Source organism: Azobacteroides sp. (SeqCode), assembly GCF_055395615.1.
Genome location: NZ_AP014701.1, coordinates 519,045 through 749,730, shown reverse-complemented (window position 1 = coordinate 749,730; position 230,686 = coordinate 519,045). Strand labels below are relative to the sequence as shown.

Sequence of the window (230,686 nt, the reverse complement as noted above, 5' to 3'; positions counted from 1 at the left end):
GACCACCAGGAACAGGTAAAACTTCCATCGCACTAAAACAAATAGTAGAAAACGAAATTCAAAATAATAATTCAAACATTCTCTTACTTTCTTATACAAACCGAGCTGTAGATGAAATATGCAAAGCCTTAGTAAGTATCAACTCTTCTTTAGAATTTATTCGTATTGGCAGCGAATTGACCAGTGAACAATCCTTTCATTCACATTTATTGGAGAAATATTTAAACAATTGTACAAAAAGATGCGAAATTGCTGAAACACTCGATCATTTCCAAATTTATGTAGGAACAGTTGCTTCCATATGGAATAAACCTGAATTATTTCGTATAAAGCAATTTGATTTAGCTATTATTGACGAAGCTACACAGTTATTAGAACCTCATTTATTAGGTATCTTTTGTGCAAAAAATCATAAAAGAGAAAACGCCATTAGCCGATTTATCTTAATTGGTGATCACAAACAATTACCTGCAATAGTTTTACAAACCAAGGAAGAGAGTAATGTAAAGGAACCTATATTAAATGTAATAGGATTAACTAATTTAAGTAATTCTTTATTTGAACGTTTTTACAAACAATACATTAATCTAAATTTAACTTCTCATTTTTCAATACTTATCAAGCAAGGACGTATGCATCCAAATATCGCCCATTTTCCTTCTCAACACTTCTACGAAGGCAAATTGATATCAGCCGGATTACCGCACCAGACAGAATTAAAAATACCTAATAAAAGATTACATTTCTACCATATTTCTCCCTCTAAAGAAGAAATAGCAATCAAAACTAATATTAAAGAAGCTATTCAAATAGTGAATATTTGCAAAAATATTTACCAAGAATATTCAAACAAAAAAAAATTTAATTCACAAATTATTGGAATAATTACTCCCTTCCGAAATCAAATTGCTCTTATTCAACAACAATTAAGCAAAACAAATATTAAGGATTTTTCTAACATACTTGTCGACACTGTAGAACGATTTCAAGGAAGTCAACGAGATATTATCATTTATTCCTTTTGTATTAAAACTGAAAAACAATTAGAAAATTTACCTAATTATATAGAAGAAAATGGAAAATTAATAGACCGAAAATTAAACGTAATCCTTACACGAGCAAGAATACAACTTTACATTACAGGAAACGAACTTTTACTAACTAAAAATCCTATTTATAAACAACTAATAGAATACATAAAGGAACTTAGTTAAAGAGAAATACTTCTTTTTAATTGATGATATAGTTAATTAATATAACAGCTATTCCCAGAAATAAAAAAAATGATGCACTGAACCATTTCCATTACCTATCCGATACTCAGAACCAATAAGTATAGCTTGTGTAATATAAGCTTCCGCTTTCTTTATCGCATCATTGAGAATACATCCATAAGCTAAATAAGCAGCTATTGCCGAAGATAACGTACAACCTGTTCCATGTGTGTTTTTTGTTCTTATAATAGGATGAGAAAAGTGTAATATCTCATCTGTTTCCGCATTATAAAACACATCTGTCAAAATTTCTTCTTTCAAATGTCCCGCCTTTAATAAAACAGAAACTTTTCCACCAAAAGATAAATCCTTTGCTGCAAGTGAAAAATCCTCCGTATTAATTATAATTCTATCTAACAATATCTCTGCCTCCGGAATATTAGGAGTTATTACACGAACAAAAGGGATGAATTCATTTTTTAATGTATCTCTAGCATTACTAGAGAGCAAAGAATCTCCTGAAGTTGCAACCATAACGGGATCTAATACTATATTTCGTATAGTATCATAAGAAAAAATAGAATCCCTCACTGCACATATTAATTCAGAAGAATAAAGCATGCCTATTTTTATTGCATCTGTTCCTATATCATCAAGTACAGAATGAATTTGTCCTATTACGAACGAAACAGGAACAGGATGAATACTTTTTACACCAACTGTATTTTCATCAACTACAGATGTGATTACTGTAGTCCCATAGCAACCACACGCAGAAAAAGTTTTCAAATCTGCTTGTATGCCTGCACCTCCACTTGGGTCACTCCCAGCAATAGATAATACTCGTTTATACTGCTTCATTACAAATTATACCCTTATTCATTTTCATTGCACAAAAATGAGGTCCACACATAGTACAATGGTCACTTTCCGTCAGTTTCCCTCTAGCTTTATATAACTCCAACGCTCTTTCTGGATCAAGAGAAAGATTAAATTGATCTTTCCACCTAAAATCAAAGCGTGCTTTACTCAAAGCATCATCTCTTATTTGTGCCCCTGGATGTCCCTTAGCAATATCTGCTGCATGAGCCGCTATTTTATAGGCAATAACTCCAGCTCTTACATCCTCTTTATCAGGCAAGCCAAGGTGTTCTTTTGGAGTGACATAGCAAATCATAGCTGTACCATAGTAAGCTATTTGAGCTGCTCCAATAGCAGAAACAATATGATCATAACCTGGAGCAATGTCAATAGTAAGAGGACCTAACGTATAGAATGGAGCTCCATAACAATACTTTATTTGCTTATCCATATTCTCTTTCACTTTATTTATAGGAATATGTCCAGGACCCTCTATCAATACTTGTACATGATGTCTCCATGCTTTTTGTGTCAATTCTCCCAATACCTGCAATTCCGAAAATTGAGCAGCATCATTTGCATCTATGATAGAACCAGGACGAAGACCATCTCCTAAAGAAACAGCTACATCATATTGCTTCAATATTTCACATATTTCCTCAAAGTGTGTATAAAGAAAGTTCTCTTCTCTATGCAAATTCATCCAATTAGCAAGGATTGAACCTCCACGAGATACAATACCAGTTGTTCTTTTTTTAACTAAAGAAAGCGATTTTTTAAGCAATCCTGCATGAATAGTAAAATAATCTACACCTTGCTCACATTGCTCAATAAGTGTATCACGGTATATTTCCCAATTTAACTGTTCTATACTACCATTTACTTTCTCAAAAGCTTGATAAATAGGTACCGTACCTAATGGAATAGGACAATTACGAATAATCCATTCACGAGTTTCATTTATATAAATACCAGTAGATAAATCCATTATTGTATCACTTCCCCATTTGAAACTCAATACTGCTTTTTTTATTTCCTCCTCCATAGTGGATAACAAAGAAGAAGTTCCTATATTAGTGTTTATTTTTACTAAAAAATGAGTTCCAATAATCATTGGCTCAACTTCCGGGTGATTAATATTGGCAGGTATAACAGCTCTTCCGGCAGCAATTTCACTTCGTACAAATTCTGGTGTGATATGGGATGAAATACCTAAATTCGTATTCTGACAATTTTCACGAATAGACACATATTCCATTTCTGGAGTAATAATTCCCTGTCTAGCATAATACATCTGTGTAATATTCTTTCCAACTCTCGCTCTACGAGGTAAATGAGCGACAGGAAAACAAAAATTATTGATAAGACGAATATCCTCTATTTTTTTATTATCATAAAAAGAAAAACTTTGAAAAAATTCTGTATCGTTTCTTTTGTCTATCCACTCTTCTCTTATTCTTTTTAGTCCTTTATAGATATCTATAATAGAGCAAGGATCCGAATACTGCCCGCTTGTATCATAAACAACAATTGGATGATTAAGTTTTCTACACTCTTTATCTTTGAGAGTATCTGTCAAATGAATTTTACGCATTCCGACATGAATATTATACAAGTTTCCAGGTACATATATCTTTTCCGACGAAGGATACTCTATGAGAAATTTTTCTTTCATTTTTACACACATAATTTGAAACAATCACAGAACCTTCCGTTACTTTTGTATTTGCAATTCTAGCGCAAAATACTAAAAAATTATTATTTTCTCTACAATGCTAGTTACAACACAAATTTTAAGATTCTTGCCTCTATGATAGAACACCCATAAAGACAGTATTACAAAGTCTTATCAAAAAAAACGACAAACACAAGCCATCCAATATAATAAATAAATTTAAATAACTCAGTATTGAAATAAAAAAACATTTCTTAAAAAACATTATTTTCGATATGGATAAAGCTTTACTTAATATTCAAGAAACAGATGGAGTAGAAATTTTAGAGGAAAACTCGTATATGCAAGCTATTCAGCTTATCAACTTTAATAAAAAACTTCATACCCTTAATAGAAGGTTACTAGGGAACCATTTGAGTATTTATGATAATAATCAAATTATTACACACCACCCATCCAGATGCATTATGTACTTTATATAATTCCAAAACAAATCCTGTTTGACTTATATATCACGGAGCAATAATACTAAAATGTCCAAGCTAAGTATTGCTTTAATAATTCTGGGAATATTGTACGTCTTTCAAGTTATTCATTAAAAAACAATATTTACAATTTTATTAGGAACAATAATTATTTTTTTGGGTATTTTATTTCTCAACCATTTTTTTGATTTTTTGTGCTTTACTACTACATTTTTAATATTTTCCTTAGGCGTATTTAGTGGAAAATCCAGTATAAAACGGGCTTTACCATTAAATGAAATAGTATATTTTATAGTTTCTTCTTTTAAGTATTCCTCATTATACATAGGAAATTTTGCATCACAAACTGTTGTTTGATTCCCCAATAAATGCCATAATTCCTCAGCAATATGAGGAGTAAAAGGAGTAAGTACAATGACTAAATCATTTAATAGAGAACGTTTATTACATTTTAATAACGTCAATTCATTTATACAAATCATAAAAGCTGATACAGAAGTGTTAAAAGAAAAATTTTCAATATCCCAACCTATTTTTTTAATCAATTTATGAAGTGATCTCATCTCTTCATAAGATGGAAGAGCATTCGAAACTTTAAATACATCATTTTCAAAAAATAAATTCCACAAGCGCTGTAAAAAACGAGAGATTCCATCTATCCCCATCGTATTCCATGGCTTAGATTGTTCTAGTGGTCCTAAAAACATTTCGTACAAACGAAATGCATCTGCTCCAAATTTATCCACTATATCGTCAGGATTAACTACATTGAACATAGATTTAGACATTTTTTCTATTACCCAGCCACAAATATATTTTCCATTTTCTAAAATAAATTCTGCATTTTTATATTCAGGACTGCAACTTTTAAAAAATTCAATGTTCAAAACATCATTAAAAACTATACTAATATCCACATGAATAGGAGTAACATCATATTTATACTTTAGTCCATAAGAGACAAATGTATTTGTGTTTTTTATCCGATATACAAAGTTGGAACGTCCATAAATCATTCCTTGATTTATTAATTTCTTAAAAGGTTCATCATCTACAATAATCCCCAAATCGAACAAAAATTTATTCCAAAAGCGACTGTAAATTAAATGTCCCGTAGCATGTTCTATTCCACCAACGTATAAATCGACATTTTTCCAATATTCATTAGAACTAATGGAAACTAAACATTCATCATTATGCGGATCTTCGTATCGCAAATAATAAGCCGAAGAACCAGCAAATCCGGGCATAGTAGTAAGTTCTAACGGATAACCTTCATACGTCCAATTTTTAGCATGTCCTAATGGAGGGTTCCCTGCTTCAGTAGATAAAAATCTTTCTATTTCAGGGAGTTTAATAGGAAGATCTTTTTCATTTACCGAATAAGGGATTCCATCCCTATAATAAATAGGGATGGGTTCACCCCAATATCGCTGACGACTAAAAATGGCATCACGTAAGCGATAATTTATCTTAATTTTTCCCAATTTTTCCTTTTCTATGTAGTCTTTTACCTTTTGGACAGCTTGCTTTACTGGTAACCCATCTAAAAAATTAGAATTCATTATAATTCCTTCTCTAGAATCAAAACTCGCTTTAGAAACATCAGCACCCTCAATCAAGGGAATTATTGGCAAATTAAAACATTTAGCAAAAGCATAATCACGACTATCATGCGCAGGAACAGCCATAATAGCCCCTGTTCCATAATTTGCCAACACATAATCAGAAATCCAAATAGGAATTATTGATCCATTTATAGGATTCAAAGCATAAGAACCTGTAAATATTCCTGTTATTTTCTTATTGAGAACACGTTCTCTTTCAGTATATCCCATCACCAAATTCATGTAAGAATTGAACATATTTTTTCTTTTAGATGTTACTATTTGTTCAATCCATTCATTTTCAGGAGAAATTACTATAAATGTAACTCCAAAAATGGTATCAGGACGAGTTGTGAAAATCATAAATTCAATATCTAAATCTTTAATTTTAAAGCACAATTCTACACCTTCCGAACGTCCTATCCAATTACGTTGCATTTCTTTCAATGAATTTGTCCATTCTATTTTATCTAACCCATCTAATAAACGTTGAGAATAAGCTGAAACACGCAAACACCACTGACGCATCTTACGATGTTCTACTTTATACCCACCGCGTATAGATACACCTTCATTTATTTCATCATTTGCCAAAACAGTTCTCAAATCTGGACACCAATTCACTGAAGTATCTGCTAAATAAGCAATACGGTAATTCATCAATATTTCTTGTTTATTCTTTTCATTTTTCATTTTCCATTCACTTGCTGTCAAATGAATTTTCTTAGTACAAGCAACATTTAGGCTTTCTGTTCCCTTTTCTTCAAAAATCTTTATTAATTCGGTAATAGGTCGTGCCTGTTGTATTTTCTTGCAATAATATGAGTTAAACATTTGGATAAATACCCATTGTGTCCATCGATAATATTTAGGATCACACGTGCGAATTTCTCTATTCCAATCAAAACAAAAGCCAATTTTATCCAATTGTTTTCTATAACAATTAATATTTCTATCGGTAGTAATAGACGGATGCTGACCTGTTTGAATAGCATGTTGTTCCGCTGGTAGTCCGTAAGCATCATACCCCATAGGATGCAGTACATTAAATCCTTTTAACCGTTTGTACCGAGCATAAATATCAGAAGCAATATATCCAAGCGGATGCCCTACATGCAAACCTGATCCTGATGGATAAGGAAACATATCTAATACATAATATTTCGGCTTATTTTTATCTATATCTACCCGATAAGTATTATTCTCTTTCCAATATTTTTGCCATTTTTTTTCTATGGTAGAAAAATTATATTTCATATAATTTTAAAATTTTTAAAGCGAAAATAATTATTTTCGCTTTAAAAATTTTAAAATTACTTAGCAACCGTTTAAAAAATTATTGGTACTATAAAAGTTTTTTATTAATAATATTATAGTTTGTAAATACCAGTGGACTATTAAAAATAACATACATAGAACAACAATTATGAAAAAAATCTATATATTTAGTGTTAGCTGCATTGTGTTGATACTATCTTAGATAGCAACAAGAAATAGGTTCATTCTTCTTGCCTTGGAAAAATTTAAGGATTAGAGTCCTTAGTCTCCCAAGATGTGCTGATTTTTCTTTAGAATCCACGATTGTTTTATTCAATTTTCTACATAATTTTTATTATGTTAAATAGAAAGAATTCAGATTCAGATAGTGTAGTACAAAAGACACTTTCAAACAAAGATAAAAATTACAAATATGGCTTCGTTTCAAATATCCAAACGGAGTTAATTTCGTATGGATTAAATGAAGATATTATTTGCCTTATCTCTTCAAAAAAAAATGAACCAAAATGGTTACTTGATTTCCGTTTAAAGTCTTATTACTATTGGTTAGATCAAAAAATACCTAAGTGGGCAAATCTTGACATTTCTCCTATCAACTATCAAGATATTATTTATTATGCTGCTCCCAAACCAGGAAAAAAATCTAATGAAATTGACTCTGAATTAATTAAAACATTTAATAAATTAGGTATCCCTCTACAAGAGAGAATGGAAAAATCTAGTACAGCTGTAGATGCTGTAATGGATAGTATTTCTATCAAAACAACTTTCAAAGAAACATTAGCAGAAAAGGGAATTATCTTTTGTTCTTTCAGCGAAGCAGTTCAGGAACACTCTGATTTGATAAAAAAATATTTAGGAAGTGTAGTATCTTACTGTGATAATTTTTTTGCTGCATTAAACTCGGCTGTATTCAGCGATGGTTCTTTCGTATTTATTCCAAAAGGTGTACGATGTCCGATGGAATTGTCCACTTACTTTCGTATCAACGCTATAGATACTGGTCAATTTGAACGAACTCTAATTATAGCAGAAGAAAATTCTTACGTCAGTTACTTAGAAGGATGTACAGCACCTATACGAGATAAAAATCAACTACATGCTGCTATTGTTGAAATAGTTGCTTTAGATTATGCTGAAGTAAAATACTCTACTGTTCAAAATTGGTATCCTGGAGATAAAGAAGGGAAAGGCGGAATTTATAATTTTGTAACCAAACGAGGAATTTGTAAAGGTATATCTTCCAAAATTTCATGGACACAAGTAGAAACCGGATCATCCATCACTTGGAAATATCCGAGTTGTATTCTTATTGGAGACGATTCTATTGGTGAATTCCATTCTGTTACCGTTACCAATAATTTTCAGCAAACAGATACAGGGACTAAGATGGTACATTTAGGTAAAAACACTCGAAGTCGAATTGTATCCAAAAGTATCTCAGCAGGAAAAAGTCAAAACAGCTACCGTGGATTGGTTCATATTAGTAAAGAAGCAAAGAACGCACGTAATCACTCACAGTGCGATAGTCTGTTGTTAAGTGATACTTGTGGAGCTCATACTTTCCCTTATATGAATATTCAGAATAATTCAGCAGTTATGGAACACGAAGCTACAATTTCTAAAATTAGCGAGGATCAATTGTTTTACTGCAATCAACGAGGCATTTCCAAAGAAAAAGCAATAGGCCTGATGGTGAACGGATACGCTGGAGAAGTACTAGATAAACTCCCCATGGAGTTCGCAGTAGAAGCTCATAAACTATTACAGATAACCTTAGAAGGGAGCATAGGATAGAAATCCTACCTATATTGTTCCCAAAGTGCGGATTCTATTTTTTTTCGAGATTTATCACTTAACATATGGATATTAGTAGCTGTTTCTCGTAAACTATTCGATACTAAATTTTCTGTAATAATAGGGTTATGAATTACTATCTCCATCTTATGTGGACGAATAAAAATAGTATTTCTAGACATTACATCGTATGAACCATTGAGTGTGACTGGAACAATTGGCAACTGCAAATCCAATGCTATTTGAAAGGCGCCTTTTTTAAATTTTCCTAATTTACCTGTTACTGTACGAGAACCTTCTGGAAAAATAGCGATGGAAGCTCCGTTTTTTAATTTCTCTTTAGCTTCATGAATAGTCCTTACCCCTGCCAATAGTGATGAATTATCTACAAAAATAAAACCAGACAATTCACAAGCTTTACCTACAAAGGGTATTTTCCGAAGACTCTGTTTCATAACCCACTTGATAGGAATTCCCAAATAACCAAAAACTAACCAACAATCATAAATCCCCTGATGATTAGCAACAAAAATATATGATTGATTTTTTTTAAGTTTTTCTCTACCAATTACTTTTACTTTACAAAAAGTAATTATACAAATAAATCTTGACCATGTCCAACAAGGATAATAACTAAAAATTTTTTCTCCACCTAACGAACATCCTATCATGGCAACAACGGATACCAGTATAGTATATATTACAAATAATGGCAACCAAATAAAAACTTGGTAAAGAAAAATAAAAAAAAACCACATAACAAAACATTATAGCCGTAAATTTATAAAAATATTATAGATTTATCATAAATTTATGAATGAAACTTTTTAAGGAAATTTGAAAATATCGAACCCCTGCTAAATTGAATATGTTATATGTTAACACCAATAATATTCAATTTCAATGGTTTTTTATATACATACAGACTAAAAATAAAAATGCTCACAGTAGAAAAGATTGGGGGGACTTCAATGTCACAATTTGAGGATTGTTTAAACAATATTATCAAGCGCAATCGGACAAAAGAAACGATAAATAATCGCATTTTTGTAGTTTCTGCCTACAATAATGTAACAAACTGGTTATTAGAACATAAAAAAACAGGTAAACCTGGCATTTATACTCATTTTTTTAACAATGAAGAATACGAAACAGCTCTTGACAATCTCTATAAGAGATTGTTAAATATTAATCAATCACTGGTATATATTGGCTTAAACTTAATAGAAGCTAATAATTTTATTAAATATCGTATAGAACAGGCAAAAATGTATCTATCCTCTATGCATCAAGTAATTGCATCGGGATATATAAAAAAAAGTAATATTTATCTGGCAGCAAGAGAAATATTAGCATCTTTGGGAGAAGCACATTCTGCATGGAATTCGGTCAACATTTTAAATAATAATAATATTAATGCTACATTCATAGATTTATGTGGTTTTGATGACAGCGAACCTTTGAGCATTGAAGAACGGGTTCGTAAAGCTTTTAAAGGAGTTAATTTTTCTACAACATTATGTGTGGCTACTGGTTATACTAAAGGTACAGAAGGTATTATGCGAGTTTTTGACCGTGGGTATTCTGAGGTTACTTTTAGTAAAATTGCTGTAGAGGTAAAAGCTGATGAAGCAATTATCCACAAAGAATACCATCTCTTAAGCGCTGACCCAAATATAGTAGGAATAAACAAATCTATTCCTGTAGGAAGAACTAATTATATCATTGCTGATCAACTAGCAGATATAGGAATGGAAGCTATCCACCCAAGAGCAGCTAAACCATTAGAATTAGCCGGAATAAAAATACGTATTAAAAATACATTTGAACCGGATCATCCGGGAACTGTTATTTCTAATGATTACATTTCACCTAACCCAAAAGTTGAAATTGTTTCTGGCACTGATAAAGTAATTGCTTTCGAAATTCATGATCCTTTAATGGTAGGTGAGGTTGGGTATGATTTGAAAGTTATGCAAATTATGAAAGAATATAACGTCAGTTATATTCTTAAGTCTACCAATGCCAACAGTATTACAATGGTTGTTTGGGACAAATCTCGTACTCATGCTATGCTAAAAATAATGGAAAAACAAGTTTATCAATTAACCATCCGTCCAGTGGCAATTGTTTGCGCTATGGGCACTAATATTGCTCATCCAGGATTTCTGTATAAAGGAGCAAAAGCATTAAGTGAACATAACATCAACATTGAATGCTTTGGGCAATCTCTTATGCAAGTAAATATGCAATTTGTAATCCCAAGAAGTCAATACTCAGAAGCCGTTAAAGCATTGAATACGGCTCTCTGCGTAGATTTAAATCTAACTAATAAAACTGAATTTCACTCAAATGATTTTTAAAAAATATGAGTGATCATTCTCTAATAAAGCAAATAAGAAAAAAAGCAAAGACTTGGCTTTCAAATAATTACAACTACGAAACACGTAGTATGGTAAAAAAACTTTTAAAAAAAAAGGATTCGACGGATTTGATAGATGCTTTTTACAAAAAATTGGAATTTGGGACAGGAGGAATGCGTGGTATTATGGGAGTTGGAACAAATCGAATAAATATTTATACAGTAGGTACTACTACTCAGGGATTAGCAAATTATTTAAAAAAAGAATTTGGTTACATGACAGAAATTAGTGTTGTCATTGGCCATGACTGTAGAAAAAACAGTCGATTATTTGCTGAACGAAGTGCAGAAATTTTTTCTGCAAATGGCATTCGTGCTTATTTATTTCCAACACTATGTCCTACACCGGAGATTAGCTACGCTATTCGACATTTAGGATGTCAAGGTGGTATTTGTATCACAGCATCACACAATTCAAAAGAATATAACGGTTATAAAGCCTATTGGAGTGATGGAGGACAAGTAACTACTCCACATGACAAAAACATTGTTAAGGAAGTAAACAAAATCACTTTCAAGAGTATTAAAGAATTAAATGGAAATCCTTTACTAATTAAATTATTAGACAACAAAATTGATAAAGAATATATCGAAGATTTATTAAGTATTTCTATTTCAAAAAATACCATTCTTCGAAACAAAGATATTAAAATTGTTTATACCCCTATACACGGTACTGGAGTCAAGTTAATTCCACAAGCTTTATCCTTATTAGGGTTCAAGAATATTATTCATGTGCCAGAACAAGATATCGTTAGTGGAGATTTTCCAACTGTACAATCTCCAAATCCAGAAGAATCCTCAGCTTTATTTTTAGCAATAAAAAAAGCAAAAATAAGCGATGCAGATCTAGTGATGGCTTCAGATCCAGATGCGGATCGTATGGGAGCCGCCGTTCGTGACAACGAAAATAAATTCGTTCTTTTAAATGGCAATCAAACATTATTAATATTTATTTACTATTTAATCACCAGATGGAAAGAAAAAAAGAAACTCAAAGGGAACGAATATGTAGTTAAAACTATCGTATCTACTGAAACAGTTAAAACTATAACTGATGCCCATAGTGTGCAACTATATGATGTTTACACAGGCTTTAAATGGATTGCTAATATCATGCAACAAAATGAAGGAAAAAAAACTTTTATAGGAGGTGGTGAAGAAAGTTACGGTTTTCTTGCAGAAGATTTTGTTCGTGATAAAGATGCTGTTAGTGCCTGTATGTTATTAGCAGAAATTACTGCATGGGCAAAAGATAATGGCAAAACAGTTTATGAATTGCTTCAAGACATTTATGTAGAATATGGGTATTCAAAAGAGGTTTGTATCTCTACAATTAAACAAGGGAAATTGGGCTCAGAAACTATTGTAAGAATGATGAAAAATTATAGAAATAATCCGCCAACTAAGTTGGCAAAATCTAAAGTAATACTTGTTAAAGATTTTTTGCAATTAACAGAAACAAATGTTGTACATAAAATAAAACAATTTAAAAAATTGGATATGCCGACTGTTTCTGATGTATTGCAGTATTTCACAGAAGATGGAACTAAAGTTTCTATTCGTCCAAGTGGAACAGAACCAAAAATTAAATTTTATATTGAAGTCCACAGTAAAGTAAATTCTCGTAAAGAAATTGCAATGGCAGAAACTGCCGCAAAAATCAAAATAAAAGCCATTAGTAAATCATTAAAATTGTAAAAATCTATTTAATAGACTTTTCTAACTAAATTGATAAATTTAAAAATGACATATAAAAACAAAATAAATTAACAATTAAGATGAATTTGAGTACTTATAATCAGAAATTATTTTTTCAATCATGACAAAAGAATGTTTTATCTCAATAAAATCTGACAATATTTTATTGAGATAAAAAACCAAAAAAAATGTGTAAGGCTCGCCCCCATTTAGATAATTTATTACTGTACGATTTCTATTTGTTTTTTTAAGAAACTTTTTTCCAAAAAATAAGGCAGCAAAAAATAATGAAGATACAGACAAAAGAAGTTTTTATTAGAATAATATAATACGGGAACAAGTTGCTTGTATCTCATTTATTCTCTATTATTCATCAGAATACCATTTCTAATTAGATAAAATGTAAAAACATATCTCCTAAATATTTATAACTGATATAAACATCATAATAAAATATAACAGCTACTTATTTTTTAAGTGTATAATATTCTATGTTAACAATAAAAAACTTGCACGCTTCTATTGACGGGAAAGAAATATTGAAAGGTTTGAATTTACAGGTAAATTCAGGAGAGATTCATGCAATTATGGGACCAAACGGTTCAGGGAAAAGTACATTGTCTGCAGTATTAGTAGGACATCCAGCTTATAAAGTTACTAATGGTGAAATTATTTTCGAAGAAGAAAATTTGTTGAATTTTTTACCAGAACAACGTTCATATCTAGGATTATTTTTAAGTTTTCAATATCCAGTAGAATTACCAGGTGTAAGTATAGTAAATTTCATGCACACTGCCTTAAATGAACATAGGAAATACAAAGGAGAAAAACCTCTCTCTTTCAGTGAATTTTTAAAAATAATGCGTAAGAAACAATCCATTGTTCAATTAGATAAAAACCTGGTAAATCGTTCAGTAAACGAAGGTTTCTCAGGGGGGGAAAAAAAACGTAACGAAATTTTTCAAATGGCAATGCTTGACCCAAAACTAGCTATTTTGGACGAAACAGATAGTGGATTGGATATTGATGCTCTTCGCATTGTTGCTAATGGAGTAAACCAACTAAAATCCATGAATAATGCAATTGTTATCATTACACATTATCCACGCTTATTAGATTATGTTTGTCCAAACATGGTTCATATATTATATAATGGTAAAATTATTAAAACAGGAGATCTATCTCTAGCACTAGAACTGGAAAAAAAAGGATACGAATGGCTAAAAAATGAAACAATACATTAATTTTTTTAAAGCTAAAAAAAAAATAATAGAAAAATCTTGCAATTTTCTATTAAATTCTTACCGAAAAGAAGCATTTGAAAGTTTTCAAATATTAGGATTTCCCACATATTTAAAAAATTATCAGCATACAAATATTGTTGCATTCTTAAAAAAGAATTTGAAATTTTATTTGAATTTTTCAGAGGAAAAGATTGTATCAAATACAATCTTTCATTGCAATATTCCTCATTTTATTTCCTGTATTCAACAATTTGTAGTAAATGGGTATTATTTTGATTACGGGATAGAAGAAAATAAACAAGAATTTCCAAAAGGTTTTTTTTTAGGAAGTTTGAATACATTTGCCAATAAATATCCGGATATTTTTCAAAAATATTATAATCAGCAATCTAGACATAAAGGAGATGGATTATCTGCTTTCAATACAATGTTTATCCAAGATGGATATGTATTATACGTACAAAAAAATGTTATCATTAAAAAACCTATTCAACTAACTAATATACTTAGTGGTAAGGTTGATTCTCTAGTTAATAAAAGAATTTTAATCATCCTTGAACAGAACGCACAAGCAAAATTACTGATTTGCGACCATACTACAGATAAACATATAACCTTTGCATTCGTACAGGTTACTGAAATATATCTTGAGGATCAAGCTATACTCGACTTTTATGAGTTAGAAAAAAGTAGTAAAAATACAATTCGCATAGCTCATAACTTTGTTTGCCAGAGTGCATCTTCTAGGCTAACTGTAGATACCATTACATTAAGTAATGGTATTACAAGAAATAACTCTACAATTGATTTGAATGGAAAAAATGCAGAAGCTTATATTTACGGAATTAGTATTGCTAATAATAAACAAAAAATTGACAACTTTGTACTTATTCGTCATAACACTTCAGAATGCTGTAGTAATGAATTATTTAAATATATATTAGAAGAAGAATCGTCTGGTAGTTTTATTGGAAAAATTATTGTAGCTCCCAATGCTTATAAAGCAAAAGCTTGTCAAATTAACCGTAATATATTAAGTGGTAATACTTGTCAAATGTATTCTAACCCTCAATTGAAAATTTATACCGATGATGTGAAATGTTCACACGGAATGAGTACAGGACATTTAGATGAAATAGCTTTGTTCTATATGCGTTCACGAGGTCTTTCCGATAATGAAGCTCGTTATCTGTTAAAATTAGCTTTTGTCGCTGATGTTTTAAAGGGAATTCGTATAGAAAGTTTAAGGAAACGACTACAATCATTAGTAGAGAAACGTTTAAAAGGAAAATTAATAAAATAAAATATTAAGATGCATTTAAATGTTAAAGAAATAAGAAAAGATTTCCCAATTTTATCTCGAGAAATTTACGGGAAACAACTAATATATTTAGATAATGCAGCTACTACGCAAAAACCTTTGGTGGTAATTCAAAAAATAAACAAGGTTTATACTACAATTAATGCCAACATACATAGAGGAATTTATTATCTGAGCCAATTAGCAACAGATTCGTATGAAAAAGCAAGAAAAATTGTTCAAAGATACATTAATGCTTATAGCTCTAATGAAATTGTCTTTACACGAGGGACAACCGAGTCTATTAACTTGCTAGCAAGTAGTTTTTGCCTTTCTCAATGTCATAAGGAAGACGAGATTATTCTGACAGCTATGGAACATCATTCCAATATTGTCCCATGGCAAATTCAAAGTGATATCAGAGGAATAAAATTAAAAATAATACCTATCACAGAAACAGGCGAAATCCGATTAGAAGATATTGAACATTTAATTTCTTCCAAAACAAAACTCATTACTATAACATCAATATCTAATGTTTTAGGTACTATCAATCCAATTACAGACATTATTCGATTAGGGCATAGTTATAGTATCCCAGTAATGATAGATGCAGCTCAATCTGTACAACACATTCCAACAGATGTCAAATTGTTAGATTGTGATTTTATGGCTTTTTCCTCTCATAAAATGTATGGCACAACTGGAATAGGTATTCTATATGGAAAAGAAAATTGGCTGGATAAATTACCTCCCTACCAAGGAGGAGGAGAAATGATCTCTAATGTTGCTTTTGGAAAAACTACTTTTAATAAACTTCCTTTCAAATTTGAAGCAGGAACACCAGACTATGTTGGAGCAATTGCTTTTGGTGAAGCTATTCAGTATATTGAAAAAATAGGTTTAAACAATATTTATTGTTACGAACAACTTCTACTAAATTATGCAACTAATCAATTGACACAAATCCCTGATATACATATCTTCGGTACTTCTCAAGATAAAGGTCCGGTTATTTCTTTTTTAATTAAAAATATTCATCACTACGATATGGGAATATTACTTGACCAATTAGGAATTGCTGTAAGAACTGGTCATCATTGTGCTCAACCACTTATGAATGCTTTAGGAATCGATGGAACTATTCGTGCTTCTTTTTCCTTTTACAACACAAAAGAAGAAATAGATACCTTAGTTGACGCTATTCAACAGAATATTTCTATTCTTTCTTTTAGAAAAAAATAGAAATATTCATTAATTTCGATGTATACATTCTATGGATATTGTACACTTGTTGCCTGATTCTATTACTAATCAAATTGCTGCAGGGGAAGTTATACAGAGACCTTCATCAGTTGTAAAAGAATTAATAGAAAATGCAGTAGATGCGGGAGCATCTAATATTCAAGTAATTATTAAAGATGCTGGACGGTCATTAATTCAAGTAATAGATAATGGAAAGGGCATGTCAGAAGCGGATGCTCGTTTGTCCTTTGAAAGGCATGCCACTTCTAAAATTAACAGTGCAAAAGATTTATTCGCACTACAAACAATGGGATTTCGAGGGGAAGCATTGGCTGCTATTGCAGCAGTTTCTCAAGTGGAATTGAAAACTCGTCGGAAAGAAGACGAAATAGGAACATTAATTCAAATATATGCCTCACAAATAGAGAGACAAGAAACTTTTGCAACTCATTCCGGAAGCAGTTTTTCTGTAAAAAATATTTTCTATAATGTCCCTGTTCGAAGAAAATTCCTCAAATCCAATGAAATAGAATTTAAAAATATTTTGACTGAATTTGAACGAATAACATTAGTTAACCCTCAAATTGCTTTTACTCTTCAACATAATAATAGGGAGATCATTTCACTTCCCATATCTAATTTAAAACAACGAATAACTAATTTAATAGGGAAAAAAATAGCACAAAATTTGCTTCCAATCAATATTAGTACTTCATTCATCAAAATTTATGGATTTATAGGTTCCCCAAAATCAAGCAAAAAAAAAGGTGCTTTACAGTATTTTTTTACTAACAACAGATATATGAGACACCCCTATTTTCATCGATCAGTAATTTTAGCTTTTGAACCTTTTATTCCAATTGGAGAACACCCTAATTATTTTCTCTATATAGAAATAGACCCTTCAAGTATTGATGTTAATATACATCCAACCAAAACAGAAATAAAATTTGAAAATGAACCAATGCTCTTTCAAGTAATTTCTTCTATAGTAAAAGAAGCTATTGCAGTTCCTACTCTAGAATTCGATCAAGAAAAAGCAATTGACATACCAATTTATACAAAAGAAAATGTAAAAAAAATTCCTCTTCCTGAAATTCGCATACGTTCAGACTATAATCCTTTTAAGGATAATACAACACACATATATACACATTCAAAAATATCAGAACAATTATATTTTAAAAATCAAACACAGACTGAAACTACTTTAACTTATGAAAAAACAACTTATTTACAATACAATGAAAGATATTTGATTCTTTCTCTCAAATCTGGAATAATATTTATAAACCAAAGAAGAGCACATATCCGAATTCTTTTTGATGATTATATACATAGAATAAATTCTAAACAAGGAACTTCTCAAAGAATCCTCTTTCCTGAAAAAATTTTTTTTACATTTAAAGAAGCAACTATTTTACCCTATATTTTAGATGATTTAACTTTTATTGGTTTCAATTTAACAGATTTAGGAGACAATGTTTACTCAATTAATAGTATTCCTACAGGATTAGGGAATATAGATATAGTCGAGACTCTTCAAGAGATAGTAGATAAAATTATTTCCAAGGATTGTGAAATCAAAGAAGAAATAACGACATCTTTAGCTCTTGTTTTAGCTCGAAAAATGGCTATTAATTGCGAAAAAATTAATTCAGAAGAAGAAATTCACATGCTTATTTCAAAACTTTTTTCATCTAATTCACCTAATTATACTCCGGACGGAAAACTAATTATATCTTCATTATCGGAAGAAGAACTAAATAAAAGATTCTTATGAATAATTGTATTCCTAATGCAATTACCTGTTTGAACCTATTGTCAGGATGTATAGCTTCTGTTATAGCTCTAGAATTTAGAGATTATAAAAAAGCATTTTTTTTTATTCTTTTTGCCTGTACTTGTGATTTTTTAGATGGATTATCTGCTCGTTTATTAAAAATTCATTCTAAATTAGGCATAGAACTAGATTCTTTAGCAGATATAATTAGCTTTGGTGTAACTCCTTCGTTTATTGTTTATGATTTTTTAAAATCGATCAACAACTTTATAATTATACCTTACTTTGCCTTCCTGTTGACTATCTTTGCAGCACTAAGGTTAGCACGTTTTAATATTAAAGCTCAACAAACAACTTCTTTTTTAGGATTACCTGTCCCTACTTCAGCTCTGTTTTGGGCAGGGTTTATATCTTTCCTTCATTCGTTTCCTCTTAACCATCCGTTTGTTATTACTATTTTAATACTATTATTAGTGCTTATTTTCTGTTTTTTAATGGTCTCTTCTATACCTATGTTTTCTCTCAGATTTAAAAATCTGAAGTGGAAGGATAACAATTATTTTTTTTATTTGATGTTTATTTCTATCCCCCTTTTTATTTTTTTTCTAAAATTCAATATGCCCTTTTTAGGAATCAGCTTAATAATTGTTGCTTATATTGTATTATCTATTACAAAACATATAATAACCTCTTAAATTTTTCTTATAACTTTAATCACAATACAACTCTTTTACACTTGCAGCTAGATAGAAGGTACTGAAGCGAAAGGAATTTTGGGAAAACAACAAAATTATGGAACCAATTAAAGGTAATGCAGATTTTCATCTATGCACATTAATTAACATTAACAATTCTGAAAATTGTAAATATACAGGTTCCATGATCTGTTAAAGGCTTTAAGAGCTAATTTAATTCTTACTCCAAGGGACAATAGATGAAAAAGATGCTATTGCTAATATTTAACAAATTGAAAAAATCAATCCAAAATCTACCCTCCCTCAACAATTTGGAATCCCTGCTAATCCTAATATTCACAAAAAGACAACCGATATAGAAATCTGAAATGATAACCAATGGAAAAATTAACATTTTTATTGCAGGAGTAAAGACAGGTGATACTATTGGAGTTGGTGAACCATTACAATATAATTCCAAAATAGAAATTATAACTTTTAACCCAACCAATTCCTCTGTTCTTTCCAATAGAAAATCTAGTTATCATAAACTACAAAAATAGACGTTAGATTCATTCCTAAGACATTCAATCGTAATGTTGTAAATGAAAATTATTACATTAACTAATGACGATACTATACGAACAAGTCATAATCTAACAAATAAAAACTGTTTTTTTCTTCTAGATTAGCTTTTTTTTGCTTTCCAAGTGGCAAAATGTCCTAAAAATGCAGGGAAAATAATAATAACTAATTCTCCTTGCAGATACAAAAGAAAGGTATCTTTACAACTACGGCTAATTAATTTTTTAGAGCTAATTTAGTAGCTATTGAACTTCATATAAAAAAACTAACCAGTACTTGTTGTTATAAAAAAATTTTGTATTTTTGAATATATTGGTTTTTTTCAATAAAAGCAAAATAGATAATATGAAGTTTCGCGTATCAAGCAGTTTTTTGCTAAATCGTTTACAAATACTTGGTAAGGTAATTGCCGCAAAAAATATTATTCCTATTTTAGATTGCTTTCTATTCCAACTCTCAGGTAATCATCTGGCTATCACAGGAGCTGATACTGAAACACGAATAAGTACTTTCATTGAAGTACAAGATGAAGAAGGAGAAGGGGAGTTTGCCATCTTATCAAAAAACTTATTAGAAGCGTTAAAAGAACTTCCAGAGCAACCTATTTTTTTTACGGTAGATGATGATAATTTAGAAGTATCTATCGACTATGAAAATGGTAAATACAGTTTTACAGCTCAAAATGGAAAAGAATATCCTATGTTAAAATCCTTGCAAAAAGAAGCTCATAAATTAGTTATAAAAGCTGAAGATTTACTGAATGGTATTTCCAGAACTCTTTTCGCATCTGGTAATGACGAGCTCCGACCAATAATGAATAGTGTATTTTTTGATATTAATCCGAAATATGTTGTTTTTGTGTCTTCTGATGGACACAAATTAGTACGTCTTAAAAATTTAAATATTTCTGTAAATGAATCTTCTTCATTTACTCTTTCTAAAAAACCAGCTAATTTGTTGAAGACTATTCTCCCACGCGAAGAGGGTGAAGTTACTATCCAATTTGATAATAATTACATTTACATTATTTTACTTAACTTTACATTAGTAAGCCGCCTAATTGAGGGAAATTATCCAAACTACAATGCGGTAATCCCAATTGAAAGTCCATATAAAATCACTATAGATAGATTAAATTTTCTAAATGCCTTAAAACGAGTAAATCTTTTTTCTAATCATGGAAATAGTCTTATCAAATTAGAAATATCAACTAATAAAATTTTTATTAAAGCACAAGATGTTGATTATTCTATTGCTGCTGAAGAGACAATCAACTGCACCTATAAAGGTGATAAAATAATTATCGGGTTCAAAGGAACCTATCTAATTGAAATGTTAAACAATATTTCTTCAGAAGAAATCGCTCTTGAATTAGCAGATGCTTCTCGTGCTGGTATAATTTCCCCTACAGAAAATGAGATAAACGAAGATTTACTAATGTTGTTAATGCCTATGATGATAAGTGCATGAAACTAAACATAAAAAAACCTATTGTTTTCTTTGATTTGGAAACAACAGGAACGAACGTTGTTTCTGACCGTATCGTAGAGATTTCCTACTTAAAATTAGTTCCTAGTAATAAAGAAGAAACTAAAACACTAAGAATTAATCCGGAGATCCCTATTCCAATTGAAGCAAGTGCTATACACAATATCACAAATGAAGATGTAAAAAATGCTCCTCCATTTAGAATAATAGCCAAATCATTAGCAGTCCAATTAGAGGGATGTGACCTAGCAGGTTATAATTCCAATCGCTTTGATATCCCCCTTTTAGCCGAAGAATTCTTACGAGCGGAAGTAGATATTGATTTAATGAAACGGGAATTCATAGATGTTCAAACTATTTTTCATAAAAAAGAACAACGTACTTTAGCTGCCGCACTCAAGTTTTATTGCAACAAAAACTTAGAGAATGCACATTCTTCGGAATCAGATGTAAGGGCAACCTACGAAGTATTGAAAGCACAATTAGATAGGTACCCTGATCTACAAAATGATATTACATTTCTTTCTAATTATTCTTCTTTTAATAATAATAAAAATGTTGATTTTTCAGGACGTATTGTATATAACAAAAATAAGCAAGAGATTATCAATTTTGGTAAATACAAAGGACACCTTGTAGAAGATATTTTGCGTGAACACCCTACTTACTACAATTGGATTATGCAAAAAGATTTTTCACTCCATACAAAAAAAGTTTTCACTAAAATCAAGCTAAGACTGGCATTCAGCAATAATTAAATTCCCTATAAATTGATTTTATAATACATGGGAACAAGTTTTTTCATAACAATCCAACCAATTAGATAAGCACTTGAACAAATGCAGAAGATAATAAAATATCCTGCTGATTCTCTCTCAAAACCTACAAAATGCATTTGAGTATTATTTGCATAGTCAAATAATTTTCCAGCTGTTTTTTGAAAAAGAAAAGAACCTATCCCACCTGCCATTCCACCAATCCCAGTAATCGTAGCAATAACTTTTTGAGGAAACATATCTCCAATAATTGAAAAAATATTAGCAGACCATGCCTGATGTGCAGCACCAGCCATTCCTATAAGGACAATTGGGAACCAATATGTGTATACCCCTAATGGTTGAGCAAGTAAAACCAAAAATGGAATAAAAGCAAATATTAACATTGCCTTCATCCTACCAGCATATGGATTCATTCCTTTTTTTTCTATAAAAAAAGTTGGTAACCATCCCCCAATAATAGACAACATAATAATCATATAAAAAATCGTCAGTGGAAATATCTGAGCTTTTCCTTCTAATTTAAATACCGTTTGCAAATATTTTGGCATCCAAAAAAGATAAAACCACCACACACCATCAGTCATAAACTTACCTGTTGCAAATGCCCATGTATGTCTAAATTGAAAACAACGCATAAAAGAATTTTTTTTTATTTGCACTGTTTCAACAGTATTTTCCAAGCGCTTGTCTTGCTGAATATATTCCAATTCAGCCTTATTTACTCTCGGATGCACTTCTGGGTTCTGATAAATAAATATCCACAATCCCATCCAGATAACCCCCAAAAGACCAATAAAAATAAAAGCCATTTCCCAATTCCACACAGAAGCAACATAAAGAATAATAGCCGGAGCTATCATCGCACCTATCGTAGCTCCAGAATTAAAAATACTTATAGAAAATGCTCTATCTTTTTTAGGAAAGTATTCAGTTGTAGTCTTAATAGCCGATGGGAAATTACCAGCTTCTCCGAATGCTAAAACTAAACGAGCATAAAGAAATAAAGTAACACTTACAGAAATTACAGATACAGCATTGAATTCCTTAAGTGTAATAATAATTTTCCTTGTCTTTTCAAAACCGACAAACCATTCACCTCCTACTCTCCCTAAGGTAACAACGGAACAAAATGCATGCAAACAAGCACCAATCGACCATGTCCCAACTGATAAGAGAAATCCTTTTTTAGTACCTAACCAATCTATAAAACGTCCAACAAACAACATACATATAGCATAAAACAATGAAAACCAAGAAATAATACTACCATAATCACTATTCGTCCAGCCAAATTCTGGTCCAATGTATTTAGGCCACGTTAACGATAAAACTTGTCTATCAAGACAATTGATAACAACAGCTAAGAAAAGCATTGTACAAACAACCCACCGGTATTGTGTCTTTTTTTTATTCAAATCTCCAATTGTTCCCACAGTATTTTTTATTTCCTTATCCAACTGATAATTTCCAGTGTATCACCGCATATTTTACTAATTTTATCCCATTTTCTACTTGTAACAATTTCTTTTGGAAAAAGATTAGATCCTATCCCTACACAAGTTACTCCTGAATCAAACCAAGATTTAAGATTATCTTTTTCAGGTTTTACTCCACCAGTTACCATTAATGAAGACCAGGGCATGGGAGCTTTTATACTTTTTACAAAGTTAATACCTAATAAATCTCCAGGAAAAATTTTACACAAATCGCATCCTGCTTCCTGTGCTAATCCAACCTCCGAAACAGAACCACAACCAGGGATATAAGGTATCAGTCTTCTATTAGCTATTCGTGATATGTCTGGATTAAACAAAGGACTTACAATAAAATTTGCCCCCAATTGAATATAAAACGAAGCTGTAGGAGCATCCACAATTGAACCTACACCTAAAATTAATTTAGAACACTCTTTATTAATAAATTTACTCAATTCACCAAACACTTCATGAGCAAATTCTCCTCGATTGGTAAACTCGAATACTTGAATACCACCTTTGTAAGATGCTTTTACCACATTTTTTGTTATTTCAATATCTCTATGATAAAAAATAGGGATCAAGCCTGTAGTAAACATAGTATCCAATACTTGTATTTTGGTAAACCTTGCCATTTTTTGAACCTTATTAAGTTAACAATTTTATCGAGAAACGCGTCCCGAATCATCACCTTCCACTAATTTCTCTACTTCTGAAACAGTCATTATGTTGAAATCTCCGTAAATAGTATGCTTTAAAGCAGAAGCAGCTACAGCAAAATCTAAAGCTTTTTGATTATTCGTAGGATACGAAATCAAACCATAAATCAATCCTCCCATAAAAGAATCTCCCCCCCCTACTCTATCTACAATATGAGTAATATCATATTGTTTTGATTGATACAATTTATCTTCTGAAAATAAACATCCTCCCCATACGTTATGATTAGCGTTAATGGATCCTCTCAATGTAATAATTATTTTTTTTGCTTTTGAAAAATTAATTTGTAGTTGTCTACAAACTGATTCAAATGCTTCTGCATTTATCTTTCCTTCAGTATGTATGGCATCAAACCCTTCAGGATGAATACCAAATATTTTTTCTGCATCTTCTTCATTTCCCAAAATAATATCACATTTAGACACAAGTTTAGGCATTATTTCAGAAGCAATTTTTCCCCACTTCCACAATTTTTTTCGATAATTCAAATCACAGGAAACAGTTATTCCCAATTCATTAGCTATTTCAATAGCTTCTAAACAAGCATCCGCTGCTCCTTGAGACAAAGATGGGGTAATCCCTGTCCAGTGAAACCACTTTGCATCTCTAAAAATTTCCCTCCATGCAATCATACCTGGACTAATATGAGTAAAAGCTGAAAGTGCTCTATCATAGAGTACTTTAGATGCTCTGGAAACAGCCCCGGTTTCTAAAAAATAGATACCCATTCTACTATCCTTTCTACCTCTAATAATATGATTTGTTCCGACATTATACTTTCGTAACTCAGAAATACACCAATCAGCAATATCATTTTTTGGTAATAGAGTAACAAATTCTGTCGGAATATCATAATTAGCCAATGAAACGGCTACGTTTGCTTCTCCACCTCCAAAAGTAGCATTCAAAATAGTAGATTGTACAAACCGGCGATAATTAGTAGTAGATAGTCGAAGCATAATTTCCCCGAACGTTATTACTTTTTTCATCATTTTTATAAATTTTAATTCTTTTTATTCTTAAATCCTTAAGATTAAGAATCTTATATAATAAATTGTTATATAGTATATTAAATATATAAATTTGCAACGTTATTTTAACACAACAAAATCTATATGTTTGATATATCTCTTCTTTTTACTTTTTCAATTGATTATAAACCTTACTCCTGAATGAAAAATTTTATATAAAAAACAAAAAAATAAGAATGAAAACCTTTACAAAAACTATTTATTTCCGATTATCGTTCTAATGTTCCTTTTATCTTTCATCAATGTGTGAATAATAGAAAAATTTTAGATATACGACCGAAGCTAAAATTAATTCTTAAACAAATATTAATTTACGGAACAGAGATCTATTTATGTCTTATACATCTTTTCTATGTTATTTTTTACAACTATACTTGAATATCTAGTTCTCATTGTGGAAATTTTCGTTTTTATCGTTAAAACAATACATATACACAAATTTTATAGTTTCTTATACAATTTACATCCTTTGAACTTGGGTAAATAAATAAATATTTAAATATAGAAAAATCAACTGATTAAATTTACTTTTTTTCAAGTGTTCTAATACTATTTACTCTTATCTTAATCCATCTTTCAATTGATTTATTAATAACAGGAATAAAACCATAAACATAAAAATAAATGATTTATTCAAATAACATAATTATCAAAAATAAAAAAGCTTCGTTTAATTATGAGTTTATTGAAACTTTTATAGCAGGAATGTCTCTTTCTGGAACAGAAATAAAATCTATTCGTTTCGGTAAAGTTGGATTAGTAAATAGCTATTGTTTAGTAATAAACAGTGAATTGTGGATACGAAATATGCACATAGCAGAATATTTTTACGGAACATATAACAATCATGAAACAAAAAAAGATAGAAAACTACTACTGAATCGAAAAGAATTAAAAAAAATTGAACAATATGTTAAAAATACATGTCTCACCATTATTCCAACTAAACTATTTATCGATAAAAATGGATTAGCTAAATTATGTATTGCTGTTGCTAGAGGCAAAAAAAATTATGATAAACGACAATCACTCAAAGAAAAAGATGATAAAAAAGAAATAAGTAGAATACTTAAGAATCAATCATAGAAATAGCTATTTTTTTGCTTTTCTTCCCTTATTAGTTTTTTAATAAAACTATAATCACCACAAACTATTTTTAGATGCTTCAACTGAAAATTCCCTATCTAAAAATAGGGAAAATATTGTTAAAATGAACATGAAATTTGATAATATAAAATTAAAAGGAAATAAAGCAAATTCTTCTATAACTAAACACTATTACAAACAATGAATAAAAGTAATTTTTGATTAATAATAATATTAAAACATCATAGTTGTTGCTTCAGTGAAAAGTAATGTTTTGGAAACACTATTGTAACCTTAATTTAGTAGTAACTTTTATCTTATTTAAGAATACTAAATTGAAATTTTAAATGCAGACATTTACGTTTTTAGTATTCCAAGATAAATTTTATGTAAAAAACATGCCATTAAAATTTCTATCCATTGGATTTTTATAGAAGAAAGAATACTATAATTTATCAGAGATAGAATAGGCAGGTAATGCTTTAAAATAAATGATTACTAGTACTTATTGGCTATATTTAGATAGATCTTCTTCCAAAATCCAGTGTATATAGTATATATACACTATTCTTAGAAAGTAACTATGGTAAATGTACGTAAATGAATTGATATGTCTACAGAGAAAAATTAATATTTTAATTTTAGGTTTAATTGAAAAATATCTTATTTTACTCCTACTGAATTTCTAAAAAAAGTGTTTTTTAGAAAAAAAAACTATAAAAATTAGCAAGAACAATAAGTATTTTTTTAAGATAGAAGAAGCTCATATTATACAAAGTATCATCTTTTCCGAAAATTGGCAGAAATATAATCTTTCAAGTAAATTATCCCAATAAACAAAAAAACAAAAAAAATCGGAAACAAAAGATTGAATAAATCTTCCAGAAAATAATTATTCAATAAATAAAAAAAGAAAAATACTAATATAATATGCTACATTTCACATATTATTGATGAGTTCAGAAATCCTACTAAAAAGCAAGTCTAATTTTTAATTTTTTTATACTTTAATTACTGTACTTAACACATTATAATTTCTTCTTTTCTAATTCTCATTTCACAATAACAACACCGAACAATTACATTATCTTTATCAATAACTTCAAAATACGTTTCCATAGGTTCATTGTTTGTAATACACTTAGGATTATTGCATTTAACTAAGCCTTTAAGTTTTTCTGGAAGATATATCAACTTTTTTTCTACAACTTCATAATTACGTATAATACTTAGTTTTACACAAGGAGCAACTAATGCAATTCTATTGATTTCATCTTCTTCAAAAAATTTGCTAGCTATCTTTAAAATCCCTTTTGTTCCCATTTTTTTGCTATTTAAACTATACCCAATAGTTACCGAAGTCCTCAACTTATCTATTTTCAAAAGAGATACTACTTTGAATAATTGTTCAGAAGGGATGTGATCTATTACAGTTCCATTTTTCAAAGCTGCAATTTGCAATTGTTCTTTACCCTTCATTTGTAAAAATCATTAACTTTTGATCAGTTTTATAAATTCTTCCCTTGTCTTTGCCTGGGTAAAAACCCCTGTAAAATCAGAAGTAGTCGTAATCGAATTTTGTTTTTCTACTCCACGCATTTGTACACACATATGTTGAGCTTCAATTACTACCATCACACCTAAAGGATTAAGAATTTCTTGAATACAACTTTTAATCTGTGCAGTCATTCTCTCCTGAATTTGCAACCGTCTGGCATAAACATCTACTACACGTGGAATTTTACTTAAACCACTAACTACATTATTAGGAATATAAGCCACATGTATCTTTCCAAAAAAAGGAAGCAAATGATGTTCACATAGAGAAAAAAAATCAATATTTTTCATAATAATCATTTGTTTATAATCCTCGATAAAAATAGCAGAAGAAAGTATTTCTCTGGAATCTTGAGTATATCCTTTGGTTAAATACATCATTGATTCAGCCACCCGTTTCGGAGTGTTCAATAATCCTTCGCGCGTAGGATCTTCTCCCAACAATTTTAATATCTGAGTATAATGAAAAGCCAATTTTTCTTTCTTTCTCAATTCTTCAGTTATCCATTCCATAATTGGGAATTTGTTATTTATTTTTTTGCAGAAAGTAAAATCTTAACAACATACATTTCTTTTCCAAACTCCGGAAACCTTTTTTGTAATTGTTTTATAAAAGAAGTTGCTTTCTCTCTATTTATAAAATTTCCTACTAATAGTTTCCAATTTGGAGCCCTGTAAATTAAATAAGTAGATAAATCAGGGAAAACATTCTTTATAGCCACTTGTTTATTAGATGCTTCTGAACGTCCTGTATATGAATTATTACTCATATATACTTGAATGTGAAATCTGGGCAACTCTACATTTTTTTTATCTTTTTCCAAAATAATTAGACTGTCTGAAGTACTAGTCAAAGCTACAACAGCTGAATCTCCTTTAATACAAATCACTCCTCTTGAGGAGTCAAGATTAGTTTGCAAATCTTCTATAATAGAAGATTGAGATTGCAAATAATTAATCATAGACATTAAAAATAATAATGTGAAAATAACTTTATTCATTTTTAATCTAAAATACTTCAACAATTGACAAAAATGTATCTACCTTGAGAGATGCTCCTCCAATTAATCCACCATCTACGTCTGGATTAGCAAATAATTCTTTAGCATTACTAGCATTACAACTTCCTCCGTAAAGAATCGATGTTTCATTTGCAACAGCCTTTCCATAATTATCAATCAATATTTTCCGAATAAAAGAATGCATTTCTTGTGCTTGAGATGAAGTAGCTGTTTTTCCTGTACCAATTGCCCATATTGGTTCGTAAGCCAAAACAATTTTCCCAAAATCTTCAGCAGTAAAATCAAACAAACTTTCTTCTATTTGTGCTTTCACTGCAACTTTATGCTTACCTACTTCTCTTTCCTCTAATATTTCACCAATACAAAAAATTGGGATAAGATTATTTTCTAATGCTAATCTCACCTTTTCTTTCAGAATAATGCTAGTCTCACCATAATGAGCACGTCGTTCAGAATGTCCCAAAATAACATATCGAGCTCCAGTAGATGCTATCATAGCAGCAGAAACTTCTCCAGTATAAGACCCAAAAATCTTATCTGAAATATTTTGTGCTCCCAAGTTAATAACTTTCGTATCAATTGTTTTATAAACAGAAACAATATGAATAAAAGGAACACAAATAACTATATCACAATTTACTTTTTTCCCTTTTAAAGCTAATTCTAACTCTTTTGCGAAAGAAACTCCATCTTGAATGGTTTTATTCATCTTCCAATTCCCTGCTACAATGTTTTTTCTCATAAATTTAAAATTTTAATAATTACATAAATAATAGTCAAGAATAGTTATTGCTGCCATGGATTCTACAATGGGTACTGCTCTCGGCAAAACACATGGATCATGCCTCCCTTTGATTTTTAATTGTACTTTTTTCCCATCTTTATCCATTGCGAATTGCTCTTTCAATAAAGTTGCAACTGGTTTAAAAGCTACACGAAAATAAATATCTTCTCCATTTGATATCCCTCCCTGTATACCACCAGAATAATTGCTTTTAATAGCAATTCTCCCATCACTACCTCGATAAAAAAGGTCATTTACTTCCGAACCCTTTCTATGAATCTCTTCAAAACCCATTCCATAATCAAATCCTTTAGTAGCATTAATACTCATTATAGCACTAGAAAGAGCAGCACCTAATTTTCCAAAAACAGGATTACCTAAGCCTACAGGAACCCCCTGACAAACACAAGTAATTACTCCTCCAACAGTATCACCTTCTGACCTGACATTTCGGATCATTTCTATCATTCGTTCAGCAATTTCTAAATCAGGACAACGAATTGGCGTTTTCTCTATATTAGAGAAATCCATTTTGACGTAAGGTTTATTTAAGCAAATGTTACCTACTTGAGAAACATAGGCTGTAATCTTTATTTCCTTCTTTTGAAGAATTAATTTCGCAATAGCCCCAGCAACAACTCTAGCTATCGTTTCTCGAGCAGAAGAACGTCCTCCACCTCTATGATCACGATGTCCATATTTTTGAAAATATGTATAATCTGCATGAGAAGGACGAAAAACATTTTTAAGATTATCATAGTCTGAAGAATATTGATCATTATTTCGAACAATAAACCCAATTGGCATACCGGTTGTCTTTCCTTCATACACACCTGATAAAAACTCCACTTTATCAGATTCATCCCGTGAAGTAGTTAATTCAGATTGTCCTGGTTTACGCTTATTTAACTCAAACTGAATAAACTCCATATCCAACACAATTCCAGCGGGACATCCATCAATTACCCCCCCAATAGCAAATCCATGGGATTCTCCAAAGGAAGTTAATTTAAATACATTTCCAAAAGTATTCACTATAATCAATTTAACAATCTACTTATAATAATATCTTGATATTTTTCCTATTTCTATTTTTTATCCTCCTTCTTGCTCAATCTTACCTATTAATTATACATTATATACAAAAACTACTTTCAAGTTTTTTTCGTTATTATATTTGGTAATATTTTCCCCTATCTATCATAATATAAGTTTCACTAAACTTAAAAATACACATCTATAAAAATCAATTAAGAAGACTATTTGACACCTCATTCTTACCTATTGTTTAAAACGGATTCTACAAATAACAGGTAGAAAATCTTCAAAAGAACTTGTTTTTCTTTAGAAAACATTAGATCAATTACAGTTTATTATAACTTATGTAAATAAGTCACTCTGATCACTCAAACACTTGTATGCTTACGATCTAAGTAAGCAAAACCAAATAAACGCTTTTCAGTTACCTATTTTACCAAATCTTTGCCATTTATTTAGATAATTTTGCGTTCAAAATTTCTCATAATTAATTTTAAGATCTACTTTCTCATTATTAACATAATAAATCAGCAATTACCAACTCTCAACGCATTTTTTAAATTATTGAGAGCTTTAATTAAAACACTTTGTGGACAACCTATATTCATTCTCATAAATCCAATTCCCTCCTTTCCAAATACCTCTCCATCATTTAAAGCTAACCCGGCTTTTTTTATAAATAAATTGTTTAGTTCTTTTTGATTTAATCTCAATCCTCGGCAATCTAGCCAAATTAAAAAAGATGCCTCAGGAATAAATACTTTTATAGCAGGAATATGCTTTTTAAAAAAGGAATTAACAAACGTTATATTATTTTCTATATACTGAAGCATTTGCTTCTTCCATTCTGAACCATAGATATAAGCTGCTTTGGTAGCTGCATAAGCAAAAATAGTTCCTTCATCTAATCCAAAAGAATGAAGAAAAGAGTAGAAAACATCTCGAATTTTTTTATTTATTATAATAGAATATGAGCTCACTATTCCAGCAAGATTAAAAGTTTTAGTAGGAGCCATAAAAGTAATACTATTTTGTTCTGCACATTTAGATACCATAGCAAAAGGAGTATGTCTATGTCCAAATATTGTCATATCAGAGTGTATTTCGTCAGAAATTACAAGAATATTGTTTTCAAAACAAATTTCTGCTAGTTCTTCCAATACTTCCTGTTTCCATGCAATCCCTATTGGATTATGAGGATTAGACAATATTATTAAGCGACAATCTTTATCAATTACCTTCCTCAACCCATCTAAATCCATATGATAATTTCCATTTTCTTCTATTAGTGGATTATTGACAACCTGTCGATGATGCATTTGCGTAACTAAACGAAATGGATAATACACTGGAGGTTGTATAATAACTTTATCATTCAAATGAGTAAAATTAACTATAGAAAAAGCAACTCCTTTCATTACCCCTGGTACAAAAGAAAACCATTCTCTCTTAACCAACCAATGATGATATTTTTTTATCCAATCTATAACAGATGAAAAATATTTCTCTGGAAAAACAGTATATCCAAAAGTCCCTTGTTTACAACAATCTATAAGTGCATTAATAATAAAATCTCCACATTTAAAATCCATATCAGCAACCCAAAGTGGTATTAAGTCGGCTTTCCCAAAACGATTTAGTAATGCATCAATTTTTAGTGCACCTGTACCTCTGCGTTCTATTAGTTCATCGAAACTATACTGTACCATATTTCACTCTAAATTCAAATAAAATCCATTAATGTAAACAAAATCAGCACAGCTATGTTTATGATTAGTATCATCATGATTTTTTTACGATCTAAATCTATGAAATAATACTAAGAAAATATTGATTGTCTAACCATCAAAATATAAATAGATAGAACAATCTATTCAAAAAATAATTTTATACATAATCATTAAATTTTATATATTTTAACAAAAATATTTCACAAGTGCTATGAAGGTGCTTAATATTTAAGCTCTGTTACTCTCTTACTAATTCATAATGCATTCTCTATAAAAAGATTTTTTGTTATTCTAAAAATAAGTAAGAAAAAGAACCCCTAGTGTTAATAAAGAAATTACATATTTGACAAATAAATATGTAACGGAGACTTTAGTATAGATTTAATCATGCTAATATTAGATAATTTTTCTATCATTTTATTCAATTAAATAAATAATCTTTTATACAGCCAAAAAATCTGTAAAATAATCTTCTATTACTCTGTTCTTTCTTAAATTTTTCCATTTTCCTTAGTTTCTTCAAATACTTTAAAATCATCTTCATCTAAATATTATTTCAACAATATTACATATCAAATTACAAGATAATATGTGTATAAAATTCTTACCTCTATAATAATATATTATCGGAATATTCCCTCACAAGCATTAGACTACTTACAATTCTTAGGTATAACCCAAATTAAAAGGGGTACAACCTTCAATATAATTTATTTATTAATTCCTGCCATCATAAATTCCATCAATTCCTTTGAATATTCATATCTATAACATATGTATTTAACCATATAAAACATATCAAAAGCATTCTTTTCCTTATTTACATGTTAGAAACATAAATTAAGAAATGAAGTATGCAAATACTAATTATTTCATAAAATGAAAAGATTTTTGTCTAAAAGTAGAAGACAAAAGGTTTGTCAAATTGGAAAACATAAGCAAATATCCAAATCTTCACTATTTCTAGTTAGTTATTAACTAATTATGCTGTAAAGAATACACTTTTATCAGAATATCCAGTTCCGTATACGAGAGGCACACAAGGAAAGCATACGATAATTATAAAATTAGTTTTGAAAAAAGATTATTCCTTTCAAGTACAGAATAGCTTTGTAAAAAAGCTATTCTAATTCATTAAATTTAAGCACAAAAGAAAATTTTCATTTATTATAAATTTGTTACGAATTAAATTCGTAACAAATAAAATATAAGATAGACTACTAGTATAAAGCTAGTAAAAAAATAAAGTAACACTAAATGGGCAAAAGTAAGATTATTTTCATAAGTATACTGTCTCTTGCTACACATTATTTTTTATAGCAAACATATATTCAATTATACAACAGAAAAAAAACTGTCTTCAAAATATTTTTCTACTATAATTATCTTTAACCTTTTCTAAAATTACATCAGTAATAATTTATTTAATTAATTTTGGAATGATTGGTATTGAAGAATAATTGACTTACCCCCTTTTAACTTCTCCAAAATCTATTAAAGCATAAAAAAACAGAACAACATAGATCGTTTTTCATACTTTGCTCAAAGTAAACAAATCATCCCAGAAGAATCATTCTTTACTTCAATTAATATTAATTATCAATAAAGATGTTTCCTACTTAGGTTCAGATTCATTTATATTACTTTTAACCCATATTATTCCAGATTTAAAATCCAAAACAACATATTAGTTAAACAATACGTTTGCGAAATAATAATTTAAGACAACGAAATCAATACAAAATTGGTCATTTATTGCCTAATAATGCAATGTCTAGAACTTCCAATATATCATTTACATAATGGAATACTAATCCTTTCAGATAAATATTGTTAATCTCATCTACATGTCTTTGATTTTCCCTACTCAAAATTATTTCTTTGATACCAGCACGCTTAGCTGCTAATATTTTTTCTTTTATTCCACCTACAGGGAGAACTTTTCCTCTTAAGGTTATTTCACCAGTCATTGCTAAATGAGATTTAACTTTTCGACTAGTAAAAGCTGAAACCAATGCTGTGGTCATGGTAATTCCTGCACTAGGGCCATCCTTAGGGATGGCTCCTTCAGGAATATGAATATGTACATTCCAATTTTCTATAGTTTCAACTATATTCAATTGAGAAGCATGCGTTTTGATATATTCCAATGCTAAAATAGCTGATTCTTTCATTACATCACCAAGGTTACCAGTCAATGACAATTTAGACTCCTTCCCTCTACTTAACCCAGCTTCAATAAATAATATCTCACCTCCAACAGTCGTCCATGCTAGTCCCGTAACTACCCCGGCGTATTCGTTACTTTCATACTTATCTTTAGTATATTCAACATATCCGAGATATTCAAACAAATTTTTTATAACTATTTTTTTAGGATAATCAGTATTTTCAGCAATTGAACGAGCAATTTTGCGTAAAATTTTAGCGATTTTTTGATTCAATTCCCTAACACCTGATTCTCTTGTATAAGATTCAATAATAACTTCCATTGTTTTTCTCGGAATATCAAATAGAAATTTACTAACACCATGGTTTTCCAATGCCGTTGGAAAAAGGTATTTTAAAGCAATTTCTACTTTTTCTTCGGTAATGTAACCATTTACATTAATTAATTCCATTCGGTCCAATAATGGTGTAGATATTGTAGATAATGAATTGGCTGTAGCAATAAATAAAACTTTGGATAAATCAAAATCCATATCCAAATAATTATCATGAAAAGCAAAGTTTTGTTCTGGATCTAAAACTTCTAATAATGCTGCGCTTGGGTCACCTCTATAATCACGCCCCACCTTATCTATTTCATCTAAGATAATTACAGGATTAGATGAACCAGCTTTTCGAATAGCTTGAATGATCCGTCCAGGCATAGCTCCAATATAAGTTTTACGATGTCCTCGTATTTCTGCTTCATCATGTAATCCACCCAATGACATACGAAAATATTTTCTACCTAAAGCATTTGCAATAGATTTTCCTAAAGAAGTTTTTCCAACTCCAGGAGGACCGTACAAACAAATAATAGGAGATTTCATATCTCCTTTCAGTTTTAGAACTGCTAAATATTCGATAATACGATCTTTCACTTTTTTTAGTCCAAAATGGTCTTTATCTAATATTTTTTTTGCTCGAGCAAGATTAAAATTGTCTTTAGTATAAATGTTCCATGGCAAAGATAGAATATTGTGGACATAACCTATTTGTGTTGAATAATCTGGAGAATGTGGATGTAAAAGCTCCAATTTTTTAAATTCTTTCTCAAATACTATACGTTGTTTCGAAGTAAAATTAGTTTTTGTGGCTTGTTCTTTTATGTCTCTAATTTCAATGTCATGAATATTTCCACCCAAAGCCTCCTGAATATTCTTCATTTCTTGCTGAAGAAAATATTCTTTCTGTTGCTTATTGATATCTATTTGTGTTTTTCTACGAATAGATTCTTTTATTTCTGCTAATTGTGCTTCTTGTTCCAGTAAAGAGAGAAGTTTATTATAACGTTCTTTCAGATCATCACAAGCAAGTATTTCCTGTTTTTTTTTCATATTTGACTCAACTGTAATGAAAGCCAAATTTGCCAAATATTTATAGTCTTTTGATTGTTTCAAGGAATTTACTACAAATTCAGGTATACCTATTTTAGAAGTTAAAATATGTAACAATTTATCTTTTATTACTTTCTGCTGTTCTTTAAATTCTTTATCCGATTTAGATGGGTGAATAGTTTCTAAAACAGAGAATTTCCCTTTCAAATAAGGATCTTCTATTGTGATTTTTTCTAAGTGTACGCGATGTGCTCCCATTAATAAAACTGTGATACCTTCGTTTCCTTCTTTTATTACATTAATAATTTGAGCTACAAGACCTACTGAATACAAATCATGAAATTGAGGTTCATCTATGCTAGCATCTTTTTGGCAAAAAACACCTAATATTCCTCCTATTTTCTGAACATCTTGTATTAATCTTAATGATTTAGAACGAGTTACATTAATTGGAGTAGGTACACCTGTAAAAAATATCATATTCTTTACAGGTAGGATGGGATTTTCTTTTGTTAAATCTTCAGGGTTAATAGCTTTTTTTTCAATGATTATATTCATTGATGGTGCAATTATATTTTCCATTTTTGCTATTTATTCTTTTGTTCAATAGAATTTTTTATGTCAACTTGTAATATTGAATATCGTCTATCAAGACGAGTTTCAAATTTACACAAAACTTTTATGAAGTACACACTTTAAAAATTGACGAGTATATATCTTTTAAAAAAACATTTTTTGTATTTTAGGAAATTAAAAAATTAACTATGACATACCAGGAAGATATTTTTAAAAAATTGATTTCCCACTGTAAAGAATATGGATTTGTATTTCCTTCTTCAGAAATTTATGATGGACTAGGAGCTATCTACGATTATGGTCAAAATGGAGTCGAATTGAAGAATAATATCAAACGATATTGGTGGGATAGCATGACTTTGCTTAATGAAAATATAGTTGGAATTGATTCCGCTATATTTATGCATCCTACAGTATGGAAAGCTTCAGGACATGTAGATGCTTTTAATGACTTACTAATAGACAACAAAGATTCCAAAAAAAGATACAGAGTCAATTTTCTAATTGAAGAACAAATAGCTAAATATGATAATATAATCAGTAAAGAAATAGAAAAAGCTTCTAAACATTTTGGAAATAGCTTTAATGAACAAAAATTTCGTAAGACAAATCTTTGTGTATTAAAAAATACAGACAAGAGAACCATACTATATACTCGTTTTATTCAAGCTTTAGCTGAAAAAAATTTAGAGAAATTACATCAAATTATTGTCGATTATAAAATCATTTGTCCAATTTCAGGAACTAAAAACTGGACAGATGTACGTCAATTCAATTCAATGTTTGTAACCGAAATCGGTTCTACCATAAATTCTAAAATGAAAGCTTATTTACGTCCAGAGACAGCTCAAGGTATTTTTATAAATTTTTTAAATGTTCAAAAAAGTGGACGTATGAAAATTCCCTTTGGCATTGCACAAATTGGTAAAGCATTTCGCAATGAAATTGTTGCTCGTCAATTTATTTTCCGTATGCGTGAATTTGAACAAATGGAAATGCAATTTTTTATTCGTCCAGGTGACGAATTAGTATGGTTTGAAAAATGGAAGCAAACACGCATGAAATGGCATAAAATATTAGGGTTAGGTGATCATAAATACCGTTTCCATGCTCATGATAGTGATACATTAGCACATTATGCAAATGCAGCCACTGATATCGAATTTGAAATGCCATTCGGATTTAAAGAAGTGGAGGGCATACACTCTCGTACGGATTTTGATTTAAGTAATCATGAAAAGTATTCTGGTAAAAAAAATCGGTTTTTTGATCCTGATATAAATCAGTCATATGTGCCTTATGTTATAGAAACTTCTATTGGTTTAGATCGTATGTTTTTGAGTATCTTGGTAGGTTCATATTGTAAAGAAGTTTTGGATGGAGGAAATAGTCGTGTGGTTTTAAAAATTCCACCTGCACTTGCCCCTGTTAAATTGGCTGTTTTACCATTAGTGAAGGATGGGATTCTTTCAGAAAAAGCAAGAGAAATTATAAATAAACTAAAACTTAGTTTTTGTTGTCAATATGATGAAAAAGATTCAATAGGGAAACGTTATCGTCGTCAAGATGCTATTGGTACTCCTTATTGTGTTACTATAGATCAAAATACGTTAGATCACCATCAAGTAACTATTCGTTTTCGTGATACAATGAAACAAGAATATATTTCTATTAATTGCTTGGAAAAAATTATTACTAATAAAGTAGACATTAAAAATTTACTGAAAAAAATAAGTTGACAAAAAATTGAATCATAAATAGTTATATCTTATTATTTAAAGATATTCTAGTTTTCTATGGAAAAATTGAACTTCCCCAATTCGATGCGTGTCTAAACTTAATTTAGATTTAAACATGTGAACAAAATTACCCTCCTATTTGTAAGTGAATTATTTCAGTAGTGTCCTCTACATAAATATAAATTTATGTGAAATTTTATAGAAATCTATTTTAAACCCTAAAATTTTAATATTAATAAGACAAAACAAAATATTTACCTTGTTGAAAAGTCTAAAGATGAGTTTTTACTTCTGTTATTTGGATTTTACTTCAATTCTACAATGTGTTTTCCTAAATTTCTCGATCTATCCACATCGAGCTAAAATAAAAAAATCTGTTTCTAACAAAAATACTGATTTTTTTGCACCAAAAAAAATTATTATTCTAATAATAGAAAACAAGAAAAATATTAAAATTTATTGATTTAATAATTATATAGATATTGTGTATTAACGCAACAACTTAAATTAAGAAATTTATTGAAATCACAATTGGAATAAAAGCAAATATTAAAGTGGATATATTACGATTTATGGTTTATAATAATACGATTTCACTCACTTAATGAAGAAATTTTATGCTAAAGAACATAGTTATCCAAAAGAAACAGAAAAATATTAGATATGTTATTCAATCAATATATAGTAAGCTCTTAATCAGTAAAAAATTACTAGAGTTTCAAAACTTTTTGACTAAAAACACTGAAGCAGTATTTAATATAATTAAGAATGTAACTGAATAATTCAATATTCAAGTATAAGCATTTCAATAGACAAAATTGTTCAGGAATTGAGGTGCTGATAAAAGCCATAACCTAATCCGCTTGACAAATGGTTCACAGAAAGTAATGACTGAAAATACAGAATATCAAAAAACAAAAAATAAATTTACAGATAAAATCGAAATACCATAGTTGTTTTGTTTAACGAAACAACCAAAAGTTGAAACACTAGACTAAACCCCCAATATATTTTATATATTAATAGTAGTGTAATAAAATTATTAGTACGTCTTGAAAAAATCGATAAAATATAAAAATATAAATGAATTATTTTGACGTAATAAAAAATAGCAGTTGAATAAATAGAATTGATATAAATTCTCAATAATAGCGACAAACTTTCTGAAAATTTGAAAAAATATAACACTGAGTTTGACAAAACAAACACATCGGCAATGTAAATTTTCTCAATTTTACTTTATCTCTACCATCATGATTTTTGTCTATAAAATGAATAATAATCAAAATTCTAGCTTACAAAAATGGACTATTATGCAGATAAAACAGTTAGTTGTAACAAATAACTGTCTATAGTTTAACATACTCCACCAATTTGAACAATTAAAGAAAAAATTAATAGAGTTAAGTTTTTCTTTAATATTTAGTTTTCAAATCTTTCCTTTTCAAATTTTATATCTTTTAAGATAATAGAATATGTTTAGAAATTCTTCGAAGGAAATCTCACGATTATATCATATCATTCTAAATTACAACTATCACATAAAAATATCTTAAAGTATCAGATAAAAAAATGTAAGAAAATTCAAAAATTTACAGATTCAATTCTAAGAAATTTAATTCTCGGTACTCACTCAGCACTTAATATTTTTTAAAGATAATACATGTCATTTTTTAATTAAAAATTTTAATAAAACAGATACAAGCAACATTAAACAGTTTTGTTAAACTAAACTATTAGGACAAGTTAATGAAAATAAAATCTGTACTTGAAAGATTTTAGAGGCATATATACCCCATACCTATATAAGTAAAAATTATAAGGATTTACAGAAAGAAAAAAATATTTATTATAAATACTAATTTTTGGTAGATTAGATAGATTCCTTTACATTTACAGCCTATAGCTTTACATTTATAATCTGTATTTTTCTCTGAAAATATGGAAGTGTGGGTGAGTGGCTGAAACCAACAGTTTGCTAAACTGTCGTACAGGCAACTGTACCACGAGTTCGAATCTCGTCGCTTCCGCTCCAAACCCTACAAGAAATTTTTTTCTCTTTCACTGATGCAGAGTTAAATAAAATTAATATGCTTTTTTGTATGAGGCAATTGAGATACAAGGCATAGTCAAAAATTTTCTATATTTGTAAAAAAAAATTTGATTTGAGAAGATGAAAATATTGGTATTAAACTGTGGAAGCTCATCTATTAAATACAAATTATTAGACATAGAATCTAAATCAATTTTAGCACAGGGAGGTGTTGAAAAAATTGGGTTAACTGGTTCTTTCCTAAAATTGACATTACCTAATGGAGAAAAAATCGTTCTCGAAGGAGAAATATTGGAACACCGTACAGGGATTGAATATATTTTAGGAGTTATTAGAAGTAAAAAGTACGGATGTATCCAATCACTTTCTGAAATAGATGCAGTGGGACATCGTATAGTGCATGGAGGTGAAAAATTTAATTCTAGTGCTTTAATAAACGACGAAGTTATAAAAAAAATTACGGAATGTATTGATTTGGCTCCTCTACACAACCCTCCTAATTTGAATGGAATTTATGCTGTGAAGGAATTGATGCCCTCCGTTCCACAGGTAGGTGTCTTTGACACCGCTTTTCATCAAACAATTCCTGATTTTGCTTATATGTATGGTCTACCATATTCTTTATACGAAAAATATGCTATCCGTCGCTATGGATTCCATGGTACAAGCCATCGTTATGTATCAAAAAGAGCTTGTGAAATTTTACATATACCTTACGAAAAACAACGAATTATCACTTGCCATATAGGAAATGGGATTTCTATTACAGCAATAAAAGAAGGTATATCTTTTGACACTTCTATGGGGATGACACCAGTGGAAGGTTTGTTAATGGGTACTCGTTGTGGAGATATAGATGCAGGGGTTCTTACTTATATTATGGAAAAAGAGAATGTAGGAGCAGCAGCTATATCTACAATTGTCAATAAGTGTAGTGGTATTTTGGGAATTTCTGGCATATCTTCTGATATGAGAGAAATAGATAGTGCTATTGAAAAAGGTAACAAGAAAGCTATATTAGCTTTGAATATTTACATTTATAAAATCAAGAAATATATCGGTGCTTATATAGTTGCATTAGGAGGGGTAGACATTTTAGTATTCACGGGGGGGGTGGGAGAAAATCATTTTAAAATTCGCAAAACAGTTTGTAAGGGATTAGAATTTATGGGAATAAAAATAGACAAAACAGCTAATTATATACAAGGAAAAGAAACTGTAATTAATGCAGTTGATTCTAAAGCTAAAATCGTTGTTATTCCTACTGATGAAGAGCTTATGATTGCCTTAGACACATCGAACCTACTAAGTTAGTAACTTATTTATATAATTATGAATCAATTTTCAACATTAGTCACAAAAAGAAGAAGTATAAGAGAGTACAATACTGAGAAGAAAATATTATCCTCTGAAGTTAGACAAATTATGAAAGCTGCTTTAATGTCACCAACGTCAAAAAATAGTCGACCATGGCAATTTGTCTTGGTAGAAGACAAAGAAATGTTAAAGAAATTAGCAGCTTGCAAACCGTCTGGAGCTACATTTATTGAAAAATGTCCTTTAGTGATTATAGTTTTAAGTGATCCTACACTAAGCGAAGCACACATTGAAGATGCTACAATTGCTGCTACTTATATTCAACTTCAAGTAGAAGATTTGAAGTTAGGAAGTTGCTGGGTACATATTAGAAAACGTAAAACTGCAAATGGATACGATTCTGAACAATATGTTAGAGATTTACTGAAAATTCCTTTATATCTTTGTGTGGAATGCATCATCACTGTTGGACATAAATTCAAAGAAATTAAGCCACAAAACGAAGAAAATTTACAATGGGGAAAACTACATGTTGGTAAATGGTAGGCATTTAGATGAACCAAAGTAAATTAAAACTCATTTGATACAATTTCTCGAGCTCTATTCTAACAAACAACTAAGTAATTGAGAATGAATTTACAACAAATGTGCATTTCCTTTCAAAAAATTAGTTGTTAGCATTTGTTTTTTTCCTGCTAATTGGATACTTATTAATCTAATAAGACCGTCTTGAGTACGTATATCTATATATTTTCTTTTATCTGAAATTACACTACCAATAGGTAAAGAACAATTATAGCAATCGACTTTCTCTGTTTCAAATATTTTTAAAAAAAATACTTTCCCTTTGGAAAAAGTTAATTCTGTCCATGCTCCCGGATAAGGAGATAGACCCCTTACAAGATTATGTATTTCTCGAGTTGTTTTGTTCCAATCAATTTTACAAGTTTTTTTTAAAATCTTAGGAGCTAATTTTAATTCTTGCTTACCAAAATTCACTTCATTTTGTAAAATTAATTTCACTTTACTATTCAAAATATCATTTACCGTTTTTACAACGAGCTTTGCGCCAAGAATCATTAATTTATTATGAATAATTCCAGCATTATCTGTCTTTTCAATAGGAATACACTCTTGAGCAAGAATTTTTCCCGCATCAATTTTATTAGTAAGAAAAAAAGTTGTAACACCGGTTTTTTTCTCTCCATTAATAATTGCCCAATTAATAGGCGCAGCACCTCGATATTGAGGTAATAAAGATGCATGTAAATTAAATGTCCCTAAATGAGGCATATTCCAAACAACTTCTGGTAGAATACGAAACGCAACTACAACCTGTAAATCTGCATTCCATGCTTTTAATTTTTTTAAAAAAACAGCATCTTTCAATTCTTCAGGTTGAAGTACAGGTAATTTGTGAAATAAGGCATATTGTTTGATAGGAGAAGTCTGTAGTACACTTTGATGTCTCCACATAGCCCTATCTGGCATAGTAACTACGCCAACCACTTTGTATCCACCTCTAATCAAAGCATTTAAACTTGCAACAGCAAAATTAGGTGTGCCTATAAATACAATTCGTATTCTATTTGTATCCATATTTTAACGATAAAACAAGAATCTAGTACCAAAAATGCATTTACAAAAAATGCCTAAAAAACAACAAAATCGCCCAATATCGAAAAAATATTTCTCCATAAAAAAGCTAAAATACTTTAATAGTACTCTTAAAGTAAAATTTCAAAACATCTAACATCAAATTTAGATATATGCAAATAATAAAACATTTCACCTACGGTAAAATGTTTTATTATTTACTTTCTAATAAAACTATCCTTTTTCAGAATACAATATACAATTTAGAGAATGATTATTTTTTTATTTTTTATTTAAAAAGCAGTTAAATAATTTAACTGATACATAGAATATAATTACTATTTCAATTCCTATTATTACTAATAACTATGTCATAAAGCCGTAAGAAAATTTTTAACTAAATAAATCAGTATGTACTGTGAATTTTGTAAAATTCAAAATGAAAATTTCCTATCTGAATTTTGATATTTTAATTAATAACTAATGGTACTTAAAAAACATTTAGAAAAAATGGCGGCTACTTACTCTCCCGCAATCGCAGTACCATCAGCACCATCGGGCTTAACTTCTCTGTTCGGAATGGGAAGAGGTGGAACCCCGACGTTTTAACCACCTAATACCTATTAATTGTATAATTTTAACATATAATAAAGCAAGAATTAAAATAGAACTCAATTGTTTTTTATAATTGAAAATAAATTTCAATAAGCATTCGGGTAATTAGTACTGCTCGGCTATGGTGTTACCACCTTTACACCTGCAGCCTATCTACGTCGTAGTCTTCAACGACCCTAATTGGAAATCTAATCTTGGAGACGGCTTCGTACTTAGATGCTTTCAGCACTTATCCTATCCCAGACATAGCTACCCAGCAATGCTTCTGGCGAAACAACTGGTACACCAGCGGTCTGTCCAACACGGTCCTCTCGTACTAGTGTCAGCTCTCCTCAAATTTCCTACGCCCACAACAGATAGAGACCGAACTGTCTCACGACGTTCTGAACCCAGCTCGCGTGCCACTTTAATGAATTTTTAGTTTAGTCCCCACAAGAGCTAAACTAAAAACTCTCTGTGGAGAATAAGGGACTCGAACCCTTGACATTCTGCGTGCAAAACAGATGCTCTAGCCAACTGAGCTAATTCCCCCTTTTTATATATTTGTAGTCCCAGGCAGACTTGAACTGCCGACCCCTTCCTTATCAGAGAAGTGCTCTAACCGACTGAGCTATAGGACTTCATAGAATAGTCTATGAGTTTTTTATTTGTCCTATTGGTCGATATTTATTTTTTTCGTAAAAAATAGTTTCATAATTGCGTAGTACAAAGATGAACTTCTGTAGTGTTTTACTCGCTTATAATATGCTCCAGAAAGGAGGTGTTCCAGCCACACCTTCCGGTACGGCTACCTTGTTACGACTTAGCCCCAGTCACTGACATTACCCTAGGACGCTCTTTTCAGTTACATACTTCAGGTACTTCCAGCTTCCATGGCTTGACGGGCGGTGTGTACAAGGCCCGGGAACGTATTCACCGCACCGTGGCTGATGTGCGATTACTAGCGAATCCAGCTTCATAGAGTCGAGTTGCAGACTCTAATCCGAACTGAGAGAGGTTTTTGAGATTAGCATCCTGTTGCCAGGTAGCGACCCTTTGTACCTCCCATTGTAACACGTGTGTCGCCCCGGACATAAGGGCCGTGCTGATTTGACGTCATCCTCACCTTCCTCACACCTTACAGTGGCAGTTCCAATAAAGTCCCCAGCTTTACCTGATGGTAACTATTGGTAAGGGTTGCGCTCGTTATGACACTTAAGTCTACACCTCACGGCACGAGCTGACGACAACCATGCAGCACCTCGATATTTGCTATCACTAGCTACATCTTTTCAGATATATTCAAACACCGTTCGAGCCCGGGTAAGGTTCCTCGCGTATCATCGAATTAAACCACATGTTCCTCCGCTTGTGCGGGCCCCCGTCAATTCCTTTGAGTTTCACCGTTGCCGGCGTACTCCCCAGGTGGAATACTTAACGCTTTCGCTTGACCACTTACTGTATATCGCAAACGGTTAGTATTCATCGTTTACAGTGTGGACTACCAGGGTATCTAATCCTGTTTGCTACCCACACTTTCGTGCCTCAGTGTCAGACATGGTCTGGCAAGCAGTCTACACTATTGGAGTTCTTTGTAATATCTATGCATTTCACCGCTACACTACAAATTCCGCCTACCTCGTCCATTCTCAAGTCCGATAGTTTCAATGGCAATTTCCTCGTTGAGCAAGGAGATTTCACCACTGACTTATCGAACCACCTACGCACCCTTTAAACCCAATAAATCCGGATAACGCTTGCATCTTCCGTATTACCGCGGCTGCTGGCACGGAATTAGCCGATGCTTATTCGTAGGATACTTACAATACACTACACGTAGTGCATTTTACTCTCCTAAAAAAGAAGTTTACAATACATAATACCTTCTTCCTTCACGCGATTTGGCTGGTTCAGACTTCCGTCCATTGACCAATATTCCTCACTGCTGCCTCCCGTAGGAGTCTGGTCCGTGTCTCAGTACCAGTGTGGGGGATCAACCTCTCAGTTCCCCTATCCATCGTTGGCTTGGTGAGCCGTTACCTCACCAACTACCTAATAGAACGCATGCCCATCCATAACCGATAAATCTTTAACAAGAATACCATGCAGCACCCTTGTATTATTGAGTATTACTCCGAATTTCTTCGATCTATTCCCAAGTTATGGGTAAGTTGCATACGCGTTACTCACCCGTTCGCCGGTCGTCAGCATCCGAAGACCTGTTACCCCTCGACTTGCATGTGTTAAGCCTATCGCTAGCGTTCATCCTGAGCCAGGATCAAACTCTTCTTTGTTAATCTTTATCTTTAATTCTTAAACTTATTATTAACGAATAATTTCTAAACGAAATCCTTTCTATAATATTTCCTAACTTCTTTAAAGAAGGAATATCTCGAAACTTGTACTACATACAATTATGAAAAAATTTCAAAGATCAAAACAAGACTCTAATGTCCTAAAAATATGAATTTATCACTTTTTCCAGAACATTCCAAATTTACAACTTTTTATCCCTTTTTCAAAATTATAAAATAATTATCTGAATGAAGCGATCTTTTTAAAATGATAAGTATATTGTATTCTTTGGATTTATTAATCATTTATCATTCTATAAATTCTGACTAAGACTAATTGTATGATATGTATATACCCTGTTGATAATAAGTGTCAAATTGGAATTATTTCTATAAATAGAACATCTAATGAATTCTTTTCTGAATTAGAGCATTGTAATTGGTATTATCAAGAAATTGAACAAATGGGAGAAGTTCGTAAAAGAGAATGGCTTGCTATTCGAGTTCTATTGAAAGAATTATTGGGAGAAGAAAAAAAAATTATTTATACAAAAAAAGGAAAACCTTATTTCGTCGATGAACAATTTTATATAGGTATTAGTCACACAAAAAAATATGCAGCAGTCATAATGAATAAGGAAAAACCTGTATCCATAGATATTGAATCTATATCACATCGTGTAGAAAAAATACAAACTCATTTTGTAAATAACAAAGAAAAAAATAACCTTTCTCAAAAAAATCCAATTATTCATTTAATTTTATACTGGTCAGCAAAAGAAACTTTATATAAATTCTTAGACCGAAAAGAAATAAAATTTAAAACACAATTTCATATCAATCCTTTTGAACCAATAATTGGTGAATGGGCTAATTTTACAGTTTATGAAACTATAACTAAAAAACGCCAATTATTTACTATACAATACAATGTAACAAAAAATTATGTATTATGTTTTTTGACTTAAAGAATTTAGTATTTTTGCAAATTGGGGGGGTAGTTTTTCTATTTTTTGTAGTTTTATAGTTATATATTTTGAAAACTTTTGAAGAATTGGGTGTCACCCCTGATATACTGAAGGCAATCACAGAAATTGGGTACGAGAGTCCTATGCCAATACAAGAAGAAGTAATACCATATTTACTGAGTAATGGTAATGAAATTATTGCATTAGCAGAAACAGGTACAGGTAAAACAGCAGCTTTTGGGGTTCCTATCCTTCAACAAATCCAAATACATCAAGAACAACCTCAAGCAATAATTCTTTGTCCAACAAGGGAATTGTGTTTACAAATAGCTAGTGCTATTTGTAGTTATTCTAAATATTTAAAACAATTAAGAATATTGCCTATATATGGTGGTTCAAATATTGTGGGACAGATAAAAACATTGCGAAGAGGTGTTCATATCATTGTGGCAACACCAGGACGGTTAATAGATTTGATTAATCGTAAGATAGTAAGCTTACAGCATATAAGAAATGTTGTACTGGATGAGGCAGATGAAATGTTGAGTATGGGATTTTTTGAAAGTATTGATAAGATATTGTATCATATCCCAAAAAATAGAAACATGCTTCTTTTTTCAGCAACAATGCCTTTGGGAATTGATCAGATTACAAAAAAATATATGTGTAATCCATATAAAATTATTGTTGGAAAAAAGAACTCAGTTGGAAAAGCTATACGACATATATATTATGTAGTGAATACTTCAGATAAATATTTATTATTGAGAAGATTAGTAGATTATCATCCCAATATTTATGGCATTATATTTTGTCGTACAAAAAATGAAACGAAGGGAATAGCCGACTCTTTAATAAAAGATGGTTATAATGCCGATGCTTTGTATGGTGATTTATCACAAGAACAGCGAGATTGTGTAATGCAAAGGTTTCGTTTACAGAATATTCAACTTTTAGTAGCAACTGACGTGGCAGCACGTGGATTAGACGTAAATGACTTAAGTCATATTATCAATTACGGGTTACCTGACAGTGTGGAATCTTATATCCATCGAAGTGGACGTACTGGAAGAGCTGGGAAAACGGGAACTTCCGTTGTAATTATTAGTTTGAAAGAAAAATATAAAATAAAAACAATAGAAAAAAATATCAATAAAACATTTGAAAAAGGAATTATTCCTTCTTGGAAGGAAATTTGTAAAAAACAACTCTTACATTTTATAGATAAATTGGAAAGAGTTATAATAAATGAAAAAGAAATAGAAGACATTCTTCCTTCTATTTATTGCAAACTAAATTGGCTGAGTAAAGAAGATGTTATTAAACGACTCATTTCGAATGAGTTTAATTATTTAATAGATTATTATCAAAATGTAGATAAAATAGAAATTCCTCAAGAAAAAAATAGAAAAGACAAGTTCTATTCAGAAAATAGATCCATTTGTGGTTTTGAAAAAAGAAATAACAAAAAAACACTTGAAAAAAAATATGTTCGATTATTTATTAACTTGGGAAAACTAGATGGGTTGATTCCAAAAAAATTAATTGGATTATTGAATGACAATATACCTGGAAGAAAAATTAATATTGGAAGAATAGATTTAATGAAAAAAAAATCCTTCTTTGAAGTAAAAGAAAATGATAAACAACGAGTAATTCAAAATCTCGATAATATTGAAGCTTTAAATAAAACAATATCTGTAAAAGATGTTAAAATACACAATATTACTACATAATTATGATCGGTAAAATCGAAGCTCTCTGGGACGAAATTGCTAACTTAAAAGTTAATAATGATAAAGAGTTAGAAATTTTACGTATTCGTTTTTTTGGAAAAAAGGGAGAAATTGCCTCTCTAATGAGAGATTTTCGCAATGTTAATATTGATCAGAAACGTGAAATTGGACAAAAACTGAATTTACTAAAAATAAAAGCACAAAGTAGAATAAACCAACTAAAAGAATCATTTAAATCCCAAGATTTATCTGAAAGTATAAATGATTTAACAAGAACAGCCTATCCTTATCGGATAGGTACTCGTCATCCAATTTCTATCGTAGAAAAGAAAATTTGCTCCATTTTTTCTAAACTAGGGTTCTCAATAGTTGAAGGCCCTGAAATAGAGGATGAGTGGCATGTTTTTTCTGCTTTGAATTTCGCTTTTGACCATCCTGCTCGTGATATGCACGATACATTTTTTGTTAAATATGATAAGAATATTTTGTTGAGGACTCATACTTCGTCAGTTCAAATACGAACAATGGAAAAAAAACAACCACCTATACGCATCATTTGTCCTGGAAGAGTTTACCGTAATGAAGCTATATCTGCTCGTTCCCATTGCTTTTTCCACCAAGTAGAAGCATTTTATATTAATAAAAATGTCTCTTTTGCCGATTTAAAGCAGATTTTAATATTTTTCACTAAAGAAATGTTTAATTTGGAAACAAACATTCGTTTGCGTCCTTCTTTTTTTCCCTTTACGGAACCAAGTGCAGAAATGGATATTAGTTGTAATTTATGCGGAGGAAAGGGTTGCTCATTTTGTAAATACACTGGCTGGGTAGAAATTTTAGGTTGTGGAATGGTAGATCCTAATGTTTTGGATAATTGCAATATTGACAGTAGAATCTATTCTGGATATGCATTAGGAATGGGGATTGAACGAATAGCCAATCTTAAATATCAAGTAAAGGATATTCGTTTTTTTTCAGAGAACGACATAAGATTTTTAAGACAATTTGAGGCAGCCACTTAAATATATATTATGATAAGAATAGAAGAACGATATGACAAAGTAATTAATTGGTTTAAAAAAAATATACCGCACGCTAAAACAGAATTATACTATACAAACCCTTTTCAACTATTAATAGCTGTAATACTATCTGCACAATGCACAGATAAACGTGTTAATTTAATTACCCCAAAATTATTTAGTGCTTTCCCTACACCAGAAGCTTTAGCTGCCTCCAACAAAGAGGCAGTATGCAAGTATATCAAAAGTATTTCTTATCCTAATAATAAATCAAAGTATTTGATAACAATGGCAAAAATGTTAGTTGCAAACTATGCTGGAAAAGTCCCTTCCAATATAAAAGAACTTATAAAATTTCCAGGTGTAGGAAGAAAAACCGCAAATGTAATTATTTCTGTTGCTTTTGGTATTCCAGCAATAGCAGTAGATACTCATGTATTTCGGGTTTCCAATAGAATTGGACTGGTTAATAATACTCAAAATCCATTACAAACTGAACGTGTATTAACTGAATACATGCCAAGAAAATTTTGGATAAAAGCTCACCATTGGCTTATTTCGCATGGACGATATGTTTGTATTGCTCGAAATCCTCATTGCCATAATTGTGGATTAAAAGAATATTGTGATTATTACTACAATAATATAAGACATGAAAGTATATGAAATAGTAAAATCCATTGAATCATTTGTTCCATTAGCATTACAGGACGATTTCGACAATTCTGGGGTACAGATCGGTAATATTTCTTCAGAAGTAAAAGGTATTCTTTTATGTTTGGATGTGACAGAAAATGTGATAGATGAAGCCATTGAACGGACTTGTAATTTGATTATTTCTCACCATCCACTTTTGTTGAATCCTTTAAAAAAAATCATAGGACAAACTTACATAGAACGATGTGTAGTAAAAGCCTGCAAGAATGATATAACTATTTATTCTGCTCATACGAATTTAGACAATATTATAGGAGGAATCAATTTTCGTTTAGGGGAAAAAATTGGCTTACGAAATATTAAAATATTAAGATATAGAAAAAATGAGTTACTGAAATTAGTCACTTTTGTTCCATTGAAACAAGCAGAAATAGTTCGAAATGCTTTATTTGATGCTGGAGCAGGAAATATTGGTGACTATGATTCTTGTAGTTTTAATTCTACCGGTGAAGGGACTTTCCGTTCAAAGGGAGAGAATTCACCTCCCCTTTTAAAGGAAAAATGTAGAGAATTTCATATAGAAAAAGAAATTCGAATAGAAACTATTTTTCCTGTATACAAAAAAAAAGAAATATTTCATGCTTTATTAGCATCTCATCCATACGAAGAGCCAGTTTATGAATTCTATCCATTACTTAATTATTGGGATGAAGCAGGAGTAGGTGTGATCGGTGAATTAATTACTGAAGAAAATGAAAAATCTTTTTTACAAAGAATGAAAATTATCTTTAATTTAAAAAATTTAATACATTCTCCTTATACAGGGAAAACTGTTCGTAAGGTCGCTCTTTGCGGAGGCAGTGGTGCTTTTTTAATACAAAATGCTGTGTCTTATAAAGCTGATGTTTTTTTAACTGGAGAAGCTAAGTATAATGATTTTTATAATGTAGAAAACAAAATTTTGTTGGCAATTATAGGACATTATGAATCAGAGTATTGTGCAAAGGAAATACTCTTTGATACGATATCAGAAAAAATATCTAATATTGCAATATATCTTTCAAAAGAAGATACAAACCCCGTAAATTACATATAATTATGAAAGAATCAGATAAGAAACATTTTATAATAAAAACTCCTAACAGACATACCATAAATTCGAAAGGTTTAACAAAAAAAACCAAGGCTCTTCAAAAAATAAAAAAGGAAGAAGTGAATAATGACAGATTACTTATAGAAGATAAATTGATAAGTCTTTATCATCTTCAATCAGTACTATCGGAAATAGATAAAATAAGAATACTACAGGGCGAACTTCCTTTTGAAGTACAAGATTTAGAAGATGAAGTGGCGGGACTACATCTTCGCATTAAGAATTTTCAAGAGTCTTTATTTGATTTTGAAAAGAAAATTAGCCAAGAAAAAATTAAAATTACTAATTCTAACATTTTAGTCGAAAAATATACACAACAAATAAACAGCGTACGTAACAATCGTGAATACGATAGTCTTTCAAAAGAAATTGAAAGCCAAGAGTTAGATATACAATTAGCCGAAAAATACATTCGAGAGTTTACAGAAAAAATAAAATTTACTGAAGAAGAAATTCAAAAAGGAAAACAATTTCTTAAAGAACGACAAATAGATTTGAATTCTAAAAAAGAAGAGTTGGACAAAATCATTTCCGAAACAAAGATTCAAGAAGATCAGCTAATAGAAAAAGCAAAAAAAATAGAAAAGGTTATTGACGTTCGTATATTGGAATCTTTTAAACGTATTCGCAAAAGAGCAAAGAATGGATTAGCTGTTGTCAATATTCAGCGTGGTGCTTGTGGAGGATGTTTCAACAAAATACCACCGCAAAGACAGTTGGAGATCAAGATGCGAAAGAAAATAATTCCCTGTGAACACTGTGGACGAATTATTATTGACCTGACATTAAAAAGAAATTAGAAAATAAAATTACTGTATCATTAAAGTTACTCTATAACTCTATAACTCTATAACTCTATAACTCTATAACTCTATAACTCTATAGTTTTTAGATTTCAGTAAAGTATTTTCTCAATTATTTACAATCCTTACTAGGGTTATTTTAGTGATCCGAGCGGGATTCGAACCCACGACCAACAGCTTAGAAGGCTGTTGCTCTATCCAACTGAGCTACCGGATCTTTATTTGTTATAACAAATAACAATTTCAAAAAACAACTATAATAAATAACAGGCATCTATGATGAAGGGTATATTTTTTGTTTTTATTCCAGCTTTAACTAAATGAGGAACATCATTAAAAAAAATTTTTGTGAATTCTTCATAAGAGCAATTCCATTTTTCGATTGTTATTCTATATAAGTTTATTGCTCCCTTAATATTTTTTATTGCCAATTGTGCATGACCTGCATTGAAGTAATCCATCATTGTAGGTTTTTTTTCTATAATTTTATTAAAATAATTTATCGCTTGCTGATAACGATTAGTTAAAAGTGAACACCAAGCAATAGGCCTCCATACTTTTTCTTTATTTTCTGTCAAGTATTCTACTTTGAAATAATGTTTCAAAGCTTGCTCAAATTCTCCTATTTCTAAATAACAATGTCCTATATTTAACTGAATAGATAAATTTTCAGGGTTTAATTGTTCCGCCTTTTTGTAATAAAAAAGTGCTTCTTTTGGATTTTTTAGTACACGATGCAGATGTGCCATTTTTTTGAGTGTCCAAGAATTGCTAGTATTTAATAATTCTGCTTTTTGATAAGCATTTAAAGATGCAAAAAGTTGTCCCATCACTTGTAAGCAGTAACCTTTCTTTTGATATAAAACATCACTATTAGGCTCAATTTGTAAAAGTTTATCGTAAATATCTGCTGCTATTTCAAAGTAGTTTTTATTAAAGTAATACTCTCCTATAATAAATAAATCTTTTTTGTTCCCAATCAATTTATTAATAAAAGGAACTTTATAGAATTCTGGTTGAACTTCAAAGATGTCTTCGAAATTCTGTTTTTTTGGATGAAGTTTGTAAAATCGATATAAATCTTGAATATATTGTCTTGTAAAATGATTTATTTTTCGAGATGCATTGAAAAAATCCTCTTTCGTTACATCTTTCATGCTATTTACTTCAGTAGTAAATTGTTTAATCATTATTTCACGAACATTTTTAGACATTTGAGAAATACTCAAATAAAAAGAATACTTATCCGAATTGCACAAAAAAGTAGATGTTTTTAGAATATTAACTAACTGCATTGATTCATGATCATCAATGGCTTCACTTGGAGCAGTAAAAGGAATAAACCAATTGCTGATTTCCCTAAAAAAAGGATAATTTTTCAGATGAATAAATGACGAATGCATTACATCTGCACCTTCTGTTTGCCATTCAGAGATTTTTTGTAATTTTCCTTCTAAGTCCGATTTTTCAATCAAATTATGCCATTCAGGATTTTTATCTTCTATTTCACTATCATTTAATAAGTCCGATATAATAGATTTATTGCTATTTTTTGTTCCTACTTTTTGTATTATTTCTGGAATTAATTCATCAGTTATTTTTCTAGTAATTTTTTCCGTTTCTTTACTTGAAATGAATTGAAGGAGAATTTGACGAATTTTTCTTATAAATTTTGGATTTTCTCCAAGACAATTTAAGCGTTCAATTACTTCTATGTACAAATGAAGGCGATTATTATATTTCCTAAGAAATATAATAATACCTACTAAAGCACGTTCACTAATTCCATTGTATTCATTTTGAGCAGCTTCCAGTAACAAAATAGCTTTCTTCTCATCAAATGTTTCTAGAAGATTAAGAGTAAGAGCAGTAACAATAAGACAAGAAAGATTTTTTTCATTTGACTGGTCTATGATTTTTGTCCATTTATTCTTCTCTTCCATTGTCCAATGATCACTCAACCAAATTCTTTGAAAAATTTTGCGATTTAAACATTCCTTCTCCACTACTTTTTCTTTATCACTTTTATACGAATTAGAAAAAACATTTTTTTTTAATAAAGCATTGATAAGCTCTTCGGAAGTTTCGGATATATGATGATAGGCTCTTCTACGATCATAAAATAGAGAACTATCGTTAGCAGATTTAATCTGCCACAATGCAATATCCGCTATTTGATAAAGAGAACGCAGTAAAGTTTGGTATATTTTTTCTCTTTTGTTGTCTTTGATATTTTCTGCTAAATAATGCAGCATAGTTTTATAAATATCTCTCAATGAGTCTAATTTCTCCTGCAACTGCCAATCTTGAATATAAGAAAGTAACTTCATAAGCAAATCAAAAGCTGATTTTAATTTCTGTTGCTCAATTAATTGAATTACATTATCAAAGCAATTTTGTGCTTCTTGCATTAGGTATAAATGAATTAATTAGTATTTATATCTAAAATTAATGATTGTTTCCATTCCTTAATTTTAATTTTTCAATAATTTGCATTTCAATTTCTTTCATCAGTTCTGAATTATCTTTTAGATAGTCCTTAGAAGCTTCACGCCCCTGTCCAAGTTTAACATCATTGTAACTATACCAACTGCCACTTTTTTTTATAATCTCCAAATCTGTTCCTAAATCTATTAATTCTCCAGTTTTAGAAATACCCTCTCCAAACATAATATCAAATTCAGCTTTACGAAAAGGTGGAGCTACTTTATTTTTTACTACTTTTACTCTTGTTTGATTGCCTTTTACTTCTTCCCCACCTTTAATTACCGAAACTTTACGAATATCAAGGCGGACAGAAGAGTAAAACTTTAAAGCATTTCCTCCTGTAGTCGTTTCAGGATTACCAAATATTACGCCAATTTTGTCTCGTAATTGATTAATAAAAATACAAGTAGTGTTAGTTTTACTAATAGTTGAAGTCAACTTTCGCAACGCTTGTGACATCAGACGAGCTTGCAACCCCATTTTGGATTCTCCCATTTCTCCTTCTAATTCAGCTTTGGGAGTTAAAGCAGCAACAGAATCAATAACAATAATATCTATTGCTGAGGATCGAATCAATTGTTCTGCTATTTCTAATGCCTGTTCCCCAGAGTCTGGTTGAGAAATCCAAAGATTATTAATATCTACATTCAATTTTTCTGCATAAAAGCGGTCAAAGGCATGTTCTGCATCAATAAAAGCAGCAATACCTCCAGTTTTTTGTGCTTCAGCAATAGCGTGAATGGCTAAAGTCGTTTTTCCAGATGATTCTGGCCCATAAATTTCAATAATCCTACCACGAGGATAACCACCTACTCCAAGCGCAATATTTAATGATACAGATCCTGTTGGAATGACTGATATTTCTTCCACAGCATTATCTCCCATTTTCATAATAGAACCTCTACCAAAATTTTTTTCTATTTTGTCTGTTGCTATTTGTAAGGCTTTTAATCTTTCTGCATTAAACAGTATTTGTTCTTTTTCCTTATTACTATCTTTACTATCCATATGGCTTTGTATTTTAAATAAATGTTATATGTTTTTGAAATAAGTTCCCATATCTTTATCACCTCTTCCAGATAGACATACAACAATAACATCATTTATTTTGAATTGCTCCTGTTGAAAAATACTCAGTGCATGGGCAGACTCTAATGCTGGAATAATTCCTTCAAGACGAGTCAACTCAATAGCTGCTGATAATGCTTCGTTATCATTAATGGCTAATACTTTACTACGTCCTTGTTTTGCCATATGAGCATGCATTGGGCCAATCCCTGGATAATCCAATCCTGCTGAAATGGAATAGGGTTCTTCTATTTGCCCATCAGATGTTTGCATTATTAATGTTTTAAATCCATGTATAATTCCAATTTTTCCCAAATGAATAGTAGCCGCAGATTTCCCGGAATGTATTCCTTTGCCAGCAGCTTCGGCAAGAATAATTCTTACACGATCATCATCCAAATATTCGTATATTGTCCCTGCAGCATTACTCCCTCCTCCAATACAGGCAATTAGATAATCCGGGTAATTACGACCTTCCTTTTCTGGTAATTGTGATTTAATCTCTTTACTTATAACTGATTGTAAATGTGCTACTAAGTCTGGATATGGGTGTGGTCCTACAGTTGAACCAATGATATAGTGTGTATCATCTGGATTAGAACACCAATCACGTATAGCCTCATTAGTTGCATCTTTTAACGTCATATTACCGCTTGTAACAGGAACAACAGTTGCACCTAGCATTTTCATTTTTCGTACATTTAAATTTTGTCTGTCTATATCAGTTTTACCCATATAAACGACACATTTCATATTCATCAGAGCACATACTGTAGCTGAAGCTACTCCATGTTGTCCTGCTCCTGTCTCTGCTATTATACGAGTTTTCCCCATTTTTTGAGCCAATAAAACCTGTCCAAGAGCGTTGTTAATCTTATGAGAACCTGTATGATTAAGATCTTCTCTCTTCATATAAATACGACATTTATATTTATCAGATAATCGTTTTGCAAAATATAGAGGAGAAGGGCGACCTGCATAATCACACAAAAGCTTATTGTATTGTTTTATAAATGCTTGGTTTTCTATAATAGATTTATATGCTTTTTGTAATTTATTTACATTTTCGTGAAGAATTTCAGGAATAAAAGTCCCCCCGAATTTTCCATAGTACCCCTTTTCATTAATGTGAAAAGTATTATTTATAATTTTGTTTCGCATTAAACTTACTTTTAGTAATGTTAAGATAATTTTGCTAAAAGTACAAAAAGATCGAATTTAAAGATTAATATTCTTAAGAATACAAGAACAATTGTTAGGATTTTAAAAAAATCCTAACAATGAAAAAAATAGTAAAAATTATAATTCTGGACGCAACCGTTTAGTACGTTCTATAGATTGCTGTAACTCCCAATTTTCGATTTTAGATTTATGCCCTGAAAGCAAAATATCAGGAACACGCCAGCCTTTATAATTGGAAGGACGAGTGTAAACAGGTGACGCCAACAGGTTATCTTGAAAAGAATCAAAAAGAGCTGATTGTTCATTATTGATAACACCTGGAATTAAACGAATAATAGTATCGCATATTACAGCTGCTGCTAATTCTCCACCAGTCAAAACATAATCACCTATAGAAATTTCTCGCGTAATTAAATGTTCTCGAATACGGTAATCTATACCTTTATAGTGTCCACAAAGAATGATTAAATTACAGCACAAAGAAAGACTATTAGCTATTTGTTGATTAAAAATTTCACCATCAGGAGAAGTATAAATTATTTCATCATAATTTCTTTGTGATTGTAATAAAGAGATAGCACGATCAATAGGTTCACACTGCAAAACCATACCTGCACCACCTCCAAAAGGGTAATCATCTACTCGGCGATGTTTATTCGTTGAATATTCTCTCAAAGAATGAATATGAATTTCAGTCATTTTTTTTTGTGACCTTTTTAAAATGGAATATTTAAAAAAGTCTTCTATAATTTCAGGAAGTATAGTAATAATATCTATTCTCATTACAATAACAAATTTATAATAAAGATAGTATGTTATTTTTTGAAATGAATAAAATTAATATGTATCAAAACACTCTTAATATTACTTTCCTTAATTTAGAACTTCTTGATACAATTGTACAACATAGAATTTGACTGAATTAATTATTTTGTATCTAGACGACAGTCATTCCTTACATATAATAAGCTAATAATAGTAATTTCAGTGAAAAGAAAAACAAACCGTTTTTTCAATATACAAAGCTTGTCTTTACACTCTAAAAAATGTTAAAACATTCTACCTAAAAGACACTATGAAAGTTAATCTGAAAAAGAAATGTACAAATTCCATCTATATCACAAAACATGTTAAGTTTTTTGGAAAAAGTGCTCTTATTAAGAGTATCACTGTTAAAGGGTACTTGAACCTCATTGTTTAGCCTAATAAAAGTAAAAAACTAAACATATTGTCATCAACGATGACGGAACAAATTCATAAGAAATTTATCAAAGTGACAAGTGAATTCTAAAACAGAAAACAAAAGCTGAACTTGGATAATTTTGAATAAAAACTCACTTATCTGATTAAGTGAGTAAAACCCAAGATATTTTCATTATTGTACAGATTTGCAGTACAAAATATTTTCAATTGTTCAAAAACTCTGAATACTGCGATAATAATAAAAATAACAAAAAACTAACTTATTCATATAAGTAAATCAAAGTACTAAGTAATAATCTAAAATAAAATTCTAATAAACTGTAATTAGCATTTTTACATTAACTCTATCACTCACCTAAAATATCAATTTTCTATCAAACTTTTTAATGAACAGAAAACAAAATTAAAGTATAAACAATTAAATAAATTATTAATATCCTTAAACTAAAATCAGTAGCCTAAAAAAGAATATTCTACATTCTATCTATATAATATGTTAGGAATCAATTTTTTGTCCAACCCTACAACTATAAAACAATAATTTAACAAGAACACACACAAATAGCTCAGATTCTAGAAATCTGAGTCTCATTACAAAAAACAACCAAAAATTTTGAAAATACTACGTTTCGAAACTTCACTACAATTTCTGCGGTATGGACGGGACTCGAACCCGCGACCCCATGCGTGACAGGCATGTATTCTAACCAAACTGAACTACCACACCGTTATCTATCGAGACAAAAGTATAATTTTAATTTTCATTCTGCAATAATTTATTAAAATATACTATTAATTTTATTTAAACTTATACGCACCAACTCAATAGTTACAACTAAATATGTAGTATTTTGTGACATACTTCAAAATTTGCAGCTTATCAGAATAAGTTTAAAACTAGTTGAAAATCTCTATAGACTACGCAATAAAAATCGAAAAAAATAGATAGTTGTTAACTAAAAATTCGATTGTTTATACTCTACTTTAGTGTGTAAACAATTAATCCAAAAGCTAAAAACATTATAATAATACCAATAATCTTATTCACAATGTATAATCTTCGTATACTGAAAATTCTTCGAAGTTTTGCTACTAAATAAGTAACCATAAACCACCATAGCAAATTGCCTATAAAAATGCAGGACAATCCCAATATCATAACATAAGAACCTTCTCCTACCAAGAGTAAATTGAAACTATTAAATAAACTAATAAATAAAAATAAGACAAAAGGATTAGAAAAAGCTAATAAAAATACAGTCAAAGTATCTTGTGAATGCGAATATGATTTTATTTCTTTTTTCGTTTTTCCAAAATCTACAGAAGGATTTTTCAAAAAAGTATACATACTGAAAGATAGTAATAAAATACTTCCTAAAATTTGTAAAACTAATTGATTTTTTTTTACAAAATCAATTGCAATTCCCATACTTGTGCATGCAATTATTGCATATAGAAAATCTGAAAAAGATGCTCCTAATCCTGAAAAAAAACCATGCCACCTCCCTTTATATAGTGTTCTTTGAATACAAAGCAATCCTACTGGCCCCATAGGAACAGATACCAATATTCCAATGATAACCCCTTTTATTACAATCCAAATAATATTACTATGTACAATATAAAACATAATGTTTCTGTAATTTTTTTTCAGAAATACTATTGACAAAGATTACCCTCATAAATAACTTTTTTCTAAAAAAAAAAGATGATAAAAAGAAAATATGGTTATTTAAAAGTAACCAATTAATTTTAGATAAATTGTTATTGACAAATAAGTGTTAAATTTATTTATTAATTAGTTAATTGTTAGATTTCTGAATATTCATATCATGACTATTTCTAAAGAAAAACTTTTCTCAGAATTCGATCCCATATCTTCTAAAAAATGGAAAGAAAAAATTACCCTTGACCTCAAGGGTGCTAATTTTGAAGAAAAACTAGTTTGGAAAACAAGTGAAGGATTCAGCATAATGCCTTTTTATTGCTCTGAAGACATTGTTAATCTAAAAACAGTTGGATCATTACCAGGAGAATTCCCATACATTCGAGGAACTCGTAGAGATAATAATGAATGGTTTATTCGACAAGACATCATAGTAACTAATTTTTTTGAAGCAAATAAAAAAGCCTTGAATATTTTAAATAAAGGGATTACCTCTTTAGGGTTTAATATTTCAGGAAAAGAAATCAATAAAAAAAATATTGATATTCTCTTATCTAACATTTTACCTCAACACATAGAACTTAACTTTACCACTTGTAATACATTATCTATAAAGCTAATTAATATTTTAGTTGATTATTTTGAAAAAAATAAATACGATCTAACACAAATACATGGTTCTGTCAATATTGATTTTATTGGAATTATACTAAAAGAAAGAATAATTAGAGAAGAATGGATCGAGCAAATGACTATGGCAATAGATGCTGCATCCAAAATGCCTTTTTTTAGAGTTCTCTCTGTCAATGCTTATCTCTTCAGTAATGCAGGTTCCTTTATTACTCAAGAATTGGGGTATGCTTTAGCCTGGGGAAATGAATTACTAAATAAGTTGTCAGAAAAAGGAATTGACCCAATAGTTATCGCTAAAAAAATTAAATTTAATTTTGGCATTAATACAAATTATTTTATGGAAATTGCCAAATTTCGTGCTGCCCGTTGGTTATGGGCAGAGATCGTAAAAGCTTACGAAACAGAATGCCAATGTTATAGTGAAACTAAGATGAATATCTTTGCAAAAACTTCATCTTTTACCCAAACTCTTTATGATACTTATGTTAATCTGCTCCGCACACAAACCGAAGCAATGGCTGCAAGTATTGCAGGGGTGGATTCACTATTAGTTGTTCCATTTGACATTTTTTTTAAAACACCAGACGATTTCTCAGAACGAATTGCTCGTAATCAACAGTTATTATTAAAGGAAGAGTGCCATTTTAATAAAATAATTGACCCATCAGGAGGTTCTTACTATATAGAATCGCTTACAAATTTTATCGCACAAAAAGCATGGAATTTATTTCTTATAACAGAAGAAAATAGCTTTTATGAATTGGTAAAAAAGGGGGATATCCAAACAATTGTAAATGCAAGTGCCAACAAACGGTTTAAAGATGTAGCACAACGTTGCGAAGTGTTATTGGGAACAAATCAATTCCCGAATTTTTCAGAAAAAATTTCCAACAAAATCAAGAAGACTGTAAATGAGCCATTTATTAATGATTGTCATTCTTATGAAGATAGAACAATTTCAATTCTAAGTACTAAGCGTCTAAGTGAAGAATTTGAAATTCTACGTTTATCTACTGAAAGATCCGGTAGAGAAATAAAAGCATTTATGCTAACCATCGGGGATTTGGGCATGCGTTTGGCTCGTTCTCAATTTTCTTCTAATTTTTTAGCATGTGCTGGTTATAAAGTGATTGACAATTTCGGTTTTAAAACGGTGGTACAAGGTGTCAAAGCTGCTAAAAAAGCAAAAGCTGATATTATTGTGCTCTGTTCAAGTAATGATGAATATGCAGTTTTTGCTCCAGAAGCTCATAGGTTAATCCTTGATAAGGAAATCCTAATTATCGCAGGAACTCCTGTTTTTATAGAAACCTTGAAGAAACAAGGAATTAGAAATTTCATAGATATAAAAAGTAATGTTTTGGAAACTCTACAACATTTTAATAAATTATTGAACATTTGATTCCAAAAATTATGAAACCTAACTTCAAAAACATCGATATCAAATCACCTGGATTCGTAATAGAAGACACTACTAAATGGGTCAAAAAAAATAATATTAAAATTGATTGGAATACTCCGGAAAAAATTACTGTTAAGTCAATCTATACTAAAGATGATTTAAAAGGAATGGAACATTTGGAGTATGCTTCTGGAATTCCGCCTTTTTTGAGAGGACCTTATTCTGGAATGTATCCTATGCGTCCTTGGACTATTCGACAATACGCCGGATTCTCTACTGCTGAAGAATCCAATGCATTTTACAAAAAAAATCTAGCATCTGGACAAAAAGGATTATCAGTTGCTTTTGATTTAGCAACTCATAGAGGATATGACGCTGACCATCCGCGTGTAATGGGTGATGTAGGTAAAGCTGGAGTCTCAATCTGTTCCATTAAAGATATGAAAATGTTATTTGATGGAATTCCACTTAAAGATATGTCTGTTTCTATGACTATGAACGGAGCTGTCCTTCCTATTCTAGCATTTTATATCAATGCAGGTTTAGATCAAGGAGCTAAATTGGAAGAGTTAACAGGAACTATTCAAAATGATATATTAAAGGAATTTATGGTTCGGAATACTTATATTTATCCACCTAAATTTTCTATGCGTATTGTTGCTGATATTTTCGAATATACTTCAAAAAAAATGCCAAAATTCAATTCTATTTCTATTTCTGGGTACCATATGCAAGAAGCAGGAGCTACTGCTGATATTGAATTAGCCTATACCCTTGCTGATGGAATGGAATATTTAAAAACTGGAATTGAGGCTGGAATTGATGTAGACGCTTTTGCTCCTCGTTTGTCATTTTTTTGGGCAATAGGGATGAATCATTTTATGGAAATTGCTAAAATGCGTGCTGGACGTTTACTATGGGCAAAAATTGTAAAAAGTTTTGGTGCCAAAAACCCAAAATCTCTTGCTTTACGAACACATAGTCAAACTTCTGGTTGGTCGTTAACTGAACAAGATCCTTTCAATAATGTTGGGAGAACTTGTATAGAAGCAATGGCTGCAGCTTTGGGCCACACTCAGTCTCTACATACTAATGCTTTAGACGAAGCCATTGCTCTCCCTACTGATTTTTCAGCACGTATTGCTCGCAATACACAAATTTACATTCAAGAAGAAACTTATATAACCAAAGAAATAGATCCATGGGCAGGATCTTATTATGTAGAATATTTAACTCAAGAATTAACAAATAAGGCTTGGATTTTAATACAAGAAATTCAAAAATTAGGAGGTATGGCAAAAGCTATAGAAACTGGCATCCCTAAGATGCGCATTGAAGAAGCAGCTGCAAAAACTCAGGCTCGCATCGATTCTGGTAATCAAACAATAATTGGTGTCAACAAGTATCGCTTAGAAAAAGAAGATCCAATTGATATTTTAGAAATTGATAATACAGTTGTACGTTTACAACAAATTAGACGTTTAAATGAACTGAAAGCTAAACGAAATAATAGTATTGTACAAGAGAAGTTGAATGCAATTACTCATTGTGCTGAAACAAGAAAAGGGAATTTATTGAGTCTAGCTGTTCAAGCAGCAAAAGTCTGTGCGACTTTGGGCGAAATATCATATGCCTGTGAAAAAGTATTCGGAAGATATAAAGCAATAATTAAAACTATTTCAGGTGTGTATTCATCGGAAACAAAAGAAAATGCTGCTTTTCTAAAAGCACAAGAATTAGTATCTAAGTTTGCTAAAAAAGAAGGTCGGCAACCTCGTATTATGATTGCAAAAATGGGGCAAGATGGTCACGATCGTGGAGCTAAAGTGGTTGCAACTGGTTATGCTGATTGTGGATTTGATGTAGATATTGGCTCATTGTTTCAAACACCAGAGGAGGCTTCTCGTCAAGCAGTGGAAAACGATGTTCATGTATTAGGTATATCTTCTCTAGCTGCAGGTCATAAAGTTTTGATACCACAAGTAATTGCAGAATTGAAAAAATTAGGTAGAGAAGATATTTTTGTAGTTGCAGGAGGTGTAATACCTGCACAAGACTACGATTTTTTATATAAAGCAGGTGTGGCTGCCATTTTTGGTCCAGGAACCCCAATAACATTAGCTTCTATAACTATTTTAGAACTTTTACTAAATGATTGAGACGCTTTGTCATATACTCAAACAAGAGATACAATGGGAAAAAAAAATATTTTTCCTCTTAAATGGAAGTAGATGTGTTTTTTTTGATTATTTTTTTTGGCTATGTTCTTGTTCGTGGGTAGAAACTTGTATCTATGTTAGCTGTTTGTGGTTCTTTTTGCATAAGAAAAATTACAAAGAAATCTTATTAATAATATTATCAGTTACTTTGATTTTTCTTTTATGTGATATAATTTCCTCTGATTTTTTTAAACCAATTTTCCACCGTTTGCGTCCCACTCATTATCCTAATTTTAAAGAGCAAGTGAACGTTGTTTTCGGATACCGAGGAGGAGCTTATGGGTTTATTTCTGGCCATACCACTAATGCTTTTGGATTTGCAATGCTTACAGCTCTCATTCTTAAAAACTATTTCTATACAGGAATAATTTTACTATTCGCTTGCCTTATTGGATATTCTCGTATTTATTTAGGTGTGCATTTTATCTCAGATGTTTTAGCAGGAGTATTTGTAGGCCTATTATTAGGATATGCGGTTTATAATTTATATAAACTATACCAAGTATATTTTTTAAATATAGAAAAATAAGTCTACGAAAAGATGAATTACCCAGCAATAGTCACTTTATTATTTTAGAAATAAATCTCTTCAGAAGAGACAATAAGGAACTATGAAATAATAGCCAATCTGGTATGTGTATTCAAATTGACTCTATTTCTAAAAGGGGGATAGAGTAATGTTTAAGATGTATCATGTGTTCTGCTGTTTTTAAAAAAAATCTTTGTTCTTTTTAGAAAATCACAATACATCTACATATGTTACAAATCTTAATAGACTTAGAAGCTCCATTATTATATTTTTCTACATTTGTACAATGATCGACTATCTCACCATAAAACGTATTCAATCTGCATCACAAATTTATGAAGTTGTTTCTGATTTTATTAGTCTAAGGAAACGAGGAGCCAATTATGTAGGTCTATGCCCTTTTCACGAAGATAATACTCCTTCCTTTTATGTTTCACCTTCTAAAAATATTTGCAAATGTTTTGCTTGTGGGGAAGGTGGCACACCAATTCATTTTATAATGAAACACGAACAGCTTTCATATCCGGAAGCCTTGAAATATTTAGCAAAAAAATATGACATCAAAATTCATGAAGTAGAAATAAATGATGAACAAAAACAGGTTCAAAATATTCGTGAAGCAATGTTCATTCTTAATAATTTTGCTCAAAAAATATTTTTTATTAATCTTTTCAATACAAAAGAAGGACAATCAATAGGACTTTCTTATTTTCAGGAAAGAAATTTCAAGGAAAATATTATACAAAAATTTCAACTTGGATATGCCAATTCTCAGAGTGATTCACTTACAAAAAGTGCTCTAAAAACTGGGTACAAACAAGAATATCTTGAAAAAACCGGGTTAAGTATTGTAGGAGAGAATACTTACATTGTCGACCGTTTTAGAGAAAGAGTCATTTTCCCTATTCATACTTTATCAGGAAAAATAGTTGCTTTTGGTGGACGTATCTTAAAAAAAGGGAAAAAAACAATTAAATATATAAACTCTCCAGAGAGTGAAATATACCATAAAAGTAATGAACTTTATGGTATCTATTTTGCTCGTCAAGCAATAGTAAATCAAGACAAATGTTATTTAGTAGAAGGATATACCGATGTTATTTCTATGCATCAAGCAGGTATAGAAAACGTAGTTGCCTCTTCCGGAACAGCTTTAACACAAGGACAAATTCGACTGATTCAACGTTTTACTAAAAATATAACCATACTTTACGATGGAGATAGTGCGGGGATTAAAGCAGCTCTACGAGGTATTACTATGCTATTAAAATTTAGTTTAAATGTAAAAATTGTGCTACTTCCATCGGGTGAAGACCCAGACTCTTTTTTACAAAAACAATCAGCTTTTTATTTCAAAGACTATATCAATAGTAATGAGACAGATTTTGTCAAGTTTAAGGTTAATTCATTAGTTCAAAATGCAGGTGATGATATTTCAAAAAAAACAAATACTATCGCTGAAATAGTATCTACCATTGCACAAATCCCAGAAGAAATTATTCGTTTAGTTTATGTAAAAGACTGTTCTCATTTATTAGATATAGATGAACGCCTCTTAATATATGAAGTTGCAAGGAAAAGAAAAGAATTACTTATCCAAAATGAAAAAAATAATAAAATACATCAACAAAAAATAGAAAAACAAAATATATCTAATAATCCGTTATTTTTTGGAAAAAATACAAATCAATTTTCTCTTTTTTATGAATATGAAAAAGATATTATATACTATGTAGTCCGTTACGGAGAACAATACCTTCATTATGAATACAAAAATGAAAATACAAATAAACTAAATTCAATTGACTTAAATGTAATTGAATTTATCGTCTCTGATTTGGAAGAGGATGAAATAGAATTAAATCATCCATTATATAAAAGAATGCTGAAAGAAGGATATGAGAAATGTAAAAAAAGTAATTTTATTGCAGAAGAATACTTTAAAACCCATTCAGATATAGAAATAAGTTATTTTGCTGTTAGTATTTCAACTGATCGATATATTGAAAGTAAGATTTATTTCAAGGACAATAAAGAAAAGTCAAGATATAAAGAACAAATAGGAAAAAACAAAATGTTATTAAAAGAAATTCCTTACGTAATGTTGAATTACAAAGATGCAATATTAAAATATCATATGGAATCTATAAGTAAACAAATCAAGTTAGCTGAAAAAGAAAATGACTCTGATAAACAGAATAAATTAACTCTACAATTCAATGAATTATTGAAATTGAAAAAAACTATCTCTTTACGCCTACGTGAAAGAATAATTACCAAAATATGACATAATTTTATGTCTAGAAATTGTTATTTATGGTACAAAAGAAATTCACAACGAAAAAAACGAGTGCAAACATTGGATTTTTTAAAATTAAAGCGTTTTTCCAAAGTAATGTCACACATTATCTCATAGGATTAATTATTTTAATATTAGTAGTATATGCTAGCATTTCAATGATTTCATTCTTTTTTACAGGCAATGTTGACCAAAGTAAAATAGAAAGACTTTCTTTATTTCATTCTAAAACTGTAGAAGAAGTTGAGAACTGGGCAGGGTTGCGTGGTGCTATTTTAAGTGACATTTTAATGAATGAATGGTTTGGAATACCAACATTCTTTTCATTACTGTTTATTGCTTTTATAGCTTTGCGACTAATGAAGGTGTATTATACGCATTTAATGCGTAGTTTTATCTTATGTTCTTCATTAACTATCTGGCTATCTGTAGCACTTACTTTTTTCTTTGGAAATTTTTTTCGAGAAACAACTTTATATATAGGAGGAAAGCATGGATTTGTTATTTCTAATATGTTAATTCATAATTTTGGCATACCAGGTGCTTTTTCAATTATCATTCTATTTTTTATTGTGTTTATGACAATTGTTGACACAAACACTATCCCTTTTCTGATAAATCTTAAACAGAGCAATAAAAATAAGATAAACTCATCAGCAATTAAAAAAACTAAAATAGAAGTTAATCCGAATATTTCAGTATCTCAAGTAAAAGAAAATTTTGAAATAGTTAATCCAAAAGAAGAAGAAAGTATCGTTTTTGAAACAAAAAAAGAAAACGATACTTTTTCTACAAAAACGAATAAAAATAATGAATACAAAAACGATACTTTAAATAAGTTAATAGCATATGATCCAACTTTGGAATTGCCTAATTATCATTATCCTCCAATAGATTTATTGAAAGAATACGGTATTTCTGAACTAAAAATTAATATGGAAGAACAAACAGCCAATAAAAATAAAATTCTTTCCACACTTGATAGCTTTGGGATAAAAATATCTATGATAAAAGCCACTATAGGATCAACTGTTACTTTATATGAAATTCAACCTGAAGCGGGAGTTCGTATTTCAAAAATAAAAAGTTTAGAAGATGATATCGCATTAAGACTATCAGCTTTAGGAATTCGAATTATTGCCCCCATACCTGGCAAAGGCACAATAGGTATAGAATTACCCAATCGAGATCCCCAAACTGTTTCTATACGATCAGTTATCACATCTAAAAAATTCCAAGAAGCTAAATTTGATTTACCCATTGCCTTAGGAAAGACGATTACCAATGAAACCTTTGTTTTTGATCTTTGCGAAATGCCTCATTTACTTGTAGCTGGAGCGACAGGACAAGGAAAATCTGTTGGATTGAATACTATCATTACGTCATTACTTTATAAAAAGCATCCGGCTTTATTGAAATTTGTTCTCATTGATCCTAAAAAAGTAGAATTTAATATTTATTCCATAATAGAAAAACATTTTCTCTCCAAATTAGAAAATGAAGAAGAACCTGTTATTACGAATGTAAATAAAGTTGTTCAAACACTTAAGTCTTTAACCAAAGAAATGGATGATCGCTATAATCTATTAAAAAAAGCACATGCTCGTAATATTAAAGAGTATAATGAAAAATTTGTAAATCGACTTCTTAATCCTCAAAAAGGGCATCGGTATATGCCTTATTTTGTAGTGATCATAGATGAATTTGGAGATTTAATTATGACTGCAGGAAAAGAGATAGAACTCCCAATTGCTCGTATAGCTCAATTGGCACGTGCTGTAGGGATACATATGATTATTGCCACTCAACGACCTTCTGTAGGTATTATCACAGGAGTCATCAAAGCGAATTTTCCTGCTCGCATAGCGTTTCGTGTTTCAGCAATGGTAGACTCTCGTACTATTCTTGATACTTCAGGGGCTAATCAGTTGGTCGGGAAAGGAGATTTACTGTTTTCTCAAGGGAATGATTTAATTCGTGTCCAATGTGCTCTTGTGGATACTTCAGAAATAGAAAAAATAGCTAAATACATTGGTCATCAGCAAGGATATTTTAGTGCAGAAATTTTACCTAAATATGTCGACGAAGATAATACTGAAAAATTGGGAATAAAAGATTTACCAAATCGAGACCCTTTGCTTAAAGATGCCGCTAGATTAATAGTTATTCATCAACAAGGTTCTACCTCTCTTATTCAGCGTAAATTCGAGGTTGGGTATAATCGTGCTGGACGATTAATGGATCAATTAGAAGCTGCAGGAATTGTAGGAGCTGCACAAGGAAGCAAGGCACGCGAAGTACTTATTAATGATGAATATAACTTAGAACTAATTCTTAATAGAATCCCAACTCAGTAAATATTTAATATATATTCAGAATAATGAAAATTATATTGTTATTATTTATTTTTCCTTCGTCTATTTCTCTACAAAATAATAATATAAATATTAAAGATGTTATATAAATCTTCTAAAGTTTTTAAGCGAGTTAAATCTATATCTATCTACTTCACAGTAAAAATTATAGGAGATTTACATAACAAAGTGGACGAAAATTTTGATTGGAAAATAGATATAAAAGGTAATAAATTCCATTTAACTACATCATCAAATATAGAAATATGGTTTAATGGAAAAAATCAATGGATGTTATATAAAAAATTTGAGGAAGTTAATATTACTCAATCTGCTGGAAAAAAATTTTAGAATTAAATCCAATAAATATTTTCAATGAATATAAAAATGGATGGGAATACAAAGACAATGGGTGGAAAAAAAGTTTAAATAAAATTTAATACAAGAAATAGAATTGATACCACAACAAATAAGAAACAAGAATATTAGCAATAATTATGATACAAATTAATCCCAATAATTTTATGCCTACAAAAATTTGTATTTTTTTTAAAAGTAAAATTAGAGGTATCATTTACTTTAATAAGTATAAAAAAAATACAAATTTCTCAGATCAATACTTCACTTTCGACAAAAGCAAATATCCGAATGTAGAAATAATAGATTTGAGGTAAGTTGTAAAATCATGCAATTAAATATAATTAGTATATAATTATATTTATTGAAGAGTATAGACAATATGAACTAATATATCAGAATAATATATGAGACAAAATGAAAATAGAAAATTATTCGTTCAAAACGAAGAACGGATAAAATGCTTGATAATTGGATCCGGTCCAGCTGGGTATACTTCAGCAATTTACACGGCTCGTGCTAACTTACTGCCAATTCTTTATGAAGGTCCTCAACCAGGAGGACAATTAACCACTACTTCTGAAATTGAAAATTTCCCTGGATATCCTGATGGAATTACAGGTAATGAAATGATGGAAAATTTTAAGAAACAAGCACGAAAATTTGGTACTGATATTCGTAAAGGAATAGTTACAGCTTGTGATTTATCTCAAAACCCATATAAAATTATTATTGATAGCAAACAAACAATAATAACAGATACATTAATAATTTGTACAGGTGCTATATCAAAACATTTAGGTTTACCTGAAGAAAAGAAATATGCTGGGAAAGGAGTTTCTGCTTGTGCCGTATGTGATGGATTTTTCTACCGAAAAAAAATAGTTGCCATAGTAGGTGGAGGAGATTCAGCATGTGAGGAAGCTCTGTATTTATCAAGCATGGCAAATAAAGTATATCTAATTGTAAGAAAAAATTACTTAAGTGCCTCTCAAATTATGCAAAATAGAGTATTAAGCCATCCAAAAGTAAGAATATTTTTCAATACAAATGTAATAGGACTATTTGGAGAAGAATTCGTAAGAGGTGCTCATTTAATTGAATATGAGGGAAAAACTAATGAAAAAAAAATGGATATAGCTATCGATGGTCTTTTTTTAGCCATTGGACATAAGCCAAATTCAGAAATTTTTAAAAAATATATTTTTACCGATGCAAATCACTATATTAAAACTCAATGTGGTACCACTAAAACCAACTTACCAGGAATTTTTGCAGCAGGAGATGTTGCTGATAATAATTATCAGCAAGCTGTTACAGCAGCAGGTTCAGGTTGTATTGCTGCAATTGAAGCAGAACGATATTTAAATAAAATGAAACATCATCGTATTAATTAAATTGTTTATATAACTTTATCATGATATCCAATCGTTTATCTGCCTTGTCTCCTTCTGAGACATTGGCAATGTCTCAGAAAAGTAGTGAATTGAAAACACAAGGTATTGATGTTATCAATTTAAGTGTAGGAGAACCTGATTTTTCTACTCCTAATTTTATTAAAGAAGCTGCTAAAAAGGCAATTGATGAAAATTATTCTTTTTACTCTCCTGTTTCAGGTTATCTTTCTTTAAGAAATGCAATTGTTAGGAAATTAAAACGAGAAAATAACTTAAATTACAAATCAGAACAGATTGTTTGTTCTAATGGTGCAAAACAATCTGTATGTAATGTACTTCTATCTATTATAAATAGCGGAGATGAAGTAATCGTTCCTGCACCCTACTGGGTTAGTTATATAGAAATGATTAAATTGGCTGAAGGAACTAGTATTATTATTCCTTCAAATATTGAGCAAGATTTTAAAATTACGCCTACTCAATTAGAGGCTGTTATTAGTAATAAGACAAAAGCAATTATTCTTTGCTCTCCTTCTAATCCTACTGGAAGCGTTTATTCTCAAGAAGAACTAAAAGATTTATCCGAAGTGTTAACAAAATATCCGAACATAATCATTATTTCTGATGAAATCTATGAACATATTTCTTATGTAGGAAAACATGAAAGTATCGCACAATTTGAAACTGTACAAGACAGAGTAGTAATTGTCAACGGAGTATCTAAAGCTTATGCAATGACAGGTTGGAGATTAGGATGGATAGCTGCTCCCATTTGGATAGCTTCCGCTTGTAACAAATTACAAGGCCAATATACATCGGGAGCAAGTTCTATTGCTCAAAAGGCAGCTGAAGCTTCCTATAATGGCACTTTAGACTGTGTAAAAACTATGTGTAGAATTTTTGAACGAAGACTCAATTTGATGATGGATCTTTGTCTAGACATTCCAGGATTCAAAATAAATCGTCCACGAGGTGCTTTTTACCTGTTTCCTGATTGTTCGGAATATATAAGCAAATCGTTTCGAGGAAGAAAAATAGAAAATTCTGTCGATTTAGCAATATATCTTTTGGAAGAAGGACACGTAGCATCTGTAGCAGGTGCTGCTTTTGGTGCTCCCAATTGTATTCGTTTCTCCTACGCTATTAGCGACGAAAGATTAATAGAGGCAATGCAAAGAGTAAAAAGTGTCTTACAATAAGTTTTATTTTCATAAATAATTTCGAATATGAAAATCTCCTGACATGCTTATTATTATAATCTCTTGCTATAATAAACTTAATGTAATAATTAATACCTATTATATTTCTTTATTTGTTATTCAAAAACGTAATCATATTTCGTATAAGGAATTGAGATTTTTTTTAAAAAAAACCTTTTATTTTATCTCACATCAATGTATATAGAAAATTTTCCAAGGAATCGAACAGAAGCTTGGGATTATCTAAAAAAATAAGTTTGAATAAATCAGATAAACTTCCAAAAAAAAAAGAAAAACAAATGGTATTATCTTCAGTTTAAATATTATTTATACTATAAAACAGCAGTTATTTAACGGAAAAATTATCATTATTTTAAGTACCTTCATTTAAAATTACTTACCATTCGATTCCATCATTCAGTAAAAATTTACCTCAAAATACTTTGAGATAAATAACAAAAGACTATAAAAATATCTACATTATTATATTTAACACTGAGGTACATACCTTTCTCGTATTTTCCCCTTATAACTCACACTTACAGGTAAAAAATTTACTTGTAAGTGTGAGTTATAAGGGGAAAAACAAGCAAAAGAAGATTTTTATTTTTTATTTACAAAAAGTTTTCCAATTAGGAAATACAAAATTTTTTGATATAACTTTGCATCTATCTATTTGTATGAATGGTCAGGTGTATTATTTTTTTTGAAACGAAAAAAACAGTAGAGAAACGAACGAATGAACAAAAATTATTTGTTCATTAACAAATAAGATTTTTTACTAATTAGAAATTTTTTAGACAAAAAATCATTTAACCTACCCAGTAATGAAATAAAACGTGTATTAGTTATACTGTTTTTTCTTTGTATTCCTCTTTGATGTACTGTAACTTTTTGAGTAAAAAAGAAAAAATCAATCAACATACAACTATGCTAAACAATTTCCGAAAAAATATTTTAATTGTTTTATGTATTTGGGATATTAAAACACCTCCTCTTTTGTATAAACACTTAATTTCCATCTAAAGCAGGATATGAAAAATTACTAATAACTAAAAAGTAATTCCTTTGTTTTTTATGATATTTTTATTATATTTTTTTAAATATCTTAATAATATGATTGATCGTACTTTTATTCGTACTAAAGTACTACAAATTCTATATGCTAATCACCAAAAAGGGAATAAAGACCTAAAAGCAGTAGAAAACGAATTAAATTTTAGTTTACAAAAAACATATCATTTATATCATTATCTCCTTATCCTTATTATTGAACTTACAAATGCTGAACAAAAAAATTTAGACAAACTAAAACATAAACATTCTCTTACCAAGAGAGAAGAATATTTAAGCGAAAAGTTCGCCAACAATCAATTGGTAAAACAACTGCAAAATTACCCTGCCCTTATAAAATTTATCAATAAACATGCTAATTTGGTTCAACCCAATAATGAAATTAACCTTATCAAACCTTTACTTAACGAAATTAAGCAATCTGACAGTTACAAAAAATATGTTTCTCTAGATAGTGTTTATAAAAACAATTACGAATTTTGGAAAACTATTTTTATAAACATTATCTTAAAAAGCCAAATAGTATTCGATTGGTTAGAGCAAAAAAGCATCTATTGGAATGACGATTTGGAAACAATTACTGTATTCGTATTAAAAACTCTCAAACTATTTCAAAAAAAATCTAATCCTATGTGCGCTATATTTCCAATGTTTAAAGATAATACAGTCCCCAAATATGCTGTACAACTCTTATATCATTCAATAATAGAAGCAAAAAAAAATTCCAATTTAATTAATGAACAAACGAAAAATTGGGATAAGGAACGAATAGCTTTACTAGATCTTATCATTATGCAAATGGCTCTTGCTGAAATCAATAATTTCCCCTCTATCCCTTTAAAAGTGACTTTAAACGAATACATTGATCTAGCACGATATTATAGCACTCCTAAAAGTACTTCTTTCGTCAATGGAATATTGCAGGCAGTTGTCTCCTCATTAAAAATAAACAAAATTAATTTTTAATAGAATAAATTACCAGCGTACATTTCTCATATCCCCTGTTTTATTAAAAGTATCATGGAAAGATAAAGCAGCAGCAACATTTTGAGGAGTATGCCCTTTTTGCCCAAGTTTTAAATACTTCCATAAAATATCTTTATACTGATTATCAACACAATTAGCTATTATTGTTTCTGCTCGTTGAACGGGAGAAAATCCTCGCAAGTCAGCTATACCATGCTCCGTAACCAAGATTTTAACAGAATGCTCACTATGATCCACATGTGATACCATAGGTACAATAGAAGATATTCTACCATTTTTAGCTGTTGAAGGTGTAGTAAAAATAGAAAGGTAGGCATTTCTACAAAAATCACCACTTCCACCGATACCATTCACCATTTTAGTCCCTACTATATGTGTAGAATTAATATTCCCAAAAATATCTGCTTCCAAAGCAGTATTAATAGAAATTAACCCCAAACGTCGAATTATTTCTGGATTATTGGATATTTCTTGTGGACGAAGTAAAAATTTTTGCTTAAAAAAATCCAATTTAGCATATACTTCATCCAACACAGGTGTAGTAAGCGAAAGCGAACAACCACTTGCAAATTTAACCCTGCCTTCCTTCATCAATCCGATAACGGCATCTTGAATTACTTCCGTATAGATTTCAAAAGCGGGAATCTCTTCATTTGACCCCATAGCTTCCAACACTGCATTCGCAACATTTCCTACTCCTGATTGTACTGGCAAAAAAGAAGAAGGTATTCGTCCCAATTTCATCTCCATATACAAAAAGTTAGCCACATTTTTACCTATTTGTTCTGTTAACTCATCTAATGGAGTAAATGGACGTATTTCATTAGGAAGATTAGTTTCAATAATTCCTACTATTTTTTTAGGATTTATCTGCATATATGGAACCCCTATCTTATTACTTACAGAATATATTGGAATTTCCCTACGAAAAGGTGGGTCAATAGGTTCATAAATATCATGTATACCAGCTAATTCTTTGGGATGGTACTGATTCAATTCTATGATAATTTTATCAGCTAAATGAGCTATGGTAGGAGCTATGCCAACGGCAGAAGTAAGAACAATTTTACCACTTTTAGTAATATCACAAACTTCTAAAATAGCATAATCAGGTTTAGGAAGAAACCTATAACGCAAATATTGTGTAAGCTCAGAAATATGTAAATCAAAATAATGCATATCATGATTATTTAACGCTTTTCTTGAATCTACATTAGATTGATAAGGAGTACGGAATTTAATAGCATTAACACGAGATAACACTCCATCAACAGACTCTCCCGTAGAAGCTCCAGTATACAATCCTACCTTAAAAGGCTTCCCTTTAATATGTTCTACCTCTATCTTTGCAGCCAAAGCTTTTGTCACAGACTTAGGGCAACCAGTTGCAGTAAAGCCACTCAAACCAATTACATCATTATTTTTAATTAATCCTGCAGCCTCTTCAGCTGTCATTTTTCTATAAGTCATACTATTTAATAAAATCAAGAAAACACCTACCTCACATTCATTATAAAAGCAGTAACATTATAAATATTATCGCAAAAATAATATTTTTTTCTAAAAGATTTCATTTTTAACAATTCTGCAATATTCACTGACATATAGGATATAATTCGACATTTGTTTAATTTCTTCCTTATCGTGGCTAACCATCAATGTAGTAAAGTCAAACATTTGATGAACTTTTAATATTTCTGTTCGTATAGATTGACGCATCTCTTCATCAAGTGCTGAAAGTGGTTCATCGAGCAATAAAACAACCGGTTTCCTTCCTAAGGATCGAGCCAATGCTACCCGCTGTTTTTGCCCACCTGATAATTTATCAGGCTTTTGTTTTCGAATTGTATCTAATTTAAATACATCTATTAAACGGTTAATAAATACTTTATCTTTTTTTTGAGCAAAAAAAAGATTTTCCTCTACTGTCATGTTAGGAAAAAGAGCATAATCCTGAAACATAAAACTAATGTTCCTTTTTTGTGGAATAATATTAATTTTTTGAAAAGAATCAAAAATAGTTGTACCGTTTATTTGAATAATACCTTTGTTCGGTTTTAATAATCCTGCTATCATACGAAGTATAGTAGTTTTTCCCATACCTGACTTCCCAAACAAAGAAATAAATTTCTTATCCGGAATTTGAACATCTAAAATTAGTTTACGTTTCCCTTCAGAAGTGAGTATCATATGTTCTACATTTATGTAAATCATACTCCTGAGGTAATTATGAATTTTTTATTAATACTATAAATAAGTATTAATAAAAAGAATGAAACAAGGAATAATATTAAAGAATAACGATTTGCTGTTGTATAACTTAAGGTTTGTACCTCATCGTAAATGGCAATAGAAGCAATACGAGTTTTATTAGGAATATTTCCACCTATCATCAATACAATACCAAATTCTCCTATACAGTGTGCAAAAGTTAATGCAACACCTGTAACTATAGAAGGTTTAATGTTTGGTAATAGAACTCTGAAGAATGTTTCTATTTTGGATTTACCCAAAGTATAAGCTGCTTCACGATAACTAGTCGGGAGAGTAGAAAGTCCATTTTGCAACGGTTGTATCATAAAAGGTAATCCAGCTATAATACTTGCTATCAAAATGCCATCGAAAGAAAATGCTAAACGAATGTTAAATGAATTTTCTAAGAAATTTCCAAATACATTTCTTGGACTAAAAGCTACCAACAAATAATACCCAATTACAGTAGGAGGTAAAACTATTGGCATACAAATGAGTGCTTCAAAAATTACTTTAAAACGTGAATGAGAATAAGCTAAAGCATAAGCAATCCATAAACCTATCAATAAAAGAGATATTGTCGTCATAGATGCTAATTTTGCAGTAAGCATTAGCGTTTCAATAAAATCAGTATTCATTCAAAAAATAAAATCTAACAATTATTCATACTATCTTTAATTTTTAAGTGACAATTAATCAACTAATTGTACACATTTTTAGAGTATTAGAACATCATACGAATGTAATCATTTAAAATTTTAATTAAAGATTTATAAAATCAAAATACTACCTTTACAATAATTCTCTTTATTATAAAATCTTTTTTTTTAAAAAAAATATAGTATCAGATAACTACACATTTCAAGGTATAAATAAAAGGTATCATCTAAATTAATAAAGAAATTAGTATATAAATGATCTCATTCTAGGTGACAGAGGTAAATAATATTCAACACAATGAAAACAAATAACATAGAAATAGAAAGAAAATTTTTAGTAACGGGCGATTTCTACCCTTATGTAACAAAAAAAGAACGGATTGTTCAGTCATACTTAATGATTTCCCAACAAAGAACCATTCGTGTTCGAATAAAAGACATTTCTGCTTTCCTTACAATTAAAGGATCAAATAATTTTAATGGATTTTCTCATTGTGAATATGAATACTCTATCCCAATAAACGAAGCTAAAGAGTTGTTGCAGTTATGTTTGCCAGGAAAAATTGAAAAAGACAGACATTACATTCCTTTTAAAAATTATATCTTTGAAGTAGACGTGTTTTACGGTCAAAATGAGGGATTGATAATTGCCGAATTAGAACTTCCATTCGAAAACGAACCTTTCGAACGCCCTCAATGGTTAGGCAAGGAAGTTACAAAAAAACCACAGTACTATAATGTCAATTTAATAAATCACAAATAATACTATCAGATATAAATAACCCTTTTCTTGTTAACTGCAAATGATTAGAAACAATTTTTAACAGTTGACTGTTTATATATTTCTCTGACTGATTTAAACAATATTTTCTTTTATCTTTTCCACAAAAAAATACTAATTCATCCAAGTCAATTCCTTTTATAGTCCTTAAACGCGTAATGATAAAATCGTTATAAGCAGTCTTGCTATCTATAACTTCTATTTCAGGAGAATAATGAAAAATGTCCATTGATCCAACCCGATTCCACTGACGTGTTTTCCCATTATAAGAATGTGCTGCTGCGCCAATGCCTAAATAATAACTACCATTCCAATAACCAACATTATGTTTGGAATAATAAGTCTGTAAGGCGAAATTAGAAATTTCATAATGGTCAAAACCAGCATCAAGTAATTTTTCTACTAAAATTTCAAACATTTTCAAACTCTTCATTTCGTCTACAGGTTTAATAAGACCACGTTCCCGCATATAATCAATTTTTGTATTTTTTTCATAAGTCAGATGATAAGCTGAAATGTGTTGAATATTTAGTGAAATAGCTTGTTGAATAGTTGATTCCCATACATTTAATGATTGATTAGGCAAGCCGTAAATCAAATCAATACTTATATTCTGGTAACCATATTTTTGAAAATTTTCGACTGCTCTTATTGCCAAATTGGAATTATGATTCCGACCCAAAAATAGCAATTCTTCATTCCGAAAACTTTGCAACCCAATCGAAATACGATTGAATGAAAAATGACTTATTAAAGTCAAAAATCTATCATCTACATCGTCTGGATTTACCTCAATAGTAACTTCTTTATCTTCAAATCCTTCAATAGGAAAAAATTTTTGAAGTGTCCCAAAAATTTTTTCGAAATCTGAAAATGACAAAAGAGATGGAGTACCTCCACCAAAATAAATTGTCCTAATACTATGTTTATGTAAATAATTTTTTCGCTGTTCTAGCTCGTTACACAAGATATTAACATAGCGAGTTCTATAATTTAAATAAGTAGTAGAAAAAAAATCGCAATAAATACAGCGACTCTTACAAAAAGGTATATGAATATATATACCTGCATTCATATATAAAAACTATCTTCTAAATCTCCAAAAAATGATGTCATCTTAGTAATTCCTCCTTTTTAGAAAAGGTTCCTCTCTAAATTATATATATATGTATATTTGAAGCTACTATTTCAAGTCGGGGTGAGACGATTCGAACGTCTGACCACGCACCCCCCAGACGCGGACTCTAACCTGGCTGAGCTACACCCCGAAACGCACACTTTTGCTCTCAAAAGTAGTACATAGTTTTTGCAAATACAAAATAGAAGCCTATACATTTTATTTTTTTTGAACTAATTTTAATACTAAGTAAGAAAAAAATCTTTTTTATATTATATTGTTACTGTAGGGAAAAGAATTATAAATCAACAAAATATGAAAACAAATTGGAAAATATTATTTGGGTTTTTATTAATAAGTTTTTTGAGTTCAGGAATAACGATTGAGCTCTCTTCTTACTTAAATAAAAATAATATTTCTAAATCAAGAGGATTTAACCAAAAAGGAATCCATCCAGTAAATTACAATGTAGTATTGAGAAATATGGACTTCACTTTAGCTGCTGAAAGAAGTGTAAATGCTGTAGTTCATATTAAATCAATTAGTAAGCCTACTCAAATAAATCAAGAATATTTTGATCCTTTTGAATATTTCTTTGAAAGACAAACTCCTCAATATAAGATACAACCAAAAGTAGGTTTTGGATCTGGAGTTATCATTTCTAATGATGGGTATGTTGTAACTAACAATCATGTAATAGATAGAGCAGATGAAATTGAAATAACCACCAACAACAACAAAATTTATAAAGCTAAAATAATAGGAAAAGATGAATCTACTGACATTGCTTTATTGAAAATTGATGGGAGAAATTTTCCGGTAGTTCCTTTCGGAAATTCTGACGCTTTAAAAATAGGTGAGTGGGTTTTAGCTATAGGTAATCCTTTTAATCTAACAAGCACTGTAACCGCAGGAATTGTTAGTGCAAAAAGTCGAGGGAATATCTTTTCAGGATATAGCTACCAGCAAGGTATTATTAATCCACTGGACAAAATAGAATCATTTATACAAACGGATGCTGCAGTAAACCCAGGTAATAGTGGAGGGGCATTAGTAAACACAAAAGGTGAATTGGTTGGAATAAATACTGCCATTTATTCGGAAACTGGTAATTTTGTTGGATATTCATTTGCCATACCTATCAATTTAGTAAAAAAAGTGGCTTCGGACATTAAAAAATATGGTGTAGTACAAAGAGCTCTACTAGGAGTAAATGTGACAGAGTTATCTGTTTTAAAAGAATTCAATCCTAAAATCTATAACAAATTAAAAATTTTCGAAGGTGTTTATGTTACAGGATTCATTTTTCGTAGTCCCGCTCAAAAAGCAGGATTGAGAAAAGGAGATGTAATTATGGCAATCAACGGAATAAAAGTTAAAAACTACTATGAATTAAAAGCAGAATTAAGTCGTTATAGTCCGAATAATATTGTTGATGTTCAAGTTTATAAAGACAATGCTATAAAAATATTTAAAGTAAAATTAAAGAACTGTCAAGGAATAAATCTATCGGTTAAAGAAAAGATGATACCGAAATTCCAGGAATAACTTTGAAAAAATTATCTACCAGAGAGAAACAGGAGTTTCTTATAGTTTGGATGATAAATAAGGTTATAACTGGGTGTTACATTAAGTAAAATCAGGATTGAAGAGAAAATTTATTTCCATTTGTAATAGCAATAAAAAATTATTTCCAAGAAACTTTAATAATTGAAATTGTAAGATAATTATTAAAATAAAAAACCTGGATAAGGTAGAACTTTATATCAAAAGATTCTATGACGAACAGTAAAAATAGTGTTTATGCCGTTGATTCAAATGTTTAATAAAACAGACTAGGAATAATGATTTTGTATTATTTATATATCTATAATATTTTTTTGAATGAGACAATTAAAAATAACTAAATCTATTACTAATCGTGAGAGTGCTTCTTTAGACAAATTTCTTCAAGAAATTAGTCGTGAGAGTCTTCTCAGTATAGAAGAAGAAATTGAATTAGCACGAAGAAATCGACTAGGAGATCGTTCTGCTTTGAACAAATTAGTGCGAGCAAACCTCCGCTTTGTAGTATCAGTGGCTAAACAATACCAAAATCAGGGATTAAGCCTTTCTGACTTGATTAATGAAGGGAATTTTGGATTAATTAAAGCTGCTGAAAAATTTGACGAAACAAGAGGATTTAAATTCATTTCATATGCTGTTTGGTGGATTAGGCAGTCTATTTTACAAGCTTTAGCTGAACAATCAAGAATTGTACGACTTCCTTTAAATCGTGTTGGCTCACTAAATAAAATTTCTAAAGCTTTTTCTAAATTTGAACAAGAACATGAACGAAAACCATCTCCAGAAGAATTAGCTCAAGAATTAGAGCTTCCAGAAGAAAAAGTATCAGAAACATTAAGAATATCTAATCGACATATTTCAATAGATGCCCCCTTCGCAGAAGGGGAAGAAACTAGTTTATTAGACGTTCTTACTAATGACGATACTCCAGTCGCTTACTATAGATTAATACACGAATCACTTTCTCAAGAAATTAATGACGCTTTATGGGTATTAAGCGAAAGAGAGAGAGAAATTATTAAGATGTCCTTCGGTATCGGACAACAAGAAATGAATTTAGAAGAAATTGGTGATACATTTAGTTTGACCCGTGAGCGAGTGAGACAAATTAAAGAAAAAGCAATTAAAAAATTGAAACAGAATAACAAAAATACTAACTTAAAAAGTTATTTAGGTTAAAAAATTCGATTTAATAAAAAAAATATAGAATTATCCAAACATAGAATTTGGATAATTTCAAGTATTAAAAAAATACTTATTACAAGAATAATTTGAATTAGTAAATACAAACTTCTACAAAAAGAATTTTTCAATATACTTCAATCAAAAAAATATTTTACTTTTAACTAATACATATAAAAATATAGGAATAAAAATGAGTGCAGTTGTAAGTATAATAATGGGTAGTACTTCTGACTTATCCATAATGAAAAAAACATCCGATTTTTTTAATGAATTCGAAATTCCGTTTGAAATGTTCGCTTTATCAGCTCATCGAACACCAGAAGAAGTAGAGAATTTTGCAAAAAATGCAAAAAATAGAGGTATTGAAGTAATCATCGCAGCAGCAGGTATGGCTGCCCATCTCCCAGGAATAATCGCCTCTATGACTATATTACCAGTAATTGGAGTCCCAGTTAATTCTTCACTCAACGGAATCGATGCCCTATTATCTATCGTACAAATGCCATTAGGAATTCCTGTAGCGACAGTTGGAATTAACAGTGCAATCAATGCTGCTATTTTAGCTACTCAGATTTTAGCAATAAAAGATAAAATACTACAAATAAAATTAGCCAAATACAAAGAAACTCTCAAAGCTAAAATTCTAAAAGCTAATAATGAATTAACTATGCTAAAATACAAATTTAAAACGAATTAATATAGATTTGATATATTATGTACAAACGAAGAAAATCATCAGTCGTACTTATTGGAAATATTCCAGTAGGAGGGAAAAATCCTATTCGCATCCAATCCATGACTAATATTTCTACATTGGATACGGAAAAATGTATTCAGCAATGTATCCGAATTATTGAAGCAGGAGGTGAGTATGTCAGATTAACTGCTCAAAATGTTCGTGAAGTGTATAATATAAAAAATATAAAAAATAGTCTAATTGCTTTGGGATATAATAATCCTTTAATTGCCGACATACATTTTAATTCGAAAATTGCTGAAATAGCAGCTAAAACAGCTGAAAAAGTACGAATTAATCCAGGTAATTTTGTGACACTAATTAAAAGGTCTAAAACTTTTGAATATTCCGATGAGACATATCAGCAAGAATTAAAAAATATAAAAGAACGCTTCGTTTCTTTTATAAATGTTTGCAAAAAACATAATACTGTTATCCGTGTTGGTGTTAATCATGGTTCTTTATCAAATAGAATTATAAGTTGTTATGGGAATACTTCACAAGGAATGGTAGAATCGTGTATGGAATTTCTCCGAATTTGTATTACAGAAAAATTTTCCAATGTAGTAGTTTCTATTAAAGCTTCTAATACTTTTCTAATGGTACAAACAGTTCGTTTACTAGTAAAACAAATGAACAAAGAAGGAATAAATTTTCCATTACATTTAGGTGTAACAGAAGCAGGAGAAGGAGAAGATGGTAGAATAAAATCTGCAGTAGGAATAGGTACATTACTAATAGAAGGTATCGGAGACACTATTCGTATTTCATTGAGTGAAAATCCAGAATCTGAAATTTCTTTTGCGCGTTTGTTAATTAATTATGTAGGAGAGAAAAAACATTTTTTAAGTGAAAAAATGTTTTTCTCTCCTACATCTAAAAGGAAACTGAATAGTACGATTTATACTATATCCGATCGTTCTACCACAAACGATTTTTCTGTAAATCCTAATTCAATACCTGATTTTATTTATACTGGAAAACAAACAGTACAAAATATACCATATGATATTTCAATAATTGTAGATTTCTCAATTTTTTCATCTAAAAAAAATACATTCCCATTATTTAAATTTCAAGAAAAAGAAACTTGGATGAATTATAAAGATTCTTTACAATTCATAACCCTAAGTTATTCTGAATTAACCAGTGAAATAATTTTTCATTTAAAAAAAAAAACAAAAACAATTGTTATCATTCGCTCTGCGCAAAATAACATTTACGAACAGAGAATATTTATCCGTACTTTAATAAATTTAAAGATCAATAATCCATTTATTTTGCAGGTAAGTTACAATGAAAACTATTTGGAAGCTTTACAAATCAAATCTTCTATAGACTGTGGTTCTTTTCTATTAGATAAACTAATAGAAGGAATTTTGATAAAAAATAAAAACAATAGTATTCTTCCACAATCAGTAGACTCTTGTGCTTTTAGTATATTGCAAGCAACTAGTAGAAAATTTAGTAAAACAGAATACATTGCTTGCCCTGGATGTGGTCGAACTTTATTTGACTTACAAAAAGTACTAAAAAAGATAAAATCCGTAATTCCAAATTTTAAGGGGTTAAAAATTGCCATTATGGGCTGTATTGTAAATGGATTAGGGGAAATGATTGATGCTGACTATGGGTATGTAGGGATTGGAATAGGCAAAATAAATCTGTATAAAGGAAGAGAATGTATTAAAAAAAATATTCCTGAAGAAAAAGCAGCAGATGAATTATTGCAAATAATAAATTTTTCTATACAAAATAATAAGTAATTAAAGGTAGTACTTATTTAAAAAATAAGTACTACCTTTAATTACTTATTGTAAGGGGCGTTTAGCTCAGTTGGTTCAGAGCATCTGCCTTACAAGCAGAGGGTCGGAGGTTCGAATCCTTCAACGCCCACGAGTAGGCTGTTATAAAATATAATTTTTTGAATGGCAAATCATAAATCATCTATAAAGGAAATTAGAAAATCGCAATTACGAAGATTGAGTAATAAATATCACGCTAAAACTGCAAGAAACGCAGTGAGGGCTCTTCGTAACACTAATGATAAAGTCCAAGCAGGCGAGTTGTATAAAAAAGTAAGCTGCATGCTGGACAGGTTAACAAAAAAAAATATTATTCACAAAAATAAAGCAAGCAATTTAAAATCCAAATTAGCTTCATACATCAATAGTATAAGTTAAATAATGTATTGTATTGTAATACAATAGTTACGATAAGTTGTAATATATAAAATTAAGTCGGTCCGTAGCGAGGTCGACTTTTTTGTTTACACAATTTTTTGAATTTTAAAAATCTATTCAATTTTATTTCTTTTTTTTGAAAATCAAAAAAATATGCCAAAAATTTCAATAAGAGGTACTACAATGCCAGTCTCTCCCATTCGTAAGTTGGTGCCTTTATCTGATTCTGCTAAAGCAAGGGGAGTAAAAGTATATCATTTAAATATTGGCCAACCAGATATCACTACGCCAAAAATTGGATTAAATGCAATTCGCAACCTAAATAGAAAAATATTAGAATATAGTCCAAGCAATGGAATTCTCTCTTATCGAGAAAAATTAACAAATTATTATTCTAAATTTAGAATAAATGTAAATGCTGACGATATAATTATCACTACTGGAGGTTCAGAAGCAGTATTATTTGCTCTAATGGCTTGCTTAGATTCCGGAGATGAAATCATTGTTCCCGAACCTGCCTATGCTAATTATATGGCTTTTGCTATTTCAGCAGGTGCATCAATTCGTACAGTTACTTCTACCATAGAAAAAGGATTCGCTCTACCATCAATAGAAAAGTTTGAAGCTCTGATAAATAAAAAAACCAAAGGAATTCTTATTTGTAATCCAAATAATCCTACAGGATATTTATATTCAAGAATAGAAATGAATAAAATTCGCGATTTAGTTAAAAAATACGATTTATACTTATTTTCTGACGAAGTATATCGTGAATTTATTTATACAGGTTCTCCATATATTAGTGCTTTACATCTAGTAGGCATTGAAGAAAATGTGGTTTTGATTGATTCAGTTTCCAAAAGATATAGTGAATGTGGGATTAGACAGGGAATGTTAATTACCAAAAATCAAGAATTGAAAAAAACAGTTATGAAATTCTGTCAAGCAAGATTAAGTCCTCCACTATTAGGTCAAATTGTAGCTGAGGCTTCTTTAGAAGTATCTGAAGAATATATGAGAAAGGTTTATGATGAATATTTAGAGAGACGCAATTTTACAGTGGATACTCTCAATCGAATACCAGGAGTCTATTCTCCTATTCCAATGGGAGCTTTTTACACTATTGCTCGTTTACCTGTAGATGATACGGATAAGTTTTGCGCATGGTGCCTTTCTGATTTCGAATATGAAGGACAAACTGTTTTTATAGCTCCAGCATCTGGATTTTATGCTAATCCAATAGCAGGGAAAAATGAAGTGCGTATTGCATATGTTTTAAAAAAAGAAGAACTAAAAAATGCAATGTTAGTACTAGAAAAAGCACTAAAAGAATACAATAAAATATGAGTGCTTAATCTAAGCATTATGTTAATACGACAATATTTTTCATACTCTCATTTATTTTTCATAGCTAAACGAATACTCCTCAATGGAGATAGAAAAAGACAAGTATCTTCTCCTATTATACATATTTCTGTTATTACTACAGCATTGAGTTTGACAGTAATGATTCTTTCAGTAGCTATTGTAATAGGGTTCAAAAGAGAAGTTCAGAGTAAAGTTATAGGGTTTGGTTCACATATTCAGATTACTAATCTTGACAATAATATTTTTTTTTATGAAACTTATCCTATTACTGTGAATATTTCATTTTTGGAAAAATTAAAACAAACTCCTAATGTATACCATATTCAATCATTTGCAACTAAGTCAGCAATTATTAAAACAAAAAATAATTTTCAAGGAGTTATATTGAAAGGAGTAGATAAAGATTTTGATTGGAATTTCTTTAAACAAAATTTAATAGAAGGAAGCTTACTCAACTATTCAAAATTATCTGATACCAATGTAATTTTATCCAAAAATATTGCTAATAAATTGAACCTTAAAATGAATGATACTTTTACCTGTTATTTTATTCAAAATTCTATCCAAACAAGAAAGTATCGTATTGTCGGCATTTATCAATCTAATTTTGTAGACTACGACAAACTATTTATTCTATGTAATATTATAGAAATTCAAAGATTAAACAATTGGGATAGGGACATGATTAGTGGCATCGAAATATTGGTAAATGATTACAAGTGTTTAGATAAAACAATTAAAAAAATCAATTGCAATTTGTTATCTCAAACTGATCGATTAGGGAATCATTATTGTACATATTCTATTAAGAAATTTAATCCTACGATTTTTGCATGGTTAGATGTATTGAATACTAATATGGTAATTATTTTAATATTAATGTCACTCATTGCAGGATTTTCTATGATTTCCGTATTATTAATAATCATTTTGGAACATGTCAATATGATTGGAATATTAAAAATTATGGGTGAAAGCAGTACAAATATTCGTAAAATATTTCTTTATATATCTGCCTTCTTAATTTGGAAAGGGTTGATTTGGGGCAATGCTATTGCTCTGTTTATTTGTTTAATTCAAAAATATACTGGAATATTCAAATTAAATCCAGAAATTTATTACGTATCAACAGTTCCTATTTACCTAAATACTATACACTTGTTCTTAATTAATTCCGGAATGGTTATCATCACTTTATTAATACTAATTATCCCTTCTTATTTAGTTGCAAAAATATTACCTGTGAAGACAATTCGCTTCGAATAGTTTAACAAACTAATGTAAATCTATAATACTGTATAATTTGAAAATTAATCAATATTGTTAATGTTTTTTCTTAAATGATTCTTTCCAAAAAACACAACAGTTAAGAATACTATTTATAATCAATTTTTTCTTTTTAATAGTTAATATTAATTCTTTCTAAAACAATCTTTTTATCTTTGTACCTTGTGTCTTTTTAATTCGTAACGAATAGTAAAATGAATGCTTTTGTATTTCCAGGACAGGGAGTTCAATTTCCAGGTATGGGTTTGAAACTCTATAAAAAATCTAATACTGCCAAAGAATTATTTGAAATAGCTAATGAAATACTAGATTTTCGAATCACTGATTTGATGTTTGAAGGATCAGCTGAAGAACTTCGGCAAACAAGAGTAACACAACCTGCAATATTTCTCAATTCTGTAATTGCTGCAAAAAGTTCAGATAATTTTAACCCAAATATGGTTGCAGGACACTCTTTAGGAGAATTTTCAGCTTTGGTTGCTGCAAAAACATTATCCTTTAAAGATGGATTACTTTTAGTTTATAAACGAGCGTTAGCTATGCAGGAAGCATGTAAAAAAAATCCTGGAACAATGGCTGCTATTCTTGGATTATCAGAAGTAATTGTAGAAGAAATATGCTCCGAAATAGAGGAAACAGTAGTTCCAGCAAACTATAACTGCCCAGGACAGATTGTAATATCAGGAACTTTAGAAGGTATAAATATTGCTTGTGAACGTTTAAAAGAAAAAGGAGCTAGACGTACATTAAAACTTAACGTAAGTGGAGCTTTTCATTCTCCATTAATGGAATTGGCAAAAAACGAATTAGAAAAAGCAATTTATTTGACAGTCTTCAAAATACCTATATGTCCTGTTTATCAAAATGTAAATGCAAAAAGAGAAACTATTCCTGAAATAATTAAAGATAATTTAGTTTCTCAACTAACCAATCCAGTCAGATGGACACAATCAATACAAAATATGATTACTAATGGTGCTACTATTTTTACGGAAATAGAACCTGGTAATGTATTAAGTGGATTAATACGGAAGATTACTTCTAATGTGGAAGTACGTACTTTATAAAATTTCTTTTAATCAAAATGTATGAGATTTGCTAAAATGCATGGAGCAGGTAATGATTATGTATATGTTGATTGCTTTCAAGAAAAAATAGATTGCCCAGAAAAATTGGCTATTCGTGTAAGTGATCGTCACAAAGGTATCGGTTCAGATGGTTTAGTATTAATAATGCCTTCTGATAAGTGTGACTTTCAGATGCGTATGTTTAATTCAGATGGATCGGAAGCTCAAATGTGTGGTAATGCTATTCGTTGTGTGGGCAAATATGTATACGATAATGGCTATACTAAAAAATTGAATATTACGATAGAAACACTATCAGGAGTAAAAAAACTTGTTTTATTCCCAGTTGATAACAAGATAAGTATGGTAAAGGTAAATATGGGGAAACCAATATTATTTACTAAAAATATTCCAGTAATATGGAAAGAAGAAAGATTGATTTATAAGCCAATAGATTTATCTTCTGGGCAATGGATGTTGACAGCTGTTTCTATGGGAAATCCTCACGCTATTATTTTTGTCGAAAAAATTGACAACTTAGACATTGAAGGAATTGGAAAAGAAATAGAACATCACCCTATATTTCCAGAAAAAACAAATGTAGAGTTTGTAGAAATACTCTCATTGTGCCATGCAAAAATGAGAGTATGGGAAAGAGGAAGTGGAGAAACACAAGCCTGCGGAACAGGAGCGTGCGCTGCTCTTGTTGCAAGCGTCATAAATGGAAAATTAAATAGAAAAGCTACAATTTCCCTTTTAGGAGGAACCCTAGAATTAGAATGGAATAAAAAAACAGAACATGTATTCATGACCGGAAACGCAGTACTAGTGTATACTGGGAATTTTTAAAATACAAAATGGAAATTTCCTATCTGAATTTTGATATTTTAATTAATAACTAATGGTACTTAAAAAACATTTAGAAAAAATGGCGGCTACTTACTCTCCCGCAATCGCAGTACCATCAGCACCATCGGGCTTAACTTCTCTGTTCGGAATGGGAAGAGGTGGAACCCCGACGTTTTAACCACCTAATACCTATTAATTGTATAATTTTAACATATAATAAAGCAAGAATTAAAATAGAACTCAATTGTTTTTTATAATTGAAAATAAATTTCAATAAGCATTCGGGTAATTAGTACTGCTCGGCTATGGTGTTACCACCTTTACACCTGCAGCCTATCTACGTCGTAGTCTTCAACGACCCTAATTGGAAATCTAATCTTGGAGACGGCTTCGTACTTAGATGCTTTCAGCACTTATCCTATCCCAGACATAGCTACCCAGCAATGCTTCTGGCGAAACAACTGGTACACCAGCGGTCTGTCCAACACGGTCCTCTCGTACTAGTGTCAGCTCTCCTCAAATTTCCTACGCCCACAACAGATAGAGACCGAACTGTCTCACGACGTTCTGAACCCAGCTCGCGTGCCACTTTAATGGGCGAACAGCCCAACCCTTGGGACCTTCTCCAGCCCCAGGATGTGACGAGCCGACATCGAGGTGCCAAACCATTCCGTCGATATGAGCTCTTGGGAATGATAAGCCTGTTATCCCCGGAGTACCTTTTATCCTTTGAGCGATGACCCTTCCATTCAGAATCACCGGATCACTATGCTCTAGTTTCCTACCTGATCGACTTGTCTGTCTCTCAGTCAAGCGTGCTTATGCCATTACACTCTACGAACGGTTACCAATCGTTCTGAGCACACCTTTAGAAGCCTCCGTTACTCTTTTGGAGGCGACCACCCCAGTCAAACTACCCACCATACAATGTCCTTGCTATTGCAAGTTAGGATTCAAACAATCCAAGAGCCGTATTTCAACGTCGACTCCACTGACACTAGCGTGCCAACTTCACAGTCTCCGGCCTATCCTACACATCAATTACCCAAATCCAATGTAAAGCTATAGTAAAGGTTCACGGGGTCTTTTCGTCCCGTTGCGGGAAATCGGCATCTTCACCGATACTACAATTTCACCGAGCTCATGGTTGAGACAGCGAGAAGATCGTTACACCATTCGTGCAGGTCGGAACTTACCCGACAAGGAATTTCGCTACCTTAGGACCGTTATAGTTACGGCCGCCGTTTACCGGGGCTTCAATTCAATGCTTCTCTTTTACAATGACATCTCCTCTTAACCTTCCGGCACCGGGCAGGTGTCAGACTGTATACTTCATCTTTCAATTTTGCACAGCCCTGTGTTTTTGTTAAACAGTCGCCTTCTCCTATTCTCTGCGGCCTACTATTCAGTAGGCGTCCTTTCTCCCGAAGTTACAGGACCATTTTGCCTAATTCCTTAACCATGAATCACTCGAGCGCCTTAGTATTTTCTACTCAATCACCTGTGTCGGTTTACAGTACAGGTACTTAAACAATTAGCAGTAGCAGTTTTTCTTGGAAGTATGTTTACCTTCATATCCGTTTGTGCATGCACTCACGGTACTATCAGGTTCGACTCTCACAGTGGATTTACCTGCCATGATCAACATCTACACCCTTTAACCAGCTATTCCGTCAGCCGGCTGAAGTTTCACTCCTTCGTCCCTACTTCCCTCATTTAAATAGTACCGGAATATTAACCGGTTCTTCCATCGGCCTCGCTTTTCAGCTTATCCTTAGGTCCTGACTTACCCTGATCCGATTAACGTTGATCAGGAAACCTTGATCTTTCGGCGTGCAGGTTTCTCGCCTGCATTCTCGTTACTTATACCTACATTTTCTTTTCTAATCGCTCCAGCACCAGTCACCCAACACCTTCTGCGCAATTAGAATGCTCCCCTACCAACTGCTATCAAAGCAGTTCCACAACTTCGGTAATATGCTTATGCCCGATTATTATCCACGCCTAATCACTCGACTAGTGAGCTGTTACGCACTCTTTAAATGAATGGCTGCTTCCAAGCCAACATCCTAGCTGTCTCTGCAATCAGACTTCGTTAAATACAACTAAGCACATATTTCGGGACCTTAGTCGATGGTCTGGATTCTTCTCCTCTCGGACATGGACCTTAGCACCCATGCCCTCACTCCTGATCTTTATTTTATACGCATTCGGAGTTTATCTAGACTCGACAGGTGATGAAACCCTCTCATCTAATCAGTAGCTCTACCTCATATAAAAACCAAATCAAGGCTGCACCTAAATGCATTTCGGGGAGTACGAGCTATCTCCGAGTTTGATTAGCCTTTCACCCCTACCCTCAAGTCATCTGAAAATTTTTCAACATTTACCAGTTCGATCCTCCAATTGGTATTACCCAACCTTCAATCTGCTCAAGGGTAGCTCACTCGGTTTCGCGTCTACTCCTGCTGACTACATGCCCTATTCAGACTCGCTTTCGCTTCGGCTACATATCTTAAATATTTAACCTCGCCAACAAAAGTAACTCGTAGGTTCATTATGCAAAAGGCACGCCGTCACATACGCATAATATGCTCCGACCGCTTGTAGGCAGACGGGTTCAGAGTCTATTTCACTCCTTTATTCAAGGTTCTTTTCACCTTTCCCTCACGGTACTAGTACACTATCGGTCTCTCGGGAGTATTTAGCCTTACGGGATGGTCCCCGCCAATTCACACAGGATTTCTCGTGTCCCGCGCTACTCAGGATACTACTAAACTTCATCATTAAGTCGTATACGGGATTATCACCCTCTATGATATATCTTTCCAAATATTTCTACTTTAACGAAATCTTGTCTTATTGTAGTCCTACAACCCCGGTTGTGCCTAGACACAACCGGTTTGGGCTGTTACGCTTTCGCTCGCCACTACTTACGCAATCACTATTGTTTTCTCTTCCTCTGGGTACTTAGATGTTTCAGTTCCCCAGGTTCGCCTCTCTTTCGAGACGTCAGACATAATCTGACAGGTTGCCCCATTCGGACATCCGAGGTTCAATCAGTTATTTGCACCTAACCCCGGCTTTTCGCAGCTTATCACGTCCTTTTTCGCCTCCGAGAGCCAAGGCATCCACCGTCTGCCCTTATTCACTTATTTTTTCTTCCACTTATTAGGTTATTATCACATATTTACATCATGTACAAACTTCTCCGCTTTATTTCGAATAAGTTAAAACAGACTGAATTATCCACTCAAAAAATTAAACGAAAATACCTTCAACTGTTTTTGTACAAAACAACGTCCCTTAATAATTCTAAAACTTTTAATACGACGCCAAATCTGAATAATAACCACTTAAACCTTATTCTCTCATAATCCTTACTTTATCAATATGTCAAAGAACTCTCTCTACATAAAACACACTCATTCTATCTTAATCTCATAGAATAAATCAGCCTATTAACCCATATTCCCTCTTATTCTTTATTAAGAATAAGACAAAGTTAAATAAAACATTTTAATAAGTATGATAAAATATCATTAAATCTGTTTATATTATAAATTAATCGTTGGTTATCAACGATTAATTTATAATATGTCCTATTGATACAGTACTATCAATTTCATTAAATCAATCGCAATTCGTCGAAGACAAAAATAGTTTACCTTTATCTCGAAGCAACTATTATCAAAAACCTCAATATGCCGAAGAAACTTTATTTATTCCATACTCTTTGATTTTTCTATATAACGTTCTTTCTGATATACCCAATTCTTGAGCAGTATTACGACGATTCCCTTTGTTTTTTTTCAATATTTTTAGTATCATTTCCTTTTCAACTTTTTCCAAAGAAAAGGTCTGCTCAGGTTCTTTTTTTTTTCATCAGAAATTTCGTCAACATATGGATATCGCAACTCTTCCTGTACAACAGCATACTTTCTGTCATTTATCAATGGATAAGGAATTGTTTCAGACAATTCCTGTTTAGATTGAGCTTTAGTATTTACATTACCCAATAATTCAGAAACATTTTTTTTCAACTCTCCAATTTCTCTACGCATATCAAACAAAATTTGATACAAAATTTCACGTTCATTAGAAAATGATTTCGACTCAAAATTAGAAGAAATAATTACGGGTAATTGCTCCATATCAGAAGAAGTAAGATAAGTTTTTAATTGTTCTCCATCTATTTCTCTTTCTTGCTCAAAAATAGAAACTCGTTCTGTAATATTTTTTAATTCACGAATATTACCTGTCCAGCGATATTTTACTAAGATATCTCTTGCCTCTTCTGTCAAACGTATTACAGGTATCCGATATTTTTCTGCAAAATCGCTAGCAAACTTACGAAAGAGTAAATAAATGTCATCTTGTCGTTCTCGAAGAGGTGGAATTTTTATAGGAATAGTATTTAAACGATAGTACAAATCTTCTCTAAATTTACCTTTTCTAATTGCTTTCAATAAATCTACATTTGTAGCAGCAACAATGCGAACATCAGTTTTTTGTACTTTGGATGACCCAACTTTTATAAATTCACCATATTCTAATACACGAAGTAATCGAGCTTGAGTAGCTATTGGCAATTCACCGACTTCATCTAAAAATATCATTCCTTGGTCAGCTACTTCAAAGTATCCTTTTCTATCAGAAAATGCTCCTGTAAACGAACCTTTCTCGTGACCAAATAATTCAGAATCAATAGTTCCTTCCGGAATTGCCCCACAATTAACCACGATATATGAGCCATGTTTTCTCATACTGTTTTGATGAATAATTTGGGGAAAAACTTCTTTACCTACTCCGCTTTCTCCTGTAATTAACACAGTCAAATCTACAGGAGCAATCAATAAAGCCTTCTCTATTTCACAATTGAGTAAAGAACTATTACCAATAATACCAAATCGTTGCTTAACCTGCTGAATTTCTGTGATTGTCATTACTAGAGATATTAAAACTTTTCTTATTACACATTACACCTATTCAGTGAGTTTTTGACTCAAAATTTAAATTATATATTCCTTCCCTCATGAATCCTATACTTATAAATCAATATATTACGATTTTTAATCAACATTTAATATTCTACAATATATAATATATATTTTCATTTGAACTTTTCTTTATCTTCCTACGAAAAACAACTAACTTCAGACTGTAATAACTTTATTATTTTCTTTTATTACCCTAATTATCAATATTACATATTATCTTATCTTGTTCAATTGCTTTATTACATTTTTTATTTTTCTAAAAAATCTATTAACTTTTCTTTAACTAAGAGATTATACCATAACAATATTTTCCTAATATGAGATGAATAAACACGTCTTCTATCATAATTATGAAGTATTATTTTAAAATAATCATTTAATACTTTGTTATCTGAGTCAAAGATTTTAGAATCGATCTCATTCCCTTTTTCTTTTTCATTAATTTTTGATAAAATTAATGAAAGTGAAATTTCGCTAGATTCTGTATATACAGTAATTTTACTCAATGGAGTTACTTTATCTTGCAAAGATATAAGCACTCTTTTGTGAGTTAGTAAAGATTCTACAACAAATATGTTTTTTCCTTTTGAAAGTAACTTGAAAAGCCCAGGTTTTCCAGAAATAGCTAAAATTTCTTCTAACATGACAATATCATAGACTATATATTTTATTTTGACAAATAAATTAGCCTCTTTGCAACAAAGTAAGTAAATTTTCTACCTGAGGCAATATAGCTTGTTTATTATCATTGATAATAGTATAATTTGCTCTATTAATTCTTTCTTTATCTGGTAATTGACTACTTATTCGACTTAGGATAAGCTTCTTATCTAGCCTTTCCCTCTTTTGTATGCGCCGGATTCTCACTTTTGTAGGGGCAAAAACATTAATACTCACATCTACCCATCTGTCAAACCCAGAATCAAATAAAATAGCAGTTTCAATTCCTATAAGAGATATTTTCTTGTACTGCTCTTTCCATTCAAAGAAGTTTCGTAATACCTCAGGATGAATTACAGAATTGACAAACGCTAAATGTTCAGGTCGATCAAAAATTAACAAGGCAAGCATAACTCTATCCAACATATTTTCTTTATAAATAGCTGATCCAAACCTCTTAGATAACTTTTCTCGTACAATCTGGGACGAATCACTTATTTTCTTGGCTGCAACATCAGCATTATAAATAGGAATTTTCATTATTTCCAATACTTTGGCAACTACTGATTTTCCACTTCCAATACCTCCAGTTATACCCAACACTCTCATAAAATTGCCAAAATCTGAAACATAGCTACTGGAGTGTAAAAATCAAAATACACGTTCATATTCCATAAACATTTATTCAAAACACAAAAACAGAACCGATCACTAATTACTATGTTTTTTACCAGAAGGAATATCGTTAAAAGCAAATACCGAAGATTTATCCACTTTAACTTTTACTTCTTCAGCAATTTCAACTATACAAAAAGCATCATTAATCTCCCTTAATTTGCCATGCATCCCACCAGACATCACTACCTTATCTCCTACTTTTAGTGCCTCCCTTTGTGCTTCGATTTTTTTTCTCTGTTTTTGTTGCGGACGGATCATAAAAAAATACATGATTGCAAATATCAAAACGATCATTATGAGTCCACCATAACTATTCCCTCTAACTGAAGTTGTTTGTAACAAAATACTTATTAATTTCATATTTTCAATATTTTCGAAATAGCGAAGGTAATCATTTTTTTAAGATTACGAAAAAGCAAAACCCCGGATTTCAATAAAAAATGATAAATTTACAAAAAAACTACATCTATATGAAAGTACGTGTTCGTTTTGCTCCTAGTCCTACTGGACCATTACATGTCGGAGGTATTCGAACGGCTTTATATAATTATCTTTTCGCTAAAAGACACTACGGCGCTCTCATTCTTCGAATTGAAGACACCGATTCTGTACGACTTCTTCCTGGAATAGAAGAATATATCGTTGAAACATTCAAATGGCTGGGAATTATCTTCGATGAAGGCCCACATCACAGAGGTAATTACGGCCCATATAGGCAATCCGAACGAAAGGCAATATATAAAAATTATGTAGATATATTGTTAAATAATAATCTGGCTTACATTGCCTTTGACACTCCCGAAGAATTAGAAGCAAAACGGCGTAGTATTCCTAATTTTCAATATGACGCTACTACTCGTATGGTAATGACCAATTCTCTAACCTTATCTAAGGAAGAAATAAAAAAAAGAATTACAAACAGCAATCAATATGTAGTACGAATTAAGATTGAACCAAATAAAACAATTGTAATAAATGATTTAATACGAGGGAAAGTGAACATTAATTCTTCTGTTTTAGATGACAAAGTACTTTATAAATCGGTAGATAATCTTCCAACTTATCATTTGGCAAATGTTGTAGATGACCATCTAATGGAGATCACTCACGTTATCAGAGGGGAAGAATGGTTGACTTCTACTCCTCTTCATATTACTCTTTACAAATATTTTGGATGGGAAGAAACAATACCTGTATTTGCCCATTTACCTTTATTATTAAAATCCAATGGGAAAAGAAAACTAAGCAAACGAGATAGTGAACATTTTGAATTTCCTATATTCCCATTGCAATGGACAGATCCAAAAACTGAAAAATGTATTCCTGGTTATCGTGAAATTGGCTACTTCCCAGAAGCTCTTATCAATTTTTTAGCTTTGCTCGGCTGGAACCCAGGTAATGAACAAGAAATTTTTTCTATTGATGAATTATCAACATTGTTTTCATTAGAAAAATGTAGTAAAAAAGGCGCTAAATTTGATTATGAAAAAGCCAAATGGTTTAATCATCAATACCTTCAAAAAAAATCTGATAAAGAAATTGCCAAATTATTTTTTCATTTTTATTCTAAAAAGCTCAAGGGTCAAAATTTTAAAAAAATAACTAAAGCAGTCGGTATAGTTAAAGAACGTGTAAGCTTTATCAAAGATCTCTGGTTTGAAACAGACTTTTTTTTCTTTCCTCCTAATACTTACGATAAAAAGACTGTCCAAAAGCAATGGAAAATAGAAAGTTCTACACAATTAACAGAATTATCTAAATTATTGACAACTCTTACCAATTTTTCTTCACAAATTTTAGAAGAAACTATAAAAAATTGGGTTATTAATAAAGGTTATTATCTTGGGAATATCATGAATGCCTGCCGATTGGCATTGGTAGGTACCTCAAAAGGTCCACATATTTCTCATATCATGGAAATATTAGGAAAAAAAGAAGTCATTAAAAGAATAAAAAAAATCATTCAAGTGTTACGTTAATAATTTATTAACAAATTATCTTAGTATCGAACGATAGTCTAGTGTGTTTCTACAAGTTATTAACATTGGACTGAAAATAGATTGATGAACAAGGGGATATTGATATAGTAAATTTTTCTTCAAGAAGAGAAACTATCGGACATAAAATTATTCTAGAATAGATAACTTTTTTTTTTGGGGGGGGGGGAGGGGGAGTTGGTGATAATAGAAGAACTCCAAAAATGTTTTGAACATTATACATATACGTCAATTTTAGCTTGTATAAACAAAAAAACTATTTTTTTAGAAATCGTTTGCCTAATTGTTTTAGATTTTAGAATCAAAAAAAAAATGTTATCAATTTGTGCAAAAAAAATATTAGTAATTCTACAATTAATGAGTAACGACACAATATCCAGTACACTTATCATAGTTTTTTATTTTGTTTTTACATTATTCCCTGATTTATACAACCATGCATACATTAGATAGTTTTTAGCAATTTTCTGATTGATTTTTGATTGTTCGGAACTATTTTTTTAATAAACTTAGCAGGTATTCCACCATAAATACTGTTTGCTTCTTAACTCTGGTTCCACTTAAAACAACTGTCCAAGCAGCAACTAATGTATTTTTCTCAACTATAAAATTATCTAAAACTACTGAACCAGTTCCAATCAATGATCCATCTTCAATTTTTACTCCGTGAACAACTATATTATGCCCAATACTTATATCGTTACCTATTTCAACTACAGATTTCTCACAAAGTGTATGAATTATTGAACCATCTTGAATATTTACCCTGTTCCCTAAACGAATAGCATTTACATCTCCCCCCTTAATACAGTACCAAACCAAATACTACAATCATCTCCAATAATTACATCACCAATAATTGAGGAATTATCTTCCAAAAACAAATTTTCCCTAAATTGAGGTGTAAAACCTCTTACTGATCTAATCAAAGTCATAGTCTTTTATTAAATATTTAATAATTTTTCCTTCAAAAATCTTCCTGTAATAGATATTCCATTCTCAGCAATCTTTTCAGGAGTACCAGTATCGACTAAATGACCACCATTTTCTCCTCCTTCTGGTCCTAAATCAATGATATAGTCAGCAGTTTTAATAATGTCCATATTATGCTCTATAATCACAATTGTATGTCCACGATCAATTAATGCATTAAAAGCATGTATTAATACTTTAATGTCATGAAAATGAAGTCCGGTAGTTGGCTCATCAAAAATAAACAGAGTTGGTTTATTTTTTTCTTCACTGAGATGGTAAGCTAATTTTAGTCGCTGATTTTCTCCCCCAGAAAGCGTAGTAGAACTTTGACCAAGCTTAACATAACCTAATCCAACTTCATGTAAAACTTGTAATCTACGCATAATTTTTTTCGTCTTATTATTTTCTTTTTCTTTAAAGAAATCAACTGCTTCATCAATAGTCATGTTAAGAACATTGTAAATATTCTTACCACGATATTCTATATCCAAAACATCCAGATTAAATCTTTTTCCATGACAAGATTCACACTCTAAAACTATGTCAGCCATAAATTGCATTTCAATAGTAATTACTCCTTCACCTTTACATTCTTCACATCTTCCACCCTCTATATTGAAAGAAAAATGTGATGGAGTAAAATGTAATTGTTTCGCCAAAGGTTGTTCAGCAAAAATTTTTCGTATTTCATCATAAGCTCCAATATAAGTTACTGGATTGGAACGTGTAGATTTTCCAATAGAATTTTGATCTATAAATTCAATATGCTCTATAAGATATAAATCTCCAAAAATATTTTTAGCTTTCTTCTTGCTTTCATAAAATTGTCTTAGTCTTTTATAAAAGACGTCGCATACTAAAGAAGATTTGCCTGAACCGCTCACTCCTGTAACTACTGTCATAATATTTAATGGAAAATGTACACTAAATCCTTTTAAATTATTTTTCCAAACATTTCTTATTTCAATAAAATTATTCCATTTTCTGCGTTGTGTAGGAACTTCAATTTTTTCTTTTCTAGCCAAATAGCGAATTGTATAACTTTTAGAAGTCATATCTAATTTATCAATTTCCCCTTTATAAATTATTTCTCCTCCATCCTTGCCTGCTTCAAGCCCCATATCTATAATATAGTCTGCCGAACGAATAATTTCTTCATCATGCTCTACTACTACCACAGTATTACCTAATGTCTGTAATTGCCTTAAAACTTTAATCAACAAAAGTGTATCTTGCGAATGCAATCCAACACTGGGTTCATCCAAAATATATAGAGAACCTACCAGACCATTTCCTAATGCTGTTATTAAATTAATACGCTGGCTTTCTCCACCAGACAATGTGGAAGACAGTCTCCCCAATGTTAAATACCCTAATCCTACGTTATTTAAAAGATGTAATCGAGAAGTAATTTCAATTAATAATTGTTTGGCAATTTGTGCATCATATTTGTTTAGTTGAAGATTTTCAAAAAAAAATTTAACTCTATTAATGGATATATTCATTAAATCAGCAATATTTTTCCCTCCAATTTTTACATATAAAACTTGATGTTTTAATCGTTGCCCTTTACAAACTGGACACGTGATATTCCCTCTGTAACGAGCATAGATAACTCTATATTGCATTTTATACAATTTTTTTTCTACATATTTAAAAAAATCATTGATCCCATATAACGTTCCTTTTCCATTCCACAACAAATCTTTTTCTTCCTGCTTTAATTCTTTATAAGGACAATAAATGGGAAATCTATAAAAAGAAGATTTTTGAATAAAATCTTCTTTCCATTTGTTCATTTTGATCCCTCTCCAACAAGCTATTGCATCTTCATATATAGATAAAGAAGTATCTGGGATTACTAACTCATCTGATATTTCTAAAATTGTTCCAAATCCTTTGCAAGCTGAACAAGCACCTATTGGACTATTGTAGTTAAACATTTTATCTGAAGGTTCTTCAAATTTAATTCCATCGATCTCAAATTTTCTTGAAAACTCTTCTGAAATGACACCTTGTTTTGTATAAAAACGAAGAATACAACTATCATTACCCTTTAAAAAAGCAGTTTCTATAGAATCAAAAAAACGAGAAACAGTCTGAGATTCATTAGCGATAATAAGTCGATCTATTACTAAATAGACCTTATTTAATAATACCAAGCCTTCAGGAACTTCTAAAATAGGATAGATCTTACTATCGATTTCTATTCTTGAAAATCCTTCTTTCATCAATACTTTCAATTGCTCGTTTATAGAACAAGACTCTGTTTGATTTATTTGAGTAAGTAAAATAACACGAGTTCCATTCGGATAACGCAATACTCTATCTATTACATCATTAGTTTGATATTTACATACAACATTTCCTGTAATTGGAGAAGTAGTTTTACCTATACGAGCAAATAGCATACATAAATAAGTATAAATTTCAGTAGAAGTAGCTACTGTACTACGCGAATTAGAAGTATTTACCCTTTGTTCAATAGCAATGGCTGGAGGTAATCCTTTGATAAAATCCACTTCAGGTTTATTTTTTTTACCAAAAAACTGACGGGCGTAAGCAGAAAGACTTTCTACATAACGTCTTCGTCCTTCTGTATATAAAGTATCGAAAGCTAAAGATGATTTCCCAGATCCAGATAACCCTGTAATTACAATGAGTTTATTACGAGGTATTTCCAAATCGATATTTTTAAGATTATTGGCTCTTGCTCCTTTAATAACAATATTAGATTCTAATGTCATACTTTCTACAATATTTTTTGATATCAGATAACATTTTAATAAATTTCAAACAAAAATACAAAAACACTACAGCAATTTGTTAGTCATAACTTAATAATGCTTTTTTCTTATTTTTTACTTTTATTTAATAAAAATTACCTTTGTTGGAATATATTTATAGATGCATTTATAAAAGGCCAACATTAACAAAAGTTAAACAAAGATATAGATAAGGACAAATATCTAAACCAAGTATTGTTAGTGAATATTGAAAACAATAAAAAAGAAAATTTTAAGAACAAATGAGACAAATAGCCTTATTAGGTTCAACTGGTTCCATCGGGATACAAACTTTGGATATTGTCCGTCAACAACCTAAAAAATTGGGAATTTATGCTCTTTCTGCTAATAATCAAGTAGAGTTGCTTATTCAGCAAGCGATCGAATTTCTTCCTAAAATTGTTGTCATTGCCAATAAATTCAAATATAAACAACTTAAAGAAGGGTTAAAAAATCTTCCTATTAAAATTTTAGCAGGAGAAGACGCTGTTTCACAGATAGTAAAAGCTAACCCTATAGATATAGTACTTATAGCTATAGTTGGTTACGTAGGATTAAAACCAACTATTCATGCTCTTAAGGCTGGAAAAAAAATTGCATTGGCAAATAAAGAAACGTTAGTCCTTGCAGGAGAGTTGATAACACAATTAGCCATAAAACATCATACAACAATTTTGCCTATAGATTCTGAGCATTCTGCAATCTTTCAATGTTTGATTGGAGAAAATCCTGATACAGTAGAGCGTCTTATTCTAACCGCTTCAGGAGGACCTTTTCGAAAATATTCTTTGGAAGAATTAAAATTTGTTACCAAACAAAAGGCTTTGAAGCATCCCAATTGGTCAATGGGAAATAAAGTAACTATAGATTCAGCCACTTTAATGAATAAAGGATTTGAAGTAATAGAGGCTAGATGGCTGTTTGGTATAAATCCTAAACAAATTCAAGTACTAATACACCCACAATCTGTCATCCATTCTATGGTACAGTTTAAAGATAATTCTATTAAAGCTCAATTAAGCTTACCTGATATGCATCTACCTATACAATATGCTTTAACTTTTCCAGAAAGGTTAAAATCTAATTATAGATTATTAGATTTTGATAAAAAAAATCATTTGACATTTGAAAAACCTGATACTATTCGTTTTCGCAATCTTAATTTAGCCTTTGAAGCTATTCGACAAGGAGGAAATATGCCTTGCATTCTTAATGCAGCTAATGAAATAGTGGTGAACGCTTTTTTGCAAGACAAAATAAAATTCCTGGCAATGAGTGATGTAATCGAAAAAGTTATGAACTTATCAGGATTTATTTCATCTCCCACTTATGAAGATTTATCAGAAACAGACCGAACAACAAGAATCATAACATTGGAAATAGTAAGAAAAACAAAATAACTATGGATACAATCCTAATTAAAGCATCTCAGTTAATATTAAGTCTGTCTATACTAGTAATTGTTCACGAATTTGGACATTTTTTATTTGCACGAATATTTAGGGTGAAAATAGAAAAATTTTATCTATTTCTAAATCCTTGGTTTTCCTTATTCAAATATAAATCCAAAAGAAATAGAACTGAGTATGGTATAGGATGGTTACCTTTGGGGGGATATGTAAAAATTGCTGGAATGATAGACGAAAATCTAGACAAAGAGGCTTTAAAACAAGCACCTAAACCATGGGAATTTCGTTCCAAAACAGCATGGAAGCGTCTTCTAATTATAACAGGAGGTGTCTTAATGAATTTTATTTTAGCTTTTTTTATTTACTCAATGATGGTATTCAAATGGGGAGATAATTACATTCCAATTGTTAAAACCCCTTTGTTTTTTAACAATATTGCTCATGAAGCAGGATTTCAAGATGGAGATATTATTCTTGCTGCCGACAATAAAAAGTTGACACGTTATGACGATTTAAATTTATTCCATGTAATTAACTCAAAAATTGTAACGGTTCTACGAGAAAAAATTAAAAAAAAAATAGCTTTACCTAAAAACTTCAAGTCACAAATTATTTCTACGCAAACACCATTTTCTGATTATCGATCTAATCGAATAGGAAGTTTATTACCAAATGGCAATGCAAAAAAAGTAAGAATGCAAATAGGAGATAGAATAGTATCAGTCAATGGGGCTGAAATCAATTCCTTCGGAGGATTAGTTTTCCAACTATCCAAATACAAAGACACGGATATACAATTAAAGATTATGCGATCATCAAAAAAAATGAATATCCAGGTACATGTCGATACTAACGGTAAAATAGGTGTTTTTTCTAGTACTCAATTATCTCCCATAATAAACAACTATAATTTTTTGCAAGCTTTTCCTGTAGGATTTATACTTGGTATTAGAAACCTTTCATTCTATGTACTTCAATTAAAGTTTTTTTTCACTAAAACAGGTATAGAAAATATCGGAGGACTTGGCACTATCGGAAAGCTTTTCCCAGCAATATGGGATTGGCCTACCTTTTATAGTATGACTGCTCTATTGTCTATCATGTTGGGAGTAATGAACCTTTTACCTATCCCCGCATTAGATGGTGGACATGTAATTTTTCTCTTCTATGAAATAATAACCGGTCGCCAACCAAATAGAAAATTTATGGAATATGCTCAAATTATAGGGGTATTTTTACTTTTTATACTGCTAATATATGCTAATGGCATGGATCTTTTTAGAGCATTTTTCAAATGATTTTTTATCCTTTAGTTTGAACTTAGCATATAAGTTCAATTAGTTATAATAACTGGTTATAATAAAAGGATTTTTGTTCTTAAATACTTAAATGAGAATCAAAAGTTACTATTATGGTTGTTAATAACAATAAGTTACAGGAAAGATTGTATAACTATATATTTTTTTAAAAGTCACGTATATTTACTTTCTACTTTAATTGAGAATAAAATGTATTTTATCTATTATATACAGGCTTCATTTATAATAATATCTTTAATCGATACATCAGAAATTAAAAGGAGAATATAATTAGATAAACTATCTATGGGATATAAATTTCTAACAATAAAAATTCTTATTTCATTTATTTTTTGGATCTATACCAAACCTTGCATATAACAATATTCCAAAAAAATAACAAACTCTATGTTCAATAAGGTAATACTTAACCATACAAAAGATAGTTACGAATGGCATACTATGTTTTAAAAAAACAAACACATTTCAATTTCTTTACCAACTACTGTAAAAGGAAAAGCAAGCAAACGACACATTCTCATCTGATCGTTTATATCAAGGATATAGGTTTTATAAAGGATTTTCTACAGTACAAGTAGGCAATTATTAGAACAAAATTATGGAAACTTTATCATCGAAAACAAAAATACAACTTTGGATTTTTTAACAAAAAAATGCTATATCCTTATATATTAAACAGTAAAATATTGACAATATTATACTATTTCTACTGATACAAAAAGAAAAAGAACAAGCTATTACCAATGAATTATTTGATATTATTGGTAACTCAAACAAAGAAAATTATTTTCTAATACCTAATTCTTTGATAATAAAACGATACCGATCGACATTATACTCTTTTAAATAGTCTAATAACCGACGACGCTTACCTACTAACATTTTAAGAGATCTTTCCGTTCTATAATCTTTCCTATTTAGCTTAAGGTGTTCAGTTAGATGAAGAATACGGTAGGAAAATAGTGCTATTTGTCCTTCAGAAGAGCCAGTATCAATATTAGATTTTCCATATTTTTCAAAGATTTCTTTTTTCTTTTCCGAATCTAAATACATAATAAAAATTTATTAAAAAATTATTCAAAATAAAATAATCACAAATTTAATTATTTTTTATTTAATCCTATTTTATACTTAATTTTATAGTTTAGAAATGGATATATCAATCGTCATACCTCTATTAAATGAGGAAGAGTCTCTTACTGAATTATGCGAATGGATAATTAAAGTAATGCAAAAAGAAAAATTTTCTTATGAAATTATTTTCATAGATGACGGAAGTACGGACAATTCGTGGATGATTATTGAAATTCTCAGAAAAAAATATTCAAAAGTCGTAAAAGGAATTCGCTTTCAACGAAATTATGGAAAATCTCCTGCTTTACAATCGGCTTTTCAGAGAACTAAAGGAGATGTAATTATTACAATGGATGCTGATTTACAAGATAGTCCAGATGAAATACCAGAACTTTTTCATATGATAAAAGAAGAAAAATTTCATCTAGTATCTGGTTGGAAAAAACCCAGATATGACTCTATAACTAAAACACTGCCTACTAAATTGTTTAATGCTGTTGCACGTGTTTTTTCAGATATCAAACTGCACGATTTTAATTGTGGATTAAAAGCTTATGACAAACTTGTAGTAAAAAATATTGAAATTTACAATGACATGCACCGTTGGATACCTTATTTAGTCAAAAATGCAGGCTTTAATAAAATAGGTGAAAAAGTGGTTCAACATCAAGTAAGAAAACATGGATACAGCAAATTTGGATTAAATCGTTTCACTAATGGTTATTTAGATTTATTCACGCTATGGTTTTTATTCAAGTTTAGTAAAAAACCTATGCACTTTTTCGGATTGATTGGAAGTATAATGTTTATCGTCGGGTTAGCTTCCATACTAGTAGTAGGTGGTATAAAATACCACACTCTTATCAAAGGAACAAAGGCTCCTTTAATCGCCTGTACCCCCTATTTTCATATAGCAATCGCAAGCATGGTTATCGGCATACAACTATTTTTGATAGGATTTATGGGTGAATTAATTATTAGAAACTCAAAGGAAAGAAATTCTTACCAAATTACCAAAGAATTAGAGTAAACTGACTTCATGAATACACAAATTTCTGCAATTATTTTCTCAAAATACTAAATTTCAACATTTCTTATGATCCAAGCATTTTTTTAAATCTATTTCTAATTTATCACTAAACTAAACAACGGCTTCACTAATATGTTTTATTAATTGACACTGCTCTTTCCGTTCCTAAAAACGATAATTACAATTGCTATTTTACTTTAAAATATTCAAATACTGGTCGAAACCCACTTCCTACCTATTTTTTTTGCTTTAAAATCCATTCTACTAAGCTCTCCTTAATCTAAGGACAAAGCTTTCTATTTTTATTTTCAACTCATTTTTCTGTAAAAAACTACCTTACAGTACTCGCTCTCCCTCTTGGACTTGAACCAAGGACCCTCTGATTAACAGTCAGATGCTCTAACCAACTGAGCTAAGGAAGAATTATTGTATAAATAGAAAAATGAATATAAACATATTTTTCTATTTATACAAAATTATTGTATAAATAGAAAAATATGTTTATATGAAATTTACTAGAAATAGAATTTCTTTACTTATTTCTTTACTTTGTATTTGTTTTTCCAAAATATTTCCTCAGTTATCTGAATAACAACATTTCGAGATATCTAAATATTTAGATATTTTTAATTTACTCTTCAACAAACTAAATTTTATATTGTATTAATGCATTAAATTTTAAAAAAATAATACAAAGCAACATTATTTACATAATGCAAAAACTGGATCCATATACAGAATATATTTCAACAGAAAATTTATCCGATTTTCAAATTCAAACAACAGGTCAATATGGAGAAATTGGAGCAACTATCTCAGAAAAAAACGATGAAATAATTATTTTAGAAATATACGAAGGAATGCCTACTTCTTTAGTAGGGTTACTTCCAAGTAATAAAATTTTATAAATAAATGAGAAAAGTATAATAGGTAAGACTACTTCATTTGCAAGTGAATGTCTGAAAGGAAAGTCAAATACAAGCATAAAAATATTATATCAACGATTAGGATGGGAAAATCAAAAAAATGAAAGATTAAAAGAAAGCTGGTTAATATTAATCCAGTTACTTATTACAATTTAGTAAGAGGCAAAATTGGTTATATCTATCTTTCTTCTTTATCTTCTTTTACTTCTCAAAGTGCTCTGACTATAAAAGAAAATTTGATCGAGTTAACAAGAAAACATCAAATTAAAGCTTTAGTACTGGATGTTCGTGATGATGAAGGGGAAATAATAGATAATTGTTGGACATATTAAATTTTTTCCTATCAAAGGAAGAGTTATTGCTCTCTCTAAAAGGAAAAAATAAAGAAATAGGAAAAATTTATCGTGCTATTCAGAAATCTATTGAATCTGACTTGCCTTTAACTATATTAGTCAATAAAATTCTGAATCCAATTCCGAAATTCTCACTGGAACTATTCAAGATACTGATAGGGATGTTATTATTGGTACTCATACCTATGGAAAAGAATTAGTACCGTCTATTAATCAATTGCCTCACAATACTCAATTAAAATTAACAACTTCCAAATATTATATTCCTAATGGACGTTGTATTCAGTCTATTGATTATTTTCATAAAAACGAGAATAAAAAAATACCTTCTAAAATTCCCGATACACTTATCAATATATATTATACTTCTTACAACCATTCAGTTAAATATGGAAGAGATATTTTACCAGGCTTTTTAATAAAAAAAGAGAAAATCTAAGCAATTATTTATTACATGAAACCAAACTTTATGTTTTTTGATTTTTTTTGTTCAATAGAAAGCCAAACATCCCAAAATAAATGCTCCTTCAGAATTTATCTTAACGGATAATATTCACAACGAATTTAAAGAGTTTATCAAAAAAATGCACAACAGAATTTAAGTTATAATCAAAACAATAAAAAGATAATAGAATCTCTAAGAATACTTCTAAAATCTGAAGGAAACTGCGATGCAGTTGTTACAAAATTTCAATCATTAGAAAATAAACTCAAATCTAATTTGATTCACGATTTAGAATTTTACAAGTCACAAATATCTAGCTATGTACATTGTTAAGCAATACTATTTTGCTAAAGGGGATTCTGGCCTATCAACTTTGCAATTATCCTGTTCTAAACAGAGCTATAGAGGTTCTTCAAAATAAATCACTATATAATGCTATGCTAAATAGCAACTAAACGTTAAACTAATTAAGTATATATTAATAGAATGTTACAAAACTTTCTTTTCTAGAAAAATTAAAATATATGATATTTTTTTAATTCAAATGAAAAACAAATGTATAAAAATAATAAAGGGTTATTTTTAGTGTAATATTTTTTTTTGAATGTTATATATAGATGCTTATATAATAGATGGTAATATGAAAAAATCTAGTTTATCAAAAAATTATATATACTAGAATATTTATTGTCTTAAATCTTTTAAGAAGATTAATCTTTACATTATTCAATTTTTCTAAAACTATGAAATTTGAGAGATACAATCAAAATGTCTTTTTTCAATATTTAGTTTTAATTTTGTTCTAATTACGTACAAGATATTTTAATACAAAAAAATAACTAACTTTGGAATGTTCGTCTAGTTTTCTTGAAAAGAATGAAAATCAAATTATTTGAATTTAATTCAGTACGAGTAAATACCTACTTAGTTTATGATGAAACTAAAGAAGCAGCTCTTATTGACTGCGGAGCTTTTACAAAAAAAGAATGCATAGAATTAAAAGAATTTATAGATTTTAATCAACTGAAATTAAAGTATTTAATTAATACTCATTTACATTTTGACCATATATTGGGCAATCATTTTATTTATAAAACTTATGGATTAAGGCCTCAATATCATCAAATAGAGGAGTCTATGCCCGATTTAAAAGTACAAGCAACTATTTTTGGATTTTCTATTAATTATCAACCAATAGCTGCTGATCATTATCTCAAAGAAAAAGATACTATTTTTTTATTTGGGGGGAGTATCACGTTAAAAGTATTATTGACTGCAGGACATTCTCCCGGAAGTCTCTCATTTTATTCCAAAAAAAATGATTGTGTATTTACAGGTGATGCTTTATTCTATCATAATATTGGACGTACTGACCTATGGGGCGGAAATCAAGATATATTAATCTCTTCCATTAAGAATAATATATTTACTTTACCGGACAATACTAAAATATTTCCTGGTCATGGTCAGTTCTCTACCGTTAAAGAAGAAAAACAACATAACCCGTATATAAAGTAATTTCCCACTTAATAAATATCTAAAGAATAGCATGAGTTACATTAACACATGGCAAGATATTCATTGTTTATCTAAAGTATCATAAATACAAAATAGTATTAATGACTAGTGAACTTACAAACAAAAAAGCAATTAATTATTAAAATTAATTAATTCATTAGATAAAAAAGATGTTGATTTACGTCTGAGAAATAGAAGGCAGTATTCTTACTACTAGGCACAATAATCTTTTCAAGAAAATATTCATAAATAATTATTGTTAATAAAGTTTTTTCAATAAATTATTTTTCGTTTTTAACAAATATATAAGAATAATATGAGTTATAGTATTTAAGTGAATGCACAACTATTCTTGTTTGATTATTCGCAAATCTCATCACATAATTATTATTTTTAACATTAAGATAACCGGGAATAAGTGCTCAAAACGAAAATATATGCCTAGAATATCTATTATTTTAACATTTTACAGCTAACACTAAGCTAACCTTAGTGTTTCAATTTGAATAAATCAGGTATTAGAACTTTTTTAAAGAACATTTTAAGAAAAATTCCCCTAAACTACGCCAGATAGTACGTATCTGGCGATTATATTAGCTTAGCTTATACACATCAACTTGTGCCATAAATTATATAACAAAGAATCCATCGAAAAATTATGAAGAGGAAAATCGAATTTGACCACTCACTATGACCTCACTTACAACATTTTTGTAACTAAAGTTACTCCTGAAAAGATACAATTATAAAACTTTATCTTCTATCTTTTTAGCTTTAATCTAAAAACGTACTTATTCCTCTGTCTTACTGTCTTAAGCTAAGCAATCCAAATCTTTTATTTTATAGATAATTATAAACTCAAGTCTGTTATAAAACAATTTTTGAGTTTTTTCTTAATTATTAATTTACCATTATGAGGAGCATAATTTTAATTTTAAATTAAATACACTAAATAATTAATAAGCTGAAAATTAGTTCACCACAACCACAATACGTGCATAAGCTTTTCAAACCCATACAAGTTCCCATCCAAACAAAAAAAATACCGCCAAATTAATATAATCGTGTTACTTTGTAATCATCATAAAAACATTCACTAACCATATATAGTAATTTTAAATTCTATTTTACCTTTAAATATCCTTGATTGTTTGTATAGCAAACTAACTATTATTCTATTCCTTTTTCTTTATTTTGAAAATTTTACTATCTGATTATCAAATCTTGACAACCTAATATAATTACACCTATGAGTAGCCTTTGAAATTCAAATCCAAACATCATTTTCGATGACCCTAATTGAACTATCTATCTGTTATTCATACCATCTATTACTTTATTTTTAAAGTAATCAGATGGCTTAAAGTGTGGAACATAACGTTCAGGTAAAAAAATTGTAATATTTTTTTTAATATTACGTGCAGGCTTAGCAGCTCTCCTTTTTGCCGTAAAAGTACCGAAAAATCGCAGATATATATTCTTACCAGAACTTAAAGAAGTAGTTATTTCTTTCATAAATCCTTCAACTACGGCTGAAACACTTTCTCTGTCTATTCCCGTCTTTTCTGCAATTATAGCAACAATTTCTTTCTTTGTCATATGTTATGATAATTTAATAATAAATTATCTGCAAGTGTGCAAATTTATAATATTTACTTTATAATAAAAAAATATTATAAATCATATTCTGTTTTTATTCTAAAGGACATTCATTAATTTCCTTTGGAAATATTATTTTTGTAACATAAATCTTGACTAGATTTTGTTTTTAAGTATGCAATACAACCAAATTATAACAAAATATAATCCTTCAGAAGTAGAAAGAAAGTGGTATAACTATTGGATAAAAAAAGGTTTTTTTTACTCTGTTCCAGATAATCGTCAACCTTATACTGTAGTTATTCCGCCACCTAACGTAACTGGTGTTTTACATATGGGACACATGTTAAACAATACGATTCAGGATATATTAGTTCGTAGAGCAAGAATGTTGGGAAAAAATGTTTGTTGGGTTCCTGGAACTGATCATGCATCAATCGCCACTGAAGCTAAAATTATTTCTATATTATCTAAAAAAGGCATTCGAAAAACTGATTTAAAACGAGAACAGTTTTTAGAGTATGCATGGAATTGGACACGTAAACACGAAAAAACTATTTTAGAACAATTAAAAAAAATAGGAGCAAGCTGCGATTGGAAACGAACATGTTTTACTATGGATAAACAAAGGTCAGAAAGTGTTACGAAAGTTTTCGTGGATTTATATAATAAAGGTCTGATTTATAGAGATATAAAAATGATTAATTGGGATCCTACAGCAAAAACTGCCATATCAGACGAAGAAGTAATTTATAAAAAACAAAAAGGAAAGTTATATTATATCCGTTATAAAATAGTAGGAGAAGATAATTATGCTATAATTGCTACTACTCGTCCAGAAACTATATTTGGTGATACTGCTGTATGTATTCATCCTAATGACTCAAAAAATGCATATCTAAAAAGAAAAAAAGTAATTGTTCCATTTATCAATCGTGAAATTCCTGTTGTTGAAGACAATTGCATAGATATAGAGTTCGGTACAGGTTGTTTAAAAGTGACACCTGCACACGCTATAAAGGACTATATATTGGGTAAAAAACATAAGTTGGAAATATTAAATATATTCAACGATGATGGTACATTAAACAAGTACGGGTTACAGTATGAAGGTGAAGACCGTTTTATCGTCCGAGATAAAATAGAAAAAGATTTAGAAGTAATCGGATTAATTGAAAAAACAGAAGTTTATGAAAATAAAGTTGGTTTTTCAGAACGGACTAATGTTCCTATTGAGCCTAAATTGTCTACGCAATGGTTTTTAAAAATGAAAGATTTAGCAAAACCAGCATTAGAAGCTGTTATGAATGACACAATTCGATTTTATCCTTCTAAATTCAGGAATATTTATCGCCGTTGGATGGAAAATGTCAAAGATTGGAATATTTCCCGTCAATTGTGGTGGGGACATCGAATTCCTATTTATTTTTTACCTAAAGGAGATTTTGTAGTAGCTGAAACCCCTGAAAAAGCATTAGTTTTAGCAAAAGAAAAAACAGGTAATCCGAAATTACAACCATCCGATTTACATCAAAATGAAGATTCATTAGATACGTGGTTTTCGAGTTGGTTATGGCCTATTTCTGTATTTGATGGTGTAAACAAACCTAATAACAAAGAAATTGAATATTATTATCCAACTACTGATTTGGTAACAGCTCCTGATATTATTTTTTTTTGGGTAGCTCGTATGATTATGTCTGGCTATGAATTGAGAAAAAAACCATGCTTTCATAATGTATATTTTACTGGAATTGTTCGTGATAAATTAGGACGCAAAATGAGTAAATCATTGGGTAATTCTCCTGAACCTTTGGATTTAATTATACGATATGGAGCTGATAGTGTCCGTATGGGACTAATATTGTCTGCTCCAGCTGGAAATGATGTTCTTTTTAACGAAAGTCTTTGCAAGCAGGGGAAACATTTCAGCAATAAAATATGGAATGCCTTTCGATTGATCAAGGGATGGCAAACAGTAGATATGGAACAAGCAGAATCTTCAGTTATGGCTGTTCGCTGGTTCAAATCACGATTGAATATGACTATTAAAAATATCAATAATTCATTTGATAAATATCGTATTTCAGAGGCTTTAATAGATGTTTATAAACTATTTAGAGATGAATTTTGTGCTTGGTACTTAGAAGTTATAAAACCGGAATATGGCAAGCCAATAGATAAAAAAACATATAAAATATCATTGTTTTTTTTTGATTCCTTACTCAAACTTCTTCATCCTTTTATGCCGTTCATCACTGAAGAATTGTGGCAATCTTTAAAAAAACGAAAAGACGGAGAAAGTATTATGGTATCAACAATTCCGATTTTTAACTCTGTTGAATTCCATTCAGCAGGGATGGAAGAAGCAAAAGAAATTGTTTCTAATATTCGTACAATACGCTTACAAAAAAAAATTCCAAATAAAGAAAAACTTATATTACAGATTAAAGGAAATTATGAAACTAATTATGATTCAGTAATTATTAAAATGGCAAATCTTTCCACTATCGAACAAGTAAATGAAAAACCATCCGAAGCTATTCATTTTCTAGTAAAAACAATTGAATTTTTTATTCCAAGAAAATTCAATATTTATAAAAACGACGAATTGAACAATTTGAAAAGAGATTTGCGATATTACCGTGATTTTTTGTCTTCGGTATTGATAAAATTGAATGATGAAAATTTTATTTCCAAAGCCCCAACAAAAATCATTGAAACAGAAAGAAAAAAACAAGCGGACACGGAAAGCAAAATTAAGCTGTTAGAAGAACACATTGCATCATTATAATTTTCTTGTTAAACTCAATTTTTTAACAAGAAAATAGGCTACTTCAATAGCTCAAAATAAGCAGGCTAATTACAAAAAAGCAGGTTTCTACAATGAGTTGATTTGTGAATCAATGATTTAGCTAAAGTATTTTTGTTGTTTAGAAAAAATTATTCAGTAATACTTTTTCCCATATTTTTTGCTAGCATCTAATACAAATTGCTTAATCCGTGACCCTTCCGACTTTTTACAGATTAGCAACAAATTATTAGATTCTATAATTATATAATCATTTAACCCTTGTATCACAGCAAGCTTATTTTCAGGAAGTGTTACTAAAGTGTTTTCACTTTCAATAAAAAACGTTTGACATTTAAGAGTAGCGTTACCATGAATATCTTTCTTTGCTAAATCATAAATTGAATCAAATGTTCCCAAATCAGACCAATCGAATTCTGCTAATAGCATGTACACATTTTTTGCTTTTTCCATAATGCCGTAATCAATAGAAATATTTGGACATTTTGAATATACTTCATCAATAAATGTTTTTTCTTCCGAAGTGTTGTATTTACCTAAGCCTTTTCTAAAAAACATACTAACATCTGTCAAATACATATCAAAAGCTTCCAAAATTGTATTAACATTCCAAATAAATATTCCTGAATTCCAAAAGAAATCATCACACTTGAAAAATATTTTCGCTAGTTCATAATCAGGTTTTTCTGTAAAAGTTTTTACTTTTCGGATACAGTTTTCTTTTTCATTTGTTTGTATATATCCATATTCTATCTCAGGACGTGTTGGTTTTATACCCAAAGTCAGTAATAAATGAGATTTACGAACAAAGTCTAAACCTATTTGAATATTTTTTAAAAAATTTTGCTCTTGAAAAATCAAATGATCAGCAGGAGAAATTACAATATTAGCTTTTGAATCAATAGCTCTAATATGATAAGAAGCATATGCTATACAAGGAGCTGTATTTCTGCGGATAGGCTCTAATAGTATATGATCATTATTCAAAGAAGGAAGTTGTTCTTTTGTCAATTCAGCATATTTTTTATTAGTTGCAATAAAGATATTCTCTATAGGTATTATCTGCTTAAATCGGTCAAAAGTTTGTTGCAAAAGTGAACGACCTTCTCCGAAAAAATCGAGAAATTGTTTCGGCTTATTTTCTAAACTAAAAGGCCAAAAACGACTACCTATCCCTCCACTCATAATAACACAATAGTTATTTTTCATATTTTTATTTGCTCCTAAATCAACATCTCGATTGTAATAATCATACTCTTTACCCTAATAGAAATAATAAAACAAATTCATCCTAAACTTTACAAAACAATCACACCACTACCAAAACATAATTTACATTCTTTATCGTATACTACGCAAAACTGTCCTGCAGCTATTCCTTGTATTTTATTTTCTGATTCTATTCTATAAATATTATCTATACGTTTGATTCTACCAAAAGTAAATTCTGGTGTATGCCTTATTTTAAATGTGATTTCTTTTGTACCAGTAAAATTACTCCACGTATCTTCGGTTATAAAATGAAAACCTTTTAGATTAATACATTTTGTTTCTGATGTACAATCATTAGAAACAAAAATAGTATTTTCCTGAATATCTTTTTTTACCACAAACCATGGACCACCGCTTAAATGCAAGCCTTTGCGTTGTCCAATAGTATAAAACCAATGCCCTTTATGCTGTCCTAATATTTTTTCTGTCTCTAATTCTATAACATTACCTGATTTTTCTCCTAAATATTTTCGTATAAAATCACTGTAATTAATTTTTCCTAAAAAACAAATACCTTGACTATCTTTTCTAAAAGCATTCGGCAAGTTTTGTTCAGAAGCAATCATCCTCACTTCACTTTTCTGAAAATATCCAACCGGGAATATCAATTTAGATATCTGTAAATATTCTACTTGTCCAAGGAAATAAGTTTGGTCTTTTACCTTGTCAGAAGCAGTGGAGAGGTAAATTTTATTGTTTATCTCAGTAGTAGTTGCATAATGACCAGTAGCAATTTTATCAAATTCATATCCCCATTTTTTTTCAAAAATTCCGAACTTTATAAGTTTATTGCACATTATGTCCGGATTAGGAGTTAATCCTCTACGGACACTATCAATAGTATAACCAACTACACTTTCCCAATATTCCTTGTGAAGGGAAACTATCTCCATTCGACATCCATATTTTTGAGCAATACAAGTGATTATTTCTATATCTTCCTCGGAGCAACAGTCAACATATTCCTCCCTGTTTTCCATACCTATTTTTATATAGAAAATAATCGGATCGTAACCCATATCCTTTAACTGATGGACAACAACTGAACTATCTACTCCTCCTGATACCAATGCTGCAATTTTCATTCTCTACATAAAATAGGAACAGATTTTTACATATCCCTATTTGATTTGATTAAAATGGCAAATCATCATCTTCTTGTTCTATTAGAGGATTTATAGTAGTCTGAGGAGTGTAATTTGTTACTACAGAAGATTCACAAGAAATGGGGTCATTTTCACTATTCAACTGTTTACGATCTAATAGTTCAAAAACATCCACCAATACTTCTGTTATATACCGTTTAATACCCTTCCCATCATACGAACGAGTACGAATTTTTCCTTCAATATAAATCTTTGAACCTTTATGAATATATTTTTCAGCAACTTCTGCTCCTCTGTATAACACAATATTATGCCACTCTGTTCGTTCAGGAACTTGTATCCCATTAGAGGTAGTGTAAGCTCTTTCTTTGGTAGCTATAGAAAAATTGACAACAGCTCTACCGTTATCAAAATACCTTATCTCCGGATCTTTTCCCACGTTACCAACTAAAATAACTTTATTTACAGACATAATACTACAAACATGTTAAGTCAGAACTGCCCTAAAGATAAGAATAAAATAACAAAATGACAAATTTACTCAGTGAAATTTGTCCAAATAAAACTGCATTAATCGATGAAAAGGATATTTATCTATTTCTATCCACCTGATTTTCTTGAAAACATTTAAACCATTCGATATTTTTTTTACAAATACTTTATAAAAAAAAACATACAATATTCGATGAGATAAAATATGTTTTTGATTTTTTATCACTAATTCAAAGTGATCAATATATTTTTGAGGGAACCACAATTTAAATTTATCAGTATTACTTAATTGTTGAAAATCCATTAATATTTCTGACTCTATCAGAGGAAATTCAAATAAATTCTTCCAAATTCCTTTTTCTTTCCTCATATTTAAATATAAGTAACTAGGATCATAAATATGAAAGTAGTAAAGATATTTTTTTTTCTTTTTTATTTTGTTTTGTTTAACAGGATATTGGAGAATAGTATGATTAAAATAGGCTAAACATATAGATTTGAAAGGACAAACAGTACAATTAGGGCAAAATGGAATACACTGTAATTCTCCAAATTCCATTATTGCTTGATTGAACATTCCGGCTTTTGATTTATTCATCAATTGTGTTGTTAATTCTGAAAAATAGTTCTTTCCTTTTCTTGTATCAACAGGATAATCAATAGCAAAGAGGCGAGATAAAAAACGAAATACATTTCCATCAACCGATGGATAAGGCATATCCCATGCAAAAGAAGTAATAGAAGCAGCTGTATATTCACCAATTCCTTTTAACTTTAGAATTGTATGATAATCTTTTGGAAATACTCCATTATATTTATTTAAAATAATTTTAGCTGTACTATGTAGGTTACGTGCTCTAGAATAATATCCTAACCCTTGCCAATACTTAAGAACTTCTTGTTCATCAGCTACAGCCAAAGATTCTATATTAGGGAAACGTTCAATAAACCGATTATAATACTTTAACCCCTGAGCAACACGCGTTTGTTGAAGAATAATTTCTGAAACCCATATTTTATATGGATCGCGAATACCTCTCCATGGCAAACTCCTTTTATGCTCAATGTACCACTCAATTAGTTTTTGACAGATAAAGTCAAAAACCTTTATCTGTATACCATCAATGATGTATAAAATTTCTTCCAAATTTAAAGCAATTTTTATTTTAGATTCAAAATTACAGATACACTTTCACTTTAACTCATATATATTGTTAAGTTTTGAAGAATAAATATTAGAACTTTAGTTAAAAGTAAATTATATTATATTTGTAAATATTTTTCGTAAAATTCGTATAGACAATGCCAAGTGGAGGGAAAAGGAAAAGACATAAGATGTCTACACATAAAAGGAAAAAAAGATTAAGAAAAAATAGACATAAAAATAAAAAGTAACTTTTATTTTGTTTTATTGATTGTCAATTTTAAGGTTAATTACATATTTGGCCTTTGATGTTTGATCATTTAAAAACTGATGCTGTGATAAGTGAGTTAGTAATTGATGTTCAACCTAAGATAATGTCTATTGCCGTCCTTGAAGACAAAAATCTAGTAGAATTTCATAGAGAAGTACGTGATATATCATTTTCAGTAGGGAACATTTACCTTGGTAAGGTTAAAAAAATGATGCCTGGTCTAAATGCTGCTTTCATAGATATTGGGAGTAAAAAAGAAGCTTTCCTTCACTATCGTGATTTAAGGAATCATATTAATAATTTAAACAAATTATTGAAAACTATTTTTAGTAAAAAAAATATACTACCTGTTGATAAATTCCCACGTTCACTAGATATAGCTAAGGATAGCTCTATTACAAATGTTTTGGAAAAAGGAGATAATTTATTAGTACAAATTGCTAAAGAACCAATTTCTACTAAAGGTCCTCGTCTTACTTCAGAACTCTCGATTGCAGGAAGATATCTTGTTATTATCCCCTTTGGGGATAAAGTAAGTATTTCATTAAAAATTCAATCAGATGAAGAGCGTATTCGATTAAAGCAGTTGATATGTAGTATTAAACCTAAAAATTTCTCTGTAGTTATTCGTACATCAGCAAAAGGGAAACAAGCATCTGAACTTGACGAAGAGTTAAAAATATTAGTAAAACGTTGGGATGATAACATATCAAGACTCGTTAAGAGTAAGTCTCCTTCTTTAATTTATGAAGAAGGAAAGAGAATAGTAACATTATTAAGGGATAATTTTAATTCCTCTTTTGAGCATATTTACGTTAATGACGAAAATGTATACAATGAAATACGTAATTATCTTAGTTTGATTGCTCGTCAAAAATTAAATATTGTGAAGCTCTATAAAGGAGAGTCTCCAATTTTTGACAATTTCGCTATTACTAAACAATTTAAATCAAAATTTGGAAAAATAATCACTCTCAAAGATGGAGCATATCTCATTATCGAACATACAGAAGCAATGTATGTCATTGATGTGAATAGTGGAAATAGATTGACATCAACTCCCAATATCGATAAAGAAAATATAATAGTTGATATAAATTTAAGAGCTGCTGAAGAAGTTTCAAAACAATTACGGCTTCGAGATATGGGAGGTATAATTGTAATAGATTTTATTGATATGGATGAACAGACAAATCGCCAAAAGTTATACAATAGTATGTGTGAATTTATGGCTAAAGATAAAGCTAAACATCACGTTTTTCCAATAAGTAAAGTTGGATTAATGGAAATTACCCGACAAAGAGTACGTCCGGCTCTGGATTTTACTACTATTACGGAAACTTGCCCCGTATGCTTTGGAAAAGGTACTATTAACCCTTCTATTTTTTTTACAGACACATTAGATGAAAAAATTAAAACTGTTGCAAAAGAACTAATTGTAAAAAAAATCGATTTGCATGTTCATCCGTATGTTGCAGCTTTTATTAATCAGGGTTTTCTATCTTTAAAAATAAAGTGGAAAATTAAATATTCTATCAAGATACGAATTACTCCCAATCAAAGTTTAGGAATTCTCGAGTATAAATTTTTTGATATAAGAAAAAATGAATTAAATGTGTAAGGCAAGAGTGTGAAATCATAGTACTTTGAAATACAATTTCAAAAAAATAAATAAAATAAATTATCACTGGACGTTCTCATACTAAATTTCTGAAATAAATAAGGTTTTTTGTACCTTCGTGAAAAAGATACAAAACCATGTACATAAATATATTTAAATTTTATGAATAAAAAAAGAGTTTATCTATTTGGAAACGGATATGCTGAAGGCAAAGCAAATATGAAAGATATTTTAGGAGGAAAAGGAGCCAATTTAGCTGAAATGAATTTGATCGGCATTCCTGTTCCTCCAGGTTTCACCATTACTACTGAAGTCTGTATAGAGTATAATCAATTAGGAAAAAATAGTTTAATTGAATTGATAAAACCTGATGTGAAAGAAGCAATTAAAAAAGTAGAAGAAGCTACAAATACAAAATTTGGAGATAGAGACAATCCATGTCTTGTTTCTGTTCGTTCTGGAGCAAGAGTGTCTATGCCTGGTATGATGGATACTGTATTAAATTTAGGATTAAATGCTGAATCTGTTGAAGGTATTGCAAAAAAATCAGGGAATGAACGTTTTGCATGGGATTCCTATCGTCGTTTTATTCAAATGTATGGAGATGTGGTTTTGGATATGAAACCAAAATCCAAATTGGAAATAGATCCATTCGAAAAAATTATGGACGAAATAAAAAAGGAACGCAAAGTAGAGTTAGATACCGAATTAACGGTATCCGACCTAAAAGAATTAGTAATTAAATTTAAAATTATCGTTAAAAAACATATTGGTAAAGATTTTCCTGAATCTCCATGGGAACAACTTTGGGGATCTATTTGTGCTGTATTTGACAGTTGGATGAATGAAAGAGCTATTCTTTACCGTCAAATGTATCGTATTCCAGAAAAATGGGGAACTGCTGTTAATGTACAAGCTATGGTTTTCGGGAATATGGGAAAAACTTCTGCTACGGGTGTAGCTTTTACTCGTAATGCTGCTACAGGAGAAGATATTTTTAATGGAGAATATCTAATTAATGCACAGGGAGAAGACGTTGTTTCAGGTATTCGTACTCCTCAACAGATTACTATTAATGGGTCTAAACGTTGGGCAATTCAACAAGAAATTTCAGAAGAAGAACGTAAAACAAAATATCCCTCTTTAGAGGAATCTATGCCTGAATGTGCAAAAGATTTGATTAATACTCAACAAAAATTGGAGGACTATTTTAAGGATATGCAAGATATTGAGTTTACTATTCAAGATGGAAAACTGTGGTTACTCCAAACTCGTAACGGGAAAAGAACTGGCGCTGCAATGATAAAAATTGCTGTAGACATGTTAAAACAGGGTATTATTGATGAAAAAACAGCATTATTGCGTCAGGATCCAGAAAAATTGGATGAGTTACTTCATCCTGTTTTTAACAAATCAGTATTATCATCTGCCAAGCCAATCACAAAAGGCTTGCCTGCATCTCCTGGGGCAGCTACTGGTAGAATCATTTTTCACGCTGATGAAGCTGAAGAATGGGTAGCAAAAGGAGAAAAAGTTGTTTTGTGTCGTATAGAAACTTCTCCAGAAGATTTACGAGGCATGACTGTTGCAGAGGGTATTATGACCTCCCGAGGTGGAATGACTTCTCATGCTGCTGTAGTTGCACGTGGCATGGGTAAATGTTGTGTATCAGCTGCTAATAATATGCAAATAGACTACAAAACTAAAACAATGGTAATTTGTGGTAAAAAATTGGAAGAAGGAGATTGGATTTCTCTAGATGGTTCTACTGGTTTTATCTATGCAGGAAGGATAGAAACACAAGAAGCCGAGCTAAGTAATGATTTTGTTGAAATAATGCGATTAGCTGATAAATATGCTCGCTTGAAAGTAAGAACGAATGCGGATACTCCTCACGATGCAGTAGTTGCACGTAAATTTGGTGCTCAGGGGATTGGACTTTGTCGTACAGAACACATGTTTTTTGAAGGGGATAAAATCATTGCTATGAGAGAAATGATTTTGGCTAAAGATGAGAATGGACGTAGAAATGCTTTATCTAAATTATTACCCTTACAGCGGGTTGACTTTTTTAATATTTTTAAAGTAATGGCAGGGTTCCCTGTAACGATACGTTTATTAGATCCACCTTTACATGAATTTGTTCCTCATGATGAGAAAGGACAAAAAGAAATGGCTCAAGTAATGGGTATTTCCTTTAAAGAAATTCACGATCGTGTTGAAAGTTTGCTAGAACAAAATCCAATGTTAGGACTTCGTGGATGCCGTTTAGGTAATTTGTATCCAGAAATTACCGAAATGCAAACCTGTGCTATTTTGGAAGCTGCATTAGATTTGAAAACTAAAGGAATTGAAATATTCCCAGAAATTATGATTCCATTGACTGGAAGTCTTTATGAATTTTTAGCTCAAAGAAAAATTATTGATAATACAGCAAAAAATGTTTTCAAAAACAAAAATAATAGAATAAATTATAAAGTAGGGACAATGATTGAAATCCCACGTGCAGCATTAACTGCTCACCGTATTGCTACTTCTGCCGAATTCTTCTCATTTGGTACTAATGATTTAACTCAAATGACATTTGGTTATAGTCGTGATGATGTATCTAAATTTTTACCAATGTATTTGGAAAAAGGTATTCTAAAAGATGATCCATTTGCTGTATTAGATCAAAAAGGTGTCGGACAATTAGTGGAATTGGCAACAAAAAAGGGTCGTGAGGTAAAAAAAGGTTTAAAATGTGGTATTTGTGGAGAGCATGGTGGAGAGCCTCACTCTGTTAAATTTTGTGAAAAAGTTGGATTGGACTATGTAAGCTGTTCTCCATTTCGCGTACCTATTGCACGATTGGCTGCAGCTCAGGCAGTTATTGAAAACAGCAGATAATTAAAAATTTATTAGATCCATTCTTCTCATTTGTCCCACAATTTCTTTCTCAAAGACAAGGTTAAGAAATGGTTTATTTTGTATAAAACTAGAGAAGAAGATTGGATTACACAATCCAATCCAAAATTAATGGAATAGTATTTATTGCGAAAATAGCTCAGGTTGGTAGAGCATAACCTTCCCAAGGTTAGGGTCGCGGGTTCAAGTCCCGTTTTTCGCTCGAATATCAATATCATAGAAGATAATACGTACAATATAACTACTTTATTATACACAAAAAGATTTATCTAAGTTTTTTTGTGAAATAGAAACTGTTTCTCAAAAAAATATATCAGTTAGACTATTTCCTACAAATATTATACAATAGCGGACTTCTATATTTTTGATGTAAGCCATGATGATTTGACTTATTAAATGATAAATAGCAAATATTTATTTGAAGTTATTTTTATTTATAGTTATTTAAGAATTTATTTTTTGAATCTTTCAATAGTACAGTACGATTAAAAATCAATTTGTCCATTTTAGAATCAATATCTAAATTAAAGTATCCCAATCGTTGAAATTGAAAATTTTCTAGAGGACGAGCATTTCCTAATTCTTGTTCTATCATTGAGCCGGTTTTTACAATTAACGAATTAGGATTTAATATTTTGTGAAAATCTTTTTCTTCAGAAGGATTTTCTACGGTAAAAAGATAATTGTATAGACGTACTTCTGCTGGAAGACTATGTTTTACAGAAACCCAATGTAAAGTGCCTTTTACCTTTCTATTACTTGCAGGTAGTCCACTTTTCGTTTGTGGGTTATATTCAGCATAAATTTCTTCCACAGCTCCAGATACATTTTTTTTAAATCCTACACATTTAATGATGTAAGCATTTTTTAAACGAACGTATCTACCTGGGGTCATACGAAAAAAATTCTTTGGAGCATCTTCCATAAAATCTTCTCTTTCTATGTATAATTCACGAGAAAATATAATTTGATGCGTACCCGCCAAATTATCTTCAGGATTATTTATTATTTCTATTTTTTCTGTTTTTCCTTCCGGATAGTTGATCAGAATCAATTTTATAGGCTCTATAATTGCAAAAACACGTTTGGCTTTAGTATTCAGATCTTCACGAACAGAATGTTCTAATAGTGCAATATCGATTAAAGCTTCAAATCTAGTGTACCCAATTTTTTCTATAAAATTTCGAATAGACTTTGGAGTATAACCTCTACGACGTAATCCGGCTAAAGTTGGCATTCGAGGATCGTCCCACCCTTTAACATATCCTTCTCTTACTAATTGCAATAATTTACGTTTACTCATCAGTGTGTAAGTTAAATTTAGACGGTTAAATTCATATTGTATTGGTCTAAAATCCACACCCTTTGAATGATTTTTTTTAAACTGATCTATAAACCAATCATATAGAGGACGATGAACAGAAAATTCCAATGTGCAAACAGAATGAGTAACTCCTTCAAAATAATCACTCTGACCATGTGCAAAATCATACATAGGATAAACTTTCCATATTTCCCCTGTACGATGATGGGGGTGATTAACAATACGATAAATAATCGGATCTCGGAGATGCATATTAGAATTAGCCATGTCAATTTTAGCTCTCAATACCATTGACCCCTCCAAAATTTCACCTTTATTCATTTTATTGAATAATTCTAAATTTTCCTCTATAGAACGATTTCTGTATGGAGAATCTTTTCCTATTTGAGTAGGAGACCCTTTTTGTAAAGCAATTTCTTCTGAAGATTGTTCATCTATATAAGCTTTTCCAGTTTTGATTAGCTGAATAGCAAAATCCCATAATTGTTGGAAATAATCAGAAGCATAATAAACATTTTTCCAATTGAACCCTAACCATCGAATGTCTTTCATAATAGAATCCACATATGTCACATCTTCTTTTGTTGGATTAGTATCGTCAAAACGGAGATTACAAACGCCTCCATACTTTTGAGCAATACTAAAATTTATATAAATAGCCTTTGCATGACCAATATGCAAATAGCCATTTGGTTCTGGTGGAAACCTCGTTTGAATTCTTCCCTCATTTTTTCCTTCAGATAAATCTTTTTCTACAATTAATTCAATAAAATTAATGCTCTTCCTACTTTTTTTATTTGTAATACTTCTTCTATTCATAATAATAAACCCAGATTTAATTAACGAAGTTACAGAATTTAATTTTAGAAATTATTCTTTACTTTTGTCAAAAAAAATTATTGTGAGCAATAATCTTAACAATTCCTTTAAGCGAAAAAAAACTGGACTAAATAAATATTGGGTAGCTTGTATTATATTTACTGTTATTACTTTTTTGATAGGAGATAGTACTATTTTTAAATGGGTTGCTTATAATCAACAAATCAATCATTTAAAAAAGGAAATAAAATTTTATACGAAAAAAAAAGAAGATAATCTTCAAAAACTTAGATTCTTACATAGTGATGATAAAAAATTAGAAAAATTAGTTCGCGAACAATATTTAATGACTAAACCTAACGAAGAATTATTTATAGTAGAAAATAAGTGAGTGTACTTATCCGTTAAGTTTTGTGCTCAAAAGCTTATGTTTCTAACATTACATGAAAATTTTATTTTTTTCGTTAATTGTAATATTATTGCTGATTATAAATAACTATATAAAATAGATAGACTAATGAAAATTGGTTCGATAATTTTATTTCTAACTATGCTTGTTCAATGTTTCCTATAGCTTTTGTCAATTAAATAGGATTTATTGCATTAGTTAGCTTTTTTACACTTTCTTAATTTGCAAATTAAGAGAACAAGAAAAGTAAAGTAATAATTTTTTTTATTTTAGTCATTACTCAAAGTTGAATTGGATAGAGCCTTATGGAATACGATGGATATCGTAGTTATTTTAGGATTATTAATTTTATTATTTGTTGAATTTTAAAAAAGGAAATACAAAAGTTGTAAAGAAAAACTGTGAATAATATGTGTTTAAAAATAACAAATTGCTTGATTTTTTTTGTTTTTTAATATTTTTGGATAATCACTTTTTCTTGTCTTTTACTTCTCTATTTTATTGTATTCCAGTAAATGAATCAGAAAATTAAAATACTAGTCGCTGACGGGGATCATATTAAATATGTTCCAACAATATTAAAAACTATTGAAGAAGCAGCAAAAATACGAGGGACAGGTATTGCTAAGCGTACTCCTGAATATTTAGAACAAAAAATGTTAGAAGGAAAGTCTGTCATTGCCTTTGTAAATGAGGAATTTGCTGGTTTTTGTTATATAGAAAGTTGGGGAGACAAACAATATATCGCTAACTCTGGATTGATTGTGATAAGTAAGTTTCGTGGACAAGGATTGGCAAAAAGAATTAAAAAAAAATCTTTTGCATTGTCAAGGAAAAAATATCCAAAAGCCAAATTATTTGGATTAACTTCTGGATCAGCTGTAATGAAAATTAACACAGCTTTAGGATATGTACCAGTAACTTTTGCAGAATTAACAGATGATGAATCTTTTTGGAAAGGATGCCAAGGATGCATAAATTACGACATTTTGCAGCGAACAAGTCGTCGTTATTGCCTTTGTACAGGCATGTTATACGATCCAAAGAAAAATGATCATGCTCATTAAGTAGTAGAGATAAAAAAGTAAATATATTTAGGGACAATGAAAAAAAAAGTAGTTTTAGCATACAGTGGAGGTTTAGATACATCTTTCTGTGCTGTGTATTTGTCAAAAGAATTAGGACATGAAGTATATACCGCTTTAGCAAATACAGGTGGATTTACAGATGAAGATTTAAAAAAAATAGAAGGACATGCTTACAAAGCAGGAGCGAAAAGACATATAAATCTTGATATTACTGAAGAATTTTATGAAAAAAGTATTAAGTATATGATTTTTGGAAATGTTCTTCGTAATGGAACTTATCCTATATCTGTTAGTTCAGAGCGTATTTTTCAAGCTATTGCTATAATTAATTATGCTAAAGAAATAAAAGCTGATTATGTGGCTCATGGAAGTACAGGAGCCGGAAACGATCAAATTCGTTTTGATTTGACTTTCGACATATTGGCACAAGAAATAGGCATTATTACTCCAACTCGAGATATGGTACTCACCCGTGAATATGAAATCAATTATTTGAAGAAACATGGATTCAAAGCCGATTTTACCAAAATGGAATATTCTATAAACAAAGGTCTTTGGGGAACAAGTATTGGAGGAAAAGAGACATTAAAATCAGAACAAACTTTACCAGAAAATGCTTATCCATCTCAATTACAAGAAAAAGGGGAGGAAATTTTAAAAATTTTTTTTAAAAAAGGTGAAATATTAGCCATTAATGGAAAAGAATATCAAGACAAGGTAAAAGCAATAAAAAAAATAGAACGAATGGCATCACGTTACGCTATTGGGCGAGATATGCACATTGGTGACACAATTATTGGTATCAAAGGACGTGTAGGATTTGAAGCAGCTGCTCCTTTAGTGATTATTAATGCACATAAAATGTTGGAAAAACACACTTTAACTAAATGGCAACAATATTGGAAGGATCAATTAGGAAATTGGTATGGAATGTTTTTACATGAAGCTCAATACCTTGAACCAGTAATGCGAGATATTGAATGTTTTCTACAGAATTCTCAAATAAATGTAACAGGAACAGTAATAGTTCGATTTAGCCCCTATCAGTATGTGCTAATAGGGGTAGAAAGTGATTTTGATTTGATGAAAACAGACTTTGGGAAATATGGAGAAATTAACAAAGCTTGGACATCAGATGATGTAAAGGGATTCACGAAAATAATGGCTATTCCAACTAAAATCTATCATATCATACAAAAAAGAATGGGAAAGAGCAGTTTATAATAATATTGTTATAATGTTAAAAAACAAATTTTTCAAGAAAACTTCTAAAAATTTTGAAAAATGATTATTCACATACCTGATAAAAGACGTAATTACTAAAAATTAAACTCTTTTAAAAAAATATCCAATTGAGTAATTTATTAAATAGAAAAGCTTTTCTCTTCCATTTTAAGAAAGTTTATTTTATGTACAGTCTAATAACATAATTTGGTATGGAATGCATGGAACTCACCTAAAAAACAATTACAAACTCTGTCTTTGTACAGTTAATAATACTCAACAGCTCCTATAAGAAAAAATATTTTTCAAAAGTAAAAACTACACTACAAATTTACTCTCAAATAAAATTAAGTTTATAAGTATTATTAAGTTAGTATGAAGGTATTTTTTAAAATTCTATTCCTTTAAAACTATTAAAAAATTTTAAATATGAAAGAACATTTGATATTAAAGTTTTCAAGATTGCTATTGTTTTAAACAAAGTTCTATTACAGTTAATATTCTACACTAAGAAGCTAAACTGTCTTAAATAGTCCAACATAGTTGAATTGGTTCATTTTTTTAAAGAAGCTACTATTTATAAATAGAGTGATTTTGAAATATTCAAAGAACTTGTTGGAGACTGTTTAAACGGTTTTATTCAATTATTTCCAATAATAAGACCTAAGAAATCATAAAAATAACTTTTTTTAAAAAATATCGTAAAAACAGAAAGGTTTTAAAAATCTTAATCCAAAATGATTAATCACTAAGAAAAATTAAAATTTTAATAATGTTTTTGTCAAAAAACTAGTTAATCATGATTAAATTTATAATTTTATAGTCAGGACTGTGTATTTTTTTGTTCTATCAAAAATATGAGTAAAATTCGTAATAATTCCGTTTTTTATGGAGACTAACTAGTCTCTTTATGATGACTCTAAAGAATATGAAAAAGGTTTATAATATGATAAATATAACATCCAAAGTTTTTGAATATTATTCAAATAATATATTAGAGGTTTTTTAAACAAATTATATAATTACGGTTTTTGAATAAAAGTCTTACCTTCTGCTATCAATTTTTTCGAAAAAATGATAGATATTGAATCTAAGAAAGAAATGAGTAGTAAAATATTTGAAATAAAATTCGTTAAATGTTAAATCCATTCAACTTTTTGTTAAAACTGACAGAGTAAACGATAACAATCTATTTCAGTAGATATCTTTGTAAGTATTCTATAATATTTCCAAAGAAGAGTGATGACTAGAAAAAAATAAGAAGGAAATACTATATTAAAAACGATTTGTCCACATTTCAAAATGTGTGAGACATCCTGATGTTTTTTGAATATTTTTTAATAAAATATTCTACTCTTTGAAGAAACTGGCTTTAAATCCATTTGTAGGTAGAGAAAACACAGCCACATCTGATTAAAAAATTAAAAATAAATTTGTTGGATTTATATATCAATAATATGTGTACAAATATTACAAATAGATACCAAGATAACACTTAGAAAATAGTGAATTTTAAAGTTTGAAATAGTCGAATTAAAAATAAGACTAAATGTAAAAAACTTTCAACAATCCAGAAACAACTTATGGATTTTATGCAAGAATTTTACTAAAATTTAAATAACTACTATTAAAATTATTAAATTAGATGAAAGTAGGAATAATTGGAGGAGCTGGATATACTGCTGGAGAACTAATACGTTTATTGATAAATCATCCTGATGTAAATATAATATTCGTCCATAGTCACAGCAATGCCAGAAATAAAATTATAGATGTTCACACAGGCTTGATTGGAGAAACAGACTTGGTTTTTTCTGATTCATACAATTTGACTGAAATAGATGTTTTGTTCCTTTGCTCTGCACATGGAGATAGTAAAAAATTTATAGAAACTCATAAAATTCACAAAAATTTGAAAATTATAGATTTATCTATAGATTTTCGCCATAAAGAAAACGCCGGAAAATTTATATATGGGTTACCAGAATTGAATAGAGAAACCATTAAAAAAGCTCACTACATTGCTAACCCTGGTTGTTTTGCTACAGCAGTTCAGTTAGCTTTACTTCCTTTGGCAAATAATAATTTATTGAGAAGTGAAATTCACATAAATGCTATTACTGGAACAACTGGAGCAGGTGTGAAACCTTCAGAGACTTCTCATTTTTCTTGGAGAAATAATAATATTTCAGTTTACAAAGCTTTTATTCACCAACATTTGAAGGAAATTACTGAATCTTTAAATTATGAGTCCTCTAAATTCAATTTCATCCCTGTGAGGGGCAATTTTTCCAGAGGTATTTTTGCAACTATTTATACTGAAAGTGACTTAAACCTCAAGAATATTACTCAAGTCTATTCAAATTATTATAAAAATAGTGTTTTTACTTTCATTTCTGATAAAAATCCTGACTTGAAACAAGTGATAAATACAAATAAATGCATCCTTCATTTAGAAAAATATGGTAACAAATTATTTGTTATTTCCATCATAGACAATCTACTAAAAGGAGCTTCTGGACAAGCAATACAAAATTTTAATCTTATGTGTGGCCTAAATGAAAAAACGGGATTATCCCTTAAAGCAAATGCATTTTAATACAGATATCGTACACAAATCTGGATTTGTGAATATAGTAGGTAATTCTAACGTAGGAAAATCTACGTTGATGAATATTTTAGTAGGGGAAAAAGTATCTATTATTACTCCTAAAATACAAACTACTCGTCACCGGATTATAGGAATTGTAAATACATTTGATACGCAAATTGTCTTTTCTGACACACCAGGTATACTTCACCCTAATTATAAGTTGCAAGAAAGAATGTTGTTTTTTTCTGAATCAGCACTAAGAGATGCGGATATATTGCTTTATATGACTGATATTACGGATCAGTTAGATAAAACTAATTTTTTTATAAAAAAATTACAAAAAAATACTTTTCCTATTCTTATGCTAATTAATAAAATAGATTTATCTAATCAGAAACAACTGGAACAGAAAACAGCAGAGTGTAAGACAATTCTTCCAAACGCAGAAATTATTCCATTATCAGCAATCAATCGATTTAATGTAGACTATCTACAAAAGAGAATTAAAAAATTACTTCCAGAGTCACCCCCTTATTTCGAAAAAGACACTATAACTGACCGTCCTATTCGTTTTTTTGTTGCTGAAATTATTCGTAAAAAAATTTTTTTATACTATCAAAAAGAAATACCCTATTCAGTTGAAGTAATTATAGATTTTTTCAAAGAGTTTGAAAATTTTATTCAGATTAAAGCAATAATTATTACAGAAAGAGATTCTCAAAAAAAAATTATTATTGGAAAAGGTGGTAAGGCCTTAAAAAAAATAGGGTCTACGGCAAGAAAGGATATTGTTTTTTTTTTTCAAAAAAAATTTTTCTTGAAATACACGTCAAAGTAGAAAAAAATTGGCGAAATAAAGATAGTTTACTAAAAAAATTTGGGTATAGATCAGAATAATCATCAGTGAAAAAGTAATTTAACAAAAATGAAAAAAAAAAGTTTATTATAGGAAGTATTGTTCCACTTATAATGGTAATCTTATTAATTAATGGAATTGTTTATTGTTACATAATAATTTCTCCAGCTTTTGAAATCAACAAACCTATATCTATTTATATAGATGAACAAAAAAATTATAATAATTTGTTGTCACAGTTACAATTCAATGCTCATATAAAAAATATATGCATCTTTAAACAATTGGTATCGAGTATAAAACATTTGGAAAGTATAAAAACTGGAAGATATGAATTAACACCCAAAACAACCTACTTGCAGGTAGTCAAAATACTTTGGAACAAACGACAAAAACCTATAAAACTAATTTTTAATAATATTCGTTTGAAGAAAGACTTTACATCCCGAATAGGTAATCAATTAATGTTAGATTCTGAAATTTTATTTGATTATCTGAATAATCCAAATATAGTAAGTTCTTTTGGTTTTGATACCGAAACTATTGTAGCAATGTTTATTCCCAATACTTACGAAATTTATTGGGATATTTCTGTTGATGATTTTTTGAAAAAAATAAAAAAAGAATATAATCGATTTTGGACGATAGAACGTTTAAGAAAAGCACAAGCTATACCATTAACCCAAATAGAAGTTTCCATTCTAGCTTCCATAGTAGAAGAAGAAACTAATTTTAAATCCGAATATCCTATTATAGCTGGTTTATACCTTAATCGATTAAAAAAAGGCATGATGTTACAGGCAGATCCTACTGTTAAATTTGCTATAAAAGATTTTACTTTAAAAAGGATACTTTTAAAACATTTAAAAATAAATTCTCCTTATAATACCTATAAAAATTACGGATTACCTCCAGGACCTATTAGGATACCTTCTATAAATTCTATAGATGGCGTGTTAAATTATCAAAATCATACATATTTGTATATGTGTGCCAAAGGTGACTTATCAGGAAAACATAACTTTGCGACCACTTTAAATGAACATTATAAAAATGTAAGAGAATATCGAAAAAAATTGAATAAATTAAATATTTAACAAAAAATTATATTTGTATGCATATGATTTTTAAGGAAAAAAAATATCTTTGCAGTGAGAAGTTGTAACGTTTTAGTTTATTAATCTATAAAAGAAATCAAGATGATTAAAGTAGGTATTAATGGGTTTGGACGTATTGGTCGTATGGTATTTCGTGCTGCAATGTATAATTTTGATGATGAAATTGAAGTTGTAGGTATAAATGACTTATTGGATGCTAATTATTTAGCTTATATGCTAAAGCATGATTCTGTACACGGATATTTCAAAGGTAAAATTTCCGTAAATGGGAATTATTTGATAATAAATGATAAAAAAATTCGCTTAACGACTGAGAAAGATCCCATAAATCTGATATGGAACGAACTAGGAGCTGAAGTAATTGTTGAATCGACTGGTTTCTTTTTAACGAATGAAACAGCACGTAGACATATTCAAGCTGGTGCTAAAAAGGTAATTATGTCTGCTCCTTCTAAGGATTCAACTCCAATGTTTGTCTATGGAGTAAATCATCAAAATTACACAAATCAATGTATAATTTCCAACGCGTCTTGTACAACTAATTGCTTAGCTCCTATCGCAAAAATATTACATGATGAATTTGGTATCATCAAGGGTCTAATGACGACTATTCATGCTACAACTGCTACTCAAAAAACAGTAGATGGTGTTTCTTCAAAAGATTGGAGAGGAGGGCGTGGAATTCTTGAAAATATCATTCCATCTTCTACAGGTGCTGCTAAAGCCGTAGGCAAAGTACTTCCAGAATTGAATGGAAAATTAACAGGTATGGCATTTCGCGTCCCAACTTCCGATGTTTCTGTTGTAGACTTAACAGTTATCCTTGAAAAAACGGCTACAAAAGAAGATATCAAAAATGCTATGAAAACTGCTTCTGAAGGTGAACTGAAGGGTATCTTGGGATATACTGAAGATGCTGTAGTATCTACAGATTTCCGTGGTTGTTCTAATACTTCTATTTTTGATGCGGAAGCTGGTATTTCTTTAGATGGAAATTTCGCCAAAATAATTTCCTGGTATGACAATGAATGGGGATATTCAAATAAAGTACTTGAAATGGTTCGTGTTATAGCATGATGTAAATCATTTAACAACAATAGACTTAGTTTCATCAATAATACATGATGAAACTAATATCTAACATATGAAAAACCTTATTAATTTCAGTAGTAATACTATTATTTACTTTGTAAAAGTACAAAAAGGGGAATTAATTATAAATTAAGATTCTGAATATTGTGATTAAAAGGATTAGAAAACTTTGATGCAGGAATTTATTATAATTTTGATAATTAAAATTATATAGTTTCGAATGTAAAAGTTAGGTGTTATCCTCGTATCCATAGAAGTACAATTTTTTATTAAATCTTTATATCTATAGAATCTAAAACAGGAACAATAGATAGATAGAATACCGAATAAATATTACTTCAACTAATAGTAAATAGTTTTTTTAAACCATTTGATAAATTTTGGAGATTATTTTATCACTTTTTAGGGTAGTCAATGGTATAGTGTAGTCCTTTACTTTCTTTTCGTTCCATCGCTTGCTTCGTAACTAAATATCCAACACATGCGATATTACGCAGTTCACAAATATCACGAGAGACAACTGATTGTGCAAATAAACTTTCAGTTTCCCGATAGATAATTTCTAAACGTTTCATTGCTCGTTCTAAACGCATATTAGAACGAACGATTCCAACGTAATTACTCATAATTGCTTCAACTTCTTTAACACTTTGAGTAATTAAAGTCATTTCTTCGGTTAAAGAAGTTCCTTTATCATTCCATTGAGGAATATTTCTATTAAATTCATATTGATTAAATCGTGTAATTGAATGTTTAGCTGCAGCATCAGTATAAACGATAGCCTCAATCAATGAATTAGAAGCTAGACGATTAGCTCCGTGTAATCCTGTACATGAACATTCACCGGCAGAATACAACCTGTGAATACTTGTTCTTGCATTCTTATCTACTACAATACCTCCACAGAGGTAATGGGCTGCTGGTGCAACGGGAATATATGTACGAGTGATATCAATTCCTTCATTTAAACATTTTTCATATATAGTAGGATAAGAGTTCCGAGTTTCTTCCGCATTTTTATGCGTAATGTCAAGATAAACAAAATCATTCCCATTACTTTTCATCTCACTATCAATAGCACGGGCAACAATATCTCGTGGAGCTAATGCTCTACGAGAATCATAACGATGCATAAATTCTTTACCTTCTCTTGTTTTTAAAATACCACCATATCCACGCAAAGCTTCAGAAATTAAAAAAGCTGGACGTTCAATCGGATTATATAAGGCTGTCGGGTGAAATTGTACAAACTCCATATCTCGTACTAAACCTTTTGCCCGATAAACAATTGCAATTCCATCACCAGTAGCAACTAAAGGGTTAGTAGTAGTTTGATAAATATTTCCAATTCCACCAGTACAAATCATAGTAATTTTAGAAAGAAAAGTATGAATTTCATTCGTTCTCTCATTCAAAACATAAGCACCATAACATTCTATATCTTCTGTATCTTTTGTTACTTTCATACCCAAATGATGTTGAGTTAAAATTTCAATAGCAAAATGATGATCAAATACAATAATATTCGGATGACGTTTAGAGGCGTTAATCAGGCTTTTTTGTATTTCTTGTCCAGTATTATCTTTGTGATGAAGAATACGAAATTCAGAATGTCCCCCTTCTTTATGTAAAGAGAATGCACCTTTAGAATCTTTATCAAAATTTACTCCCCAACGAATTAATTCTTTTATTTGCTTAGGAGCTTCACAAATAACTTTTTCTACTACATTCTTATTGCAGAGTCCATCTCCTGCAACTAAAGTATCATTAATATGTTTCTCAAAATCATCCCACGGCAATGTAACAGAAGCAATTCCTCCTTGTGCATAAAAAGTATTAGCTTCTTCTAAAGAAGTTTTACAAAGAATAGCAACATTTCCCTTATCTGCCATTTTTAAAGCATAACTTAACCCTGCAATACCAGAACCAATAACTAAAAAATCAAATCTATGTACCATATAAAAATATAAATTTGAACAAAATTAAATAAAAAGATTTACCTTTGTTATTCGGAGAGGATATTGATTTTTTATTTATAAAAACAAATGGTTATGAATCCTTTTTTCATTAGAAATAATGAAATTAAGCTACCTATCATACAAGGGGGGATGGGTATTGCTGTTTCATTGTCTGGATTAGCATCAGCAGTAGCCAATGAAGGGGGGATAGGTGTAATTTCATGTGCAGGACTCGGGTTAGTATATCCAAGAACTCCAAGAAACTATTTAAAAGATTGTATTTGGGGCTTAAAGGAGGAAATTCGTAAAACTCGTAAAAAAACAACGGGTATTATTGGAGTGAATATTATGGTGGCATTATCCAATTTTTCAGATATGGTTCATACATCTATTGCTGAAAAGGTGGATATCATTTTCTCAGGTGCAGGCCTACCACTTGATTTACCATCATATTTGACATCTGAAAGTCAAACAGCATTAGTTCCTATAGTATCTTCTTCAAGAGCAGCACAAGTTATTTGTAATAAATGGAATACAAGTTATAATTATTTACCTGATGCTTTAGTCGTTGAAGGACCTAAAGCAGGAGGACATTTAGGTTTTAAAAAAAACCAAATTGAAGATGAAAGTTATTCATTGGAGAAATTAATCCCAAGTGTAATTAATGTGGCAAATCAATACAAGGCACAAAAAAGTATCCCTGTAATTGCAGCAGGAGGTATATATACCGGTTCAGATATTTATCATTTTATGAAATTAGGTGCAGCTGCTGTACAATTGGGCAGTATATTTGTAACAACAAAAGAATGCGATGCGTCTGATGTTTTTAAAAAAGTATATATCAATTCGTCGAAGAAAGATATCATAATTATTGATAGTCCAGTTGGTATGCCTGGTCGAGCTATAAATAATGAATTTATCCAAAAAGTAAATAGTGGTAGTGAAAGGCCTCGTGCATGTCCATTTCATTGTATTAAAACTTGTAATTGTACTCAAAGTCCTTATTGTATTATCAAAGTGTTATACAATGCAGCAAAGGGAAATATGAAAAAGGGGTATGCATTTGCAGGATCGAACGCATATTTGGCAGAAAAAATAAACACTGTCAAAGAAATTTTTGAAACTCTAAAGTCTGAATATGCAATAGTCAAACAGTCTTTAGAAGAATAATATTGGTAAATAAGTAATTTGTAAGCAAGAGGATACCACTGAGGTATCCAGAAAATTACGAAACGTAGAAAGAAGTTCTCCTCTCATTTTATAAAAAAAGTATCCGTTTTCCATATATCAACGTCTAAAAGATGCAGGATTCTTGTACAACCGGCCTGTACTAGAAATGGAAATGAGAAGGCAAATGAATTAAAAGAGAATTCCCCACCCCTCTCTTTTTAGAAAAATTATCTTGGTATTAGTGTTCGATAGAACGATCGCCATACAAAAAATAATCCAATTATTAAAAATGGAAAAGCAATGTATACAGAATAATTTTCCCCTGCTTCTTTTATTTTAATACATATTTCAGTAGCTAACAATCCAAATAATGTTGAAAACTTGATAATTGGATTCAATGAAACTGAAGAAGTATCCTTAAAAGGATCCCCAACAGTATCTCCTACTACAGATGCCTCATGTAAGGGAGTATTTTTTTCCTTTAATTCTACTTCTACAATTTTCTTTGCATTATCCCAACTACCTCCGGCATTTGCCATATAAATTGCTTGAAATAAACCAATTACAGCAATTGAAACCAAATATGCAACAAAAAAATTAGGATCAATGAACGCAAAAGCCAACGTTAATGATATTAATGCGAGAAAGATATTCCACATTCCTTTTTGAGCATACTGCGTACAAATTTTTACTACTGATTTGGAATCTTCAATAGAAGCCTCTCTTTTGTCCATATTAAAAGTATTTTTAATAAATTCTACCGTACGATAGGCACCTGTAATAACGGCTTGCATAGAAGCTCCACTAAACCAAAAAACAACAGATCCGCCACAAATAAATCCAAGAAGCACAGGAGCATCTGTCAGTGACAGATGCAATAAGCCAACTTTTTCTAATAAAAGAATGATAGAAAATATCATAGTAGTAGCTCCTACTACTGCTGTACCTATTAATACAGGTTTTGCTGTTGCTTTGAATGTGTTCCCAGCAGAATCATTAGATTCCAAATAATATTTACCCCTTTCAAAATTAGGGTTAAATCCATAATCTTCTTCAATAGACTTTTCTACATTAGGTATTTGTTCTATTCGAGAAAGTTCAAAAACTGACTGAGCATTGTCTGTCACTGGTCCATAACTATCTACCGCAATAGTCACTGGCCCCATACAAAGGAATCCGAAAGCAACTAACCCAAAAGCAAAAATTGTAGCATGACACCCCAATATCTCATTCAATCCAGTCTGAGCAGTAAAATAAGCTACAGCCATTAAAACTACAATTAATAGTCCTGTCCAGAAAGCACTAAAATAACCTGCTACAATCCCAGAAAGAATGTTTAATGAAGAGCCACCTTCGCGTGATGCAGTAACAATTTCTCTTACATGAATAGACTTTGAACTCGTAAATATCTTCGTAAACTCTGGAATAAGCAGAGCTGCTAACGTCCCACAACTAATAATAACGGCTAGTTTCCACCATAAAGTCGTATCCTCCATATCGCTCAATAATAAGTGACTCATGAAAAAACTTGCAGAAATACAAAGTATAGCAGCAATAGTAATCAATCTCATTAATGGAGATTCAAAATCAAAATCTTTTTTATTTGCATACAGTCTTTTAGAAATCTCTTGATTAATAAAAAAGGAACACCCAGATAAGAAATCCATCAAGAATCGCATACCAAATATCCAAACAATCAATTTTGCCTGCATATCTACATCATGAACAGCTAGAGTGATGAACGTAATAAGAGCTACTCCCGTTACCCCATAAGTTTCAAAACCATCAGCAGTTGGACCCACGCTATCACCTGCATTATCTCCAGTACAGTCCGCTATTACACCAGGATTACGTGGATCATCCTCTTTCACTTTAAAAACAACTTTCATCAAATCTGAACCTATATCAGCAATTTTAGTAAAAATTCCTCCTGCAATTCGTAATGCGCTGGCTCCTAAAGATTCTCCGATAGCAAAACCTAAAAAACAAATTCCTACGATATTACGAGGAACAAACAAAAGAATAACTACCATTAGCACTAATTCCAGCGAAATAAGAAACAACCCAACACTCATCCCTGCTTTCAATGGAATATTAACTACATCTAAAGGAAAATTTCTAAGTGAAGCAAAAGCTGTTCGTGCATTAGCATAAGTATTCACCCGAATACCATACCAAGCAACCACATACGAACCTGTCATACCAATAACAGAGTACAATAATACTTGTAAAACGACAGTAAAAGATTGTCCAAGCAATCCTAAAAAATAAATAAATAAAACTACTCCTACTAATGCAAATAGCATTAAGAGAAATTTACCTTGTTGAAGTAAGTAAGCTCTACAAGTAGTGTAAATTATGGAGGCTACTTTAAGCATAGATTCATGCGATGGCAATTGTTTTATCTGTTTAAACAACAATAAACTGAATCCCAATGTGCCAGCGATAATTAAAGCTCCATAGAATAAAAAATCCCATGAAGAAATCGCCCCTCCAAATAAATGAAAAGTTCCTTTATGAAGATCTGGTATTGCTAAATTTGCTTCACTTGCATGTACAAGCAAATTGCTTTTAAAAAAAGCAATCATTAATAATAAAAATATACTCTTCACTTTTTTCATAGTAACAAAAAGGGATTGTTTTTTAAGTAATTAAATCAAAATTTTGATCCAACTATATTTAGTTATTTCGACTTACCTAGAAAATATTACAAATATATAAAAAATTATTAAGATAAAAATGTTTTATGCTGTTTAATGAAACAGTAAATAGTAATAATACCACTTAGTCTTTCTTCATTACAAAAGCATACTTATTTAAACTCTCAATATTTTTTGATAGAAAAATCTAATTGCCTGAATTCAAATTCACAAAAATATTACAAACGAAGAATTTCTGAGAATTGTTGAAAAACAATAACAGTCCAGCCAATAGAACACGTTCATTACCATAAATCGTCTTTTTTATTAATATTTATTTACTAAAAACTTGTACAATAACGCAACTAGGAATATTATTATTTACTATGTACCTTTTTTACTAAAAAATCTTTTCCAATCATAATTAATTGGACTCTATTCATGATATACAAATTTCCATACTTCTTCCTTTACCTTTTTTTTATTCCGCAGAAATTGTAATGATTAAAATTACTTATGATTATTGTTCCCATATATTTTTTGACATTAAAAAATCTTTTAGTGTTCTTTCTTTTTTTTTAGTTTTTACTTCTTCAATCTGTTTTTCCATTTCAGTATCATATACTGGAGCTTCTACATCACGTATAATTCCCAATGCGACAGGCAATTCGTTCCCATCCATTAAAGCTAGTTTTAAATGTAAGCTTGGGTCAGAAATAGTTACATCATGTATTAAAATGTCATTTGGAGTACAGTGATTCTTATTAATATTGACAGCTTTTAAATTAAATCCTTCTTGAACAATTCCTTTATCATTATTTTTTCCAAATATCATTTTTTCTCCGTGACGGAGGAAAATAGTCTTATTTAAACGATTTTCTTTATTAACTATGCTTTCATTAATTCCATCGTTAAAAATTACACAGTTAAGAATAAATTCAACAACCGCTGTTCCTCTATGTCGAGCTGCAGCTACTAAAATTTCTGATGAATTCTTTATATTAAAATCAGTAGTACGAGCAAAAAAACATCCACGAGCACCTATTACCAATTCAGCTGGACGAAAAGGATCTTCTACTGTTCCGTAAGGAGAAGATTTAGAAATAAATCCACGAGCCGAAGTAGGAGAATATTGTCCTTTAGTTAAACCGTAAATTTTATTATTCATCAACAAAATATTGATATCCACATTACGGCGAACAGTATGAATAAAATGATTCCCTCCAATTGCTAAACAGTCGCCATCTCCAGTTGCTAACCAGACTGATAAGTTTGGATTTGCAACTTTTACACCTGTAGCGATAGCTGCACCACGTCCATGAATAGTATGAAATCCATAGGTATTCATATAATAAGGTAAGCGAGAAGAACAACCGATTCCAGAAACAACTACTGTATTATGAGGAGCAATATTTAATTCGGCCATTGCCTTTTGAAGACTATTCAATACACTATAATCACTACATTTGGGACACCAACGTACCTGTTGAGAACTTTTGAAATCTGTAGCTTCGTATGTCATAATAAATTATATTTGATAAGAATATTACTATATGTAATGTTACATTTAACAAGATTTTATGTAAGGTATTTTTAAAAAAAATGGTTTATTTCTTCTACCAAACGGGCAGTATTGAGGGGTTGTCCATCTACTTGGTTGTACTGAAAAGGCTGGAACCCATTTATCTTAGAACGTAAATAGCTAGCAAACTGTCCCATATTTTGTTCAATAACTAATATTTTTCTATACCTTTTCAAGATTTCTATTGTATTTATAGGTAACGGACAAATGAATTTGAAATGCGTAAAGGCAACTTTTCTTCCCGAAAAACGGATATGTTCAACTGCTTCTAATAGATGCCCATAAGTCCCTCCCCAACCTATGACTAGCACATTTGCATCTATATCTCCTAATATTTCTTGCAATGGAAGATGTTGAGCAATCTTATTTATCTTTGAGTGGCGAATTTTTACCATTTTTTGATGATTAGCAGCATCAGTTGAAATAACACTTGTATCACTATCTTTTTCTAGCCCACCAATACAATGAGAAAAGTCTTTCATCCCAGGAATTGCCCAATAACGTGTATCGTTTATTGAATTGCGATAATATGGGAGCCAATTCCTTTGCTCCTTACTTACATAAGGAGGCCGAATACTTGGATATTCAGTTAAGTCAGGGATACGCCACGTACTGCTTCCATTAGCAATATAACCGTCAGTTAATAGTATAACTGGGGTAAGATACTCCAAGGCAAGTTTACATGCCCAAAATGCCATATCAAAACAGTCTGTTGGAGACAATGCGGAAATGACTACGACAGGGGACTCACCATTACGTCCATATAAAGCTTGCATTAAATCAGTTTGTTCACTTTTAGTAGGTAAGCCTGTAGAAGGACCACCTCGCTGCACATCTATTACCACTAATGGTATTTCAGCCATTACTGCTAACCCAATAGCTTCACTTTTCAATGCCAATCCTGGACCTGAAGTGCTAGTTGCAGCCAAACTTCCGGCAAAAGACGCTCCAATAGCCGTACAAACACCCGCAATTTCATCCTCTGTTTGCATTACTTTTACGCTCAATTCTTTACAAGAAGCAAGTTCCTGCATAATGTCCGTCGCCGGAGTAATTGGATATGAGCCCAAAAACAAAGGTAACCCTGCTTTCTCTGATGCAGCAATTAATCCATAAGCAGTTGCACAATTTCCGTTAATATTAGTATAAAAACCCTTTTTATAACTAGTAGTTTCTATTCGATAAGTAGAAACTGAAGCGTGTACATTATGGCCATAATCGTATCCAGCCTGAAGTACTTGTTGATTGGCTAGCAACACAGTAGGTTTTTTCTTAAATTTTTCAAATAAAAATTTTTCTGCAATTTTCAGAGGACGATTGAACAACCAACAAACTAATCCCAAAGCAAAAATGTTCCGAATTTTTATAGGGTTCCTATTGTCAGTAATATCCGCCAAACAATTTTTACAAATCTGAAAAATAGGAACAGCAATAATTTGTACTGAATTCAATCCTAACTCTTTGAAAGGATCATCGCTAACAAATAAGGCTCGTTGTAAATCAACTGTTTGGAATGAGTCTACGTCTATAATGACTACTGAATCAGAACGAAGAAACTTTGCATTCACTTTTAATGCGGATGGATTCATTGCAACCAGGACATCTGCTTTATCACCAGGGGTATATACATTAGTTCCTAATTGCATTTGATATCCCGATACTCCGGAAAGACTCCCTCTTGGAGCCCTTATTTCAGCTGGAAAATCCGGGAATGTAATGATTTCATTACCTAAATAGGCAGATAAATTAGAAAAAAGTGTCCCTACTAATTGCATACCATCTCCTGAGTCTCCTGAAAATCGAATAACCACATTCCCTAACTCTTTAACTTTTACTTCATTCATATTCAAAATACAGATTTTATATTTTTAGCCATATTTTTTTTACGGCTTCATCAATTGTTAATTCACTCATAGAAAGAACAATTGATGCTTGGTTATAGAATAGTTCTCGCTTCCAAAAATTATCGGTAACAAAACATTTTATCTCTTCTGGACTCTTATTTTTGATAAGCGGACGAACGTATTTAATTTTAATTAAACGTTCTATCAGTAATTCCGTCTCAACTCTTAAATAAATTGTGATACCTGAAACATTCATTAATCTCATATTGTTGGAAAAACAAGGAGTTCCTCCTCCAGTTGAAACAAGGACATTATCCCACCTATAAATAATTTCTTTAAGAATTTTTTTCTCTATGTCTCGAAATTTTTTTTCTCCTTTCTCTACAAATATATCAGTTATTTTTTTTTCGTAACGATTTTCTATGAATAAATCCATATCCACAAAAGGTAAACTTATTTTTTTTGCTAATTTTTCCCCAATAGTAGTTTTTCCTACTCCCATATACCCAATTAAAAATATCCTTTTCATTTATTTTATAAAAAATGTTTACAAACATATAGATTTTTTAAAAATGATAATTCATATTTACTAGAATGAATAGTAAATAAACATAACTTGTGATAATTAAAATTTTAAAAATTATCTTTGAGACATTTAAAGTTTAATATTTTGGAAGAGTATGGAAAATATTTTTAGTGTAGAAGGAAAAGTGGCTGTTGTTACAGGAGCAGGAGGCATTTTAGGAGGAAGCATTGCAAAAAGTTTATCAAAAGTAAGGGCAAAAGTCGTAATGCTAGATATTCGTAAGGAAAATCTGGATAACAAAGTTATCGAATTACAATCATTCGGTGGAGAAATTATTGGATTTGTTTGTAATGTTTTGAACATGAAAAGTCTCCATGAAACTGCTGAAAAGATCGTGGAAAAATTGGGACGAATAGATATTTTAATTAATTGTGCTGGTGGAAATATTCCAGGAGCTACACTTTCTCCTAATCAAACAATTTTTGATATGAAAATTGAAGATTGGGAAAAAGTCACCACATTAAATCAAAATGGAACAGTTTATCCCTGTTTGGTTTTCGGTCAAACAATGTCTAGACAAAAGAAGGGAAGTATAATCAATATTTCTTCTATGGCAACTTATAGTGCAATAACTCGTGTTCCAGGCTATTCAGTTGCTAAAGCTGGAATTAATATTTTTACTCAATGGTTAGCTTCTGAATTAGCTCATAAATTTGGAGAAGGTATCAGAGTAAATGCTATTGCTCCTGGATTCTTTATTGGAGATCAAAACCGTTCTGTATTGATTAATCCTGATGGAACATTGACGGAAAGAAGCGAAAAAGTACTAGCAAAGACACCTATGGGACGTTTTGGTGATATCAACGAACTAAACGGAGCTGTACAGTTTTTATGTTCACCTGCAGCAGGATTTATTACGGGAGCTATTCTCCCAGTTGATGGAGGTTTTAGTGCTTTTAGTGGTATATAGAAGTTATTATCACTGTATATGAGACTTTTTATTGCTATTTCTTCGTTTCAGCATCTCAATGATTCCTGGTAATAATGATATAAAGATAAGACTTACAATTAGAAGACTAAAGTGATCTTTTATAAAATTTAATTGACCAAAAAAATAGCCAGCATATAGGAATAACATTACCCAAAAAATACCTCCCATTATATTGTAGATTAAAAAACAAGTGTAGTTCATTTTTCCTAATCCAGCTATAAAAGGAGCAAATGTTCTTACTATTGGCACAAAACGAGCAAGAAGAATGGTTTTTCCCCCATATTTTTTGTAAAAATCGTGTGCACTTTTTAGATAACTTTGCTTAAAAATGAGTGAATTAGGATTACGGAAAAATTTTTTACCAAAAAAAAATCCTATCGAGTAATTGCAAGTATCACCCAGGATAGTCGCAATAGAAATCAATAATAGAGCGTTGTGAACGCTAATTTTACTTGTTTCTCTAGTGGCTAATGTGCCTACTGAAAATAACAAAGAATCACCTGGAAGAAAAGGAACTATTACTAACCCTGTTTCACAAAAACAAATCAAAAATAGACATACATATACCCAAGAGCTATATTGAGTACTCAATTCTACCAAATAATTGTTGATATTGAATAAATCCATCATGCATTTATTTTTTGAAAAGATACAGGAGCAAAATTCAGTCTGCGTTTCTCTAAATTGCTATGCATCACCTTTATTTGTATAGGATCTCCTAAAGAATAAGTACGTTTTTTTCTTTTACCTATCAATCTATAAGCTTTTTCATCTAATTCGTAAAAATCATCATCCAAATAACGCATTGAAACCAATCCTTCACATCCGTTTTCATTTAATTCTACGTACAATCCCCATTCTGTTACATTTGATATTACTCCGTCAAATAAATTGCCTATCTTGTTAGACATAAATTCAATTTGTTTAGATTTAATAGAAGCTCTTTCTACTTGAACAGCAATTGTTTCTTGTTCAGAACAATGTTTACATATTTTTTCTAAAAAATGTTTAGAAATAGAATATTTTTCATCTAAATAGTATCTTTTCAATAGTCGGTGAACTATCATGTCAGGATAACGACGAATAGGTGACGTAAAGTGAGTATAATACTCAAATGCTAATCCGTAATGTCCAATATTTTCTGTTGTATAAATAGCTTTTTCCATTGTTCTTAGAGCAATAGTCTCAATCAAATTTTGTTCTTTTTTCCCTTGTATTTGTTTATATATCCAATTAAAGTTCTTAAAGATTTTATTATTTATTCCTTCAGTATTCAATTCATATCCGAAATTACGAACAAACTGTACAAAATGTTCCATTTTTTCTACATTCGGAGAATCGTGTACTCGATAAACAAATGGTTCCATTTTTCCTTTTTTAGAAGCTTTTCCAATTATTTCAGCAACTGTTTTATTAGCTAAAAGCATAAATTCTTCTATCAACTGGTGAGCTGCTTTAATTTCTTTAAAATAAATGCATAAAGGAGTATTATCTTTATCTAAAGAAAATTGGATTTCTCTTTGAGTAAAATCAATCGAACCATTTGATAATCTCTTCTCTCTCAAAATCTTTGCTAAACAGTTTAAAGTAAAAACAGCACTGTTTAAAGAGAAATCCTCATAGTCAGTGACAGAATTCTTTTCTATTATTTCTTGGACTTCTTCATAAGTAAAACGATGGTTGGAAGAAATAATTGTTTGCTGAATACGATAATTATTAATTTTGGCTTTCTCATCCATTTCAAAAATAACAGAAAAGCATAATTTATCTTCATTTGGACGTAACGAACAAATTTTATTGCATAATATCTCCGGAAGCATTGGGATAACTTTATCTACTAAATACACAGAAGTCCCTCTTTTCAATGCTTCCTTATCAATACTACTGTTAGGATTTATATAGTGAGTTACATCTGCTATATGTATTCCTATCTCGTAAAGATTATTAGATAGTTTTTTGATGGATAAAGCATCGTCAAAATCTTTGGCGTTTTGTGGATCAATTGTAAAAGTAAGTATTTCTCGAAAATCTTCACGACCACTAACCTCTGCTGAAGTAATATGATTTGGAATTTTTTGTGCTGCTTTTTCTGCTTCTTCAGGATATTTATGTGGCAAATTGTATTCATCCTGAATAGTTTTTATTATGTTTTTAGTATTCTTTAACTGATACTTATCTCTATCTATTTTAATTAGAAAATTTTCCTCGCAAAGTACTCCTAAAATATGGAAAATTACTAGCTTGTTAACCCGAGAAGTTATGTCAATTCTGGAACTAATTTGCTTATAGTTTAAAACTTTCTTTGGACAAGTTTTAAAAAGATTCAGTATTTTCTGAAAAATTTCTCTTTTTTTTAATCTTTTGAAAGATTTTATTTGATTTTTATCCTTTTTTTTTACCATACCATATGTGAAATAAGTTTCCTTAAATCCGATACATGAAGTATCTTAAATATATTCTGTAACTAGATACCGAATGTATTATTTTATTTTCTGTAAAACAACCCTCCTTGAGGAGTTCAACTTTTATCATTATCGATGATAATTCTTATAATTAAGTATGATTTTAACTATTCCATAATTACTTCCAAATAAAATAACAACATGTAAATGTTTACATTATAGTTTATTAAAAATCAAAACAAATTCATTTAACAATGAAAATTGTTATTATTCAATAAATCTTCTAAAATAATACGAAATTACCCTTTTGTATTAAAAATACACTTTCGTTATTAGGTAATAATCTCACATTATCATCATTTAGCGTTTCATGAGTTTTGTTCATCTTAGATAGATTTATATATCCTTTTTTTATTTTAGACTGTTAAATTGACAATCTCCTTCCTTTTCTCTCAATTTTCAACCATCTAAATAGTGCTCATTTTCAACTACATAGAATTTTAACTTTAATTCTATGTTAATGATAATTTATTAAAAAGGATTTTTATATTAAAACTATTTCTTGTAATTTTTACATTTATCTGAAACATGTTCTATAACATTATTTCACTGGATTACTAATGTTTCTTCCATAACTTTCGACTCACATTTCCCAGAACATTTATTATTTTTTAATTGTAATTACATCACTCTTCTAAAGTAATTACAAAGTAGACATAGTACTCCACTTTTCTACTCCCATGTTTAGATAGAATCGAGATTGTAATTCTTACAATATTTTGGATATACTAAGCTGGATGGTATTATTTCGTAGTTACATTTTGTTTTGTTTTGCTCTTGTTTTAATATCTAACCATATTTGGTTAAATGTTATAGACACAATCGCATCCAGATAGAAGTGTTTTATAATTTTGAACTCACATACAGTCAACATATTCCGAAATACTGATGATTATTTACATTCAAACCATTTAGATATTATTCAAATGAAAAATCGGGAATCTGCTTACTTCTCCTGCTATAACTAGACTAGTTTCCGGAAACTACTTCGTTTTGATATAATTACTCTCTCATCTATGTTACAGTTGCCATTTTAAACAGTAATATTTAATTATACTTTATACTTTTTATTTATAATCTAAAACAAATATTTCTTATATTTAAGTAAGTTTTTTCATCAATTTCTAAAATTTCCATCTGAAAATTTCTCTTATTCTATACATTTCCTAGCAATTCAATCTCGAATTTCTCTAACAATAATTATCAATACTTTCCAATATTTTTTTGAAAAACTCAACTTCCAATAGCTCTGACCTCTTTCATAATTTTTATTAAAATTGAATATTCAAAAAAGTGGTGCCACCAAGAATCGAACTAGGGACACACGGATTTTCAGTCCGTTGCTCTACCAACTGAGCTATGGCACCTTACCTGATACCTTACAAAGGTAAGGTATTCTTTGCAGTATATTCAATTTTGATAGTATATACAAACAACTAATATTAAATTAATTACAAAAAAAATTATAAAATGAAGATAAATACAAATTTACTCAAGACAAAATATCTTCTGTCCCGTATAATATTATATAGAAAACATCTGACATATAAGTATAAATACTTATTGATAAATTAATCCAATTATACTGATTACTAAACAACTATTTTCCATACCTTTATAATCAAATATTTGGCTCTTTCTTACTGATTTATTAAGTGACAAGAGGTTAAATTAGGATTCTGGATTAGTAATTATTCCCATAATTACAGGTTTTTGTACGACTTTTGTAAAGAAAGCATATTCCTTCTCACTGTTAAATTTTGATGGGAAGGAGTACGGAATGTATTGATTCTTGAATCAATACATTCAATGTTGACATTTAGATTTTTTGGATAGAAAACAAAGTAGATTTTAGGTTTTGTCAAGTTTATTTTTGCTTATCAAAGTTTGGGTTAAGAATGAAAATTATGGAACTGTTCATCATTTAAGATGAAGCGAGATAGAAAAATAAAAACTTTTTTATCAAAAATATTATAGAAAAATGTTATCATTGACATTCTATCTGGGCTTAATTAATATCAGTAAAAGAACATACTGCATACTAAATTAGAGACAGAGCAATACGTAGTAAACTCAAATTTTTAATAGACTTACTGTAATGCCTTAAATGCAGCATCAAATAGTCAAGCATAACTCTAACTAATACCAATATAAAAACAAAAATATAAATTATTTAGTAGAAATATACCATTATAACAATAATAGCACCATGACCTACATACAAGATTTTTTTTCTAAGCAAAGTATTGCATTATCAATGTTTTACTTGTGCTTAACTGCTTTTATAGGGATGATAATAGGAAAAATTGAAGTGAAAGGTATTAAATTAGGAGTCGCGGGTGTATTATTCGCAGGCATATTTGTTTCCCATTTCGGAGCAATGATTGATGAGCATACTCTACATTTTGTTCGTGATTTCGGATTCATATTCTTTATTTATAGTGTTGGGCTATGTATGGGACCACGCTTTTTTTTTTCATTTAAAAAAAATGGCTTATTGTTAAATCTACTAGCAGTGGGTATTGTAATGGGAGGATTTGGCATGGCCGGACTAATTTACTTCATTACGAAAATATCTCCGACCACTATAGTTGGACTTCTTTGTGGAGCAATAACTAGTACACCTAGCCTTGGTGCTGCCCAACAAGTATTTACAGAACAAGGACTTGGGTCTCGTACTGTTTCCGAAACAAGTATGGCCTATACTATTGCTTATCCGTTAGGAATTTTAGGAATTATTGTCACTATGCTATTAATACGACTTATATTTAGAATAAACATCAATAAGGAAATTAAAAACTATACTGATTCATTGGGTAGTAGTGAAACTAAACTGCAAAGTGTTGAAATTAAGGTGATTAATTCTAATTTATTTGGTAAACACATTGATTATATTAAACGAATATTAGATAAAGAATTAGCTGTATCTCGTATCATACGCAATGAAAAATCTGTAATCGCTACCGATAAAGAAATCATTCAACAAGGAGATATTCTTTGTGGTGTTTCAGCTCAAGACAAGATAGAAAATTTGAAATTCAAAATTGGAAGAGTAGAACTGGCAAAAAACAAAAAGGATATTTCAGGCACTTTAGGAATGATGAATATTCTATTAACCAATCAAAAATTGGCAGGAAAAACAATTGAACAAGTAGGGATATACCGTCGTTACCCAGCTAATATAACTCGCATATTCCGATCAAATATGAAAATTTTACCGACTATGCAAACAACACTAGAAATAGGAGATACTGTTAGGATAGTTGGGGAAAAAGAAGTTCTGAATGATGTAAAAAAAGAATTAGGCAATTCCATAGATGAATTGGCAAAACCTAATATCATTTCAGTTTTTCTCGGAATCTTCGCAGGAATTATACTAGGAAGTATACCAATTTTTATTCCAGGTCTTTCCTCTCCTGCCAAACTTGGACTTGCTGGAGGTCAATTATTGATAGCCATTTTATTGGGAAACAGAGGACGAGTAGGCAAATTGAGTTTTTATATGACACCTGGAGCCAGTCTCTTTATGCGTGAACTAGGTATTATTCTTTTCCTTTCCTGTATTGGATTGCTGTCAGGTGAAAAATTTGTGGAAACCATTCAAAATGGAGGATGGCTATGGATATTATATGGTATTACCATAACTCTTGTACCTATATTGATAGTAGGTATTATTGCAAGACTAATGAAAATAAATTATTTAATAATATGTGGGTTAATAGCAGGTTCTATGACTGATTCTCCAGCGTTAGAATTTGCAAATAGCATTGCACCTACTCAAGCACAAGCAACCGCTTATGCTACCGTATATCCATTAACCATGTTTTTGAGAGTGCTATTGGTACAAATTTTTGTATTGATAACGTTGTAAACGCTCTCTTTTTAGAATAAACAGGAGAATTGGATACAATTACAACCTAATAAGCGAAAAAATATTTTTTTAAATTTTTTATACTCACTATTTTTCGCAGTATTACCGAGAAGATTCCATCAGTCTTTTTATTTTAATTCGATTTTATATCATAGTTTTCCTTGTAAAAGGAATAAGACGATTCTGAAAATTTATATAGTGTTTAATTCTTCCATTTTTTTATTTATTTTGCAACAAGTATTTCTTAAAATTTCAAAGATAGGAAACAACCATAGTACCCAGAACCGGGATCGAACCGGTATGGAAGCAAGTCCACTGGTTTTTGAGACCAGCGCGTCTACCAATTTCGCCATCTGGGCTTACTACTAAGGCTGACAGTAAAATTAGAAATAACTTTTCTTGTTTACAACAAGCAATTCTTTATTTATTTACTTTTGTAATGAAATTACAAATTCGGTACAAGTTAGATGAAATCCATAGATAAAATACAAGACGAAATAATTAAGGAGTTTTCTTTTTTTGAAGAATGGGAAAGTAAGTATAAGTTTCTCATTAAGATGGGAAACTATCTACCTTCTTTACCAGAACAGTATAAAACAACTAATAATCTAATAGCTGGTTGCCAAAGTCGTGTATGGGTACACGCAACTTTTTCTGATGAAAAAATAATTTATCAAGCAGAGAGTGATTCTCTCATTGTTAGAGGTATTATTTTTTTATTAATTAGGATACTTTCCCATCACAGTCCAGAGGAAATTCTTGAGGCTGATTTATATTTTATAGATGTTATCGGATTGAAAGCTCATCTTACTCCTATCCGCTCTAATGGATTAATTGCTATGTTAAAACAAATGAAACTTTATGCTTTAGCTTTTAAGAATATATATTAAACAATGAAAAAATTAAAAATTACTGAACTCAATCGTATTAGTAAAGAGGATTTTAAAAAAGCTAAAAAAATTCCTTTGGTTGTAGTTCTAGATAATGTACGTAGCCTCAATAATATAGGTTCTGTATTTCGTACATGTGATGCTTTTCTTGTAAAAGCTATTTATCTGTGTGGAATTACTGCAACTCCTCCTAATATTAGAATCCACAAAACAGCACTAGGTTCAGAAGATTCGGTCAATTGGAAATATTTTTCTGTTACTTTGAAAGCTATAGAAGAACTTCGAGGAAAAGGTTATCAAATAATAACTGTAGAACAAGCAAAAGAAAGTATTATGCTTGATAAGTTTCAACCAAAATATGCAAAACAGGCCATCATATTTGGTAATGAAGTTCATGGCATAGATTCAGAAGTAATGAATCTATGCGATACATGTATTGAAATACCTCAATTCGGAACAAAGCACTCACTCAATATATCAATAACAGCAGGAATTGTAATATGGGAAATCGTAAAAACACAAATTTTACAATAATAATATTGAATTTTACTTCTAAAATACTAAGAACAGTATATATATTTATTCATCATTTTCAGTATTATATTACGTTCATATAATTTTCTTTTATAAAAAGAATTCTTCATTTTTATGAAAAAAAATATATGACACTCAATACAATTAAAATAAATAAAAAGTTAACTTTGCATTAATTAAATTGAAAGTATGAAAATACAATTGCGCAGCCATGAGAGTACTCATGGACGCAAAATGGCTGGGGCGCGTGCTTTATGGAAAGCTAATGGAATGAAAACTGAACAATTGAACAAGCCTATCATTGCTATCGTTAATTCCTTTACACAATTCGTACCTGGACACGCACACTTACACGAAATAGGTCAATTTGTTAAATCGGAGATAGAGAAACAAGGCTTTTTTGCAGCTGAATTCAATACTATTGCTATCGATGACGGTATTGCAATGGGACATGACGGAATGCTGTATTCTTTGCCTTCACGCGATTTAATCGCTGATAGTGTGGAGTATATGATACAAGCACACAAAGCTGATGCTATGGTTTGTATTAGTAATTGCGACAAAATTACACCTGGTATGCTAATGGCATCCATGCGACTAAACATCCCAACTGTTTTTGTATCCGGAGGTCCAATGGAAGCTGGATACCTAAATGGGAATAAATTAGATTTAATTAAAGCTATGGTTCAAAGTGCTGACACTTCCTTAAGTGATGAACAAGTTAATCAAGTGGAATTAAATGCTTGCCCTACATGCGGTTCGTGTTCTGGAATGTTTACCGCCAATTCTATGAATTGTCTGAATGAGGCAATTGGTTTAGCATTACCTGGAAATGGAACTATCGTTGCTACCCATATTCGTAGAAAACAACTTTTTACAGATGCAGCTAATTTAATAATTAAAAATACATATAAATATTACAAAGAAGGAAATGAAAATGTTCTTCCTTTGAACATTGCTACTCGTGAATCTTTCTTAAATGCTATGACCTTAGATATCGCTATGGGTGGTTCTACCAATACAATTTTGCATCTTTTAGCTATAGCTCACGAAGCAAAAGTGGATTTTACACTGCAAGACATCGATGCTCTTTCTCGTAAAACTCCTTGCCTTTGCAAAGTTACTCCCAATACTGAAAAATATTATATTCAAGATGTAAATCGTGCAGGTGGTATTATCAGTATCATGGCAGAATTGCACAAAAAAAAATTGATAGATGCTTCTGCGAAACGAATCGATGGTTTAACTGTAGAAGAAGCCATTCGCCAATTTGATATTTGTAGCATAAGTGTTACAGAGGAGTCATTGAATAAATGCAAATCTGCTCCAGGGAACAGATTCAATTTTGTTATGGCTTCTCAAAAAAATGACTATGATACACTGGATACCGATCGAATGAATGGATGCATTCGCAATATAAAACATGCTTATAGTAACGATGGAGGATTAGCTGTGTTGAAAGGTAATATTGCTATAGATGGATGCGTAATAAAAACTGCCGGTGTAGACGAAAATATCTTTCGATTTTCAGGACCAGCTAAAGTGTTTTATTCTCAAGAATCTGCTTGTAAAGGAATTTTAAGAGGAAATGTTGTTAGCGGTGATGTCGTAGTAATTATTTATGAAGGTCCTAAAGGAGGCCCTGGAATGCAGGAAATGCTTTATCCTACTTCTTATATTAAATCTCGTCATTTAGGTGAAAAATGTGCCTTAGTTACAGACGGTCGTTTTTCAGGAGGGACGTCAGGGTTATCTATTGGTCATATATCACCAGAAGCTGCTGCTGGAGGGAATATTGGATTGGTTAGAAACAACGATATAATAGCTATCAATATTCCCGAAAGGACAATTAATGCATTGGTATCAGAAGAAGAATTTGAAAAAAGGAGAAAAAAAGAATTACAACGCGGAAACGCAGCATTTACACCTCTAAATAGGAAAAGAATAATTTCTACCGCATTGAGAGCATATGCTTCAATGGTTAGTTCGGCAGATAAAGGAGCTATACGAATTGTCTGAATATTAAACTCCATCTAATCCAAATAGAAGAATTTTAAAATCCATAGATACTAAAAAATCACTTTTTTCTCTGTTGTTTCAATAATTCGTATCGTTTCCTTTGAATTTCTTCCAAACGAGCCATAAACCCAGATTTTTTCATAACGGATTTTGCTTTCTTTTTATTAGCTTCCAATCTAGCAAGTAGTTTGTTCTCATTAACAAATAAACGAAAAATGATTGTTTGTACAATAGTTATTGACGTAGAAACTAAATAATAATAATTTAACCCAGCAGGATATGAATTAAGAAAGAAAAACATTACAATCGGCGTAAAATACATCATCAGTTTCATACTTGGAAGTTGTTCTTGCCCAGTATTTTGTTGATCCATCGTACATCTTGTATTTAGAATTGTAGCTAACGACATTAACAAACAAAATAAACTAATATGATTGTCTAAAATTTTTGAAAAAAAAGGGATATCAACATTCCAATAAATTAGTGAATCATAGGTAGATAAGTCTTTTGTCCATAAAAAACCTTGATTTCTTAAACAAATAGCCGAAGGGAAAAACATAAATAAAGCAATTAGAAAAGGCATTTGTAATAACGTTGGTAAGCAACCTGCCATTGGATTAACACCTACTTGACGGTACAGTTCCATTGTTTTTTGTTGTCGGTTCAAAATTCTTTCTTTCCCTGGATATTTAACATTAATAGCCTCTATTTGTGGTCTGAGCACACGCATCTTTGCTGAAGAAATAAAAGATTTATAAGTTAATGGGAAGAGAAAAATTTTAATAACTAATGTTAAAAATAGGATTGCCAATCCTATTTTTATATTTTTTTCGTTTGTTAACCAATTAAATATTGGAATAATAAGGCATTTATTAATTGTACGAAAAAGACTCCATCCCAATGGAACAAGTTTTTCTAATTCAAGATTTTGTCCTTCCAATTTTGTTTTATCGTAATTTCTTAACAAGAAATAATCATTTGGACCAAAATAAAAGTTAAACTTTATTGGTTTTATATTGTATGGAACACTTGTCAAAGTGTTATATTCTTTTATATATATATCATCTATCAGAGATTTCGAATCCAATTTTGCCGACTCAAAATTGCTGATAAATACAGAGGAAAAAAACTGATCTTTATATCCTATCCACTTCAATCTATTAGGAACATTCTTAAAATCATCTTTAGTTTCTCGTAATTGTTCTACATCACCAGCTAAAAATTTATAAACTAATCTAGCATAACGTTCCTCAAATTTTCGACCTTTTTCTTGCTGTCTTATCTTTTGCATCCATTGAATATTTAATGTGCGCATGTATGGAGAAAGTTCTGTCTGTAAATTATTAGATAAAAGCTTAAAATCTACCATGTAATCATCAGGATGAATAGTATAAACAAAATCCATGTATTTATTTTTTCCCGCATTTAATCGTAGAATAGTTTGTAACTCTGAACTAGAAACTATCTTAAAATAAAAATCCTCCGAATTGAGTACTCTGTTATTTACAGAAATGAAACCAATATTAAATGCAGATTCATTGCCATCAAACAAATACAGTGGTTCACCTTTATAATTGGCGTATTTTTTTAGCCGAACTGAACAAATACGGCCACCTTTAGTACTTAACTTGACTTCCATTAATGCATTTTGCATCGTTAAAAATATTTCTTTTCCCTGTGCTGAGATACCAAAACTCCCGTAAAGATCATTTAATTGAGTTTGATTTACAGGAACAAATTCTTCTTTTTTACTACCAAATAACTGCTTTGTTACAATAGAATTTTGATGTTTTTTTTGCGCTTCAAACTGTTTTTGAGTTGGAGAGTTCAAATAAGAAAATCCAAAGAGTACAAAAAAAATAAGTACAAATCCAATAGCAGTATTTTTATTCATAAATACTTGTACAGTTTTTTTTAAGTAATTGAAGAGATAGAAGCCTTTATAAAACTCATAAATAGAGGATTTGGATTTATTACTGTACTGTTATACTCCGGATGGAATTGTGTTCCTATATACCATTTTAAGTAAGGAATTTCTATTATTTCTACTAAATTAGTAATAGGATTAATGCCAGTACACTTCATCCCGTTTTTTTCAAATATTTCTTTATACACATTATTAAATTCATAGCGATGACGATGACGTTCTCTTACTTGCTCAACTTTGTAAGCTTCTATAACCTTTGAACCTCTCTTTAATCTACATTCGTAAGAGCCTAATCGCATAGAACCGCCCATAATTGTTACTTTCTTTTGTTCTGACATCAAATCTATTACTTTGTTAGAAGTTGTTTTACTCATTTCAGTAGAATTAGCATCAGTCAGTTTCAATACATTCCGTGCAAACTCAATAATCATACATTGCATCCCTAAACAAATTCCAAAGGTAGGTTTATTATTCTCCCGTGCAAATTTTAATGCAACAAGTTTTCCTTCAATTCCACGTTGGCCAAACCCAGGAGCAACTACTATACCATCCGTATCTGATAATTGTTCACTTACATTACTATCATTAATTTTTTCAGAGCTGATAAGATGCAAATCTAATTTGTGCTCATTATAAGTAGCTGCTTGAAATAAAGACTCATTGATAGATTTGTAAGCATCAGGTAGTTCAACATATTTTCCTACGACTCCTATTGTTACGGTTTTCTCTACCGATTTCATATTTTCAATGAAATTCATCCAAAGTGCTAAATCTGATTCCCCTTCATCTAACATTTCCATTTTTTGAAGAATAATTTTATCCAATCCTTGTTTTACTAAAATAACTGGAACTTCGTAAATACTATTAACATCATATGACTGAATAACGGCATTTTCATCTACATTACAAAACAAGGCCACTTTACGACAAATATTCTTATCTAATCTTTTTTCAGTACGAAGTACCAAGATATTTGGTTGAATCCCCTGTTCTTGAAGTAATTTGACAGAATGTTGAGTTGGTTTTGTTTTTAATTCTTTAGATGCGGCGATGTAGGGTACATAAGTCAAATGAATACATAAACAATTCTTCCCTAATTTCCATATTAATTGACGAACACTCTCTATAAATGGTAGAGATTCAATATCTCCTACTGTTCCCCCAATTTCTGTAATCAGGAAATCATATTCTCCTGTTTCCCCTAATATCAAAACATTACGCTTTATTTCATCCGTAATGTGTGGAACAACTTGAACAGTTTTACCTAAAAAATCGCCTTTCCTTTCTTTATTTATTACATTTTGATAAATACGACCTGCAGTAACATTATTTGCTTTGCTTGTTGGTATATTTAAAAAACGTTCGTAATGTCCTAAATCTAAATCTGTCTCACAACCATCGCTGGTTACGTAACATTCACCGTGTTCATAAGGATTAAGTGTTCCAGGGTCAATATTAATATACGGATCAAATTTTTGTATCGTAACTTTGTATCCTCTTCCTTGTAAAAGCTTGCCTATTGATGCCGCAATAATTCCTTTACCTAAGGACGAAACTACACCCCCTGTAATAAAAATATACTTTGTATCTAACATAACATACAATTATCTTTAACTTCACAAGTTTTTATTACAAAAACAGCAATCTACTGCATTTTTACTCTGTTTAGAGTAATTTTCTATATACTACTATAAAAACAAAAAAGTATTCCCTTCTAGGGATAAATAATTAAAAGATTTATTTATTTGCATTATAATCTGTTTCTGTATCTTTTTCATCTTCGTCAAATTGGTAAAGTTTATAATCTTCTATCAGTTTTATCAATTTTGTAGCATAAAGCTTATCTGTAGCATAACCACATTTCTTTAATCCTTTTGCCCAGCTATCATAGTCTTTTATAGATATCATAAACAACGAAGAATAACGTTCTCTATGTAAAAAAGACGAATAATCTTCAAATGAATCTTCAGTTGTTTTATATTTTCTAAAACATTCATTCGGTTCATCGTCTGAATAATAATAATACTCTCCCATCCAATCTAAGTTGCATTTAATTCCAAAGTGATTGTTGGTTTCTTTAACCAATTGACTTTTTCCAGCTCCACTTTCCAATAATCCTTGAGCTAGAACAATACTTGCCGGAATTTTACATTTGTGCATTAGTTTAACCGCTATAGTATGATAAGCATCTATATAATCTATATAATCTTGATTATATTCTTGGGATAATGATGAATCAAAGAATAGTAAAAAGAACAAAAATACTCCCAGTACGCAACAACACCCTCTCATATAATGTACATGATTATAACTATTAGAAAGTCTGAGAAATTATCTCAGACTTTCTAATAAATTTCACTCCAGTTTTTAACAAAAAAAACGATGATATAAACCCTCAAATACTTGTCCATGACGAGCTTCATCTCTTGCCATTTCATGGACAGTATCATGAATAGCGTCCGCATCATGTTGTTTAGCTAAAGTAGCAATACGTTTTTTGTCTGTACACGCACCAACTTCAGCTTCCATTCGTTTTTTTAGATTAGTTTTTGTATCCCAAACTACCTCTCCTAGCAATTCCGCAAACTTTGCAGCATGTTCAGCTTCTTCCCAAGCAATACGTTTGTATGCCTCTGCAATTTCTGGGAAACCTTCACGGTCAGCTTGTCGACTCATTGCTAAATACATACCTACTTCAGTACATTCTCCTGTAAAATGAGCTTTCAATCCATTCGAAATTTCACTGTTTACACCGTTGGCAATAGCTAAACGATGTTCATCTGCAAACTGAAGTACTCTTTGAGTCTCTTCCATCTTCTTCTTAAACTTACTTTGAGGCTGTCTACACTGTGGGCAAAAATCTGGAGCCTCTTCTCCCTCATGAACATAACCACAAACCACACAGATCCATTTTGTTTTCATCTTATTTGAAATTTAGCTGTTACTACATGTTAATTAACTAACCCCCATTACAAGACAAATATAAATAATATTTTTACAAAACAAGATCTTATTTTTTTTATAGCTTTTTATAAAAAGCTACTATATGATATAGTAGCCTTAACTCAAACGCTCGTGAGGTAACTAATTTTACCAAAATTTAATAGTTAAAACCAATAATAAAATGACCCTTTCAATACAAGTGCTCTTTTTTATTAAATGACTAAGAACAAGTCAGTTCAACAAATTAAACTACATACATATTTTTTCATTTATGCTTAACATAGAACTAAAAATAGGAGGGATAGCAGATATCCTAATTAATAATTCTACAATCAGTTCTTACTAGCTTTATTTTCTTTTTACATCTCTACTCTTTAATATACTCACATCCCTATTATCAAAATTTCCTATTTTATAGAAAAAATAATAGAACTATGATTACCATAAATACTGAAACTTATCAAGTACGTACCAAAACCCAAAAATGTACTTATAGTAACATTCTCATTATTTATATATATAATATAAAACAAATAGCACTTGCGTTGAAATAACGCAAGTAACTCATAATCTCATGCTAAATTTTTCCTCCACTTTTTAGTTCCAAAACTAACCATTTTTATTCATTAAAATCCTTACATATAAATAAATGCAGACTCTCATTTTATTTCACAGTTAGAAGAGGAGGACATATATCTCTCACGTTCTTTTTTTCTAATAAAAGAAATCGTCTCATCAAGACCTTCCATAAATTTATTGAAATCTTCCTGATATAGAAACAATTTTTGCTTTTCAAAATGAAAAATATTGGCTTCAGTATTTTCTATAATTTTTTTGCTTTCTGTCAACGTAAGAAACATATTCCCTCTACGAGTTTGTCTCACATCTAAATAATAAATTCGTTTGCCAGCAGGGATTACTCTGGAAAAAACAACATTTTCCATACGTATTTCATTTTTCCTCCCTTTATCAGAAATATTACTTTGCATCACTTATTCCTATAATTTGTATGAATAAATTGGCATTACAGCACCTTTATTTTTTTCAATATACTATTTGTTCTCCGAATAGCTTCTGAACTCTTTTCAAATAAGATTTTCTCTTCTACATTCAGTTCAATATTTGTTATTTCTTCGATGCCAATACGACCAATCACGGCAGGAACACCAATACAAATATCTCTTTGTTCATATTCTCCCTCTAAATAAACACACGAAGGAATTATTCTCTTATAATCCTTTATTATAGATTCTACTACATATGCCCCAGCAGCTCCCGGAGCATACCAAGCTGAAGTTCCTAATAAGCCAGTCAACGTAGCACCTCCAACCATTGTATCTATAACTACTTTATTCAAAATATCAACAGGCAATAATTTAGTAACTGGAATTCCATTATAAGTTGCTAAACGCTTCAAAGGTATCATTGTTGTGTCCCCATGTCCCCCAATAACCATTCCCTCTATTTGAGATGGATTAACTTTTAAAGCAACTTTCAAATAATATTTAAAACGAGAACTATCTAAAACTCCTCCCATACCTATCACTCTATTTTTTGGAAGGCCAGTAGATTTCAAAGTAAGATAAGTCATCGTATCCATTGGGTTAGAAATAATGACAAACACAGCATTTGGAGAATAAACTAAACATTGAGAAACAACACTTTTTACAATATTCGCATTTGTACCTATCAATTCTTCACGAGTCATACCAGGCTTACGAGGCAAACCTGAAGTAATAATGATAACATTTGACTCTGCTGTCATTTCATAATCGTTTGTTGTACCTACTACATTAGTTTCGAACCCTAATGTTTGTGCTGTTTGTGAAATATCAATCGCTTTGCCTTCAGCTACGCCTTCTTTTGTATCAAGCATAACTACCTCAGAAGCAATTTTATTAGATACAAGTACATTTGCACACGTAGCACCTACGTTCCCCGAACCAACTACAGTTACTTTTGCCATAAATTAATAAAACTGAAATCTGTCAAATCTTCCACACAAATATGTATTTAATAAAGTAAAATTTTCAACCTTTACGGATACAAAGTACGAAAATAAAATCTTCTTTCAAAAAATTTTATGAATATTAATTGAATGATCAGCAGTATAAATATACAATATTTAATTATTATATCTAATATATCTAACTAAACCCAAGATCATCATTAAATGTTTCATCCCAAATGAGTCCTTGTTTAGGAAGCTGTTCCATAAATGGATCTGGATCAAATTCCTCTACATTAAATACACCTGGCTTTCGCCAAATATTTTTTATAAATAAACTAGCTCCAATAAATGCTGAAACACCGGTGGTATAACTTATAGCTTGCATCCCCGTTTCCTTATATGCATTTTGGTGTAAACAATTATTATAAACATAATAAACTTGTTCTTTCCCCTTTTTATCCAATCCTTGTATTCGGCAACCAATACTTGTTTCACCTTTATAATTTTTTCCTAATAGACTAGGATCAGGTAATATAGCTTTCAAAAATTGGATAGGAACAATCTCTAGACCATTGTATAGAATTGGTTTTATACGCGTCATCCCTATATTTTGAATGACTTCCAAATAGGTGAGATATTTTTTTTCAAAATTCATCCAAAAACGAGCCCTCTTAAGAGTTGGAAAATGTTTTACTAATGATTCCAATTCTTCATGATAAATAATATAAGATTCTCTTTGTCCTATACTTGGGTAGTTTAACATTCTATGAATCTTATATGGTTCAGTAACAATCCATTTCCCATTTTCCCAATACTTCCCTTTTTGAGTAATTTCACGTACATTGATTTCGAAATTAAAATTTGTAGCAAACGCTTTCCCATGAGTTCCAGCATTACAATCAACAATATCCAAGTAATGGACTTCATCAAAATGATGTTTAGCTGCATAGGCCGTAAATACATTCGTTGCCCCAGGGTCAAACCCACAACCTAATATGGCAGTCAATCCAGCTTGTTTAAATTTATCTTGATAAGCCCATTGCCATTTGTATTCAAATTTAACTTCGTTTTTCGGTTCATAATTAGCAGTATCTAAATAATTCACTCCACAAGCGAGGCAAGCATCCATAATAGTCAAATCTTGATAAGGAAGAGCTGCATTAATCACCAATTCTGGCTGAAATTTTTTAAAAAGAGTTACTAATTCAGAAACATTATCAGCATCTATCTGAGATGTTTGTATTTTATAATTTTTATATTTTGCACTAATAGTATCACTAATAATTTTAACTTTTGAAAAAGTACGGCTAGCAAGCATCACTTTTTTAAAAAAATCACGATTTTGAGTTATCTTGTGTGCGATAACAGTTCCTACTCCTCCTGCTCCAATGATAAGTATATTAGACATAACGTGCTACCTAAAATCAACAACTAATTCGCACAAATATAAAGATTTTTTATATTTACATTTTTTATATTTGGCACACACATAATATTTTTTTTAAAAAAAATATTAATTTGTATAATTAATATTGCAAACATGTTACTTAACAATCAAATAGGAAAGATGATAAACATAAAAAAAGAAACAGGAACATTTACAGTGAAAACTGGGTTGGCAGAAATGCTAAAAGGTGGGGTGGTTATGGATGTTATTAATCCAGAACAAGCAAAAATTGCAGAAGAAGCAGGAGCTGTAGCAGTTATGGCATTGGAGCGTGTACCTTCTGATATTCGTTCCCAAGGAGGTGTAGCGCGTATGTCTGATCCGGAAATGATTATTAGCATTCAACAGGCGGTATCTATACCAATTATGGCAAAAGTTCGTATCGGACATATTATAGAAGCACGTATATTAGAAGCGTTAAACATCGATTTTATCGATGAAAGTGAAGTATTAACTCCCGCAGATGATACCTATCATATTTTAAAAAGTACCTTCAAAGTACCTTTTGTATGTGGAGCTCGTAATTTAGGTGAAGCATTGAGACGTATTGGTGAAGGAGCAGCAATGATACGTACTAAAGGTGAAGCTGGTACAGGTGATATAGTTGAAGCTGTCCATCATATACGAAAAGTAAATGAAGACATTCGGCGAGTAATTAGTGCTACATCAATGGAGTTGATGACAATTTCCAAAGAATTTGGGGCACCATATGAATTAATATTACAAGTAAAAAAGTTAGAACGTCTTCCTGTTGTTAATTTTGCTGCTGGAGGAATTGCTACTCCGGCAGATGCTGCTTTAATGATGGAATTAGGATGCAACGGGGTATTTGTTGGTTCAGGCATATTTAAGTCTGATAATCCTACTAAACGAGCCAAGGCTATTGTAGAAGCAGTAGCTCATTACAAAGATGCTTATCTTCTTTCTGAAATATCCAAAGGATTAGGTAATGCAATGGTTGGACAAAGCATTACTCAAATAGATAATAAAAATAGATTAGCAGAACGCGGGTGGTAAAGCAATGAAAATAGGAATTTTAGCCTTACAAGGTGCAGTAAGAGAACATTGCAAGGCTTTACATAGGTTGGGATGTGAAACAATAGAGGTATTATCTCCGCAAGATTTATCAGAAATAAATGGGTTAATTCTTCCAGGAGGAGAAAGTACGGCGATTAGTAGGCTATTGGTAAAATGTGGACTTTTATCTCCAATTATTGAGTTGGGGCGTAAAAAAATGCCAATCTTTGGAACCTGTACAGGATTAATTTTACTGTCTAAATATATTATAGGGAATGAACAACATTGTTTAGGATTGATGGACATTTATGTGAAACGAAATGCTTTTGGAAGACAATTGGCTAGTTTTGAGACAGAAATGTCAATACCAATATTAGGAAGCACCCCTTACCATACAATATTTATTCGTGCCCCATACATAGACAAAGTAGGTAAAGAAGTTCGTATATTACTAAGCTATGAAAACAAAATACTTTTCGCCGAACAAAATAATTTTCTTGCTGCTGCTTTTCATCCAGAACTCACTGAAGATACAAGAATTCACGAGTATTTTATACAAAAAATTATCAATTACCAGAGTTCCTATAAGGAATAGTTGAAAAAGTTTTGTTTACAACAATAAAGAAATTTCTTTGAAAGAATAATGACGTTCTTCTTTTGTCCTTGTTACTAAACAAAGTAGCCCTTCTTCAGTAACCAATCGTATTTTTGCTTGGAAAGTTTCGTTTTTATCTCTATAAAAATTAAATTCTTCTTTAGAATAAAGTGAATTATGATATTTCTTTGAAATCAATTTATTTCGGCCAGATTTTAGTTTTTTATACCAATATTGGATTTGATATACAATTTGCTTTAATAATATATTAGTATCTATTTCTAAACCTATTATTTCTTTCAAAGAAACTGGATTTGGGGCATTGCTTTTAAACATTTGTTGATTGACATTCAATCCAATACCAACAATAGATTTGGAAAATTTCTGATTCATCAGTTCATTTTCAATCAATATTCCAGCTAGTTTTCTTTTTTCAAAGTAAATATCATTAGGCCATTTAATTGCAACCCCTCGTTTTACATATCTATCTAATACATCTTTAATGGCAATAGAAATAACCTCGGAAAGCAGGAAACGTTGCTTAATCGATAAAAAATGAGTATATAAAAGAATACTACAAGTAATATTTTTGTTTGGTTCGGATTCCCAATAATTTCCTATTTGTCCGCGTCCAGAAGTTTGTTCTTTTGCAAAAATAATCGTCCATTCTTTCAAATGTTGTTTATTTAATAAGTCTTTAAGGAAAAGATTGGTAGAAGTAGTAGTTTTAATCTCTATAATATTCATCCATCTTACATATATATAGTTTAAACGTATCCAATACGTATTTAAACAATTCTTTAGTACTAAATCAATGAAGTATCGAATCAAATATTTTATTCATTCTTTTTTTACATTTTTATCTAGATAAACCGAATTAAAATGTTAAAAGATAAGCGTTTTACACAACGGCATTACTTACGCAATTCTATTACTCAGAACCGTTCTTTCAGAGTCGTATTTAATTAATGAAAAACCTATCATCCGGATTATATAAAAAAGAGCCGGTGTAAGCATTTTTTTTCCACTTTTAATAAAAAAATTATCGAAATGGAATTATTCAGTCTCATTCTTGATTATCACAAATTTCCACTAATATTAGATATAAAGATTTTCTATACTCATTAGTACCTAAATAATAGGTACTAATGAACCCAAAATAAAAATAAAAAAAATCCTGACATAATTAAGCTACGAAAGATTTTTTATCTAAAAATTAAAATAATGGACAAAAATTTTTAGATACTTCCTAAATATTTCTCTACATATTTTTGTTTCCATTATTATTACTTTTATTCGCAATAGATAATATCCAATATTAAAATAATTAATTATATCAATTAGTACAATTAATTATTTTTTTAACCTATTAAACTGTAATTGTTTTCATCTTTTTCCTCAAATATGTTGTTTTTTTACTAAAAATATAATCCTTCTTTATTTATACCAATATTATTTTACTCTTTATCTTTGTGATTGTATTTGTATTTATATTTTATTTCAAAAAGACTATTATGGTGCATCGGTTATCTATTTATAATACACTGACAAGAAGGAAAGAATTATTTCAATCACTATGTCTCAAACGTGTTGGACTCTATGTTTGTGGGCCAACAGTATACGGAGAAGCACATCTTGGACATGCTCGTCCAGCAATTACTTTTGATATTCTATTCCGCTATTTAACGTATTTAGGTTACAAAGTACGGTATGTTCGTAACATCACAGACGTCGGACATTTAACAACTAATTTTGATTTTGGAGAAGACAAAATAGAAAAAAAAGCTCAATTGGAAAATTTAGAACCAATGGAAGTAGTGCAATACTATCTCAATCTTTATCATAAGACAATGAATTCTTTAAATATATTACCTCCAAGTATAGAACCCCATGCCAGCGGTCATATTATTGAGCAGATACAGTTAGTAAAAGAGATTATAAGTAAAGGCTATGCTTACGAAAGTAAAGGTTCTGTTTATTTTGATGTAGAAAAATATAATAAAAAATATAATTATGGTAAATTATCTGGTAGAAATATAAAAGATATACTAAACACTACGTGTAAATTAGAATTCCAAAAAGAAAAACGTAATCCGACAGATTTTGCACTATGGAAAAAAGCTTCATCTCAACATATTATGCAATGGATAAGTCCATGGGGAAAAGGATTCCCTGGATGGCATTTAGAATGTACAGCTATGAGTAGAAAATATTTGGGTAATTTATTTGATATTCATGGTGGAGGTATAGATTTAATTTTTCCACATCATGAATGTGAGATTGCACAAAGCATAGCATCTACTGGACATGAAGGAGTAAAATATTGGATTCATAACAATATGGTTACTATTAATGGACAAAAAATGGGAAAATCGTTAGGTAATTTTATAAATTTAGAAGAATTTTTTCTTGGAAATCATCCTTTATTAACTAAATCGTATACTCCTATGACAATTCGTTTTTTTATTTTACAAGCACATTATAGAAGTATAATTAATTTTAGTAATGAAGCTCTACAAGCATCTGAAAAAGGTCTTTTCAGACTTTTGGAAGCCAATAGAAATCTTAAACAACTAACAGTGACAACTCGAACAATAAATTCTACTATCAATATCAATGAATTAAAAGAAAAAGGAATTGAAGCAATGAATGATGATTTAAATACACCAATTGTTATTTCTTATCTTTTTGAAGCCACTCGAATAATTAATTTGGCATTGGCAAAACAAATACAATTGACTGAAAAAAATATCCAACAATTAAAAGATTTTTTTCAATTATTTTTATTTAATTTGTTAGGAATTAAAGAGGAATCAAAAGACAAGAATACTTCTTATAATTCCTTTGCAGGAGCAGTAAATTTATTATTACAAATGCGAATACAAGCTAAAAAAGATAAAAATTGGATCGCTGCTGATAAAATTCGTGATGAGTTGATGGCTTTAGGATTCGAAATTAAAGATGTAAAAGACGGGTTCGAATGGAAACTAAATAAATAAAGCCAAAAAAAATTACTACATCAACAGTTAATCAAACAAATTTATGCTTAACATATTATAATTCTTAACCAATAGAATGAATGGATTCAGAAAATCTCAACAAATATAACCTAGTTTTATCCAAACTACACAATTGATAAATTGGGGTGTCAATTATTTGATTTTTTTTAAAAAAAACTTTGTTTTGTTTTTTGTAAGTTTGGGTCTAACGTAGGATAACCTGCATTTTTACAGGAAAAAACTCTCCCAATTCCATCTTTAAATCATTATTTTGTCTTTTTATCGAAATAATGAGAACTTCAATAAGATTTTTCATCTAACAATTAATTTAGATATCCAAATCTTTCAGTATGGTAGCAACTGCATTTATTTTATCTTTTATGTGACCCTATACTCTACGAAAAACAACTAAAACAATGGAAGAATTAAATTACAAACAGATATCTTTTATCTTTCTTGTAATTTTACTTTTTAAGAGACACATACTAGTATTTGTTACTAATTTTTATCCCTTGAAAAATTAAAAATTCGTATCTACCTTCTCACAAATTAAAGCATTTCTCTTCTAACAAAATCATCATTATATTTTTAGTAATTTATCCAAAATTCAAAAAAACAGACCTAAAGCGTTTATTTATTAGTAAGTTCAAACGCTTTATACTTACAAATTCGTATAAATTTATTAGCCAAATTATTTTATAATTATGTATATAACGAATTCTAAATTAGAATATCAAAACCAACAAAATTTCTTTTATATACAAGTACTTCTGAGAATTTTAATTTATACTAATATTGGAATTAGGGTATTTTTATCTTCTATATAGACCGAGTATTTATTGTTTATTTTAATAAATCTTATTCCTCTAAAAATCATTTTTACAGTTAAAATATTCTTAACTTTACTTTTTCAAAAAAAATGAGTTTTATTCAAAATCCTCAGAAAAACATTCATCCAGTGCCATATTTTAGCAGTAAACATAACAACATACACGGTTGTAAAAATTAGTTTTTTCGTTTTAGATTTTTTGGGAACCAACCCTTTTTAACACGTTTGACTTGTTGAAAAATTTCAAAGATACTCCAAAATGAAGCAAATGCCAGTATACCACATAGAGCAGATATAAAAAGATTGGATATAATAATAGATGCAATAATATTCACAATACTTACTCCTAAAAATATAGGCCAAAATTTAGTTCCACAATAGTATTCGATTTTTATTACTAGTAAATGAAACAATCCAATAATAATAAATGTAAACAATCCAAGGATAATTCCTTTAAAATGAAGAGTTACTAAAGATTCCATTCGTTATTCCTTACTTATGTTATAATCCTTGTTTTCTGCTTAGAAAACAAGGATTTCTTTTTTCGTTTCGTATTTTCTTTAATTATTTTCATTGCATCATCATAGGAGATTATTTCAGGAACATTTTTTTTTGGAATCTTGTAATTATTCTTTTTATATGCAATATATGCTCCAAAACGTCCAATTAATATTTTTAAATCATTATCCTCAGAAAAAGATTTAATAATTTTATTTGCATTTTGTATTTTTTTCTCTTTGATTAGTTTTTCAGCTTCCTCTATAGTAATACTATATGGACTATATTCTTTTGGGATAGAAGTAAATATATTGTCAAACCTAAGATATGCTCCAAAACGTCCAATTGCCGCTATTACGGTTTTATTCTCAATCATTCCTACTGTACGAGGTAACTCAAATAAAACAAGTGCTTCTTCTATAGTAATATCTTCTATAGATTGCCCTCGAATAAGTGAAGAAAATTGAGAATTTTCTTTATCTGAACCGATTTGTACAAAAGAACCAAAACGTCCAATCTTAACTGAAACAAGTTTTCCATTTTTGTCTGTACCTAATATTCGCTCCCCTACTCTACGTTCTGTTTGAATAGAGGATACTTTTTCTACTATTGGATGAAATAAATTATAGAATTTATGTAGCGGTTCTGCCCATTTAAGTTGTCCTTCTGCTATTCTGTCAAATTCTTTTTCCAAATCAGCAGTAAAATTGTATTCTAAAACAAACGAAAAGTGTTTAATAAGGAAATCGTTAACAACAATTCCAGAATCAGAAGGAATTAGTTTATTTTTGTCTGTACCTACCATTTCTATTTTTATCTGTTTAGAAATAGTTTTATTTTTCAGTGTAAGTATAATTAACGATTTTTTCTTTCCCTCTTTGTTCCCTTTAATTACATACCCTCGTTGCTGAATAGTAGAAATAATAGGAGCATAGGTAGAAGGGCGACCAATCCCTAATTTTTCCAGTTTACGAACTAAACTTGCCTCTGTATATCGAGGTGGCCGTTGAGTAAGATATTCATATGATGATACTTCAGTTAGATTTAATATTTCATTCAATTGCACAGAAGGAAGAACAGTCTTTATATTTTTATCTTCAGTACCATCGGTATATACTCTAAGAAAACCGTCAAATTTGATAATTTCACCTTGCAAATGAAATTTGTCTGTCAGATTATTACTAATACCTATGGTTACTATTGTTCTCTCCAGTTCAGCATCTTCCATTTGGGAAGCAATAGTTCTTTCCCATATTAATTGGTACAATCGTTGTTCTTGTACAGTTCCCTTAATTGTTCGAGTTCTTATATAAGTAGGACGAATAGCTTCATGTGCTTCTTGTGCTCCTTTTATCTTAGTGTGGTATTGACGACTTTTTAAATATTTACTTCCAAATTTATCGATTATTTCTTTATGAATAGCATTTAATGCCAGACAGGAAATATTTAAAGAATCGGTACGCATATAAGTAATTAATCCAGATTCATATAATTTCTGAGCAACAAACATTGTTTGTGAAACACTAAATCCTGCTTTTCGAGAAGCTTCTTGTTGTAAAGTAGAAGTAGTGAAAGGAGGAGCTGGTAATTTTGTACTTGAACACGTATTGATATTTTCTATAGTAAAAATTGCATCTTTAAGACTTTCTAAAAACGTTTTCGCCTCTTTTTCTGTTTTAAAACATCTATTTTTTACTTCTGATTGAACAATTGTTTCACCATCAGGCAAAAGAAACAATGCCCGAATACGAAAAAAAGATTCTGAAATGAAGTTATTAATTTCCCTCTCTCTTTCAACAACTAATCTTACAGCAACTGATTGAACTCTGCCTGCTGATAAAAAAGGAAGAATTTTTTTCCACAAAATAGGAGACAATTCGAACCCAACAATTCTATCTAAAACACGCCTAGCTTGCTGAGCCTCTACTAAACAAGAATTAATATCACGAGGATGTTTTATTGCATTTAAAATTGCATTTTTAGTAATTTCATTAAAAACAATTCGTTTTATTTTTTTTTCTTGCAATTCCAATGCAATATACAAATGCCATGCTATCGCTTCCCCCTCTCTGTCTTCATCTGATGCAAGCCACACAGTTTCCACTCCTTCCGTTGCTTCTTTCAACTGCTTAACTATTTCAACTTTATCTGGAGAAATAACATATTCAGGCTTAAAATCGTTATGTATATCTACACTTAATCCCTTATTTTTTAAGTCCCGAATATGTCCATAACTAGACAAAACTTGGTAGTTATTACCCAAAAAATTACTAATAGTTTTAGCTTTAGATGGAGATTCTACAATCACAAGATCTTTTTGCAATACCTTTTTCATTTTCATTCCTTCAATAAATAAGCTTGGAGAACCTTCATCATAGAATAATAAGAAGAAATTCAAAGTAGAAATTTTTCTTAATCCTTAATCATTAATTATAACCTCTCTAGCCAATTCTATTTGAATTTTAATACAAATATTCTGAATTCTCAATTTTTTATGACAAAGTTACAAGTACAATACGTAACTTTGTCACAAAAACACCTCACAATATAATTTATTCTATTACAAAATCATTCAAAGCAACAATTAAGTTGTCTCTTTCTCTATTAAATTTTCAAAAATTTATACAAATCAAAAAAATGTTTTTAAACTTTTGAATAATTAAACAAAAACGCTGCAAAATAACTACAGCGTTTTAAATAACCGAACTATTGATTCTTTCTAAGAAATAGAAATCGATTTCGTTTCTTCGGCAACATATTTTACTTTTCTAGGAATTTCGATAGCCAAAATACCATTTTCATATGACGCGACAATAGACTCCTTATCTATGTCATCAGGTAAAGTAAGCGTTTTTACGAATTGGGTATAGCCAAATTCTTTACGTAAATAACGTTCTTGCTTTTCCTCAGATTCAGTTTTTTTTTCAACCGAAATGACTAATTGATTCTCTTTACTTATGTCAACTTTAATGTCTTCCTTTACCATTCCAGGTGCAGCTAATTCTACACGAAACCCATTTTCTTTTTCCAAAATATTCAATGCTGGAGAAGTTATAGTCCGTTGACCATACATACTGTCGTTAAACCAATCGTTTAACAAAATTTCAGGTAACCATGCCTGTGCTGTTCTAATCGGTAACATTTTTTTCCCTCCTATTTTTTAGTTATACATCTTTAACTATCAAAGAGCTAGATTACAATTTTTGTTCCATTTTAAAAAAAACCTAGACTATGACTATTTGTCATAGTCTAGCAACTTTTACAAAAATTCAGAAAAAAGATTCTATTTTTACATATAAAGAACAAAACATTCTAATCATTTAAGCAATTATACAGATAGCACTATTCTATTCCGATTAAAAAATATCTAAGTATGAAAAATATCAATACCGTAAACAACTATTAAAAAATGATTGGCATAGATATATTGTTAATCATTTTTTCCTAACCTATTATTACGAATTAGTTTGAAATAAAAAAATATTTTCCAACACAATATTACTAAAATATTTTTTGCAAACAATATTATTTTATTTCACGGAATCTATTAACTAGAAAATCAAAATATTGCTTTTAAATAAATGGAAATTTGGTTTACTGATTTTATCATAGCTCAAGTCATAACAGATACAATCTTTTCAAAAAGCTATGTAATTCCAGTATTTCGATTCTACAGTTATTGTGGAATCGATGAAAAAGAGAGGAAATAATCATAAAATAGACTAAACTTAAATAAATTGACTATTTCTTAATTAAATTAAAGAGTACATTGGAGAAATTTTTAGTCCTTTATTTTGATAATTTCTAACACACCTAATTTTTTCTAAAATATTCACGTTTCAGCTTTTAATTCAAATCAGAAGACAAAAACGGTAAAAACAAATTACTATATGAAATTTATGTGATATTCGCAGAACAAATAAAAACATTCCTACAATCAAAAATTTACTATACCCAAGAATATACAACCATACAATTAATTAGAATGTTGTGTTTCTCCCATCTCCCTCACTCCTCCTCCTTCCAACAAAAGAAGACAATAGCTAATAAAAAGTAATTACAAACATACTCCTATCTAAAGAAATTAGATAATTTTCTAATAATAGTCATGTTTGAAATTTTAAAAGGAACCTCAAATTATATTTTTTTAAGCGTTTCTTTTTCTAATAAATTTCGTTGTTCGTAGGTGACACATAAAAATTCTAATTTTTATGTGTCAGAAAAGTAGTGTTTGAGTCTTACTTATTCCGAATAGAAGGCAAGCTGTACTTCAGCTTTATTATTTACTTTCTAATCTAAAATATCATTGGTATAGCCATATTTCTGGATTAAGCTTCATTTGTTCTTTCCAAAGTTCAAAATGCAAAACTGTCGAATTCTCTTTTTCTCTATCAGTATATATTTTTCCAATAATTTGCCTACTTTTTATTTTTTCTCCCTTTCTAACAAAGACTTGTTCTAGACAAGAATAAAGAGTCAAATAATTACCATGCCTAACAATAACAGACGTCTGATATCCTGGCAAAATAAAGATTCGTGTAACTATTCCATCAAAAACAGCTCTAGCTGTATTATCTTGTACCGTTTTAATATCTATTCCATTACTGTTATAAAGAATATTTTCCATATTGCTGTACTGTTGTTGTCCGAATCTACTAATAATACGGTAATTTCCTCTAATAGGAAAAGGAAGTTTTCCCTTATTTTTAGAAAAATCAGCAGATAACACCTGTTCATCCCTTGTCATTAGATAATTACCAATAGTTTCATTTTTTCTCTTAACATTAACTTTGACTGATGTTTGTTTTACAGCAGCAATCTCTTCTTTGATGATTTTTGCAATTTCTCTATCTAGTACTTTAGCTTGAATTCTCTTTCTATCTATTTCAGACTGGATTTTTTTTGTATTTTTCTTTAAATTTTTTATCTCAATTTCTTTAGTCTCTTTTTGTATCTGTAATTTTTCTTCTTCATTTCTTTTTACGTTTACTAATTTTTTTTTCCCCTTTATACTATGTTCTAAAATTCGCTTTTCAGAAAATACTGTATTATGCTTTACAATAATTTCTTCTCCTTGTGACTTTCTCCACTTACTATATTCTTTCAAGTATAATATACTATGAAAAGAATGAGCAATATTATACGCAGACAAAATAAAAAATAGTTGATCTTGGTTATTTTTTTTCTGATAAATTTTTTGAATAGCAATTGCATAACGTTCTTTTTTCAATTGAAGAATTTCTCGCAATTGAGCAATTTTTATTTCTCTCTCCTGAATTTGTTTTCCTAAAACGCCTGTTTCATTTTTTATAATTTTTACTAATTGTTCTCTCGTATCTATTTGCTTGACTATCAAATCTACCTTTTGTTGTACATTTTTAATTGATTTTTGATTCTCGCTTAAAAATTTATTTGCATTTTTTATATCAATAAAAAGCATTTTACGTTGTTTTTCCAATTCTTTAATATTATTTGCTGATTGAATAGAAATAATACAACAAAACAACAATAAAACAATAATACACTGAATCTTCATTTTTAATAATTCTTAATCAAATTAAATAGTCTATTGCAATATAATTTGTCTTTATTTGTTCAAGATTCTTTAATTTTCAGTAAAAAAGTACTAACCTAAACTTGTAAATTGAAAAAATCTCTTATTAAAGAGGGAAATCCTTAACAGGTATACTTGCATTGCGATTTGCTCTTTTATTTAGTTCAATAGCTTAAACACAATTTGTATAGTCTAAAAAAATATACACTATATCATATTTATAAACTACTTCTCTCTAAATCAGTTTTTTTATACTAAATTAAAATAGTCTTGGTAATAGGACTCCCTTGTATAAATTTATTCCCTCATGAACTTTCAACATTACATAAACAAAATACAAACGGATACATAAATGGTTTATATCTTCCTCTCATTAATTGTACATCCATAGATATTTCTTTTTAATAAATTATCAACTCTCAATTTAAATTGGTAGAAAATGTACCATAACAAGATTATTGTCTATAGCATTCCCTATCGGTTATTTACAGCAAAGCAACTGACAGCACTTGTTTACTTATTTCTAACAAATAAACAATAAAATAATTAATTGGAATTAATTCTGAATTTCTGTAATATTTTTTCTAAGAAGGATAATAAGCATAATTATTCAATACAGCAATATTTTTATTATTACATTTGAGAGTCTGTTCGTAAAAGCAAAGGATTTTTCTTTATATCCCAATTGATAATACAAATCACCTATTTGCACCAAAAAGTAAATAGAAGCAATGTATTATCTGTTGATAATTATTTTTAATTCTCTTAAATAAATATACACAGCATTTTTATCGTCTTTTTTTATAAAAAAATCCTTTACATAAGTACAATTCAGGCATATCAGGAAAGTAAACTAAGGTTTTTTTTTACAAACAGAAATAATTTCATCAAAATTTCCCTCTTGCAAAATAATATTTAATAGTTGAATCCATACTTCAAAATCTTCGAGGAAAGACTCAGTAATAATTTAAAATTGAAATTTAGCTTCCTCTTTTTTGTTTTGTAAAAGCAAAAAAACATACATACGACTTAATTCTCTATTTTTTTGAATACCATTTCATTAAAATTTCAAACAGAGTATTGTCTATTTTCTCATCTTTTTTATTTACGTATAAATTTTTAATATTTTTTTAAAGAATACTTCCATTTAATTTTTAAATCTAATATTCAATTTTTTAAGGCTTTTCTATTTTTTTATGGATGCTTCCTCTTCTCCTTTAGTTTTATAGTAATTATACATCTCAATAAAGTAATACAGAGTATCTGAAACTATTATTTTAGCTTTTTTATAAAATGATAATTTTTTTCTATCTCATTCTCAATACAAATAAAAATTACCTACAAAATTTGATATTTAACTTCTGTTGGATTTGTTTTGCTAAACGTTTTAACTCTTTTAATACTTGTTTTTTCCTCCCACAATTTATAAAAATTAATTTCTTGTAAAGAAATATTCTCATTTATTCCTAGTATTATTTTCAATTTTGTTTAACACTTTAATAATTTTACCTACATCATATTGTTTAATACATAAGCCGCTTATATAGTAATATAAGTCTAGATTTTGAAAATTATCTTTTATTAATCCTTGTGTATATATTAATAGCCTCGTTGTTATTTCCTAACTTCGAATATAATTTAGCTAATTCTAATTTATATTCGAAATTAGTTAGAACGTAAGAGATTACTTTTTGCAAAATATTTAATGCGAGTTTTCCTTTTTTTGAAAAAGATACTACCTAGATAATTCATATAAAACAACAGAAGACATAGAATCAATTCTCAATACATATTGTAAAGCATTAAAAGTTTGAGTATTCTCATTTTTTTTGTTTGAAACAAATAGCATCTAAAAAAATAGTTGAATTCAAGCCAATTTTCATACGATAATTTTTCTGCAAAAAGACAAGTATACAATAACAATAATACTAAAACGTAAAAAACACGATGATTATATAGTTAATCAATAACTTTTACCCCATAATTTTTATTTCATTTATAAAAGGAATTTTATTCCAGTATGTCCAAAGCCACCATCACCACGAATTGTTTTATCCAATTCTTTTACTTTATCCCACTCTGCTCGCTCATACTTAGTTATTACCATTTGACAAATGCGATCTCCGTCCATTATTGTAAAAGGTTTTTTAGAATGATTAATAACTATTACCTTTATTTCTCCACGGTAATCAGAATCAATTGTCCCCGGAGAATTAACTAAAGAAATACCGTGATTAATAGCGAGGCCACTTCTGGGACGAATTTGAGCTTCATAACCTATAGGCAGTTTAATGAATAGTCCGGTAGGTACTAATATTCTTTCTCCTGCTTCTAATACGATTGACTTTTCAATATTAACCTGTAAATCTACCCCAGCAGAACCTAAAGTTACATAAGATGGGAGAGGATGTTTCGATTTATTAATAATTTGTATTTTCATTTTTTTGAGAAAACATAAAATTAAAAAATTAGTAACAAAATCATTAATCAGAATTAATAGGTTCTAAGTTTTTTTCTTTACTTTTATCTCTTCAAAATGGGAATAAAGTGATATTTTTAGATAAGTAAGGTTTTGTTAATCTACAGTAAATTGCTGGACTCGTATGTTGTCTTTGATTTATAGTTTTGTTTATACTGTTATAAATTATTATATGCACATACGATAAATAATGCCAAATTTTAAACAAACTTTTATAAAAGCTGAGAGGCTTTTTTTGCAAAAAGAAATAAATCATCTATTTGAGCAAGGTTCTTCTTTTAATATTTATCCTTTACGTATTGTTTATTTAGAAAAGCAAACAATAAGAAAAGTGCCTATCTCTGTTTTAATAAGTGTCCCGAAAAAACATTTAAAATGTGCTGTTAAACGAAACCGTATAAAAAGACTAATACGAGAATCCTATAGATTAACTAAAAATAAGCTTTGGGAATATCTTTTTATAAAAAAAAAAGAATATTACTCGCTTTTATTTATACAAGTGATAAATTGTGTAAATATGATCAAATAAAAACAGTAATAAACAAAACTTTAGATACTTTAATAGAAAAAATATTATGAATCTACAACTAAAAAAAATAAGTATCTTCGTAGCACTTCTATTCATTCAAATCTATCGTTTATTCATTTCTCCACTATTATTTTCTTCTTGTAGATATGCTCCCACTTGCTCTGAATATGCTATAATAGCTATTCAAAAATATGGTATTTTCAAAGGTGGTTGGCTAATATTGAAAAGAATTTGTCGTTGTCACCCTTGGGGGAGAGATGGGTATGATCCTGTCCCATGAATAATCAGAGTAATTACATTTCAGTAGTTCAATTACAGCTTTTAAAATCAAATAATTCCCAATTTAAAATAATAGCAATCAAAATATAATTACACATTTCAATTATTAAAAAAATAAATAAGTGTCTATATTGTAATATGAATACAAGTATATTTGTATAATCTTGTCAATTTTTTTTACTCTAAACCATTTATGGACGATATTCCAAGTTATAAAAACAAATGTATTGATGGCTAAGTAAGAACCGTATCCCCCTTACGAAGCTTAAATTTGTAAGGAGGGTTTTACATGGAAAAAATTAAGGTACATTTTCTCGAATTAATCAAACTTAAAAAATGGAAAGATTTAAAACAAGAACTTAACAAGTTTGAGTCGTTTCAAACAGCTAAATTAATAGAAAATTTGGAAGAGACTGATGGAATCGTCCTTTTCCGTCTTTTACCAAGAGAATTAGCTAAAAAAACTTTTCAGCATCTCTCTCATGAACAGAAAGAAGATATTATTAAGGGGCTTATTAATAATAATAATCAAATTACTAATTTACTTAATGACCTTGAACCAGATAACCGTACAGCCCTTTTTGAAGAATTACCAGGTGAAATAAGTTGGAGACTAGTTCAAATGTTATCCTTGGAAGAACGTACTATTGCAACTCGTCTTTTAGGGTACCCTGAAAAAAGTATTGGAAGATTGATGACTCCTGAATACGTGGCTATCAAACCTAATTATACTGCTCAGCAGGCTTTAGATCATATTCGTCGCTTTGGAAAAGACTCTGAAACACTCAATATTATTTATATTGTTGACGATCATCGTCGTCTCATAGACGATATACGAATAAAAGAAATTATATTAGCACAACCTAATGAAACAATAGCAAACTTGACTGATAATCATTTCATTTCACTAAATGCTTACGATGATCAAGAAATGGCTATTCAAGTATTCCAATATTACGATCGTGTGGCTTTACCAGTAACAGATACTAATGGAACATTACTTGGAATTGTTACGATAGACGATGTAATGGATGTTGCTGAAGAGGAAAATACTGAAGATTTTCAAAAATTCGGAGGTACACAAGAGCTTGATGTGTCTTATACTAAGACTTCCCTTTTCGAATTAGTAAAAAAACGTGCAAGATGGCTTATTATTCTTTTTTTTAGCGAAATGCTAACTGCAAGTGCTATGAGTTATTTTAATATGGAAATATCAAAGGCTGTCGTATTAGCCTTGTTTGTTCCTTTAATTATTTCAAGCGGAGGAAATTCAGGTTCGCAAGCTGCCAGTCTTATTATACGTTCATTGGCTTTAGAAGAATTAGTCTTAAAAAATTGGTGGTACGTAATGAAAAAAGAGATACTGTCTGGTTTGCTCTTAGGTTCTGTGTTAGGACTAATTGGCTTTTTTCGTATACTTCTTTGGCAAGAAACTGGCATTTACGATTATGGGGAGTACTGGCTTTGGATAGGGTTATCCGTTGCAATATCACTAATTTTTGTCGTCTTATGGGGAACACTATCTGGATCCATGATTCCATTTATATTAAAACGTTACGGTCTCGACCCTGCCACCGCAAGTGCCCCTTTTGTAGCGACACTGGTAGATGTAACCGGCTTGATTATTTATTTTTCAATAGCTGTAATATTACTGACTGGAAAATTACTTTAAAAATCTAAATCTATCAAAAAAAAATAAACTCTATGACATTATCATCCACTATAAATAGTATATAAAATATTTATCTCTTATGTAATTTCAATTAATCGTTTGAGATAATTTTCTAAAGCAGCAGCCATAGAAGGAACGCTCGAAGTAGGAGCTTTTATATCTAAACGTAATCCTGCTTGCTCAACTGCTTGAGCAGTTGTTACCCCAAATGCTCCTATTACAATATCACCTTGTTTAAAATTAGGAAAATTTTTTAGTAGAGAATCGATTCCTGCAGGAGAAAAGAATAACAATAGATCGTAATCAAAATTTTTATTTTTATCAAAATCATTACTTATTGTTCTATACATAGTCACTACATTACATTCAATATTTTTCTCATTCAACAAATGAAACAATTCATTCCCATGTATGTTTGATGCAGGAATTAGAAAATTCTCTTTGCTAGTTTTGCAAACTAGAATCACTAAGCTTTCCAACGTAGCTGAATTCGAAAAAAATATTTTACGCTTTCGATAAATAATATATTTCTGCAAATAAACGGCTATGGTTTCCCTCAAACAAAAGTATTTTAATGATTCTGGTACTTGAATCCGCAACTCCTTGCATAAATAAAAATAATGATCTACTGCGGCTTTCGCCGTAAAAATAACAGCCGTATAATCTTTTATATTTATCTTTTGTTTTTTAAATTCTCTTAAAGAGAGTGGCTCTGTTTTAGTGAGTGGAGTAAAATCAATTTGTAAATTATACTTTTTTGCTATCTCGTAATAAGGAGATTTTTCTATTACAGGCTTGGGTTGTGAAACTAAAACTTTTTTTATCTTCAAAGTCATAAATAAATATTATACACTATTTTATTCACTATTCAAAAAGCATATCGTTATATCTATAAGTAAACACAAAGGAACGCTCACCAGAGTGTAAAGGTACAAAATAAAGTAATGTAGAATACTTTTTTTTCGAAAAAAAAGTATATAAGATCTATTTAGAATTAATATTTCTGCAAAAAGAAAGCATCCTAAAACAAAGTAAAAACAGAAATAATAAGTGTTTTTAATAAAACACATTAATAAAACAGGAATAAATAAACATAATCCACATAATGAAATGGTAGAAAAAAAATGGTTACTCCATAATTGGATATCTTTTTTTCGAAAAAAAATGTAACCTATCAAAACATTGATCAGAAATTTATATAAAATATAGGCAATAATAAACAAAGAAATAATTCCTAAATTTAGGAATAGTTGAAAACTATTTTTAAAGTTTAAGACAAATAAGTGAGATATCACACAATAAATAAAAAGAGAAAATAGAACAACTGTTTGTAGAGATAAAAAAATTTTACAGACTATTTCATTCTCATTTTTTTTATAAAATATCCTTTGCCTACCTCTTGCAGAGAATAAGTCATTTAACATTGCAAAGAATAATTTCTTCTTTTTTGTTAAAAATTGTACGTAAACAAAAAAACAGAATAGAAAAAGTATAAATATCTCATTTTGAGTTGTCTGGGACTCAGAAATTAATTCTTCTCTCACTATAACAATTTTAATTATTAGGAATCTTTCTGAAAAAAGATTTCAAGACTTTGTATGGCTTCATATTATGTCACGATGATAATGATTAACACCTTTGATTTGAATATTTTCACTTTTTGTAAGTTTATGTTCAATATCGTAATCTCCAATTAATGAAGCATTATATAATGAATTATCCAAGTAATTAAAATTACTATTTATAATTAAGCGATTATTTAATAATGTACCAGAAAGGAGTAATTCAACTTCTGTACTCTTTCTCATTGTTGATTCAGAAGGATGAAACCTCATCCCCTATTCTAAATTTATTATTTATTTCCTCAAAAATATCGGACAATTTAGAGGAAATAGAAGAACAAGTTAAAAAGTAAAGGTCGTTATTTATTCTTACAGTTTCAGAAAAAAAATAAAAGTGACCTAAAAAAAGTAAATATAGTATCTTCTGATTAGTTATATCGTTAGTAAGCATATAGTTTTTTATTTCATTTTCTAATTCAGAATTTATTTTTGGAAATTCTAAATCAAATTTTATATCTGGTGACCTCAATTGACCAGATAGTAGAAAAATACAATTAACAGGAATTTATTTCTTATGTTTAGATTTCTATTGCCTGTTTTTACATTTAAATCACGTATATCTTCTGAAATAGAATAAGATGCTTTAGCATCTATATCCGCGGAAAAAGGATTACCTTTAAAAGGTATAGAACTGCCTTCTATAATTTCAAAATTTCTAAAAAAAATGGTTCAGATTGAAATAATATTTGTCTTTTTCTATTATATACTTTCCAAATATTTTTAATGGAGCACCTATACCATACTGAATCTGTACCCTAGCATTTCCAATTAAACTTATTGTATTTTCTAACGTATGGTCAATTATTACTTTTAAAGTGGCACTATTGTTTATATCCGCTATCAGATTAAGATATATTTCAGGTTTTGAAAAATTAGTCATATTTTTTTCTTAACCAATTTCAATTTCTTCAATATGTTTTTTTTAAAAAAAAATGACAAAATCATAATCAGTAGTGTGGGGTATTTTCTCAAAATCGAATGTGAAATTCGTATTTTCATTATTATGCAACGAAACCTTTATAGATAGAAAATCTTTATTACCACTTAGTGTGACCGCCCCATTGGCAAAAATAATGCCATAAAATAAAGAATCAAAATTGAGAGGAACATCAAAAAACAACAGATTTTTACATGATAAAACAGTTGTAAAATGGAAATTATTAAATGCATTGTATTTAATAGAGGCATTAATAATTGCTTTATTTTGTATTTTTCATAAAGTTCCGTTTTATGAAAAGATATTTCATAAGGTGTAAATTTTACCCAATTATTAAAAGTGTAACAAGTATTAATGAACTTGATTCTAAATTTTCCATTACTTACCCATGCATTTCCTTTAATCATCAAATTATTTAAATCACAAAACAAAAGTACTTTGCCAGTTATTTCTCCAGAAAGATCGGATAATAGACTATCTAAATATTTATGCAAAAAATCAATTTTTGCATAGTGTATATCAAAAATAATGGAAATCTTCTTTTTTCATTGGATAAATAAGTCCATCTATACCAATATAACTACTAATTCCATTAACAATCCCCCCCTTCATCTTTACCCTATGCTTATTTTCATCCCATTATCCACATAATCTCAGATATCCCATGGTAACATTATTGAAAATAAACTGATAGATATCCAAATTAACAGTTAGGTTTCGAGTGTGAAAAAAATCCTTTATTGTAATATCCCCAATAACAATCCATCTAATATCAATTGCATCAGTATGTAATAATTTAAAGATATGAACTACATTTATTTTTTGACAATGAAATATGTAATAAATTATTTTTGTATTCAGATATATCTCCATCTATTATAATAGTTTGTTCATTACATTTTTCTATAAACTGATTAATACTAATCCTATTCACTTCTCTATCATAAATGATATTTACAAGAGGTAACAATCCAAACAGAATCATTAACAATCAATTTAGATGCGCATAATTGAACAAATATCATTGGATTTATTTTTTGTGATTCCAAACTAGTAATAATATTCAATCTACCTGAATATTGTCTTTCTCCATCACTTTTCCAGTCAATGAAAGAATAAATAGAATTATTTTGTATTTTACAATTAGCTAAAAACGATAAATTTATTATTATCCTTTTGCTTGAATGATGTGATTCCATTTAAATTTAGCTCTACATATCCTTTTTCATTATCTAAATTCAAAATTACATTTCCCATTGTTCAAACGCCAATATTCAAATAAGGACAATGTACATTTAAACAAAGTTGATTTTTTAATGTTGTATTTCAAACTAATGTGTAATTGTTGATATGTAAAAACAGGCAATTCTAATAAGGGAAATAGCTTTTAAGTATCATTGATAGTCAAATCTAATTTAAAATCGTTTTTTTTTATTGTTCAAAGCAAATCGTTTAAAATTGGCTGATGAAGTCAAATAAGATGTAAGAAAATTTTGTAAAATTCCAACTAATTTTTTTATAGAATACATCCCCCCCTTCTATTTTTCCATCAACAATATCTGAATGTAATAATAGTTGTTTTTTATTTTTCCAATTTGTTTTGACATTGATAGAAATGGAATCCATAAGATAAACATTTTTATCAGTAGAGAATTTCAATTTTCGAAATGCTATATCGGAAACATTCGCCAGAAAATTAAATTCAGATTTTTCCCCTTTTAATAAAAAAATCCTTCAGCAGTGATTTCCCCATCAAGAGTATTTGTTTTCAACAAACTCTTAAAACTGTTGGAAGTAAAGTCTCCTAATAAATAAATATTTTTGTAATAAGAAGATTTATAACTAAACCCTTTAACTGATGTTTCAATATTTCCTTTCCAATTTTTCCAGTAACTGTCAAAAGTACTATTAAACTTTATGACGAATCGAGATACTGAATTAAAATCGTTATTGCTAGTCAATCTTCTCATATTGACTCCAAAGTCAATAATTTTACCAGACAAAAATCCAGTTGTTTTTTTTCTAAACAGAATATCAGCTTGCAAAGAGCCAATTTCAGTACAAATTTTAACATTTGTGTTGAGTTTGTTTAAACTACCAGATATTTTCCCATTTTAAAGAAAAATTTTTGATTTCAGATTAAAATCATCCGATATTTTCTGAATTTCTAATGGATTGATATAAGCGTTTTTAACAACAGCATATGTATATGCTTTAAGAGAGTTATTAAGCTGATATATTTTTATATCAGCATTGATTTTCACATTATTTCTTTCACTAACTGTCAAGTTAGTTATTTTAATAACTATCTAATCTTCCTCCAAATTTACCCATCATCTCTAATTTGCTTTGAGAATAAGAAAATATCGGAACAAAAGAACAAATATCTTTTAAACTAATTTTCGAAGATTTCAATTGAAAATTGAAATGAGTTTTATCTGTAAATATATTTTCCAAATGATTATAATTAGCCACAATTTTTGTTAATAACAAATGCGACGCAGGAAGATTTAAATCAAATCTATTGATGTGTATATTATTATCCATTACTAAATCAAAAGCAAGCCGCTTTACTTGAAATCCTGATTTTTCTACAAAACTTAATCGATCTATACTTGCCCTAAATATCGTATCAGTAAATTTATATAATTGGGTAGTAGCTGCTATATCATTTAAATGTATGTCATTGATATTAAATTCGTCAGTAGTAGGTTTTTTATTTTTCACTTGATAAGAAAAACTGCCGTCTTTCAAAGAAAAATTCCGTATACTTATCTCAACATTTTTTTGCTTTTCTTTTTTTCTCCAAAAAGTATCTATAATATATTGAATATTTAGAGGAGTATCTATAGATTTTCTCGTCAAATTTTGAAGGTAAAAGTATATATTCAAGCAAAATTAATACGAATCTGGTGCTTAAAAAGTGAGAAAAAAACAAGGCCTATGACTATTCTTTTAGCAAAAAAAAACATCACCAGACTCATCCTCTAGATATACATCCTTTTAATGTTAATTTATTAAAAACTGAAATCTTATTCTGTCAATATTAACCTCTGTACCTATTTTTTCTTTCAAATATTTAGATATTATATTAGACATTTCTTTTTGAAAAGAAAGAATTTTAAACAAAATAGAGGGTAAAATAAAAAATATAATAATACAAACAGCACATTTAGTCTTTTTCATATAAATTCTATGCAAAAGCATATGAAATTTACTTTATCAAAATATGATCTTTTCCATTTTTGCCACTTCATATAAAAACACTACATTTAATACGTTGTATCTTTTTTATTAAAAATAAAGATTTTACTGAGCTTATATATTTCGAATCTATTTATACTATGAAGACAAAAACATTAGGAGGTTTGAAGAAAAGAGATTTTGAAAAGATTGTAGATAAAAAACCTGTAAAATTATTTATTTTAACAAATAAAAATAATTCTGAGATGTCTATAATTAATTATGGTGCGAGAATTGTTTCTCTCCATGTACCAAACAAAGAAGGTAAACAAATAGACGTAGTATTAGGGAAAAATAATATAAATGATTACTTGGACGATCAAGAATTTTATTTTGGAGCGATTTGTGGGAGGACAGCCAATCGTATAGCTAATGGACATTTTACCCTAAATGGTATACAGTATAATTTATCACTAAATAATGGATCCAACAATTTACATGGTGGGGTAAAAGGGTTTCACTCAGTAGTATGGGATGCCTACCAACAGGATACACAAACACTTGAACTAACGTATCTTTCTAAAGACGGTGAAGAAGGATTCCCAGGGAATCTAAAAGTAAAGGTCATTTACAGATTAACAAATACAAATATATTTGAGATAACTTATAAAGCTGTAACAGACAAAGTAACAATTCTCAACCTAACTAATCATTCATATTTCAATCTCTCCGGAGAAGGAAATCCATCTATCAATAATCACAAATTACATATCAATGCAAATACTTTTTTACCAACTAATAATGTTTCCATTCCATTAGGAAAATCAGAAAATGTTAATTATACACCTTTTGATTTTCGTTTTTTCCCTACAATAGAAGAACGTATAGATGAAAATCATACTCAGCTAATTTACGGAAACGGATATGATCACAATTTCGTTATTAATAGAGTAAGTGATGATTTAGTCTACGCCGCGAAGGCTCTATCTCCAGATACTAGTATCATGATGGAAGTTTATACTACAGAACCTGGCATTCAACTTTATACAGGTAATTATTTGAATGGTAGTTTTAGTGGAAAAAATGGTCACATTTATCCTAGACGCTCTGCGTTTTGTATGGAAACCCAACATTATCCTGATAGTATTCATTTCCCAGAATACCCATCTATAGTACTACATCCTAATAAAATATTTCAGTCTAAAACTGAATATCGGTTTACTATAAAAGATTTTAGTAATAATATTTGATTGTAAGATAATCAAATATTGTACTTTTTTTTTAAAAAAAAGTTGTGCTTTCGGATACGAAATGACTGTCTTAGAAGAGATTATATGAATATAAGAGAGAAAATGCCTAAATTTTTATTATAGATTCACTACATATGACTTTCCAAGTCTTGGACTCAGTTTTTAATAGAAATTTTACTTAAAATAGGTCTGACGTTTGTTAGACGAATTGCGATATTTTCTCAACACAGAATACAGTAATTCTTGGTAATAGAATTCTATCTTTTTCGTAGAAAGTCGAAAAAACTAGAAAAATATTGGCAGCATATTGGACAAGTTTTGCATTTTCTCAAAAAAGGAAAAAATACTAATTTAATTGCAGATGATGGAGAATATGTTACATTACTTGTTCACTGAAAATATCATGAAAAACTCGACTTTTTTTTTAAAAAAAAGGGGAATAATTGAAGAACCAGCCTATCGTTTGCTATATAAAGCATTTTGATAAAAAAATAAAGATAACTAGATTAATAGATTTTTCTGAAAAGAACATTAATGTTAAATTAAAAAAAAATTACTTCCTCAAATTGGAATCCAATCTTCCTTCTAGCATAAGGTCATTTAGTCAATTTAAGACGTACCACCAAATATTATTTTTTGTAATGAGTAATGAGTAATGAGTAATTCGTTTAGCAATAAAATATTGACATAAATAGATTTTTGGAAAATGATCACAACAGTAAATAATTTTTTTTATCTAAACATTTACTAGATGAATAAGTGACTCCTTTGCATCTGACAAATATTGATGTTAAATTGACGCATTTAACTTCTGAAGAAATAATTTATGTAGGGATAGTATACACTAAAGCCATACAAACCGAAATGTCACAAATAATAAATATTAATAATGGAAAAGGATTCAAAAATCTACATAGCTGGCCATATTGGATTAGTAGGGTCAGCCTTAATGAAAAATTTAAAAGAAAAAGGTTACACAAACTTAATTGTTTGCACAAGTAAACAATTAAATCTAATAGATCAATGGGCTGTTTTCGATTTTTTTGAACATAAAAAGCCAGAGTATGTTTTTTTATCTGCTGCAAAAGTAGGGGGAATAATTGCTAACAATACCTATAGAGGACAGTTTATATACGAAAATCTACAAATACAAAACAATGTGATTCATGCATCTTATATAAATAATGTAAAAAAATTGCTATTTCTAGGCTCTACTTGTGCTTATCCTAAGGAAGTTCTCAACCCTATCTCTGAAGATTTTCTTTTGACTTCTTCATTAGAATATTCCAACGAACCATATGCTATAGCAAAAATAGCTGGGATTAAAATGTGTGAAAGTTACAACATTCAATATGACACTAATTATGTAGTAGTAATGCCAACTAACCTGTATGGCCCTAATGATAATTTTGATTTAGAAAAATCGCATGTGTTACCAGCTTTGTTGCGTAAAATACATCTTGCTAAAAGTTTAGTAAATAATGATTGGGACACCATCCGAAAAGATTTAAATAAACTTCCAATAGAAGGGGTTTCAGGAATAGAAAAGAAAAAATATATTATAGAAAAATTGAATAAGTATGGAATTAAAAAAAAAAATGTAGAAGTTTTTGGAACAGGTAATCCACTGCGAGAATTTCTTTGGAGTGAAGAAATGGCTGATGCCTGCGTATACATAATGGAGAAGATAAATTTTATTGATTTAAAATCTACAAAAAAAGAAATTCGTAATACACATATTAATATAGGTACAGGAAAGGAAATTTCCATCTGTCGATTGACAGAAATGATGGTTAAAATAATGAAATATAATGGAACAATCCATTTTAATAAAAAAAAACCAGACGGTACAATTCGAAAATTAACTAATTCATCCAAATTACATGAATTGGGTTGGCATCATAAAATAGATATTGAAGAAGGAATAAAAAAATTATATAATTGGTATTTAAATATCTATGGGTAAGATAGCTTTAATTACAGGAATTACTGGACAAGATGGAGCATACTTACTGGATTTCTTGATTAAGAAAAATTATACTGTACACGGAATTAAACGGAGCGCCTCTATGCTAAATACTAACCGTATAGATAATTTTTATCAAGATCCGCACCAATATCCTCGCAATCTTATTTTACACTATGGAGATATAACTGACTCTATGAATTTAACTCGTATAATTGGAGAAGTTCAGCCAGATGAAATTTACAATTTAGCTGCTCAAAGTCATGTAAAAGTAAGTTTTGATACACCGGTATATACTGCAAATGTAAATGGACTAGGGATTTTACGTATATTAGAGGCAGTTCGCCTTTTAGGATTGATTAATAAAACACGTATATATCAAGCATCTACTTCAGAATTGTTTGGATTAACGAGAGAAGTACCACAGAAAGAAACTACACCATTTTATCCATGTAGTCCATATGCAATAGCTAAGCTATACGCCTATTGGATTGCAGTTAATTACCGAGAAGCGTATAATATGTTCGCTTGTAATGGTATTTTGTTCAACCACGAATCTGCTCTTCGTGGAGAAATATTCGCAACAAGAAAAGTAACACGAGCTCTGTCCCATATAGTATTGGGTATTCAAAATGAATTATATATGGGGAATCTTTCTAGTAAACGCGATTGGGGGCATGCCAAAGATTATGTCCGAGCAATGTATCTAATTTTGCAACAAGACAAACCAGACGATTACGTAATTGCAACTGGTGTAACAACTAGTATTCGGGATTTTATTTCAAAAGCATTTAAAAAAATAGGAATAGATATTCTATTTAGAGGAGAGGGAATAAATGAGACCGGAAAAATTGTAAATGTAGATGAAACAATATTTTCAATGAAAGTAGGAGAATCTTATTTAAATATAATTCGAAAAAAACTTGGATCAGAAGTAGTTAAAATAGATCCAGCATATTTTCGTCCCTCAGAAGTTGAATTACTGATGGGTGATGCAACAAAAGCACATAAAAAACTAATGTGGAACCCCCAATATAATTTGGACATGATTATTGAAGAAATGACTTCAATAGATATAAAAGAAGCAAAAAAAAAGATTTTAAAAGAAAATAGATAACAGATTTTAATATATTCTTAATTTTATCAGTTTTCTAAACTAGACTTGATTCAGACAATCATAAACTAGCAATTACCTAAGACATTATACCTCATAAATTATTTTAATAAAATAGTTTATGAGGTAATTCTCTAAACTGCAATAATTAATGTTGATAAATATTAATTATTTTATAAATCTTCATACTTAACTTACATCCATAAAAAAATAGAATACCAAAAATTTTTGTTATGTCAATACCTTTTATATCCTCTAAAATAGTTTTTCAATATCTATTGCTCATTATAACTTTCGTGTTCCCAATTCAAAAAAACAATAACATTAATGCTATCCAGATATTTATCATACTTTCTTAGTTCCTTTTTCTAGATATATTCTATTAATATGTAAATTGCTATGAGCTTCCTAAATAGAGCTCTATCTACTTCCTAATACTCTACTAGCAAATACATATTTAAGATAACCACATAAACATATAACAACTAAACTATGTAAAAAGAACAATTTACTGGTGTAAAGTTTAATTATTAGTATTAGTTACTAATAATTAAACTTTACCTGAAAAGCACCTTTTCAATATTGTATAAATCGAATTCTTATGGAATTTAAAAGAATTCGATTTATACAATCTCAACGTCAAACAACAGACAATAAAAAATTCATTCCAGACTGTACTAAAAGTCTAGCCTCTTTTTGACTTGAAGCCTCAGCATAGATACGTAATACTGATTCTGTATTTGATTTTCTAAAATGAATCCAACAATTATTCGGGAAATCAATTTTTATCCCATCGGTTTCATTTATAAAATAAGCTGCATATTTCTTTTTAATAGAATTAAACAACATATCAACGTCTTTATCAGGAGTTAAATCTATATGACGTTTTATCATATGGTAACTAGGGCAACATGCACGAAGTTCACTAACTTTTTTGCTAGATTTGGCTAAATAAGTTAGAAATAAAGCAATTCCTACCAAAGCGTCTCGTCCATAATGTGATGTAGGATAAATTATTCCTCCATTACCTTCACCTCCAATAATAGCATCAGTTTCTTTCATTTTTCTCACTACATTTACTTCACCTACCGCAGATACAGTATAAATACAACCATACTGTTCCGTGATATCGCGTAAAGCACGAGTAGAACTTATATTAGAGACCGTATTGCCTGGTGTATGAGATAAAACATAATTGGCTATTGAAACTAATGTATATTCTTCTCCAAACATACCTCCTTTTTCCGTGATAATTGCCAAACGATCTACATCTGGATCTACAGCAAATCCAATAGAAGCTTTTTTTTTTTCACTATTTCTGCAATTTTACTTAAATTTTGAGAAATTGGTTCAGGATTATGAGCAAAAAATCCTGTTGGATTAGAATTTATACAAAAAAATCGTTCAACTCCCAAAGCTTCTAGTAATTGAGGTAGAATAATTCCTCCAACTGAGTTAATTGTATCAATCACCACTTTGAAATTAGCTTTTTGAATAGCGTCTTTATCTACTAATTTTAAAGCCAAAATATGATCTATATGCTTTCTCCCATAAGAGGTGTCTATTGTTACTTTCCCGAGTTTGTCTATTGATACAAAAGAAAAAGATTCATTTCTTACAATTTGTAAGATTGCATTCCATTCTACATCATCGAGAAATTCCCCCTTCTCATTCAATAGTTTTAGAGCATTCCATTGTTTTGAATTGTGAGAAGCTGTAATAATAATTCCACCAGATGCTTTTCCAAATATGACAGCTAATTCAGTAGTAGGAGTTGCAGCTAAGCCAATGTCTACTACATCTAATCCCATTCCTACTAATGTCCCAATTACTAAATTTCTAATCATGGAACCTGAAATACGAGCATCACGTCCCAAAATAATTTTTTTAGAAAAAATATTTTTAGATCGAATCAAAAAAGCATAAGCAGCAGTAAATTTTACAACATCTAATGGGGAAAGACTATTACCAATTTTTCCACCAATAGTTCCCCGAACCCCTGATATAGATTTAATTAAAGACATAACAATGTATTAAAATTTTTGCATATCAAACTCCACAAAATACAGTAAAATTATCTACACAATCCTACCGTACTTAAAAAAATCTCACATAATAAACTATAAATTAAAAATATTTGTTCTATATCTTGTCTACTAATAAATGTTTGTATTCAGGTAATATTTTTTCAAACAAGACAACTGCATCTTCTAATTTACCTTCAAATTCTCCTCCTGATGCGTTTAGATGCCCCCCTCCACCAAATACTTCAGAAGCAAATTGATTACTTGGAAAATTCCCTTTAGAACGAAAAGAAATTTTCACTTTATTATCTTCCTCTCTAATAAATACAGAAAAAATAATCTTTTCAATATTTAAAGGGATATTAACAAATCCTTCTGTATCTCCTTTTTTAAACAGAAATTTTTGCTGTTCTTCGAGTGAAAGTGTAATCAAAGAGGTATGATATTCTTCAAAAATCTTCATTTTTTGATATAATACATAACCTTGTAAACGAATTCTACTTTCTGAATAAGTATTATATACTTTATTATAGATAGCATCTTTATCTATACCCTTTTTTAATAATTCTTTTATAATATAATAGATTTCCTCTCTGTTAGAATTATAGGTGAAAGCACCAGTATCAGTCATCATACCTATATAAATACATTCAGCAGAACTTATATCTATATACCTAAGCATATTCATTCGGTAAATGAAATAAAAAATCAATTCACTAGTGGAAGAAAGTTCGGGATAAGAAATTGTAAGATCACAAAAATATTCTGGAAAAGGATGATGATCTATTAATATTTTTTTTGCAACAGATTCTTTCACCCAAGGAGCTAATCGCTCTATTCTTCGAAGAACATTAAAATCCAAACAAAAAATCAAATCAGCGTTTCTAATATATTGCCTTACAATATGCTCTTCTTGCTCACTAACTATAATATTTTTTGATCCATTTATCCACTTAAGAAAAGAAGGGAAATTATTGGGTACGATTACATTGACAGATTTACCTAATTGAAAGAAAAAATGATACAAGGTTAATGAAGAACCTATCGCATCTCCATCAGGAGAAACATGAGTAACAATAACAATTTTGTTGGATTGATCTATAATTTCTTTAGCTTTTCGAACAGTACTTTCTGCAATAATTTTACTTAGTATCATATTATATAGCTTCCTAAAATATCATCATATTTTTTTGCCTAAAATGTGATGATAAACGCAAATCAACAAAAGAAAAAAGCGAAAGTAATCACTTTTTAGCAACGAAAAGACAATTTTAAGAAAAATTATCAGAAACGAGAATATTACCTCCAATAAAACAAAATTAAACAGTATAAAAACTGAAAAAAATAGCAATCCAGCAAATAATATGCAATACACAGATAATTCGATAGGAAATAATCTAAAAATAATGAAAACAAAAGTATGAAATAAATTCAGAAAATATTAATTAACAAATTACCTATTCTTTTACATTTTTACTAAATAGGGATATGTAAACTATATATTACAGAAGCAAAACCAAACTGAAATAATATATTTCATATAAGCATATGAAAATAACAAAATTAGTTAAAACATTTACTTAAGTAATGACTTATGAGATATCAATAAGCCAATATATAGAATATCAACGAAGTTCAAACTAGAAATGGTAAAAGCCAATTATAAATTGGCAAAGACAAAAATTACAGAAGTAATTATAGGAAGTACTTTAGCATATTACTTTTCATAGATTTCACGTATATAGTAAATCTATGAAACAACTTGATATTTTCTAAAGATTTTTAAAAAAATATTTAGAAAATATCTTCTGCACACAATCCAAATACTAAAACAGTTATAATAAGAATACGAACACGATAAATTTTATAAATATCTGCTTTAGATAATTTAAAATTACTACTACAAACAAATAAAACTTCTAAAGAAGTTTTATTTTTGGATCTATTGTCTATCAATTTGAATGAAACAAGTCTAAAAGAAACAAAAATTGTTGTTTCAAAACAAATGATAATTTCTTTTTAAATAAAAATTGTAAAGATAAATTATCTACTTTGATAGGTTATTATCAAATAACCTATTTATTGACATATTTTCTGTGAAAAGATTTTTCAGAATCAATCTGAATTTTACATACTTATATTTTGATTTCATTTATGAGCTCATCTACCAATCCTTTCATAAAGATATTTTGTTAGTTTTTATGTTCTATATAAAATAATAAACTCAAATCAGAACATTCATTTTAAATTGAACAATATTTCAAAAAAAGGAAAAAATCTTCATAAAAATTAAAAATTGGTTGAGTTTCAATCTACGATTCGTAAATTTTTCATTTGTTTTATCATTTCAGTAGGACATTTTTCTTTAAAAATAAAACTACCAGCAACTAATATATTCGCTCCTGCTTTTAACATCATTTTCCCAGTCCTAATGTCTATACCACCATCTACTTCAATAAGAGTTTTCAATTTTTTTTTATTAATTAAACTTTTTAAACGGCTTACTTTATTGCAAGAATTTGAAATAAATTTTTGTCCACCGAACCCTGGATTAACTGACAAAATTAATACTCTATCCAAATTTTCTAAAACATCAGTCAATACCTCTATTGGAGTATGTGGATTTAGTGCTACTCCAGCTCTCATTTTATTTTCTTTGATTTGCATAATTATCCGATGAAGATGGGTACAAACTTCATAATGAACTGTCAATGTTTGTATTCCAAAATCCCTAAATCGTTCAATAAATTTTTGAGGTTCAATAATCATTAGATGGGCATCTAAAGGTTTAGAAGACATTTTGGATAAATACTTAATTTGAGGGAATCCAATAGAAATATTTGGAACAAAAACACCATCCATTATGTCTAAATGCAAACGATCAGCCATGCTATTATTAAGCATTCTTATTTCTTCCTCCAAACGGAGAAAATTTACTGATAACAAGGAAGGAGCAAGAATAAACGACACACCGTATAAAATTTATGGATTAGATGACAATAAATGAAAAAATTAATTAAAAAAAATATTCAAAAAGTGTAAATTGGTCTTTAATAAAAATCATACTCTTTTCTTTTAGTGTTGTATATCAAAAACAGCAAAAACGCATACGTCTTTCGTTAATTCCAAAATTAACGATATCTGCTATTTCTTTAACCCATTAAACCTTGACAACGACAAAGTATAATTATTCCTTTTTAATTAGCAGACAAATAATTATTAACTTTTACAGATGACAGAATTTACTCCTAACTATCTGGTTTTTAATTGTTTTTTTACGAAAATATTTAACAAATCCATTTCAACTAATCTTGAGAAATAATTTGCCATTTTTCTCTGAAGGTAATCATCAATAACAGAACTACGTCTAATGAGCCTAATTCCCAAATTAAACTCACTTTTTCATTACATCATTATCACATTAAGTTTCACAACTACTTTTATAAAAGAGGTTTGAAAAATATTCTATTCCATTTGTTTGTATGCAACAAAAACACACACCTAAGAAAAATACTACTTTTACGTCTGTTCAAGAAAACATTAAAAATCGCTGTCAAAGTATCACCTTCTTTAGGTAAATTTTAACCCTCATTTTATTAAAATAAACCACATCTCCCCTTTTAAAATCATCGTTAACCTGTACATCAAGACTAACAACGTTTTTTTAAAAAAGGACAAGAAGCAAAGTAAAAGGTCTGTAAAGATAGAAAATACAATTAGATCAATTACAATTTTTACACATTTTTTTACCAACAAAGAATAAGTCTAACTAAATTTCTGTCTTTTATAAATTTAAATTATATAAACATTCATCATTCTGTTCGTAACATTCTGTTACGAACAGAATGTTACTCTATTAAAAGTACTCTTTGCAAAAAGAGCTCATCTGTTCTAATTTTCAATAAACTCATTTGAGAAGCACGTTGTTGCGATTCTCTTTTAGAATAACCAATACCTACACCGGCAATATGTCCATTGAGTAAAGTTTGAATTTGAAAAATAATATTCCGATTATTATCAGTAAAATTTTCTAATGTCTGAAATTGCAATAGTATTTTATATTTTTGGCACCATTCAAAAAGTCTAGACTTGAAATTAATTTCTTCTTTTGCTAATATTTCAATATTTATATAAGGATTAATAATTTTGTTTTTAACAAATTTTTTAGTTTTTTGATATCCCTTATCCAAATAAATAGCACCAATAAATGCTTCTAGAGTATTCCCCATTATATGTTTATGATTTCTAGCACTAGCAGAAATTACAATTAAATGATGCAATCCCAACTGATAAGCAATTCTATCTAGAGTCTCTCTTTTTACAATTTTAGAACGAGTATTCGTAAGAAATCCTTCATCATTTGTAGGAAATTTCTTATAAATAATAAAAGCTATTATTGCATTAAAAATTGCATCACCTAAAAACTCTAATCGTTCGTTGTTTTGACAACAACCACTTTTATCTTTTTTTGCAGAAGATTTGTGTAGTAAAGCTTTTTTATAAATAGCAATATCAACAGGGAGGAATCCTAGTATTTTATATAAAACAAAATAAAACCCCTTCGTTTTATATAAAAGTCTTATCAAATTAAAAATATTTTTAAACACTTTTACCTAATAAATTTCTCAACAATAATACAAGCATTATGCCCTCCAAATCCAAAAGTATTAGAAAGCGCCCTTCTAACATTCCGTTTTTCTGCTTTATTAAAAGTGAAGTTTAATTTATAATCAATTTCATCGTCATTATCATCTGAAACATGATTAATTGTTGGGGGAATAATATTGTTTTGAACAGCCAATACACATGCCATTGTTTCAATAGCACCGGTAGCTCCCAACATATGACCAGTCATAGACTTAGTAGAACTAATGTTCAACTTATAAGCCTCATCTCCAAATATTTTTTTGATTGCTTTTACTTCCGAAATATCACCTGCTGGCGTAGAAGTTCCATGAACATTAATGTAATCAATATTTTCCGGAATCAAATTGGCATCCTCCAATGCATTTTTCATTACCAATTGAGCCCCTAAGCCATCCGGATGAGGTGCTGTTAAGTGATAAGCATCTCCAGAAGCCCCTCCACCTATAACTTCAGCATAAATCTTCACGCCTCTATTTAATGCATGTTCCATTTCCTCTAAAACAATACAAACTCCTCCTTCCCCTATTACAAAACCATCACGGCTAGCACTGAACGGCCTTGATGCGGTCTCTGGAGATTCATTTCTCATAGATAAAGCATTCATAGCGTTGAATCCACCTACTCCTGTAGGAGTAATGGAGGCTTCAGCTCCTCCCGATATAATAACTTCTGCTTTTCCTAACCGAATTATGTCAAAAGCAGTTATTAACCCAGTAGTAGACGTAGCACACGCTGAAACAGTACCAAAATTAGGACCTCTAAACCCATAAATCATTGAAATATGACCAGCGGCTATGTCACTTATCATTTTTGGAATAAAAAAAGGACTAATTCTTGGAGCTACGTCTTTGTGTAGATAATAATTAGCCACCTCTTTTTCAAACGTAGATATTCCCCCAATACCTGACGAAAATATAACTCCTACTCTGCTGCAATCTATCAATTTATTATCCAATAAAGAATCCACAACGGCCTCTCTTGCAGCAATTAATGCAAACTGCGCATAACGATCCAATTTTCTTACCGTTTTACGATCAAAATATTTATCAGGATTAAAAAATTTCACTTCACAAGCAAAATGAGTTTTAAATTTAGATGCATCAAACAAAGTAATATTTCCTGATCCACTTATTCCATTTATAAGGGAGTTCCATGTAGTTTGCACATCATTCCCTAACGGGGTTATGGCTCCTAACCCTGTTATTACTACTCTTTTTAATTCCATGAATAAAATATTTGAAATTAAGTTAATTATCTTTTATTTTTACACCTTCCTTCCTAAGCAAAGGAAGGAATTTTTCCTAAAAAAAAAAAATGAATAGAAAACACACTAATATAGTATTAAAATATATATGAAACGAGTTGTTTTATTAGCTTCTGGATCTGGATCCAACGTAGAAAATATTATCCGTTATTTCGCTAACAAAAAAAAAATAGAATTTCCACTCATATTAAGTAATAGGAAAGATGCTTATGTACATAAGCGAGCAGTAACGCTAAATATTCCTTCTTATACAATAAGTAAAACTGATTTTGAAAATAATCAAGTGCTCCGATTATTAAAAGAGTTTAAAATTGATTTCATTATTCTAGCAGGATTTTTATTAAAAATTCCTAAAAACCTTTTAAGAGCTTATCCAAATAGAATTATTAATATTCACCCTTCTTTACTTCCAAAATTTGGAGGAAAAGGAATGTATGGGTTACATATTCATAAAGCGGTTTTAGAAAGTAAAGAAATAGAATCAGGGATTACTATACATTATGTTAATGAAAATTATGATAAAGGGGAAATTATTTTTCAAGCTAAATGTAAAATCTCTCCTACAGATTCCCCAGAAGATATTGCTATGAAGGTACACGCACTGGAATACAAACATTTCCCTACAGTAATAGAACAAACAATAAAAAATATACCATAATTTTTAAGATATTGAATATGTGATTTTTAAGAAAACATTTTTAAATTACAGATGATAAGACATCATTTTTAAATGAAAAAAAATATTTTAATGTTATAAGTTCCGATTTTAAATATACCACCAATTCTCCTTTCTTTGAATCTCTTCATATAAAAAAATAAGATTGATTTTTTGTTAAACTTAGTATATTTATAGTGAATTTGTATTCTTGCTTTAAAAAAACAAATAAAAAATCATTGATTAAAAACAGTATATCATCTACTACCAGTACTATTAGTGTTAATATTAGTCGAAATTTCATTTGTATTCTTACATTTCATTTATATTAACAATTCGTAATATCTATTTTTTACACTTTTAAATCAATTTTATTAATAATTACGTTAATCCCTTATAGAATTGTTATATGTCTTAAACTACTAAAGGAATTAAATACAAAATTAGTAGCTTTTAGTATTATCATGAATGATTTTTTGATGTAACATAATTGTAACATAATTGTAACATAATTGTAACATAATTATATGTTACAATCCATTATATTATCTGTAAGCTTAATAGCTTAACTCGGTAAGTAGTCCAAACTGAAATTATTATAAATTAGCAATTAAAAGTTCTTTCTTCTTTTTATCTAACATATTCTATTCAGTTGGAATTTCAAAGATCGGAAATAATAATATGAAAACAACATGTAGTATATACTTGACTACTGATTTGCTAATCGACTAAAATAATAAAATGTTGTAACCATTATTAAGCTAGTGAAGTTTTAATTTTTTATGTCATCAGAACCTTCAAGCATTTTAACAAGTCAGTCTTAATTATTAATTAAGACTGACTTTCATTTTAGTAATTATAAAATCCTACACTCAATTCTTATCTCAAGAAAAAATCAAAACAAATAACAGTTTTTCACTTCTTTCAAAAAGTATTTATAATATTTGAATTTATTATTTACCGTATGATATGTCCACTGTTTTTCTCTCTATTTTTACTTCAAATGTTTTTAAATCGTTAGTGGGAAATTTTTTAATGAACTTTTAACATGGCCTTTGATTTCCATTCTTTTTCAAAATCATAGTAAAAATTTATTAAAATGTGATGAACTGATTATTGCTGCTCCCACTATATTCTTATGATTTTTTCGTTGATTGTATTGCCTCATACGATTTAGTGTGATAATTCGTTGATATAAAAAAATCTTCTATAAATCATGGAAATTAAAATCAAATTTAAAATGAATAGTTTAAACTATTTTGTAAACTTTTATAGAAAACTGATATAATTATTATTGCTATTTTTTTTGCTTTTTTAAATAGGATACCATCTATATGATATAATAGGGTGAGAGTGACATTAAATTTATAGCTCTTCTTTAATAGGAAGAGAACTCTTTCTCATTAAATATTCTCGTTTGTAAAAGTTAATAAAAATTACCTATTACATATTCTTAAAAGTTATATAAATATTTATACAACTTTTCACTATTCCTCTTATCTTTATGAGTGAAGAAGTTTCAAAAATACGATCAGAAAAACATAAATTTCTTGTATTACCAACGAATAAAAGAGTTAATTTAGAAACACTTTTTTAGATAGTGTTTGTATATGGAAAATAGTATTAATTAACTGCATAACTTTTAAAAATTTTCTTTGAAATAACATGTAACGAAAATAATGAAAATGACTATTTCAAATGATTGATATAAAACCAGAATTAAGATTCTAAAATGATAGAAAATTGTAAATGCACAATAGACAAATTAAACTCCAAGCTTTTTCTCATTTATTAGATATATTAGATGAGTTACGAGTAAAATGTCCTTGGGATAGAGAACAAACTAACGAAAGTCTTCGTACATATACAATAGAAGAAACTTATGAACTTTCTAATGCTCTTATTCAAAATGATATTTTAGAAATAAAAAAAGAACTTGGTGATGTACTTTTATAATCAAATTCAAAATTTTAAACTAAAATTTAAATTTAAAATAATACACTTTAAAAACATAATTAAAGTATTTTTAAGATATTTATGTCAAAAATTGGAGTATTTGTATGCCATTGTGGTGAAAATATTGCTTCTACAGTAGACTGCAAAAAAGTAGCTATGATGGCTATTCAATTACCAGGTGTAGTCTTTAGTACTGATTACAAATATATGTGTTCTGACCCTGGACAAAATAAAATAAAAGAAGCAATCAAGGGACACAATCTTACAGGAGTAGTTGTTTCTTCCTGTTCTCCAAGGATGCATGAGCTAACTTTTCGAAAGGCTTGTTCTGAAGCAGGATTGAATCCTTATTTGTGTGAAATTGTAAATATTCGAGAACACTGTTCATGGGTACATGAAAAAGATGAAAATACAACAAAGAAAGCTTTTCATCTAATACAATCATTAGTAGAAAAAGTAAAAAATAATCACCCACTACAACCTATTAAAATTTCAGTAAATAAAATAGCAATTGTCATTGGTGGAGGAATTGCTGGGATACAAGCATCACTCGATATAGCTAATGGAGGCCATCAAGTAGTTTTGGTAGAGAGATCTCCATCTATAGGTGGACATATGTCACAACTTTCCGAAACATTTCCAACATTAGATTGCTCACAATGTATTCTTACTCCTCGCATGGTTGAGGTCGCTCAACATCCAAACATTACACTCTATACCTATTCTGAAATAGAAAACATAGATGGATTTATCGGAAATTTTAGTGTAAAAATACGTAAAAAAGCTAAAAGTGTAGAAGAGAAAATTTGTACAGGATGCGGACTTTGTTATACCAAATGCCCAACCAAAAAAAATATCAGTGAATTTGAACAAGATTTAGCTTATAGAACAGCTATTTATGTCCCTTTTCAACAAGCTGTCCCTAATAAACCAATTATAGATCGCAACAATTGTAGATTTTTTCAAACAGGGAAATGTAAAATTTGCCAGAAATTTTGTCCTACTGGAGCCATTAACTTTGAACAAAAAGACGAAATTATTGAAATGAAAGCTGGTTCAATTGTATTAGCAACAGGGTTCGAAGTAAAAAAAACTGACTTCTTCCCTGAATATGGATACGGAGAATACAAAGATGTCATTAATGGAATACAATTCGAACGATTAGCTTCCGCATCAGGTCCTACTAAAGGTGAGATTCGTCGTCCATCAGACGGTAAAATCCCAGAGAAAGTGGTTTTTATTGCTTGTGCTGGTTCTAGAGATCCTGCAAAAGGAATTCCTTATTGCTCCAAAATATGCTGTATGTATATAGCCAAGCATGCAATGTTGTATAAACATAAAGTGCACAAAGGTGTCCCCTACATATTTTACATGGATATCCGCTCAGCAGGAAAAAATTATGATGAATTTACAAGGAGGGCTATAGAAAAAGAAGGAGCTAAATACATTCGTGGACGAGTCTCTAATGTTTACGAAAAAAATGGGAAACTGATTGTAAAAGGTGCAGATACATTACTTAGTGGAACTCCTGTAGAAATAGAAGCAGATATGGTAGTGTTAGCTACGGCAGTTATACCATGCGAAGATTCGGAAATTTTAGCTCAAAAACTTCATATTTCTTACGATACATACAAGTTTTTCTCCGAAGCACATCCTAAATTGAAACCTGTGGAAACTAATACTGCCGGAGTGTTCCTAGCAGGAGCATGTCAAGCTCCTAAAGATATTCCTGAATCAGTATCTTCCGCTTCTGGAGCTGCTGCTAAGGTATTATGTTTGTTTTCTAATAATGAGCTAACGCGAGAACCAATAGTAGCTAAAGTTACTAGGACCTCTTCTCCTTTATTTTCAACTTGTATGGGATGTGAACTTTGTATAGAAATATGTCCTTATCATGCAATAGATAAAGAAAAAATAAAAAACCACAATGGAGAAGTAATAAAAAGTATTGCTCGCATCAATCCTGGACTCTGTCAAGGTTGCGGTACATGTGTGGCATTTTGTAAATCCAAATCAATAGATTTGGAAGGATACTCTAATAAACAGATTTACGAAGAAGTATTAGCTATATTGAATGATTATTGATTAAAACTTAATATGAAAAACAACGATTTTGAACCTAAAATAGTAGCATTCGTCTGCAATTGGTGCACTTATGCTGGCGCAGATCTTACAGGAACGAGTCGCATCAAATACTCTTCTAGTGTAAAAATAATCCGTTTTCCTTGTACTGGACGAATCGACTTTATGTTATTACTAAAAGCCTTTTCCAATGGAGCAGATGGAATTATTGTTTCCGGATGTCATCCTAATGATTGCCATTATACATCAGGGAATTTCCATGCGCGTCGACGTTGGATAATTTTTCGAACACTTCTCAACTTCATTGGAATTAATATTCATCGGATAACTTTTACATGGGTTTCTGCCTCTGAAGGTGCTAAATGGGCAGAAGTTGTTAACCAAACAACTAATAAAATTAAAGAATTAGGATCCTACGAATTATAAAATTGCTAACGCAACTTAGAAAAAGTATAGTTTATGAATAAAATAAATAAAATTGCCAACGAATTATTGGAAACAGGAAAAGTGAAAATGATCATTGGTTATACAGAAGGAAGCAAAAATCGAATTCAGCCCCTTTTTGCCAGAAATAAAAAAGAATGCGAAAAGTTAATATTCGATGAGCGTTGTGTACAAAATTTGGCTATTTATCTTCACAAAAAAGAGATATCCCTACGAGGACAACGAGCCATAGTAGCTAACATTTACACTTTGAAGGGGATTATTCGATTAGTTGCAGAAAAACAGATCAAAGAAGATGATTTGATAACGATTATAGCTTCTGATAAAGGAACCCCCTTTAAAATTCATACTATCGAAGAAATAGAAAACTATCTGTCTAATCAAACTTTTTATTTAAATGAATCAGACAAAATATTATTAAATAAACTAAATACAATGACTACATCGGAACGTCGGATTTTCTGGCAAAATGAAATGGAAAATTGTATTCGATGTTATGCTTGCCGTCAGGCATGTCCACTTTGTTACTGCTCACAATGTGCGGTAGAAATAAATCAACCCCAATGGATTTCACCAATTACTAACAGAATTAGTAACACGGAATGGCATATCATGAGAGCTATGCATCTTGCAGGACGCTGTATAGAATGTGGACAATGTGGAAAGGTCTGTCCTGAAAATATTCCTATCCATCTTTTACCGATACGATTAGCAGAGGAAATAAAATCCTTATTTAACTCCACTACTGGAATGAGTAAAAATGAAAATTGTGAAATGTCTACATATAAATATGAGGATGCAGAAAATTTTATTGAATAATATAATATGAGAACTAAACTGCTACGAAAAGAGTCTCATTTCAAATGGATTGAACGACTTTTAGACAATCAAAATCAAGAAGTATATGGAGTTGTTTCTCATGAAAAACGAATATCCTACAAACGTATCAAGTCGCCTAAAGAGTTAGCAGAAGATTTTATTGTCCCAGATATGTCAGCAAAATCATTTGTTTTCCCTCCTGTAGAAAATTTATTTTCCTTTATTAAAGAAAAGGATGAGATAAATATTGAAAATATTTATTTGGACTCTATTCCAAATAAAATAATAATAGGCGTTCGTCCTTGTGATGCTTTAGGTATTAAAAAGTTAGAAAGGGTCTTCAGGTGGTCACCTGAAGACCCTTTCTTTAAAAAAAGAGAAAAAAAAACAACTATTGTTACTTATGCTTGTAACAGAACTGACGACTACTGTTTTTGCACTTCCATAGGTGGAAGCCCTGGCACTACACAAGGTAGTGATATCTTATTTACCAAAGTAGATACGGGGGATTATATTGTAGAAATAATAACAACTAAAGGAGAATCTGCAGTGTCTGTTACTCCAGAATTATTTGAAGAAATAACAATAGATTTTCAAAAAGAAAAATATTTAGTCAATGTTCCTATTAAATTTAATGCTGCTCATTTAGAGGAGAGAATTAATGAATTATTTGATACTGCTATATTCGATGAGTATGCTATGCGATGTATAGGTTGCAATATTTGTGCATTTGTTTGTCCAGTCTGTGCCTGCTTTGATATTCAGGACGAATATAGGGGAAATAAAGGACATCGCAAACGATGTTGGGATAGTTGCGGAAATAAATTATTCACGCTCCATACTTCAGGACATAACCCTCGTTGGAAACAAGGGATGCGCTGGAGACAACGACTAATGCATAAATTTTCGTATATGCCGAAACGAATTCAAGTAAAAGGTTGTGTAGGATGTGGGCGTTGTTCAAGATATTGTCCAGTAGATATGAACATAAGCGAACAATTAAAAAACATTGTCAGCTAAGTTATTTCAACTTAAAAATTAAAATTTTATATTTTTTTGAAAATTTCCCTTTTTCATTAATGAAAAAGAACTATGAAATCTCAATATAAGTTTCCAATAATTCACTACTTTCTTTAAAGACCAAATTTACTGATTCACTATTATTTGCTGGAATTAACACTGTTTCACCTTTTTTTAACTCAATAGTATTACAAAAATTGTCAGAAAAATGAATTTCACCTCGTAAACAAATATAAATAGCAAATCTATCCTTATGCTTTCTGCAAATTTGATCATTTTTTTTATTTTCTAACCTGTTGATAGTAAAATAGGAACATTGTATTAAACTAGTAGTATTATTTTTATTTGACAAACAATTCAGTAAATAACTACAATATACCTTGTAATTAATAACGTCTTTGGCTATTTCAATATGAAGTGAACGAAGATTCCCGTTAATATCTCTTCTATCGTAGTCACAAATACGATAAGTAGTATTGGAAGTTTGATGAATTTCCACAATGAAACAACCTGCACCAATGGCATGCACACAACCAGCTGGTACAAAAAAAACATCTCCTGACCTTACTAAATATTTTTGTAAATAATTAATAAATGTATTATCCTTCAAGCTTTTTATATACTTTTTTGCATTCATTTCTTTTCTAAATCCAGAGTATAAAAAAGCATTTTTTGTTGCTTTTACTACATACCACATTTCAGTTTTTCCAAAAGAATCACCTCTTATTTTAGCAAATTCATCATTTGGATGTACTTGAATAGAAAGAGACTGTTTAGCGTCTATAAATTTAATTAAAAGAGGGAAAATGGTTCCACGTCCAAAAATGGATTTTCCTAACAGTTTCTCTCCATACATTGCAATCAATCCATTCAAAGAATTCCCCTTCAGTAGCCCATTACTCACTATGGAAACGTTTTTTTCAATACCTGATATTTCCCAACTCTCACCAATCAAATCAGTTACAGGAGAAATATTTTTAAATTTACAAATATTCCTCCCACCCCAAGTTGCATACCTCAAAATAGGTGTAAACTTTAACGGATAAAGCATAATATTCTGATATTCCCCCTAATTACTAAAAACAAGCAAACAATAAAGTACATAACTTCCTGCGTTTACTCATTTTAAATATTACTTTCTAATTTTTAATTAATGTCTTTTTATTGCTTTGTATCCGTAAACTGCTTTATATCCCAGTTCCTCTTCTATGCGGAGTAATTGATTATATTTTGCCATACGGTCAGAACGACTTAATGAACCTGTTTTAATTTGTCCAGAATTAGTTGCTACAGCAATATCAGCTATTATAGCATCCTCTGTTTCGCCAGAACGATGAGAAGTTACCGAAGTGTAACCTGCACGGTGAGCCATTTCAATAGCATCCAACGTTTCAGTCAATGAACCAATTTGATTAACTTTAATAAGAATAGAATTAGCACATCCTAGTTCAATCCCTCTTTTCAAAAAATCTACATTAGTAACAAACAAATCATCTCCCACCAATTGAACTACATCTCCAATTTTTTCAGTAAGTAATTTCCAACCATCCCAATCATTTTCACTCATACCATCTTCGATAGAATCAATTGGATATTTACTAATTAAACTAGCTAAATACTCAACCTGCTGAATAGAAGTCCTTTTAGGACCTGTAATACCTTCAAACTTAGTATAATCATAAATACCATTTTTATAAAATTCGGAAGCAGCACAATCCAATCCAATAGTTACCTCTTTACCTACTTTATATCCCGCATTATTAATTGCTTGAATAATAGATTCTAAAGCATCCTCCGTTCCTTTCAAGTTTGGAGCAAACCCCCCTTCGTCACCTACTGCAGTACTTAATCCTCTATCATGTAACACTTTTTTCAAAGTATGAAATATCTCTGCCCCCATACGTACCCCATCCTTAAAAGAAGGAGCTCCTACAGGGCGAATCATGAATTCCTGAAATGCAATAGGAGCATCAGAATGGCTTCCACCGTTAATGATATTCATCATTGGAACAGGTAAAGTATATGTATTTACTCCCCCAATATATCTATATAATGGTATCTGTAAGTATTCAGAAGCAGCACGAGCTACAGCTAAAGAAACTCCCAAAATAGCATTAGCTCCTAATTTTGATTTTGTAGATGTGCCATCTAATACCTGCATGGTTTTATCTATCCCTCGTTGGTCAAAAATATTGTGACCTAGTAAAGCAGGAGCAATATTTTTATTAATATTATCTACTGCTTTCAGAACACCTTTACCAAAATAACGTTGCTTATCTCCGTCTCGTAACTCTAGAGCTTCATTCTTACCTGTAGAAGCTCCTGAAGGAACAGTTGAACGACCAATAGAACCAGATTCCAGATGTACATCTACTTCTACTGTAGGATTCCCTCTAGAATCCAAAATCTCCCTACCAACAATTTTTACAATTTTCATAAACTCTGTATTATTATTAAAAGTTTAAAATATTTTTACTTATTTCAATAAGGCAAAAAACCCCTCCTATCTATTTAGATAATAAATTGAGTATTTTCGAGTTCCAATTTCACGTTTTCTAAATAAGCAATAGCAACCTTTTAGAGTCATTTATCTGTAAACCACCTACCCCCTATCATACCTCGCGCCCATTCATGAAATTTAAGAACATAAAAGTACTTTAATATTTTAAACAACAGTAACTTCAACCATTATCGAAAGAATAATTCTTATACAACCTTTACGAACCAACAATAAGCACAAGAAATTAAAAAAATAAAATTAATAAAATTTTCCCATAGTTAATCAGCTACTTTTCTAAAAACCAATTCTTTACCTCTCTTCTTAGTACCATGACTTTGAAAATATTCTTTCAATACATCAGTACTTATATTTTTAAGTATTCCAATAGGTCATCTTTATATACCTACTCTTTTTACAAAATTACCAATACCATCTACTATGTAAATACATAATATATAATTCAGTTCTCTTGCCATATAAATATATGGCTACTATTGCATTCAATAGCTTCTTTTCGATAAAATTAATTTCCACTTTCTTTTTATTTTCAAGTCATACTACATTTTTTGTACTAGTATCAAAAAATATGTCGAAAATTAATAATACGAACATCAGTGGCATTTTTCATAATTGTAATTTTTGATAAAATTATTTATTAAACTTCAATTTTATAAGTGTCGAAAAGCATTCCTTGTTTTTCAGAAACAGAACGTCCTAAATGAGCATAAGCCAATTGAGTAACTTCTCTCCCACGAGAAGTACGTTTAATAAATCCCTCCTTGACCAAAAAGGGCTCATAAACTTCCTCAATAGTTTCAGGATCTTCACCTAAAGCAACTGAAATAGTAGCCAATCCTACTGGTCCACCATTAAACTTATCAATAATAGTCAACAAAATTTTATTATCAATCTCATCCAATCCGTATTTATCAATATTTAAAGCCTCCAAAGCGAAACACGTAATAGACTTTTCAATTTTTCCACTACCTCTAACCTGTGCAAAATCACGAACACGCCTTAATAAGGCGTTACAGACTCTTGGAGTTCCTCTACTCCTAGAAGCAATTTCAAAAGCAGCATTATCATCACAAAGGATATTTAAAATGGATGCAGAACGCTTAACAATAGAAACAAGTGCCTTGACATCGTAATATTCTAAATGCAAATTAATACCAAAACGTGCTCGCAATGGAGAAGTCAACAACCCACTTCGAGTAGTTGCTCCTACCAAAGTAAAAGGCTCAATTTCAATCTGAATAGAACGGGCATTGACCCCTTTATCTATCATAATATCTATTCGATAATCTTCCATCGCAGAATACAAATATTCTTCTATCATCGGACTCAAACGATGAATTTCGTCAATAAAAAGAACATCATTTTTTTCAAGAGAAGTGAGTATTCCAGCTAAGTCTCCCGGTTTATCCAATACAGGGCCGGAAGTAACTCTAAATCCTACATTTAATTCATTAGCAATAATATTAGACAAAGTAGTTTTCCCCAATCCAGGAGGGCTATACAACAAAACATGGTCAAGAGCTTCCCTACGTAAGCGAGCAGCTTGAACAAATATTTTCAAATTCTCAACGATTTTATCCTGTCCACCAAAATTTTTGAAAAACAAAGGACGCAAAACACTTTCAAATTCTCTTTCTTTTTCAGTAAATTGATCGGAATGTATGTTGTAATTATCCATTTTCAGCGGAAAAGATTATAAAGTTAACATTTTCTCTAAAATTTAAAATATACTTTGAATTCAATTTTTTTGCTTTAATTTTTTATCTTTTAATACTACTTCTAAAAAAACATCCTTTTCACTTGCTTCATCATTCAATCTCTTATTGTATAATTTTTCATTTTTAGATATCCATCCAAAATTGTTATCAATCTCTAACCCTGAGCTATTATCTTCTAAAGCTCTAACATTCTAATTCATACTAAGTCATAAATACACCCAATTAACATAGAGTAATAGACTATTAAGAAATTTTCATATAAAACTTTATTCGTTTATCTCACCGTTTATCTCACACAAGAGCATACAAACAATTTTCCATTAGGAATTTCAATAGATTTAAATTCTAGTGTTTCACTAAATAAGTTCTGAATTCTAACTATTCAAAATTGTTGATATAATGACAATTTATTATATCAACTGCAATATCAAGTATTGTTTGCAATAATTTTACAACATCTTTTTTGAAAAAAAATCCCCAACTTAATTGTTTTTCTATATAAAATCTTTAGTTTATATTCGATGTATTAGGTATACATACCTAAAATTTTCCGCATTAAACTTTAAAATTACCACATACTTAAAGTTTTCATGAAGATTAATTTGTAATTACAGTAGGTTGAATATTAAAACTACTCTAATTTAGAATAGATATTGTGACATGCAAGTATATTTTAATACTTGGTGAACATTATTCTTATTTACCTCAGTAGCTTTTAATTTTATTAGTATAACATTTAGAAATAATAATACTAATTTTCCATGTACGACTTTGAAAAGGTCATTATCAACCAATTTCAATTAATGTTAGTAAGTTTTAAGCCAAGAAAATAATTCATGTTTAGTTCTAATATTTTAACAATAGTAAAAATAAATTCAAAAGAGTTAAATACTTGAAGTATTATTTTTATTTCTTATTGGTTTAATTATTATAATCGCTCTGACTATCAGAGATAGTTATCATCGTATTTCCGCTTTTTAGTTTTCTATCAAATTTCTAATAAATTAATCTAGGAGAACATAATTTTCTGATACCATCTAATACTTTTCAATGTTAAGAACATTTTTTGGATAGATAGTATCTATAAATTCTATCTAATTTCTACAATTTCATCAACTCACCTTAAAAAACTGACTACCAAAACTTTTATCAATATTTGACAGTCACGCATAGCACTTTAGTCCTCATTAAAGTTAAAAAAAATAGCTTTTCAATTTTATCTCATAAAAAGGATACTTTAAGCGAATACCAAATGTATTTACATACACTATATCTTTTCAACAAAAAAGTAAGATTTTAGTAAAGCAAAATTATGACTAATATACGTTTTAATCACTTGTTAAGTAAGTGATATTTTTATAATTATTTTACTTTCTCTTTAGTTATGTTTTTCAAAATTCTACTCTTAAGTTTTAAATCCCTACTTTTGCATTTCATTAATGTGACAAAAACATCGAACTTACCCTCCATCTTACACATACATCTATTATTGCTAAATTCTCTTTTCTAAAAAGAATTCATTCCCATGCTAAAGCGCTCGCTCCCAATATAGCAGCTTCCGCTCCTTTAAGTTGAGAGAGAAGTATTTGAGTTTTACCTGCAAAAACTTTCATTACATTACTGTCAATTGCCTTTTGTAATGGTTTCAATAAATAATTACTTGCATGAGATAATCCACCAAACAATATTATGGCTTGAGGACTAGAAAAAGTAATAAAATCACAAAAAGCTTCTCCCAAAATTCTTCCTGTAAAATTAAAAACTTCAATGGCTAATTCATCCTTTTTTTCTGCTGCCTCAAACACATCTCTAGAGGTAATGGGACGATAAGCAACCTCTCTTAATAGAGAAGGCATACTAGGATATAATTCTAAATACTCTCGTGCAGTTTTCGCCACACCTGTAGCTGAAGTATAGGCTTCCAAACAACCATTTCGGCCACATCCACAAGAACGACCATTATATTTAACAACTGTTACATGTCCTAATTCTCCAGCCATCCCATCGTGACCAATGACCAAATTCCCATTAGCAACAATACCACTACCTACACCTGTACCTAAAGTAATCATAATAAAATCCTTCATCCCCTTAGCTGCTCCATAAACCATCTCGCCCAATGCTGCAGCATTAGCATCATTAGTTAATCTACACGGTAAATCAATTTCTTCAGTAATCATCTTTGCCAAAGGAACGATAATTCCATTTGCCCATGGAATATTAACAGCATTTTCAATAGCACCTGCATGCATATTACCATTTGGTGCGCCAATACCGATACCTTTGATATCACCATTCAAATTATTTCTAGCTATCAATCCCTTAATAGCAATACTCAAAACCTTAGCATACTCTTCTCCCGTAGAATAGTTTCCTGTAGAAATATTATCCTGAAATAGAATATTTCCCCGTGCATCGACTATCCCAAAAGCCGTGTTAGTAGCTCCCATATCCACACCAACTACATAAAGCGCACTCATAGTACTTATCATTTTAGGTTAAACTTTGTTATTAACACTGTCCAAAAACAATACTCCCATATTAGAAAATTTCCAAAAACTTTTATTCTTACAAGCCACACGTATTTTTGTTTTTATAAAAATACGTCTATTTTTAGCAAATATCAATTTAAAATCTTCTATTGAAGTATTAAAATATCCCAACTTATTTATTTTAAAATGAGGATATTCCTCACAATCTTTTAGGATTCAGACATGACACTAGCCTTTATTGCCTGAATAACAGCATTAGAAAAACCTTTTGATTCCAATTGATTTAATCCTTTAATAGTGAGTCCTCCAGGAGTAGTTACTTTGTCTATTTCTATTTCGGGAGGCTGTTTATTTTCATCCAATAAAACAGCTGCTCCAAGCATCGTTTTTACTGCCAATTCTTGTGCTTCCATTGGATAAAAACCCAATTCAACTCCAGCAGAAATGACCGCACGAATGTATTTAAAACAATAAGCAATACCACAAGAAGTTATAGCCAATCCAGCTAATATTTTTTTTTCATCTAATAAAATAGTATTCCCTAGTTTATTAAATATCCCTAGTACTAACCCTTCTTGTTTAGCAGAAGCATTATAAGAAGTTATCAACGTCATACTATTTTTTACAGCAATTGCGATATTAGGTATTACTCGAAAAACAGCTGGCAAATCTTCTCCCTTAGATTTCTTCAATACCTGATTAATATCTACTACATTTACACTCGCAGCTATGGAAACTAAAATTTGTTGAGAATAATTCATTTTTTCTTTAATGTCTTCTATTACCTTATTAACCAACCATGGTTTGACTGCCAAGAGAACAATATCTGCTTCTCTCACACTATCATAATTTGCCAATGACACACAAATAGATGAATCGAATTTTTGCAAAGCATTTAATGACGCTACAGAGATATCAATAACGGTAATGTTTTTAGCTAAAAAAGACCCCCCTTGAATCAACCCACGCACTATAGCACTACCCATATTTCCACCTCCAATAACAGTAATTTTCATGGTATATTATTTAAATAAATTTATCCTAATAAAATCTGATAGAAACGATTCAAAAAATCATCAGCTAATTCTTTACTTAAACACAAAGGGGGTAACAAACGAAAAATATGTGTTCCAGTAGCACCTGTAAATACCTTTTGTTCGAATAATAATTTATCTCGTAAATAGTTAATAGGCTTTTTTAATTCAATCCCAATCATCAATCCTAAGCCTCGAATTTCCTTTATTTTAGGCATTTTTTTTAGCTTATTCATTAGATATTTACCTATGCTATCTGCATTCATTACTAAATTTTCTTTCTCAATTGCATCTAAAACCGCAATACCTGCCGTACAAGCTAAATGGTTCCCTCCAAAAGTAGTACCTAATTGTCCACTAACAGAAGCAAATTTCGGAGCAATCAGTACGCCAGAAATAGGGAATCCATTCCCCATCCCCTTAGCAATAGTAATCAAATCAGGCCGAATATTTGCATACTGATGTGCAAAAAAAAGTCCAGAACGACCAAACCCAGACTGTATTTCATCTACTATCAAGATTGTATCAGTTTGATTGCAAATAGTCCACAAGTCTTGAAAAAATTTAATATCGGGTACTATTATTCCACCGACACCTTGAATCCCTTCCACAATTACAGAAGAGACATCACCCCGCTCCAATTCTCTCTGAACATTATCTATATTTCCTAAAGACAAAAATTTAACTTTAGGAAATTCGTTAATAGACGATCTATATCGAGATATATCTGTTACCCTAACAGCCGCAGAAGTACGACCGTGAAAAGCTTTTTTAAAAGCAATAATTTTTTTCCTTTTATTATAAAAAGCAGCTAATTTTAAAGCATTCTCATTAGCCTCAGCTCCAGAATTAACCATAAACAACGAATAATCTGGATATCCTGAAATATTTCCTAATTTTTCGGCATATTCATTTTGCAATGAAACAATTACTGAATTGGAATAAAATCCTATCTTATTAATCTGTTGCTTGATCTTTTTCACATACTCCGGATGTGAATGGCCAATAGAAATAACAGCATGCCCACCATAAAAATCTAAATATTCAACTCCTTCTTTATCGTAAATTTTACATCCTTGAGCTTTAACGGGTTCAACATTCCAGCGAGGATAAACATCTAACAATTTCATGACTACTAATTGAAAAAAATATCTTTTCTCTTCAAAGGACGAAATTACAAAAACTATTCTTGTCTTTCGATATGTAAATATAAAAAACTTACTACTCCTCATTCCAACAATTTGTTAACACAATGACAAATCAAATATTATTACACTAACCCAACTAAAACAGTAATTGATTACGCGGGTGATGCTCAATTATTTCGCTCCGTAAGAAATGACTTTCAAGATGAGTATAAATTTCAGTAGTCGTAATTCTTTTATGTCCCAACATTGTTTGTATTGCACGCAGGCTAGCTCCACCTTCAAGAAGGTGTGTAGCAAAAGAATGTCGAAAAGTATGCGGACTAACATTTTTTTTAATTCCTGCCCTAACAGTACAATCTTTTACTAAAAAAAAAATCATTACTCTAGAGAGTCCTTTTCCAAATCGATTTAAGAATATAATATCTTCAAACCCTTTTTTTATCTTAGTTCGATGTCTATCAGGTAGATATAATTGAATTTCTTTGATAGCAGAATTTGCAATTGGGACGATGCGTTGTTTATTACCTTTTCCATTTATTTTTAAAAAATCTTTATTAGGGGAAAAATTTAAAAAAGACAGTTTAATTAATTCTGAGACACGTAACCCACAACTGTACAGTGTTTCTATAATAGCTTTATTGCGTTGCCCTTCTGGATGCGATAAATCAATCGTTGCAATAATTCTATTTATTTCATCTACACTAAGAAACTCAGGGAGCTTTTTCCCTACTTTAGGAAATTCCAAACATTCAGTTGGATTCCTGGTAATTTTCTTCTCTAACTCAAGAAAGTGATAAAACGATTTTATTCCAGAAATAATTCGAGCTTGTGAACGAGGATGTACTCCCATTTTACATAATATCATAAACATATTTTGCAAATCTCTCAGCTCTACGTTCAAAGGGCTTTTATCAATACTTTTAAGATACTTTAATAATTTCTCCAAATCAGATACATAAGCATTTACTGAATTGTGAGAAAGTGCTTTTTCTAACAAAAGATACGTTTGATAAGATTGAAATAAAGAAGAAATATCCATTTTTTCTTTATGAAAAGAACTATTTTTGTATTATACAATAATAATAAATATTTACTTGAAAAATAACATAAAAATACAGATTATCAATGGTTCAAACCTTAACTTACTTGGGATACGCGAACCAAGTATATATGGTAATTTACCTTTTGAATCTTATTTAAAAATTTTGAAAAATAAATACCCTAACATAATTCTTGATTATTACCAATCAAATTTAGAAGGAGAGATTATCAACAAAATACATGAAATAGGTTTTTCTTTTAATGGAATTATACTAAACGCAGGTGCCTATACACATACTTCCATAGCTATTCACGATGCTATTAAAGCAATCGATATTCCTGTTGTAGAAGTACATATATCAAATGTTCATACAAGAGAATCATTCCGACATAAATCATTGATATCAAATGTTTGCAAAGGGATAATCAGTGGATTTGGAATGGACTCTTATCGTTTAGCAATAGAAGCATTAAAATAGAATGATTTCATTAGAGGATTACATCTTAGCCCATATTGATGAAGAAAGTGAACTACTTGCTCGATTATACAGAAAGGCTCATATTAGTTTATTACGTCCACGTATGCTTTCTGGACATTTACAAGGTCGCATTTTGAAAATGCTAGCACGTATGTGTAACTCCAAACGGATTTTAGAAATAGGTACTTATGCAGGCTATGCTACTTTATGTTTTGTTGAAGCTCTTCCAAATAATGGAGAAATACATACAATTGAAAAAGATGAAGAAATGAAGAATTTCATTACTCAACAATTCAATCAATGTATCTTTAAAAATAAAATACACTTACACATTGGTGATGCTTTGGAAATTATTCCAAAATTAGATGGAATGTTTGATATGGTTTTTATTGACGCAGACAAACGTTTATACAATTATTATTACGATTTAATATTCGACAAAGTTAATAAAAATGGTATTATACTTGCGGATAATACATTATGGAATAAGAAAATATTAGAAAAATCACAATCAAATGACAACCAAACTGCTGGTATTCTGAGATTTAACGAAAAAATCAAACAAGATAAAAGAGTAGAGAAAGTCATTTTACCTATACGAGATGGATTAACGATCATTTACAAACTTTAAACACTCAATATTAAGATCTTTTTCCTTTAATATATAAAGCAATTGGTAATTGCAAATTTTGTCCTTCTGCTATCAAAATATGATTGTAAATATATTCAATGGCAATATTAGAAAAAATTAGAAGTAAGGCATCACTATTAATAGTAATAGTAGTAGGCATTGCTTTGTTTATAGAATATTTTCCTGGATTTGCTTTCTTCAACCAAAAGAAAGAAAGTATTGTAATAGTAAATGGTGAATCTGTTAACTATCAGGATTACCAAACAATGGTAGAAGATCGTATTAATGCTACAAAAAAAAACAATGTATCATTAACGGAAGATGAACAAAATCAAATCAGGCAAACGGTATTAAATGAAATAATAGATAATATTCTTCTCACAAAAGAAACTAAAAAATTAGGGTTAGTAGTTAGTAAAGAAGAATATAAAGATTTAGTACTGGGAGAGAATATTTCTCCTATTTTACAACAAATACCAAATTTCCAAAATCTAAAAACTAAAAAAATTGACAAAATAGCTTTATTACAATTTCTTCAAATCATAGAAAACGAAGATTATTCTATGTTTTCTAAAGAACAAATCGCTCAATTAATATCTTTGAAAAAAGCTTGGCTAGACATAGAAAAACAAACTATCAAAGAGCATTTGAAGAAAAAATTTAATACTCTCATTACCTATGCTATTCTTACAAATAATTTGGAAGCAAAAGCACTTTACGAAGAAAAAAAAATAAATGTTGATTTTAATTATGTTGTGCAATCCTATAGTTCCGTTCCTAATGGAAAAATAAATTTATCAGATACCGAAATTAAAAAACTATATAATAAACGTAAAAATCTTTATAAGCAAAAAGAAGCAGTATTAATAGATTACATAACTTTAAACATAATTCCTTCACAAAACGATTATCAAATCGTAGAAAATAAATTCAAAAATTTAAAAATCCAATTGGAATCTTCTGAAGATATTACAAAAATTGTTCAAAACAACTCGGATATCTCTTATTTAAATGCTTATATATCTTACAAAAATTTAAGTGAAGAACAAAAATGTTTTGTAAATAAAAACCATATCGGTACAGTTGGAATTCCTATTTTGATAGATCAAACTTTCAATTTGTATAAATTTGAAGGAATAAAAATTGCACCAGATTCTATCAAAATTAATCTGTTAATGATTCCTCCTACTGCAAATAAAGTTAACTTTGCACATTTATGCGATAGTCTGATACAAGTTCTTAAAACTGGTACTTCTTTTGCAGATATAGCACTAACCATCTCCAAAGGGAAAACAACAGGTGAATTAGGTTGGATAACTGAAACTCAATTGGCATCCCAAATAGACGCTCAATCTATAGATAAAGTATTAGCAGTAAAAATTAATGAACCAAATATTATAAAATTAAATATAGGTACATTCTTAGTACAAGTACTAGGGAAAACAAAACCTATAAAGAAATATAAAATCTTTAATATTCAGAAACGAGTCCTTCCAAGTCAGAAAACAAAAACATATTTATACAACAAATTAAATCAGTTCATTTCGTCAAACCATTCAATAACAGCTTTTAGGAAAAATGCTGAATCTTCTGGTTTTAGCATTCAAACAGACGTCGAGATATTTAAAAACCAAATTAATATCAACAATATTCAAAATGCCCAACAAATTGTACAATGGGCTTTTAATAATAAGAAAGGCACCATTTCTAACATTTTTGAATGTAAAAATGGTGAATACCTTATGGTAGCTCTCATTAAAGAACATTTACAAAAAGGATATCGTTCATTGGCATCTGTTTTTAACATACTAAAAAGAGACTTAATTAATGAAAAAAAAACATCAAAATTAATCGCTAACTTCAAAGAAAAAAAATTAAACACATTAGAACAATATGCAAAAGCAATGAACACTACGCCTCAATCAGTTCAATCTATGAATTTTGCTACCACTCATATATCTAGTATTGGGGAAGAACCTATACTAAACGTTAAAATTTTAGAAGCACCAACAAATAAACTCTTAGGACCCTATACTGGTAAAAATAAAATATACGTCCTTTACATTACTAATAAAAGTATTAGTAAAGAACCTTATGATGCTGAATATTTCCGAAGACAAGCACAAATACAAAATATATATCGGATATACCAGGCTGTTCAATCTTCTGAGCTCTTAAGAGAAAATGCAAAAATAAACAACTATTTCAATCATTTCTTTTAAAAAACCTTTGCTGGGCAATACTAAAGACGAAATCAAGCATTTGGTCAGTAATTTAGACATGCCTTCGTTTACAGCCAAACAGATTACCAATTGGTTGTACAAGAAAAGAGTGTCTTCTATTGAAGAAATGACTAATATATCGTTACTGCATCGTAAACAATTAAATAAACATTATTATATAGAGAAAAAAAAATACTTTTATAAAAAAAAATCTATTGACGGAACAATCAAATATCTATTCTCTATCAATAATAAGTATTTTATAGAATCAATTTATATTCCTGAAAAAGAAAGAGCAACACTTTGTATCTCTTCTCAAATAGGTTGTAAAATGCACTGTTTGTTCTGTATGACTGGAAAACAAGGATTCAAAGGACAATTAACAGCTTGTGATATAATTAATCAAATTATTTATACCCCTGAGAGTGCTTCTTTAACCAATTTAGTTTTCATGGGCATGGGTGAACCATTAGATAATACATCAGAATTATTGAAAGTTTTGGAAATATTAACAGCCGATTATGGTTTTGCTTGGAGTCCAAAACGAATTACAGTTTCTACAATAGGTATTATCCCTAGGCTAAAACAAATTTTAGAAAAAAGCAAAGTAAATTTGGCTATTAGTACGCACTCTCCTTTTCATTCCGAACGTATGTCATTGATGCCTATAGAAAAAAAATATCCAATAAAGAAAGTTATTGAATTAATACGACAATACGATTTTCGTCATCAACGAAGAGTATCTTTCGAGTATATTACATTCGGAGGATTAAATGATGATATAAAACATGCCTCAGCTCTATATAAACTATTGAAAGGAATTTCTTGCAGAATAAATTTGATTAAATATCATTCCACACAAAATAGAGTTTTACCAATCTCTAATCTGGAAAATATGATTGCTTTTCGTAATTACTTGAGTTCTAAAAAAATCACTTGTACTATTCGTTCTTCCAGAGGAGAAGACATTTCAGCTGCTTGTGGAATGCTTTCTATAAAAGAAAACAAAAGAATTTTTTTGTCCTAAAATTACATTTATAACACTGTAAAATGCAGTATATAGCATACTTTTGTGAAAAGTAATTCTGGAATAATTTACAAAGAAAGTATACCTCTTAATAACATTACAAAAAAACCTCTAGAATATTAGTAAAAAACTATCCATTTTTGTTTAATATTAGTATTTTTGCAAAAATGTTAATTAGCAACTAATGAAAATAGCTATTGTAGGTGCAAGCGGTGCAGTAGGGCAAGAATTCCTTCACGTGTTAGAAGAAAGAAATTTTCCAGTAGATGAATTACTGCTTTTGGGGTCATCTCGCAGTAAAGGAAAAATTTATAAATTTCGCAGCGATTCTCTTAATGTAAGGGAATTGAAACATAACGATTTTTTCAAAAATATTGATATTGCTTTTACCTCTGCTGGATCGAAAACTTCTATGACATTTGCCGAAACAATTACTAAATATGGTACAATAATGATAGATAATTCAAGTGCTTTTCGAATGGATAACAACGTTCCATTAGTTGTTCCAGAAGTCAATGCAAAAGACATAAAAAAACACTCAAAGGGAATTATCTCAAATCCTAATTGCTCTACTATCCAAATGGTATTGGCCTTAAAGCCATTAGAAGATATTTCTCATATCAAGCGAATACACGTAGCGACTTATCAATCAGCATCTGGAGCTGGAGCTTCTGCTATGCAAGAATTACTTGAACAACATAAACAACTTGCTAATGGAGAAAAGGCAACAGTTAACAAATTTACCTATCAGTTAGCATACAATATAATTCCTCATATAGACATTTTTATGGAAAACGGTTATACAAAAGAAGAAATGAAAATGCACAATGAAACTAGAAAAATAATGCACTCCGATGTAAATGTAAGCGCAACGTGTGTACGTGTTCCAACCTTGAGGGCTCATTCTGAAGCTATTTGGGTAGAGACTGAACATCCAATATCAACAGAAGATGCCCGCAATGCTTTTAAAAAGGCACAAGGAATTATTGTACAAGACGAACCAGAAGACAAAAAATACCCAATGCCTTTATTTGCAACCTCTACAAACCCTATTTATGTTGGACGTATCCGACAAGACATTTCCAATTCTAACGGTCTATCCTTTTGGTGCGTAGGAGACCAAATTAGGAAAGGAGCAGCACTAAATGCAGTACAAATTGCAGAATATTTAATAAGAGGAAAAATTAACAATGAATTCGTCTGAATGGTTATCTGTAAAAGCATAACAAAGAGTTTCGGAAATTTGAAAATCTTAAAAGGAGTTAATTTGACTATTTCTCAAGGAGAAATAGTCTCTATTGTAGGTGCAAGCGGTGTTGGAAAAACAACATTACTTCAAATTATGGGTACTTTGGATAAACCAGACTCTGGTAAAATTTTTTATGAAAGTATAGATATCAATCAATTAAAAGATAAGGAACAAGCTTTTTTTCGAAATAAAAATGTCGGTTTTGTTTTTCAATTTCATCAACTATTGCCAGAATTTACAGCATTGGAAAATGTTATGATTCCTGCATTAATTGGGAGAGCTAAAATATCAGAAACAGAAAAAAAGGCAAAAGAACTATTAGATTTTTTAAAATTATCCAGTAGACTTGAATATAAACCTGCATATCTCTCAGGAGGAGAAAAACAACGAGTTGCTGTGGCTCGTGCTTTAATTAATAATCCTCTTGTGATTTTTGCAGATGAGCCTTCTGGTAGCTTAGATACTCAAAACAAAGAAGAACTTCATCAACTATTTCTTGATTTGAGAAATAATTTCAACCAAACTTTTGTGATTGTAACTCACGATAAAGAGTTGGCTAAGTTGACAGACCGTACTATCCATATGGTAGATGGTAAAATAATATAGTTTATGTTTTGAAAAAAACTTTTACTCTAATACTGTGAGAAAACCAAAGCATTTTATTTTTTAGTTATAAGTTTTTTATTTAGAAGCTTATTCTCCTCTCTAATTTTTCTAAAAATTCAGAAACTGAAGGAAATGTCGTCTTCGGATGCTTTTTATGTACCATTTTTTAGTAAGCGAAACATCAAAGCAAAACTTACCCCCATTACAAACTCAAATAGGAGAAAAGGATATATTATGACAATTTTTCATTACAAAAATATCTGGAATATACATAAAACTATATAAAAGATAATCTGTATCAAAATAACCAAATACAAACAATCACTAAAATCCGATTAGTAATACTTCTATCAATTAGTAATACTTCTATCAAAGAGAAGCATAAATTCTACTTTATATCAGTATCAAAATCATAATTAAAATGGGATACTAAGAAACTATAGAAGAATTTCTTCAATAGTTTTAATTCTTCTATGAAAATTGGATTCGAATTATTCTCTATTTAGTATTCTAAATTTTATCAATATTATATATAACCTATTTTCTGATAGAAAATCGATTTTTCATTAGATTTTCTAACTTCAGTAATTCATCTCGATAGTAAGCAGCTTCTAAAAACTCAAATCGTTTAGAAGCCAGCAACATCATTTTACGAATTTGATTTATAGTCTTTTTAAGTTGAAAATAACTCATCGTTTGAGCTTCTTTCAGAGTTGTTTCCATACTAGAGGTTAAATTATCACTTGATCTAGTATTTCGTACTAAAGATATTGATATTGATTTTTGTATCTGTTTTGGAACGATCTTGTTTTCTTTATTATAAAGTAATTGCTTCTCTCTTCGCTTATTAGTATCGTCTATAGTCTTTTGCATACTCTGAGTCATTTTATCTGCATAAAATATTACTTTACCATTAATATTACGTGCTGCACGACCGGCTGTTTGCGTCAATGAACGATAAGAACGTAAAAACCCCTCCTTATCAGCATCTAAAACAGCAACTAAAGATACTTCAGGCAAATCTAATCCTTCTCTCAAAAGATTTACGCCTATTAAAACATCAAAAACACCATGTCTAAATTTGTCTATAATTTCAACCCGTTTAAAAGTATCTATATCCGAATGGATATAAACTGCTTTAATATCTAAATTCAGAAAATATGAATTCAATTCTTCTGCCATACGTTTTGTTAGAGTAGTTATTAAAGTACGTTCATTTTTTTCTATTCGTTGTCTAATTTCTTCCATTAAATCATCTATTTGATTAAATGTTGAACGTACTTCAATTATTGGGTCTAACAATCCAGTAGGACGAATAACTTGCTCAGTTATCACACCTTCACACATTTGTAATTCATATTCAGCAGGTGTAGCACTTATAAATATCTTTTGTGGAGTAATAGATTCAAATTCATCAAAAGTAATTGGTCTATTATCTATGGCTGCTGGAAGACGAAACCCATATTCTACTAAATTCATCTTTCTAGAACGATCTCCTCCATACATTGCCCGTATTTGTGGAATAGTTACATGGCTTTCATCTATAATCATTAAAAAATTCTTAGGAAAGTAATCTATTAAGCAAAAGGGACGATCCCCTGATTTTCTTCCATCAAAATAACGAGAATAATTTTCTATACCAGAGCAATAACCTAATTGTTTTATCATTTCCAAATCAAATTTTACACGTTCATACAAACGACGAGCTTCATTATTTTTCCCTAATTCATTAAAAAAACAAACACGTTGATTTAAATCTGACCCAATTTGTTGTATTGCCATATTTACATGTTTTTGAGTAATGGTGAAAAGACCAGCAGGATAAATACTATATTCTTCAAATGTTTCCAACACCTGTCCACTGGTAGAATCAAAAGTACAAATTTCCTCTATCTCATCTCCCCAAAAAATCACACGCAAAGCTACATCACTATAAGCAGGAAGCACATCTACCGTATCTCCTATTACTCGAAAATGACCATTTGTAAAATTAATTTGATCACGAGAATACATTCCAGAAACTAATTTTCTCAAAAAAAACGTTTGTGATATAGTCATCCCTCGCTTAATTGAAACAATATTCTCCTTATAGTTTTCAGGATTTCCCATACCATACAAACAAGAAACAGATGAAACAATGATTACATCTTGTCTCCCTGATAGTAAAGCAACAGTAGATGCAATTCTCATACGTTCTATTTCTTCATTGATTTCAAAATCTTTTTCTATATAAGTATTTGAAGTAGGAAGATAAGCTTCTGGTTGATAAAAATCGTAATATGAAACAAAATATTCAACAGTATTTTTTGGGAAAAAATCTTTAAACTCTTTAAAAAGTTGTGCCGCAAGTGTTTTATTATGACTCAATATTAATGTAGGAACCCCAATTTGTGCAATTACATTCGCCATTGTAAAAGTTTTACCAGACCCAGTTATTCCTAATAAAGTTTGATAAGGCAACCCTTGATTTATTCCATTCACCAATGAATCAATAGATTGGGGTTGATCACCAGCAGGTTGAAAATTAGAAATAAGTTCAAAATTCATTAGTTATAATTTTTTTTCAAAATTAAAGATTATTCAAACTTTTCGTAACATTTCTATATACAAAAACAAAAAATACAAAAGTCTAGTACATTTATTATTGAAAAATACACAAAACTCCTTTCAACTTAACTATACATTTGCATATATTGTACTATAATGTCAGAATTGCATCCTCTTATTTCAGATTTAGCATTTATTCTTGTAATTGCAAGTATTTTTTCTGTTCTATGTAAATTGTTAAAACAGCCCGTTATATTAGCTTATATAGCTTCAGGTATTTTTTTGTCACTATTTCTTAGCAACAGGCAGGAAATGTATAGACATATTAGAGTATGGGCAGATATTGGAGTTATTTTCCTTTTGTTTGGGTTAGGATTAGAATTTGGGTTTAAAAAATTGATGAAAGTTGTCCCAGTTGCAGGTGTTACAGCTATTACTATAGTAACAGCAATGATAGGATTGGGCTATTTAGTTGGGACATGTATCGGTTGGTCTCATGTAACAAGTCTCTTTTTTGGTGCTATGCTTTGTATGTCATCTACAATGATTATTATGAAAATATTTGATGATCTAAATTTTAGTAAAAAGAAATTTACAGAAATTGTTTTTGGTATTTTAGTAATAGAAGATTTGATTGCTGTTATATTGATGGTTTTACTTTCTACCATTGCTATTAGTAGAAAATTTGAAGGGAAACAATTATTTTTCAACTTGATCAAACTGGGGGCTTTTTTATTATTTTGGTTTACATTGGGGATGTACCTCATTCCACTAATTTTACAAAAAGCCAAACGTTTTCTCAATGATGAAGTATTGCTAATACTTAGTATCGCTCTTTGCCTAGGAATGGTCTTTCTTGCTACCCAAGCAGGGTATTCTTCAACTTTAGGAGCATTTGTTATTGGTTCAATTCTTTCAGAAACAATCGAAGGGAAACAGATTGAACATTTAGTACTGCCTATTAAAAATTTTTTCGGGGTTTTATTTTTTATTTCAGTAGGTATGCTCGTTAACATAAACACATTAGGAGTATATATTATATCAATAATAATTGTTAGCTTAATTGTTATTATAGGCCAAATATTGTTTGCAACAATAGGTACTCTCTTATCTAGTCAAAATTTAAAAACAGCAATATTTACAGGTTTTTCTCTAGCTCAAATCGGTGAATTTTCCTACATTATCGGTTCTTTAGGACTTAATTTGGGTGTTATTGAACAATCTCTTTATCAAGTAGTCATATTTACCTCTATTGTAACAATTTTTGTTGCACCTTATATAATGAAATTGGCACCTATTACTTATGATTTTTTTGTTAAGAAATTACCACCCAAACTATTATATTTTTTTAATAAAAATTCATTTGAAAGTAGTTTGATAAAAAATGAAAATTTATGGAGAAAACTATTAAATAATATGGCAATATTCTCAGGAATATATTTTTTCCTTGCTTGTACTATTGTTTTTTTTTCGCTAAAATACGGGCATCCGATTGTTCAAGAATATTTACCTAATTTTCAAGGAAATTTACTCTTCAATTGTTTCGTTATCTTTCTTATTTCTCCACTTTTGTGGATAATTATTTTTCTAAATAGAAATTCTCCTGAATTTTTACAACTTTGGAGTGAAAATGAAAAAAACAAAATAAGATTAATTTTTACTATTATATTTCGGATTATAATCTGCATCGGGTTAATTATGTATACTTTAATACAAATTTTAAACTTACATTCTATAAGTGCTTTCACAATAGCATTAACTTTTTTACTACTATTTTTAGTAGTAAAAAAACTCTTCCAACATTCCAATACATTTGAACATTTTTTTATAAAAAATTCAAATACCGAAAAAAAAAATAAAAAATCAGAAATAGCTATTAGTAAGGGGTTTACAAATCATTTAATGGAACAAGATCTACATTTGTCTGATTTTAAGATAGAATATAATTATTCCATTATTGGAAAGACTCTAAAAGAATTAAATTTTAGGAAATATTTTGGTATTAATATAATAACTATCCTTCGTGGAGATAATAAAATCAATATCCCTCATGGAAAAGAACGCATTTACCCCAAGGATCACTTGATTGTTTTCGGTACAGATAAACAAATGGAATTGTTTCAAAAACAATTAGAAAAAGAAAATACCCAATCATACTACCAAGATAGTAATAAAAAGTCACTAGGTAGTGAGATTATTCTGCAACAATTTGAAATTAATTTTAATTCAAAACTAATTGGTCAAACTATTCTTTCTTCGCAGATGCAAGAAAAATATCATTGTCTTTTGGTCGGAATTGAACGAAATAACACTTCCACCATCAAACTTGACTTAATTACACCCTTCAAAAAAGGAGATATACTTTGGATAGCTGGCGAATATCATAACATAAAGGAATTTAAAAAAATATGACATGCGATACAGTTCAGCTGAATATGTAAACCGAAATGAAATTTTGTTTCAGTAATAATTCAAAAAAAAGGAGTTAATAAAAATATTTTTTTTTGAGCTGATGTTTTGTAACATGGAAAAAATATCACTAGAATAACTAACTCACATAACTCTTTAAAAAAATCCTTTCAAAGGAAAAATAATATATCATTATGTTAATAGATTATATGATAATTTTTCTACTCATTAAAATTAAAATCATTCTATCTAAAAATTCGTGATTAAGTACATATCTAAAAACAGTAGTTTTAAACTGTAGTTAATTTCTTATCTATACCGAGGTTAAATTAATATCAAAAAACATTTCTAAAAACTATATTAGTTGAATAAGTCAAATATATTATAAACTAATTACATTTTGTTAGCTGTCTAATCGATTGATTCTGTTATATTTTATAGATTTTCTAGTATACTGACTTACTTATTATGAGCCAAAACGATCATCTAATAACAGATACAATAAACCTTCAAAATAAGTTATTCTAATAAATCTTGAATAGAACAGACTCCCGACAGTAAAATTTGGAAAATTACAAGGAAAAAACAACTAAACTTAAATATTCATATTCTCCACTGTATTTAGATAAATTGGATCGTTTCCCATATTTCAATTATGGAACCCATATTCATACTCTTCTATAATTCCTTTCAGTAAAATTACAGCTAACAAATACCGTAACTTCTATCTTATTTCATACATAGTTCGTAACTTTTTTATCAGGGATACGTCACCTCTTATTTCATAATAATGAAACTTTATTTTATCCTTTTTATATAATTATTATATTTATCAATTTTTTAGCATTTTATTCCCTAGAATTCAATATAATGTATGTATTCAAAATTTTCATACCCCATAAGTGGTCAAACAGCAGGCGTTAAATCAAGAAACTATCTATAGTAATTTTTTCATTAAAGGTACATCTAAAAATATTCATATAATCAGGGATTTTTCTCCATCCCAATTTTCTCTTTTCAGTCTTATTAGTACTTAATTCTTCAATTCTCATAAATTTCTCTTTTATTTCTTCTTAAATTTACTAAAATCTAAACTCCTAAATTAAGAGTGAAACTGGTAGTTTTATTCCTTTTATTTTTTTTACTATTTTTTCCTATTTCTCAAATTTTACCAGTAATTAAAATTGCATGACAATTTATATAGCTTTCCTTTTTAATATGTCAATAACATTGCAATAACAGGTCTAATTTTATTTATACTTAATATAAATAATTGAAACATCAGGGTTCTCTCACATATCAGTACTTATTGTATTTAATTGAAAATATCAAGTTGAAGTTATTGAGTAAGATATAATAAGAATTTATAACAATTCTTATGCAATAATTATCGTCATCAACTATCTTTCATCTTTTTGTCTTCAAAATCCATTGTCTTCTTTAAAATGTAATTTTTATTAATGTAATTAATATTATAATTTTCACTTTTAAGTGAAATAGACAGCTATCGGCATAAGTATACCTACATCGTTAGAAAAGTTTCTAAATATATGACTGTAAATCCATCACACAATAGAGTATTATTTTCAAATACATCAAAATTATTCCTTAGTACATTAAAGACTTGATATTACGTAATACTTTCAATCTCTGTATATTCCTTTGTTTAGTCTTCTTTTTTCATAGTATTAATTTGTTCTAGATAAAAAATTGTAACATACTTATTCAGATAATTGCCTTAGTAATTTAAAAATTAGAATTAAACTTCAATTTTAACACTCTATTTTATCTACTAATATATAATTTCACTAGGAAGAGTCATAAATCTTTTCAAATTTTTGAAGTTAAACTCATTTAATTTCCATTGTTTTCAACAAAAAATTGCAAATTATTCTATATAAAACACGTATCTCTCAAAGATTAATTTTTATATATGTGTTGTAGTTTTACAACTACAGAAGTTTTCGTTCATAATTAGTTTTCAAATTGGAACTTATTATTTAGTTTTTAGTGTAATTGAATGCATATATATATATTAATTTTTTACTCCTAAAAACTAAGTTAATACCAGAGCCCCTCAACATATGTAAATTCTACCTAATTTTATGCTTTGCTAGCATAAAATAAACTAAGTAATAATTAACATATACTGCACTGAAACTCCGTATCTTCTATTTACTCACAATTAAAAAATCTTCACACATATTACAAATATAATTTAATCTCTAAAGTTCTAATTTATACTCTAATAACACACATAGCATAGACTTTTTCTCTATACATTTTCCTCAGAAATACTTTTTAATCCCTTACATTCCTCTTTACTCTTAATCTATCTAAATACCTCTCATAAAAATCATCCTTCGAAATAATATGTTTAGTAAAAACAAAGTTTTTAATTCAAATTTACGCTCATAAATCTTAATTTTTTAGTCTGAAACACTACAGAGTATTACAAAGAATACATGTACATTGGAAGTTTGGTTGTTTTTTTGTAACATTTATTTAAAATTTACTTTTTTCAACCTTATGACGTTCACATTTATTAGATTCTTTCTTTTGTTCACATTTACTTTTTAAAAATTTGAAAATTTTATAAATGACAAGACATATAGTCATGATGGTTAACATATTTTTTCGTTTTATTCTATTAGGATACAATAGTATTTCAATATTTACAACAATTATAAAAGTAGAATACTTTCTTAATAAGAAATCATAAATTACTTACTAAAATATTCTCCATTTTCTTATTTCTCTATTTTATAGTATATCACAGGAAACGTTAATGAATTTAGTCTATATAGCTTAATTGTAATACAAATTGTCCATTTTTTCATATTTTAGCCGTATATTTTTTCCAAGTATAAACAACACCTCAAATTACTATATAAGTATGCACTATAATTAGTCCTTCATATCTCCTCCAATGTTTCTTTGTAGTCACCAAAAAATTCCTTCGAAATTTTTCAAAAAAAGTACTCTATCATACGATAGAGTCATAGCTATTGTTTTTATAGACCATTTAAAACGATAATAACATTTGTTCCTTCTACATAGAATGAAAATTTATGTATAAATACCAAGTTTATTATTATGACTTGAAATTATGTTCAATCATTAAAATATATTCTGACTTTTCTACAACCTAAAAAGAAAACATTTGTATATATACAAACTAAACACAATTAACTTTTAAAAAAAATTAAGGAGGAAACAAGTACAAAATACCTTACTAATATTTATATATGCCATTAAATAAATACTTGGTAATTATAGCCCATCAATCTCATTAGATAGGTTGACCATTTCTCTTGAAAAACTCTCATCTTGCCATTGAAATATGTTTAAGCCTATTTGTAAGGTAAAAGAATATCAATTTTCATAGATACATTCCTTTAAAAGGAATTCTTCATTTTTACTAGAAGAGTTTACGCTAAAAATTTTCACTGTAATTACGTTAGAATAATATTTCTAGAACATTATTACGATAATAGTAACTAAAATAATAACAACTATACAAAAAAAGTTTTTTTACATAAAAGTGTAATTCTGACTAAGCTGAATCTAAATATACTTATTAATAATTTATAGTATTTTATCACTTCTAAAAGTGAGTTTTTTCTAAACATTTTTTTAGTTTTTTCTTCTAAAATTCGCATTTTAAATCCATCAATCTTGTACTCTCCAGTACCGTTATTTTTGAGAAACTATCAAAAATAATGATACAACATTTCACTACCTTTTTATTGATTCGTAGGTGAAACTGTATGATGATTTTCATATAGTCTTCTTTTTAATATATCAATAAAACGTAAAGTAAATGTCCAATTCGTTTATACTTAATTTAGATAATTAAATATCTCAAGTGTCAATTCGTATGTCAATGCTTGTAAGTTTAATTGAAAAACAATTTATAAACATACTGTAAGTAGTTCTAAGTGTATGATTGTATCAATATCAACTAAAGTCATATTCAATAAAATATAATTGTACTTTTATATCTATTCTCATTCAATCTGGACAATAAAGTTTCGATTATAAATTCAGAAAATTTATTTAGATTGTGAATAAATTTTACAGCCTATCCTTTAGTTTACTTTATTTTTAGAAAGTTTTAAAAGCAGATAAATTACCTTCCAAAATATCAAATAATAAAGGGAAACTGATTTCTAGATTAGAATGATAATTATTAGTAGTAGCATTTTCTAATATTATTTACATTTACAAGTTAATTCGTATTAAAGTGAATTATAATTATGTGATTTACTCTTACTTACGTGAAATCTTTAATTTTACTTACTATAAATTATTATAGTGGTTTTTTATTGACTATAAATAAAAAACTAATTGCAATTAATATGCAGAAAAATTTAATAAATAGATTTACCTTTTCATTATATCTTTGTCAATTGATAGTACATAGTGAAATTATAAAGATTTTTTTGCATTATTATGATAGGATTTAGTCTTGTATTATAATTTCTGAAAAAAGATAACTATTTTTACCCAATGAATTTGGAGTATTAAGTTATTTATGATTTTTTTTAAAAGATGCGTTTAAGTACACTTACAGCTATTTCTCCTATTGATGGAAGGTATCATAGTAAAACAACGTCACTCTCCACCTTTTTTTCTGAATATGCATTAATTAGATACAGAGTATACGTAGAAATTGAATATTTCATTTCTTTATGTGAAATTCCGCTTCCACAGTTAAAAGAAATAAATTCATCCACTTTGCAAAACTCTCTAAGAGACATTTATAGTTTCTTTTCCATAAAAGATGCGGAAAATATAAAGCAAATAGAACGAACAATCAATCATGATGTAAAATCGGTCGAATATTTCCTAAAAAAAAGATTTGACGAATTAGGCTTGGGAAGCTACAAAGAGTTTATTCATTTCGGATTGACTTCTCAAGATATTAATAATACAGCTATTCCTTTAGCAATCAAACATACTTTGGAGAGTGATTATATTCCAATGTTAAAACAAATACGTAACATATTACAAAAAAATATAGTAGAATGGGAGAATATACCTATGTTAGCAAGAACTCATGGACAACCAGCGTCTCCTACCCGTTTAGGGAAAGAAGTTCAGGTTTTTGTTAGTCGTTTGGAACAACAATTAAAACTATTACAAAATATTCCTATTTCAGCTAAATTCGGTGGCGCAACAGGTAATTATAATGCACATGTTATTGCTTATCCACATATTAATTGGAAAGAATTTGGAAACAATTTTATATACAAAAAAATTGGATTAGTTCGGGAAAAATATACTACGCAAGTATCTAATTATGACAATTTGTCTGCTTTGTTAGATGCTTTAAAGCGTATTAATATCGTTCTATTAGATTTATCCAAAGATTTTTGGCTGTATATTTCAATGGAATATTTTAAGCAAAAGATAGTGGAAAATGAAGTAGGGTCTTCTGCAATGCCTCACAAAGTAAACCCAATTGATTTTGAAAATGCGGAAGGGAATTTAGGTATTGCGAATGCTCTTTTAGAACATTTATCCGCTAAATTACCAATTTCTCGTTTACAGAGAGATTTAACTGATTCTACAGTTTTAAGAAATATAGGTGTTCCGTTTGCTCATACTTCTGTTGCTTTTCAAAATTTGCAGCAAGGGTTAAGTAAGCTTTTACTCAACAGAGATGTTATAAAAAAAGATTTAGAAAATGCTTGGTCCATAGTAACTGAAGGCA

The 230,686-nt window shown here is 29.9% G+C and carries 161 protein-coding genes, 11 tRNA genes, 4 rRNA genes, 7 pseudogenes and 1 other annotated feature (2 of these 184 only partly in view); of the genes and pseudogenes, 91 read left to right on the top strand and 92 right to left on the bottom strand.

Annotated elements, in window-relative coordinates:
• Positions 1-1,214, top strand: the 3' portion of a protein-coding gene (locus tag ACZ5QM_RS03070; RefSeq protein WP_464182567.1) for an AAA domain-containing protein. The gene continues 1,600 nt to the left of window position 1, outside the view; 1,214 of the gene's 2,814 nt are visible here — the last part of the coding sequence; the start codon falls outside the window, past its left edge; its stop codon occupies positions 1,212-1,214.
• Between the two features lie 48 nt (positions 1,215-1,262).
• Here ACZ5QM_RS03070 and thiD read toward each other — a convergent pair whose 3' ends face one another.
• The 3 genes from thiD to leuS all read right to left on the bottom strand — a co-directional run bounded on the left by thiD (position 1,263) and on the right by leuS (position 7,099).
• Positions 1,263-2,075, bottom strand: a complete 813-nt coding sequence (gene thiD / locus ACZ5QM_RS03065; protein ID WP_464182566.1) for a bifunctional hydroxymethylpyrimidine kinase/phosphomethylpyrimidine kinase — start codon at positions 2,073-2,075, stop codon at positions 1,263-1,265.
• Positions 2,062-3,750: a phosphomethylpyrimidine synthase ThiC gene (gene thiC / locus ACZ5QM_RS03060; protein ID WP_464182564.1), complete on the bottom strand. Its 1,689-nt coding sequence runs from the start codon at positions 3,748-3,750 to the stop codon at positions 2,062-2,064. Before thiC ends, thiD begins: the two co-directional genes overlap by 14 nt.
• 595 nt (positions 3,751-4,345) lie before the next feature.
• The gene (leuS, locus tag ACZ5QM_RS03055) at positions 4,346-7,099 is read right to left on the bottom strand and encodes a leucine--tRNA ligase (protein ID WP_464182563.1); all 2,754 of its coding nucleotides are present in this window, start codon (positions 7,097-7,099) and stop codon (positions 4,346-4,348) included.
• Positions 7,100-7,456: 357 nt separating this feature from the next.
• Here leuS and sufB point away from each other — a divergent pair, with 357 nt between their 5' ends.
• Positions 7,457-8,917 (top strand): Fe-S cluster assembly protein SufB, encoded by a 1,461-nt coding sequence (gene sufB, locus ACZ5QM_RS03050; protein ID WP_464203001.1) that lies wholly within the window; start codon positions 7,457-7,459, stop codon positions 8,915-8,917.
• A 5-nt stretch (positions 8,918-8,922) separates the two neighbouring features.
• Here the strand turns inward: sufB and ACZ5QM_RS03045 are convergent, their stop codons facing one another.
• Complete coding sequence (locus tag ACZ5QM_RS03045; protein WP_464182561.1) at positions 8,923-9,675, bottom strand: lysophospholipid acyltransferase family protein; 753 nt, start codon at positions 9,673-9,675, stop codon at positions 8,923-8,925.
• A gap of 180 nt (positions 9,676-9,855) precedes the next feature.
• Between ACZ5QM_RS03045 and ACZ5QM_RS03040 the strand changes: the two genes are divergently transcribed.
• From ACZ5QM_RS03040 to ACZ5QM_RS02995, 10 genes are all read left to right on the top strand, one after another.
• On the top strand, positions 9,856-11,280 hold the full coding sequence (locus ACZ5QM_RS03040; protein ID WP_464182559.1) for an aspartate kinase: 1,425 nt from the start codon (positions 9,856-9,858) through the stop codon (positions 11,278-11,280).
• 5 nt (positions 11,281-11,285) lie between these two features.
• Entirely contained in the window at positions 11,286-13,040 is a 1,755-nt protein-coding gene (locus tag ACZ5QM_RS03035; RefSeq protein ID WP_464182558.1) for a phospho-sugar mutase, read from the top strand.
• Positions 13,041-13,531: 491 nt separating this feature from the next.
• The gene (sufC, locus tag ACZ5QM_RS03030) at positions 13,532-14,284 is read left to right on the top strand and encodes a Fe-S cluster assembly ATPase SufC (protein WP_464182557.1); all 753 of its coding nucleotides are present in this window, start codon (positions 13,532-13,534) and stop codon (positions 14,282-14,284) included.
• On the top strand, positions 14,268-15,587 hold the full coding sequence (locus ACZ5QM_RS03025; protein WP_464203000.1) for a SufB/SufD family protein: 1,320 nt from the start codon (positions 14,268-14,270) through the stop codon (positions 15,585-15,587). Before sufC ends, ACZ5QM_RS03025 begins: the two co-directional genes overlap by 17 nt.
• A 9-nt stretch (positions 15,588-15,596) precedes the next feature.
• A complete protein-coding gene (locus tag ACZ5QM_RS03020) occupies positions 15,597-16,829 on the top strand; it encodes an aminotransferase class V-fold PLP-dependent enzyme (RefSeq protein ID WP_464182555.1) in 1,233 nt (410 codons plus the stop codon).
• Between the two features lie 31 nt (positions 16,830-16,860).
• Positions 16,861-18,612 (top strand): DNA mismatch repair endonuclease MutL, encoded by a 1,752-nt coding sequence (gene mutL / locus ACZ5QM_RS03015; protein WP_464182554.1) that lies wholly within the window; start codon positions 16,861-16,863, stop codon positions 18,610-18,612.
• Positions 18,609-19,307 carry a CDP-diacylglycerol--serine O-phosphatidyltransferase gene (pssA, locus tag ACZ5QM_RS03010; protein ID WP_464182552.1) on the top strand — a complete coding sequence of 233 codons (699 nt, stop codon included), beginning with the start codon at positions 18,609-18,611 and terminating at the stop codon, positions 19,305-19,307. Before mutL ends, pssA begins: the two co-directional genes overlap by 4 nt.
• A 368-nt stretch (positions 19,308-19,675) precedes the next feature.
• Positions 19,676-19,849, top strand: a complete 174-nt coding sequence (locus tag ACZ5QM_RS03005) for a hypothetical protein (protein WP_464202999.1) — start codon at positions 19,676-19,678, stop codon at positions 19,847-19,849.
• A gap of 367 nt (positions 19,850-20,216) precedes the next feature.
• Complete coding sequence (gene dnaN / locus ACZ5QM_RS03000) at positions 20,217-21,341, top strand: DNA polymerase III subunit beta (RefSeq protein ID WP_464182549.1); 1,125 nt, start codon at positions 20,217-20,219, stop codon at positions 21,339-21,341.
• On the top strand, positions 21,338-22,117 hold the full coding sequence (locus ACZ5QM_RS02995) for an exonuclease domain-containing protein (RefSeq protein ID WP_464182548.1): 780 nt from the start codon (positions 21,338-21,340) through the stop codon (positions 22,115-22,117). Before dnaN ends, ACZ5QM_RS02995 begins: the two co-directional genes overlap by 4 nt.
• 5 nt (positions 22,118-22,122) lie before the next feature.
• Here the strand turns inward: ACZ5QM_RS02995 and ACZ5QM_RS02990 are convergent, their stop codons facing one another.
• The 3 genes from ACZ5QM_RS02990 to ACZ5QM_RS02980 are packed head-to-tail and all read right to left on the bottom strand — an operon-like array spanning position 22,123 to position 25,325.
• Positions 22,123-23,571 carry an MFS transporter gene (locus tag ACZ5QM_RS02990; protein WP_464182547.1) on the bottom strand — a complete coding sequence of 483 codons (1,449 nt, stop codon included), beginning with the start codon at positions 23,569-23,571 and terminating at the stop codon, positions 22,123-22,125.
• A gap of 8 nt (positions 23,572-23,579) precedes the next feature.
• Positions 23,580-24,248, bottom strand: a complete 669-nt coding sequence (locus ACZ5QM_RS02985) for a bifunctional 4-hydroxy-2-oxoglutarate aldolase/2-dehydro-3-deoxy-phosphogluconate aldolase (protein WP_464182546.1) — start codon at positions 24,246-24,248, stop codon at positions 23,580-23,582.
• Between the two features lie 27 nt (positions 24,249-24,275).
• Entirely contained in the window at positions 24,276-25,325 is a 1,050-nt protein-coding gene (locus ACZ5QM_RS02980) for a PfkB family carbohydrate kinase (RefSeq protein ID WP_464182543.1), read from the bottom strand.
• A 663-nt stretch (positions 25,326-25,988) separates the two neighbouring features.
• Here ACZ5QM_RS02980 and smpB point away from each other — a divergent pair.
• Positions 25,989-26,450, top strand: a complete 462-nt coding sequence (smpB, locus tag ACZ5QM_RS02975) for an SsrA-binding protein SmpB (RefSeq protein WP_464182541.1) — start codon at positions 25,989-25,991, stop codon at positions 26,448-26,450.
• 1,020 nt (positions 26,451-27,470) lie between these two features.
• Here the strand turns inward: smpB and pyrI are convergent.
• From pyrI to lon, 7 genes are all read right to left on the bottom strand, one after another.
• Positions 27,471-27,929 carry an aspartate carbamoyltransferase regulatory subunit gene (pyrI, locus tag ACZ5QM_RS02970; protein WP_464182540.1) on the bottom strand — a complete coding sequence of 153 codons (459 nt, stop codon included), beginning with the start codon at positions 27,927-27,929 and terminating at the stop codon, positions 27,471-27,473.
• 12 nt (positions 27,930-27,941) lie between these two features.
• Positions 27,942-28,520 (bottom strand): GTP cyclohydrolase I FolE, encoded by a 579-nt coding sequence (gene folE / locus ACZ5QM_RS02965; protein WP_464182539.1) that lies wholly within the window; start codon positions 28,518-28,520, stop codon positions 27,942-27,944.
• 17 nt (positions 28,521-28,537) lie between these two features.
• The gene (locus ACZ5QM_RS02960; protein ID WP_464182538.1) at positions 28,538-29,008 is read right to left on the bottom strand and encodes an SPOR domain-containing protein; all 471 of its coding nucleotides are present in this window, start codon (positions 29,006-29,008) and stop codon (positions 28,538-28,540) included.
• A gap of 7 nt (positions 29,009-29,015) precedes the next feature.
• Complete coding sequence (gene tpiA, locus ACZ5QM_RS02955) at positions 29,016-29,771, bottom strand: triose-phosphate isomerase (protein ID WP_464182537.1); 756 nt, start codon at positions 29,769-29,771, stop codon at positions 29,016-29,018.
• Positions 29,772-29,783: 12 nt separating this feature from the next.
• Complete coding sequence (aroC, locus tag ACZ5QM_RS02950; protein WP_464182535.1) at positions 29,784-30,848, bottom strand: chorismate synthase; 1,065 nt, start codon at positions 30,846-30,848, stop codon at positions 29,784-29,786.
• Between the two features lie 530 nt (positions 30,849-31,378).
• Positions 31,379-32,560, bottom strand: a complete 1,182-nt coding sequence (locus ACZ5QM_RS02945; protein WP_464182534.1) for a MalY/PatB family protein — start codon at positions 32,558-32,560, stop codon at positions 31,379-31,381.
• A 1,769-nt stretch (positions 32,561-34,329) separates the two neighbouring features.
• A complete protein-coding gene (gene lon, locus ACZ5QM_RS02940) occupies positions 34,330-36,684 on the bottom strand; it encodes an endopeptidase La (RefSeq protein ID WP_464183330.1) in 2,355 nt (784 codons plus the stop codon).
• 206 nt (positions 36,685-36,890) lie between these two features.
• Between lon and ACZ5QM_RS02935 the strand changes: the two genes are divergently transcribed.
• From ACZ5QM_RS02935 to ACZ5QM_RS02920, 4 genes are all read left to right on the top strand, one after another.
• Positions 36,891-38,441 carry a glycine--tRNA ligase gene (locus ACZ5QM_RS02935; RefSeq protein WP_464202998.1) on the top strand — a complete coding sequence of 517 codons (1,551 nt, stop codon included), beginning with the start codon at positions 36,891-36,893 and terminating at the stop codon, positions 38,439-38,441.
• A gap of 1,943 nt (positions 38,442-40,384) precedes the next feature.
• Positions 40,385-40,471 (top strand) — tRNA-Ser (locus tag ACZ5QM_RS02930).
• 143 nt (positions 40,472-40,614) lie between these two features.
• Complete coding sequence (locus ACZ5QM_RS02925; protein WP_464182530.1) at positions 40,615-41,808, top strand: acetate kinase; 1,194 nt, start codon at positions 40,615-40,617, stop codon at positions 41,806-41,808.
• Positions 41,809-41,826: 18 nt separating this feature from the next.
• On the top strand, positions 41,827-42,357 hold the full coding sequence (locus ACZ5QM_RS02920; RefSeq protein ID WP_464182528.1) for a nitroreductase family protein: 531 nt from the start codon (positions 41,827-41,829) through the stop codon (positions 42,355-42,357).
• Positions 42,358-42,447: 90 nt separating this feature from the next.
• Here ACZ5QM_RS02920 and fmt read toward each other — a convergent pair whose 3' ends face one another.
• From fmt to ACZ5QM_RS02895, 5 genes are all read right to left on the bottom strand, one after another.
• On the bottom strand, positions 42,448-43,410 hold the full coding sequence (fmt, locus tag ACZ5QM_RS02915; RefSeq protein WP_464182526.1) for a methionyl-tRNA formyltransferase: 963 nt from the start codon (positions 43,408-43,410) through the stop codon (positions 42,448-42,450).
• Positions 43,411-43,915: 505 nt separating this feature from the next.
• Positions 43,916-44,024: ribosomal RNA gene (gene rrf / locus ACZ5QM_RS02910) — 5S ribosomal RNA — on the bottom strand.
• 95 nt (positions 44,025-44,119) lie between these two features.
• Positions 44,120-44,368 (bottom strand) — a sequence feature (23S ribosomal RNA rRNA prediction is too short).
• Between the two features lie 111 nt (positions 44,369-44,479).
• Positions 44,480-44,553 (bottom strand) — tRNA-Ala (locus ACZ5QM_RS02905).
• A 15-nt stretch (positions 44,554-44,568) separates the two neighbouring features.
• Positions 44,569-44,642: transfer RNA gene (locus ACZ5QM_RS02900), tRNA-Ile, on the bottom strand.
• A 133-nt stretch (positions 44,643-44,775) separates the two neighbouring features.
• Positions 44,776-46,295, bottom strand: a 16S ribosomal RNA gene (locus tag ACZ5QM_RS02895).
• Positions 46,296-46,636: 341 nt separating this feature from the next.
• Here ACZ5QM_RS02895 and ACZ5QM_RS02890 point away from each other — a divergent pair.
• From ACZ5QM_RS02890 to ACZ5QM_RS02865, 6 genes are all read left to right on the top strand, one after another.
• Entirely contained in the window at positions 46,637-47,263 is a 627-nt protein-coding gene (locus tag ACZ5QM_RS02890) for a 4'-phosphopantetheinyl transferase family protein (RefSeq protein ID WP_464182525.1), read from the top strand.
• Between the two features lie 68 nt (positions 47,264-47,331).
• Complete coding sequence (locus ACZ5QM_RS02885; RefSeq protein ID WP_464182523.1) at positions 47,332-48,999, top strand: DEAD/DEAH box helicase; 1,668 nt, start codon at positions 47,332-47,334, stop codon at positions 48,997-48,999.
• Between the two features lie 2 nt (positions 49,000-49,001).
• On the top strand, positions 49,002-50,021 hold the full coding sequence (gene pheS / locus ACZ5QM_RS02880; protein WP_464182521.1) for a phenylalanine--tRNA ligase subunit alpha: 1,020 nt from the start codon (positions 49,002-49,004) through the stop codon (positions 50,019-50,021).
• A gap of 12 nt (positions 50,022-50,033) precedes the next feature.
• The gene (nth, locus tag ACZ5QM_RS02875) at positions 50,034-50,687 is read left to right on the top strand and encodes an endonuclease III (RefSeq protein WP_464183329.1); all 654 of its coding nucleotides are present in this window, start codon (positions 50,034-50,036) and stop codon (positions 50,685-50,687) included.
• Positions 50,674-51,774, top strand: a complete 1,101-nt coding sequence (locus tag ACZ5QM_RS02870; RefSeq protein WP_464182518.1) for a Nif3-like dinuclear metal center hexameric protein — start codon at positions 50,674-50,676, stop codon at positions 51,772-51,774. Before nth ends, ACZ5QM_RS02870 begins: the two co-directional genes overlap by 14 nt.
• A 2-nt stretch (positions 51,775-51,776) precedes the next feature.
• Positions 51,777-52,631, top strand: coding sequence for a zinc ribbon domain-containing protein (locus ACZ5QM_RS02865; protein ID WP_464182515.1), 855 nt, complete (start codon positions 51,777-51,779; stop codon positions 52,629-52,631).
• Between the two features lie 146 nt (positions 52,632-52,777).
• On the opposite strand, the gene ACZ5QM_RS02860 is transcribed toward ACZ5QM_RS02865, so the two are convergent.
• The 7 genes from ACZ5QM_RS02860 to ACZ5QM_RS02830 all read right to left on the bottom strand — a co-directional run bounded on the left by ACZ5QM_RS02860 (position 52,778) and on the right by ACZ5QM_RS02830 (position 60,204).
• Positions 52,778-52,851: transfer RNA gene (locus ACZ5QM_RS02860), tRNA-Arg, on the bottom strand.
• A gap of 37 nt (positions 52,852-52,888) precedes the next feature.
• A complete protein-coding gene (locus ACZ5QM_RS02855; protein WP_464182513.1) occupies positions 52,889-55,045 on the bottom strand; it encodes a tetratricopeptide repeat protein in 2,157 nt (718 codons plus the stop codon).
• 37 nt (positions 55,046-55,082) lie between these two features.
• Entirely contained in the window at positions 55,083-56,129 is a 1,047-nt protein-coding gene (recA, locus tag ACZ5QM_RS02850) for a recombinase RecA (RefSeq protein ID WP_464182511.1), read from the bottom strand.
• Between the two features lie 24 nt (positions 56,130-56,153).
• Entirely contained in the window at positions 56,154-57,350 is a 1,197-nt protein-coding gene (trpB, locus tag ACZ5QM_RS02845) for a tryptophan synthase subunit beta (RefSeq protein ID WP_464182510.1), read from the bottom strand.
• Positions 57,351-57,488: 138 nt separating this feature from the next.
• Positions 57,489-58,154, bottom strand: a complete 666-nt coding sequence (gene trmD, locus ACZ5QM_RS02840) for a tRNA (guanosine(37)-N1)-methyltransferase TrmD (RefSeq protein ID WP_464182509.1) — start codon at positions 58,152-58,154, stop codon at positions 57,489-57,491.
• Between the two features lie 1,072 nt (positions 58,155-59,226).
• Positions 59,227-59,301: transfer RNA gene (locus ACZ5QM_RS02835), tRNA-Asp, on the bottom strand.
• Positions 59,302-59,553: 252 nt separating this feature from the next.
• Positions 59,554-60,204, bottom strand: coding sequence for a LysE family translocator (locus ACZ5QM_RS02830; protein WP_464182507.1), 651 nt, complete (start codon positions 60,202-60,204; stop codon positions 59,554-59,556).
• A 202-nt stretch (positions 60,205-60,406) separates the two neighbouring features.
• Between ACZ5QM_RS02830 and ACZ5QM_RS02825 the strand changes: the two genes are divergently transcribed.
• From ACZ5QM_RS02825 to ACZ5QM_RS02785, 9 genes are all read left to right on the top strand, one after another.
• The gene (locus ACZ5QM_RS02825) at positions 60,407-62,275 is read left to right on the top strand and encodes a methylmalonyl-CoA mutase family protein (protein ID WP_464202997.1); all 1,869 of its coding nucleotides are present in this window, start codon (positions 60,407-60,409) and stop codon (positions 62,273-62,275) included.
• Positions 62,276-62,286: 11 nt separating this feature from the next.
• Positions 62,287-64,434, top strand: a complete 2,148-nt coding sequence (gene scpA, locus ACZ5QM_RS02820; protein WP_464182505.1) for a methylmalonyl-CoA mutase — start codon at positions 62,287-62,289, stop codon at positions 64,432-64,434.
• Entirely contained in the window at positions 64,427-65,023 is a 597-nt protein-coding gene (locus ACZ5QM_RS02815) for a phosphatase PAP2 family protein (protein WP_464202996.1), read from the top strand. The genes scpA and ACZ5QM_RS02815 overlap by 8 nt, the downstream gene beginning before the upstream one ends.
• A gap of 286 nt (positions 65,024-65,309) precedes the next feature.
• Positions 65,310-67,310, top strand: a complete 2,001-nt coding sequence (gene dnaG / locus ACZ5QM_RS02810) for a DNA primase (RefSeq protein ID WP_464182502.1) — start codon at positions 65,310-65,312, stop codon at positions 67,308-67,310.
• Positions 67,311-67,339: 29 nt separating this feature from the next.
• A complete protein-coding gene (locus ACZ5QM_RS02805) occupies positions 67,340-69,679 on the top strand; it encodes an FtsK/SpoIIIE family DNA translocase (RefSeq protein ID WP_464182501.1) in 2,340 nt (779 codons plus the stop codon).
• Between the two features lie 96 nt (positions 69,680-69,775).
• Entirely contained in the window at positions 69,776-70,027 is a 252-nt protein-coding gene (locus tag ACZ5QM_RS02800; protein WP_464182499.1) for a LolA-like putative outer membrane lipoprotein chaperone, read from the top strand.
• A gap of 413 nt (positions 70,028-70,440) precedes the next feature.
• Positions 70,441-71,430 carry a thioredoxin-disulfide reductase gene (trxB, locus tag ACZ5QM_RS02795; protein WP_464182498.1) on the top strand — a complete coding sequence of 330 codons (990 nt, stop codon included), beginning with the start codon at positions 70,441-70,443 and terminating at the stop codon, positions 71,428-71,430.
• 20 nt (positions 71,431-71,450) lie between these two features.
• A complete protein-coding gene (locus ACZ5QM_RS02790; protein ID WP_464182497.1) occupies positions 71,451-72,629 on the top strand; it encodes a pyridoxal phosphate-dependent aminotransferase in 1,179 nt (392 codons plus the stop codon).
• A 1,116-nt stretch (positions 72,630-73,745) separates the two neighbouring features.
• Complete coding sequence (locus ACZ5QM_RS02785; RefSeq protein WP_464182496.1) at positions 73,746-74,669, top strand: transcription antitermination protein NusB; 924 nt, start codon at positions 73,746-73,748, stop codon at positions 74,667-74,669.
• A gap of 9 nt (positions 74,670-74,678) precedes the next feature.
• Here ACZ5QM_RS02785 and ACZ5QM_RS02780 read toward each other — a convergent pair whose 3' ends face one another.
• From ACZ5QM_RS02780 to modB, 3 genes are all read right to left on the bottom strand, one after another.
• Positions 74,679-76,160, bottom strand: coding sequence for a succinate CoA transferase (locus ACZ5QM_RS02780; protein WP_464182495.1), 1,482 nt, complete (start codon positions 76,158-76,160; stop codon positions 74,679-74,681).
• Positions 76,161-76,250: 90 nt separating this feature from the next.
• Complete coding sequence (locus ACZ5QM_RS02775) at positions 76,251-76,904, bottom strand: ATP-binding cassette domain-containing protein (protein ID WP_464182494.1); 654 nt, start codon at positions 76,902-76,904, stop codon at positions 76,251-76,253.
• The gene (gene modB / locus ACZ5QM_RS02770) at positions 76,901-77,581 is read right to left on the bottom strand and encodes a molybdate ABC transporter permease subunit (RefSeq protein ID WP_464182493.1); all 681 of its coding nucleotides are present in this window, start codon (positions 77,579-77,581) and stop codon (positions 76,901-76,903) included. The genes ACZ5QM_RS02775 and modB overlap by 4 nt, the downstream gene beginning before the upstream one ends.
• 319 nt (positions 77,582-77,900) lie before the next feature.
• On the opposite strand from modB, the gene ACZ5QM_RS02765 reads away from it, so the two are divergent.
• The gene (locus ACZ5QM_RS02765) at positions 77,901-78,365 is read left to right on the top strand and encodes a CYTH domain-containing protein (RefSeq protein ID WP_464182491.1); all 465 of its coding nucleotides are present in this window, start codon (positions 77,901-77,903) and stop codon (positions 78,363-78,365) included.
• Here ACZ5QM_RS02765 and hemW read toward each other — a convergent pair.
• Positions 78,343-79,458, bottom strand: a complete 1,116-nt coding sequence (gene hemW / locus ACZ5QM_RS02760; RefSeq protein ID WP_464182490.1) for a radical SAM family heme chaperone HemW — start codon at positions 79,456-79,458, stop codon at positions 78,343-78,345. The two genes, ACZ5QM_RS02765 and hemW, sit on opposite strands and share 23 nt — an antisense overlap.
• Positions 79,459-79,576: 118 nt before the next feature.
• Positions 79,577-79,651, bottom strand: a tRNA-Pro gene (locus ACZ5QM_RS02755).
• A 164-nt stretch (positions 79,652-79,815) separates the two neighbouring features.
• Here ACZ5QM_RS02755 and ACZ5QM_RS02750 point away from each other — a divergent pair.
• From ACZ5QM_RS02750 to dapF, 10 genes are all read left to right on the top strand, one after another.
• Positions 79,816-81,048 (top strand): S1C family serine protease, encoded by a 1,233-nt coding sequence (locus ACZ5QM_RS02750; protein ID WP_464182488.1) that lies wholly within the window; start codon positions 79,816-79,818, stop codon positions 81,046-81,048.
• 336 nt (positions 81,049-81,384) lie between these two features.
• Entirely contained in the window at positions 81,385-82,245 is an 861-nt protein-coding gene (locus ACZ5QM_RS02745) for a sigma-70 family RNA polymerase sigma factor (protein ID WP_464182486.1), read from the top strand.
• A gap of 196 nt (positions 82,246-82,441) precedes the next feature.
• The gene (gene purE, locus ACZ5QM_RS02740; protein WP_464182485.1) at positions 82,442-82,948 is read left to right on the top strand and encodes a 5-(carboxyamino)imidazole ribonucleotide mutase; all 507 of its coding nucleotides are present in this window, start codon (positions 82,442-82,444) and stop codon (positions 82,946-82,948) included.
• A gap of 17 nt (positions 82,949-82,965) precedes the next feature.
• A complete protein-coding gene (ispG, locus tag ACZ5QM_RS02735) occupies positions 82,966-84,753 on the top strand; it encodes a (E)-4-hydroxy-3-methylbut-2-enyl-diphosphate synthase (protein ID WP_464182484.1) in 1,788 nt (595 codons plus the stop codon).
• A 55-nt stretch (positions 84,754-84,808) separates the two neighbouring features.
• Positions 84,809-84,883 (top strand) — tRNA-Val (locus ACZ5QM_RS02730).
• Between the two features lie 32 nt (positions 84,884-84,915).
• Positions 84,916-85,170 (top strand): 30S ribosomal protein S20, encoded by a 255-nt coding sequence (gene rpsT, locus ACZ5QM_RS02725; protein ID WP_464182483.1) that lies wholly within the window; start codon positions 84,916-84,918, stop codon positions 85,168-85,170.
• A 153-nt stretch (positions 85,171-85,323) separates the two neighbouring features.
• On the top strand, positions 85,324-86,517 hold the full coding sequence (locus tag ACZ5QM_RS02720) for a pyridoxal phosphate-dependent aminotransferase (protein WP_464202995.1): 1,194 nt from the start codon (positions 85,324-85,326) through the stop codon (positions 86,515-86,517).
• An 18-nt stretch (positions 86,518-86,535) separates the two neighbouring features.
• Entirely contained in the window at positions 86,536-87,804 is a 1,269-nt protein-coding gene (locus ACZ5QM_RS02715) for an ABC transporter permease (protein WP_464182481.1), read from the top strand.
• A 215-nt stretch (positions 87,805-88,019) separates the two neighbouring features.
• Positions 88,020-88,892 carry an ACP S-malonyltransferase gene (gene fabD / locus ACZ5QM_RS02710; RefSeq protein ID WP_464182479.1) on the top strand — a complete coding sequence of 291 codons (873 nt, stop codon included), beginning with the start codon at positions 88,020-88,022 and terminating at the stop codon, positions 88,890-88,892.
• A 21-nt stretch (positions 88,893-88,913) separates the two neighbouring features.
• On the top strand, positions 88,914-89,741 hold the full coding sequence (dapF, locus tag ACZ5QM_RS02705; protein ID WP_464182478.1) for a diaminopimelate epimerase: 828 nt from the start codon (positions 88,914-88,916) through the stop codon (positions 89,739-89,741).
• 77 nt (positions 89,742-89,818) lie between these two features.
• Here the strand turns inward: dapF and rrf (ACZ5QM_RS02700) are convergent.
• The 7 genes and pseudogenes from rrf (ACZ5QM_RS02700) to yajC form a co-directional block, all read right to left on the bottom strand.
• Positions 89,819-89,927 (bottom strand): 5S ribosomal RNA (gene rrf / locus ACZ5QM_RS02700).
• A gap of 83 nt (positions 89,928-90,010) precedes the next feature.
• Positions 90,011-92,899 (bottom strand): 23S ribosomal RNA (locus ACZ5QM_RS02695).
• 541 nt (positions 92,900-93,440) lie between these two features.
• Positions 93,441-93,608 (bottom strand): annotated as a pseudogene (locus ACZ5QM_RS02690) (helix-turn-helix domain-containing protein); the annotation flags it as partial.
• Positions 93,609-93,798: 190 nt separating this feature from the next.
• A pseudogene (locus tag ACZ5QM_RS02685) lies at positions 93,799-94,687 on the bottom strand (sigma 54-interacting transcriptional regulator); the annotation flags it as partial.
• Between the two features lie 302 nt (positions 94,688-94,989).
• Entirely contained in the window at positions 94,990-95,385 is a 396-nt protein-coding gene (locus tag ACZ5QM_RS02680; RefSeq protein ID WP_464182475.1) for a DUF5606 family protein, read from the bottom strand.
• Between the two features lie 40 nt (positions 95,386-95,425).
• On the bottom strand, positions 95,426-96,010 hold the full coding sequence (gene coaE, locus ACZ5QM_RS02675; RefSeq protein ID WP_464182473.1) for a dephospho-CoA kinase: 585 nt from the start codon (positions 96,008-96,010) through the stop codon (positions 95,426-95,428).
• Between the two features lie 102 nt (positions 96,011-96,112).
• Entirely contained in the window at positions 96,113-96,439 is a 327-nt protein-coding gene (gene yajC, locus ACZ5QM_RS02670) for a preprotein translocase subunit YajC (protein WP_464182471.1), read from the bottom strand.
• A gap of 110 nt (positions 96,440-96,549) precedes the next feature.
• On the opposite strand from yajC, the gene gltX reads away from it, so the two are divergent.
• Positions 96,550-98,058 (top strand): glutamate--tRNA ligase, encoded by a 1,509-nt coding sequence (gene gltX / locus ACZ5QM_RS02665; protein WP_464182470.1) that lies wholly within the window; start codon positions 96,550-96,552, stop codon positions 98,056-98,058.
• 416 nt (positions 98,059-98,474) lie between these two features.
• Here gltX and ACZ5QM_RS02660 read toward each other — a convergent pair.
• A pseudogene (locus ACZ5QM_RS02660) lies at positions 98,475-99,011 on the bottom strand (gamma carbonic anhydrase family protein).
• Positions 99,012-99,020: 9 nt separating this feature from the next.
• On the bottom strand, positions 99,021-101,798 hold the full coding sequence (gene uvrA / locus ACZ5QM_RS02655; protein WP_464182469.1) for an excinuclease ABC subunit UvrA: 2,778 nt from the start codon (positions 101,796-101,798) through the stop codon (positions 99,021-99,023).
• Positions 101,799-102,079: 281 nt separating this feature from the next.
• On the opposite strand from uvrA, the gene ACZ5QM_RS02650 reads away from it, so the two are divergent.
• Both ACZ5QM_RS02650 and rseP read left to right on the top strand, forming a co-directional pair.
• Positions 102,080-103,237, top strand: a complete 1,158-nt coding sequence (locus ACZ5QM_RS02650; RefSeq protein WP_464182468.1) for a 1-deoxy-D-xylulose-5-phosphate reductoisomerase — start codon at positions 102,080-102,082, stop codon at positions 103,235-103,237.
• Positions 103,238-103,239: 2 nt separating this feature from the next.
• Positions 103,240-104,544, top strand: coding sequence for an RIP metalloprotease RseP (gene rseP / locus ACZ5QM_RS02645; protein ID WP_464182467.1), 1,305 nt, complete (start codon positions 103,240-103,242; stop codon positions 104,542-104,544).
• An 804-nt stretch (positions 104,545-105,348) separates the two neighbouring features.
• Here rseP and rpsO read toward each other — a convergent pair.
• Positions 105,349-105,618 carry a 30S ribosomal protein S15 gene (gene rpsO, locus ACZ5QM_RS02640; protein WP_464182465.1) on the bottom strand — a complete coding sequence of 90 codons (270 nt, stop codon included), beginning with the start codon at positions 105,616-105,618 and terminating at the stop codon, positions 105,349-105,351.
• 97 nt (positions 105,619-105,715) lie between these two features.
• On the opposite strand from rpsO, the gene ACZ5QM_RS02635 reads away from it, so the two are divergent.
• Positions 105,716-106,669: a glycosyltransferase family 2 protein gene (locus ACZ5QM_RS02635; RefSeq protein WP_464182463.1), complete on the top strand. Its 954-nt coding sequence runs from the start codon at positions 105,716-105,718 to the stop codon at positions 106,667-106,669.
• 348 nt (positions 106,670-107,017) lie between these two features.
• Here the strand turns inward: ACZ5QM_RS02635 and ACZ5QM_RS02630 are convergent.
• Positions 107,018-107,091 (bottom strand) — tRNA-Asn (locus ACZ5QM_RS02630).
• Positions 107,092-107,382: 291 nt separating this feature from the next.
• Between ACZ5QM_RS02630 and ACZ5QM_RS02625 the strand changes: the two genes are divergently transcribed.
• The 3 genes and pseudogenes from ACZ5QM_RS02625 to ACZ5QM_RS02615 all read left to right on the top strand — a co-directional run bounded on the left by ACZ5QM_RS02625 (position 107,383) and on the right by ACZ5QM_RS02615 (position 109,911).
• Positions 107,383-107,577 (top strand): hypothetical protein, encoded by a 195-nt coding sequence (locus ACZ5QM_RS02625; protein WP_464182461.1) that lies wholly within the window; start codon positions 107,383-107,385, stop codon positions 107,575-107,577.
• A gap of 492 nt (positions 107,578-108,069) precedes the next feature.
• Positions 108,070-108,387: pseudogene (locus tag ACZ5QM_RS02620) on the top strand (S41 family peptidase); the annotation flags it as partial.
• An 882-nt stretch (positions 108,388-109,269) separates the two neighbouring features.
• Complete coding sequence (locus tag ACZ5QM_RS02615) at positions 109,270-109,911, top strand: MBL fold metallo-hydrolase (protein ID WP_464182459.1); 642 nt, start codon at positions 109,270-109,272, stop codon at positions 109,909-109,911.
• A gap of 1,308 nt (positions 109,912-111,219) precedes the next feature.
• Here the strand turns inward: ACZ5QM_RS02615 and ACZ5QM_RS02610 are convergent.
• A complete protein-coding gene (locus ACZ5QM_RS02610; protein WP_464182457.1) occupies positions 111,220-111,510 on the bottom strand; it encodes an HU family DNA-binding protein in 291 nt (96 codons plus the stop codon).
• Positions 111,511-111,685: 175 nt separating this feature from the next.
• Between ACZ5QM_RS02610 and ACZ5QM_RS02605 the strand changes: the two genes are divergently transcribed.
• A complete protein-coding gene (locus tag ACZ5QM_RS02605) occupies positions 111,686-114,304 on the top strand; it encodes a valine--tRNA ligase (RefSeq protein ID WP_464202994.1) in 2,619 nt (872 codons plus the stop codon).
• A gap of 153 nt (positions 114,305-114,457) precedes the next feature.
• Here the strand turns inward: ACZ5QM_RS02605 and ACZ5QM_RS02600 are convergent, their stop codons facing one another.
• From ACZ5QM_RS02600 to mutY, 4 genes are all read right to left on the bottom strand, one after another.
• Entirely contained in the window at positions 114,458-115,531 is a 1,074-nt protein-coding gene (locus ACZ5QM_RS02600) for a mannose-1-phosphate guanylyltransferase (RefSeq protein WP_464182454.1), read from the bottom strand.
• Between the two features lie 89 nt (positions 115,532-115,620).
• On the bottom strand, positions 115,621-116,679 hold the full coding sequence (gene mnmA, locus ACZ5QM_RS02595; protein WP_464182452.1) for a tRNA 2-thiouridine(34) synthase MnmA: 1,059 nt from the start codon (positions 116,677-116,679) through the stop codon (positions 115,621-115,623).
• A gap of 49 nt (positions 116,680-116,728) precedes the next feature.
• Complete coding sequence (gene ssb, locus ACZ5QM_RS02590; protein ID WP_464182451.1) at positions 116,729-117,172, bottom strand: single-stranded DNA-binding protein; 444 nt, start codon at positions 117,170-117,172, stop codon at positions 116,729-116,731.
• A 69-nt stretch (positions 117,173-117,241) separates the two neighbouring features.
• Entirely contained in the window at positions 117,242-118,339 is a 1,098-nt protein-coding gene (gene mutY, locus ACZ5QM_RS02585; RefSeq protein WP_464182450.1) for an A/G-specific adenine glycosylase, read from the bottom strand.
• Between the two features lie 332 nt (positions 118,340-118,671).
• Between mutY and ACZ5QM_RS02580 the strand changes: the two genes are divergently transcribed.
• The 3 genes from ACZ5QM_RS02580 to ACZ5QM_RS02570 all read left to right on the top strand — a co-directional run bounded on the left by ACZ5QM_RS02580 (position 118,672) and on the right by ACZ5QM_RS02570 (position 123,337).
• Positions 118,672-120,228: an Rne/Rng family ribonuclease gene (locus tag ACZ5QM_RS02580; protein ID WP_464183328.1), complete on the top strand. Its 1,557-nt coding sequence runs from the start codon at positions 118,672-118,674 to the stop codon at positions 120,226-120,228.
• A 162-nt stretch (positions 120,229-120,390) separates the two neighbouring features.
• Positions 120,391-123,117: a pyruvate, phosphate dikinase gene (gene ppdK / locus ACZ5QM_RS02575; protein ID WP_464182449.1), complete on the top strand. Its 2,727-nt coding sequence runs from the start codon at positions 120,391-120,393 to the stop codon at positions 123,115-123,117.
• A gap of 146 nt (positions 123,118-123,263) precedes the next feature.
• Positions 123,264-123,337: transfer RNA gene (locus ACZ5QM_RS02570), tRNA-Gly, on the top strand.
• A 228-nt stretch (positions 123,338-123,565) separates the two neighbouring features.
• On the opposite strand, the gene ACZ5QM_RS02565 is transcribed toward ACZ5QM_RS02570, so the two are convergent.
• Positions 123,566-125,278: a glutamine--tRNA ligase/YqeY domain fusion protein gene (locus ACZ5QM_RS02565; RefSeq protein ID WP_464182447.1), complete on the bottom strand. Its 1,713-nt coding sequence runs from the start codon at positions 125,276-125,278 to the stop codon at positions 123,566-123,568.
• Positions 125,279-125,360: 82 nt separating this feature from the next.
• Between ACZ5QM_RS02565 and ACZ5QM_RS02560 the strand changes: the two genes are divergently transcribed.
• The 7 genes and pseudogenes from ACZ5QM_RS02560 to gap all read left to right on the top strand — a co-directional run bounded on the left by ACZ5QM_RS02560 (position 125,361) and on the right by gap (position 133,643).
• Complete coding sequence (locus tag ACZ5QM_RS02560) at positions 125,361-125,669, top strand: FtsB family cell division protein (RefSeq protein WP_464182445.1); 309 nt, start codon at positions 125,361-125,363, stop codon at positions 125,667-125,669.
• Positions 125,670-126,202: 533 nt separating this feature from the next.
• Positions 126,203-126,754 (top strand): GNAT family N-acetyltransferase, encoded by a 552-nt coding sequence (locus ACZ5QM_RS02555; RefSeq protein ID WP_464182443.1) that lies wholly within the window; start codon positions 126,203-126,205, stop codon positions 126,752-126,754.
• A gap of 36 nt (positions 126,755-126,790) precedes the next feature.
• Positions 126,791-127,999: an argininosuccinate synthase gene (locus tag ACZ5QM_RS02550; protein ID WP_464182442.1), complete on the top strand. Its 1,209-nt coding sequence runs from the start codon at positions 126,791-126,793 to the stop codon at positions 127,997-127,999.
• 1,645 nt (positions 128,000-129,644) lie between these two features.
• The gene (argC, locus tag ACZ5QM_RS02545) at positions 129,645-130,598 is read left to right on the top strand and encodes an N-acetyl-gamma-glutamyl-phosphate reductase (protein WP_464182441.1); all 954 of its coding nucleotides are present in this window, start codon (positions 129,645-129,647) and stop codon (positions 130,596-130,598) included.
• Positions 130,588-131,489 (top strand): annotated as a pseudogene (era, locus tag ACZ5QM_RS02540) (GTPase Era). Before argC ends, era begins: the two are co-directional and overlap by 11 nt.
• A gap of 45 nt (positions 131,490-131,534) precedes the next feature.
• Positions 131,535-132,545, top strand: coding sequence for an endolytic transglycosylase MltG (gene mltG / locus ACZ5QM_RS02535; RefSeq protein ID WP_464183327.1), 1,011 nt, complete (start codon positions 131,535-131,537; stop codon positions 132,543-132,545).
• 102 nt (positions 132,546-132,647) lie between these two features.
• Positions 132,648-133,643 carry a type I glyceraldehyde-3-phosphate dehydrogenase gene (gap, locus tag ACZ5QM_RS02530; RefSeq protein WP_464182440.1) on the top strand — a complete coding sequence of 332 codons (996 nt, stop codon included), beginning with the start codon at positions 132,648-132,650 and terminating at the stop codon, positions 133,641-133,643.
• 410 nt (positions 133,644-134,053) lie between these two features.
• Here the strand turns inward: gap and nadB are convergent, their stop codons facing one another.
• Positions 134,054-135,616, bottom strand: coding sequence for an L-aspartate oxidase (gene nadB, locus ACZ5QM_RS02525; protein ID WP_464182439.1), 1,563 nt, complete (start codon positions 135,614-135,616; stop codon positions 134,054-134,056).
• Positions 135,617-135,709: 93 nt separating this feature from the next.
• Between nadB and ACZ5QM_RS02520 the strand changes: the two genes are divergently transcribed.
• Entirely contained in the window at positions 135,710-136,786 is a 1,077-nt protein-coding gene (locus ACZ5QM_RS02520) for an NAD(P)H-dependent flavin oxidoreductase (protein ID WP_464182438.1), read from the top strand.
• A 227-nt stretch (positions 136,787-137,013) separates the two neighbouring features.
• Here ACZ5QM_RS02520 and ACZ5QM_RS02515 read toward each other — a convergent pair whose 3' ends face one another.
• The 4 genes from ACZ5QM_RS02515 to ACZ5QM_RS02500 all read right to left on the bottom strand — a co-directional run bounded on the left by ACZ5QM_RS02515 (position 137,014) and on the right by ACZ5QM_RS02500 (position 143,380).
• Complete coding sequence (locus ACZ5QM_RS02515; RefSeq protein ID WP_464182437.1) at positions 137,014-139,407, bottom strand: sodium-translocating pyrophosphatase; 2,394 nt, start codon at positions 139,405-139,407, stop codon at positions 137,014-137,016.
• 538 nt (positions 139,408-139,945) lie between these two features.
• On the bottom strand, positions 139,946-140,947 hold the full coding sequence (locus ACZ5QM_RS02510; RefSeq protein ID WP_464182436.1) for a 2-oxoacid:ferredoxin oxidoreductase subunit beta: 1,002 nt from the start codon (positions 140,945-140,947) through the stop codon (positions 139,946-139,948).
• A gap of 71 nt (positions 140,948-141,018) precedes the next feature.
• The gene (locus ACZ5QM_RS02505) at positions 141,019-142,851 is read right to left on the bottom strand and encodes a 2-oxoacid:acceptor oxidoreductase subunit alpha (RefSeq protein ID WP_464182434.1); all 1,833 of its coding nucleotides are present in this window, start codon (positions 142,849-142,851) and stop codon (positions 141,019-141,021) included.
• Between the two features lie 16 nt (positions 142,852-142,867).
• Positions 142,868-143,380 (bottom strand): shikimate kinase, encoded by a 513-nt coding sequence (locus ACZ5QM_RS02500; protein WP_464182433.1) that lies wholly within the window; start codon positions 143,378-143,380, stop codon positions 142,868-142,870.
• A 151-nt stretch (positions 143,381-143,531) separates the two neighbouring features.
• Here ACZ5QM_RS02500 and ACZ5QM_RS02495 point away from each other — a divergent pair, with 151 nt between their 5' ends.
• Positions 143,532-144,347 (top strand): SDR family oxidoreductase, encoded by an 816-nt coding sequence (locus ACZ5QM_RS02495; RefSeq protein ID WP_464182430.1) that lies wholly within the window; start codon positions 143,532-143,534, stop codon positions 144,345-144,347.
• Between the two features lie 9 nt (positions 144,348-144,356).
• Here the strand turns inward: ACZ5QM_RS02495 and ACZ5QM_RS02490 are convergent, their stop codons facing one another.
• The 3 genes from ACZ5QM_RS02490 to ACZ5QM_RS02480 form a co-directional block, all read right to left on the bottom strand.
• Positions 144,357-144,995 carry a DedA family protein gene (locus ACZ5QM_RS02490; RefSeq protein ID WP_464182429.1) on the bottom strand — a complete coding sequence of 213 codons (639 nt, stop codon included), beginning with the start codon at positions 144,993-144,995 and terminating at the stop codon, positions 144,357-144,359.
• Positions 144,995-146,770 (bottom strand): ribonuclease R, encoded by a 1,776-nt coding sequence (rnr, locus tag ACZ5QM_RS02485; RefSeq protein ID WP_464182428.1) that lies wholly within the window; start codon positions 146,768-146,770, stop codon positions 144,995-144,997. Before rnr ends, ACZ5QM_RS02490 begins: the two co-directional genes overlap by 1 nt.
• 1,354 nt (positions 146,771-148,124) lie before the next feature.
• Positions 148,125-148,197, bottom strand: a tRNA-Phe gene (locus ACZ5QM_RS02480).
• Between the two features lie 842 nt (positions 148,198-149,039).
• Between ACZ5QM_RS02480 and ACZ5QM_RS02475 the strand changes: the two genes are divergently transcribed.
• On the top strand, positions 149,040-150,701 hold the full coding sequence (locus ACZ5QM_RS02475) for a putative transporter (RefSeq protein WP_464182426.1): 1,662 nt from the start codon (positions 149,040-149,042) through the stop codon (positions 150,699-150,701).
• 275 nt (positions 150,702-150,976) lie between these two features.
• Here the strand turns inward: ACZ5QM_RS02475 and ACZ5QM_RS02470 are convergent.
• Positions 150,977-151,060 (bottom strand) — tRNA-Leu (locus ACZ5QM_RS02470).
• A 108-nt stretch (positions 151,061-151,168) separates the two neighbouring features.
• On the opposite strand from ACZ5QM_RS02470, the gene ACZ5QM_RS02465 reads away from it, so the two are divergent.
• The 3 genes from ACZ5QM_RS02465 to ilvD all read left to right on the top strand — a co-directional run bounded on the left by ACZ5QM_RS02465 (position 151,169) and on the right by ilvD (position 154,144).
• Positions 151,169-151,591 carry a SufE family protein gene (locus ACZ5QM_RS02465; RefSeq protein ID WP_464202993.1) on the top strand — a complete coding sequence of 141 codons (423 nt, stop codon included), beginning with the start codon at positions 151,169-151,171 and terminating at the stop codon, positions 151,589-151,591.
• 3 nt (positions 151,592-151,594) lie between these two features.
• Complete coding sequence (locus ACZ5QM_RS02460) at positions 151,595-152,125, top strand: RNA methyltransferase (protein ID WP_464182422.1); 531 nt, start codon at positions 151,595-151,597, stop codon at positions 152,123-152,125.
• Positions 152,126-152,314: 189 nt separating this feature from the next.
• The gene (ilvD, locus tag ACZ5QM_RS02455; protein WP_464182421.1) at positions 152,315-154,144 is read left to right on the top strand and encodes a dihydroxy-acid dehydratase; all 1,830 of its coding nucleotides are present in this window, start codon (positions 152,315-152,317) and stop codon (positions 154,142-154,144) included.
• A gap of 58 nt (positions 154,145-154,202) precedes the next feature.
• Here ilvD and yidC read toward each other — a convergent pair whose 3' ends face one another.
• The 7 genes from yidC to ACZ5QM_RS02420 all read right to left on the bottom strand — a co-directional run bounded on the left by yidC (position 154,203) and on the right by ACZ5QM_RS02420 (position 162,373).
• Positions 154,203-156,038: a membrane protein insertase YidC gene (gene yidC, locus ACZ5QM_RS02450; RefSeq protein WP_464182419.1), complete on the bottom strand. Its 1,836-nt coding sequence runs from the start codon at positions 156,036-156,038 to the stop codon at positions 154,203-154,205.
• Between the two features lie 20 nt (positions 156,039-156,058).
• On the bottom strand, positions 156,059-157,666 hold the full coding sequence (locus tag ACZ5QM_RS02445) for a CTP synthase (RefSeq protein WP_464182418.1): 1,608 nt from the start codon (positions 157,664-157,666) through the stop codon (positions 156,059-156,061).
• Positions 157,667-157,808: 142 nt separating this feature from the next.
• A complete protein-coding gene (locus ACZ5QM_RS02440; protein WP_464182417.1) occupies positions 157,809-158,363 on the bottom strand; it encodes a glycoside hydrolase family 73 protein in 555 nt (184 codons plus the stop codon).
• 75 nt (positions 158,364-158,438) lie between these two features.
• Complete coding sequence (locus ACZ5QM_RS02435) at positions 158,439-158,993, bottom strand: NADH peroxidase (protein ID WP_464182416.1); 555 nt, start codon at positions 158,991-158,993, stop codon at positions 158,439-158,441.
• A gap of 680 nt (positions 158,994-159,673) precedes the next feature.
• Positions 159,674-160,003 (bottom strand): DUF3276 family protein, encoded by a 330-nt coding sequence (locus ACZ5QM_RS02430; protein WP_464182415.1) that lies wholly within the window; start codon positions 160,001-160,003, stop codon positions 159,674-159,676.
• 35 nt (positions 160,004-160,038) lie between these two features.
• Positions 160,039-160,980, bottom strand: a complete 942-nt coding sequence (locus ACZ5QM_RS02425; protein ID WP_464182414.1) for a malate dehydrogenase — start codon at positions 160,978-160,980, stop codon at positions 160,039-160,041.
• A gap of 181 nt (positions 160,981-161,161) precedes the next feature.
• Entirely contained in the window at positions 161,162-162,373 is a 1,212-nt protein-coding gene (locus ACZ5QM_RS02420; RefSeq protein ID WP_464182413.1) for a saccharopine dehydrogenase family protein, read from the bottom strand.
• Between the two features lie 159 nt (positions 162,374-162,532).
• On the opposite strand from ACZ5QM_RS02420, the gene pdxS reads away from it, so the two are divergent.
• Together pdxS and pdxT are read left to right on the top strand one after the other, a co-directional pair.
• On the top strand, positions 162,533-163,429 hold the full coding sequence (pdxS, locus tag ACZ5QM_RS02415) for a pyridoxal 5'-phosphate synthase lyase subunit PdxS (protein WP_464182412.1): 897 nt from the start codon (positions 162,533-162,535) through the stop codon (positions 163,427-163,429).
• A 4-nt stretch (positions 163,430-163,433) separates the two neighbouring features.
• Positions 163,434-164,024, top strand: coding sequence for a pyridoxal 5'-phosphate synthase glutaminase subunit PdxT (gene pdxT, locus ACZ5QM_RS02410; protein WP_464182410.1), 591 nt, complete (start codon positions 163,434-163,436; stop codon positions 164,022-164,024).
• A 15-nt stretch (positions 164,025-164,039) separates the two neighbouring features.
• Here pdxT and ACZ5QM_RS02405 read toward each other — a convergent pair whose 3' ends face one another.
• Positions 164,040-164,771 carry a biotin--[acetyl-CoA-carboxylase] ligase gene (locus tag ACZ5QM_RS02405; protein ID WP_464182408.1) on the bottom strand — a complete coding sequence of 244 codons (732 nt, stop codon included), beginning with the start codon at positions 164,769-164,771 and terminating at the stop codon, positions 164,040-164,042.
• Between the two features lie 767 nt (positions 164,772-165,538).
• On the opposite strand from ACZ5QM_RS02405, the gene cysS reads away from it, so the two are divergent.
• The gene (gene cysS, locus ACZ5QM_RS02400) at positions 165,539-167,023 is read left to right on the top strand and encodes a cysteine--tRNA ligase (protein ID WP_464182406.1); all 1,485 of its coding nucleotides are present in this window, start codon (positions 165,539-165,541) and stop codon (positions 167,021-167,023) included.
• A gap of 1,005 nt (positions 167,024-168,028) precedes the next feature.
• On the opposite strand, the gene ACZ5QM_RS02395 is transcribed toward cysS, so the two are convergent.
• From ACZ5QM_RS02395 to dut, 5 genes are all read right to left on the bottom strand, one after another.
• Positions 168,029-168,334 carry a DUF4491 family protein gene (locus ACZ5QM_RS02395; protein ID WP_464182404.1) on the bottom strand — a complete coding sequence of 102 codons (306 nt, stop codon included), beginning with the start codon at positions 168,332-168,334 and terminating at the stop codon, positions 168,029-168,031.
• A 14-nt stretch (positions 168,335-168,348) separates the two neighbouring features.
• Positions 168,349-170,673 (bottom strand): type I DNA topoisomerase, encoded by a 2,325-nt coding sequence (gene topA / locus ACZ5QM_RS02390; RefSeq protein WP_464183326.1) that lies wholly within the window; start codon positions 170,671-170,673, stop codon positions 168,349-168,351.
• Between the two features lie 396 nt (positions 170,674-171,069).
• The gene (locus ACZ5QM_RS02385; RefSeq protein WP_464182403.1) at positions 171,070-171,492 is read right to left on the bottom strand and encodes an Hsp20/alpha crystallin family protein; all 423 of its coding nucleotides are present in this window, start codon (positions 171,490-171,492) and stop codon (positions 171,070-171,072) included.
• A 1,161-nt stretch (positions 171,493-172,653) separates the two neighbouring features.
• Positions 172,654-173,886, bottom strand: a complete 1,233-nt coding sequence (locus ACZ5QM_RS02380; RefSeq protein ID WP_464182402.1) for a murein hydrolase activator EnvC family protein — start codon at positions 173,884-173,886, stop codon at positions 172,654-172,656.
• A gap of 2,014 nt (positions 173,887-175,900) precedes the next feature.
• Positions 175,901-176,344 (bottom strand): dUTP diphosphatase, encoded by a 444-nt coding sequence (dut, locus tag ACZ5QM_RS02375; protein WP_464182401.1) that lies wholly within the window; start codon positions 176,342-176,344, stop codon positions 175,901-175,903.
• 229 nt (positions 176,345-176,573) lie between these two features.
• On the opposite strand from dut, the gene rnpA reads away from it, so the two are divergent.
• From rnpA to mgtE, 3 genes are all read left to right on the top strand, one after another.
• Entirely contained in the window at positions 176,574-176,912 is a 339-nt protein-coding gene (gene rnpA, locus ACZ5QM_RS02370) for a ribonuclease P protein component (protein ID WP_464202992.1), read from the top strand.
• 46 nt (positions 176,913-176,958) lie between these two features.
• Positions 176,959-177,192, top strand: coding sequence for a membrane protein insertion efficiency factor YidD (gene yidD, locus ACZ5QM_RS02365; RefSeq protein WP_464182398.1), 234 nt, complete (start codon positions 176,959-176,961; stop codon positions 177,190-177,192).
• 288 nt (positions 177,193-177,480) lie between these two features.
• Positions 177,481-178,863: a magnesium transporter gene (gene mgtE / locus ACZ5QM_RS02360; RefSeq protein ID WP_464182397.1), complete on the top strand. Its 1,383-nt coding sequence runs from the start codon at positions 177,481-177,483 to the stop codon at positions 178,861-178,863.
• Positions 178,864-178,940: 77 nt separating this feature from the next.
• On the opposite strand, the gene ACZ5QM_RS02355 is transcribed toward mgtE, so the two are convergent.
• From ACZ5QM_RS02355 to ACZ5QM_RS02320, 8 genes are all read right to left on the bottom strand, one after another.
• Complete coding sequence (locus tag ACZ5QM_RS02355; protein WP_464182395.1) at positions 178,941-179,699, bottom strand: uroporphyrinogen-III synthase; 759 nt, start codon at positions 179,697-179,699, stop codon at positions 178,941-178,943.
• Between the two features lie 21 nt (positions 179,700-179,720).
• A complete protein-coding gene (locus ACZ5QM_RS02350) occupies positions 179,721-180,407 on the bottom strand; it encodes a DUF4271 domain-containing protein (RefSeq protein ID WP_464182393.1) in 687 nt (228 codons plus the stop codon).
• 60 nt (positions 180,408-180,467) lie between these two features.
• Positions 180,468-180,671, bottom strand: coding sequence for a hypothetical protein (locus ACZ5QM_RS02345; protein ID WP_464182391.1), 204 nt, complete (start codon positions 180,669-180,671; stop codon positions 180,468-180,470).
• 469 nt (positions 180,672-181,140) lie between these two features.
• Positions 181,141-181,365 carry a hypothetical protein gene (locus ACZ5QM_RS02340; RefSeq protein ID WP_464182390.1) on the bottom strand — a complete coding sequence of 75 codons (225 nt, stop codon included), beginning with the start codon at positions 181,363-181,365 and terminating at the stop codon, positions 181,141-181,143.
• 164 nt (positions 181,366-181,529) lie between these two features.
• Entirely contained in the window at positions 181,530-181,916 is a 387-nt protein-coding gene (locus ACZ5QM_RS02335) for a hypothetical protein (protein ID WP_464182389.1), read from the bottom strand.
• A gap of 302 nt (positions 181,917-182,218) precedes the next feature.
• Positions 182,219-182,407: a hypothetical protein gene (locus tag ACZ5QM_RS02330; protein ID WP_464182388.1), complete on the bottom strand. Its 189-nt coding sequence runs from the start codon at positions 182,405-182,407 to the stop codon at positions 182,219-182,221.
• Positions 182,408-183,140: 733 nt separating this feature from the next.
• The gene (locus ACZ5QM_RS02325; RefSeq protein ID WP_464182386.1) at positions 183,141-183,467 is read right to left on the bottom strand and encodes a hypothetical protein; all 327 of its coding nucleotides are present in this window, start codon (positions 183,465-183,467) and stop codon (positions 183,141-183,143) included.
• Between the two features lie 253 nt (positions 183,468-183,720).
• Positions 183,721-184,287, bottom strand: a complete 567-nt coding sequence (locus ACZ5QM_RS02320) for a hypothetical protein (protein ID WP_464182385.1) — start codon at positions 184,285-184,287, stop codon at positions 183,721-183,723.
• 479 nt (positions 184,288-184,766) lie between these two features.
• Between ACZ5QM_RS02320 and ACZ5QM_RS02315 the strand changes: the two genes are divergently transcribed.
• The 4 genes from ACZ5QM_RS02315 (at position 184,767) to gmd (ending at position 188,938) form a co-directional block, all read left to right on the top strand.
• The gene (locus ACZ5QM_RS02315) at positions 184,767-185,855 is read left to right on the top strand and encodes an aldose epimerase family protein (RefSeq protein ID WP_464182383.1); all 1,089 of its coding nucleotides are present in this window, start codon (positions 184,767-184,769) and stop codon (positions 185,853-185,855) included.
• Positions 185,856-186,098: 243 nt separating this feature from the next.
• Positions 186,099-186,251 carry an adenosylhomocysteinase gene (locus ACZ5QM_RS02310; protein ID WP_464182382.1) on the top strand — a complete coding sequence of 51 codons (153 nt, stop codon included), beginning with the start codon at positions 186,099-186,101 and terminating at the stop codon, positions 186,249-186,251.
• A gap of 493 nt (positions 186,252-186,744) precedes the next feature.
• Positions 186,745-187,821 (top strand): GDP-L-fucose synthase family protein, encoded by a 1,077-nt coding sequence (locus ACZ5QM_RS02305; protein ID WP_464182381.1) that lies wholly within the window; start codon positions 186,745-186,747, stop codon positions 187,819-187,821.
• Complete coding sequence (gene gmd, locus ACZ5QM_RS02300) at positions 187,814-188,938, top strand: GDP-mannose 4,6-dehydratase (RefSeq protein WP_464182379.1); 1,125 nt, start codon at positions 187,814-187,816, stop codon at positions 188,936-188,938. The genes ACZ5QM_RS02305 and gmd overlap by 8 nt, the downstream gene beginning before the upstream one ends.
• A gap of 636 nt (positions 188,939-189,574) precedes the next feature.
• Here the strand turns inward: gmd and glmM are convergent.
• From glmM to fabF, 6 genes and pseudogenes are all read right to left on the bottom strand, one after another.
• Positions 189,575-190,959, bottom strand: a pseudogene (gene glmM / locus ACZ5QM_RS02295) (phosphoglucosamine mutase).
• Between the two features lie 118 nt (positions 190,960-191,077).
• Positions 191,078-192,112, bottom strand: coding sequence for a DHH family phosphoesterase (locus ACZ5QM_RS02290; protein ID WP_464203039.1), 1,035 nt, complete (start codon positions 192,110-192,112; stop codon positions 191,078-191,080).
• A 641-nt stretch (positions 192,113-192,753) separates the two neighbouring features.
• Positions 192,754-192,915, bottom strand: coding sequence for a hypothetical protein (locus tag ACZ5QM_RS02285; protein WP_464182377.1), 162 nt, complete (start codon positions 192,913-192,915; stop codon positions 192,754-192,756).
• A gap of 351 nt (positions 192,916-193,266) precedes the next feature.
• On the bottom strand, positions 193,267-193,929 hold the full coding sequence (gene rpe / locus ACZ5QM_RS02280) for a ribulose-phosphate 3-epimerase (RefSeq protein ID WP_464182376.1): 663 nt from the start codon (positions 193,927-193,929) through the stop codon (positions 193,267-193,269).
• Between the two features lie 878 nt (positions 193,930-194,807).
• Complete coding sequence (gene rnc / locus ACZ5QM_RS02275; RefSeq protein WP_464182375.1) at positions 194,808-195,545, bottom strand: ribonuclease III; 738 nt, start codon at positions 195,543-195,545, stop codon at positions 194,808-194,810.
• Between the two features lie 23 nt (positions 195,546-195,568).
• Positions 195,569-196,831, bottom strand: coding sequence for a beta-ketoacyl-ACP synthase II (gene fabF / locus ACZ5QM_RS02270; RefSeq protein ID WP_464182373.1), 1,263 nt, complete (start codon positions 196,829-196,831; stop codon positions 195,569-195,571).
• A 127-nt stretch (positions 196,832-196,958) separates the two neighbouring features.
• On the opposite strand from fabF, the gene purN reads away from it, so the two are divergent.
• The 6 genes and pseudogenes from purN (at position 196,959) to ACZ5QM_RS02240 (ending at position 203,846) form a co-directional block, all read left to right on the top strand.
• Positions 196,959-197,528: a phosphoribosylglycinamide formyltransferase gene (gene purN / locus ACZ5QM_RS02265; protein ID WP_464182372.1), complete on the top strand. Its 570-nt coding sequence runs from the start codon at positions 196,959-196,961 to the stop codon at positions 197,526-197,528.
• 1,746 nt (positions 197,529-199,274) lie between these two features.
• Positions 199,275-199,478 (top strand): annotated as a pseudogene (locus tag ACZ5QM_RS02260) (MazG nucleotide pyrophosphohydrolase domain-containing protein); the annotation flags it as partial.
• A gap of 84 nt (positions 199,479-199,562) precedes the next feature.
• Positions 199,563-201,566, top strand: coding sequence for a 4Fe-4S binding protein (locus ACZ5QM_RS02255; protein ID WP_464182371.1), 2,004 nt, complete (start codon positions 199,563-199,565; stop codon positions 201,564-201,566).
• A gap of 12 nt (positions 201,567-201,578) precedes the next feature.
• Positions 201,579-201,989 (top strand): hydrogenase iron-sulfur subunit, encoded by a 411-nt coding sequence (locus ACZ5QM_RS02250; protein ID WP_464182370.1) that lies wholly within the window; start codon positions 201,579-201,581, stop codon positions 201,987-201,989.
• A gap of 33 nt (positions 201,990-202,022) precedes the next feature.
• On the top strand, positions 202,023-202,826 hold the full coding sequence (locus ACZ5QM_RS02245) for a 4Fe-4S dicluster domain-containing protein (RefSeq protein WP_464182369.1): 804 nt from the start codon (positions 202,023-202,025) through the stop codon (positions 202,824-202,826).
• Between the two features lie 6 nt (positions 202,827-202,832).
• Entirely contained in the window at positions 202,833-203,846 is a 1,014-nt protein-coding gene (locus ACZ5QM_RS02240; RefSeq protein ID WP_464182368.1) for a 4Fe-4S dicluster domain-containing protein, read from the top strand.
• 70 nt (positions 203,847-203,916) lie between these two features.
• On the opposite strand, the gene ACZ5QM_RS02235 is transcribed toward ACZ5QM_RS02240, so the two are convergent.
• The 7 genes from ACZ5QM_RS02235 to ACZ5QM_RS02205 all read right to left on the bottom strand — a co-directional run bounded on the left by ACZ5QM_RS02235 (position 203,917) and on the right by ACZ5QM_RS02205 (position 213,795).
• Positions 203,917-204,897, bottom strand: coding sequence for a type I phosphomannose isomerase catalytic subunit (locus ACZ5QM_RS02235; RefSeq protein WP_464182367.1), 981 nt, complete (start codon positions 204,895-204,897; stop codon positions 203,917-203,919).
• A 99-nt stretch (positions 204,898-204,996) separates the two neighbouring features.
• The gene (gene eno / locus ACZ5QM_RS02230; protein WP_464202991.1) at positions 204,997-206,283 is read right to left on the bottom strand and encodes a phosphopyruvate hydratase; all 1,287 of its coding nucleotides are present in this window, start codon (positions 206,281-206,283) and stop codon (positions 204,997-204,999) included.
• Between the two features lie 718 nt (positions 206,284-207,001).
• Positions 207,002-208,042 carry a Holliday junction branch migration DNA helicase RuvB gene (gene ruvB, locus ACZ5QM_RS02225; protein ID WP_464182365.1) on the bottom strand — a complete coding sequence of 347 codons (1,041 nt, stop codon included), beginning with the start codon at positions 208,040-208,042 and terminating at the stop codon, positions 207,002-207,004.
• A gap of 1,557 nt (positions 208,043-209,599) precedes the next feature.
• Positions 209,600-210,574 carry an ROK family protein gene (locus tag ACZ5QM_RS02220; RefSeq protein ID WP_464182364.1) on the bottom strand — a complete coding sequence of 325 codons (975 nt, stop codon included), beginning with the start codon at positions 210,572-210,574 and terminating at the stop codon, positions 209,600-209,602.
• 209 nt (positions 210,575-210,783) lie between these two features.
• Positions 210,784-211,590 carry a pyrroline-5-carboxylate reductase gene (gene proC / locus ACZ5QM_RS02215; RefSeq protein ID WP_464182362.1) on the bottom strand — a complete coding sequence of 269 codons (807 nt, stop codon included), beginning with the start codon at positions 211,588-211,590 and terminating at the stop codon, positions 210,784-210,786.
• 20 nt (positions 211,591-211,610) lie between these two features.
• The gene (locus ACZ5QM_RS02210) at positions 211,611-212,738 is read right to left on the bottom strand and encodes an aspartate aminotransferase family protein (protein ID WP_464182361.1); all 1,128 of its coding nucleotides are present in this window, start codon (positions 212,736-212,738) and stop codon (positions 211,611-211,613) included.
• 154 nt (positions 212,739-212,892) lie between these two features.
• Positions 212,893-213,795 (bottom strand): site-specific tyrosine recombinase, encoded by a 903-nt coding sequence (locus ACZ5QM_RS02205; protein WP_464182359.1) that lies wholly within the window; start codon positions 213,793-213,795, stop codon positions 212,893-212,895.
• A gap of 67 nt (positions 213,796-213,862) precedes the next feature.
• Here ACZ5QM_RS02205 and aroQ point away from each other — a divergent pair, with 67 nt between their 5' ends.
• From aroQ to ACZ5QM_RS02175, 6 genes are all read left to right on the top strand, one after another.
• On the top strand, positions 213,863-214,276 hold the full coding sequence (gene aroQ, locus ACZ5QM_RS02200; protein WP_464183322.1) for a type II 3-dehydroquinate dehydratase: 414 nt from the start codon (positions 213,863-213,865) through the stop codon (positions 214,274-214,276).
• A gap of 1 nt (position 214,277) precedes the next feature.
• Entirely contained in the window at positions 214,278-214,907 is a 630-nt protein-coding gene (locus ACZ5QM_RS02195) for an O-methyltransferase (RefSeq protein ID WP_464182357.1), read from the top strand.
• 98 nt (positions 214,908-215,005) lie between these two features.
• Complete coding sequence (locus tag ACZ5QM_RS02190) at positions 215,006-217,129, top strand: peptidylprolyl isomerase (protein WP_464182354.1); 2,124 nt, start codon at positions 215,006-215,008, stop codon at positions 217,127-217,129.
• Complete coding sequence (gene rlmN, locus ACZ5QM_RS02185; RefSeq protein WP_464183319.1) at positions 217,119-218,156, top strand: dual-specificity RNA methyltransferase RlmN; 1,038 nt, start codon at positions 217,119-217,121, stop codon at positions 218,154-218,156. Before ACZ5QM_RS02190 ends, rlmN begins: the two co-directional genes overlap by 11 nt.
• 184 nt (positions 218,157-218,340) lie before the next feature.
• A complete protein-coding gene (locus tag ACZ5QM_RS02180; RefSeq protein ID WP_464182353.1) occupies positions 218,341-219,360 on the top strand; it encodes an aspartate-semialdehyde dehydrogenase in 1,020 nt (339 codons plus the stop codon).
• The gene (locus ACZ5QM_RS02175; RefSeq protein ID WP_464182351.1) at positions 219,361-220,011 is read left to right on the top strand and encodes an ABC transporter ATP-binding protein; all 651 of its coding nucleotides are present in this window, start codon (positions 219,361-219,363) and stop codon (positions 220,009-220,011) included.
• Positions 220,012-220,548: 537 nt separating this feature from the next.
• On the opposite strand, the gene uvrB is transcribed toward ACZ5QM_RS02175, so the two are convergent.
• The gene (gene uvrB / locus ACZ5QM_RS02170; protein WP_464182349.1) at positions 220,549-222,558 is read right to left on the bottom strand and encodes an excinuclease ABC subunit UvrB; all 2,010 of its coding nucleotides are present in this window, start codon (positions 222,556-222,558) and stop codon (positions 220,549-220,551) included.
• A 156-nt stretch (positions 222,559-222,714) separates the two neighbouring features.
• On the opposite strand from uvrB, the gene ACZ5QM_RS02165 reads away from it, so the two are divergent.
• Complete coding sequence (locus ACZ5QM_RS02165; RefSeq protein WP_464182347.1) at positions 222,715-224,970, top strand: cation:proton antiporter domain-containing protein; 2,256 nt, start codon at positions 222,715-222,717, stop codon at positions 224,968-224,970.
• A 4,551-nt stretch (positions 224,971-229,521) separates the two neighbouring features.
• Positions 229,522-230,686, top strand: the 5' portion of a protein-coding gene (gene purB, locus ACZ5QM_RS02160) for an adenylosuccinate lyase (RefSeq protein WP_464182345.1). It continues 182 nt past the right edge of the window; 1,165 of the gene's 1,347 nt are visible here — the first part of the coding sequence; it begins with the start codon at positions 229,522-229,524; its stop codon lies beyond the right edge, outside the window.

Excerpts from the sequence above, each read along its gene's own strand:
- thiD (WP_464182566.1), bottom strand. The coding sequence starts at position 2,075 with ATGAAGCAGTATAAACGAGTATTATCTATTGCTGGGAGTGACCCAAGT.
- thiC (WP_464182564.1), bottom strand. The coding sequence starts at position 3,750 with ATGAAAGAAAAATTTCTCATAGAGTATCCTTCGTCGGAAAAGATATAT.
- leuS (WP_464182563.1), bottom strand. The coding sequence starts at position 7,099 with ATGAAATATAATTTTTCTACCATAGAAAAAAAATGGCAAAAATATTGG.
- sufB (WP_464203001.1), top strand. The coding sequence starts at position 7,457 with ATGTTAAATAGAAAGAATTCAGATTCAGATAGTGTAGTACAAAAGACA.
- ACZ5QM_RS03045 (WP_464182561.1), bottom strand. The coding sequence starts at position 9,675 with ATGTGGTTTTTTTTTATTTTTCTTTACCAAGTTTTTATTTGGTTGCCA.
- ACZ5QM_RS03040 (WP_464182559.1), top strand. The coding sequence starts at position 9,856 with ATGCTCACAGTAGAAAAGATTGGGGGGACTTCAATGTCACAATTTGAG.
- ACZ5QM_RS03035 (WP_464182558.1), top strand. The coding sequence starts at position 11,286 with ATGAGTGATCATTCTCTAATAAAGCAAATAAGAAAAAAAGCAAAGACT.
- sufC (WP_464182557.1), top strand. The coding sequence starts at position 13,532 with ATGTTAACAATAAAAAACTTGCACGCTTCTATTGACGGGAAAGAAATA.
- ACZ5QM_RS03025 (WP_464203000.1), top strand. The coding sequence starts at position 14,268 with ATGAAACAATACATTAATTTTTTTAAAGCTAAAAAAAAAATAATAGAA.
- ACZ5QM_RS03020 (WP_464182555.1), top strand. The coding sequence starts at position 15,597 with ATGCATTTAAATGTTAAAGAAATAAGAAAAGATTTCCCAATTTTATCT.
- mutL (WP_464182554.1), top strand. The coding sequence starts at position 16,861 with ATGGATATTGTACACTTGTTGCCTGATTCTATTACTAATCAAATTGCT.
- pssA (WP_464182552.1), top strand. The coding sequence starts at position 18,609 with ATGAATAATTGTATTCCTAATGCAATTACCTGTTTGAACCTATTGTCA.
- ACZ5QM_RS03005 (WP_464202999.1), top strand. The coding sequence starts at position 19,676 with ATGATAACCAATGGAAAAATTAACATTTTTATTGCAGGAGTAAAGACA.
- dnaN (WP_464182549.1), top strand. The coding sequence starts at position 20,217 with ATGAAGTTTCGCGTATCAAGCAGTTTTTTGCTAAATCGTTTACAAATA.
- ACZ5QM_RS02995 (WP_464182548.1), top strand. The coding sequence starts at position 21,338 with ATGAAACTAAACATAAAAAAACCTATTGTTTTCTTTGATTTGGAAACA.
- ACZ5QM_RS02985 (WP_464182546.1), bottom strand. The coding sequence starts at position 24,248 with ATGGCAAGGTTTACCAAAATACAAGTATTGGATACTATGTTTACTACA.
- ACZ5QM_RS02980 (WP_464182543.1), bottom strand. The coding sequence starts at position 25,325 with ATGATGAAAAAAGTAATAACGTTCGGGGAAATTATGCTTCGACTATCT.
- smpB (WP_464182541.1), top strand. The coding sequence starts at position 25,989 with ATGATTTATTCAAATAACATAATTATCAAAAATAAAAAAGCTTCGTTT.
- pyrI (WP_464182540.1), bottom strand. The coding sequence starts at position 27,929 with ATGAAGGGTAAAGAACAATTGCAAATTGCAGCTTTGAAAAATGGAACT.
- folE (WP_464182539.1), bottom strand. The coding sequence starts at position 28,520 with ATGGAATGGATAACTGAAGAATTGAGAAAGAAAGAAAAATTGGCTTTT.
- ACZ5QM_RS02960 (WP_464182538.1), bottom strand. The coding sequence starts at position 29,008 with ATGAATAAAGTTATTTTCACATTATTATTTTTAATGTCTATGATTAAT.
- tpiA (WP_464182537.1), bottom strand. The coding sequence starts at position 29,771 with ATGAGAAAAAACATTGTAGCAGGGAATTGGAAGATGAATAAAACCATT.
- ACZ5QM_RS02945 (WP_464182534.1), bottom strand. The coding sequence starts at position 32,560 with ATGGTACAGTATAGTTTCGATGAACTAATAGAACGCAGAGGTACAGGT.
- lon (WP_464183330.1), bottom strand. The coding sequence starts at position 36,684 with ATGAATATAATCATTGAAAAAAAAGCTATTAACCCTGAAGATTTAACA.
- ACZ5QM_RS02935 (WP_464202998.1), top strand. The coding sequence starts at position 36,891 with ATGACATACCAGGAAGATATTTTTAAAAAATTGATTTCCCACTGTAAA.
- ACZ5QM_RS02925 (WP_464182530.1), top strand. The coding sequence starts at position 40,615 with ATGAAAATATTGGTATTAAACTGTGGAAGCTCATCTATTAAATACAAA.
- ACZ5QM_RS02920 (WP_464182528.1), top strand. The coding sequence starts at position 41,827 with ATGAATCAATTTTCAACATTAGTCACAAAAAGAAGAAGTATAAGAGAG.
- fmt (WP_464182526.1), bottom strand. The coding sequence starts at position 43,410 with ATGGATACAAATAGAATACGAATTGTATTTATAGGCACACCTAATTTT.
- ACZ5QM_RS02890 (WP_464182525.1), top strand. The coding sequence starts at position 46,637 with ATGATATGTATATACCCTGTTGATAATAAGTGTCAAATTGGAATTATT.
- pheS (WP_464182521.1), top strand. The coding sequence starts at position 49,002 with ATGATCGGTAAAATCGAAGCTCTCTGGGACGAAATTGCTAACTTAAAA.
- ACZ5QM_RS02870 (WP_464182518.1), top strand. The coding sequence starts at position 50,674 with ATGAAAGTATATGAAATAGTAAAATCCATTGAATCATTTGTTCCATTA.
- ACZ5QM_RS02865 (WP_464182515.1), top strand. The coding sequence starts at position 51,777 with ATGAAAGAATCAGATAAGAAACATTTTATAATAAAAACTCCTAACAGA.
- ACZ5QM_RS02855 (WP_464182513.1), bottom strand. The coding sequence starts at position 55,045 with ATGCAAGAAGCACAAAATTGCTTTGATAATGTAATTCAATTAATTGAG.
- recA (WP_464182511.1), bottom strand. The coding sequence starts at position 56,129 with ATGGATAGTAAAGATAGTAATAAGGAAAAAGAACAAATACTGTTTAAT.
- trpB (WP_464182510.1), bottom strand. The coding sequence starts at position 57,350 with ATGCGAAACAAAATTATAAATAATACTTTTCACATTAATGAAAAGGGG.
- trmD (WP_464182509.1), bottom strand. The coding sequence starts at position 58,154 with ATGAGAATAGATATTATTACTATACTTCCTGAAATTATAGAAGACTTT.
- ACZ5QM_RS02830 (WP_464182507.1), bottom strand. The coding sequence starts at position 60,204 with ATGTTTTATATTGTACATAGTAATATTATTTGGATTGTAATAAAAGGG.
- ACZ5QM_RS02825 (WP_464202997.1), top strand. The coding sequence starts at position 60,407 with ATGACTATTTCTAAAGAAAAACTTTTCTCAGAATTCGATCCCATATCT.
- scpA (WP_464182505.1), top strand. The coding sequence starts at position 62,287 with ATGAAACCTAACTTCAAAAACATCGATATCAAATCACCTGGATTCGTA.
- ACZ5QM_RS02815 (WP_464202996.1), top strand. The coding sequence starts at position 64,427 with ATGATTGAGACGCTTTGTCATATACTCAAACAAGAGATACAATGGGAA.
- dnaG (WP_464182502.1), top strand. The coding sequence starts at position 65,310 with ATGATCGACTATCTCACCATAAAACGTATTCAATCTGCATCACAAATT.
- ACZ5QM_RS02805 (WP_464182501.1), top strand. The coding sequence starts at position 67,340 with ATGGTACAAAAGAAATTCACAACGAAAAAAACGAGTGCAAACATTGGA.
- ACZ5QM_RS02800 (WP_464182499.1), top strand. The coding sequence starts at position 69,776 with ATGTTATATAAATCTTCTAAAGTTTTTAAGCGAGTTAAATCTATATCT.
- trxB (WP_464182498.1), top strand. The coding sequence starts at position 70,441 with ATGAGACAAAATGAAAATAGAAAATTATTCGTTCAAAACGAAGAACGG.
- ACZ5QM_RS02790 (WP_464182497.1), top strand. The coding sequence starts at position 71,451 with ATGATATCCAATCGTTTATCTGCCTTGTCTCCTTCTGAGACATTGGCA.
- ACZ5QM_RS02785 (WP_464182496.1), top strand. The coding sequence starts at position 73,746 with ATGATTGATCGTACTTTTATTCGTACTAAAGTACTACAAATTCTATAT.
- ACZ5QM_RS02780 (WP_464182495.1), bottom strand. The coding sequence starts at position 76,160 with ATGACTTATAGAAAAATGACAGCTGAAGAGGCTGCAGGATTAATTAAA.
- ACZ5QM_RS02775 (WP_464182494.1), bottom strand. The coding sequence starts at position 76,904 with ATGATTTACATAAATGTAGAACATATGATACTCACTTCTGAAGGGAAA.
- modB (WP_464182493.1), bottom strand. The coding sequence starts at position 77,581 with ATGAATACTGATTTTATTGAAACGCTAATGCTTACTGCAAAATTAGCA.
- ACZ5QM_RS02765 (WP_464182491.1), top strand. The coding sequence starts at position 77,901 with ATGAAAACAAATAACATAGAAATAGAAAGAAAATTTTTAGTAACGGGC.
- hemW (WP_464182490.1), bottom strand. The coding sequence starts at position 79,458 with ATGAATGCAGGTATATATATTCATATACCTTTTTGTAAGAGTCGCTGT.
- ACZ5QM_RS02750 (WP_464182488.1), top strand. The coding sequence starts at position 79,816 with ATGAAAACAAATTGGAAAATATTATTTGGGTTTTTATTAATAAGTTTT.
- ACZ5QM_RS02745 (WP_464182486.1), top strand. The coding sequence starts at position 81,385 with ATGAGACAATTAAAAATAACTAAATCTATTACTAATCGTGAGAGTGCT.
- purE (WP_464182485.1), top strand. The coding sequence starts at position 82,442 with ATGAGTGCAGTTGTAAGTATAATAATGGGTAGTACTTCTGACTTATCC.
- ispG (WP_464182484.1), top strand. The coding sequence starts at position 82,966 with ATGTACAAACGAAGAAAATCATCAGTCGTACTTATTGGAAATATTCCA.
- rpsT (WP_464182483.1), top strand. The coding sequence starts at position 84,916 with ATGGCAAATCATAAATCATCTATAAAGGAAATTAGAAAATCGCAATTA.
- ACZ5QM_RS02720 (WP_464202995.1), top strand. The coding sequence starts at position 85,324 with ATGCCAAAAATTTCAATAAGAGGTACTACAATGCCAGTCTCTCCCATT.
- ACZ5QM_RS02715 (WP_464182481.1), top strand. The coding sequence starts at position 86,536 with ATGTTAATACGACAATATTTTTCATACTCTCATTTATTTTTCATAGCT.
- fabD (WP_464182479.1), top strand. The coding sequence starts at position 88,020 with ATGAATGCTTTTGTATTTCCAGGACAGGGAGTTCAATTTCCAGGTATG.
- dapF (WP_464182478.1), top strand. The coding sequence starts at position 88,914 with ATGAGATTTGCTAAAATGCATGGAGCAGGTAATGATTATGTATATGTT.
- ACZ5QM_RS02680 (WP_464182475.1), bottom strand. The coding sequence starts at position 95,385 with ATGTTAGAAGAAATTTTAGCTATTTCTGGAAAACCTGGGCTTTTCAAG.
- coaE (WP_464182473.1), bottom strand. The coding sequence starts at position 96,010 with ATGAGAGTGTTGGGTATAACTGGAGGTATTGGAAGTGGAAAATCAGTA.
- yajC (WP_464182471.1), bottom strand. The coding sequence starts at position 96,439 with ATGAAATTAATAAGTATTTTGTTACAAACAACTTCAGTTAGAGGGAAT.
- gltX (WP_464182470.1), top strand. The coding sequence starts at position 96,550 with ATGAAAGTACGTGTTCGTTTTGCTCCTAGTCCTACTGGACCATTACAT.
- uvrA (WP_464182469.1), bottom strand. The coding sequence starts at position 101,798 with ATGACATTAGAATCTAATATTGTTATTAAAGGAGCAAGAGCCAATAAT.
- ACZ5QM_RS02650 (WP_464182468.1), top strand. The coding sequence starts at position 102,080 with ATGAGACAAATAGCCTTATTAGGTTCAACTGGTTCCATCGGGATACAA.
- rseP (WP_464182467.1), top strand. The coding sequence starts at position 103,240 with ATGGATACAATCCTAATTAAAGCATCTCAGTTAATATTAAGTCTGTCT.
- rpsO (WP_464182465.1), bottom strand. The coding sequence starts at position 105,618 with ATGTATTTAGATTCGGAAAAGAAAAAAGAAATCTTTGAAAAATATGGA.
- ACZ5QM_RS02635 (WP_464182463.1), top strand. The coding sequence starts at position 105,716 with ATGGATATATCAATCGTCATACCTCTATTAAATGAGGAAGAGTCTCTT.
- ACZ5QM_RS02625 (WP_464182461.1), top strand. The coding sequence starts at position 107,383 with ATGCAAAAACTGGATCCATATACAGAATATATTTCAACAGAAAATTTA.
- ACZ5QM_RS02615 (WP_464182459.1), top strand. The coding sequence starts at position 109,270 with ATGAAAATCAAATTATTTGAATTTAATTCAGTACGAGTAAATACCTAC.
- ACZ5QM_RS02610 (WP_464182457.1), bottom strand. The coding sequence starts at position 111,510 with ATGACAAAGAAAGAAATTGTTGCTATAATTGCAGAAAAGACGGGAATA.
- ACZ5QM_RS02605 (WP_464202994.1), top strand. The coding sequence starts at position 111,686 with ATGCAATACAACCAAATTATAACAAAATATAATCCTTCAGAAGTAGAA.
- ACZ5QM_RS02600 (WP_464182454.1), bottom strand. The coding sequence starts at position 115,531 with ATGAAAAATAACTATTGTGTTATTATGAGTGGAGGGATAGGTAGTCGT.
- mnmA (WP_464182452.1), bottom strand. The coding sequence starts at position 116,679 with ATGAAAATTGCAGCATTGGTATCAGGAGGAGTAGATAGTTCAGTTGTT.
- ssb (WP_464182451.1), bottom strand. The coding sequence starts at position 117,172 with ATGTCTGTAAATAAAGTTATTTTAGTTGGTAACGTGGGAAAAGATCCG.
- ppdK (WP_464182449.1), top strand. The coding sequence starts at position 120,391 with ATGAATAAAAAAAGAGTTTATCTATTTGGAAACGGATATGCTGAAGGC.
- ACZ5QM_RS02565 (WP_464182447.1), bottom strand. The coding sequence starts at position 125,278 with ATGAATAGAAGAAGTATTACAAATAAAAAAAGTAGGAAGAGCATTAAT.
- ACZ5QM_RS02555 (WP_464182443.1), top strand. The coding sequence starts at position 126,203 with ATGAATCAGAAAATTAAAATACTAGTCGCTGACGGGGATCATATTAAA.
- ACZ5QM_RS02550 (WP_464182442.1), top strand. The coding sequence starts at position 126,791 with ATGAAAAAAAAAGTAGTTTTAGCATACAGTGGAGGTTTAGATACATCT.
- argC (WP_464182441.1), top strand. The coding sequence starts at position 129,645 with ATGAAAGTAGGAATAATTGGAGGAGCTGGATATACTGCTGGAGAACTA.
- gap (WP_464182440.1), top strand. The coding sequence starts at position 132,648 with ATGATTAAAGTAGGTATTAATGGGTTTGGACGTATTGGTCGTATGGTA.
- nadB (WP_464182439.1), bottom strand. The coding sequence starts at position 135,616 with ATGGTACATAGATTTGATTTTTTAGTTATTGGTTCTGGTATTGCAGGG.
- ACZ5QM_RS02520 (WP_464182438.1), top strand. The coding sequence starts at position 135,710 with ATGAATCCTTTTTTCATTAGAAATAATGAAATTAAGCTACCTATCATA.
- ACZ5QM_RS02515 (WP_464182437.1), bottom strand. The coding sequence starts at position 139,407 with ATGAAAAAAGTGAAGAGTATATTTTTATTATTAATGATTGCTTTTTTT.
- ACZ5QM_RS02510 (WP_464182436.1), bottom strand. The coding sequence starts at position 140,947 with ATGACATACGAAGCTACAGATTTCAAAAGTTCTCAACAGGTACGTTGG.
- ACZ5QM_RS02505 (WP_464182434.1), bottom strand. The coding sequence starts at position 142,851 with ATGAATGAAGTAAAAGTTAAAGAGTTAGGGAATGTGGTTATTCGATTT.
- ACZ5QM_RS02500 (WP_464182433.1), bottom strand. The coding sequence starts at position 143,380 with ATGAAAAGGATATTTTTAATTGGGTATATGGGAGTAGGAAAAACTACT.
- ACZ5QM_RS02495 (WP_464182430.1), top strand. The coding sequence starts at position 143,532 with ATGGAAAATATTTTTAGTGTAGAAGGAAAAGTGGCTGTTGTTACAGGA.
- ACZ5QM_RS02490 (WP_464182429.1), bottom strand. The coding sequence starts at position 144,995 with ATGGATTTATTCAATATCAACAATTATTTGGTAGAATTGAGTACTCAA.
- rnr (WP_464182428.1), bottom strand. The coding sequence starts at position 146,770 with ATGGTAAAAAAAAAGGATAAAAATCAAATAAAATCTTTCAAAAGATTA.
- ACZ5QM_RS02475 (WP_464182426.1), top strand. The coding sequence starts at position 149,040 with ATGACCTACATACAAGATTTTTTTTCTAAGCAAAGTATTGCATTATCA.
- ACZ5QM_RS02465 (WP_464202993.1), top strand. The coding sequence starts at position 151,169 with ATGAAATCCATAGATAAAATACAAGACGAAATAATTAAGGAGTTTTCT.
- ACZ5QM_RS02460 (WP_464182422.1), top strand. The coding sequence starts at position 151,595 with ATGAAAAAATTAAAAATTACTGAACTCAATCGTATTAGTAAAGAGGAT.
- ilvD (WP_464182421.1), top strand. The coding sequence starts at position 152,315 with ATGAAAATACAATTGCGCAGCCATGAGAGTACTCATGGACGCAAAATG.
- yidC (WP_464182419.1), bottom strand. The coding sequence starts at position 156,038 with ATGAATAAAAATACTGCTATTGGATTTGTACTTATTTTTTTTGTACTC.
- ACZ5QM_RS02445 (WP_464182418.1), bottom strand. The coding sequence starts at position 157,666 with ATGTTAGATACAAAGTATATTTTTATTACAGGGGGTGTAGTTTCGTCC.
- ACZ5QM_RS02440 (WP_464182417.1), bottom strand. The coding sequence starts at position 158,363 with ATGAGAGGGTGTTGTTGCGTACTGGGAGTATTTTTGTTCTTTTTACTA.
- ACZ5QM_RS02435 (WP_464182416.1), bottom strand. The coding sequence starts at position 158,993 with ATGAAAACAAAATGGATCTGTGTGGTTTGTGGTTATGTTCATGAGGGA.
- ACZ5QM_RS02430 (WP_464182415.1), bottom strand. The coding sequence starts at position 160,003 with ATGCAAAGTAATATTTCTGATAAAGGGAGGAAAAATGAAATACGTATG.
- ACZ5QM_RS02425 (WP_464182414.1), bottom strand. The coding sequence starts at position 160,980 with ATGGCAAAAGTAACTGTAGTTGGTTCGGGGAACGTAGGTGCTACGTGT.
- ACZ5QM_RS02420 (WP_464182413.1), bottom strand. The coding sequence starts at position 162,373 with ATGTCTAATATACTTATCATTGGAGCAGGAGGAGTAGGAACTGTTATC.
- pdxS (WP_464182412.1), top strand. The coding sequence starts at position 162,533 with ATGATAAACATAAAAAAAGAAACAGGAACATTTACAGTGAAAACTGGG.
- pdxT (WP_464182410.1), top strand. The coding sequence starts at position 163,434 with ATGAAAATAGGAATTTTAGCCTTACAAGGTGCAGTAAGAGAACATTGC.
- ACZ5QM_RS02405 (WP_464182408.1), bottom strand. The coding sequence starts at position 164,771 with ATGAATATTATAGAGATTAAAACTACTACTTCTACCAATCTTTTCCTT.
- cysS (WP_464182406.1), top strand. The coding sequence starts at position 165,539 with ATGGTGCATCGGTTATCTATTTATAATACACTGACAAGAAGGAAAGAA.
- ACZ5QM_RS02395 (WP_464182404.1), bottom strand. The coding sequence starts at position 168,334 with ATGGAATCTTTAGTAACTCTTCATTTTAAAGGAATTATCCTTGGATTG.
- ACZ5QM_RS02385 (WP_464182403.1), bottom strand. The coding sequence starts at position 171,492 with ATGTTACCGATTAGAACAGCACAGGCATGGTTACCTGAAATTTTGTTA.
- ACZ5QM_RS02380 (WP_464182402.1), bottom strand. The coding sequence starts at position 173,886 with ATGAAGATTCAGTGTATTATTGTTTTATTGTTGTTTTGTTGTATTATT.
- dut (WP_464182401.1), bottom strand. The coding sequence starts at position 176,344 with ATGAAAATACAAATTATTAATAAATCGAAACATCCTCTCCCATCTTAT.
- rnpA (WP_464202992.1), top strand. The coding sequence starts at position 176,574 with ATGCCAAATTTTAAACAAACTTTTATAAAAGCTGAGAGGCTTTTTTTG.
- yidD (WP_464182398.1), top strand. The coding sequence starts at position 176,959 with ATGAATCTACAACTAAAAAAAATAAGTATCTTCGTAGCACTTCTATTC.
- mgtE (WP_464182397.1), top strand. The coding sequence starts at position 177,481 with ATGGAAAAAATTAAGGTACATTTTCTCGAATTAATCAAACTTAAAAAA.
- ACZ5QM_RS02355 (WP_464182395.1), bottom strand. The coding sequence starts at position 179,699 with ATGACTTTGAAGATAAAAAAAGTTTTAGTTTCACAACCCAAGCCTGTA.
- ACZ5QM_RS02345 (WP_464182391.1), bottom strand. The coding sequence starts at position 180,671 with ATGAGAAAGAGTACAGAAGTTGAATTACTCCTTTCTGGTACATTATTA.
- ACZ5QM_RS02340 (WP_464182390.1), bottom strand. The coding sequence starts at position 181,365 with ATGACTAATTTTTCAAAACCTGAAATATATCTTAATCTGATAGCGGAT.
- ACZ5QM_RS02330 (WP_464182388.1), bottom strand. The coding sequence starts at position 182,407 with ATGATTCTGTTTGGATTGTTACCTCTTGTAAATATCATTTATGATAGA.
- ACZ5QM_RS02315 (WP_464182383.1), top strand. The coding sequence starts at position 184,767 with ATGAAGACAAAAACATTAGGAGGTTTGAAGAAAAGAGATTTTGAAAAG.
- ACZ5QM_RS02305 (WP_464182381.1), top strand. The coding sequence starts at position 186,745 with ATGGAAAAGGATTCAAAAATCTACATAGCTGGCCATATTGGATTAGTA.
- gmd (WP_464182379.1), top strand. The coding sequence starts at position 187,814 with ATGGGTAAGATAGCTTTAATTACAGGAATTACTGGACAAGATGGAGCA.
- fabF (WP_464182373.1), bottom strand. The coding sequence starts at position 196,831 with ATGGAATTAAAAAGAGTAGTAATAACAGGGTTAGGAGCCATAACCCCG.
- purN (WP_464182372.1), top strand. The coding sequence starts at position 196,959 with ATGAAACGAGTTGTTTTATTAGCTTCTGGATCTGGATCCAACGTAGAA.
- ACZ5QM_RS02255 (WP_464182371.1), top strand. The coding sequence starts at position 199,563 with ATGTCAAAAATTGGAGTATTTGTATGCCATTGTGGTGAAAATATTGCT.
- ACZ5QM_RS02250 (WP_464182370.1), top strand. The coding sequence starts at position 201,579 with ATGAAAAACAACGATTTTGAACCTAAAATAGTAGCATTCGTCTGCAAT.
- ACZ5QM_RS02245 (WP_464182369.1), top strand. The coding sequence starts at position 202,023 with ATGAATAAAATAAATAAAATTGCCAACGAATTATTGGAAACAGGAAAA.
- ACZ5QM_RS02240 (WP_464182368.1), top strand. The coding sequence starts at position 202,833 with ATGAGAACTAAACTGCTACGAAAAGAGTCTCATTTCAAATGGATTGAA.
- ACZ5QM_RS02235 (WP_464182367.1), bottom strand. The coding sequence starts at position 204,897 with ATGCTTTATCCGTTAAAGTTTACACCTATTTTGAGGTATGCAACTTGG.
- eno (WP_464202991.1), bottom strand. The coding sequence starts at position 206,283 with ATGAAAATTGTAAAAATTGTTGGTAGGGAGATTTTGGATTCTAGAGGG.
- ruvB (WP_464182365.1), bottom strand. The coding sequence starts at position 208,042 with ATGGATAATTACAACATACATTCCGATCAATTTACTGAAAAAGAAAGA.
- ACZ5QM_RS02220 (WP_464182364.1), bottom strand. The coding sequence starts at position 210,574 with ATGATAAGTACTATGAGTGCGCTTTATGTAGTTGGTGTGGATATGGGA.
- proC (WP_464182362.1), bottom strand. The coding sequence starts at position 211,590 with ATGAAAATTACTGTTATTGGAGGTGGAAATATGGGTAGTGCTATAGTG.
- ACZ5QM_RS02210 (WP_464182361.1), bottom strand. The coding sequence starts at position 212,738 with ATGAAATTGTTAGATGTTTATCCTCGCTGGAATGTTGAACCCGTTAAA.
- ACZ5QM_RS02205 (WP_464182359.1), bottom strand. The coding sequence starts at position 213,795 with ATGGATATTTCTTCTTTATTTCAATCTTATCAAACGTATCTTTTGTTA.
- ACZ5QM_RS02195 (WP_464182357.1), top strand. The coding sequence starts at position 214,278 with ATGATTTCATTAGAGGATTACATCTTAGCCCATATTGATGAAGAAAGT.
- ACZ5QM_RS02190 (WP_464182354.1), top strand. The coding sequence starts at position 215,006 with ATGGCAATATTAGAAAAAATTAGAAGTAAGGCATCACTATTAATAGTA.
- ACZ5QM_RS02180 (WP_464182353.1), top strand. The coding sequence starts at position 218,341 with ATGAAAATAGCTATTGTAGGTGCAAGCGGTGCAGTAGGGCAAGAATTC.
- ACZ5QM_RS02175 (WP_464182351.1), top strand. The coding sequence starts at position 219,361 with ATGGTTATCTGTAAAAGCATAACAAAGAGTTTCGGAAATTTGAAAATC.
- uvrB (WP_464182349.1), bottom strand. The coding sequence starts at position 222,558 with ATGAATTTTGAACTTATTTCTAATTTTCAACCTGCTGGTGATCAACCC.
- ACZ5QM_RS02165 (WP_464182347.1), top strand. The coding sequence starts at position 222,715 with ATGTCAGAATTGCATCCTCTTATTTCAGATTTAGCATTTATTCTTGTA.